Consider the following 165,644-nt stretch of genomic DNA (forward strand, 5'->3'; position numbering starts at 1 on the left):
GGGGCGGTGCTCAACCCCCGCAGTGGAAGCGGGCGCCGCCCCAGTCGGCGTGGTCGTTGCCGTTGCCGTCGCCGGAGTCGTCGGCGACCAGTTCGACGTACTGGGCGCCGGTGAGGTCGGCGCTCAGGGACCAGGCCGGGGCGGCGTTGGTCAGGGCGGGCGAGAGCACCTTGCGCTCTCCGTCGGCGAGGACCGAGAACCGTACGGTGCCCCGGCTGCCCTGCGAGTCGTCCACCCCGACCTCGGCGGTGAACGAGGCGCACCGGCCGCCCAGGTAGTAGCGGACGGTCGCCGGGGCGTGGGTGCCGAGCCCCTTGGCGTACTCGGTGCCGCCGATCCGCAGCGGGCTGCCGTCCCCGGCGGCGGTGCCGCCGTTGGACCGGTCCCGCTCCACCGGGCCCCAACCACTGCTCGCGGAGGCCCAGTCGAGGTCGCTCGCCCAGGCGTCGGCGGTCGGCGGAGGCGGCAGGGTGCGCACCGGAGCGGTGGCGGTCAGCACGCGCTCGCCGCCCCCGGCCCCGTACCGGACCTCGGCCCGCAGCTCGTACGTCCGGTACGCGGCGTCCGCCGGCGGGGTGACCTGCCAGGCGGCGGTGGCCGTGGCGCCGGGCTGGACGGCGGGCAGCCCGACCGGTCCGGCCGGCTCGGCGGTCCAGCCCGCCGGGAGGGTGAGGGCGGCCCGGACTCCGCTCACGGCGGAGGGCTCGTCGTTGGTGTAGGCGGCGGTGACCCGGTGGGGCCGCCCGGGCTCCAGCGCGGCGGTCGGCGCGGAGAGTGCCAGGGTGCCGCAGGCCAGGGTGGCCGGGGAGGGCCCGAGGTCGGTCACGGTGAACTCGTCCAGCACGAAGTCGGCCCCCTCGGGGGCGTCCGCCCGCTTGCGCAGTCCGGTGAAGGTGTCCCCGCAAGCCGCGTCCACCGTCTCACCGAAACGGGTGGTGGACCGCTGCTCGGGGACGGGCGTACGGCGGATCTCGGCGGAGCTGCCGTCCGCCCGGTCGTAGCCGGTGACCCACTCATAGGCGCCCGGGTGGCTGGACTGGTAGGCGTACTCCACCCGGTAGCGGTGGCCGGTGCGCATCGGCGCCGTCCAGGGCGCGGTGCGGTAGACCAGCCCGGCGTTCTCCTCGTGGGACTTCAGCGACCACTCCCCCGCCAGCACGTCGTCCACCGCCTTGCCGTTCCAGCCGGCCTGGGTGTACGGGGCGTTGCGCCGGGCGAGGTGGGTGCGCGGGTCGTTGGCCCGGCCCTCGCCGCCCTTCACGAACGGCCCCCACCCCTGGTCCACCGCCTCGAAGTCCTCGGTCTCCTCCTTGGGAGCCCCCGCGACCACCCGGAGATCGTCCACCCGGACCCGGGCCCCGCTGCTGCTCCCCGCCGCGCTCACGGCCAGCTCCGCCGTCCCGCGCGCCGAGGCGGTGAAGCCGACCTTCACCCGCTGCATCCGGGTGCCGTGCCAGTCGGAGGCGCCGATGGTGTTGACCACCGGGGAGCGCTCCAGGGCGTCCGTCCGCCCGCCCGCCGTCAGCCTGGTCTCGCGGCTCTTCCCCGGCTCGACCTCGATCCAGGCGGAGGCGGTGTACCGCTTGCCGGGCCGGAGTCCGGTGATCTTCTGCCGCACCCCGGCCGGCGCCGAGCCGCTCAGCAGCGCGCTGTTGCGCCCCAGCTCGTCGGTGTCACGCGCCACCGTGCCGGTGGCGGTCCACCCGGTCAGCCGGGCGTCATTGAACCCCGGGTCGGCGACCGGAGTGGCCTCACCCCATCGAGGGGCGCTCTGCGCGGGCGCCCTGCCCGGGTAGAGGACATAGGCCTGACCGGCCTCAGCCGTCAGGGTGATCCGCCCCTCCGCGTCCGGCCGCACGGTGCCGGTACGCACCCGCCCGTTGTCGGTCAGCCGATACACGGTGTACGGCCCACTCCCCGCCCCCACCTGCCAACGGCTCGCTCCTCCGCCCTTGTTGTAGTGATAGAGCTTGCGCCCGCCGCTCGCCGCACCGCCCGCCGCACCGCCACCGTCCCCGTCCCCGTCCCCGTCCCCGTCCCACGGGAGGAGGTAGCGGTCGCCGTCCAGCACCTTGCGGCCGTGCTCGTAGAAGGTGCGGCGCCCGTCCTCCACCGTGCCCCGCACACCCCCCGTGAAGGTGATGTCCGTATCACCGGACCCCTCCTCCCAGCGCACGATCTCCTCCCCCTGGAGGTACTTGGCGGGCAGGTTCCTCTCCCACACATTGGCGGTGAAGGCGGTGAAGTCGTTCTCGCCGGTCCAGCCCTCGAAGTCCTCCAGCGCGGTCTGGCCGAGGACCGGGTGGTCGTTCCAGACATCCTTCTCACCGTTCCGGATGAACCGGATGATCCGCGAGTTCAGTCCCTTGTTGGTGGCCCCGCCGTAGTCCAGGTCGTTGGCCCAGTGCGACCAGAGCGAGTCCCGCTCGAACTTGTCGGCCCACTCGGTGCCGACGTTCCAGCCCTGTGCCCGCACGGCCCGCATGGTCTCGTCGGCGATCCAGCCGTGGGTGTAGTAGACGTCGATGTAGAGGAAGTCCAGATTGCGGTCGGTCTCCTGGCGCAGTTGCCGGAAGCGGCGGGCCAGGTCCCCGCTGTCGAGGTCGCGGCGCTGGTCGATGTAGTAGCTCTGGTTGAGCCAGTTCCAGCCCGGCTTGGTCTTGTCGACCAGGCTCTCGTCGAAGGCCCGGGCCTCCGGATAGGACTCGGTGGCGTTGACGTGCACCCCGAAGCCGGCGCCCCACTCCTTTCCCGCCTTCAGCAGGGCGTTGAGGTCCTTCAGGCCCCCCGCTCGCTGGTTGTGGTTGCCGCCGTAGTCCGGGTGGGCCGAGTCATGGCCCTCGGCCCCGTATCCCTTGAGCACGGCGAGCTGGCCGAGCCCGTCGGTGGCGAGCGAGATCCGCTTGACGTCGTCCAGGGTGCGCAGGAAGGGGTGGGTGGCCTGGCTGGCGAAGTTGAACGGAATGTGGGTGATCACCCGATCGGGTGTCGCCTCGCTGCCGGGGGCCCGTACGCCGATCTTCCGGAACGCGACCGCCCCGTCCTGCCAGTCGGTCTTCCGGTCGCCGTTGGCGTCCGGGGTGACCACCACCTTGGCCCACGGCAGGTCCGCCCCGCGCTCCGGCTCGGGGGCGCCCGCACCCCGGTAGGTCCACTGCCCGGACCACACCCCCACCCGTACCGAGCCGTCCTCCGCCCGGCGCGCCTGGTGCCAGAACCGGGCGTCGTCGCCACCGGTCGGCCCGGCGGGCTTGTCGTAGCTGGAGTTGGACTCCACGGCGGCGGCCAGCCGGTCCGTGTTGACCAGGGCGTACGAGGCCCCGGTGGCGGCGGGCTCGGCCGGGGTGGCGTCGGTCACCGTGCCGAACACGTCGGCGGTCCGGGTCGAGTCCGGGTCGAGCCGGGTGAACGCGGTCGCCGCGCCGGGCTCGGTGGAGCCGACGGACACCAGGTCGTGCCCGGGGATGTCGAGCGTGGACACCCGGAAGGCCTCGGTGTCCCGGACGGCGGTCACCCGGAAGGTCACGGCCCGCCCGGCCACACTCAGCACGGCGTCCAGCTCGACGCCGGGCAGCTCGGGGAAGGCGAGGGTGTAGCGGGCGCTCGCACCGCGCACGGTGGGTGCCTTCACCCGTACGGGGTGTGGAGTGCCGTTGAGCACCACCTCGGTGACCGGGCGGGTGCTGCCGAGCAGCCGGGCCCCGGTGCCCCGGTCGGTGTACGAGACGACCCGGGGGAAGTCGCGGGCCACGGCCACGTCGAGCCGGGCGGAGCGCAGGGTGACCGTGGCGGCGGCGGGGAGGACGGCACCGGCATCGGCCGGGGCCGCGGGCACCGGTGACACCGCGGTGGCCGGCCCGGCGGGTGCGAGCAGCACGGCGAGGGCGGCGATGAGCGCGCCCGCCGCACGGGTTCGTGGGGACATGGACATGTGGGTAACGCCCGGGCGGCGAGCGGGTCAACGGAACGGACGGCCGGGGCGCAGCGCAGTCCAACAAGGGCCGCCGAGAAGTCCAAGCCCCGGGGGCTCACCGTCCACGCCGCACGTGCAGGTCCGGCGTCACCGGGAACGCACGCGCCCCCGACCGCCGGACAAACGGATGGTCGGGGCGAGCGTGACGCGGCAGGATGCCCCGTATGGCACTGCCCACTCCCGAGCTGCACACGGCCCGCCTGCGACTGCGGCCGTTCACCGACGCCGACGCGGGGCCGCTCTACGCGCTGCACAGCAGCGCCCACGTGCTGCGCTACTGGGACTCCCCGCCGTGGACCGAACCGGTCCGCGCCCAGCGCTTCATGGCGAGCTCCCGGACGATCGAGGAGGAGGGCACAGGAACGCGGGTGGCCGTCGACCGCGTCTCCGACGGCGCGTTCATCGGCTGGTGCGGCCTGACCCGCTGGGACCCGGACTTCCGCAGCGCGTCCCTGGGTTACATCCTCGACGCCGACGCGTGGGGCCACGGCTACGCCACGGAGACCGCGCACGCCGTCCTGCGGTGGGCGTTCGACACCCTGGACCTGAACCGCGTCCAGGCCGAGACCGACACCCGCAACGCGGCGTCCGCCCGGGTCCTGGAGAAGCTCGGCTTCGTCCGCGAAGGCACCCTCCGCGAGGACTGCGTCGTCAACGGCGAAGTCTCCGACTCCTGGGTCTTCGGCCTCCTCCGCCGCGAGTGGCACTCGGCGGCCGGCCGCTAGAGCCGAGACCTGCCCGCTCTTTCGGTCCGCGCCACCGGGTCACCGTGGGCCGGGCCCGGGGGCCGGAGCCCCGTCTCAGCAGCCGCCGCAGTTGTAGAAGGTCACGTCCCAGTGGTTGCCCTCGTCGGCGTAGACGTTCCCGGCGCCGGACTGCCACTGGGGCGCCCCGTCGCCCCGGACACCGATGTAGGTGAAGGTGTTCTTGACGTAGTTGGTGAGGCAGGTCGCCTTGCCGAAGTCCAGTTTGTAGCCGTTCCCGTGCGAGTAGGTGCCGCTCGCGTGGCCGGTCTCCGTGCCGCCGGTGATGTTGAGGCCGCAGCCGCTGGCGCTCTTCAGGGCCTGGGCGCCCTGGGCGGTGGCCCGGTTGAGCTGGTCGAAGGAGGTGCAGGTCGGGTTGTTCCGGTCGGAGCAGCCCCCTGAAGAGGACCAGGTGATCCCGGAGGCGCGGAACATCGAGGTCGCGGTGGCGTGGCTGATCTTGGTGGCGGCGTGCGCCTCGGTCGCACCGGCGAGGACGCCGACGCCGGGGGCGAAGAGGGCACCGAGGACGAGGGCGAACGCGGTGAGGACGGAGCGGAGCTTCACGGTTGTCTCCCTGGGCTCACTGACCGGACCCGTAAGCGCACCGAGAGGTGCGGAACGCATGCTGCCGCAGCTCTACGCGCGTACGCCAGAGGCCGGACCACCTGCCAGAGGGCGCACCAATGACGCCCGCCCTTCCCCCTCCGCAGGACAGCCGCCAAGAAGTGGTTGAAACTTGAACCTGAGAGGACTACAGTCGGCACCAGTCCACATCGTTGAATGTTCAACGAAACACCTGGAACCTTCCAAGGAGTGCATTCCCATGGGTCTCTTCAACCGCAGCAGCGACACCGCCACCGCCCCCTCCGGCTCCGCCGTGGACCCGGCCCTCGCCGCGCTGACCGGCGAATACACCCTGGACCCGGCGCACAGCAGCGTCGGCTTCACCGCCCGGCACGCCATGGTCACCAACGTCCGAGGCTCGTTCACCGACTTCGACGGCACCCTGAAGCTCAACGGCACCGACCCGGCGGCCTCCAGCGCCGTGATCGACGTCCGGATCGCCTCCATCGACACCGGCAACGCCGACCGCGACGGCCATCTGCGCAGCGCCGACTTCTTCGACGCCGAGCAGTTCCCCGAGATGACCTTCCGCTCGACCGGCGCCGAGATCGTGGGCGGCGACGACTACCGGCTCACCGGTGACCTCACCATCAAGGGCGTGACCAAGCCGCTGACCATCGACCTGGAGTTCAACGGCTCCGCCAAGGACCCGTTCGGCAACGAGCGCGTCGGCTTCGAGGGCACCGCCGCGCTGCTCCGCTCCGAGTGGGGCCTGACCTGGAACGCGGCCCTGGAGACGGGCGGCGTGCTGGTCAGCGACAAGATCAAGCTCACCTTCGAGATCTCCGCCATCCGCAAGAGCGACGACGCGTAAGGCGTGAGCCCGTGCCGTCTCCCGCGGGTCAGGGCCTTCGCGCCTCGACCAGGGTGCGGGAGGAGTACGCGACAAAGGGACCTGCGTCCTCGATGAGGGCGTGCAGGTCCCTCAGCCGCTCCTCGTACCGCTCCACCGAGAAGTCCGGCACCAGCCAGATCACCTTCCGCAGGAACCAGACCACCGCGCCGACATCGCGGAACTCCATCCGCAGCCGCTCGGTCCGCAGGTCCACCACCTCCAGCCCGGCCGCCCGCGCCCCCGCGGCCTCCACCTCCGGATGCCGCCCGCGCCGCACCTCCTCCGGGAGCGGCCCCAGAAAGAACTCGATCAGCTCGAACACCGACTCCGGCCCCACATGCTGCGCGAAGTACGTCCCCCCACCGGGCCGCAGCACCCGGGCGATCTCCTCCCACCACACGGTCGCCGGATGCCGGCTGCTGACAAGCTCGAACGCCCCGTCCGCGAACGGCTGCGGCGGCTCCTCGCCCGTCGCCACCACGACCACTCCGCGCGGCCCCAGCAGCCCGGTCGCCTTCGCCGCGTTCGGCGCCCACCCCTCCGTAGCGGCCAGTACGGACGGCTTCCGCCCCGCCGCGTCCAGCGCCCCCGCCAGCACCTCGCCCCCGCCCGTCTGAAGGTCCAGCACCGCGTCCGCCGCCGCCAGCCGCGTACCCAGCAGCCGCTGATAACCCCAGGACGGCCGCGCCTCACTCGCCCGCCCGTCCAGCCAGGAGAAGTCCCAGCCCTCGACCGGTTCGGCCACCGCCTCGGCGACCAGCTCCTCAAACGTCACACGTCCCATCCCCCCACCGTAAGAACTCCACCCCCACCCCCACCACCCGGTTTCCGCTCCCCCGTCCCCCCGCTCCCCCGCTCTCCGAGGACCCGACCGCATCGGGCAGGAATCATCGGGCCCACCCCTCCTCCCCCTCCCTACCGTCGTCACCGAAAGCAGGCACCGACACAGCCACAGACACAGACACAGACGACAGTCGGAAGGACCGCCCCCGGATGCTGGAGCGCCTGAACCAGGCCATGGAGTACGTCGAGACGCGGATCCGCTCGCACCCCGACCGCCCGTTGGACGCGGTCGAGGCGGCCCGGATCGCGGCGACCTCGGAGTACCACTTCCGCCGGATGTTCTCGGCGCTCGCCGGGATGCCGCTGTCGGAGTACGTACGCCGCAGGCGGCTGACGATCGCCGGCGCCGAGGTGCTGGCCGGCGAGCGGACGCTCCTGGAGGTCGCGGTGCGCTACGGCTACGGCTCCGGCGAGGCCTTCGCCCGGGCGTTCCGCGCCGTGCACGGGGTCGGCCCCGGCGAGGCGCGGCGCACCGGCGCGGCACTGCGGGCCCAGCCCCGGATGTCCTTCCGCCTCGTCGTCGAAGGGAGCAGCAGCATGCGGTACCGGATCGTCGAGAAGGACGCGTTCCAGCTCGTGGGGCGAAAGGCCCGGGTCCCCCTCGTCCACCAGGGGGTGAACCCCGCCATCGCCGAGTTCGTCCGCGGCCTCGGCAAGGAGACCCTGGCCCGCATCGAGGCCCTGTCCGACCAGGAGCCGAGCGGCCTGCTGGGCGTCAGCGACCAGCTGTCCCCCGGCCGCGCCGAAGGCACCGAACTCGACTACCACCAGGCGGTGGCGGCCGGCACCGATGCCCCCGTCCCCGACGACATGTCCTCACTCCCCGTAGCACCGGGCACCTGGGCCGTCTTCGAGAGCTCCGGCCCCTTCCCCGAGACGCTCCAGAACATCTGGCGGGACGTGTTCACCCAGTGGTTCCCCTCCAACCCCTACGAGAGCCGCCCGGGCCCGGAACTGCTGAGCGTCCACCTCACCGAGGACGGCACCAGCGCCGACGCGGCCCTCTGGATCCCCGTCACCCGCACGGCAACGGCCCCCTGACGCATCCCCTCCCTCAACAAACCGTGCCGTTTGCCTAAGCCTTGTAGGCGCTGCAAGATGACACGCACGAGGGAGAGTGGGGCAGGGCCATGGTGCGAGCAGGGCTGACCGCGGAACGTCTGACCCGGGCGGGCGCGGAGCTGGCCGACGAGGTCGGCTTCGACCAGGTGACCGTCTCCGCCCTCGCCCGGCAGTTCGACGTCAAGGTCGCGAGCCTCTACTCGCATGTGAAGAGCTCCCAGGACCTCAAGACCCGGATCGCCCTGTTCGCCCTCGCGGAACTGGCCGACCGGGTCGCCGAGGCGCTGGCCGGGCGCGCCGGCCGGGACGCCCTGGCCGCCTTCGCCAACGCCTACCGGTACTACGCCAAGGAGCACCCGGGCCGTTACGCCGCCGCCCGCCTCCGGCTCGACCCCGAGACGGCGGCCGCCAGCGCGGGCGTCCGGCACGCCCAGATGACCCGCGCCATCCTGCGCGGCTACGACCTGAGCGAGCCCGACCAGACCCACGCGGTGCGGATGCTCGGCAGCGTCTTCCACGGCTACGTGAGCCTGGAGACGGCCGGAGGCTTCGACCACACCCCCGTCGACCCCCAGCAGTCCTGGGCCTGGATCATCGACTCCCTGGACGCCCTGCTCCGCCACCAGGCCGCCACCTCCTGACCCCGCCCTTGCATGTAACAGGAATGTAAGAGCCGCCAGTTGTCGGAACGCCGACAGAGCCGTACCGGTCTTGCCAGTCGTAACCGCTCACCCGGCACCGACCGACGACACCGAGGACAAACCGATGCGTGCTCGCAAGCTCACCCTCGTCACCCTGGCCGCCGTCGCGGGCCTCTCGCTCACCGCCTGCCAGAACGACGACGGCGGCACGGCCCAGAGCCCCGCCTCCGGCACCCCCACCTCCGCGCCCGCCTCCGGCCCCTCCGACTCCCCCACCACCTCCCCCTCCTCCGTAACTCCCTCCCCTTCCGGTGGCACAAGCTCCCCCGAGGCGGACTCCAGCGGTGGGAGCACGACCGGCAAGATCGGCAAGTGCCGCACCGACGAACTGGAGATCACCGCGCAGGACAGCACCATCGACGGTGACCGGGACGGCCTGGTCGCGGTGACCCTGAAGAACGGCGGCGGCCGGGACTGCTCCCTCTCCGCGTACGCGGGCGTCGACCTGAAGACCAACGCGGGGCCGCTGTCCGCGGAACGCACCGGCGAGAAGGCCGACCCGTACGTCCTCAAGGACGGCAAGTCGGTGTCCTTCGCCGTCAGCTACCCGAAGAACGACTCGGGCGGCTCCGGCGTCCGTGTCACCGGCCTGGTGGTGACCCCGCCGGACGAGACCAAGTCGGTCACCCTCGACTGGCCGGGCGCCGCCACCCTGCCCGTGACCGAGGGCGGCGGCAACCCGGTCAAGCTCGGCCCCATCGGCAGCGCCGGCCAGGGCGACTGACCCCTTCAGCCCCCGCCCTCCCCCTGGTGGAACTCACACCAGACGATCTTGCCGGGCGACCGCTCCCCCACACCCCAGCTGTCCGCCAGCGCGGCGACGAGCATCAACCCGCGCCCCGACTCGTCGCCCCGCCCGGCCTCCCGCTGCCGGACCTCACCGCCCCCGCTGTCGTGCACCTCCACGCGTACCACCCTGCTCCCCTCCGGCCGGAGCAGATGGAGCCGGAAGCCGCGGCCCGGCGGTACGCCGTGCAGCAGGGCGTTGGTCGCCAACTCGCTCACGCACAGCACGATGTCGCCGGCGCGATCGCCCTTGATGCCCCAGGCGTCGAGCGCCTCGGTGGTGAAGCGGCGGGCGGCGGGGACGGACCGGCGCTCACGCCGGTAGAACGCCTCGCGACAGCAGGAAAGTTCGGGTTCGTGGATCACGCCCTCACTGTCACCTTCGGTGCCTAGCCTGGGACAGCACGTCATCCCGTACAACGCGTTTGTACGGGATGAGAATGCGTCACGTACGCCGCCGGATGGGAAGAGGGCTGACCATGCACTCCTCACGGAAGTCGGGCAAGCCCCCCAAGCCCACGAAGCCTCAGCAGAAGAGCGACAAGGTCACCTCCTGGCACCTCATCGGCGCCCAACTCGCGCAACTACGCCGCGCGGCCGGGCTGAGCCAGCCCAAACTGGCCGTCAAGCTCTCCATCTCCCCCGAGACGCTGGCGTCCATCGAGCAGGGCCGCCGCCCGCTCCGGATCGACCGCGCCCAGGAGCTGGACGACGTCCTCGGCACCAACGGCGTCCTGGCCGTCGGCGTCTCCCGCGTCCCCGCCAAGGAGCGCTACCCCGCCTTTGTCCAGGACTTCATCGAGCTGGAGGCCACCGCCCGAGCCCTCTCCTCGTACGAGTGTCAGGCCATCCCCGGCATCCTCCAAACCGACGCCTACGCCACCGCCCTCTTCAACTCCCGCTTCCCGCCCTACACCCCCGAGGAGCGGGAAGACCACCACTCCGACCGCATCGACCGCCGCAAGCTCTTCGATCGCGAGCCCACTCCCCCCACCATGAGCTTCATCATCGAGCAGTCCGTCCTCGACTGCGAGTTGGGCGGCGAGGAGGTCACCCGAGAGCAGATCCGCCACCTCCGCCGGATCGCCGACCTCCCCTACATCAGCCTCCAGATCATGCCGCGCAAGCGGCACACCCACGCCGGCCTGAACGGCCCCTTCGTCCTCCTGGAAACCGACGAGCACCAGCAGCTGGCCTACATCGAGGGCCAGCGGGTCAGCTTCCTGATCCAGGACCCCATCGAGGTCAGCATCCTCCAGCAGAAATATGGGATGCTGCGGTCCCAGGCCCTGAACACCGAGGACACCAAGGGCCTGCTGGACGATCTGGCAGGAGAGGCATGACACCGGCACGTTCGTGGTTCAAGTCCAGCTACAGCGGCAGCGAGGGCGGAAACTGCATCGAAGTCGCCTACGACTGGCACAAGTCCAGCTTCAGCGGCGACGAGGGCGGCAATTGCGTCGAGGTGGCCGCCCACCCCAGCGCCATCCACGTCCGCGACTCCAAGGACCCGGCCGGCCCCATGCTCACCCTCTCCCCCACCGCCTGGTCCGCCTTCCTCCCCCTCCCCTCGGCCCCACCCACCACCTGAGCGGCTACGCCTGCGAGGCACTGGACGAGGTGGCCGTCGCCGCGAAGACACGGCCGGCGGCCAAGGAGCTGATCCGCGCCCACAGCTACCGCCGCCTCCCGACCCGCCCCACCGGCACGGTCCCGCCCGAGGCGATCAATGCCGCGCTCCCCGCGCCCGCCACGGTGCTCCACAAGCCGTTCACGGCCAAGACCCCCTGGCTCCAGGCGCCCGCCCCGCAGTAAGCCGAGCGCCCGCCCCGAGACAGGTTGGGCGGACCCCGAAGCAGGCCGGGCGCCCGCTCCCTCCCCCGCCCCGTCAACGCTCGGCGGCCTCCACCGCCTGCTTGATCCCGCTCAGCGCCTCCTCCAGGCCGTGGTCCACCTGCTGCCCCTCGGTCACGTCCGTGTGCAGCTCCACACTGAGCCGCGAACTGTCGGCCGAGTCCCCCGCCTCCACATGCAGCCGCCCCCGATAGTCATGCGGCCCCGGCGCCCCCCACTCCAGGCTCTTGCCCTCCTCCACCACTCGGATCCACGCCTCGCTGGTCACGTCCTGCTCGGGCGCGTCCGGCGGGTCGATGTGCGCGGTCACCGTCACCCGGTCACCCCCGTGCGGGCGCGCCGAGGTCAGCCGGGGCATATAGTGCGGCAGGTTCTGCACGTCGGACAGGTACGCGAACAGCCGCTCGGGCCGTACCGCCACCATGATCGAGTTGTCGTAGTCACCCATGCCACGTCGTGTCCCCACCCGCCCCTCCCGCCAAAACGGATTCACCCCCACCATCCCCCAACCGGTCCCGCCCACCACGACGGCGACTACGGACCCGGCCGGGCTCCCTCCCCACTGGCGGAGCGGAGTGAGGCAGCCCCGCGTGCGCGGGGAGCAGCGGATGACGGCGGTGAGAGTGTTCTTCTGCGGGGGGTCATCCCCGCGCGCGGGGAGCAGTCCCACTCCTGGATTCTCCAAGTCCCCGTCCAGGGGTCATCCCCGCGTGCACGGGGAGCAGTACACCGTCATAGTCTGCATGCCGCGCCGTCCAGGGGTCATCCCCGCGTGCGCGGGGAGCAGTTCACGGCCTTCTCGACCTCATACCGGTTGGTGGGGTCATCCCCGCGTGCGCGGGGAGCAGAGGTTGAGGCGGTGACCAGGTTCCTCGACGCCGGGGTCATCCCCGCGTGCGCGGGGAGCAGCTCCAGGATCGCCCGGAGGTGCTGCTGGCTTCGGGGTCATCCCCGCGTGCGCGGGGAGCAGAGGGCGACCCGGTGTACGGATGCTCCCGCGTAGGGGTCATCCCCGCGTGCGCGGGGAGCAGACGATGAACGAGGCGACCGGCTTGATCACCGAGGGGTCATCCCCGCGTGCGCGGGGAGCAGTCGGTGCGCTGCTGGACGCTGGCGAGGGTGTGGGGGTCATCCCCGCGTGCGCGGGGAGCAGCGATCACCGCATCTCCTCTGCCTTCTCGATCAGGGGTCATCCCCGCGTGCGCGGGGAGCAGTAGCGCCCCACGTTGATGGCCCCGCTGCCCCAGGGGTCATCCCCGCGTGCGCGGGGAGCAGAGTCCGGAGACGTTTGTCGCTTCAACCCCCGGGGGGTCATCCCCGCGTGCGCGGGGAGCAGATCGAAGGACGTAGCCTGTCCCGCCTTGAGGCGGGGTCATCCCCGCGTGCGCGGGGAGCAGTAGCTGGCGCCCGCCTGCCGGCGGATGAGGTCGGGGTCATCCCCGCGTGCGCGGGGAGCAGATGCCGGGGGCCTCGGACCGCTCGATGGACGGGGGGTCATCCCCGCGTGCGCGGGGAGCAGAGCTCGCGGCCGTCGATCTCGCACACCGTCCGGGGGTCATCCCCGCGTGCGCGGGGAGCAGACTGCGCGACCTGGGACTTTAGTGGGGGCGCAGGGGGTTTTCCATGACTTTCATCGATTCCGGCAAAAGGCACATGACGGGCATAAGTGGGCTCTCTGGTTAGCGGCCGAAGCGGCGGCGTTTGGCGACTCGGCTCCAGCCCTTGGGTGGGGGTGAGGGGGTGGGGAGGGTCGAAGTCGGAGTGTTGGGGTTGGGGCGGCGGATGAGGGTGACGCCCTCGTGGTCGACGGGGTGCCAGGCGTGGTCGTAGGTGCGGAAGGTGAAGCCCTGTTCGTTGTCGGTGGTGTGGGCGAGGAGGGCGCGGCCCTGGTTGGCGTACTGGCGGACCTCGTCCCAGAGCACGTCGTGGACACGGGCGGAGGGGTTGCCGATGAAGACTCCGGCGGAGATCTCCAGGAGCCAGCGGGTGAGGAAGCCGCGTAGGCCGGCCGGGCAGTTGGTGAGGACGATGACGGTCACCAGGTGATCTCCTCGTAGCCGTCCGGGCCATCGTGGTTGAAGCCGGAGCGGACGTGGTGGCCGCCGTCGGACTGGAGGGTGACGACGTCGGTGTCGGAGGAAGAGGAGGGATAGGGGGAGGAAGAGTCGGGCGGTGCTTCGGGGAGGAGAAGGCGTTTGATGTCGTCCACGCAGCGGTTGAGCAGGGCCGTCTCGTTGATGCGGTCGCGGAGGGCGCGGCGGGTGCGGGGGCCGGCGTCCTCCTCGCCCTCGGCGGCCACGTCGAAGGCGACCGGGATACCGATCCCGGTCTTGTAGAGGTCGGCGATGTCCATCACGAAGGACAGTTCATGGCCGGAGTGGACGAAGCCGAGGGCCGGGCTGCAGCCGAGGGAGGCGACGACGGCCTGGGCGATGCCGTACATGCACTGCGCGGCCGCGGTGATGGTCTGGTTGACCGGGTCTCCGGCCGAGAAGTCGCCGGGGACATAGCGGCGACCGCGCCAGGGGACGCCGGTTCGGGCGGACTCGGCCCGGTAGCAGGCCTTCATGCGGCGGCCCTCGCGGCCGAGGAGTTCCTGGCGGGTGAGGCCGGAGGGGTCCTCGTCGGGGAAGCGCAGCCGGTACATCTCGCGGGCCACGGCCAGGCGGCTGCGCGGGTTGGCCCACTGGCGGGCCTGCGCCTCCATCAGGGCGGACGAGCGGGTGAGGGCGCGCCCGCCCGCGTAGTAGCGGACGCCCTGCTCCCCCACCCAGCAGACCGCCGCGCCGGTCTCGCCGAGGACGGTCATGGCCTGGTGGGTGATGCGGGTGCCGGGTCCCAAGAGGAGGGTGCCGATGGTGGCGGAAGGGATGTGGGTGGTGCCCTCGGCGTCCTGCGCGGTGATGGCGTTGTCGTCGCGGTGGACGGTGCAGCGCTCCAGGTAGATGAAGGAGAGCCGGTCGCCGGTGCGGGTGAGCTGGCGGGGGGTGAGGGCGGCGCGGGTGGAGATGGTGGGCATGGTGGCGCCTACAGGGGTCGGGTGAGGGCGGGGGGTGCGGGGGCGGGGTGAGGAAGGGGGGCCAGGGTGAGCAGGCCGCAGCCGTAGGCCCTGGCGCGGCCGAGTCCCTGGGTGAGGGTGCGGCGCAGGGCCTCGGGGTCGGTGATCTCCAGACGGCCGTCGAAGGTGGCGGTGACCAGGGTGACGGGGCGCGGGGTGCGGCCTTGGCGGGGATTGGGGGGATTGGAGGGGGTGGCGGTGCCGCCGTCGGTCGGGGCCTTGGTGAAGGAGAGGTTCTGCTTGTCGGTGACGGTGAGTTCGTAGCGGTCGCCGTGGTGGGGGTGACCGCGATGGGTGGTGCCTTCGGGCAGGAGGCGGCGGTCGGCGGGCTTCTGGAGGATGCGGAAGCCGCACCGGTCCTGGCGGTCGAGCAGCCAGCCCATCTGGTGGTGAGGGGTGAGGTGCGCGGTGCGCTTGGTCGGCTCGCCGTCCTTGCGGCGGATGTAGTGGATCGGGTTGGCGGTGAGGCGGAACGCCCAGCGATCGCCGGTGGAGAGGCGGGCCAGGAGGGGGTCGTAGTCCTTGGTCTGCCAGCCGGGGGTGGTGGGATCGGCGGCGGCCGCGGCGGGCCAGCCGGCCTGTTCCACCAGGTGGGTCAGGTCCGGGCGGGCCGGGCTGACGACGTACAGATGCACCTCGGCGCGGGTGGTGAGGTCGAGGCGCCAGAGGACACGGGGGTCCTGGGGGCCGGGGGGCGCGTCGGTCGGGAGGAGGGCGGGGAAGGAGGACATCACGGCCGCGTGCATGGCTTGGGGTGAGGCGAGCAGGCGGCGCGCGCCGGGACGGCCGGTGTTGATGCGGAAGCGGGTCAGGAACATCAGTCGGTCTCTTCCTCGGAGGCGTCCGGGACGGACTGCGGCGGATCCGTGTAGGCGTCTTCGAAGGCGTCGAACGGGTCGTGGCGACGAAGGGTAGGGGAGGCGGCGGTACGGGGGGTGGGGGTGCGGGCGTTCGGGTTGGGGACGACTGCCTGGTCCCGGACGACGGTGCGCAGAGTGTGCAGCCGGTGGGCGGCGGAGAAGCTGAGCGGCTGGTCGCGCCAGGTGTCGGGTGGGTGGGAGGCAGGGGCGGGCTCGGCCGGGGTGGCGGTGGCCTCGCGGAGGACTTCCAGGGGGACGGTGGGCTGGTCGCGGTGGCGCTTGCGGTACCAGGGGGATGCTTGCCAGGGGGTGGAGTCGAGGGCGTCCTGGATCGTGGTGCCCTGGTGGAGGGCGATATCGACGGGGTGGGACGGTGGGCAGGAGCGGCGGCCGAGGAACGGGGGGTAGACCGGGTCGCGTACGGCGGCGTGCAGGGTGGTGAGGAGGGCGGAGTCGCCCTCGACGGCGGCGACGAAGACGGCGTCCGCGAGGTAGAAGCGTTCGGTGAGTGGCATGGACTTGCCGCTCACCCCGTGGTGGGCGGTGTGGAAGTCCCGCAACCGCTCGCCCGGTTGGTCGACGCGTACGCCGAAGCGCAACGCGGCCAGTGGGGCGAGTCGTTCGTCGTCGCCCCGCTCGATGCCCGCAGCGGCGGCGAGCAGGCCGATGACGCCGCTCTTGGTGGGGGCCGATTCGGTGGTGCGCCGGGTGAACCGGGCCGAGGAGCCCCAGGACTGGAGGGGTCCGGCCAGGCGGAGGGTGAGCACGGCGGGAGGGGTGGTGCCGGGGTGGGCGGCTGGGGGCTTCCGGGTGGGGTGGGGGGTGGTCACGCGGGCTTCTCCAGGTGCTCGGCCACCGCCTGGCCGACCGCGGTGATCAGTTCGGGCAGACTCTCGGCCTCGGTGCCGAGATCGGCGAGCTTCCGGGTGTTCGGGCCGACGCGGAGGACCCAGGTGAGGGTCGAATCCTGGTCGCCGTAGGCCCGTTCGATGTCGGGAACGTACGCGGCGAGGCGGTCGGACGCCTCCCGGACATGGCCGCCCTGGTCGCCCCGTACCGGTTCTTCGAAGGCCGAGACGAAGCTGACCGGCCGGGTGGTGCGGAGCTTGACGATCACCGCGTCGGGGAGGGTGTGGTGCCCAAAGGTGTTGATCTTGCCGGTGGGGAGGGAGGCGGTGAAGCCGTGGACGAAGGCCTCCACCGCCCGGCGTACCGGGTCGGTGCGCGGTTCGTCCTCGCGCAGGCCGTCGCCGAGGGTGGTGGCGAGCTGGTGGACGCCGAGGGCCGCGTACCGGTAGAGGGTGGCGGAGTTGAAGTCGACGGTGCCGATCATGCCGGCGCCGGTCTCCTCGTCGGTGTTCTCGTCGTCCACGGCGGTGTAGTAGTCGGACTCGTTCTCGACCCGGTGGACGCTGATGGCGTGGGCGACCTGGACCGCGGCGTCCACATTGAAGTCGGCGGCGTCGGCGACCATGCGGCCGAAGAGGGCGATGTCGACCGAGTGCCGGGAGTCGGCGAGCTGCTTGGCCTCGTCCCTGCTCTTCTTGTCCGAGAGGAGGGCCGACGGGTCGGCGGCGGCGCCTGCGGCCAGCCGCGCCAGGCCATCGAGCTGGCGGGCGCTGAGGAAGACCAGGTACTTGGACTGGGGGGCGGGGTCCTTCTCCTCCTCGGTGGCCGCCGGCTGCGCGGCTCCCTTCGCCGCCTTGGCGCCCCGGGTCTTGCGCTGCGGGACCTCCGTCTTGAGGCCGATGGCCTGGATGGTCCGGTCGGCGAGCTGGAGGGCCGCGGCCTCGGGGATGGCGGGATCGAGGCCGGTGATCCGCTCGGCGAGCAGCTCCACGACCTTCTTGGTCCGCACGCCCAGCTCGCTCGGGTCGAGCAGATGCTCGTCGCGGAAGTACTCGCGGGTGGCCCGCTTCCACGCCTGGCTGGAAACCCGGGCGCGCGGTACGCCCCCGTACACCGCGGACTTCGGGGCGCCGGTGTCGTCGCGGTTGAGGTTGCTGGGCGGGACGGTCTGCAGGGCGTGCACGTCCAGGAAGATGCGGTTCACGGGAGTGTCCTTGCGATGGTCGTGGTGGTGGTGGTGGGGCCGGGGGCGGCGGGGGGCAGTCGGCCGGGGTGGGTGCTGGGGCCGGCGGCGGCGGGGGGTCAGTCGGCCGGGGTGGGTGGTGCTGGGGGCGGGGCGTCGGCTGGACGCGGTTCGTGCCAGGCGTGGAACGAGCGGCCCCATTCGCGGCGTACCGTGCCCGCTCCGCCGGGCCACTGCCAGGTGTAGAGCTGTCCGGCGAGAAGCCCGTAGTCGAGTGGGATCTCCTCACCGCGGAGCAGGACGACCAGGTCCCGCAGCCGCTGGGAGAGCGCGGTGAGGTCGGGCGCGGCCCCGGCGCGGACCAAGCGCTTGCGGAGGGGTTCATCGACCTGGTCGGGCTGCATCATGCGGCGGACGGAGGCGCCAAGGCCGGTGGGCCGCTGCCGGTGGTGTGACGGCTGGTGCATCCCGGTACGGCGGGACTGCTGGTGGACGGCCCAGAGGGTGAGGGCGACATGGAGGGCGTCTTCGGCGCGGGTCAGCTCCTGCTCGCCGAGCGGCCGGTCGCCCTCGGAGGTGCTGTGCAGCTCGCCGGTGTCGATGAGCGTCCAGAGGTCGGGGACCTCACCCGCGCCCCGGCCTGCCCCGCGCCGCAGCCGGGCCAGGGCAGCCACGTCCTTCGGATCGTCCCGCAGATAGCCCTGCTGGAAGGTGGTGATGCTGCTGTGGGCGAGCTTGCTCACCCGCTCGCGGACGGATGCGGAGGCCGTGGGAGGGGCGGAGGGTGTGGTCATACGGGCACCTTCAGGGTTGAGGGCGGACCGACGGGAGGAAGGAGGAGGGAGGGTGGACGGTGAGGGGGGAAGGTAGGCGAGGGGAGGGAGCGGGGCGAGGGGGATGGGGGTGGCGGGCGGCGGGGTGGGCTCACGCTGGTGTGGGGGCATCGGAGGCGCGGGCGTTCCGCGGTGCCGGGGTACGGGCTTGTGGTGCGCGGGCGGCGGCGGGGGACGTGTCCGGGTCTTCCGCGTCGTCGCGGTCATCGCGCGCGTAGGGGTGGGCCAGGCACTTGTTGAGAGCCGCGCGGAACCACCGGTCCGCCAAGGCGGAGTTGAGCCACTGAGTGCCGCCCTGCCGGGTGGGGACGGTCCGGCCCTGCCAGGCGTTGTCACCGGCGTCGGCGATCAGCCGGCCGGCGAGAGGGCTGAGGATGTCGTGCACCTGGCGCTGCCAGCGGCTCCGGGACTCGGTCGGGTCCTCGGCCTGCCCGAGTTCCCTCAGCCAGTGGCGGTACGGGATCTCCAGGGCGCCGAAGCCCAGGTCGCGGGCGGTGGCCCGGGGGCCGTCCTCGGAGCTGCCCGTGGCGCGGGCGAGGTTTCCGGCCAGGTCGCCCAGGGCGATGACCGCCTTCTCGGCCTCGTCGGCGGCGGCTTCGGCCTGTCGGGCGTAGGAGCGATCCTGCTGGTGCAGGAGGACCACGGCCAGGTCCAGATGGTCGTCGGCGATGTCGTCCACCACGGACTGCTGGGTGCCGTAGACCGCGCCGACGATCCGCGTCCGGATGGGGAAGGTGCGGGGCAGCGCTCCCTCGGTGACCAGGTAGGAGATCCACTCCAGGACGCCGGGGCGGAGGAACTTGGCGGGCTCGCCGCTCCTGGTGGGCTCTCCCCGGCCCACGACCAGGGCGGCGATGCCCCGCCAGGCGGAGCGGCTCGGGTCGTGTTCGCGTGGGAGGTATACCAGCGGCTGGAGCAGCTTCTTCTCCTGGGCCTCGCTTCTGCGCCAGAGGCTCATCGGCTCGCGCTTGTGCATATTGCGGGACGGGAGGGGGTCGCCGTAACCGAGCACCACGCCGTACACCCCGTCCGCGTCATGGTGGAGGCGGAGGCGGCGGGACTGCCAGGTGTAGAGGTCGCGTACGCCGGTGGGGGGCCGTTCGGCGCCGCCGGGGCCGCAGGGATCGCGGCGCCAGGCCGGGGCGTCGGCGGCGGCGCCACCGTCGGCCACCGGATCCAGGTAGGGGGTGTCGGGTGCGACCAGGTTCAGCAGCAGCATCTCGCGCAGGTTCGCTCCCTCGGCGAAGACGCCGCCGAGGTTGCCCGCCCAGCCGACTCCGAGCGGATAGACCTTGCCGCCCTTCACCCGGTCGTCGCCGACCGCGCCGGTCTTGATGCCCGAGGTGTCGTAGGCGTGGGCGTGCACGGTCCAGCGGGCGGCCTCGGCGTAGGTGAGCCGATCGACGGCCGGCATCCGGGCGCTGAGGAACGGCTCGTTGTTCGGTACGTCGGCGACGATCCGGTTGAGGGAGAAGACGTCGTCAGCGGCGGTGCGCAGGCCGGTGGTCTGGAAGAAGGGGGTGTGGGGGTGGAGGAGGTCGAAACGGTGGCGGTGCCGGTCGAGATAGGCCTCCACGGGTGCGAAGCACGCGGGGTCGTCCCAGAGTTCGGCCCAGGCGTCGATGTCCGCCGGCCCGTCGAGGGCGTCATGGGCGACGGCGAGGAGGAGGCGCAGCAGGGCGAACTCCTGGGTCGGCAGGTCACCGACGATCCGCCGCAGGTCGGCGGCGTGGAGGAAGACCTCGTGAAGGGACAACTCGTCCTGGGAGCCGTCCTGTCGGAGGACGGGGATCCAGGGCTGGGTGATCAGGTCGAAGGTGGGGGCGGGGTCGGTGGTGGGGTTGGGAGCAGGGTCGGTGGTGAGGTCGGGGTGGGTGTCCACGACGTCCGGTGTCTGTTCAGGCACGGGTCACCTCCAGGCCGTCAGCAGGGCTGTACCTGAGATGGAAGCCTGCCAGGTGGGTCTGACAACGCTCGTCCAGCGGAAGAATCAGCTGGTCAGCGAGCCAGTGGTTGTCCTTGGCATGCCAGGCGGGGAGATAGAGCTGCTCCAGCTCGGCGATGGCGCGGTCCGCTGTCTCGGCGTAGCTGTACTCAGTCGGCAGGCGCAGCGCGCAACTCGCGGCGGTGCGGGCGGAGAAGGGGGGCGGTGCCTGGTCCTGGGACAGATGCAGGCCGGCCCGAACGCGGCCTCCGCTGTCGGCGGGCAGCCAGGGGAGGGTGGTGAGGCTACCGTCGGCATGCCGCTGGACGACGATGACCTCCAGGCTCTCGCGGCTGTCCCGGACCTGGGCCCGGCCGTTCGGGGTGTCGTCGGCGTCCCCGACGCCTGCCGTGAGCCAGCCGAACAGCGGTTTGCCGGCCTTTCCGGCCGTGTCGAGCCGGAAGACGGCGGCGCGTTCGGCTTGGTCGGCGCGGTGGTGCCGGTACGCCTCACGGGCCCGGTCCAGGGCCTCGGCCCAGTCGGCGGGGACGGGTGACTCGTCCGCGTACGCCTGCTGGACGAGGGGGCTGATGTCCTCGGGCAGCCGGACCCGGGCTCGGTTCAGGGACGGTCCGGCCAGGTGGGGCAGGAGTGCGGCGGCGGAGCGCAGCAGGGCGTACTCGCCGTAGACGGCGATCGATCCACGTACCGGAAGGGGCGCGTCGGCCCCCTTCCACTCGGCGTCGTTGAGCAGCCCGGTGAGGAGGCAGCGGGCGGTACGGAGGCGCTGCGGGCGTTGGCTCTGGCCGGCACCGCGCTGGTGGCGGTGGAGGCGGCCCATCCGTTGGAGCAGCAGATCGACCGGGCAGAGGTCGGTGGCCAGGAGGTCGAAGTCGATGTCGAGTGACTGCTCGGCGACCTGGCTGGCCACGACGATACGAGGGCCGGGTGGGCGGTCGGTGGTCTTTTCGGGCGGACCGAAGAGGTCGAGGAGCCCGGCGTCCTTGGCGGAGCGGTCGAGGTCGGTGAAGCGGGAGTGGGCGACGGTGACGCTCGCTTCACCGAAGTGGGCGCGCAGGGCCTGGGCGGTTTCCAGGACGCGCGGGACGGTGTTGCGTACGACGAGGGCGCAGCCGCCGTCGGCGAGCTCGGTGGCCAGGCGGTCGGTGAGCGTGCTCAGGTCGTCGCCGAGGTGTTCGAGCAGGACGGCTGTGGAGCGGGCGGAGGGCGCGGGGTCGCGGAGGAGGGGTGCTGCGCCACTGCCGGGGTTCACGGCGGTGAGCAGGGGATACGCGTCGGTCTGGCCGACTTCCTGGAAGGCGGGGCCGGTTGCGGCGGGGCCGTCTGCGCCGGCGTACGCCTGCACGAGCTCGCGGCGCCGGGCGGCGGGGAGCGTGGCGGAGAGCACGACGACCGGCACGCGGTAGGCACCGAGCCAGGAGAGCACCCGGTCGAGGTAGACGCTCATATAGGTGTCGTAGGCGTGCGCCTCGTCGATGACGACGACCTTGCCGGCGAGGGCGAGGTGCCGCAGGGCGAGGTGGCGGCTCTTCAGCGAGGCGAAGAGGAGCTGGTCGATGGTGCCTGCGACGAACGAGGCCAGCATCGCCTTCTTGCGGCCGCGCAACCAGGCGTGGGCGACGAGTTCGGGGGCGGCGCGGTCGCCTTGATGGGGGCGCGGACGGGGGTGTTGCGACCGGTCCTGATGCTGGTCGGCGTCCAGCTCGACGGCGGCGACGCTTCCGCTTCCGGGCATCAGGTCCGTGAACTGCTCGTTGAGGGCGGCCTTGGAGTGGGCGAGGTGAACGGAGTGGCGGGCTCCGTCCGGCAGGGGCAGCCGGTCGATCCAGTCCAGCAGACGGGGGAACATGGCGTTTCCGGTGGCCATGGTCGGCAGAGCGAAGAAGACTCCCCCGGCGCCGGAGCGGGCCGCGAAGATCTCCGTCACGGCGAGGGCTGCCTCGGTCTTGCCCTCGCCCATCGGCGCCTCGATCACCATCAGGCCCGGTACGGGCATGGTGCGGGCCAGTTCCACGGCCGCCTCCTGGACGGGGCGCGCCTTGGCACCCGGCGGCAGGTCGAAGCGGGATGCGATGAGCTGCTGGGCGTCGCCGAGAGGGTCGGTGGGCGCCCAGGGGGCGGGCAGGTCGAGGCCGCGCCAGGCTGCGGTGATGCGCTCCTCGTCGGTCCGCGGGACGTCCTCGGGGAAGTAGGGGAAGAGGTCGGGGTTGCTGGCGATCCAGTCGGAGACGATCACCAGCGCGGTGAGCAGGACTTGGACGGGCTGCGGAAGCTTGACGGTGCGCCACTCGGCCAGCCGGTCGCGTACGCCGTACTCGTCGGCGCAGGCGTCGAGCAGTTCGGCTTGGACGGTGTGCCACAGCCGGCGGCTGGGCCCGGGGGTACGGAGGAGTTCGTCGTGGCCGTCGAGGGCGTGGATATGGCCGTGCTCGGGCGGTACGCCGTGGTGGCCGCCCACGGCGACGGTGAACTGCCCGGTCTGACGGCCGGTCCAGCCGTGCTGCTGCTCCAACCACTCACCGAGCAGTACCTGTCCGGCCAGTCCGTGGGGCGCGAGTCGGCGGTCGGCGCCCATGGCCTTGTGGGAACGCATGTGGAGGCCGTGTCCGCGCATGCGGTCGGCGAGGTCGGTGAGCCCGTCGAGCTGGCAGGCGAAGGCGGGTGTCGCCTTGCCGATGTCATGGACGGCGGCCAGCCAGACGACCAGCCGCCGGGCGTCGGCCTCGCCGCGCGGGAGGACGGCGGCGATGAGGGCGCGGATTCTGGCAGGCAGCCACGTGTCCCAGAGCAGCCCGGCGACCGCGGCGCTGTCGGCCATGTGCCACCAGAGGGGCAGCCACCCGTCGGTCCTGCGGTCGTGCTTGGCCCACACTGCTGCGGCGGGCGCGCCGATGCGGCGGCGCAGGGTGGGGTGGGAGTGACCCTCTGTCGTCATGCCAGAGGAATATCGTCAAGTGGGTGTGCGGGTACGGCGTTTGGCGAAACTGGGGTGCTTGTCGGCTGTATCGATGCATGATCGCCCGTGGTGTGGCGTGACGGACGTATGCTGATCGCTTTACCTGGTGATCGGCCGGGCCGAGGAGGAGGGCGTGGGAGCTATGGGCGCTATGTCGCGATCGGCGAAAGTGCGAGGAATCTGGGCCCCGGTCGGGTAAACGCCCAGGTCGCGCAGCCTGCTTCCCGCACACGCGGGGATGGTCCCTGGTTCGACTACACGATCTGGGAGGTCTTCCACTGCTTCCCGCACATGCGGGGATGGTCCCGGGAGACCGTCCCACTTGGCCGTCGGAGCGTTCTGCTTCCCGCGCATGCGGGGATGGTCCCTTGGGGTCTTCGCCGAACATGTTGAAGCGCTGCTGCTTCCCGCGCATGCGGGGATGGTCCCGTCAAGGACCACGGTGCCACCGGCAACGGCACCTGCTTCCCGTGCATGCGGGGATGGTCCCTACCGCGGCGACTGGGCATGGCAGCGACTCAACTGCTTCCCGCGCATGCGGGGATGGTCCCCGCTTGCCCATCCCGATCGAAGAGGTCGTTCGCTGCTTCCCGCGCATGCGGGGATGGTCCCAGCAGGCGGGTGCGCTCCTGGGGGCGGGCCATCTGCTTCCCGCGCATGCGGGGATGGTCCCGGAGAGCGGGTCATCGACCTGTGCGCGGGAATCTGCTTCCCGCACACGCGGGGATGGCCCCATCGTCCGCAGCCGACGGAGGGCCTGTGCAGCCTGCTTCCCGCACACGCGGGGATGGCCCTCCTCACCCTCCTCGGGCCCGGCGCCGCCGGCACTGCTTCCCGCACACGCGGGGATGGCCCCCACCCCGGCGAGACCGACCACCCCGCCGAGGACTGCTTCCCGCGCACGCGGGGATGGCCCCTGGTCCAGCGCGTACCCGGAGCCAAGTGGGCCCTGCTTCCCGCGCACGCGGGGATAGTCCCGACAACCTGATGGCCCGGCACAAGCGGCGGTTCTGCTTCCCGCATGTGAGGGGCTGGTCCAGGCACCAGCTGGTGGCAGGGGACCAGCCTGGTGGGGGCAGTAGGGCGAACCTGCGCTACGGGATCCTCGACGGAGGGCACCTCAGAAGCCTCCGCCGCCGAAGTCGCCGCCTCCGCCGAAGTCGCCGCCGCCGAAGTCGCTGCCTCCGAAGGAGGAGGAGTCGAAGTCGGCGCCGGAGAAGTCGCCGCCCTCGAAGCCGGCGCCGCCGTAGTCCGCAGCGTAGGCGGGGGTGTGGAGCATCGAGCCGAGCATGGTGCCGACCAGGAGGCCGGGGAGCAGGCCGCCGCCGAAGTAGCCGCCGGCCCAGGGGCCGTAGGCGGGTCCGGCCTCCCAGTAGGGGCGTCGGCCGTCGGGGGTGTCCACGGTGCGGGCCATGGGGTCGCGGCCCTCGGCGAGGCGGGTGGCGTCGGCCTGGCAGACGGGGATCTCGCGGGTCTGGCCGCCGGGCGGTGACCATTCGACGTCGGTGGTGGACGGGCCGTGGCGTGGGTCGAAGAAGCACGGCGCCCGCCGCTCGGGAAGCGGGCGGCCCTCGCGGCGGGCGGCCAGGACGGCCAGGGAGAAGCGGCCGTCCTCCAGTGCCTCGGTCACCGCGCGGACGTCCCGGGGGTGCCGCGCCCGGTCCATCAGGGACTTGGCCTGGTCGTAGGAGTCGAGGGCATGCTCGTAGTCGGCCCGCATGGCGTCGTCGGCGGAGGCCGCGCCGGGGTGGAAGTCGAGGCGGTCGAGCTCTTCGCCGTAGGCGGTGATGTCCTCGTCCACGACGGTGCGGAGCTTGGCGAGGGCTTCCTGGTCCTCGCGCTCCTGGCGGCGGCGACGGCGGGTGGAGACGGTCAGCGCGGTGGCGCCGGCGGCCGCGGCGAGGGCGCCGATGGTGATCAGGCCGGCGACGGGGGCCCTGGGGCCGTTGTCCGGGACGCCGCTCCAGGTGCCGGGGGCGGAGCCGCGGGTTTGGGGCAGGGCCTGGTCGACGAAGTTGTTCAGCTCGGTGTTGGCGTCTGCGCCGGGGGTGCGGACGGAGTTCACCAGGTTGCGGACGGACTGCGTCGGCATCACGGCGCGGTCGGAGGCGGCGGCGAAGCGGTCGCCGAGCCGGACGGCGTAGAGGCCGGTGACTCCGGTCTGGGTGCGGAGATTGTTGAGCAGGCCGTCGGCTGGGAACTGGGCGCTCGCGGGGAGGACGGCGACGAAGAGGGGCTTGTCGGCCTTGGTGATCTTGTCGGCGAGGGCGTCGGCCTGGGCCTTGGAGAGCTGGTCGGCGGCGTCGGGGTGCACGTACACCGGGCTCTGTTTCAGCGCCCGGGCCACGTCGGACAGATCCGTGGCCTTGGCCCCCGCGCTGGGGGCCAGGGCCAGGATCAGCAGCAGCGTCAGCCCCGCCAAGGCCGACAGAAGGGTGAACGGCCTGGTCCTCATACCACCGACAGTACGCCCATGGGAGGTAAAGGGGGGATATGGGACCCGGGGAGAGAAACTGTAGAGGCCCACTTCTCGTCGGTCGGATCTTGGACGCAGGCCCTTACTCGGCGGGGTCTACGCCGGCGCGGAGGAGGCCGTAGGTGTAGGCGTCCTCCAGGGCCTGCCAGGACGCGGCGATGACGTTCTCGCCGACGCCGACCGTGGACCACTCGCCCTCGCCGTCCGTGGTGGCGATCAGCACGCGGGTGGTGGACTGGGTGCCGTGGCGGCCCTCCAGGATGCGGACCTTGTAGTCGACCAATTCGAGCTTGGCCAGCTGGGGGTAGATGCGTTCGAGGCCGGCGCGCATGGCCAGGTCCAGGGCGTTGACCGGGCCGTTTCCCTCGGCGGTGGCGACGATCCGCTCGCCCTTGGCCCAGAGCTTCACGGTGGCCTCGTTGGCGTGGGTGCCGTCGGGGCGGTCTTCGACGATGGCCCGCCAGGACTCGGTGCGGAAATAGCGGCGGGCGCGGCCCTCGGCCTCGGCGCGGAGCAGGAGCTCGAAGGAGGCGTCGGCGGCCTCGTAGGTGTAGCCGGCCAGCTCGCGTTCCTTGACCCGCTCGACCACCCGGCCGACCAGTTCGCGGTCGCCGTCCAGATCGATGCCGAGCTCCTTGCCCTTGAGCTCGATGGAGGCGCGACCGGCCATGTCGGAGACCAGCATCCGCATGGTGTTGCCGACCTGCTCGGGGTCGATGTGCTGGTAGAGGTCCGGGTCCACCTTGATCGCGGAGGCGTGCAGCCCGGCCTTGTGGGCGAAGGCGGAGAGGCCGACGTAGGGCTGGTGGGTGGACGGGGAGAGGTTGACGACCTCGGCGATGGCGTGGGAGATCCGGGTCATCTCGGCCAGGGCCCCGTCGGGCAGGACGCGCTTGCCGTACTTCAGCTCCAGGGCGGCGACGACCGGGAAGAGGTTGGCGTTGCCGACCCGCTCGCCGTAGCCGTTGGCGGTGCACTGGACGTGGGTGGCGCCGGCGTCCACGGCGGCCAGGGTGTTGGCGACCGCGCAGCCGGTGTCGTCCTGGGCGTGGATGCCCAGCCGCGCCCCGGTGTCGGCGAGCACGGTGGCGACCACGGCCTGGATCTGGGCCGGGAGCATGCCGCCGTTGGTGTCGCAGAGGACGACGACCTCCGCCCCGGCCTCGGCGGCGGCGCGGACGACGGCCTTGGCGTATCCGGGGTTGGCCCGGTAGCCGTCGAAGAAGTGCTCGCAGTCCACGAAGACCCTGCGCCCCTGTTCGACCAGGTACGAGACGGTGTCGCGGACCATCGCGGTGTTCTCGTCCAGGGTGGTGCGCAGGGCCAGCTCGACATGCCGGTCATGGGACTTGGCGACCAGGGTGATGACCGGGGCGCCGGACGCGAGAAGGGCCCTGACCTGGGGGTCCTCGGCGGCGGTGGTGCCCGCGCGGCGGGTGGCGCCGAAGGCGACGAGCTGGGCGTTCCTGAACCGGATCTCCTGCTGGGCGCGGGCGAAGAACTCGGTGTCCCGGGGGTTGGCACCGGGCCAGCCGCCCTCCACGAAGCCGACGCCGAACTCGTCCAGATGGCGGGCGATGGTCAGCTTGTCGGCGACGGTGAGGTTGATGCCCTCGCGCTGAGCGCCGTCGCGCAGGGTGGTGTCGAAGATGTGGAAGTCGTCGTGGGGGCGGGGGGAGGAGGAAAGGGGGGTGCTGGGGTCTGGGGTCATGGCGGTGTGGGCTCCAGGGGAAGTGGCTCCGGGGGTTCCGGGCCGGCGCGGGTGTCGGCTGGGTGACGGCTGGGGTGTCGTCGGTACGGCCACCGGCACCGGAAGGGCGGGCTCCACCTGCCCCCATTCTCGCGCGCTGACGTCCTCCGGCGGGGTTGGGGCCGGAAAACGAAAAGACCCCTCGCGGATGCGAGAGGTCTGCGCGCGGGTCTGGGACACGGTGTCCACTGCCGCGGGGGTTTCCGCGGGGTTCAGTGGTCACGGCGGACCGGCGCGCTGCTGCCCATAATCACGGCGGTAGCAAGCACGCGGGTAGTTTGCCACAGGGCGGGTGGGGGGTGGACATCGGTCTCAGGATGCGGGCAGACCGGGGAGAGGGGTGGGGAGGAGGGTGTCGTCGATGAACTCGTGTACGTGGGTGAGGACGGTCTCCCGTCCGGCGCCGGGGATGCCGACGGCGACGTGCACACTAAAGCCGTCCAGCAGGGCGCGCAGCCGGGCGGCGATGCGGTCGGGGTCGACCCGGCGCAGTTCGCCGCGCGATATGCCCTCGGCGAGCAGGGCGACCAGGTCGCGGTGCCAGGCCCGCTCGATGGCCGCCTGCCGGGCGCGGGCGTCCGCGTCGGCGTACTGGGAGCGGTTCCAGACCTCCAGCCAGAGCGTCCAGTGCGGGTCGCGCGGGCCCTCGGGCACGTACAGGTCCACGTACGCCAGCAGCCGTTCCCGTACCGGCAGCGTCCCCCGGGACAGCAGGGCGCTGCGTTCGGCGCCGAGCCGGCCCTCGCTCCACTCCAGGGTCTGGAGCAGCAGCTCGTCCTTGGTGCGGAAGTAGTAGAGGAGGTGGCCGCTGCTCATGCCGACCTCGCGGCCGAGACCCGCCATGGTGAGCCCGTCGAGGCCGTGCTCGGCGATCATCGCCATGGCGGCGGCGAGGAGCGCCTCACGGGGCGGGGCGCTGTTGCGCCGCCGGGCGGCGGGGGTCATACGGCGGCCGTCCTTCGGAGGGAGACGGGGGAAGCGGGAGATACGGGGGCGGGGGTGGTCATTCGTACGTTGTACCCGATGTGCGGGGGCGGCCTGAGGCTGGGCGGGCCGCCCCCGGAGACAGGGGCGGTCAGACGGCCGGCTGCTGCTGGGTGATGCAGTGGATGCCGCCTCCACCGGCGAAGATGGCGCGGGCGTCGACCAGGACGACCTCGCGGTCCGGGAAGAGCCGGCGGAAGGTCGCGGCGGCCTCCTCGTCGCGCGGGTCGTCGAAGGCGCAGAGGATCACGGCGCCGTCGCAGAGGTAGTGGTTGATGTAGGAGTAGTCGACCCACTCGCCGTCCTCCTCCAGGACGGTGGGGGCGGGGATCTCGACGACCTCCAGCGGGCGGCCCTTGGCGTCGGTCTGGCGGCGCAGCAGTTCGACGTTGGACCGGCACAGCTCGTGGTCGGGGTGGCGCGGGTCGGGCTGGGTGTGGACGACGACGGTGCCGGGGCGGGCGAAGGCGGCGACGATGTCGACATGGCCGCGGGTGCCGTACACCCCGTAGTCGCCGGTCAGGCCGCGCGGCAGCCAGATCGCCTTGGTGGTGCCGAGCTTGGCGTGGATCTCCGCCTCGACCTGCTCGCGGGTCCACCGGGGGTTGCGCTCGGGGCCGAGCTGGACGGTGTCGGTGAGCAGTACGGTGCCCTCGCCGTCCACATGGATGGCGCCGCCCTCGTTGACCAGGTCGCTGGCGTGTACGGGGACCCCGGCGAGGTCCGCGACCTGGCGGGCGATCTTGGAGTCGTGCTCCCAGCGGGCCCAGTCGGCGGCGCCCCAGCCGTTGAAGACCCAGTCCACGGCGGCGAGCCGGTTGCCGTCGGTGACGAAGGTGGGGCCGATGTCCCGCATCCAGGCGTCGTCCAGGTCGCGTTCGACCAGGTCGACGTCCGGGCCGAGCAGGGCGCGGGCCTCGTCGGCCTGTCCGGGGCCGTGCACCACGGTGACCGGCTCGAAGCGGCGTACGGCGCGGGCGACGGCCGCCCAGGCCTCGCGGGCCTCACGCAGTTCGGCCTCGCTGGTGAACGTCGGGTTGGGGCCGGGCCAGGCCATCCAGGTGCGCTCGTGCGGGGCCCATTCGGCGGGCATGCGGAACATCGGGGGATTCCTTTGCGGCGGGGAGAAGCGGGGGGTCAGAGGAAGTAGAGGCGGTTGAGGGTGACGGACTCGGCCGGCTCGGAGCTGAGCGGGTCGCCGTCCAGGGTGACCAGGCCGCTGCGGGAGTCCACCTGGACGTCGCCGACCCGGGAGTTGAGCAGCAGGTCGCCGGGGCCGATGCCGCGGGTGCCGCGTACCGCGACCCGGCGGCGGCGGGTGGGCATCAGGTCGTTGCCGGCCTGGGCGGCGGCGCCGGAGACGAAGGCCACCGAGATGTCGGCGGCGGTCGCGCCGAACGCGCCGAACTGCGGGCCGAGGACCAGCGGTTCGCAGGTGTCGGTGGCCGCGTTGGGGTCGCCCACGACCCCGTACGCCGGGAAGCCGGACTTGAGGACGAGCTGCGGCTTGGCGCCGAAGAACTCGGGCCGCCACAGCACGATGTCGGCGAGCTTGCCGACCTCGACGGAGCCGATCTCGTGGGCGAGGCCGTGGGCGATCGCCGGGTTGATGGTCAGCTTGGCCATGTACCGCAGCACGCGGGCGTTGTCGTCGCCGTCCCCGTCGCCCTCCAGCGGGCCGAGCTCGGCCTTCATCTTCCCGGCCATGGCGAAGGTCCGGCGCACGGTCTCGCCGGCCCGTCCCATGCCCTGGGCGTCCGAGGAGGTGATGCCGATGGCGCCGAGGTCGTGCAGCACGTCCTCCGCGCCCATGGTCCCGGCCCGGATGCGGTCGCGGGCCATGGCGGCGTCGCCGGGCAGGTCGGTCTTCAGGTCGTGGACGGAGACGATCATCCCGTAGTGCTCGGCGACCGCGTCCCGCCCGAAGGGCAGGGTGGGGTTGGTGGAGGAGCCGATGACATTGGGGACGCCCGCCATCTTCAGGACGTTGGGTACGTGCCCGCCGCCGCAGCCCTCGATGTGGAAGGCGTGGATGGTGCGGCCCTCCAGCACCTTCAGGGTGTCCTCGACGGACAGGCACTCGTTCAGCCCGTCGCTGTGCAGGGCGACCTGGACGTCGTACTCCTCGGCGACCCGCAGCGCGGTGTCCAGGGCGCGGGTGTGGGCGCCCATGTCCTCGTGCACCTTGAAGCCGGAGGCGCCGCCCTCGGCCAGCGCCTCGATCAGCGGGGCGTCGTGCGAGGAGGAGCCGCGGCCCAGGAAGCCGATGTTGACCGGCCAGGCGTCGAAGGCGTTGAACGCGTGGCGCAGCGCCCATGGCGAGTTGACGCCAACCCCCCAGACAGGACCGAACTCCTGGCCGATGATGGTGGTGACGCCGGAGGCGAGGGAGGCTTCCATGATGCGCGGCGACAGCAGATGGACATGGGTGTCCACGGCGCCGGCGGTGGCGATCAGGCCCTCGCCGGAGACGATGGAGGTGCCGGTGCCGGTGACGACGTCCACCCCGTCGAGGGTGTCCGGGTTGCCGGCCCGGCCGATGGCGTGGATACGGCCCTCGCGGATGCCGATGGACACCTTGCGGATGCCCTGGACGGCGTCGATGAGCAGCACGTTGCTGATGACCACGTCGCAGGTGTCGCGGACGGCGGCGGCCTTGAGGTGCAGTCCGTCGCGGGCGGTCTTGCCGAAGCCGGCGAGGAACTCCTCCCCCGGCTTCTGCGCGTCGGACTCCACGCGCACGGTCAGCCCGGAGTCACCGAGCCTGACCCGGTCGCCGGTGCGCGGGCCGTGGACGGAGGCGTACTCGTAGGGGTCCATCAGTCCTTCTCCTCCGCTCCGGGGGCGTTGTCGTCTGCGTCGTGGGGGGTGGCGCCCAGGTAGCCGCAGGCGGCGGCCCGGCGCAGGGCCTCCGCCTTGGCGCCGGGGGCGTCCAGCGGGCCGTCGACCAGGCCGGCGAAGCCGATGGCGATCCGCTCGCCGCCGAGGGGGACGAGCCCCACCTCGGCCCGGCCGCCGGGGTCGAAGCGGAAGGAGGAGCCGGCGGGCACGGCGAGCCGCATGCCGTAGGCGGCGGCGCGGTCGAAGTCGAGGCGGGGGTTGGCCTCGAAGAAGTGGAAGTGCGAGGTGACGCTGACCGGGACGGCGGCGGTGTTCCGTACGGCGAGGGTGAGCGCGGGGGGCCGCTCCTCGTAGCCGGGGCCGGGGAGCAGGGCGCCGGGCGCGTCGGAGCCGCTGGGGTCGCCGGCGGCGCCGATGGGGTCGCTGACGACCGCGAGCCGGGAGCCGTCGTCGAAGACGGCCTCCACATGCACCTCGGTGACGATGTCGGCGACCCCCGGCAGGACGTCGTCGGGGCCGAGCACCGAGCGGGCCGCCTCGATCGCATCGGCCAGCCGGCGGCCGTCCCGGGCCGCCTCGCAGACGGTGTCCGCGATCAGGGCGGTCGCCTCGGGGACGTTCAGCCGCAGGCCGCGCGCCCGGCGGGCCCGGGCCAGCTCGGCCGCGCCGAAGATCAGCAGCCGGTCGCGCTCCGTGGGGGTCAGTCGCACGTCACCACACCTACCTGTTCCACGCCGTGCTGTTTGAGCACCACTCTAACCATAGGGCGAGGACGGTCAAGCTGCGGGCAGCGCTCGCGCCGGGCGGAGGAAAACCATCGAGAGGAAGAGCGGGAAACCATTGACGAGGCCGTGGCCGGTGGCCGACATTGAGCGTCGCTCTAACACAGCGAAGTCGCCTCAGCGGAGAACGAGACCCGGCAGGGAGGACGCCCATGTCCCCAGTCCTTGAACAGCGCGGCACCGACACCATCCCCGAGGCGGAACGGACCAGTGGGCCGCGCGATCTGATCGCCATCCTGCTGGGCTCCAACCTCTGCCTGGGGGTGATCGTCTTCGGCTGGCTGCCGGTCTCCTTCGGGCTCGGCCTGTGGCCCGCGGTGACCTCGGTGGTGGCCGGGACGGTGGTCGGGGTGGCGGTGACCGCACCGCTCGCGCTGGTCTCCCTGCGCACCGCCACCAACCTCTCCACCTCCAGCGGCGCGTTCTTCGGGGTGCGCGGCCGGCTGGTCGGCTCGGTGGTCGGGCTGCTGCTGTCCCTCGGCTACACCGCGCTGACCCTGTGGATCGGCGGCGATGTGATGGTGGGGACTCTCGCCCGGCTGGTCGGGCTGCCGGACGGCGGGGCGGCACACGGGGTGGTGTACGCGCTGCTCGCGGGGTGTACGGCGGTCGCCGCGGTGTACGGCTACCGGCTGCTGCTGCGGCTGAGCCGGGTGCTGGCCATCGGGATGACCCTGCTGCTCGCGGTGGGCCTGGCGGCCTACGCGGGCGACTTCACCGCGGCGCCGCCGCCGGACACCCCGTATCTGCTGGGCTCCTTCTGGCCGACCTGGACGCTGTCGGCGGTGGCGGCCGGGCTGAGCGGGCCGATCGCGTTCATCACCCTGCTCGGCGACTACACCCGCTATGTCTCACCCCTGCGGCACTCCCCGCGCACGGTGTGGCGGGCGACCTGCCTGGGGCTGCTGCTCGGGCTGCTGGTGCCGCAGCTGTTCGGTACGTTCACCGCGCTGGCCGCCCGGGCGGGCACCGACTACGCGGGGCCGCTGGTCGCCGCCTCCCCCACCTGGTACCTGGTGCCGCTGCTGCTGGCGGCGACCGCGGGCTCGGTGGGCAACGCGGGGCTGATGCTCTACTCGATGGGTCTCGACCTGGACGCGATCGTGCCCCGGGCCAGCCGTACCGGGGCCACCCTGGCCGTCGCGGTGGTCGCCACCGCCTTCGTCTTCGCCGGGCACTTCTCCTGGGACGCGCAGTCCGCGATGACCTCGTTCGTGCTGCTGCTCACCGCGCTGGGCGCGCCGTGGGCGGTGATCACCCTGATGGGGCACATCCGCTGCCGGGGCGTCTACGACCCGGAGGCGCTCCAGGTCTACAACCGGCGGGCCCGGGGCGGGCGCTACTGGTTCCGCGCGGGCTGGCACCCCCGGGCCACGGCGGCCTGGCTGGTGGGCGCGGCAGTGGGCCTGCTGGCCGTGGGCACTCCGCTGTACGAGGGGCCGCTGCTGGCCCTGACCGGCGGGGTGGACTGCAGTTTCGTGCTGTCGGGGCTGGTGGGCGGAGTGGTGTACGCGGTGCTGGCCCCGGGTGGGAGGGTTCCGGCGGGGCGGGCCTCCGACCCGGGCGCTGCTCAGCGCGGCACGCGGTAGGTCAGATGGGTCACCGAGTCCTCCGCTCGCGACTCCACCTGTTCGAGGTCGAGGGAGGGCACTCCGTCGAAGAGCCGGGTGCCGGCGCCGAGGGTGAACGGCACGATGTGCAGCCGCAGCTCGTCGACCAGGCCGGCGGCGAGGTACTGGTTGATGGTGGTCGCGCCCCCGTGGATGGAGACGTTCCGCTCTCCGGCCGCCTCGCGGGCCTGCCGCAGGGCGGAGTCGATGCCGTCGGTGACGAAGTGGAAGGTGGTGCCGCCCTCCATGGGCTGCGGCTCGCGCGGGTGGTGGGTGAGGACGAAGACCGGCGCGTGGTACGGCGGGTTCTCGCCCCACCAGCCCTTCCACGGCCGGTCCCACGCGCCGCGTACCGGCCCGAACATGTTGCGCCCCATGACGAAGGCGCCGACCTCCGTCAGCCGGTCGAGTTGCCGCTGCCGCTGCTCCGGGGTCTCGAACATCCAGGAGTGCAGCCGGTCGCCCCAGCCGTCACCCCCGTCGTCACCGAACGGGCGCTGCTCACTCTGGTGGAGCCCGGCGGCGTATCCGTCGACGGAGACGGAGAGGTCGCAGGTCACCCGGGCCGGATGCGTGGTCATCGCGTCGTCCTCCTGGTGGCGACTCGTCGTCGCCCTCGCGGTGGGTCGTCCGATGAATAGACCGCCGCGGGCCCGCGAACTCATCGCGCGGGCCCGGAGGACGGCAGGCGCCGGGTCGGGAGGACGGCGGGCAGCCGGGCCGCCGTCCGGGATATGGCGGCGGCCCGGCTGCCGGGTGCCGCTCAGGCCAGCTCGTGGGTCCAGCCGTGGACGTCCTCGGCGGCGCCGGTCTGGATGTCGAGCAGCGCCTTGCGCAGGGCCATGGTGACGGTGCCGGGGCCGCCGTCGCCCTGGGTCCACTCGCCGCCCTCGGACTTGACGTAGCCGACCGGGGTGATCACGGCGGCGGTGCCGCAGGCGAAGACCTCGGTGAGGGTGCCGTTCTCGCTGTCCCGGCGCCACTGCTCGGTGGAGATCCGGCCCTCCTCGGAGGTGTAACCGAGGTCCTTGGCGACGCTCAGCAGCGAGTCGCGGGTGATGCCGGCGAGCAGGGAGCCGGTCAGTTCGGGGGTGACGATCCTGTCCCCGTACACGAAGTACAGGTTCATCCCGCCCATCTCCTCGACCCACCGGTGCTCCAGGGCGTCGAGCCAGACGACCTGGTCGCAGCCCTTGGCGGCGGCCTCGGCCTGGGCGAGCAGGGAGGCGGCGTAGTTGCCGCCGGTCTTGGCGAAGCCCATGCCGCCGGGGACGGCGCGGACGTAGTTCTCGGAGAGCCAGACGGAGACCGGCTTGACGCCGCCGGGGAAGTACGGGCCGGCCGGCGAGGCGATCACCAGGAACAGGTACTCGTTGGCCGGCCGGACGCCCAGCCCGACCTCGGCCGCGATCATGAAGGGGCGCAGGTAGAGGGAGGACTCGCCGCCGTGCTCGGGCACCCACGCCTTGTCCTGCTGGACCAGCGCGTCACAGGCGGCGATGAAGGTCTCCACGGGCAGCTCGGGCATGGCGAGCCGGCGGGCGGAGAGCTGGAAGCGCTCGGCGTTGGCCTCGGGGCGGAAGGTGACGACCGAGCCGTCGGGGCGGCGGTAGGCCTTGAGGCCCTCGAAGATCTCCTGCGCGTAGTGCAGGGTCATGTTGGCCGGGTCGATGGACAACGGGGCGTACGGGGTGAGCTGGGCGTCGTGCCAGCCGCGGCCCTCGGTCCACCGGATGGTCACCATGTGGTCGGTGAAGTGGCGGCCGAAACCGGGGTTGGCCAGGATCGCCTCGCGCTCCGCGTCGGACAGCGGGTTCGAAGAGGGCTTGAGCTCGATCGTGGGCGTCGTCGTCATGAGTGCTTTCGTCCTTCACCGTTTGTGTGTGGCGGACCGCGCTCACGCCGCTGCACCTGCTAGGACGTCCGAGCTTTCCCGCATGCCGCGGCCCCGCGTTCGATTATCGCCCGGGGAGCGGTGTGCCGGAAAGGGCCCGGAGGGGCCCCGAGGCGGTCCGGGCCGGGGCCCGGACCGCCGCCGGAGGGGTGCAGGACGCTGGTGCGGTCCTGGTTCGATGGTGGCACCCGGGGGCCGCACAGGAGAAACCGCCGGGTGCTGGTGGGCGACCCGGCGGCTGGTGGGAGGTGTGTCAGCGGCGGGTCAGCTCGCTACGCGTACCGCCAGCGCGTCGCCGATCTCGTCGGTGGTGCGGGGCGCCGCGCCGTCGCGTTCGGCCAGGTCGGCGGCGACGGCGTCCTCGATGCGGACCGCCTCGGCGTCCAGGCCGAGGTGGCGCAGGAGCAGGGCGACGGAGAGGACCGTGGCGGTGGGGTCGGCCTTGCCCTGGCCCGCGATGTCGGGCGCGGAGCCGTGCACGGGCTCGAACATCGACGGGAAGTCACCCGTGGGGTTGATGTTGCCGGAGGCGGCCAGGCCGATGCCGCCGGTCACGGCGGCGGCGAGGTCGGTGAGGATGTCGCCGAAGAGGTTGTCGGTGACGATGACGTCGAAGCGCTCCGGCTGGGTGACGAAGAAGATCGTCGCGGCGTCGACGTGCAGGTAGTCGGTGGTGACCTCGGGGTACTCGCTGCCGACCCGGTCGAAGATGTTCTTCCACAGGTGGCCCGCGTACACCAGGACGTTGTTCTTGTGGACCAGGGTGAGCTTCTTGCGGGGGCGGGCCTGGGCGCGCTCGTAGGCGTCTCGGACCACCCGCTCGACCCCGTACGCCGTGTTGACGCTGACCTCGGTGGCGACCTCGGCGGGGGTGCCGGTGCGCAGCGAGCCGCCGTTGCCCGTGTAGGGGCCCTCGGTGCCCTCGCGGACCACCACGAAGTCGATGTCGGGGCGGCCCGCGAGCGGGGTGGCGGTGTTCGGGAAGAGCCGGGAGGGGCGCAGGTTGACGTAGTGGTCGAACGCGAAGCGCAGCTTCAGCAGCAGTCCGCGCTCCAGGATGCCGGCCGGGACGGTCGGGTCGCCGATGGCGCCGAGCAGGATGGCGTCGTGCGCCTTGAGGGACTCCAGCTCGCTGTCGGGGAGGGTCTCCCCGGTGCGGTGCCAGCGGCCTGCGCCGAGGTCGTACTCCTTGGTCTCCAGCTTCACATCCTGCGGGAGGACGGAGCTCAGGACCTTCAGGCCCTGGGCCACGACCTCCTGGCCGATGCCGTCACCGGGGACCACTGCGAGACTGATGCTGCGTGACATGCCGGCACCCTACTTCCCGTCCCATTGCCTGACACCGGCGTTCCACCATATGGACAGCGGAGCGTGCGGCAGGGGTCAGCGGGTGGGGCGGTGCCCGGTGTCGCCGCCGTTGTCGCGGCGGTCCAGGGCGCGCTGGAGCGCGGCGGCGGCGTTGCGGCGGTCGGCGTCGGTGGTGCGGGAGACGTGGCGGACCCGGCGGGCGGTGGGCTGTGCGGCCATGGTGATCGACTCCTTGGCTCCGTGGCGTGCCCGTGGACCGGGCAGGCCGTGCGAGGGGCCGGACCGGCGCGAGGAGAGCGCGGGTCGGCTGGTGAGGGCCGGAAGGCGGGGAGCGGGCCGCAGGGGTCACCTGCCGGGGCACAGCGCTCGACACCGCCGCCCGCTCGATGAAGCGGGGCGAAAGGATTCGGCTCACTCCACGCTAAGGGGAAGCGGAGCGCCTGTCTCCACGATTACTCGGACTTCCTACTATCTGAGACGGAGCCTGGGCCAGAGCATCACACCGGGTACGGAAAGTAGCCGCGCCGCACGGGACAGCTCAGAGCACGTCGCCGTCGCGCCAGTCGAAGACCAGGGCGCCGGACTCGGCCTCGGGGAGCGGGCGGCCCAGCGCGGGGCGCAGATAGGTGGAGTCCTCCTCGTCGGGGAGGTGGACGGTGCCCTTCGGCCCGTACGCCTCGATGCGGCCGTTCCACAGTTGCCAGCCGCGCCCCCGGTAGAGCTCGGCGCCCTCGTCGGAGGCGGAGAGCGCGCCGAAGGCGTACGCCCCGTCGACGACCTCCTCCAGGGCGGCCATCACCCGGCCGCCCAGGCTCTGGCGCCTGCGGTCCGGGCGCACGGCGACCGCCTCGACATAGCCGATGCGGTGGGAGCGGCCCGCGTGGGCGACACGGCGCATGATCACGCTGCCGTGGGCGGCCACGCCCCGCTCGTCGCGGATCCAGGCGTGCACGCCGCCGAGCCCGTGGTCCCAGTCCTCGTCGCCGAAGTCGCCGTCGAAGGCGGTGTCCAGCATGGCGCGTATCGCGTCCAGGGTGCGGGGCGGGAGTTCAACTGGTGTGGGCGGTGCGCAGGGAGTCGCTCATGGCGCCCACTCTGGCAGGCGCGGCCCCGGCGGCGCACCGGATATGGGGGTGCGCCGCCGGTAACCGGCCATCCTCGCCGCGACGACCCTCGGTTCAGGGGGCTACGGGGCTCAGAGCCGCCCGCCGGTGAGGCGGGAGATCGGGCCACGCTGGTTCAGGCCGGCGCGGCGGCCGAGCGCGTAGGAGGAGGCCACCACGGCGGCCGCTCCGGCACCGGCGCCGGCGGCGATCACCTTGCGCGCCTTGACCACCGTCCAGACCAGGCCGGCCTTGCCGGCCGTCTTCTTCGCGGCGGTGCCGACCGCCGACTGCACACTGGTGGCGGCCGTCTTGGCCTTCTCCGCGGTGGCGCCGCCGATACCGGCCAGCTTCTCCTTGCCGCTGCCGACAGCGGAACGGGCCGAGTCGGTCGCGGAATCGGAGGCGTTCTTGGCGGTCCGGGTGGCGCCCTTGGCGGCGCTCGTGGCACGGCCCTTGGTCGCCGTGCCGCTCTGGGTCGTCTTGTTCGTCGTCGTCTCAGCCATGTCCTGCGGATAACCGCCCAGCCGTTCGGCAAACTGACCGCCCGTGCACGGCCACTGCGCGTTTCCCTCCTCGCCCCCACACTTTCCCTCCCGCCGGTTCACACCGAGTCCACGGCGTGTTCGGGGGCAGACGGCGTACGGGAGGTGCCGACGAGATGAGCACATGGAACACGGTGCAGAGCAGGGCCCGGGGCGCTGCGCGCGGCCGGAAGGGAAGCAAGGCCCTGGAGTGGGCGGGCCGTTGGGGCTTCGCCGCCAAGGGCGTGATCTACCTGCTGGTGGGCGTGCTGGCGCTGCGGGTGGCCTTCGGCGAGAACGAGGGCAAACAGGCCGACCGGGGCGGGGCGCTCGCCGAGGTCGCCGAACAGCCGCTGGGCTCGGTGCTGTTGTGGGCGCTGGGCATCGGGCTGGCGGGTATGGCGGTGTGGCAGCTGTCCGAGGCGGTGTGGGGGACGAAGACGGGCCACCGGCTGCTGTCGGCCGGGCGGTGCGTGTTCTACGCCTTCGTCGCCTGGTCGGTGCTGGCCTTCGCAGCCGGCAGCGGGGGCGGCGGCGGTTCCAGCGACAAGCAGTCGCAGGACGTCACCGCGCGGGCGATGGAGCTGCCGGCCGGCCGGTGGCTGGTGGGGGCGGTCGGTCTGGGGATCGCGATCGCCGGTCTGGTGAACGCGATACGCGCCGGGATGCGCACGTACCACAAGCATCTGAAGCTCGGTGAGATGTCCCGGCGGGCCCGTCAGGTGGTCGATGTGACCGGCGTGGCGGGCGGTATCGCGCGCGGCCTGGTCTTCCTGGCGGCGGGCGGCTTCGCGGTCCGCGCGGCCTGGGTCTACGACCCGGACCAGGCCAAGGGCGTGGACGACACCCTGCGCTCGTTCGCCTCCACCCCGGTGGGGCCGTGGCTGCTGGTCGTGGTGGCGGCCGGGCTGGCGCTGTACGGGGTGTTCTGCTTCGCGATGGCCCGCTGGCGCCGGGTCTGACGCCGGGAAGGCGTCACAGGGACGGCGTGAGAGGCCCCGGCGGTCAGGAGACCTCGGCCAGGGCCTCGTCCACTCCCTCGTACAGGGGCAGGACGGTGTCCACGCCGGTCAGCACGAAGAGCCGGCGCACGAACGGCGACGGCGCGGCGATCCGCAGCCGGGGCCCGTAGTCGGAGAAGGCCTGTAGCAGCAGGTTGAGCATGGTGGAGTCGGCGAAGCCCACCGCGGAGAGGTCCAGGACCAGTGGGGAGCCGCTGTCGGCCGCCTGTCGCAGGACGGTACGCAGGGGTTCGACGCTCTGCAGGTCAGCCTCTCCGCCGACCGCGACGATCAGAGCACCGCTCTCGTTGCGCTCGTTGATCCGGAGGGCCCGTTCGGAAGGCTGGGAAGGACGCACGGGCCCCACCTTAGATTCGACTGTTGCCGTTTGACAACATTCTCCCCGTGGCAACAGTCTTGCCCTCGTCGTGTCATCGCGCCTGCGCTCCGGAGGCGGAGACACCCGGGGGGAAAGGGGAAGCGGGCCCGAGATGAAGCTAGGCGCTGTCGGCCACCGTGTGGCCGTCCCCCGTATCGGACCCGCCGGCGGCGTCCTCTATCGCCCGGGCGGTTCTCTGGAACGCGAGCAGTCCTCTGACCAGCGCGCCGACCTCGGCCGGCTCCATGCCGGCCAGCACCGCCGCGACCTCCCGGGCCCGCGCGGCGCGCAGGTCGGCGAGGAGCGCGCGGCCGCGGGCGCTCAGCCGCAGCTCGACCTCCCGGCGGCTGGTGGCGCTCGGTTCCCGGGTCACCAGCCCCATGGCGCCCAGCCGGTCGCAGAGGCGGCTGACGGAGGAGCTGCGGGAGTGCAGGGCATCGCTCAGGGCACGCAGGTTCGTTCCGTCATGCTGTTCCAGGACGAGCAGGGCCCTTAGCTGCGACGGCGAGACCGGCCCGGAAGGCGCCGACTCCTGGCCACGTCCCAAGACCACCTCCAGGAGCTCGGCGGCCGCGCACACGTCTTCCGCCGACCGGTCGTGGGGGCGTGGCGTACTGGGAAAGCGGGGCACCGATCCACTGTGTCACCCACCGGCGCGTTTTGTCAGCCCGGGAGGACTGGCGAGACTCGCCCCACGCCCCGCCCCGCACAACGGTCCGGCAGCACGGCTCGTACCCGCGGATACCCCGAACCACACGACATACCTAGAGGAAGGCACCATCCGACTGTGACCACCATGGCGGATTTCGAGAGATCCCTGCGCGAGGCGCCCCCGCACGCGCTGGTGGACGTCGTGCGCGACCGGCTGGCTGCCTGGTACGGCGCCACGGATGTGGCCCTGCTGCTGGCCGACTACGGGCTGAGCGTGCTCCAGCCGGTGGGCGCCGCCGACGCCCGGGCGGGTGCCCTCCCGCTGTACACCAGCGCCGCGGGGCGGGCCTTCGGCAGCCAGGAAGCGCGGGCGGAGCCGGCCCGGGACGGTGTGGTGCCCCATCTGCTTCCGGTGACCGTGCGCGGTGAGCGGCTCGGCGTACTGGCCGTGCGGCTGCCGGCGGAGCACTCCACCGAGGCGGTGGCCCGGCAGCTGGCCCATGTGGCGGAGGTGCTGGGGCACGAGGTGCTGGTGGCGGAGCGGGACACCGACCTGTACCAGCTCGCCCGGCGGGCCAGCCGGCTGACGCTCGCGGCCGAGATGCAGTGGCAGATCCTGTCCGGGCGGGCCTTCGCCCAGCCGGAGTACGAGATCGGGGCGCAGCTGGAGCCCGCGTACGCGGTGCACGGGGACAACTTCGACTGGTCGTCGGACTTCGCCGGGCTCACCGTCGCGATCACCGACGGGATGAGCGAGGGGGTGGAGGCCTCGCTGCTGACCACCCTTGCGGTCAACGCCCTGCGCAACGCCCGGCGGGCGGGCGTGGACATCGCCGACCAGGCCGCACTGGCCGACCAGGCGGTGTGGGCGCGGTACCGGGGCTCGCTGTACGTGTCCACGCTGCTGATGTCCTTCGACCTGGAGAGCGGCCGGGCGTACGCGGTGGACGCCGGCTCCCCGCAGCTGTGGCGGCGGCGCGGACGCTCGGTCGAACGGGTCCCGCTGGACGCGCAGTTCCCGCTGGGGATGTTCGAGGAGTCCGACTACCGGGTGCAGGAGATCGACCTGCTTCCGGGCGACCGGCTGCTGGTGGTGAGCGACGGGGTGTACCAGGCGGTGTCGCCGCAGAGCGAGCCGTACGCACCCAAGGCGCTGGTGCGCGGCATCCAGGCGACCAGCCTGCTCCCGGCGGCCTCGGTGCCGGGCGCGCTGCTGCGCGAGCTGGCCTCCTACCGACTCACCGAGACGCTGGACGACGCCATGGTGGTGTGCCTGGACTGGCACGGCCGCCCCGGGGCCGGGGCGGTTGCGGAGTAGCGCTCATTCCGTGCCGCGCGGCCCGGAGGGGCCGAAGGGTTCGGCCGGACCCGGGGGACGGCGCGGCGGCCTCGACCGGTCGTAGGTGCTGAACGGGTCGTACGGGCGCGGGGGCCCCGTCCGCGGCTCGGGCACGGTCCGGCCGGCGGCGGCACCGGAGGCGGGCACCTCGGACGCGGAGGCCTCAGAGGTCTCAGGGGCGGGCGCCAGTGCGAACTCGGCGCGGACCCGCTTGCCGGCCGGGATGGTCTTGACGCTCAGCCGGGTGCACAGGGCGCGCACGATCTCCATGCCGTGGCCGCCCACCCGGCCCGGGTCGCTGCGGTGGAACACCGGGCGGGCGCAGTCGGCGTCGTACACGGTGACGGTCAGCCAGCGCGCGCACCCCTCCAGCTCCAGCACGTACGGGCCGCCGGTGTGGCGGTCGGCGTTGGTCACCAGTTCGCTGACGACCAGGCGCACATCGGTCGCGGTGCGTTCGGGTACGGCGGCGAGCCACTCGGCGGCCAGTTCCGTCAGGAACCGGTCGGAGAGGGCGCGGGCCTCGGCGATGCAGCCGGGCTCCCCGGTGTACTCGGCGCTTCGGCTGAGGGTCCCCGGGGGTGTCAGCGAAGGTGTCAGGCGGTCTTCTGCGGTCATGTCCTCCACCCTCGGACGGCAGTCGCCCCGGTCCGCACCCTGCTACCCCGGGTCCGCCGGGTCATACCGCCCCGCTTCCCCCACCGCCCAGGCGGCCCCCGCAACGTGGAAACCGCCCCCGTCCGGCTGTGGGGGCCGAACGGGGGCGGTGCTCGGGGGCGGGGCGGCCGCGCGGGGCCGCCCCCGGGGGGCGTCAGCCCATGTGGGGGTAGGTGTAGTCGGTCGGGGAGACCAGCGACTCCTTGATGGCGCGGGTCAGCGTCCAGCGCATCAGGTTCTGCGGGGCGCCGGCCTTGTCGTTGGTGCCGGAGGCGCGGCCGCCGCCGAAGGGCTGCTGGCCGACCACGGCGCCGGTCGACTTGTCGTTGATGTAGAAGTTGCCGGCCGCGTAGCGCAGCTTGTCCATGGTGTGCGCGGCGGCGGCGCGGTCCTGGGAGATGACGGCGCCGGTGAGCGCGTACGCGGAGACGGCCTCCATCTGCGTCAGCATCTCGTCGTACTTCTCGGCGGAGCTGTCGTCGTACACGTGGACCGCGAGGATCGGGCCGAAGTACTCGGTGGTGAACACCTCGTTCTCCGGGTCGGTGCACTCGATGACGGTCGGGCGGACGAAGTAGCCGACCGAGTCGTCGTAGGAGCCGCCGGCCACGATGGTGCAGGAGGCGTCCTCCTTGGCGCGGTCGATGGCGGCCTTGTTCTTGGCGAAGGCACGCTCGTCGATGACGGCGCCGATGAAGTTCGACAGGTCGGTGACGTCGCCCATGGCGATCGAGTCGACCTCGGCGGCGAACTGCTCCTTGAAGCCGTTGTTCCAGATCGAGGCCGGGATGTACGCGCGGGAGGTGGCGGAGCACTTCTGGCCCTGGTACTCGAAGGAGCCGCGGGTCAGCGCGGTCTTCAGCACGGCCGGGTCGGCGCTCGGGTGGGCGACGACGAAGTCCTTGCCGCCGGTCTCGCCGACGATCCGCGGGTAGCCGCGGTACTTCTCGATGTTGTTGCCGACCGTCTTCCACAGGTGCTGGAAGGTCTTGGTCGAGCCGGTGAAGTGGATGCCGGCCAGCTCGGGGTGGTTGAGCGCGATCTCGGAGACGTCCAGGCCGTCGCCGGTGACCAGGTTGATGACGCCCTTGGGCAGCCCGGCCTCCTCCAGCAGCTCCATCAGCAGCACGGCGGCGTAGGTCTGGGTCGGGGACGGCTTCCAGACGACCACATTGCCCATCAGGGCCGGGGCGGTGGGCAGGTTGCCGGCGATCGCGGTGAAGTTGAAGGGCGTGATCGCGTAGACGAAGCCCTCCAGCGGGCGGTGGTCGAGGCGGTTCCACACACCCGGGGAGTTGGCCGGCGGCTGCTCGGCGAGCAGGTCGCGGGCGTACTTGACGTTGAACCGCCAGAAGTCGACCAGCTCGCAGGGGGTGTCGATCTCGGCCTGCTGGGCGGTCTTGGACTGGCCCAGCATGGTGGCGGCGGCCAGCGTCTCGCGCCAGGGGCCGGCCAGCAGCTCGGCGGCGCGCAGGATGATCGCGGCGCGGTCGTCGAAGGAGAGCGCGCGCCAGGCCGGGGCGGCGGCCAGGGCGGCGTCCACCGCGTCCTGGGCGTCGGCCTGGGTGGCGGTGGCGAAGGTGCCGAGGACGGCCTTGTGGTTGTGCGGCTGCACGACGTCGACGCGTGCGCCGCCGCCCATCCGCTTCTCGCCGCCGATGGTCATCGGGAGCTCGATCGGCTTCGCGGCCAGCTCGCGGAGCTTCGCCTCCAGGCGGGCGCGCTCGGGGGAGCCGGGGGCGTAGCCGTGGACCGGCTCGTTGACCGGAGTGGGGACCTGGGTCACAGCGTCCATGAGTTCCGATACTCCTTAGTTCTTGGTGATCATCGAGCGGACGAAGAACAGCAGGTTGGCCGGCTTCTCCGCGAGGCGGCGCATGAAGTACCCGTACCAGTCGGTGCCGTACGCGGTGTAGACCCGCATCCGGTGGCCCTCGGCCGCGAGCCGCAGGTGCTCCTCGCTGCGGATGCCGTACAGCATCTGGAACTCGTACTCGTCCAGTTTGCGCCCGGCGCGGCGGGCGAGCTCCTGGGTGACGGCGATGAGCCGCGGGTCGTGGGACCCGATCATCGGGTAGCCCTCGCCCTCCAGCAGGATCCTCAGGATGCGGACGTACGCCTTGTCGATCTCCGCCTTGTCCTGGTACGCGACCGAGGCGGGCTCCTTGTAGGCGCCCTTGACGATCCGGACCCGGCTGCCGTTCGCGGCGAGCCGGCGGGCGTCCTCCTCGGTGCGGAACAGGTACGCCTGGATGACGCAGCCGGTCTGCGGGAAGTCCTTCCGCAGCTCCTCGTGGATGGCGAACATCGAGTCCAGGGTGGTGTGGTCCTCGGCGTCCAGGGTGACCGTGGTGCCGATCTCGGCGGCGGCCTCGACCACCGGGCGGACGTTGGCGAGGGCCAGCTCGTGGCCGTCCTCCAGCGACTGGCCGAACATGGACAGCTTGACGGACATCTCCGCCTGGGTGCCGAGCTCCAGGCCCTTGAGGCGGTCGATCAGCTCCAGGTAGGCGTCCCGGGCGGCGAAGGCCTGCTCACGGGTGGTGATGTCCTCGCCCACCACGTCGAGGGTGACCTCCAGGCCCTTGGCCGCGGCGTCCTCGATCACGGGGACGACCTGGTCCACCGTCTCGCCGGCGATGAAGCGGGCGACGACCTGCTTGGTGCCGGGGGCGGCGGAGACGAAACGGCGCATCCGGTCGCTGCGCGACGCGGCGAGGATCACGGGACCCAGCACGGGCCACCTCCACGGAACACGAGTGGACGAACAGGGGCGGGCGGACCGGGCCGCGGACGGGTGCCTCGCCGGGGAAAGCGAACGAATCGTTTCGCCGGACGAACATCTCGCAACGGCACGGAGAACCACTGTGAAAAGTAGGTTTCCCCCGATCGCGAGGCCATCGACAGACGTCACGCATCCGGACCCGGTGCCTCATACAGATGTCTGAAGAGGTGGGACACTGGGGTGGTGAAGGGCGACTACCAGGACCTGGTCGACGAGATCTCGGCGCTGCTCGGTGCGCCCGCGACACTGGAGGACCGGGACTTCCGGCTGATCGCCTTCGGCGCGCACGACAGCGAGGACGACACCGCGATGGACCCGGTGCGCACCCGCTCCATCCTGACCAGGAAGTCCACCCCCGCGGTCCGCGCCTGGTTCGAGCAGTACGGCATCGCCCGGGCGACCGGCCCGGTCCGCATCCCGGCCGCCCCGGAGGCCGGGGTGTTCCGGGACCGGCTCTGCCTGCCGGTGCGCCATCGCGGTGTGGTGCTCGGCTACGTGTGGCTGCTGGACGCCGACCCGGGGCCGCCCGCGGACCGGCTGGCCTCGGCGATGGAGGTGGCGGCCCGGATCGGCGGGCTGATCGCCGACGAGGAGCGGGCCGGGGCCGACCTCTCCCGGGAGCTGCGGGCGGTGCTCACCGCCGGGAAGGGCTGGCAGTACGACGGGGCGGTGGACGCGCTGCGCGGCGCGCTCGGCCCGGACGCCGAGGGGCCGCACGCCCTGGTGTGCCTGGCCCCCTGGCCCGCCGCCGACGCCCCCTCGGCCCGGCTCGCCCCGGGCACCGCCGCGCTCTGCACCCTGCCCCGGCCCTGGCTGCCGGACGGCGGGGCCACCGTGCTGGCCGCGCTGGTCCGGCTCCGCACCGCGGACTCCGCCGCCCCCGCCCTGACCGCCGTCGAACGCCTCCGGGCGGCCGCCGCCCCCCGGCCCGCCGCCTCGACCGGTACGGCCCCGGCCTCGGGCGGCACGTCCACCCCCGCCCCCGGGCCCGGGTCTCCCGCCTCCGGCCGTACGGCTCCGGGGCCCGGGGCCCGGTCCGGCACCGGCCCCTCCCCCGCCCCCGGCACCGGCGTGGCCGCCGGGGTCTCGGTGCCGCGCCGGGGGGCGGCCGAGCTGGCCGAGGCCTGGCGCGAGGCCGCGGCCGCCGCACGGGCGGTGCTCGCCGAACCCCGGCTCGGCCCGACCGCCGATTGGGCGGCCCTCGGCCCGTACCGCCTGCTGACCGCCCTTCCCCCGCGCTCCGCCGACGACCCGGCCGTACGCGAGCTGCTGGCCCCCTCGCACACCGAACTGGCCCGCACCGCCGAGGTGTTCCTCGACCACGCCGGCCAGGCCAGCCGTACCGCCGCCGCCCTCGGCATCCACCGCCAGACGCTCTACTACCGGCTGTCCCGCGTCGAGCAGCTCACCGGCCTGGACCTGGACGACGGCGAGCACCGGCTGCTGCTGCACATGTCCCTGAAGGCCGCCCGGCTCTGAGGGCCCGCTCCCCCGCGCTCGGTCCGCCCCGCCCGGTCAGCGCCCCTCCCCCGCCACCCGGCGCACCAGCAGCTCCGTCACCAGGGCGAGCGGGGGCCAGTCCAGCCGGCCGCGCCGGGCCAGGGCGTAGGCGCGCAGGGTGGCTCCCGGGCCGGTGAGCGGGACCAGCCGCACCCCCGGGGAGAGTGGGGCGCCGGTCGGCAGCAGCCCGACCCCCAGCCCGGCGGTGATCATGCCCTGCACCAGGTCGAGGCTGTCCGCCCGGTGGGTGACCCTCGGGGTGAAGCCCGCCAGCGAGGCGAGGGTGCGCACCACCGTCTCGTCCGCCGTGTTGCGGGAGTTCACGATCCAGTCGTACGTCCGGTAGCGGGCGAACACCTCGGCGGAGGTGCCCGGTCGGCCCGGCTCCTCGGCCGCCGCGGGCACCCCCAGTCCCCAGGGGGCCGTCCACAGCGGGGTGGCGTGCAGGGCGGGGCCGAAGACGGCCGGGGCGAGGTCGTAGTCGTAGACCAGGGCGAGATCGGTCTCGTCCTCGGCGAGCAACTGGAGCGCCTCGACCGGTTCGTGCTCGCTGACCAAAATCCGGACCCCGGGGTGGGCGTCGGCCAACTCGGTGACCACGGGCAGCAAATGGGCCCGGATGGCGGTGGCGAAGCCGGCCACCCGCAGAGTGCCGCCGGGCTCCGCCCCGGGGGCGAGGTCCAGCCGCGCCGCCTCCACCGCCGCCAGGATGGACTCGGCGTGCTCGGCCAGCCGCCGCCCGGCCGGGGTGAGCCGCACCAGGCGCCCGTGCGGTTCGATCAGCGCGGCCCCGGTCTCCCGCGCCAGTACGGCGAGCTGCTGCGAGACGGTCGAGGTGCTGGTGCCCACGGCCTCGGCGACCGCGCGCATCGACCCCAGCCGGGACAGCTCCAGCAGCAGATGCAACCGTCGTGTCTCCATACGGCCATGATCCCACCGTCCGTCCGGCTTTCCCGAACGGTACGTTCGCGAACGGCACGTGGACACGGACGGTGGCCGCCGCATTGACTGGGGCCCATGAGCACCGGCACCACCACCAGGAACTCCCCCGACCCGGCCCCTACCGGCCCCGCCACGCCCGGCGGGCCGCCGGCCGGTCTGGCGATGGCGGTGGTGGCGATGTCCGCCGTCCAGCTCAGCTCCGCGCTGGCGGTGCCGCTCTTCGACCGGCTCGGCGCGCTGGGCACGGCCGGGCTGCGGCTGGCCTGGGCCGGGCTGCTGCTCTTCGTCGCGGTCCGCCCATGGCGGGGCGGGCCCGCCCGGCGGGACCTCGGCTGGTGCGCGGCGCTGGGGCTGGCCACCGCCGGGATGATGGTCTTCTTCATGCTGGCCATCGCCCATCTGCCGCTGGGCACGGCGAGCGCGCTGGAGTTCCTGGGCCCGCTGGCGGTGTCCCTGTTCGGGCCCGGCCGGGGCCGTGGGGTGTGGACGGTCCTGGCGGCGGTCGGTGTGCTGCTGCTCACCGAGCCCTGGCACGCCGGTGGGGCGGACCTGGTCGGCGTGGCGTACGCGCTGGCGGCGGCCTGCTGCTGGGCCGCGTACATCCTGCTCACCCAGCGGGTGGGCGACCGGGTCACCGGGCTGGGCGGGCTGGCCGTCTCCATGCCGGTGGCCGGGATCGTGGGCCTGCTGGTGGGCGCCCCGTCGCTGTGGGGCCGGCTGGACTGGACGGCGCTGCTGGTGGTGCTGGGGCTGGCGCTGCTCAGCCCGCTGCTGGCGTTCACCCTGGAGTTCCTGGCGCTGCGCCGGCTGACGGTCTCCGCGTTCGGCACCCTGATGTGTCTGGAGCCCGCCGTGGCGGTGCCGGCGGGGATGGCGGTGCTGGGCCAGGTGCCCGGGCTCGCCCCCGCGGCGGGTGTCGCCCTGGTGGTCGCCGCCGGGGTGGGCGCCACCCGGGCCGGCGCCCGCCCGGGTCCTGACGTCCCCTCGCCCGCCTGATCCCGTACCGGCCCGCGGACCGCCCGGCGGATCAGCTGACGGACCGCCCGGCCGCCATCTGAGACGGCCGAGGGCCCCGGAGCAGCAGGCTCCGGGGCCCTCAGGCGTGCGTACGACGTGTCAGACCAGGTTGATCGAGCGCGCCGAGGTCGCGCCGACCTCCTCGGCCAGCTCGGTGAGCACCGCCGGCGGGACGGTGTCGTCCACGGTGAGCACGGCCAGCGCCTGGCCGCCCTCGACCAGCCGGGAGACCTGCATACCGGCGATGTTCAGCCCGGCCTCGCCGAGGATGCGGCCGACCGTGCCGACGACGCCCGGGCGGTCCTCGTAGCGGAGCACCACCATGTGGTCGGCGAGCGCCAGGTCCACGTCGTAGTCGCCGACCGCGACGACCTTCTGGAGGTGCTTGGGGCCGGCCAGGGTGCCGGAGACCGACACCTCCTCGCCGCCGGAGAGGGTGCCGCGGACGGTGACCACGTTGCGGTGGTCGGGCGACTCGGAGCTGGTGGTCAGCCGTACCTCGACGCCGCGCTCCTGGGCGAACAGCGGGGCGTTGACGTAGGACACCGTCTCGTCCACCACGTCCTCGAACACGCCCTTGAGCGCGGAGAGTTCGAGCACCTTGACATCGTGCTGGGTGATCTCGCCGTACACCTCGACGTCCAGCCGGACGGCGACCTCGCCGGCCAGCGCGGTGAAGATCCGGCCGAGCCGCTCGGCCAGCGGCAGGCCCGGCTTGACGTCCTCGGCGATGACCCCGCCCTGGACGTTGACCGCGTCCGGGACCAGCTCGCCGGCGAGCGCCAGGCGCACCGAGCGGGCGACCGCGATACCGGCCTTCTCCTGGGCCTCGTCGGTGGAGGCGCCCAGGTGCGGGGTGCAGACGACCTGGTCCAGCTCGAAGAGCGGGGAGTCGGTGCACGGCTCCTTGGCGTACACGTCGAGGCCGGCGCCGGCGACCCGGCCCTCCTTCAGCGCCGAGTACAGCGCCGCCTCGTCGACGATCCCGCCGCGCGCGGCGTTGACGATCCGCACCGAGGGCTTGACCTTGTGCAGCGCCTCGTCGCCGATGAGCCCGAGGGTCTCGGGGGTCTTCGGCAGGTGGACGGTGATGAAGTCGGCGACCTCCAGCAGCTCGTCCAGGGTGAGGAGCTTGACGCCCATCTGCGCGGCGCGGGCCGGCTGGACGTAGGGGTCGTAGGCGACGATCTTCATCCCGAAGGCGGACATCCGCTGGGCGACCAGCACGCCGATGCGGCCGAGGCCGACCACGCCGAGGGTCTTCTCGCTGAGCTCGACGCCGGTGTACTTGCTCCGCTTCCACTCGCCGTTCTTCAGCGCGGTGTTGGCCTGCGGGATGTTGCGGGCGGAGGCGACCAGCAGGCCGCAGGCGAGCTCGGCGGCGGTGACGATGTTGGAGGTCGGGGCGTTGACGACCATCACGCCGGCCTTGGTGGCGGCGGGCACGTCCACGTTGTCCAGGCCGACTCCGGCGCGGGCGACGACCCTGAGCCGCTTGGCGGCGGCGATGGCCTCGGCGTCCACCTTGGTGGCGGAGCGCACCAGGATCGCGTCCACGTCCGCGATGGCGGGGAGCAGCTCGGCGCGGTCGGCGCCGTTGCAGTGGCGGATCTCGAAGTCCGGACCGAGCGCGTCCACCGTGGCGGGCGACAGCTCTTCGGCGATCAGTACCGTGGCTTTTCGACTGGGGTACGAGCTCACGTGGGTCCTCACAAGTCCAGTGCGGACGGCCGTCCCGACGGCCGCAGGCGGTGGAGGGGCTTGCCGCGTGGAAGACGCACGACGCTGTGGGCCTGACGCGTATGGCTTTGAAGTGTAGTGGCGGGGGCGCCCGCCGTTTCCTCCGCGGCGGAAGGATCACCCGTCCGTGGTTGGACATCCGGTCCAACCGGCGGCGCGGGGCCCGTCCGCGGGCGAAACACCGCGGCGGACCGGCAAGGGTCCCGGTCCGCCGCGGTGAGGGGGCTTACGCCTCCTCGTCGTTCACCCAGCTCATGAGCTTGCGCAGCTCCTTGCCGGTGGTCTCCAGCTTGTGCTGGGAGTCCTGCGTCTTGTACTCGTTGTACTTCTTCAGACCGCCGTGGTACTCGTCCATCCAGTTCTTAGCGAAGGTGCCGTCCTGGATCTCGGCGAGGACCTTCTTCATCTCGGCCTTGGTCTGGTCGGTGATGATCCGGGGGCCGGTGACGTAGTCGCCCCACTCGGCGGTCTCGGAGACCGACCAGCGCATCTTCTCCAGGCCGCCCTCGTACATCAGGTCCACGATCAGCTTCAGCTCGTGGAGGCACTCGAAGTACGCGATCTCCGGCTGGTAGCCGGCCTCGACCAGGGTCTCGAAGCCCGCCTTGACCAGCGCGGAGGCGCCGCCGCAGAGGACCGCCTGCTCGCCGAAGAGGTCGGTCTCGGTCTCCTCGGTGAAGGTGGTCTTGATGACGCCGGCGCGGGTGCCGCCGATGGCCTTGGCGTACGAGAGGGCCAGCGCGAAGGCGTTGCCGGAGGCGTCCTGCTCGACGGCGGCGATGCACGGCACGCCGCGCCCCTCCTCGTACTGGCGGCGGACCAGGTGGCCCGGGCCCTTGGGGGCGACCATGGCGACGTCCACGTCGGCCGGCGGCTTGATGAAGCCGAAGCGGATGTTGAGGCCGTGGCCGAAGAAGAGGGCGTCGCCCGCCTTCAGATGGGGGGCGATGGTCTCCTCGTAGACCTTGGCCTGGATCGGGTCCGGGACCAGGATCATGATGACGTCGGCCTCGGCGGCGGCCTCGGACGGCGTCACCACGCGCAGGCCCTGCTCCTCGGCCTTCGCCTTGGACTTCGAACCCTCGTGCAGACCGACGCGGACGTCCACACCCGAGTCGCGCAGCGACAGGGCGTGGGCGTGGCCCTGGCTGCCGTAGCCGATCACCGCGACCTTGCGGCCCTGGATGATCGACAGGTCGGCGTCGGCGTCGTAGAAGAGCTCGGCCACGTTCTTTTCTCCTTGGTTCTCTGGTGGTGCGTCCCACCGTACGGGGGGAGGGTGCGGGGAGGTCGGGGGGTCTCGCCACCCGGGACGGGCCGCCGTGCGGCGGGCCGGGTGGGGAGCCGTTACGCGGAACGGTCGAGCGCGCGCAGGCTGCGGTCGGTGATCGAGCGGGCGCCGCGCCCTATGGCGATGGTGCCGGACTGGACGAGTTCCTTGATGCCGAACTGCTCCAGCATCTTCAGCATGGCACTGAGCTTGTCACTCGAACCGGTGGCCTCGATGGTGACGGCCTCCGGGGAGACGTCGACGGTCTTGGCGCGGAACAGCTGGACGATCTCCACGATCTGGCTGCGGGTCTCGTTGTCGGCGCGGACCTTCACCAGGACCAGTTCCCGGGCGATGGCGGCGCTGGACTCCAGCTCCACGATCTTCAGGACGTTGACCAGCTTGTTGAGCTGCTTGGTGACCTGCTCCAGCGGAAGGTCCTCCACGTTGACCACGATGGTGATCCGGGAGATCTCCGGGTGCTCGGTGACGCCGACCGCGAGCGAGTCGATGTTGAAGCCGCGCCGGGAGAACAGGGCGGCGATCCGGGCCAGGATGCCGGGGGTGTTCTCCACCAGGACGGAGAGCGTGTGCTTGGACATGGCTGCTTCTCTGCTTCCTCGAAGTTCTGGAAGGTCTCGGAGGGTCCGGGGGTCTCGGGTCCTCAGTCGTCTTCGCCGTCGCCGAAGTCGGGGCGGACCCCGCGGGCGGCCATGACCTCGTCGTTGGAGGTGCCGGCGGCGACCATCGGCCAGACCATGGCGTCCTCGTGGACGATGAAGTCCACGACCACCGGGCGGTCGTTGATGGCGTTGGCCTCGGCGATGACCTTGTCCAGGTCCTCGGGGCGCTCGCAGCGCAGCGCCACGCAGCCCATGGCCTCGGACAGCTTGACGAAGTCCGGGACGCGGGTGCCCTTGTTGGGCGGGGTCTCCTGGCCCGGGCCGGCGTGCAGCACGGTGTTGGAATAGCGCTGGTTGTAGAAGAGGGTCTGCCACTGGCGGACCATGCCGAGGGCGCCGTTGTTGATGATGGCGACCTTGATCGGGATGCCGTTGAGGGCGCAGGTGACCAGTTCCTGGTTGGTCATCTGGAAGCAGCCGTCGCCGTCGATGGCCCAGACGGTGCGGTCGGGCATGCCGGCCTTGGCGCCCATGGCGGCCGGGACCGCGTACCCCATGGTCCCGGCGCCGCCGGAGTTGAGCCAGGTGGCGGGGCGCTCGTAGCCGATGAAGTGGGCGGCCCACATCTGGTGCTGGCCGACGCCGGCCGCGTAGATGGTGTCCTCGGGGGCGAGCTGCCCGATGCGCTGGATGACCTGCTGCGGGGAGAGGCTGCCGTCCTCGGGCTGGTCGTAGCCGAGCGGGTAGGTGTCCCGCCAGCGGCTGAGGTCGCGCCACCAGGCGCTGTAGTCTCCCGCGTTGCCGTCGGTGTGCTCGGCCTGGACGGCTTGGACCAGGTCGGCGATGACCTCGCGGGCGTCACCGACGATCGGCACGTCGGCGGCGCGGTTCTTGCCGATCTCGGCCGGGTCGATGTCGGCGTGGACGATCTTGGCGAAGGGGGCGAAGCTGTCCAGCTTGCCGGTGACCCGGTCGTCGAAGCGGGCGCCGAGGGCGACGATCAGGTCGGCCTTCTGCAGGGCGGTGACCGCGGTGACCGCGCCGTGCATCCCGGGCATGCCGACGTGCAGCGGGTGGCTGTCGGGGAAGGCGCCGAGCGCCATCAGGGTGGTGGTGACCGGGGCGCCGGTCAGCTCGGCGAGGACCTTCAGCTCGGCGGTGGCGCCGGCCTTCAGGACGCCGCCGCCGACGTAGAGGACGGGCCGCTTGGCCTGGGTGATCAGCTTGGCGGCCTCGCGGATCTGCTTGGCGTGCGGCTTGGTCACCGGGCGGTAGCCGGGCAGGTCCAGCTGCGGGGGCCAGCTGAAGACGGTCTGCGCCTGGAGGGCGTCCTTGGCGATGTCGACCAGGACCGGGCCGGGGCGGCCGGTGGAGGCGATGTGGAACGCCTCGGCGATGGTGCGCGGGATGTCCTCGGCCTTGGTGACCAGGAAGTTGTGCTTGGTGATCGGCATGGTGATGCCGCAGATGTCCGCCTCCTGGAAGGCGTCGGTGCCGATGGCCTTGGAGGCGACCTGGCCGGTGATCGCGACCATGGGGACGGAGTCCATGTGGGCGTCGGCGATCGGGGTGACCAGGTTGGTGGCGCCCGGTCCCGAGGTGGCCATACAGACCCCGACGCGTCCGGTGGCCTGGGCGTAGCCGGTGGCGGCGTGCCCGGCGCCCTGCTCGTGGCGGACCAGCACGTGCCGCACCCGGGCCGAGTCCATCATCGGGTCGTAGGCGGGGAGGATCGCACCGCCGGGAATGCCGAAGACCGTGTCGGCGCCCACCTCCTCCAAAGAGCGGATGAGGGACTGCGCACCCGTGACGTGTTCGACGGTGGCGGACTGGGCTCCGCCGCTACGGGCCCGCGGCTGCGGATGGTGGGACCCGGAGGCCTGCTCGGTCATCGGCATTCTCTTCTCGAAGCTGAGGGTTTTCGCGCTGAGGGTGAGAGCGTGAGCTGAGGTTTTGCGAGGTTCGGGCGGTTCCGGCACGTGCCGGTGCAACAAAAAACCCCTCGTGCCGTGAGGCAAGCGAGGGGAGCGCGCCGGGGGGAGTCAGCAGGGCCGTGTCGAGGCCCTGCTCAGCCGACGCGCTTTCCAAGTACGAGAATTCGGGTGCGCATGGCACTGACCCTCCCCCCGGCGCACCGTCAGTGTCAAGTGGGTGGGATACGCGTCTCACGATGTGGTCGGAGGGTGAGGTAGGAGCGCATGGCGGGCAGCGTTCCGCCGCTGAGGACGGGCAGTCCGGCGCCGAGCGGCAGCGGGTACTCGCCCCGGGTGAGCGCCCGGCGCAGCCGGTGCTCGTCCAGCGGGCCGGAGAAGACCGTGCCCTGGCCATGGGTGCATCCCATCGCGCGCAGTACGTGGATCTGCTCGGGCTCGTCCACCCCGTCGGCGACGGACTGCATGCCGAGGTCGCAGGCGATGCGCAGCAGACCGCTGGTGATCTTGTGCAGCCGGGCGGACTCGACCACGTTGTCGACCAGTCCCCGGTCCAGTTTCAGTATGTCCACCGGGAGCCTGCGCAGCGCGTTGATGGCCGCGTAGCCGCTGCCGAAGCCGTCCAGCGCGATCCGCACGCCGAGCCGGCGCAGGGTGGTGAGCCGCCGCTCCAGCTCCTCGAAGGAGAGTCTGGGGTCGCTGTCGGACAGCTCGATGACCAGCGAGCCGGACGGCAGCCCGTAGCGGGTGAGCAGCTTCTCGACGGTGCCGGCCGGCAGGGCCGCGGCGAGCAGCCCGCGGGCCGGCAGCCGGACCGATACGGGGGTGAGGTGGCCGAGCGCGGCCCGCTCGGCGGCCTGGGCGACCGCCCGCTCCAGCAGGGCGGCGCCGGGCCGTTCGGCGGCGGCCGGATCGTCGCCGCCGGCCGGCCGGGGGGACAGGGTGGGGCGCCCGGCCGCGCGGTCGGCCGTACCGGGGGCGGGGCGTCCGGGCCCGGGTGGAGCGGTGCGCTCGGCGGCCTCGGTGGCCAGTTCGGTGAGCTCGGCCAGGTCGGTGACCCGGAGGAACTCGGTCGGGGTGAGCAGGATGCCCTGGGGCGAGCGGTGCCGGGGCTGGGCGGCCACGGCGGTGATCCGCCCGGTGGCGAGGTCCACCACCGGCTGGTGCAGCAGGGCGAAGGACAGGTCCTGGGTGACCTGGTAAGGCCGGGGGCCGCCGTCGCCGCGGCGGGCGGCCGAGCGCGGGGGGCCGCCCCGGGTGGAGCCGGGGCCGCCGTCGGAGGCCCGGCCCGGCCCGGTGCGCGCCGGCCGGGTGGCCGCGGGTGGCGGGGCGCCCGGGTGCGGGGCCGTGGAGACGGGCGGCCCGGCGGTGGCGGTGAGGGGCGCGGCCGTGGAGATCGGCGGCCCGGCGGTGGCGGTGATCGCCATGGGCGCGGTGGTGGCGCCGATGGCCGTGGGCACGGCGGTGGTGGTGAGGGGCGGGGGCGCGGTGGTGGTGGTGAGGAGCGGGGGCGCATCGGGGTGTACGGGTACGGCGGTACGCGCCGGTGCGCCCCCCGGGTGCACCGGGGCGCCCGCGTGCGGGGCGGGCGCGTGGGCGGCGGCCGCGGCGTGCCGGGAAGCCCCGGCCGGGACAGCGGCCCGGCGCACACCCCCGGCGACGGCCTGTGGAACACCCTCGCCGAGGTGCGGCCCGTAGAGCTCGACGCGGTTCTTGCCGCCCGCCTTGGCCCGGTACATCGCCAGGTCGGCGTTGCGCAGCAGGTCGGAGGAGGAGAGCCCGGGCTCGGCGAAGGCGACGCCGATGGAGGCGGCGACCCGCACCTCCCGGCCACCGTCCACCTCGTAGGGGCGGGAGAGGGTGTGCCGCAGCCGTTCGGCGATCTCGGCGACCAGCAGCTCCCGGTCGGCCTCGTCGTGGCCGGCGCCGCCGAGGATCAGCGCGGCGAACTCGTCGCCGCCGAGCCGGGCCGCGGTGTCCCCGGCGCGGACGGACTCCTGGAGCCGGCGGGCGGCCTGGATCAGCAGTTCGTCGCCGGCCTGGTGGCCGAGCCGGTCGTTGACGCCCTTGAAGCCGTCGAGGTCGATGAAGAGCACCGCGGTGCCCGCGTCCCCGGCCCGGCGCCCGCCCAGGGCTCCGCGCACCCGCCGGGTGAACAGGGCCCGGTTGGGCAGCTCGGTGAGCGCGTCGTGCTCGGCGTTGTGCTGGAGCTGGGCCTGGAGCCGGACCCGCTCGGTGACGTCCCGGCTGTTGAAGATCAGCCCGCCCTGGTGGCGGTTGACGGTGGATTCGACATTGAGCCAGTCGCCGGCGCCGGAGCGGAAGCGGCACTCGATCCGGGTGGTGGGCTCGTCCGTGGGCGGCGCGGCCAGGAAGCGGCGCACCTCGTGGACCACCCCGCCCAGGTCGTCGGGGTGGATCAGGGCGGCCAGCTCGGAGCCGATCAGCTCGTCGGCCTCGCGCCCGTACACCCCGGAGGCGGCCGGGCTGACGTAGCGCAGGGTGCCGTTGGGCGCGGCGATCATGATCACATCGCTGGAGTCCTGCACCAGGGAGCGGAAGTGGTTCTCCTTCTGCGCCAGTTCATGGGTGAGGGCGATGTTGTCCATCAGCATGATGCCCTGGCGGATCACCAGGGCGAGCACCACCGTGCAGGCGGTGAAGACCACCACCCGGTCCACCGAGCGGTCCTCGACCGCGTTGTACAGGATGCCCAGGGTGCAGACGGCGGCGGCGAGGTACGGGGTGAGGGCCGCCAGCGAGCCGGCCACCGGGCGGCTGGCGGACCGCCCCGCGCCTCCCCTCACCTCGGGCGCCGGCCGGCGCACCGGGGGCCGCACCCCGGCCCGGCGGGCGCCCCAGGGCGCGTACGCCAGCAGCAGCGAACCGGCGAACCAGCCGGCGTCCAGCAGCTGCCCGGAGGCGTAGTGCTCGCGCAGCAGCGGTGAGGTGAACAGCGCGTCGCACAGCACGGTCAGGGCGAGCGCGGCGACGGCCGTGTGGACGGCCGAACGGCCCGCCTGGGAGCGCCGGAAGTGCAGCGCCAGCACCATGCTGACCAGCACGATGTCCAGCAGTGGATAAGCCAGCGAGAGCGCCGCGCGGGCCACCGTCTCCCCCCGGAAGTGCGCGGTGTGGGCGAGCGCCAGGCTCCAGGACAGGGTCAGCAGCGAGCCGCCGATGAGCCAGGAGTCCAGCCCCAGGCAGACCCAGCCGGCCCGGGTGACCGGGCGCTTGGCGAGCACCAGCAGCCCGACGATCGCGGGTGGCGCGAAGAGCAGGAAGAACAGGTCCGCCAGGGAGGGCGTGGGCACCGGGCGGTCGAGGACCACCTCGTACCAGCCCCAGACCCCGTTCCCCGCGGCGGCCATCGCGGAGGAGAACGCGAACAGCAGCCAGGCGGGCCGGAACCGGCCGTCCCTGGTCCGCGCGTACACCAGACAGGAGACGGAGGCCACCAGCGCGGCCCCGCTCAGCCCGAAGTCGCCCATGACGAGGGCCATCTCGGGGGAACCCCAGCCGAGGGCGGCGCCGGTGGCGTACCCACCGCACAGCACCGCGAGGACCAGCTGGGTGCCCAGTCCGCCGCCGGCCCGCGGCCCCGCGGTGCCGCCACCGGTGGCGGCGGGCGGGCGCTCCACGAGCACTCCCGGGGCGCTCACCGCGCTGTCCGGGTGCGCGGCGGTGACACGTGCGTCGTGCTCCGCGGCGGGCGCGGTGCGCCCGGGGACGGTGTCCGCCCGTCCCGCCGCGTCGGATCGGTTGCCCATCGGCCGTGCATCACCCGTCGCCCCCCTCGGTTCCTGATCGGCTGTCACGTCGTGCCCCTGCGCCGGTTCTGTTCGACGCCTCCCCCCAGATCGGGACGATACACCAGTCCCGTCACACAGGGACAGGGGTTCTCTACGCTCCGTGACGATCACGAAATTGGCCGGATTGTGCTGGGCGCGAGGGCCCGGGGCCGGGGTGGCGACCGGTGCGTCCGAGGCCCCGGGACGGGGACGTCGGCCGGTGTCCACGGCCCCCCGGACCGGGGCGGCGGCCGGTGCGCGACGGCCTCCCGGACCGGGGGGCGACCGGCGTCCAGGGCCCCCGGCCCCGGGTGGCGGCGACCGGTGCGGAGGGGGCTCGGGGACAGGGTGGCAGCCGGTGTGCGCCGGCCCCCGGTTGCCCGGCGGCGACGGTGTCCGCCGGGCCCTGACCGGGGCGGCGGCGGCCGGTACGGACGGAGCTCGGGGGCGGGGTAGCGGCCGGTGTGCGCCGACCCCCGGATGCCCGGCGACGACCGGTGTCCACCGGGGCCCTGAACAGGGCGGCGGCCTGTGCGAACGGGCCCGGGGGCAGCCCCTGTACGCGGCCCCAGGACCCGGGCGGCCACCGGCGCCCACGGCCCCCGGGCACGGGTGGCGACCGGTGCGTACGGCCCCCAGGCACGGGTGGCGACCGGTGCGTACGGGGTCGCGGCCCGGAGCGGCGATCGGCGCCCCCGGGCCCGGACCGGCGCCGGCGGCCGGGGTCCCCGAGCCGCCGGATCGACGCGGGTAGCCGGTGCCCGCGGGCCTCCCCACCGAGGCCTGCGGCTGGGCACTCGCGGGCCTTCCCGCCGAGGCACCGACCGGTGTTCGCGGCCCCGAACGGGGCGGTGGCCCGGCCGCCGGGGCACGGCGAGCGGGTGGCGAGAGCGGCGGCCGAAAGCCATCGGCGGCGCCCCGGGGCCGGAGCCGAGACATCGGCCACGATCCGGGCCCGAGACACACAACCGGGAGCGGGAATCCGGCCGGACGACACCCGGCAACGGGCAACCGGAAACTGGCAGCTGGCAACCGGCAACCGGCCCGCCTGCTGCCAGCAGCCGGGCCGAGGCGACGGCCGGAAGCCGGGCCGGAAACGATGCCCCAAGGCCCGGACCGGAACGACGACCGAGGGCCCGGGCTTTGACGGCCGAAGCCCGGGCCAGAACGACGGCCGAAGGCCGCGAACGCCCGGGTCGAGACGATGGCGCCGTACACCGGACGCCGGACCCCGTCCGTCCGGCCGACCAGGCACCGGGCACCGTCCATCCGGCCGACCGGGCACCGGGCACCGGGCAACAGACGCCGGGCGCCGGGCACCGGGCACCAGACGCCGGACACCAGACGCCAGATGCCAGACGCCAGACGCCCGGCACCGGACACCAGACACCAGACGCCGAACAGTCAGCCGGTCGTCAGGACCCGGTTGCGCAGTTCCTCGCCGCGTACGAAGCGGGTCAGCTGGCCGGCGATCAGCCGCTTGGCCCGGGGCATGAACGCGGAGGTGGAACCGCCCACGTGCGGGCTGATCAGAACACCAGGGGCGTGCCACAGTGGATGGCCCTTCGGCAGCGGCTCGGGGTCGGTGACATCGAGCGCCGCGGTGATCCGCCCGCTCCCGGTCTCGGCCAGCAGCGCCTTGGTGTCGACCACCGGTCCACGGGCCACGTTCACCAGCAGCGCGCCGTCCTTCATCCGGCCGAGGAACGCCGCGTCGGCGAGGTGGCGGGTGTCCGAGGTCAACGGGGTGGAGAGCACCACCACATCGGCCTCCGGCAGCAGCGCGGGCAGCTCCGCGAGGGGCCGCACCGGCCCGCGCGCGGTGGTGCGCGCGGAGCGTGCGACGCGTTCCAGGCGCGCGAGTTCGAAGGGCGCGAGCCGGTCCTCGATGGCCGCCCCGATCGAGCCGTAACCCACGATCAGCACCGACTTGTCGGCGAGCGCCGGGTAGAAGCCGCCCCGCCACTCCTCGGCGTCCTGGCCCCGGACGAAGCCGGGGAAGCCGCGGAGCGAGGCGAGTATCAGCGCCACGGTCAGCTCGGCGGTGCTCGCCTCGTGGACGCCCTTGGCGTTGCACAGCGCCACCCCGGGCGGCAGTGCGGGCAGCCCCGGGATCACGTGGTCGGTGCCCGCGGAGAGCGTCTGCACCACCCGTAGCGAGGTCATCTCCGCCATCGGCCGGACCGCGATCTCGCTGCCCTTCATGTACGGCACCACATAGAAGGCGCAGTCGGCCGGGTCGGCCGGGAAGTCGGGGCCGCCGTCCCAGAAGCGGTAGCGCGGGCCGCCGCCGGGGCCGGAGGGTGCGGGCAGCCCGTCGATCTCGTCGGCGGGGATGGGGAGCCACACGTCGTACGTCATGGTCCCCGAGGCTATGCCAAGGGCTCCGGCCGCCATTGGTTAGTTTGGGGGCGCGGTGCGAGGGCCTTCGGGGAGGTACGGGGAGTTGGAGCGCAGGACGATCGGCGCGAGCGCGCTTCAGGTGGGCGCCGTCGGCCTCGGCTGTATGCCGATGAGCTGGGCGTACACCTCCTCCCAGCAGCGCGGCGACCACTCGCTGCGGGCCGTGCACGCGGCGCTGGACGCCGGGGTGAGCCTGCTGGACACCGCGGACATGTGGGGGCCGTTCACCAATGAGCTGCTGCTCGGCCGGGTGCTCAAGGAGCGGCGGGACGAGGTGTTCGTCTCCACCAAGTGCGGGCTGCTGGTCGGTGACGGGCACATCGTGGCCAACGGCCGCCCCGGGTATGTGCGCCGGGCCTGCGACGCCTCGCTGCGGCGCCTGCAGACCGACGTCATCGACCTGTACCAGTTGCACCGGGCGGACCCGGAGGTGCCGGTGGAGGAGACCTGGGGCGCGCTGGCGGAGCTGGTGCGGGCGGGCAAGGTACGGGCCCTGGGCCTGTGCGCCGTGGGCGTACGCGCCCCGCGCCGCCCGGCGGCCCCGGGCCGGGTCGGCCGGTGGCGTACGCCGCCCGCCGGGTCGCCGGTCGAGGACCTGTACGCGGGAACGATTCGGCAGCTGGAGCGGGTGCAGCAGGTCTTCCCGGTGAGCGCGGTGCAGGCGGAGCTGTCGGTGTGGTCGCCGCAGGCACTGGCCCGGCTGCTGCCCTGGTGCACGCAGCGGGGCGTCGGCTTTCTGGCGGCGATGCCGCTGGGCAGCGGTTTCCTGACCGGGACGCTCACCCCGGGCGGAGGTTTCGAGCCGGACGACCCGAGGGCCCGGCACCCCCGGTTCACCGCCGAGATGATGGCCGCCAACCAGCCGCTGGTGGCGGGGCTGCGCCGGGTCGCCGAGCGGCACGGCGGTCCGGCCGCGGGGGTGACCCCGGCCCGGGTGGCGCTGGCCTGGACGCTGGCCCAGGGCGCCCAGGTGGTCCCGGTGCCCGGCACCAAACAGGCCCGCTGGGCGGTGGAGAACGCGGGCGCCGCCGCCCTGGAGCTGACCCCGGCCGACCTGGCCGAGATCGCCGCGCTGCCCCCGGCCCGGGGCTCCTGGGACTGAGCGGTGGCGCAGGGCCCGGCGCCGGGGAATGGCGCATGGCGGCGGATCGGGGCGGATCAGGGCACGGAGCGGCGGATGGTGGCGGTTGACACCCGCCGGCGGTGGTACCCGCCGGGCGGTTGACGCCCACCCGGCCCGCCGGTCCCGCACCCGCCGGACGGGCGGCCGGTACGCGACAGACGGTCCGGAGGTGTAGGCGGTCCTGGATCATGCGGGGCCCGCGGTCTTGGATCGTGCGGGGCCGCCGGCCCATGGGCCCGGCGGCCGTGCGGGCACGGTCCCCGTCCCGCGCCCGTACGGCCCCGGCGCGGAACCGCGGGCACCCGGCCGTACGGCCGCCCGGCGCGGGATCTTCGTCGCCGGGGGCCGAACGCGGCGGCGTGGGCGGTGTATGAAGGGGGCACAGGCTGCTCCCGCCGTCGTGTCGAAGGGATCGAGAACGTGCAACGTCCAGCTGTGACCGCCGTGTTGGCGACCGCCGTGCTGATGCTGGCGGCCGGGTGCTCGTCCGGCGGGGCCGAGGCGCCCGGCCAGGGGGGCGGTCGCACCTCGCCCGCGGCCTCCTCCCCCGCCCCCTCGGGGGCGCCCTCCGCCTCGGTGCCGCCGGCCAAGGGCACCGCCACGGTGGTGGCCACCCTCACCGAGGAGCTGAAGTCGCCCTGGGGGCTGGCCGCCCTGCCCGACGGGGACCTGCTGGTCTCCTCCCGCGACGAGGGGACGATCACCCGGGTCGACGCGGAGAGCGGCAAGAAGACCGAGATCGGCTCGGTGCCCGGGGTCGCCCCGGGGGGCGAGGGCGGGCTGCTGGGCCTGGCCGTCTCCCCCGCGTACGCCTCGGACCACCAGGTCTACGCCTACTTCACCACCGACTCCGACAACCGGATCGCCCGGCTGCTCTACGACGAGCGCAAGCCCGCCGGGCAGCAGCTCGGGGCGCCGGACACGGTGCTGCGCGGCATCCCCAAGGGCACGATCCACAACGGCGGCCGGATCGCGTTCGGCCCGGACCGGATGCTGTACGCGGGCACCGGTGAGACCGGCGAGACGGGGCTGGCGCAGGACAAGGCCTCGCTGGGCGGCAAGATCCTGCGGATGACCCCGGACGGCGAGCCCGCGCCCGGCAACCCGGAGCCGGACTCGCCGGTCTACTCCCTCGGCCACCGCAATGTGCAGGGGCTGGCCTGGGATACGGAGAAGCGGCTGTGGGCGGTGGAGTTCGGCCAGAACACCTGGGACGAGCTCAACCTGATCGAGCCCGGCAAGAACTACGGCTGGCCGGAGACCGAGGGCAAGGGCGAGCGGCGCGGGTTCACCGAGCCGGTCGCCCAGTGGCGTACCTCCGAGGCCTCCCCCAGCGGCATCGCCTACGCCCAGGGCTCCATCTGGATGGCGGCGCTGCGCGGTGAGCGGCTGTGGCGGATCCCGCTGGACGGCACGAAGGCGGCCGCCGACCCGCAGTCCTTCCTGGAGGAGGAGTACGGGCGGCTGCGCACCGTACTGGCCCCCGGCGGCGACCGGTTGTGGCTGCTGACCAGCGAGACCGACACCCGGGGCACCCCCGAGGACGGCGACGACCGGCTGCTGCGGCTGAAGGTCTCGTAACGGACCTCGGACAGCCTCGGACCCCCGTCCTCACCGGCTCAGACGGGCACCTCGGGGAGCAGCCGGAGCCGGTGGGTGAGGGCGGCGGCCTCGCCCCGGCCGGAGACGCCGAGCTTGCCGAGGATGTGGGAGACATGGACGCTGGCCGTCTTCGGCGAGATGAACAGCTCCTCGGCTATCTGGCGGTTGGTGCGGCCCTCGGCGACCAGGCGCAGCACGTCCTGCTCACGCGGGGTGAGCCCGAAGCCGTCGTCCGGCTGCCGCTCGACCGGCGCCGGGACGGCCGGTTCGGTGAGCGCCAGGCGGGCGCGGGCGGCGAGCAGCTCCACCTCCTCGCGCAGCGGCCGGGCGCCGAGCCGCAGCGCGGTGCGCTGGGCCTGCCGCAGCAGGGTCGCAGCCTCCTCGCGGGAGCCGCCCGCAGTGAGCAGCGCGTCGGCCCGGCGGTGGCGGACCAGGGCCAGCGGATGGGGCCGCTCCAGCGGTTCGAAGGCGGCCAGCACCTCCGCCCAGCGCTCCGGGTCGTCCTGTCCCTCGGCGCGGGCGGTCTCGGCGGAGACGTACAGCGCGTACGCCTGCCAGAGCGGGACCGGGGTGCTGAGCCGCCGGGCGGCACCGCGGATCACGGCCAGCGCCTCGGCGCGCCCCGGCTCGGCGGCGGGCAGCCCGCGGGCGTCCGCCTCGGCGGTGGCGGCGGCGAGCAGCAGCGGCCAGCCGTAGCGGTGGCTGCCGACCCGGACGCTCTCGGCGGCATGGGAGGTGAGCACGGCCCGGGCGTCGGCGAGGCGGCCCTGGGCGGTGGCCACGGCCAGCTCGATCCGGGCCATCGGCAGCCGGTGCTGCAGGACCCGGTCGTGCTTGCCGTACGCCACCCGGGCACGTGCCAGGGAGGCGGCGGCGGACTCCGGTTCGCCCCGGGCCAGCCGCAGTTCGGCGAAGACCAGATGGGCCATGCCCCGCGGCATGACGCTGTAGGAGGTGTGCAGCAGCCGCTCGGCCCCCTCCTCCGCCTCCTCCCACTCGCCGAGCGAGACCAGCGACTCGGTGAGGTTGCCCAGCGACCAGCCCTCGCCGTCGCGCAGTCCGCATCGCCGGGCGTAGGCGACGCCGTCGCGGCCGACTTCGACGGCCTCCCGGGAGCGGCCGGCGGCCTCCAGGCAGTTGGTGAGGTTGACGAAGCCCCGGGACGCTTCGCTGGTGAGGTCCAGTGCGAGGGCCCGCCGGCCGGCCGCGCGGACCATGGCGATCCCGGCCTCGGCGTCGCCGGCGTCGGCCGTGATGCAGCCGAGGGTGGTGAGGGCGTTGAGCTCGACCGGCTCGGCGCCGACCAGCCGGGCGTACTCCACGGCCCGCTCGGCGGCGGCCAGGCTCTCCCGGCCGGGGGCGTGCAGCATGCCCCAGCCGGCGGCGACCGCGAGCACCTGGGCGTGCACGGGCGACGGCGGCAGCCCGCGCAGCAGTTCCTGGGCGGCGGCGATGTCCTCCCAGCCGTCACCGCGGCCCAGCGCGTCGGTCAGCCGGGAGCGCTCGGCCCGGAACCAGGCGGCGCGCAGGGGATCGCGTGCCGGGTCGCCGCGGTCCCCGTCGTCCAGCAGCCGCAGGGCCCGCTTGACGGTCTTCAGGGCGCGGTCCCGCTCCCCGCACAGCCGGGCCGCCACCGCCGCCTCGGCCAGCAGGTCCATGAAGCGCAGCGGGCTGGTGCCGGGGTCGCGGCCGCAGGCCGGGTACGCCTCGGCGTCGTCCATGGGCCGCAGCGAGTCGCGGACGTCCTCGGGGACGCCGTCCCACAGCTCCATCCCCCGCTCCAGCAGCCGCAGCTGCTCGGCGTGGGCGTGCCGCTTGCGCGCCTCCACGGCGGCCCTGAGCACCACGGGCAGCGCCTTGGCCGCGTCATGGGCGTGGTACCAGTATCCGGCGAGGCGGGTGGTGCGGGCGTCGGCGCGGACCAGGGCGGGGTCGGCCTCCAGCGCCTGGGCGTAGCGCCGGTTGAGCCGGGAGCGCTCGCCGGGCAGCAGGTCGTCGCTGACCGCCTCGCGGACCAGGGCGTGCCGGAAGCGGTACCCCTCGCCGTCCGCCGCGGGGAGCAGGATGTTGGCGCCGACGGCCTCGCGCAGCGCCTCGATCAGCTCGTCCTCCGGGAGCCCGGCGACCGCGGCCAGCAGGCCGTACTCGACGGTGGAGCCGCCCTCGGCGACGATCCGCACGATCCGCTGGGTGTCCTCGCCGAGCCGCTCCACCCGGACCAGCAGCAGGTCGCGCAGCGAGTCGCTGAGCGCGCCCGGCTCGTATCCGCAGTCGTGGCCCATGGCCAGTTCCTCGACGAAGAAGGCGTTTCCCTCGGAGCGGGCGTAGATGTCGTCGACCAGGGCGGCGGCGGGCTCGGCGGCGAGGATGCCGATGAGCTGGCGGTGGACCTCGGTGCGGGTGAAGCGGGGCAGTTCGACGCGGCGCACCGCGCGGACCCGGTCCAGCTCAGCGAGGAGCGGGCGCAGCGGGTGGCGGCGGTGGACGTCGTCGGCGCGGTAGGTGGCGATGACGGTGAGCCGCCCCCGGTGCAGGGTGCGGACGAGGTAGGCGAGCAGATGGCGGGTGGAGGCGTCGGCCCAGTGCAGGTCCTCCAGGGCGAGGACGACCGTGCGCTCGGCGGCGACCCGCTCCAGCAGCCGGGCGGTGAGCTCGAACAGCCGGGCGGTGCTGTCCTCGCCGTACGGGTCGTGGGAGCGGGCCTCGCCCAGCTCGGGCAGCAGCCGGGCGAGCTCGCCCTCCTGGCCCTCGGCGGCGGCGGCCAGCTCCGCGGGCAGCAGTGCGCGCAGGGCGCGCAGCGCGGTGGAGAACGGTGCGAACGGCAGCCCGTCCGCGCCGACCTCGACGCAGCCGCCGACGGCGACGACCGCGCCGCGGGCGGTCGCCTCGCCGAGGAACTCCTCCAGCAGCCGGGTCTTGCCTACCCCGGCCTCGCCGCCCACGAGCAGCACCTGCGGCTCTCCCGCGGAGCCGCGGGAGAGCGCTTCGGTGAGTGTGGCGAGCTCGCCGGTCCTGCCGACGAACACCGGGCTGAAGGACTTGGTCTCCACGTCGCAGAGCATCGCACAGGCGTCTGGCAAAGGGTCCGTGTTCGAACGATCGGCGGACATTGACCGAACGTCAGGCGGCGGTGGCGAGCTGGTCCCTCCAGCCGGGGTCCACCCGCCCCTCGGGTTCGCCGCGACCGGAGCCGCGGGCGGCCTTGCGGGCTGCCCGGACCGCCCTGGCCAGTCCCTCGGCGCGGGCCTCGCGGACCAGCTCGGCATGGCGGGTGGGGTGCGTCTCGTACGGGAGCATCGGGTCCTCCTGGGAGCCGGCGGTGGTCTTCCTGCTGACATCCACCACTCTCGTCCCCCAGCGGGCCCCGCCACATCGGGCGCCTGCCGCATTCCTGGAGGGGGAGGGTCCTTAGGGGCGGGGGTACGGGGACTCAGACCGCCTCGGCCACGGGTAAGGGGGCCTCAGACGGGCCGGGCGGGGCCTCAGACCCGGCCGCCGGCCACCGGGCCCGTACCGCCGCCCGTACGCCGGTGCTCGCGCCACTCGGGGGCGAGCACCGCCCAGATCTCCACGTCCCGGCGGGCGCCGCGGTGGACGTCGACCTCGCGCAGCCGGGCCTCGCGGGTCATCCCGAGCCGCTTGGCGACGTTGACGCTGGCGGTGTTCTCCGGGTCGACATGCCACTCCACCCGGTGCATCCCGCGCCGCTCCACGGCCCAGTCGACGATCACCTCGCAGGCCCGGGTCACCAGGCCCTTCCCGGCGGCGGACGGCTCCAGCCAGCAGCCGGCCTCGCAGACCCCGCGCTCGGCGTCGAAGACCCGGAAGAGGACCCCGCCCACCAGCGTCCCGTCCAGCCGGATGCCCCACAGCCGGCGGGTGTCGGCGGCGGTCCCGTCGGCGTAGACCTGGAGCCAGGCGCGGGCCGACGGCAGGTCCTTGTTGATCTCCGGCAGTGGGACGAAGCGCCCGATGTACTCCCGGCCCCGGTCCATGTGCGCCAGCAGTTCCTCGGCCTGCCACGGCTCCAGCGGCCCCAGTTCGGCCCCGTCCACGCCCAGCGGTATCGCGTACATTCGGCCGGCACTCCCCGTCTCTCGCTCACACCCGGATCGCGGCCGGTCGGCCGCCCGGTCAGGGCACGAGGCCCCCGTCAGGGCACAGGGCCCCCGGTCACGGCACAAGACCCTCCGTCAGGGCACGAGCTGCTCGTCCTGCTCGTCGTCGCTGCCGCTCGCGCGCTGCCAGGGGATCTTCGCATGGTCGTCGTCGCCGGTCGCCGGGGATTCGATGCTGATCCGCGGCAGCAGCCGGTCCAGCCAGCGCGGCAGCCACCAGTTGGCGCGGCCGAGCAGATGCATCAGGGCCGGCACCAGCAGGGTCCGCAGCACGAAGGCGTCCAGGGCGACAGCGGCGGCGAGACCGACACCGAACATGGCGATGATCCGGTCGCCGGTGAGCACGAAGGCCAGGAAGACGGCGATCATGATCACCGCGGCGGAGTTGATGACCCGGCTGGTCTCGGCCAGCCCGACCCGGACGGCCCGCCGGTTGTCGCCGGTCTCCAGCCACTCCTCGTACATCCGGCTGACCAGGAAGACCTGGTAGTCCATGGAGAGCCCGAAGAGCACCGACACCATGATCACCGGCAGGAAGGGCTCGATGGGCCCGCCTCCGCCCAGGCCCAGCAGTTCACTGCCCCAGCCCCACTGGAAGACGGCGACCACCACCCCGAACGCGGCGGCGACGGCCGCGATGTTCATGACGGCGGCCTTCAGCGGGATGCCGACCGAGCGGAAGGCGAGCAGGAGCAGCAGGCAGCCGAGCCCGATGACCACCCCGGTGAACAGCGGCAGCTTGCCGACGATGACCCGCGCGAAGTCCTCGTAGCCGGCGGTGGTGCCGCCGACATGGACCCGGAGCGAGGTGCCGTGCTCGGCGGCGGGCAGCACCTCGGCGCGCAGCCGCTCCACCAGTCCGCCGGTGGCCCGGGACTGCGGGGCGGTGGCGGGGACCACGGTGAGCGCGGCCGTACCGGCGCCGCCGTAGGTCACCGGGCCGACCGAGGCGACGCCGTCGGTGGCGCGCAGCATCAGCGGCAGCCGGCTGAGGGCGACCCGGTCGTCGGCGCCGTCCACCTCGGCGGCCAGCGTCAGCGGCCCGTTGACGCCGGGGCCGAAGCCCTCGGCGAGCAGGTCGTAGGCGCTGCGGGCGGTGGAGCCGACCGGTGCGCTGCCCTGGTCGGAGGTGCCCAGGTGCAGCCCGGCCGCCGGCAGCGCCAGGACCAGCATGATGGCGGCGGCCAGCAGCCCGAGCAGGGTGGGGCGGCGCTCGACGAACGCGGCCCAGCGCGCGGCCAGCCCGGTGACCCGCTCCGGCGCCGGTCCCTGGGCGGCGAGCCGGGCACGCTCCCGGCGGGAGAGCGCGCGCGGGCCGATGTACGAGAGGAGGGCGGGCAGCAGGGTGATGGAGGCGGCCACGGTGAGCACCACGGTCAGCGCGGCGGCGAGGGCCACGCCGTTGAGGAAGCCGAGCCGCAGCACCAGCATGCCGAGCAGCGCGATGCAGACGGTGGCACCGGCGAAGACCACGGCCCTGCCGGTGGTGGCGACCGCCTCGCGGGCGGCGTCGGCGACCGGCAGCCCCCGCTTCAGGCCTTTGCGGTGCCGGGTCACGAGGAACAGCGCGTAGTCGATGCCGACGCCCAGGCCGATGAGCATGCCGAGCATGGGCGCGAAGTCGGCCACCGTCATGGCGTGGCCGAGCAGCCCGATCCCGGCGTAGGCGGTGCCGACGCCGACCAGAGCGGTGGCGATCGGCAGCAGACTGGCGGCGAGTGAGCCGAAGGCGAGGAAGAGGACGGCGGCGGCCACGGCCACCCCGACCAGCTCGGCGGTGTGCGAGGTGGGCACCTCGGTGGCGGCGGCGACCGCGGTGCCGCCGAACTCCACCCGTACCCCGTCCCCGGCGGCGGCCCGGGCGGTGGCGACATAGGCCCGAACCTGGCGCGGGGTCAGCTCGGCCGCCGGGCGGTCGAAGGCGACCTGGGCGTAGGCGGTACGGCCGTCCGCGCTGAGCGTGCCGGGGGCGGGGAGCAGGGCCGCCGCCCGGGTGGTCTTGGCGGCCCCCGCCACAGCGTCGGCGGCCCCTTCGGCCCCGGCTCCCGTGGTCGCCTCCGGCACGGCGTACGGGCTGGTCACGGTGGCGACCCCGGGCAGCCCCGCCACCTTCGCCAGCATCGCGGTCATCCGCCGTTCGACCGGGGCCGCGCGCACCCCGCCGGCCGTCCCGCTGTGCCAGACGAGGGTGTCGCCCTCGCCGCCGGCCGCGCCGAACCCGGCCGTCAGCAGCTCGGCCGCGCGGCCGGACTCGGTGCCCGGCACCTCGTAGTCGTTGCTGTACGCGGGACCGGCGGCGGCCGCCGCGGCCGAGACGGCACCGAGGGTCAGCAGCCAGAGCAGGACGGTGGCGAGTCGGTGGGTGACACACCACCGGGCGAGGGCTGCCAACGGGTTCGCTCCCTGGAGGGTTCGTGGATCCTCACCGGGAGTGCCGCTGCTGGTGGCACCGGGGGACCGCCCGCGAGGAACGCGTGACCTGCGCACAGGACTCTCGCACCCTAACGAGATCCTTTGTCCCTTTCGTGCCGCTCCTCGCAGTCCGCGCGTGTCTCGTACGCAGTGCCCGTCTCCGCTCGTCTCCCCTCCCCCTCACCCCGAGACGCTCTCCCGGCCGTTCTCCAGGTGGCCCATCAGCCGGCGCCGGAAGCCGCCCGGGGCGGTGACCTCCAGGTCGTACCAGCCGTGCGCCCCGGCGGCGGAGTGGGTGAGGGTGCGGCTGCGGCCCGGCCGGACGGTGACGGTACGCGGACGGGTGGGGCGGCCGGACGCGGAGGCGTGCGGGCGGCCTTCCGCGTAACCGAGGGGGCGGACGGTGAAGGTCACCGGTTCGGCTCCGGTGTTCTCCAAGGTGAGATGGAGCGCGCGCTCCCCGGGGGCGAGCCGGGTGGTGAGCTCGCAGCCGCCGTCGGCCGGTCCGGCGAACTCGCGGCGGAAGCCGCCCGGGCCGGTGACGGTGAAGCGGTACGCGGTCCCGGTGACGGGCACCTGCCAGCGTGCCGCGCCCTTGACGTCCCGGTGCTGCGGGGCGGCGAACTCACCGGCGTACGGGTACAGCGCGAGGGGGACGTGGGAGCGGCCGGTGTTGCTCAGCCGCAGCTCCACGGTGCCGTTGCCGGTGCGGGCGTGGACATCCGGCTGGTACGGCAGCGGCCTGGCCGGCCGGGTGCCCGGCTCCTGTACGGGCATCCGCTGCTCGGCGGGCGGCTGCGGGCGCCAGCGGCCGGTGAACGGGGGGATCGGGCCCGGGCGCTCCAGGGCCGGGCGGGGGCGGCCCCGGCGGAAGTCGAAGGCGCCGGTCAGATCGCCGGTGACCCGGCGCCGCCAGGGGGTGATGTTGGGCTCGCGGACCCCGGTCCAGGCCTCCAGGAAGCGGATCACCGAGGTGTGGTCGAAGACCTCCGAGCAGACATAGCCGCCGGTGGTCCAGGGCGAGACGACGAGCAGCGGGACCCGGATGCCGAGGCCGGTGGGGCGGCCCTGCCAGCGCTCGTCGGGGTCGTCGACCGGCGGGACGGGCGGCGGGACATGGTCGAAGAAGCCGTCGTTCTCGTCGTAGTTGATCAGCAGCACGGTGTGCCGCCAGACGTCCGGATGCGAGCCGAGGGCGTCGAGGATCTTGTAGACCAGGGTGGCCGAGGCGATCGGCGACGAGGAGCCCGGGTGCTCGGAGTCCACCGCCGAGGGGACCAGGTACGAGACCTCCGGCAGCCGTCCCGCGGCCACATCGGCCCGGAAGCGGTCGGCCAGGGTGCCGCTCTCCACCCGGCGCAGCCCCCGCTCGAACAGCGAGCGCTCGGCGGTGGTCAGCGTCGCCACCCCCTCCTCCAGCGCCGCGAGCAGCCGCTCCCGCTCGGCCGCGGGGGCGGTCCGCACCGTGGCGTAGAAGGACTCCATGTAGGTGTGCCCGCCGGTCCGGGCCAGCGCCTTGCGGGCGATCTTCTTGAAGGTGGTGAAGAACTCGATGTTGTTGTCGGTGAAGTTCTCCCACTCGGTGTACGTCTGCCAGCTCCGCCCGGCCCGCTCCAGCCGCTCGGCGTAGGTGGACCAGGGGTAGCCCGGGTGGGTGCCCTCGGCGTACGCGGCGTTGGTCACCGCCCGGCTGCCGTCGGCCTCGTACCCGGTCCAGCCGGACCAGAGGTGGTTGCGGTTGGGGCTGGTGGAGGTGTGGACGGAGGAGTGGTAGGCGTCGCAGACGGTGAAGGTGTCGGCCAGCTCGTAGTGGAGCGGGATGTCCCGGCGGTCGTAGTACGCCATGGTCGCGGCGGTCTTCGCGGAGACCCAGCCGTCCATCCAGCCGTCCCGCCACGCCTTGGCGCCGCCGCCCCAGGAGTGGTCGAGGTCGCCGATGTACTGGAGGTCCTTGGCCTGTGTCTCGGCGGCGCCGCGGATCGGGAAGGGCAGTACGGAGCCGGTGCCGCCCGCACCGGGCTGCTCGAACACCGGGCGGCCCGAGGGCAGCTCGACGGCGTTGCGGTCGCCGAAGCCGCGGACACCGCGCAGGGTGCCGAAGTAGTGGTCGAAGGAACGGTTCTCCTGCATCAGCACCACCACGTGCTTCACCGCCCGGAGCCCGCCGGTGGGCGGTGCGGCGGCCATCGCCTCCCGCAGCGAGGGCGGCAGCAGCGAGCCTGCCGCCGCTGCCCCGACCACACCCCCGCCAAGCGCCAGCGCCCGCCGCCGGCTCAGGCCGGTCGGCTTGTCACCCGCCGCCCCTGGCCCTGCCGTGCCATCCATCCCGTACGCGCTCTGCGGTGACAAACCCGGCCTCCCGTCGACGGCCAATGGTCTCCCGTCGGACCTTTGGCGTGGTTGCCGGGGACGGTAGTCAGATCCGGTGGCCCCGAAAAGGCCTCCCGGCGACCCGCTGGTGAATGTCCAACAGCCCGAGCGCTCCGTCCAAGCCGCCTGCCGCCCACTCCTCGCCCCTCGGGTCATGCCTCCATGGCGAGAACTCGCCATCCGCGGTTGCCCGGTGGCCGCGCGGGCAGAAAGCACAACGCCACCCCCCACGGGACGGCACGGCCCCCGGGCCGGCAGCGGGCCCCGCCACCACTCCCCCCAGTGGCGGGGTCCTCGGCCGCCCGGGGTCTCCGCACTCCCGGCTCGACCGGGGTGTCACCCTTGCCGCCGCGGACACGGAGACGGCAGACGAACGGGGCCCGGCCGAGGGGCTGATGACAGCCGACAGCCGCCCTCAGGCTGCGTGGGCCCTCCTTCCGAGGCATCAGGACGCCTGAGGTCGCTGGTGTCCCTGGAGTCCCTGGAGGAGGAGGGCGATCAGGCGCCGGGGGTCGTAGCGGGGGTCGTCGTCGCGTCCGATGCAGAGGTTGCCGATGCCGCGCATCAGCTCGTAGGGCTGCGTACCGGGTCTGATCTCACCGGACTCGACCGCGGCGTCGAGCAGCTGGGCGCAGACGGGCAGCAAGCGGTCGAGGAAGTAGGCGTGCAGCGTGGCGAAACGGTCGTCGTCGGACTGCAGGGCGTCGGCGAGTCCGTGCTTGGTGACCAGGAAGTCCACGAAGAGGTCGATCCACCGGCGCAACGCGTCGAGCGGGGACTCGGCACGGGCCAGCAGGTCCGGCCCGGCCTCGGCGCATGCCTCGATCTGGTGGCGGTAGACGGCCGTGACGAGATCCGCCCGGGTCGGGAAGTGGCGGTAGATCGTGGCCATCCCGACACCCGCCTGGGCCGCGATCCGGCGGATCGGCGCGTCGACACCGGACGTGACGAAGACCTCGGCGGCGGCGGTGAGCACCGTCTGCCGGTTGCGCTGCGCGTCGGCCCGCTTGCCTCGGGACGGCGACTCCTCAGCAGGACTATCGGGGGCCATCACGCCCTCCTTCCACACCGATTGACAAAACGGAGCAGTGCTCCGAATATTAAAGGGAGCGATGCTCCGTTTCAGGTTAGCCGAAACGGGACGCTCCTGACCGCCTGTCCGCCGCCGGTTTCAGGGACCGGCGGCGGCGGGTGCCATCGAAAGGGAACCCACCTCGTGAGCACAGCCACCAGCGCCTCCGCCCTGGGCACGCCCGCCCCGGTCCTGTCCTTCAGCCCGGTAGTCCTCTCCGTGCCCGGACGCCCCGTGGACCTGCGACTGCGCGTCTCCGCACCCGCGACCGGAACCGGCCTCCCCGTCATCCTCCTCTCCCACGGCCACGGCCCCTCGAACCACCTCTCCTCGCTGAACGGCTACGCGCCGCTCGCCGACTTCTGGGCGGCACACGGCTTCGTCGTCCTCCAGCCCACCCACCTCACCTCCCGCACGCTGAGCCACCTGGTCGCCGACGCCCCCGGGGCACCCGACTTCTGGCGCTCCCGCGCCGAGGACATGACCCATATCCTCGACCGACTCGACGTGATCGAACGCAGCGTGCCGCAGCTCGCCGGACGGATCGACCCCAGCAAGGTCGGCCTCGCCGGACACTCACTCGGCGGCTTCACCGCCGCCCTCCTTCTCGGCGCCGGGCTCACCGACCCCGACACCGGGACCGTGGTGCACCTGGTCGAGCCCCGGATCAAGGCGGGCGTACTGCTCGCCGCGCCCGGCAGGGGCGGCGAAGTCCTCAACGGGCCCATGGCCGAGCAGTGGCCGATCATCGGGGCCGTCGACTTCTCCACCATGACCGCGCCCGCGCTGGTCGTCGCCGGGGACAAGGACGACTCCCGGCACTTCACGGACATGGGACCGGACTGGCACGCCGACCCCTACACCCTCGCCCCCGGTCCCAAGACCCTGCTCACCCTGTTCGGCGCGGAGCACGGACTCGGCGGAATCGCCGGCTACGACGCCGCCGAGACCACCGACGAGAACCCCGCCCGGGTCACCGCCCTCGCCGAGCTCACCGCCGCCTATCTCCACACCCAGTTCCACCCCGGCGCCCCCACCTGGCAGACCGCGAGCGAGGCCCTGACGACCGGCCCCGACGCCGTGGGACGAGTCGAATCCAAGTAGGCCCCGGGACCGGGGGGTCGGTCGGGGCCGGGTGAGGCGGCCGGGGGGCGCGAAACCTCCGGTGGGGCGGGGGCGGCGGGGCGGCAGAACCCTCGGCCCGCGCCCCCGCCCGCCGCGTCACGTCTTCGCCCAGGGCGTCCGCGCAAGGCATCCCCCGTAACACCCGCCCGCACATGGCAGCGCGGGGTGCCCTACATGGGCACCCCGCGTATGGCACTCGGCACCTGGGCCCCGGGGGGGGCCGTCGACGGCCCCTCCGATGGTCCGCGGCCTAACCCACCACATGGCACCGGCGGCCGACCGAGCGCGTGGCGTGGACGCCCGATCGAGCGCGTGGCGCCAGCGTCCGATCGAGCGCGTGGCCAGCGCCCGAACTCGCCCATGGCCGACGCCGGACCCAAGCGCGAGGCACCGACAGCCGCCCCAGCACCTGGCGACGGCATTCGGCCTCGCCAGTGGTCGGCCGCCGGACCCACCACATGGCACCGACGTCCGATCGAGCGCGTGGCGCCAGCGCCCGATCGAGCGAGCGGCCGACGGCCGACCGCGCCCATGGCCGACGGCCGGACCACGCACGAGGCACCCGACAGCCGCCCCAGCACCTGGCGCCGGTGGTTGACCGAGCACGCATCGGCGACCGGCCGAGCGCGGGGGGGGGCGCCGCCCGGCGATGCTGCCGGTGGCTCCCCCGCGCGCAGCGCGGCCCCTCAGCCCTCGACGCCGAGGCGCTCCAGGATCAGCTCCCGGACCCGGGCCGCGTCGGCCTGGCCCCGGGTGGCCTTCATGACCGCGCCGACCAGCGCCCCGGCCGCCGCGACCTTGCCGCCGCGGATCTTGTCCGCGATGGCGCCGTTGGCCGCGATGGCCTCGTCCACGGCGGTGCCGAGCGCGCCCTCGTCGGAGACGACCTTCAGGCCGCGCTTCTCCACCACGGTGTCCGGGTCGCCCTCGCCGGCCAGCACGCCCTCGATGACCTGGCGGGCCAGCTTGTCGTTGAGGTCACCGGAGGCGACCAGCTCGCTGACCCGGGCGACCTGCGCCGGGGTGATCGGCAGGGCGTCCAGCGGGCGGCCGGACTCGTTGGCGCTGCGGGCCAGTTCGCCCAGCCACCACTTGCGGGCCGAAGCGGAGTCGGCACCCGCCTCGGTGGTGGCGACGATCAGGTCGACCGCGCCCGCGTTGAGGATGGACTGCATGTCCAGCTCGGTGACGCCCCACTCCTCGCGCAGCCGGTTGCGGCGCACCCGGGGCAGCTCGGGCAGGGTGGCGCGCAGTTCCTCGACCCACTCGCGGGACGGGGCCACCGGCACCAGGTCGGGCTCGGGGAAGTACCGGTAATCCTCGGCCTCCTCCTTGACCCGGCCCGAGGTGGTGGAGCCGTCGTCCTCGTGGAAGTGGCGGGTCTCCTGGATGATCGTCCCGCCCGCGTCGAGCACGCCCGCGTGGCGGCCGATCTCGTAGCGGACGGCCCGCTCCACGCTCCGCAGCGAGTTGACGTTCTTGGTCTCCGAGCGGGTGCCGAACTTCTCGGTGCCGTTCGGCCGCAGCGACAGGTTCACGTCGCAGCGCATCTGGCCCATCTCCATACGGGCCTCGGAGACGCCGAGCGCCCGGATGAGCTCGCGCAGCTCGGCGACGTACGCCTTGGCGACCTCGGGAGCCCGAGCGCCCGCACCGGTGATCGGCTTGGTGACAATCTCGATCAGCGGGATGCCGGCGCGGTTGTAGTCCAGCAGCGAGTGGGACGCACCGTGGATGCGGCCGGTGGCACCGCCGACGTGGGTCGACTTGCCGGTGTCCTCCTCCATGTGGGCGCGCTCGATCTCCACGCGGAAGACCTCGCCGTCCTCCAGCTGCACGTCGAGGTAGCCGTTGAAGGCGATCGGCTCGTCGTACTGGGAGGTCTGGAAGTTCTTCGGCATGTCCGGATAGAAGTAGTTCTTCCGGGCGAAGCGGCACCACTCGGCGATCTCGCAGTGCAGCGCGAGACCGATCTTGATCGCGGACTCGACGCCGATGGCGTTGACGACCGGGAGGGCGCCGGGCAGGCCGAGGCAGACCGGGCAGGTCTGGGTGTTGGGGTCGGCGCCCAGCTCGGTGGAGCAGCCGCAGAACATCTTGGTCCTGGTGCCCAGTTCGACGTGGACCTCAAGCCCCATGACGGGGTCGTAGGTGGCGAGGGCCTCGTCGAACGGCACCAGCTCGGTGATGACGGTCACGGTGTTGCTTCCCTCTCAGCCGAACAGCACGTCGTCGTCACCGATGCGCTTGAGTTCGCGCAGCAGGATGGCGAGGCCGGTGCCGATGGCGGCGGCGGACACGACGGCGTCGAGCAGCAGCAGCGTGTCGCTCTCCGAGCGGGCCTTGCGGACCTGCTTGATGATGCTCAGCGCGCCGAACGCGGTGGTGCCGATGGACAGATACGTACCGGTCCGGGACTTCTTGAAGCCCTTGGCCTTGGTCAGTGCGCTCACAGCGACGGAGCCTCCTCGAGCAGCGGGTGTCCCCAGCGGTTCAGGAACGCGGCCTCGACGGCCGCGCCGACCTTGTAGAGGCGGTCGTCCTTCAGGGCGGGGGCGATGATCTGCAGGCCGACCGGCAGGCCGTCCTCGGGGGCCAGGCCGCAGGGCAGCGACATGGCGGAGTTCCCGGCCAGGTTGGTCGGGATGGTGCACAGGTCGGCGAGGTACATCGCCATCGGGTCGTCGGCGCGCTCGCCGATCGGGAAGGCGGTGGTCGGGGTCGTCGGGGAGACGATCACGTCGACCTGCTCGAAGGCCTTCTCGAAGTCCCGGGTGATGAGGGTGCGGACCTTCTGCGCGGAGCCGTAGTACGCGTCGTAGTAACCGGAGCTGAGCGCGTAGGTGCCGAGCATGATGCGGCGCTTGACCTCGTCGCCGAAGCCGGCCTCGCGGGTGAGGGCGGTGACGTCCTCGGCGGAGCGCGTGCCGTCGTCGCCGGTGCGCTGCCCGTAGCGCAGGCCGTCGAACCGGGCGAGGTTCGAGGAGCACTCGGACGGCGCGATCAGGTAGTACGCGGAGAGCGCCAGGTCGAAGGACGGGCAGTCCAGCTCCACGATCTCGGCGCCCAGCTCCTTCAGCAGCTCGACGCTCTCGTCGAACCGCTGGAGCACGCCGGCCTGGTAGCCCTCGCCGCGGAACTGCTTGACCACGCCGACCCGCATCCCGGCCACCGAGCCGCTCCGCGCCGCCTCGACCACCGGCGGCACGGGGGCGTCGATGGAGGTGGAGTCCAGCGGGTCGTGGCCGGCGATCGCCTCGTGCAGCAGGGCCGCGTCCAGGACCGTGCGGGCGCAGGGGCCGCCCTGGTCCAGGGAGGAGGAGAAGGCCACCATGCCGTAGCGGGAGACCCCGCCGTAGGTGGGCTTGACGCCGACGGTGCCGGTGACGGCGGCCGGCTGGCGGATGGAGCCGCCGGTGTCGGTGCCGATGGCCAGCGGTGCCTGGAAGGAGGCGAGCGCGGCGGAGGAACCGCCGCCGGAGCCGCCGGGGATCCTGGTGAGGTCCCAGGGGTTGCCGGTCGGACCGTAGGCGCTGTTCTCCGTCGAGGACCCCATGGCGAACTCGTCCATGTTGGTCTTGCCGAGGATGACGACGTCGGCGTCGCGCAGGCGCTGGGTCAGGGTGGCGTCGTACGGCGGCAGCCAGCCTTCGAGGATCTTGGAGCCGACGGTGGTCGGCATGTCCTTGGTGGTGAAGATGTCCTTCAGGGCGAGCGGTACGCCGGCCAGCGGGCCGAGCCGCTCGCCACGCTCGCGCTTGGCGTCCACGGCGCGGGCCTGGGCGAGGGCGCCCTCCCGGTCGACGTGCAGGAAGGCGTGGACCTTCTCGTCCACGGCCTCGATCCGGGCCAGATGGGCCTCGGTGACCTCGACGGCGGTGAGCTCGCCCGAGGCGATCCTCGCCGCGGTCTCGGCGGCGGTGAGCTTGATGATGTCGGTCATCGGTCAGTCCTCCCCCAGGATCTGCGGCACCTTGAAACGCTGCTGCTCCTGGGCCGGGGCGCCGGAGAGCGCCTGCGCGGGGGTGAGCGACGGACGGACCTCGTCCGCGCGCATGACGTTGGTCAGCGGCAGCGGGTGGGAGGTCGGGGGGACGTCTTGGTCGGCGACCTCGGAGACGCGGGCGACCGCGCCGATGATGTCGTCGAGCTGTCCGGCGAAGTGGTCGAGCTCTTCGCCCTTCAACTCCAGACGCGCCAGCCGGGCGAGGTGGGCGACCTCCTCGCGCGTGATGCCAGGCATGCAGCGATCCTCAGGGTGAGTGCGATGGGTACAGCGAATGACTTTCGCCCCCAATCCTATGGGGCGGGGGTCGATGACCGTGAAACGGTTTGCCCCCGTCTTCTTCCGGGGGCTGTCCCCCGTACGCGACGGGGGCTGTCCCCGGCCTCCGGGATCCGGCACGCGCCGGGGCGTGCGGCCGTCGGTCGCGGCCGCCCGCCCCTGGTGCGTGTGCCGGGGTGCGGGTCCGGCGGAAGTCGTTGAGGACGCGGTGGAGGGGCCGGACTACGGCACGACCTGGTCGGCGGCGTCGGCCTGGGAGGGGGGCAGGGCGGCCGGGGGGCGGACCCAGACGCCCTCGCCGCGGGCGTGCAGCCAGGAGGTGCACTCGGCGGGCGGCATCGCGGCGGCGACCAGCCAGCCCTGGACGGCGTCGCAGCCGAGGTCGCGCAGCCGGCCCCAGGTCTCGTCGTCCTCGACGCCCTCGGCGACCACCAGGAGGCCGAGGGAGTGGGCGAGGTCGACGGTGCAGCGGACGATCTCGGCGTCCTCGGTGTCCACGGCGAGCCGGGCGACGAAGGAGCGGTCGATCTTCAGCTCACTGACCGGCAGGCGGCGCAGGTGGACCAGGGAGGAGTACCCGGTGCCGAAGTCGTCCAGGGACATCTTCACGCCGTGCCCGGTGAGCCCGGCGAGGGTGTCGGCGGCGCGCTGCGGGTCCTCCAGGAGGACGTGCTCCGTTATCTCCAGCTGGAGGGAGCCGGCCGGGACCCCGTGGCGGGCCAGCCGGGCGGCGACGGAGCCGGCGAAGCCGGGGGTGTGGACGTCGCGCGGGGAGACGTTCACCGCGACCGGGACCTCGATGCCCTGGGCGCGCCAGCGGGCGACCTGGGCGAGGGCGGTGTCCAGGACGTACTCGGTGAGGTGGGGCATCAGCCCGGAGGACTCGGCGATGGCGATGAACTCGTCCGGAGGGACCCGGCCGCGCTCCGGGTGCACCCAGCGGACCAGGGCCTCCAGGCCGGCGACGGCCCCGTCGAAGCGGACCTTGGGCTGGTAGTGCAGCTCCACGTCGCCGGCGTCCAGGGCGCGGCGCAGGTCGCCGAGGAGGCCGAGGCGGTCGGGGGTGTTGGAGTCGCGCTTGGACTCGTAGACCTCGACGCCGGTGCGGTCCCGCTTGGCCTGGTACATGGCGACGTCGGCGCGCTGGAGCAGCCCTTCGGCGTCCAGGGCGTGGTCGGGGAAGACGGCGACCCCGGCGCTGGCCTCCAGGACGAGGGTGAGGCCGTCGAGGTCGAGCGGGGAGGAGAGGTCGCCGACCAGCTGGCGGGCGATCCGCTGGGCGCTGGTGGTGGAGTCGGCGACCGGGAGCAGTACGGCGAACTCGTCGCCGCCGAGCCGTGCGGCCTCCGCGCCGCGGGGCAGGGCGTGCTGGAGCCGGTCGGCGATCTGGAGCAGCAGCCGGTCGCCGGCGAGGTGGCCGAGGGTGTCGTTGACGGAGCGGAAGCGGTCGAGGTCGATCAGGACCAGGGCGGCCCGCAGTCCCTCGCCCTCGGCCTCCTCCAGCGCGGACCAGGTGCGCTCCAGCAGCCACTGGCGGTTGGGCAGTCCGGTGAGCGGGTCGCGCAGCTGCTCCTCAGCGCGGGCGCGGGCGATCCACAGGGTGGAGTCCAGGGCGATGAGCGGGACGGCGAACAGCGGCAGCAGCACCGGCAGGCTGACGGCGACCACGCAGATCAGCGGGGCGATGCCGAGCAGGGCGACGGCGACCAGCCCCTGGCGGAGCAGCGCGGTGCGTTCGGCGCTGGGCAGTCCGCCGGCCTGGGGGGCGAGGGTGTACCACAGCAACGTCCTGGTCACCACCAGGTAGGCGGTGGCGGCGAGGGCGACCTCGGGGACGGCTTCGATGCCCCATTCGAGGGGCTGCCAGGGCGTCTCGACGGTGGGGGCGTCGTCGAAGAGGGCGAGCACCAGGGCGGCGGCGCCGATGCCGAGGATGTCGGCGGCGCCGTGCAGCAGGCCCTGCCGCCAGCGGTGGCGGCGGGCGGTGCCGGTGAGCACGACCACGGCGAGGCTGACCAGTCCGGCGGGCACCCAGCCGTAGAGCAGCAGCACGGCGAGGGTGAGGGCGGCGCCGGAGCCGGTGCCGCCCCACCAGCGGTCCCGGCCGAGGGCGACCAGATGGCCGACCACGATGCCGGTGAGGACGGCGAGCGACCAGCCGGCCGCACCGCCGGGGAACAGGGCGTGGCCGGAGCGCAGCGCCCCCGTCAGCCCGGTGAGCAGGGCGACGGCGGCGGCGGCGATCACGACGGACGGGAGCCTGGAGGTGACGCCCGCGACGGCCGTGCGGACGCGCGGCCGTGAGGCCGGGGCGGCACTCTCGGTGGGTTTCATTCGGTCCCTCTCACAGCCGGCGGTGGTGCCGATGCCACGCGGTGGCCCGTCGCCGTGCCACCGCGGTGGTGGCCCTTCCCCGCTCCTTCGCGAGGGGAAGCGCTCCCCCGACGGCCGTGCATGACGGACGCACACCTCAACAGTAGGCGTCGGGAGGCTTCCACGGGCAGCGCACTACTGGTCTTGCCCGAATGCGACCCAGCCACCCTTATCCGTCTGGTATGCGCTGAACGGGTGAGCCCGAGTGGGCTTATTCGGGCTGCTGTTCGGCCGAAACAGCTACCTCGCGGGCGGCGTCGGGCCCCTGTTCGAGCAGGACGCCGAAGCCGGCCTCGTCCAGCACCGGGACCTTGAGCTGAACGGCCTTGTCGTACTTGGAGCCGGGGTTGTCCCCCACCACCACGAAGGAGGTCTTCTTGGAAACGGAACCGGTGACCTTCGCCCCGCGGCTCTGCAACGCCTCTTTCGCGCCATCCCTGGTGTAGTCGTCCAGGGTGCCGGTGACGACCACCGCCAGCCCCTCCAGCGGGCGCGGCCCCTCGTCCTCGCCGGTGGACTCCTCCTCCCAGCGGACCCCGGCCGCCTTCCACTTGCGCAGGATCTCGCGGTGCCACTCCTCCTCGTACCACTGCCGGATGGCGGCGGCGATGGTCGGCCCGACGCCCTCGGTGGCGGCCAGCTCCTCCTCACCGGCCTCGAAGATCCGGTCGATCGAGCGGAACTCGCGGGTCAGCGCCTGGGCGGCGACCGGGCCGACATGACGGATCGACAGTCCGTTGACGATCCGGGCCAGCGGCCGGTCCTTGGCGGCGGCGATGTTGTCCAGCATGGCGCGGGCGTTCTTCTTCAGCTCGCCCTTCTGGTTGGCGAAGACCCGGGCGATCTTCTCCTCGCCGGTCTTCGGGTCCCGCTTGGGCAGTCCGCTGTCCGGGTCCAGGACGTACGCCCGGATGTCCAGCAGCTGCTCCTCTCGCAGGTCGAACAGGTCGCCCTCGTCGGTGAGCGGCGGTTCGGCGGGCTCCAGCGGGCCGGTGAGGGCGGCGGCGGCCACCATGCCGAAGTGCTCGATGTCCAGGCTGGAGCGGCCGCCGAGGTAGAACAGCCGCTCGCGCAGCTGGGCCGGGCAGGTGCGGCCGTTGGGGCAGCGCAGATCGATGTCGCCCTCCTTCATGGCCCGCAGCGGCGTACCGCATTCGGGGCACTCGGAGGGCATGGTGAACTCGCGCTCGCTGCCGTCCCGCAGGTCCACCACCGGGCCGAGGATCTCCGGGATGACGTCCCCGGCCTTGCGCAGCACCACGGTGTCGCCGATCAGCACGCCCTTGGCCTTGACGACCTCCTGGTTGTGCAGGGTGGCGAACTCCACCTCCGAGCCGGCCACGGTGACCGGTTCCACCTGCGCGAACGGGGTGACCCGGCCCGTACGCCCCACGCCCACCTTGATGTCGATCAGCTTGGAGTTGACCTCCTCCGGCGCGTACTTCCAGGCGATCGCCCAGCGCGGGGCGCGCGAGGTGGAGCCCAGCCGCCCCTGCAGCCGGATCTCGTCCAGCTTGACGACCACCCCGTCGATCTCGTGCTCCACCGAGTGCCGGTGCTCGCCGAAGTAGGCGATGAACGCCTCGATCCCGGCGAGGTCCTCCACCACCTTGTTGTGCAGGGCGGTGGGCAGCCCCCACTCCTTGAGCAGCCCGTACGCCTCGCTCAGCCGGTCGAAGCGCAGCCCCTGCTGGGCGCCGATGCCGTGCACCACCATGTGCAGCGGTCTGGTGGCGGTGACCTTGGGGTCCTTCTGGCGCAGCGAACCGGCGGCGGCGTTGCGCGGGTTGGCGAAGGGCTTGTCGCCGGCCTCCACCAGCCGGGCGTTCAGCTCCTCGAACTTCTCCATCGGGAAGAAGACCTCGCCCCGGATCTCCACCAGCTCGGGGATGTTCTCCCCGCGCAGCCGCTCCGGGATGTCCGCGATGGTGCGGACGTTGGGTGTGATGTCCTCACCCGTACGCCCGTCCCCGCGGGTGGCGGCCCGCACCAGCCGCCCCTTCTCGTAGGTGAGGTTGACCGCCAGCCCGTCCACCTTCAGCTCACAGAGGAAGTGGTGCGCCGAGGCGCCCACCTCCCTCTCCACCCGCTCGGCCCAGGCCGCCAGCTCCTCCCCGTCGAAGGCGTTGTCCAGCGAGAGCATGCGCTCGCGGTGCTCGACGGCGGTGAAGTCGGTCTCGTACTGCCCGGCGACCTTCTGGGTCGGCGAGTCCGGCGTACGCAGCTCCGGATACTCCTCCTCCAGCGCCTCCAGCTCGCGCAGCAGCCGGTCGAACTCGGCGTCGCTGACGACCGGGGCGTCCTTCACGTAGTACCGGAAGCGGTGCTCCTCGATCTGCTCGGCCAGCCGGGTGTGCTGCTCCCGTGCCTCGGCCGGCACCACGTCCTGCTGTTCGACAGCCACCGTCGTTCCTCCCGTTGCCAACGTCTCGCCGACGTCCTGCTCAGTCACTCGGTCACTCAGGGTTGTCCGCGAGTGAGCGTGCCGCCTTGGCGCAGTGGGCGAGCGCCGCCCGGGCGTACGCGGGCGAGGCGCCCGCCAGCCCGCACGTCGGGGTGATCACCACGGAGTCCGCGAGGATCCCCGGAGACAGGCCCAGCCTGCGCCACAGCGTTCTGACACCCATGACGCTACCGCCCGGGTCTGACAACGGGCCGTCGACCGACCCCACCACACCGGCGAGCAGTTTGGTCCCGCCCTCGACCGCCTCCCCGATCGCCTCCTCGTCACGCTCGGTGAGCAGACCGAAATCGAACGACACCCCGGCGACCCCGGCCCGCCGCAGCAGGGCGAACGGCACGTCCGGTGCGCAGGAGTGGACGATGACCGGCCCATGCCCCTCGTTCACACCGACGAGGTCCCTCAGACCGCTCTCCACCACCTGCCGGTCCACCGCGCGGTGGGTGCGGTAGCCGCTGGCGGTACGGACCCGGCCGCGCAGTACGGCGGTCAGCGAGGGCTCGTCCAGCTGGAGCACCACCCGCGCCCCCGGCACCCGCCGGCGTACCTCCGCCAGATGCCCGCGCAGCCCCTCGGCCAGCGAGGCCGCGAGGTCCCGGCAGGCGCCGGCGTCCCCCAGCACCGCCTCCCCGTTCCTCCGCTCCAGCGCGGCGGCGAGCGTCCACGGACCGACCGCCTGCACCTTCAGCGGGCCCCGGTACCCCTGGGTGAACTCCTCCAAGGCGTCCAGGTCCTCACCCAGCCAGGACCGCGCCCGCCGGGTGTCCCGCCCCGGCCGGTCGCTGATCCGCCAGCCGCTCGGCTCCACATGCGCGTACATCTCCACGAGCAGCCCGAGGCTGCGCCCGATCATGTCGGCCCCCGGCCCCCGCGCGGGCAGCTCGGCCAGGAACGGGAAGTCCTCGAAGGACCCGGTGACGGTCTTGGCCGCCTCCCGCGCGTCACCGCCGGGCATCGACCCGACACCGGTCGCGGGCCCCCAGGGGAAGGTGTTCGGCTCGGTCTTCTCGGTGGTTTCGGTCGTCTCGCTCACCGGGGAAGCGTACGGGGCGGGGTGGCCGGGGCGGCCACGGAGACGGGGTGGTGGGGCCGGGCCGACCGGCGGCTTTGCCTGCCGGGCCGCCCCTCCCCTGTCCGGCTGTCCGGGTCAGCGTCCTGGTCGGACCGTCAGGTCGTTGATCTCCGCGTCCCTCGGCAGGTCGATCGCGGTGAGGATCGCGGTCGCCACCGACTCCGGGTCGATCCAGCGCGAGGAGTCGTACTCCTTGCCCTCCTGCTGGTGCACCTTCGCCTGCATCGGGCTCGCGGTCCGCCCCGGGTACACCGAGGTGACCCGCACCCCGTTGCCGTGCTCCTCGTGGCGCAGCGCGTCGGCCAGTGCCTTCAGGCCGTGCTTGGAGGCGGCGTACGCGGACCAGCCGGCGTGCGCGTTCAGCCCGGCGCCCGAGTTGACGAAGAGGACGTGGCCCTGGGAGATCCGCAGCTGCGGCAGAAGCAACCGGGTCAGCTCGGCGGGCGCCACCAGGTTGACCTCCAGCTGGCTCCGCCACGCCTTGGTGGTCAGCTCGCCGACCTCGCCCAGGTCCACGACGCCCGCGATGTGCAGCAGCGAGTCGACCCGGTCCGGCAGCTCCTGGTGCGAGAACGCCCAGGACAGCCGGTCCGGGTTGGCGAGGTCCCCGACGAGGGTGCGGGCGCCCGGGTACCGCTCGGCGAACTCCTTGGCGCGTCCGGCGTCACGCGCCAGCAGTACGAGGTCGTCGCCCCGCTCGTGGAGCCTGCGCGCGACGGCCGCGCCGATGCCGGAACCGGCGCCTGTGATCATGTGTGTGGCCATGGGTGCCATGCTCGCACCCGGGCCGGGCCTCACCGCAGACCGGCCGCCTCCTCCAGGTAGGCCAGGGCCGAGAGCCCGTCCTCGGCGAAGAACACCAGCTCGGTCAGGGGCAGCGGGAGAAAGCCCTCCTCGTCCATCCGCCGCAGCTGCTCCTTCAGGCCGTCGTAGAACCCGGCCGCGTTCAGCAGGACCACCGGCTTGGTGTGGTGCCCGTGCTTCTTCAGCTCCAGGATGTCGGTGGCCTCGTCCAGCGTGCCCATCCCGCCGACCATGACCACGATGGCGTCCGCCTTCTCCAGCAGCAGCGCCTTGCGCTCGGACAGGTCCTTGGCCACGACCATGGTGTCCAGGCCGGGGCGGGCCTTGTGCGACAGGAACTCCACGGAGACGCCGACCAACTGCCCGCCGGCCTCTTCCACCCCGTCCGCGACGACCTTCATCAGACCGGCGTCGGAGCCGCCCCACACCAGGGTGTGCCCGCCCCTGCCGAGCAGCTCGGCGAACTCGCGGGCGGGCCGGGTGTAGCGCTCGTCCAGGTCGGCGGCGGAGAGGAAGACGCAGATGTTCATGGCGCCACGGTACGGGAGGTAGGGCCACCCGTACGGGTGAGGGACGGGGTCCGGGGAACGAGCCGCCGGGGCTCGGCGTTGCCCTGGTATGACCTCAGGACACCGCATCACCGTCGAACAGGGCACCGAGCATGTGAGGGCCGTCCACGAGGGCCGGGTGGTGGCGGAGAGCCGCCGCCCCCTGGTGCTGCGCGAGACCGGCTGCCCGCCGCGCTACTACCTGCCTCCCGAGGACGTCCGCACCGACCTGCTGACCCCCTCCGACACCCGCACCCACTGCCCCTTCAAGGGCGACGCCTCCTACTGGTCCCTTCCCGGCGCCGACGACACGGTCTGGGCCTACCCGGACCCCAAGCCGGAGGTCGCCGGCATCAAGGACCACCTGTGCTTCTACGAGACGGAGGTGGTGGGGTAGGGGACGGGCTGGGGCTCGATAAGGGGGTCCCGGCGGACCAGAAGGCCGAGTGGACGTTGGGGGTGGGGATCTCGCCCGGCGGATAGGCTGGGCCGTTGGGTGGGGTGCGGGGGGCGTCTACGGGGGACTTGGCCACGCAGGGCGTGGCGACTTCGAACGATGCCTGTCCGGCGTAGCCGACGTTGAGGGCGAGCTGGAAGCCGTCGGGGGACCTGGCGAAGATGGCGGGCATGTCGCGGGACTTGTTCACGGAGGTGATCTCGTAGCCGCTCTTGGTCCAGTGGCGCTGGACTACTCCTAGGAAGCTGCCGAGGCGCTGCGGCGAGATCACCGTCATGATCTTGCGGCGCCTCTTCACCACGCAACTACTAGTGGTGGTGATGTGGTGAGACCACGCTACTTCGGGAATGATCGCAGCGAAGGTGGCGTCCAACATCTGGTCGGCACGCCGAGCCGCATGTCGCATATCCACGTCGCTTCCCGCCCTTCCCACGTCCACAGCTTGCCCATCCAGGCCGCACCCGACGAGCGCCATTCCCATGACGGCACAAGCAGCCGATGCCTTAGCCACACGAGCGAGTGCCATCACCTTCGGTCCTCCAAAGTGATTTTGCCGGGTCGCCCACCGACAACTCTTGCGATATTGCTGGCAGATTCCGAGTCGAGGCTCGGCGTGAAGTACTGCGAATGAGCGTCGAAGCCACCCATCTCCAGGACCGGAGCCGGCCCCGGGTCCACTTTGAATCGATGAGCTCCAAAAGCCGCACTTGCGGGATCCTTACCGAAGTAGATGTCGTCATCGCCACGGTCATAGACATCGCCGTAGATGAAGGCAGCTGGACCTGCGAGGGCGAACTCCTCCTTTGTCGGAAGGCGAGTTACCGGATCATTCTCAGCGGCGCCGACAAAAACGTGCTCGCGCCCGACTCCCAGGTCTTCGGCCCTGTCCACGCCCACTCCGGGGCTCCCTAGGAGAACTACGTCGTCGACCCCCGGAATGCCGTTCGTCTGACGCGCAGCGGTACCGACGGTTAGCGATCCGTACGAGTGGCCGATCGCAGTGACATGAGGGTCCGACTTCTCATTCGTCGCCACGAGTCCTGAAATGAACCTGCTATATGCCGGAGCTCCCCGCTCGGCGTCGCCCGTGCTCATGACGTCCGCGCTCTGAGGGGCGTCGTAACCGAGCCAGATGATCGCCGCGCTCGACGGGTCGACATCGCGGGCGCCGATGGCCGTGTCTTCTGCTCGGACCATCGTGTCCTCCACGAAATCCGCATCCAGCGCCGTCCCCAGCCCCGGCACGTACGCCGCCACGTTCCGGGACGTGTCCGGGTTGCCGTAGGCGACGATGGCGCGGCCGTTGCCCTCGTCGCCGATACCGAGGAGGTACATGGGCAGGCCGCCCGGTTGGTTCAGGCGGGCCTGGAGCAGGCGCAGGGCCTCCAGCTTGGTCTGGGAGGCGTCGTCGTGCCTGCCCGCGAGCTCCTCGATGAGGGTCGGCAGGTACGCCCGGTTGGCCTGGTCGCGGGCGGCGGCGGGGATGCCGTCGAGGTTGCCGACCAGGTCGGGGGCGATGCGCAGGAACTCCTGGCGCTGCTCGTCGGTGAGGGCGTCCCACCAGGCCTTGCGTTCGGCGGGGGTGGCGTCGAAGGGGACGTCGGCGGCCAGGTAGGCGCTCGCGGCGTGGCGTACGTCGGCGGTGTCGCGCCGTACGTCGCGGAGGGTCGCCGCGGTGATGTCCAGGCCCTTCGCGGCTCGGAGGCCGTTGAGGGTGCGGGTGTATCGGGCATCGACCTCCGCGGCGGCGCGTACGGCGCGGGCGATGCGGTCGGCGAGGGCCTGGGCCCTGTCGGCGTGGGGGTTGAGGGGGCGGAGGGAGGAATCAAGGGAGGAGTGGGGCAGGTCCAGGGGGAGGGCGGCGCGGGGGGCGGCTTGGCCGGCGGGGGTGTCCTGGGGACCGAGGAGGGTGTGGACGGTGGAGGCGGGGTAGGTGATCGAGCCGTCGGGATGGACGGTGAAGCCCAGTTCGGCTGCCTCGTCCAGGGCCAGCCGCAACTGTCGCTGCGGCTCGGCGAGGTCGGCGGCGAGGCCGTTGAGGGTGGTGCGGACCAGGCCGCACTCGGTGCGTACGTAGTCGAGGTTGCGGTGGAGGCGGCGCAGCCTGCGCAGCGCCGCCGTAGCCGCGTCGCCGCGCTGGGTCTCGCGGAGCTGGGCGGACATGGCCTGGCCGACCCGTAACGCGTCGGCGCCCGCCCGGCTGGAGACGGCGTGCCAGCGGTTGCCGGCGGCCTCGAAGTCGGCGGGCCTCAGGTCGTGCAGGCGCTGCCAGTCGAGGGCGGTCTCGGTCATCGGGTCGCGGTCCCGGCAGAGGTCGGCACGGGAACGGCCTTGAGGGAGGTGCCGGTGGCGGTGTCGACCTCGCCCAGGTGGACGGCCACCTGGCGGAGCGCCCCGCTCAGGTGGTCGCACTCGTCGCGGATCGCGGCGAGGCGCTCCTCCCAGGAGGTGAGGACGGTGAGGAGGGCGGCGGGTGCGGTCAGGCCTACCCAGGCAGTCAGAGGATCGTGGGCGGGGCGCAGGGTGTTGCGGCCGTTGGCGGTGCTGGTGTGCAGCTCGGCGGCGGTGGCGGAGGCGCTGGTCCAGGGGCCGCGGCTGTGCTGGAGGAGCGGTACCGATGGACTGCCGGAGTGGTGGTGGACTGCTTGTTGCCCCATGGGGACATCCCCTCGCGCTCGGGAGGCGACTGATGGCGAGTCGCGGAGAGTGAGGGTAGTCCGACCACGGGTGACGGGTGGGATGTGGTGAGGCGGAAGGCGGCGGGGAGGGCTGGGGCGGCGGGCCGGGGTGGCCCGCCGCCGTACTGGTGTTTCGGGGGTGGGGGTGGGGTCAGGCGGTGACGGTGGTCCGGCGTTCGGTGGTGGCGATGGTGGCGGAGCCGACCACCCGGGTGCCGTCGTAGAGGACGATCGCCTGGCCGGGGGCCACGCCGCGGACGGGGGTGGTGAAGGAGACGCGCAGCTCGGCGCCGGGGAGCAGTTCGGCGGTGACCTCGGTCTCGCCGCCGTGGGCGCGCAGCTGGGCGGTGTAGGTGCCGGGGCCGGTGGGGGCGGTGCCGCACCAGCGGGGCTTGATCGCGGTGAGGGCGGTGACGTCGAGGGATTCGGCGGGGCCGACGGTGACGGTGTTGGTCACGGGGGAGATGTCCAGGACGTAGCGGGGCTTGCCGTCGGGCGCCGGGTGGCCGATGCGCAGGCCCTTGCGCTGGCCGATGGTGAAGCCGTACGCGCCCTCGTGGGTGCCGACCCGGGCGCCGGACTCGTCCACGATGTCGCCCTCGGCACGGCCGAGCCGCTGGGCCAGGAAGCCCTGGGTGTCACCGTCGGCGATGAAGCAGATGTCGTGGCTGTCGGGCTTCTTGGCCACCGCGAGGCCCCGGCGCTCGGCCTCGGCGCGGATCTCGTCCTTGGTGGTGAGGGTGTCGCCGAGCGGGAACATCGCGTGGGCGAGCTGCTTCTCGTCCAGCACGCCGAGCACATACGACTGGTCCTTGGCCATGTCGCTGGCGCGGTGGAGTTCGCGGCTGCCGTCCTCGGCGACGACGACGGTGGCGTAGTGGCCGGTGCACACGGCGTCGAAGCCGAGGGCGAGCGCCTTGTCCAGCAGGGCCGCGAACTTGATCTTCTCGTTGCAGCGCAGGCAGGGGTTGGGGGTGCGCCCGGCCTCGTACTCGGCGACGAAGTCGTCCACGACGTCCTCGCGGAACCGTTCCGCCAGGTCCCAGACGTAGAACGGGATGCCGATCACATCCGCCGCGCGGCGGGCGTCGCGGGAGTCCTCGATCGTGCAGCAGCCGCGCGCGCCGGTACGGAAGGACTGCGGGTTCGCCGAGAGCGCGAGGTGCACACCGGTGACGTCATGGCCCGCCTCGGCGGCCCGGGCGGCGGCGACGGCGGAGTCCACCCCGCCCGACATGGCGGCGAGCACACGCAGGGGGCGCTGGGAAGTCTGTGTCATAGCCCTACCAGGGTACGGGCCGCCGGGAACCACGGTCGCGGGGATAAGCGTTCACGAGCACATGGGTGAGAAGAAGGCGTCGGAGAAGGCGGCGGGGCGGGACAGGCGGGTCGGTCGGCGGGCGGTGCTGGTCGGCGGGGGCGCGGTGGTACTGGGGGGCGCCGCGGTGCTGGGCTGGGACGAGCTGCGCGGGGCCTGGTACCGGGTGCCCGGCGTGGAGAAGGAGCGGGTGCCGGGCGCGCTGGACCACGCGGGCGCCCAGTGGACGGCCGCCTCGGAGGCGAACTGGCGGCGGGCGGACCGGCCGGACGACTACCCCATCGACCGGGTGGTGGTCCATGTGGTGCAGGGAAGCTTCGCCTCCGCGCTGCGGGTGTTCCAGGACCCCGCCCACCAGGCCGCCACGCACTATGTGGTGCGCAAGGACGGGCATGTCGCGCAGATGATCCGGGAGCTGGATGTGGCGTACCACGCGGGCAACCGGTCGGTGAACGAGCGCAGCATCGGCATCGAGCACGAGGGGTTCGTGGACCGGCCGCAGGACTTCACGGACGCGATGTACGCGGCGTCGGCCCGGCTGACGGCGGGGATATGCGCCCGCTACCGGATACCGGTGGACCGCGAGCACATCATCGGCCATGTGGAGGTGCCGGGCACCGACCACACGGACCCGGGGCCGCACTGGGACTGGCCGCGGTATCTGAAGCTGGTGCGGGCGGCGTCCACCGGTCCGCAGACCACGGTGAAGCCCACTCGGGCGGCGGGCGGGGGATAAGCGGCCGCCGCCGGGACCGGCGGGCTAGATGAGGGAGGCGAAGCGGGCCACGAAGAAGGCGGCTACGGCGACGGCGACGATGATGACGAGCCACACCCACACCCCGGGGTGCTCCCAGGGGCCGCCGTCCGGGCGCTCCTCGTGGGCCTCTGCGGTCGAGCCCTCGACGGGTGGGGTCTCTCCGGGCGGTACCAGCGGATCGGTCATGTCTCCCAGCTTGGCCCGGCGGCGGCGGACCCGCATCCGGCACCGGGCCAGGGGGGCGGCCGGGTCAGCTCAGGCCGGCAGTGCGGGCGCGCTCGACGGCGGGGCCGATGGCCTTGGCCAGGGCCTCGACCTCGGCCCGGGTGGAGGTGTGGCCGAGGCTGAAGCGCAGGGTGCCGCGGGCCAGGTCGGGGTCGGTGCCGGTGGCCAGCAGGACGTGGCTGGGCTGGGCGACGCCAGCGGTGCAGGCGGAGCCGGTGGAGCACTCGATGCCCTGGGCGTCCAGCAGCAGGAGGAGGGAGTCCCCCTCGCAGCCGGGGAAGGAGAAGTGGGCGTTGGCGGGGAGCCGGCCGGCCGGGTCGGGGTCGCCGCCGAGGACGGCGTCCGGGACGGCGGAGCGTACGGCGTCCACCAGCTCGTCCCGTAGCGCGCCGATCTCCCGGGCGAACTCGGGCTGCCGCTGACGGGCCAGGGCGGCGGCCACGGCGAAGGCGGCGACGGCCGGTACGTCCAGGGTGCCGGAGCGCACATGGCGCTCCTGGCCGCCGCCGTGCAGCACGGCGACCGGGGTCTGGTCGCGGCCGAGCAGCAGCGCGCCGATGCCGTACGGGCCGCCGATCTTGTGGCCGGAGAGCGTGGCCGCGGCGAGGCCGGAGTCGGCGAAGGAGACCGGCAGCTGGCCCGCGGCCTGGACGGCGTCGGAGTGCATGGGGACGTCGTACTCGGCGGCTACGGCGGCCAGTTCGGCGACGGGGAAGATGGTGCCGATCTCGTTGTTGGCCCACATGGCGGTGACCAGCGCGACGGATTCCGGCTCGCGGGCGATCGCCTCGCGCAGCGCGTCCGGATGGACCCTGCCGTAGCCGTCCACCGGCAGGTACTCGACGGTGGCGCCCTCGTGCTCACCGAGCCAGTGCACCGCGTCCAGCACGGCGTGGTGCTCCACGGGGCTGGTCAGCACGCGTACGCGGCGCGGGTCGGCGTCCCGGCGGGCCCAGTACAGGCCCTTGACGGCGAGGTTGTCGGACTCGGTGCCGCCGGAGGTGAACACCACCTCGCTGGGGCGCGCCCCGAACGCCTCGGCAAGGCTTTCGCGGGCCTCCTCGACGGTACGGCGGGCCCGGCGGCCGGCGGCGTGCAGCGAGGACGCGTTGCCGGTCGCGGCGAGCTGGGCGGTCATCGCCTCGATCGCCTCCGGCAGCATCGGAGTGGTCGCGGCGTGGTCGAGGTAGGCCATGGTGCCCCGATTCTACGAGGCCGGGGACGAGGGCGGACGGGGGCCGTCCGGGGAGGGTCCCCGCCGGCTCAGGCGATGCTCCAGGCGCTGCCGTCGGAGGTGCTCATCACGATGGCGAGCACCACCAGGTCGGCGACGCCGAGGCCGAGACCGAGGAAGGCGCGGGTGCGGCGGACGGTGCCGCGGCGTAGGGCCAGGACGGCGAGGCCGATGGCGATGGGGCCGAGCACGAGGTTCATCACCAGCAGCCCCACCAGCCCCAGCACGAAGGACGCCACGGCCATGCCGTTGGCGTCGAACCGGCGCCGGGCGCGGGCGGTGGAGGTGGACGCGGTGTTCGGGCGGGTGAGCTCCATGGTGGTCTCCCTGGGTACCTTCGGCGGTGTCTCTCGGCGCTTTCTCGACGGTGGCTCGGCGGACGGGGTCAGCGGCCGCGCTGGAGGGGACGGCGGCGGCGCTCCCGGGCGCTGAAGATCAGCAGCCAGACGCCGATCACGGCGGCCAGCACCAGGCTGACCGGCAGCGGGACATGGGCCACGGTGCCGAGAACGACACCCAGCAGGAGCAGGGCGGCGACGATGAACACCATCGGAGGTGCCTCCTTCTTCGCTGTGGGCCGGGAAGGCCGAGGGATGAAGGTCACAGGTGGGGAACAGTTGTTTACTGACTACCCGGTCCAATTGACTTGACACTGGCCGGAGTCGGAGAACGGTTGTTTACTCGGTGGAATGAGTCACACCGCCGAAACCACCCAGGTCAGAGCCCCCGGCGTCCGGCAGGCGCAGAAGCTGCGCACGCGCCGGGCACTGCTGGACGCCGCCCTGGCCCTGCTGGAGGAGCAGAGTCTGAGCAGCCTCGGGCTGCGCGAGGTGACCCGCGCGGCCGGAGTCACCCCGGCCGCCTTCTACCGGCACTTCCGGGACACCGCGGACCTCGGCGTCGCCCTTGTCGACGAGGCCCTGGGGAGCCTGCACACGACCATCCGCACCGCGCTGGCTGCGACCGTCCGCGACGGCACCGGCCCGGAGGACGGTGGGGGCGGCGAGGACGGCGGCGACGAACGGATCGACGCCGCGGTGGAGTTGATCGACGCGCTGGTACGCGAGTACCCCGCTCACGTCCGTTTCATCGCACGGGAGCAGCATGGCGGGGTGACGGCGGTGCGGGCGGCGATCTCCGGCCAACTCGCCCTGTTCGGTGCGGAGGTGGCCGACACGCTGGCGGCCGTGCCGGAGGCGGCGGGCTGGTCGCGGGCCGATCTGCTGATGCTGGCGGGGCTGTATGTGGACCATATGGTGATGACGGCGTCCGCGCTGCTGGCGGCCGGTCCGGAGGGGGGCACGCGGGCGGAGGTCGCCCGGGTGGCGCGGCGGCGGATGCGGCTGATCAGCCTGGGTCGCCGCCACTGGCTGGACTGACCCCGTCGCTCTGCCCCTGGTACAGGGCCGTCACCGCGGCGGCGGAGCGGGCGAGTTCGGCGCGGGCCTCGGGCGGGTCCAGCACCTCCAGGCTCGGGCCGTAGGCGAGGAACTGGCGGACATGGAGCACATCCGGAACCTCGAACTCGATCCTGGACCACTCCTCGGAACCAGGTGGCGAGGGCGGGGCGGTCAGCAGGCCGCCGTGCAGCCGGAGGAAGAGGTCCAGCCGGTCGGCCCGGACCCGGGCGCGCACCCGCAGGCCCGCCGGGCGCCGCTCCACCCGGCGGCGCAGCACCTCCCACACCTCGGCCAGCTCCACCCCCGGGCGGCGGCGCACCGGTTCCGCCAGGGGGTCCGCCCGGTGCGTGCGGTCCACGCGGAAGAGGCGGGGGCGGCCCCGGCGGTCGGCGACCAGGTACCAGACGCCCGCCTTGGCCACCAGGCCGTAGGGGTCGACGGTGTACGTCCTCGGGTCCGCCGTACCGCTGTGCCGGTAGCGCAGCCGGAGCCGGCGGTCGGTGAGCACGGCGTCGTGCAGGGCGTCCACCGGGACCCCGGGCGCGGTCGGGGAGCGCAGCCAGCGGTCGGGGTCGACCAGCACCCGGCGGCGGGTCAGTTCGGCGGCCGGGCGGTGCGGCGCGGGCAGCGCGGCCATCACCTTGCGCAGCGCCGAGCCGAGGGCGGCGTCGAGGCCGAGGGCGGCGTGGGTGCCCTCGGCGGCGAGCACGAACAGGGCGCGGGACTCGTCGGCGGTCAGCCCGGTGACATCGGTGCGGAAGCCGGGCAGCAGCGCGACGCCGCCGTGCCGGCCGCGCTCGGTGTAGACCGGCACCCCGGACGCGGAGAGCGCCTCGACGTCCCGGTACACGGTGCGTACGGAGACGTCGAGGCGCTCGGCCAGCTCGGTCGCGGAGACCAGGCCGCGGGTCTGGAGCAGCAGCAGGAGCGAGAGCAGCCGGTCGGACTTCACATCGGCCGACCCTAGCCGGAGGGGCTACGCGCGGGGGGCGCGGGCGAGTTGGCGGGACTGGGCGACCAGCCGGTCGGCGCTGTCCCAGATCTCGGCGTCCTCCTCCAGGAAGCCGCCGGCCAGGTTGCGGGTGGTGATGGCGACCCGCAGCGGCCCGGGGGCCGGGCGGCAGCGGACATGGGTGGTCAGCTCGACGGTCGGGGTCCAGCCGGGCAGGCCCAGCTCGAAGGAGGTGGGCGGCAGCGCGTCCACGGTGAGCAGCAGGGAGAGCGGGTCGGGTTCCCGGCCGTCGGCGAGGCCGAACCAGCCGCGCATCTCGCCCTTGCCGGAGGGGGCGCCGACGGCCCAGCCGAGGGTGGTCGGGTCCAGGCGGATGTCCAGGCGGTCCATGATGGCGGTGGAGCCGGCGATCGGGGCCGGTCCGTCGGCCGGGCCGAGGCAGTGCTCGCGCGGCGGGATGGCCGGCGGCTTGGCGCTGGTGCGGATGTCGTCGGAGAGGGTGTCGAGGTCGCCGTAGGTGGCCAGCACCCGGATGCGCTCGACCTCGGTGCCGTCCTCCGCGTACTGGAGGAGGGAGGCCTGCCCGGTGGAGAGGGTGCGGCCGGTGCGGACGGTCTCGGTGCGGACCACCGCGGGGCCGGGCACGGAGGGCGTGAGGTAGTGGGCCGAGACGGTGAACGGGTCGGGGTGCGGCAGGGCGTCGGCGAGGGCCCGGCCGATCAGGGCGAGCAGATAGCCGCCGTTGACCGCCTGGATGATCGTCCAGCCGGCGGAGAGTTCGGCGTCGTAGACACCGGGCTCGCGCCGGGTCACCGCGGTGTCGCGGTCGAATTCGCTGCCGGTCGCGAGGGCGGGGCCGTCCGGTACGAGGGCGGGAGCGCTGCCCGGTCCGTGGCTCCGCACGCTGTTCGAGCTGTCCATGGCGGAACCGTACAACGGGTGCATTACTAAGCGGTAGCTTTTTCCGGGATCACCTCCTCGGCCGCCGAGGAGCGGCGGTTCCAGGCGCGCGGGGCCCGCCAGTGGTAGCGCATCGCCAGGATCCGGATCAGGAAGGCGGTGACGGCGGCGACCCCGCTGGTGAACGGGTTGAGCATCTCGAACCGGATGCAGAGCACCACCAGGGTGGCGCCGACGATCGCCGGTACGGCGTAGAGGTCGCGGTCCCAGCGCAGCAGCGAGGGCACCTCGTTGGCGAGCACGTCCCGCAGCACACCGCCGCCGACCGCGGTGGCCAGCCCCATCACGGCCGAGGCGGTGAGCCCGAGCCCGTACTCGTACGCCTTGGTGGCCCCGGTGACGCAGAACAGTCCCAGCCCGGCGGCGTCGAAGACGTTGACGGCGGCCTGGGTGCGCTCGACCACCGGGTGCAGGAAGAAGACCAGGGCGGTGGCGACCAGCGGCATCAGGAAGAAGCCCAGGTCGGTGAAGGCGGCGGGGGGTACGGCGCCGATCACCAGGTCCCGGAAGAGCCCGCCGCCCAGCGCGGTCACCTCCGCGAGCACCGCCATGCCGAAGACGTCGAAGTTCTTGCGCACGGCGAGCAGGGCGCCGGAGATGGCGAAGACGAAGATGCCCACCAGGTCCAGTGCGTGCTGGACGGAGGGCGTGAAGAAATCCTGGAGCACGCCTTATTGTGCCGGGCGCGGGGGCGGGATCGTGCCGGGCGCCGGCCACCCCGGGGGGCCGTCCGATACGAGGGCGGGTGCGGCGGCCCGTACCGTACCCGGCCGCCGCACCCGCCCCCGTACGCCGTCAGCGCTTGCCGCCGCCCTCGGTGGAGGGCGACCGCTCGTCGGCCGGGGCCTCGGCGGGGCGCGGCACGGCGGTGGAGGCGTCGGAGGCGGGGGCGCCGGCGGCGACACCCGGCACCGGGAGCCCCGGCTGGGCGTCCGCCACCGCCTTGTCGTCCTCCTCCCGTACGACGTCCGCGACCGCCGGCTCCTCGGCGACGGCGGCGGTCTCGGTGACGGCCTCCACGCCGGTGGCGCGGGTGCGGGCCAGGGTGCCGGCCTCGATCTCGGCCGTCCAGTGGCAGGCCACCCGGTGTCCGTCACCGGTGTCGGTGAGCTCGGGGCGGTCGGTGGCGCACCTGGTCTCCTGCACCCAGGGGCAGCGGGTGTGGAAGCGGCAGCCGGTGGGCGGGTTCGCCGGGGAGGGCAGGTCGCCGTGGAGCAGGATGCGCTCGCGGCGGTCCTCCAGGTCGGGGTCCGGCACCGGGACCGCCGACATCAGCGCCTTGGTGTACGGGTGCCGGGGCCCCTCGTACAGGGCGTCGCTGGGCGCCTCCTCGACCAGGGAGCCGAGGTACATCACCCCGATGACGTCGGAGATGTGGCGGACCACGGCCAGGTCGTGGGCGATGACCAGGTAGGTGAGGCCCAGGGACTCCTGGAGTTCTTCGAGGAGGTTGACCACCTGGGCCTGGATGGAGACGTCCAGCGCGGAGACCGGCTCGTCGCAGATGATCACGTCCGGTTCCAGGACCAGGGCTCGGGCGATGCCGATGCGCTGGCGCTGGCCGCCGGAGAACTCGTGCGGGTAGCGGGAGAGCGCGTTGGCGGGCAGTCCGACCTTGGCCAGGATGGCCTTGATCTTCTCGCGGCGCTCGGCCTGGTCGGCGCCGATGCCGTGGGCGGCCATGCCCTCGGCGAGGATGGACTCGATGTTCTGCCGGGGGTTGAGGCTGCCCAGCGGGTCCTGGAAGACCATCTGGAGGCGGCGCCGGAAGCGGCGCATGGCCTCCTCGTCCAGCTTGGCCAGGTCGGTGCCGTCGAAGACGACCTCGCCCTCGGTGACGTCGACCAGCCGCAGCACCGCGCGGCCCAGGGTGGTCTTGCCGCAGCCGGACTCGCCGACCAGGCCGTAGGTCTGGCCGGCCTCGACCTTGAGGGAGACGCCGTCCACCGCGTAGACATGGCCGACCGTGCGGTCGAAGAGGATGCCCTTGCGGATGGGGAAGTGGACCTTGAGGTTGTCCAGTTCGAGCAGGCTCATGCCGGTACCTCCGCGGCGGGCCGGACCGGGGGCAGCACCGGGTTGACGCAGCGGACCTGGTGGCCGGCGGTGCGGGGCTCGGTCAGTTCGGGGGTGCCGGTCAGGCACTCCAGCGTGTAGTGGTCGCAGCGGGGCGCGAAGGCGCAGCCGTCGGCCCAGGCGATCTTGTCGTTGATGGAGCCGCGGATCGGGTTCAGCGGCTCGCCGCGCGGGGCGTCCAGCCGGGGGATGGAGCCCAGCAGCCCGTGCGCGTAGGGATGGGTGGGATGGGCGAACAGCTCGCGGCGGCCCGCGGTCTCCACCGCCTTGCCGGCGTAGAGGACGTTGACCTCGTCGCAGAGCCCGGCGACCACGCCCAGGTCGTGGGTGATCATCAGCAGGGCGGTGCCCTCCTGGTCGACCAGCTCCTTGAGGAGCTCCAGGATCTGGGCCTGGATGGTCACGTCCAGCGCGGTGGTCGGCTCGTCGGCGATGAGCAGCCGGGGCGCGCAGGCGACCGCCATGGCGATCAGGGCGCGCTGGCGCATGCCGCCGGAGAGCTGGTGCGGGTACTCCTTGAGCCGCCGGGCGGGGTCCGGGATGCCGACCCGGTCCAGCAGCTGGGCGGCCTCCTTGCGGGCCGCCTCGCCCTTGAGGCCGCGGTGGCGCTGGAGGATCTCGGTGACCTGGACGCCGATGGGGACGACCGGGTTCAGGGAGGACAGCGGGTCCTGGAAGATCATGGCCAGATGGCGGCCGCGCATGTCGCGGATCTTCGCGGGGCCGAGCTTCAGCAGGTCGGTGCCGTCGAACTCGGCGCGGCCGCCGACCCGTACGCCCTTGGCGGGCAGCAGGCCCATCAGCGCCAGCGAGGTGACGGACTTGCCGCAGCCGGACTCGCCGACCAGGCCGACGACCTGGCCCTGGTCGACGTCGAAGGAGACGCCGTCCACGGCCGTGGAGTCCTTGCGGCCCTTGGCCGTGAAGGTGACGCTGAGTTCGTCAACGGAGAGCAGTGGCATGGTGGTTCAGCCTCGCAGCTTCGGGTCGAGTGCTTCGCGCATGGCCTCGCCGAGCAGGGTGAAGCCGAGGGCGGTGATGATGATCCCGACCGCCGGGTAGACCGCCATCATCGGCTCGTTGTCGAAGAACCGCTGGGCCTGCGAGAGCATCACGCCCCACTCGGGAACGGCCGGGTCGGGGTTGCCGAGTCCCAGGTAGGACAGGGCGGCCGCCTCGATGATGGCGGTGGCCAGGCTCAGGGTGGCCTGGACGATGACCGGGCTGAGGGAGTTGGGCAGGATCTGGGTGAGCACGATCCGGTTGCGCCGTACGCCGAGGGCGCGGGCGGCGAGCACGTAGTCCGAGCCGCCCTGGGCGAGCATCGAACCGCGCAGCATCCGGGCGAAGATGGGGATCTGGACCACGCCGACCGCGATCATCACGGTGGTCAGCGACTGGCCCAGCACGGCGGCGATGGAGACGGCCAGCAGCAGCGAGGGCAGCGACAGCATGATGTCGGTGATCCGCATGATCACGGTGTCCAGGCGCCGCCCCATCGGGCCGCCGAGGGTGGCGGCGGCGCCGGACAGCACGCCGATCAGGGCGCCGATGACCAGGCCGATGAGCATGGAGACCACACCGACCAGCAGGGTCTGCCGGGCGCCGACCAGCATCCGGGAGAACATGTCGCGGCCCAGGTGGTCCAGGCCGAACCAGTTCTCGCCGCGCATGCCGACGAACCTGCCCTGGTTGGCGAAGACCTCGCCGCGCCAGGTCTGCGCGGTGGGGGTGTACGGGGCGATCCAGGGGCCGATGACCGCCAGCACCACGAACACCGCGATGATCACCGCGCCGATGATCGCCATCTTGCTGCTGCGCAGCCGGCGGGCGGCCTCGCGCCAGAGGCTGGCGCCGGTGGTGGACTCGGAGGTCTGCATCAGCTCCGCGAGCCGGTCGACCTTGTCCGCCTTCTTGGTCAGGGTGGTCAACTCAGTGCACCCGCACTCTCGGGTCGATGAGGCTGTACGCGAGGTCCACCAGCAGGTTGATCAGGACGTACACCATGGCGATGAAGAGGATGAACCCGACGAGCACCGGGTAGTCGCGGGAGTCGATCGAGGTGCGGATGAAGTTGCCGATGCCGCCGAAGGAGAACACCGACTCGGTGAGCACGGCGCCGGACAGCAGGCTGCCGGTGAGCAGGCCGACGGCGGTGACCACGGGCAGCATCGCGTTGCGCAGGACGTGCCGACCGCGCACGGTCCGCTTCTGCAGGCCCTTGGACTCCGCTGTGCGGACGTAGTCCTCGCCGAGCACTTCCAGCACGCTGGCCCGGGTCATCCGGACGATGACGGCGAGCGGGATGGAGGCGAGCGCGATGGCGGGCAGCACCAGATGGAGCAGGGCGTCCCAGCTGGCGTCGAGCTCACCCGTCAGCAGTCCGTCGAGGACCGCGAAGCCGGTGACGTCGGTGGCGTCCAGTCCGGTGGAGAGCCGTCCGTAGCTGGGGAACCAGCCGAGCTGCACGGCGAAGACGCCCTTGAGCAGCAGGGCGAGGAAGAAGACCGGGATGCAGATGCCGATCAGCGAGCCGGAGACGGAGGCCACGTCCAGCCAGCCGCCGCGGTGCTTGGCGGCGAGGTAGCCGAGCGGGATGCCGACGGCCACGGCCAGGAACATCGCCGCGAAGCTGAGCTCCACGGTGGCCGGGAAGCGCAGGGTGAACTCGTCCCACACCGGCTGGCCGGTCTGGACGGAGGTGCCGAGGTCCAGTTCGGCGATGCGCTTGAGGAAGCGCCAGTACTGGACGGTGATCGGCTGGTCGAGCCCGAGGGCCCGGTTGATCCTGGCGACTTCGGCCTCGGTGGCGCGCTCGCCCAGGATCGCTGAGGCGGGTCCGCCGGGCAGTCGGTTCAGCCAGACGAACAGCAGGACCGACAGGCCGAGCAGGGTGGGTATCAGCTGTAGCAGTCTTCGTACGACGAGTCGCAGCACCCCGCGTGCCCCTTTCTCACGTTGGAGCAGGTCCGCCCGGCCACGGAGGTCTCAGTGGCCGGGCGGACCCGCACGGTGTGCGGTTACTTGAAGCTGGTCTCGGCGAAGTTCTCCTGCGTCAGCGGGGAGACCTTCGGCGGGTTGACGTTCTTGCCGAAGGCGATGGCCGGCGGCGAGGAGGAGATCGGCACACCGGGGGCGTACTCGGCGATGACCTCGTTGGCCTTCTTGTACGCCGCGACGCGGCCGGCCGGGTCGGTCACCTTGGAGGCGGCGTTGACGGCGTCGAAGACCTTCTTGTCCTTGAAGCCCCACTGCTTGTCGAAGCCGGCGAACCAGGTGCCGATGAAGTTGTAGCCGTCGTTGAAGTCACCGGTCCAGCCGAGCATGTGCAGGGCGCAGGAGCCCGCCTCGGTGGCGTCCAGGTAGTCCGGGGCCCACTTCATGGCCTTGGGCTGGACGGTGATGCCGGCCTTCTCCAGGTCGGCCTTCATCAGCTCGAACATGTCCTGCGGGGCGGGCATGTACGGGCGGGTGACCTCGGTCGGGTAGCAGAACTGGATCTTCAGCTTCTCCTCGCCGGCCTTCTTGAGGAGCCCCTTGGCCTTCTCGGTGTCGAAGGCGTAGGTCTTCACCTTGTCCGAGTAGCCGGCGACCGTGTCGGGCATGAACTGCGTGGCCGCCTTGCCGCCCTCGGGCAGCTGGGTCTTGACCAGGTTCTCCCGGTCGATGGCGTGCGTGATGGCCTGCCGGACCTCGGGCTTCTTCAGCGCCGGGTTGGCGCTCTGGCTCATGCCGACGTAGAAGATGTTGAAGACGTCGCGGGTCGGGACGACGTACCCCTCCTTCTCCAGCGTCTTCACGTCCGCCGGGGCGACCAGGTCGTAGCCGTTGATGTCACCGGCCTGGAGCGCCTGGCGGCGGCCCTCCTCGGTGTCGATGGTGCGGAAGACCAGGTTCTTGATCTTGGCCTTGTCGCCCCAGTAGTCGTCGAAGCGGGTCAGGCTGACTTCCTTGTTGCCCTTGTTCCACTTCTCGATCTTGTACGGGCCGGTGCCGGCGACCGTGCCGGCCTCCTGGCTGTACTTGGGGTAGGTGATCGCGTCGCCCTTGGCGGAGGCGTCCTGCTTCTCGTACTCCTTGAGCGCCTTCGGCGAGTGGATCGCCAGCGCCTGGAGGGAGAAGCCGCCGGGGAGGTTGGCGGAGGGCTCGTTGACCTCGATGACCGCGGTGTTCTCGTCCTTGGCCGTGCAGGACTTGTAGTTGGCCTTGGGCGTCTCGGGGTCCTCGTTCTTCGCGAAGCCGCCCATGATGGTCTGCCAGTAGTAGGAGACCGCGCTCGACTGGTAGGTGCCCTTCCAGTTGAACCAGTGGTCGTAGTTGGCGCAGACCGCGGCGGCGTCGAACTTCTCGCCGTCGTGGAACGTCACGTTCTTGCGGAGGTTGAAGGTCCACACGGTGCCGGCCGGGTTGCTGGACCAGGTCTCGGCCAGGCCGCCGGTCAGCTTGCTGCCGCCGGACTCGTGCTCCAGCAGCGCCTCGAACGCCTGGCGGGTGACCCGGAAGGTCTCGCCGTCGCTGGCGAGCGCGGGGTCGAGCGAACCGGGGTCGCCGGCGCCGGCGAACACGAAGGTGTCCTTGGCGCCGCCCTTGTCACCGTCCTCGCCGCGCTCACTGGCACAACCAGAGGCGATCAGCCCGACGGCGACCACCGCCGTGACCGCCCGGATGGATCGTGTTCGAAACGTGTGCATGGGCCCACCCCTGGTATGTGCGCATGGTCGCTGGGTTCGATTGGCCGAACACTACCCACGCCTCTGACCGAGGAGAACAGTCCGCATAGCGGTGATACCCAGTCGAGACCCGGACACCGAACCAACCGGACGTATACGGGAGATAGGGCCGCCACGCGGTCATCGGCACCCATGTGCGGGCACATCGGCGGGCGGGGTCCGGGGCCGTGGCGGGTGGTCGATGGGTTGGATCGAGACGGCCGGGGCGCACCCGCCGCCTGGATCGGCGCCGGAGACGGGGACCTCAGGGCGTACGGGGCGGGTAGCCGTAGCCCGTGTGGGGGACGACCGGGGCGGTGGCGTGGGCCTCGCGGTCGTAGAAGGGGCGGGCGTGGGCGCGCAGCCAGAGCGCCACCGGGTCGTACGAGTCGGACATGGCGACCGTGGAGACCGGCAGCCCGTCCGGGACGGCGGCCACCGACTGGCTCATGATGGCCCGCACCGCGTCCACCGCGCCCTGGCCGGAGTCGTACAGGTCGAGGCCGATGACCAGGTACGGGGTGCCGGCGGCGGGCTGCACCCAGGCGCGGCGCAGCGAGCGGACGGCCGGGGTGCGGTGGGCGTTCTGCGCGAGCAGCGCGTAGAACTGCGGCAGGGCGATGGTGGGTTCGGAGAGCCGCAGCGGTCCGGCGGGCATCCGGTCCAGGCCGGCGGCGATCCGGCGCAGGTCGGGCCAGGGGACGCCGACGCCGCCGCCGGGGGCGTGCGGGTTGAGCCACAGGCCCCAGCGCTCGGCGTACAGGGCGCGGGCGATGTCCCGTCCGGTGACCACCTCGTGGGCGCGGTCCCAGCCGGAGGCGGCGAGCTCCCGCTCGGAGGTGGCGCACGGGGCGTAGCCGTGGCCGTCGACCTCCATGTTCCCGTACTGGGCGTCGAAGGAGCCGGGGCGGCCCTGCCACAGCAGCATCCACAGCCGGCCGTCGGCGAGGGCGTGCAGCAGCGCCTCATAGGCGTCGTACCGGCCGGGCACGACCCGCCCGAGCAGCTCCTCGACCCCACCGGTCGCCGCGGTGCCTGACCCGCTCACTCGTTCTCCCGCCCCTCTTCGGGCCACCCGGCCCACCCGGCAAGCTTATGTGCGACGGGCGCGGTCAGGCCGGTCCGCGCTGGTGGAAGGGGCGGAGCCGCTCCAGCATCCAGTCGCCGACCGGGTCCTGGGCCACGTCGAGCAGGACCAGGTTGACCGGCCAGCGCACCGGGACGCGGCCGAGCGCCCGGCCGAGGGCGTCCATCGGGGCGGTGCGCTCGGGGCCCTCCCAGGAGGAGAGCTGGACACCGATGAAGAGGACCGGGTCGCCGCCCTCGACGCTGGCCAGGCAGCGGCGGGCGGTGAGCACGGTGCCGGCGGCGTCGAACTCGGCGGCCGCGGCGGCCAGGAAGTCCACCGGGTCGTCCTGCCAGTCGGGCTCGAAGAGCCGCACCCGGCCGCCGGAGGCGGGCCCGTCCAGCGGGGTGTGCCCGGTGCGGCACAGCTCGGCGACGGCCGCGGGCGGCAGCGGTACGCCGACGGCGCCGCCCGGGTTGACGGCGATGCCGACCTGCGGGGGCAGGCCCCGGGCGAACTCCACGGCGGGCGCCACGGCGTGCGGGAGGTGGGGGCCGGCGCAGCGCCGGAACTGCTCGGCGGAGCTGAAGACCGGGACGTAGGCCTGGCCGTCCAGCTCCAGGGTGGGCAGGTCGAGGTCGCGGCTGTCGGGTCTGCCGCCGCCCGGCAGCGGCACCCAGACCTGGCTGCGGCCGAGCACCTCGATGAGGCGGGCCCCCGCCTCGGGCGTGCCGAGCGAGGCGGCGAGCGCCTCCTCCAGCTCGTTGGCCGGCCATGCGGTGTCCACTGCTGCCCTCGTCCCTCCCCGCGCCCCGCGCGTCCCTCGCCCCGGTCGGGTCACCGGTGGCTGCACCCTAACGCGGCCCGGGTGGGCGGGGGCTGGCGGCCCGGGTGGGCGGGGACCGGTCAGCCGTCGAAGGCGATCCGGCGCAGGGCGGAGGCGGCGGGGCGGTCCAGCAGGGTCGCGGAGGCGCAGCCGGCCGGGAGGATGCCGCGCTCGGCGTCGCCGACGAGCCGGCCGACGGCCCGGCGGTGGCGGGCGAAGGCGTACCCGGAGACGCCCCGGCCCCGGTCGCGCTGGCCCTGGCGGGCGGTGCGCGGGGTGACGTCCAGGAGCAGCAGGTGGAGCCGGCGGCCGCGTCTGGCGGCCTCCCGGGCCAGCCAGCGGCGCACCCAGGCCTGGGTGCCGCAGTCGTGGACCACGACCGGCTCGCCGGAGCGCAGCGCCCGGCGCAGCCCGGCGTAGTGGGCGAGCCGGGCGAGCGGGCGGTAGACCGCGTACGGCAGGGCAGCGGGCATCCGGTGCTCCCAGCGCTCGCGGGCGTCCTGGGAGTCGATGCCGCGGCCCTGGGCGGCACGGGCGATCAGGGTGGACTTGCCGCTGCCGGGCAGACCGGAGACGACGACCAGGTCGCCGGGGGCGAAGGTGAGGGCGCGGGGGCCGCGGCCGGAGCGCTCGCGCAGATCGCGCACGGTGGGCGGGGCGGGGCGGGCGGCCCGGCCCGCGGCGGTGGCCCGGGCGCGGGCGGGCAGCCGGGGCCGGACGGCGCCGCCGGACCCGGTGCCGGCCGCGCCGGACGAGCCCGCGCCGCCCGTCGCGTACGCGTCGGTGCGCTGCGTCCTCATCGCTCACTCCCCCGTCCAACGGGCCCCGTCGGGCCCAGGTCCCCGAGTTGTTTCACGCCAGGGGCTCGCCGTGCTCCGAGCTTCGCCCCTGAAGTGTAAAGAATCGGTAATAAGGCACAAGTGATATGACCATCCCCACGCTGGGGCCCCGGCAATCCGGACCTTTTCCGATGGCAGTGCTCGTGCGATGATGTGCCCGCCACGCGCACAGTTGGACAGCTCGACCGCTCGACCGTGCTGACAACCGCATACCGGCCGCTCGAATCCGCGCGGGAGAGTTCCGGGGCCGTACCGAGAGGTACACCGCACGCCCCGGGCGCCGAAGGAGCAAGTCCCTCCCTTGAATCTCTCAGGCCCCGTACCGCACGCGATGAGGCAGATCTGAAAAGCGAGCCGCTCCGCCGGCTCCACCCAAGGTGCAAGCCCCGACCCGCCGTGGTCGCGGCGAACCTCTCAGGTTCCGATGACAGATGGGGAGGATCGTCCTCGCCAGCATGCCCCGGACCTGGGAGCCACATCCGATGAGCACCGCCCCCCGTACCACCGCCCTGGACGCCGTGCACCGCGCCCTGGGCGCGACCATGACCGACTTCGCCGGCTGGGACATGCCGCTGCGCTACGGCAGCGAGCGGGACGAGCACCAGGCCGTCCGCACCCGGGCCGGGCTGTTCGACCTGTCCCACATGGGCGAGATCACCGTCACCGGGCCGCAGGCCGCCGCGCTGCTGGACTTCTCGCTGGTCGGCAACATCTCCTCGGTCGCCGTGGGCCGCGCCCGCTACACCATGATCTGCCAGGAGGACGGCGGCATCCTGGACGACCTGATCGTCTACCGGCTGGAGGAGCGGCGGTACATGGTCGTCGCCAACGCCTCCAACGCCCAGACCGTGCTGGACGCGCTGAGCGCGCGGGCGGCCGGCTTCGACGCCGAGGTGCGCGACGACCGGGACGCCTACGCGCTGATCGCGGTGCAGGGCCCGGCCTCCCCCGGCATCCTCGCCTCGCTGACCGACGCCGACCTGGACGGGCTGAAGTACTACGCGGGGCTGCCCGGCACCGTCGCCGGGGTGCCGGCGCTGATCGCCCGTACCGGCTACACCGGCGAGGACGGCTTCGAGCTGTTCTCCGCCCCCGAGCACGCCGAGACCCTGTGGACCGCGCTGACCGAGGCGGGCGCGGAGGCCGGGCTGATCCCGTGCGGGCTGTCCTGCCGGGACACCCTGCGCCTGGAGGCGGGCATGCCGCTGTACGGGCACGAGCTGACCACCGCGCTGACCCCGTTCGACGCGGGTCTGGGCCGAGTGGTCAAGTTCGAGAAGGAGGGCGACTTCGTCGGGCGGGCCGCGCTGGAGGCGGCCGCCGAGCGCGCCTCGGCCAAGCCGCCGCGCAAGCTGGTCGGGCTGGTCGCCGAGGGCCGCCGGGTGCCGCGCGCCGGGATGTCCGTGGTGGCCGGCGGCGAGGTGGTCGGCGAGGTCACCTCCGGCGCCCCCTCCCCCACCCTCGGCAAGCCGATCGCCATGGCCTACCTGGACGCGGCGCACGCCGAGCCGGGCACCGCGGGCGTCGGCGTCGACATCCGCGGTACCCATGAGCCGTACGAGGTCGTCGCGCTGCCGTTCTACAAGCGGCAGAAGTGACCCGCAGCCGTATCCATACGGAAGGGCCGCCCGCATCCGTACGGCCGTGTCCGGCCCCGTAGCACGGGTGAGCCACGCCCGCGCCACCGCTCCCCCGTTCACCACCACTCCCCCGCGTACAGGAGAATCCAGGTCATGAGCAACCCCCAGCAGCTGCGCTTCAGCAAGGAGCACGAGTGGCTGTCGCCCGCCGAGGACGGCGTGTCGACGGTCGGCATCACCGAGTTCGCGGCGAACGCGCTCGGCGATGTGGTGTACGCCCAGCTCCCGGAGGTCGGCGACACGGTGACCGCGGGCGAGACCTGCGGCGAGCTGGAGTCGACCAAGTCCGTCAGCGACCTGTACTCGCCGGTGAGCGGTGAGGTCGTCGAGGCCAACCAGGACGTGGTGGACGACCCGTCCCTGGTGAACACCGCGCCGTTCGAGGGCGGCTGGCTGTTCAAGGTACGCGTCAGCGAGGAGCCGAAGGACCTGCTCTCCGCGGACGAGTACACCGAGTTCTCCGGCGCCTGAGGAGCCCGATCGATGTCGCTTCTGAACACCCCCCTGCACGAGCTGGACCCGGACGTCGCCGCCGCCGTCGACGCCGAGCTGCACCGCCAGCAGTCCACCCTGGAGATGATCGCCTCGGAGAACTTCGCTCCGGTCGCGGTCATGGAGGCCCAGGGCTCGGTCCTGACCAACAAGTACGCCGAGGGCTACCCGGGCCGCCGCTACTACGGCGGCTGCGAGCACGTCGACGTGGTCGAGCAGATCGCCATCGACCGGATCAAGGCCCTGTTCGGCGCCGAGCACGCCAACGTGCAGCCGCACTCCGGTGCCCAGGCCAACGCCGCCGCGATGTTCGCGCTGCTCAAGCCGGGCGACACCATCATGGGCCTGAACCTGGCCCACGGCGGTCACCTGACCCACGGCATGAAGATCAACTTCTCCGGCAAGCTGTACAACGTGGTCGCCTACCACGTGGACGACGCCACCGGCCAGGTGGACATGGCCGAGGTGGAGAAGCTGGCCAAGGAGTCCAAGCCGAAGCTGATCGTGGCCGGCTGGTCCGCGTACCCGCGGCAGCTGGACTTCGCCGCCTTCCGCCGGATCGCGGACGAGGTCGGCGCCTATCTGATGGTCGACATGGCCCACTTCGCGGGCCTGGTCGCGGCGGGGCTGCACCCCAACCCGGTGCCGCACGCCCATGTGGTCACCACCACGACCCACAAGACCCTCGGCGGCCCGCGCGGTGGCGTGATCCTCTCCACCGCCGAGCTGGCCAAGAAGATCAACTCCGCGGTCTTCCCCGGTCAGCAGGGCGGCCCGCTGGAGCATGTGGTCGCCGCCAAGGCGGTCGCCTTCAAGATCGCGGCCTCGGACGACTTCAAGGAGCGCCAGCAGCGCACCCTGGACGGCGCCCGGATCCTGGCCGAGCGGCTGGTCAAGGACGATGTCACCCGGCACGGCGTCTCCGTGCTGTCCGGGGGCACCGACGTCCACCTGGTCCTGGTCGACCTGCGCTCCAGCGAGCTGGACGGCCAGCAGGCCGAGGACCGGCTGCACGAGATCGGCATCACGGTCAACCGCAACGCGGTCCCGAACGACCCGCGCCCCCCGATGGTCACCTCGGGCCTGCGGATCGGCACCCCGGCGCTGGCCACCCGCGGCTTCACCACGGAGGACTTCGCCGAGGTCGCGGACGTGATCGCCGAGGCGCTGAAGCCGGCCTACGACGCCGAGGCGCTGAAGGCCCGGGTCTCCGCGCTCGCCGCGAAGCACCCGCTGTACCCCGGCCTGTAGCCTTTGCTAGGTATACGTAACTTTTGACGATTATCGTGAAGGTTACGTAGCACACCGACTGATCCGCGGGGCACCGCGCACACTGAAGAGTGAGTGCGGTGCCCCGTGGCTTGCCCCCGGACCGCCCGAGGGCCCTGGAAACCGATCCACCGCCCGCCCCCTCCCCCGCTTGTTCCTGCACCACCCCGGCAGACAGCGACGTCTACCCACCAAGGAGACTTCCGTGGCCATCTCGGTCTTCGACCTGTTCTCGATCGGCATCGGCCCGTCCAGCTCCCACACGGTCGGCCCCATGCGGGCGGCCCGGATGTTCGCCCGGCGCCTGAAGAACGAGGGGCTGCTCGCCCACACCGCAAAGGTCCGCGCCGAGCTGTTCGGCTCGCTCGGCGCCACCGGCCACGGGCACGGCACCCCCAAGGCGGTGCTGCTCGGGCTGGAGGGCGACTCCCCGCGCACCGTGGACGTGGAGAGCGCGGACGCGCGGGTGGAGGCGATCAAGGAGGCCGGGCGGCTCAACCTGCTCGGCGCCCACGAGATCGGCTTCGACTTCGACGAGGATCTGATACTGCACCGCCGCAAGGCGCTTCCGTACCACGCCAACGGCATGACGGTCGTCGCCTTCGACGCCTCCGGGGCCACCCTGCTGGAGAAGACCTACTACTCGGTCGGCGGCGGCTTCGTGGTGGACGAGGACGCGGTGGCCGGCGAGAACCCGATCGTCCCCGACGACACCGCCCTGCGGCACCCCTTCCGCACCGGCGACGAGCTGCTGCGGCTCACCCGGGAGACCGGCCTGTCCATCTCCGCCCTGATGCTGGAGAACGAGAAGGCCTGGCGCACCGAGGAGGAGATCCGCGCCGGTCTGCTCGAGATCTGGCGGGTGATGCAGTCCTGCGTGGAGCGCGGCCTGTCCCGCGAGGGCATCCTGCCAGGCGGGCTGAAGGTGCGCCGCCGGGCCGCGCACACCGCCCGCAAGCTGCGCTCCGAGGGCGACCCGCTGGCGCTGTCCATGGAGTGGATCACCCTCTACGCGATGGCGGTCAACGAGGAGAACGCGGCCGGCGGCCGGGTGGTGACCGCCCCGACGAACGGCGCGGCCGGCATCATCCCGGCGGTCCTGCACTACTACGTGAACTTCGTGCCCGGCGCCGACGACGAAGGCGTGGTCCGCTTCCTGCTGGCCGCCGGCGCCATCGGCATGCTCTTCAAGGAGAACGCCTCCATCTCCGGCGCCGAGGTCGGCTGCCAGGGCGAGGTCGGCTCCGCCTGCTCCATGGCCGCGGGCGCCCTCGCCGAGGTGATGGGCGGCTCCCCCGAACAGGTGGAGAACGCCGCCGAGATCGGCATGGAGCACAACCTGGGCCTGACCTGCGACCCGGTCGGCGGCCTGGTCCAGATCCCGTGCATCGAGCGCAACGGCATGGCCGCCGTCAAGGCCGTCACCGCGGCCCGGATGGCACTGCGCGGCGACGGCAGCCACAAGGTCTCGCTGGACAAGGTCATCAAGACCATGAAGGACACCGGCGCCGACATGAGCGTGAAGTACAAGGAGACGGCCCGGGGCGGGCTGGCGGTGAACATCATCGAGTGCTGAGGCGGGCGAGGCCCGGATGCCCGGCGGTACGGCTCACCGCGCACCGGGCGCACCGCTGACTCCGACCGGATCCGCCCCTTGATCACCACCAGGTCAGCATGCCGTCTTCACCGAATCCTGCTCTCCTCGCATCCGCCGCCCTGACACGACGGCGTCGGTGATCGATCGCGGGACAAGCGGGCCCACCGGAGCCACGCCGTCCAGGACGCGCCCGCCGCCTCGGCTGCGTGCCGCAAGACGGTGCGGCCGACCCGGCGGAGTTGAACGTCCTGCTGCTGAGGAGGCACGAGCACGAGGTGCCGGCGATCATCTGGCCTGCGCTGTCGACGGCATCATGATCGACGTCGCCCACCGCGACCTGGCACGGAGACGACCGGGGCACCGCACTGCCGGCGGCGACCGACAAGTGGCGGGAGTCAAGGACAGGGGAGGCGCTGGAGCAGTCGCTTCAAAATCTGAACAGAAGGAGACAGTGTCCGTGGTCGTCCCACGCCAGGAGTACCGGAAGGACAAGTTGGCGGCAGTGGTTCCCGTCATGGAGAGTTCGCTGTCCTACTCGCTGGAGAAGATCGAGACCTCGCACAACTCCAGGGCGGACGCGCTCATGGAGTCATTGAACGTCGCCCTGGTCCGCTGTGTCGGGGACCCCCGCGCCGGCCTGCTGGAGACCTGGGAGTCCTGGCTGCTGACCATGCAGGTGCACTCGGCCGTCTTCGCCGCCGCCGACCCCGAGCAGGAGACCGTCACCTGCAGGATTCGCCAGGAGGAACGCGACCTCGCTACCACCGGGCCGCAGACCTACCTCAACGCCGACACCTGGCTCGACGCCTTCTACCTCGCGATGATCTGCCGCGAGGCGGCCCGCCTCGACATGCTGGCCCGGATTCCCGTCTCCTTCCTGCGCGACTTCGGCGGCGCCATGGACGAGTACACCTACGCCTGGGTGGAGACCCTCCAGAGCTTCTGGCTCCGCCGCGAGGACCTGAGCACCCACCTGGTCCGTGCCGTGGACCTCAGCGCTGCCGAGCACGCCCGCGTCATCGACGCGGACGAGATGACCCAACTCCGCTATCCGCCGATCATGATGCTCTACCGCTACCTCCGCAACGACTCCGCCGGCTTCAACGACGCCCTGGCAGACGCCATCAACTGGCACAAGGACTACTGGACCGCCGACGAGGACCGCACAGAGAACATTCACGGGGTCGTGGCCCTCGCACCACTGGCCATCGCCTGCCTGGCGAAGGCCAACGGCCTCCCGGTCGAGGTCCAGACGGAGTACCTCCCCGACGCCCTGCTCGACTTCGCCTGGCGCGGCGAGTTCGACGCGTAGCAGTACCACCCCGCGTACCGCCGTCCGTCAGCCTTCCGTCGGTACGCAGAGCACCGGGACCGTCGAGAGGTGCAGCAGTTTGTGCGGGGTGGAGCCGAGGAGGGCGCCGCGCATGGGGCTCTCGCCCCAGCTGCCGACCACGATGAGGCGGGCGCGGTGGCGTTCGGCGGCGGCGAGGAGGGCGGTGGCGGGTTTGTCGTCGAGGATCTCCACCGTGGTGGGGACGCCCGCCGCCTCGGCGGCCTCGGCGGCGTGGCGCAGGGCGGTGCGGCCGACCTGGCGGAGGGCGTCGTGGTGGCTGCGGTACTCCTCGCCCACCCCGCCGGGGGCCGCGGCGCCGTAGACCAGGACCAGGGGTTCGGTGTGGGCCAGCGCCTCCTCGATGGCCACGGTGAGGGCGCGTGCGGCGCCGGCGGACTCGTCGTAGCCCAGGACGATGGACATGGTCAGCCTCCGTTCCGGCGGGCGGTGGCGTCGGGCGGGGCGGTGCCGGGGCGCTCCGACCAGTAGGCGGGCGAGACCAGGCGCTGGACGGCCATGACGACCACGCCGGTGGCGGCGATGCCGAGGGCGATCACCAGGGGCGGGCCGAGGCCGAACCAGGAGGTGCCGCTGTAGGAGTTCGCCGGGTCGGCCATGTCGCCGACCGACTCCGCCAGCAGCCAGGCCAGCAGGGCGGCGCCGACGAGCGGGCCCAGGCCGATGAAGAGGAAGCTGCGCAGGTCCTTGAGGAGGTGGTGGCGGTAGTAGACGGCGCAGGCCAGCCCGGTCAGCGCGTAGTAGAAGGCGATGAGGAGGGAGAGCGCGGTCAGGGAGTCGAAGAGCGCGTTCTCGCTGATCCGGTTGACCACCAGGTACCAGCCGGCCGCCACCACCGCGACCCACCAGGTGCTGGTGTCCGGGGTGCGGAAGCGGGGGTGGATACGGGCCAGGCCCTTGGGCAGCGCCTGCCGCCGGGCCATGGACAGGATGGTCCGTGAGGCGGGGATGATCGTGGTCTGGGTGGAGGCCAGGGCGGAGGTGCAGATGGCGAGCAGGACCACCCAGTCCCAGCCGCCCATGACCTGGTCGGCCAGCGTGGCGAAGACCGCCTCCTCCTCGTCGGCGTTCTCGGAGAGGAAGGCCGTTCCGGCGTAGGCCACCACGGCGGTGCCCACCGAGAGGTAGGTGACCAGCAGCACGATGGTGGACCAGACGCCCGCCCTGCCCGGGGCGCTGGCGGAGTCCTTGACCTCCTCGGTGAGGTTGACCGCCGACTCCCAGCCCCAGTAGATGAAGACGCCCAGCAGCAGCCCGCCGGTGAGGGCGGCGCCGCCGGCCCCGAAGGGGTTCAGCCAGTCGACGTCGGGGGTGAGCGAACCGGGCGGCGCGGTTCCCGCGGACACCTGGTAGAGGGCGGCCGCGGCGAAGACCAGCAGGCAGAGCACCTGGGCGAGGATCAGCACGTTCTGCACCTTGGCCGACGCCTCGGTGCCGATGACGCACACCGCCGTCATCGCCACGATGAGCGCCACGGTCAGCCCCTGGCGTACCACCTCGTTGCCGGCGAGCCCGTCGAGGCCGAGGGTGAGCAGCCCGTAGGTGACCGCGACGTCCGCGAGCGAGCCGACCACCAGGACCCCGGTCATCGCCACGGCCCAGCCGCCGAGCCAGCCCGCCCAGGGGCCCATCGCCCGGGTCACCCAGGAGAAGGTGGTGCCGCAGTCCTGGTCGACCTTGTTGAGGTAGTAGAACGCGGAGGCGATCAGCAGCATCGGTACGAAGGAGGCGAGCATCACCCCGGGCGCGTAGACCCCGACCAGCACCACCAGCGGGCCGATGGCCGCGGCGAGGGAGTACGCGGGCGAGGTGGAGTTCAGCCCGATGACCAGCGCGTCGGTGAACCCGATGGCACCGGCCTTCAGCTCGGGCGGGCCGGTGGTGCCCTGGGGCTGGTCCTTGGTCATCTCTTGCCTCACCTGGGGTGTCTCGGTGTCCTGCCGCGGTGCGCTGGGGTTCTTCCACGATGCGCCCGGACGGGGGCGGCGGCACCCGCGCCGGGGCCGGCCGCCCGCCGACGGGCGGCCGTCACTGCTCGCGCAGCCCCCACGGCGAGCCGTAGTCGTTGAGCAGGTCGAGGAAGGGGCGCGGGTCGAAGGCCTCGGGGCCCAGCACCCCGGCGCCGCTCCAGACGCCGCCGGCCACCAGCTCCAGGGCGATCACCGGGTTGATCGCGGTCTGCCAGACCACGGCCTGCGAGCCGTACTCGGCCATCGACCACTCGTTGTCGACCACGTGGTAGAGGTACACCTCACGCGGGGCGCCGTCCTTCACGCCCTTCACCCAGGTGCCGGCGCAGGTCTTGCCGCGCATCCGGTCGCCGAGCGTGGCCGGGTCGGGCAGGCAGGCGGCGACCACGTCCCGCGGCGCCACCTCCACGCCGCCCACGCTCACCTTGGCGGTGCGGTCCAGGCCCAGCCGGTGCAGGGTCTTCAGCGTCTCGATGAACTCGTCGCCCAGCCCGTATTTGAAGGTCACCCGCTTCGCGTCCACCCAGCGCGGGATCAGCAGCACCTCCTCGTGCTCGACGTTGACGCACTCCACCGGCCCGATGCCCTCGGGGAAGTCGAAGACCTCGGGCTCGCTGAACGGGGCGGTGGTGTACCAGCCGCGCTCCTTCTCCCAGACCACCGGCGGGTTGAGGCACTCCTCGATGGTGGTCCAGATGGAGAAGGAGGGCGCGAAGTCGTATCCCTCGACGGTGAGGTTGGCGCCGTCCCGTACGCCGATCTCCTCGATCCCGTCGAAGAGCTCCTCGGCGGCGTAGCGGGCGAAGACATCGGAGAGGCCCGGCTCCACGCCGACCCCCACCAGCGCCAGCCGGCCGGCCTCCGCCCAGGCGGCGGCCCGGTCGAACTGCCCGTCGCCCAGCTTCGTACCGCACTCCTCGTAGGGCCGCTCCGGGTGCGGGGACGACAGGGACATGGCCATGTCCAGATAGTGCGCGCCCGCCGCCAGTGCCGCCTCGAACAGCGGCATCACGAAGCGCGGGTCGGTGGCGTTGAGCAGGACGTCGCACCGCTCCTCCGCCAGCAGCGCGGTGACCGCGGCCTGGTCCGAGGCGTCGATCCGCCGCGCGCTGAACCGGGTCTCCTCCGCCCCGAGCGCCGCCACGGCGGCCTGGGCCCGGGCGAGGTCGTAGTCGCTGACCACCAGGTGGTCGAAGAAGGAGCGCCGGGCCGCGATCCGGGTGATCGCGGTGCCCACGCCGCCCGCGCCGACGAGCAGGATCCGCATGGTGCTGTGCCTTTCGCAGCGGGCTCCGGAGGGGGTGAAGCCCTGGTTCCGTCATGAAAGGCGCCGGGTGGAGTTAAGGTCAATGGTGTTGGCATAAAGGTCGGGGTGGAGGGGAAAGGGGCAGGTCAGTGGCCAAACGGGTGGTGCCGGAGGCGGAGCGGCGGCGGCGCCGGCCGACCAAGGGCGGCGCGGTCCTCTCGGAGCGCACGATCGTGGAGACGGCGCTGCGGATGCTGCACGAGCACGGCCGCGAGGGGTTGACGGCGCGACGGCTGGGCACGGCACTGGGCGCCGATCCGAGCACCCTCTACCGCTACTTCCGGGGCATGGACGAACTGACCCTGGCCATCGGGGACGAGCTGATCGGACGCGCGCTGCGGGGGTGGGAGCCGTCCGGGGAGTGGCTGGCCGACCTGCGCGAGGTGGGGCTGCGCATCTACCGGGCCTACCTCGCCCATCCGGAGGCGGCGGTGCTCACCGCCAACCGGGTGAGCGGACGCGCCAACGAGATCGCGGGGGACGAGGCCATCCTGGGCGTACTGCGCTCGACCGGGCTGCCCGATCCGGAGGTGGTACGGATCTACCAGGCGTTCGTCGACCAGGCGCTGGCCTTCGCGGCGCTGGACGCCGCCAGCCTCGCCCTGCCGGAGGCGGCCCGCGCCGACGACGAGGCGGTCTGGCGCTCCACGTACGCCCGGCTCCCGGCCGAGACCCACCCGCATATCGCGGCCACCGCAAAGCTGCTGGTGGCCCGGATGAACGACAGCGCGTACCCCACGGCGCTGGAGATGCTGCTGGGCAGCGCGGCCGCGGCGGTACGGGACGGGCGGGGCGGCGGTACGGGAGGCTGAGCCCCGCCGTACCGCCGCCCCGCCCCGGTGGGAGCCGGCCCGCCGGTTCAGCAGGCGCGGCCGGTCACGACGCCGGTGGGCGCGGTGACATTGACGAACTCGGTCGAGTAGTTGCCCCAGAAGTCGTACGTGGTGATCGCGTAGACATTGGTCTGGTACTCGACGAACAGGGCCCAGGACTCACCCGGCTTGAGGGTGAGCTCGGAGTTGTAGGTCTCGGTGAGGGTGGTGTTGAGCTGCGTGTTCAGCTCGCTGGTGAGCTGTCCGAGCGCCGTCGCCGAGATGTTGGCGCTGGTCTGCGTGGAGAGCGTGTAGGTGATCCCCCGGCTGTACTTGGCCTCGACGGTGGGGGACTGGTTGCGGTAACACTTCCCGCCGCGCTCCTCCCACACCTTGCCCCGGCTGTGCACTCGGACCTGGGGACCGGCGCCGCCGCCCGCGGGGGTCGTCGCGATGCCGGGGCTGGGCGGGGTGGCCGGGCGGATGGCGTGTCCGGTGACCACGACCTCGGGCAGCGTCGCGTCGATGGGCTCGCCGATCGGCCCGTCCAGGATCTCGATCCCGGGGTTCGAGGGCTCGGACGGGGAATTCCCGTGGTCACCGGAGTCGCCGCCCGGATCACCGGCGTCACCCGGGTCGTCGCTCCAGTCGCCGCCGTCATCACCGGCGTCGCCACCGCCGCCGTCGCCGCCTTCACCGCCCCAGTCGCCGCCACCCCAGTCGCCGCCGCCCCAGTCTCCCGAGTCGCCGCCGCCCTCCCCGTCGCCCGGGTCCTCGTCCTGGCACAGGGTGGAGCCGCCACAGGCGTAGGCGGTGAACGGGACCGCGGCGGCCGGCACCGCGGTGAAGACGACGGCGCCGAGCACGGCGGTCGTGGCCATGGATCTCAACTTCACGGGTTCTCCCAGGTCGGGGGGTGGTCACGGGCTGATGGCACGGCAGTCTTCCGGGCACCCCCGGCCCCGCACAGCCGTAGAACTACGGAACCGGCTACGTACCGGCGGGCGCGGGCGCGGCCGTTGGTACGGTCGGCGGTCGGCGGTCCGCGCCCGTACGGTCGGGTGACCCCGCGGTCGTGCGGTCGTGCGGCCCCCTGCGAACGAAAGGCGGTCCCGTGGCGGCCCGTATGGAACTGGACACCGTCGACCGGGCCTTGATCCGCCTGCTGCAACAGGACGGCCGTGCCTCGTACACCGATCTCGGCCGGGAGGTGGGCCTGTCCGGCCCCGCCGTACGGGCGCGGATACAGCGGCTGACCGACGGCGGACTGCTCCAGTTCGCCGCCGTGACCGATCCGCTGCGGCTGGGGCTGCCCGTGATGGCCCTGCTCGGCATCCGGGTGGACGGCGCCCCGCGCGAGGTGCTGGCGGCGCTGGAGGAACTGCCGGGCGTGGTCTACCTGGTGTCCACCGCGGGCTCCTTCGACCTGTTCGCCGAGGTGGTGTGCCGGAGCATGGACGAGCTGTTCGAGCTGATCAACGACGAGATACGGAGGGTGCCGGGGGTGCGCGAGGTGGAGTCGTTCCCCTACTTCGGCATCCATGTGCACCGGTTCACCTGGGATGTGCCGGAATGAGGCGCGGGCGATGAGGGGCCGTTGTCAGTGCGGCGCGTTACTTTGAATTCGAAGCAGGAAGCGGGGGAGAAGTTCCGAAACTGACGTGCGGTCGCGCCATGGCTTTGGCCAGGGTGCGCAGGTGGCCGCAGGGGGGAGGGGTGGTGTTCGTTGTGCCGTCACCCATGGCGGACGGCCCAGTGGTGGGACGTGAGGCCGAAAGCGAGCGGTTCGCCACGCTCCTGGACGGGCTGGAGCGCGGCCGGGGGGCCGTGGTCGAGATAGCGGGCGAACCAGGCTCCGGCAAGACCCAGTTGGCCTGCGAGCTGGCGGACCTGGCGGCGCGCCGCGGGCTGCCGGTGATCTGGGCCCGGGCGCCCCGCTCGGGCGAGGACGGCCCGTTCCGGGTCTTCCGCGCCGCCGTGGAGCCGACCGGGGCCGCCGAGCCGTCCGACCCGGCGGCCTGGTGCGAGCTGATACGCCGGCGGGCCGCCGGTGGCGTGCTGTTAGTCGATGACCTGCACCGGGCCGACCCGTCCTCGCTGGAGGTGGTGCTCCGGCTGGTCCACTCCCCTGCCTCCGTCGCCCCCTTCGTGCTGGTGCTGGCGCACCGGCCCCGGCAGAGCCCGCCCGCCCTGCTGGAGGCGCTGGACCTCGGCGTACGGACGGACGGAATCCTCCGGGTGGAGGCCGGCCCGCTGGACGTGGCGGCGGTGGCCGCCCTGCTCGACCACTGGCGCCGCCCGGCCGGACCGCTGGCGTACGGGACCGGGGTGCCGGACCCGGGCATGGGCTCCGCGCCGGAGTACGGGGCCGGGGCGGTGGCGTACTCGGCCGGGGCGGTGGAGTACGGGGCCGGGGCGCGGGGGCAGGTCATCGCCCCCACGCCGGGGGCGCCGGGCGTGGCCGCTGCCTCCATAGTCGAGGCGCCCAAGACCCCCGAGGCAGCCGGGGCAGCCGGGCCGCCTCGCGCACCCGAGGCGGCGGTCGGCGGGACGGCGGCCTCCGCGGCGGCCCTGCACGCCGCGGCGAAGGGGCTTCCGGGGTATCTCCGGCTGCTGGTCGCGGCCGGCTTCGAGGCCGGGCTGTGGCCGGAGCGGGCAGGCGGGGACGAGGACGGGCTGCTGCGCGAGGCGGCACCGCTGCTCGCCGAGCTGGGCGCGCTGAGCGAGCCCGCCCGGGCGGCCGCGCGGGCGGGCGCCGTGCTGGGTGGGGCGTTCCGTCCGGTGGACGCCGCCCGGATCGCCGGGCTCGGCGCGCGGGACGGCCTGGAGGCGTGCGCCGAGCTGGTCCGCGCCGACCTGGTGCGTCCGGTGGGCCAGGGCGGGCGGCTGGCGTTCCGCCATCCGGTCGTCGGGCAGGTCGCCCACGCCGACTGCGAGCTGCCCTTCCTGCTCGACGCCCACCGCCGGGCGCTGCGGATCGCCGCCGAGCGCGGCGCGCCCGCCCGGGAGCGGGCCCGGCACGCCGAGCACCTGGTGCACACCGACGGGGCCACCGCGGCGCGCGTCCTCGCCGAGGGGGCCGCGGAGGCGGTCACCCAGGCACCCGCGTACGCGGCCCGCTGGCTGCGGCTCGCCCTGGACGCGCTGCCCGCCCGCGACCCGGGCGTCGAGGAGCGGGCGGCCTGGGAGCTCGCGCACTGCCGGGCGCTGATCGCCTCCGGACGGCTCCGGGAGGCCCGCGCCCTCGCCCATGAGCTGCTCGCCGAGGGCGGCCCCCGGCTCACCGGGCAGGCCGCCGACGGGGGCGCGCGGCTGACTCCTCGGCTGCTGCTGAAGGCATACGCGGTCTGCGCCGACGCGGAGCGGCTGCTCTGCCGCTACGAGGAGGCGGAGGCCATCGCCCGCACCGGGATGGCGCTACTGCCCCGGCCGCTGCCCGCGGTGCTCTCCGCCGAGGCCACCGAGCTGATCTACGAGTACGGGCTGGTGCACGTCCTGCGCGGCACCCACGACCGGATCCGCCCGCTGCTGCGGGAGGCCGCCCGGGCGCGGACCGAGGCCGGGCCCGTCGCCTCGGCGGCCCTGGGCGTGCTCTTCGCCTTCTGCGACGTCTTCTCCGGCGACATCGCCCGGGGAGCGCCCGAAGTGGCCCGCTGCGCCGCGCTGGTGGACGCGCTGCCGGACGGGGTGGCCGGCCACGCCCCGGACGTCCTGGCCCTGCTCGGCTGCGCGGAGCTGTATCTGGAGCGGTTCCCGGACGCCCGCCGGCACCTCCGGCGGGGGCTGGACGCGGCGACCGGCGGCGCGCAGAAGCACATCCGCGCCCACCAGTTGCTGGGCCTGACCATGATCGACCAGTGGGGCGGCCGGCTCGACGCGGCGGAGCGCCGGGCCGCCGAGGCGGAGGAGCTGGCCCGCGCGGTCGGCGCCCCCGACGTGGTGACGCTGGCGACGGCGATGCGCGCCATGACGCTGGTCTGGGCCCGGGGGCGCCGGTACGCCGGCGAGGCGGTGGCGCTCGCGGCGCGGGCGGTGGACACCGCCGCGCTCGGCCGGGGCTGGTGGGCCACCTCCGCGATCAGTCTGCTGGCGCACGCGCAGCTGCTCGGCGGGGACGCCGCCGGCTGCCTGCGGACGCTGCGGGACGGCGGGGGCGGCGACGGCCTGCCCCAGGTGCAGCCCGCCTTCCGGCCCTCGCTCCTCGCCCTGATGGCGAACGCCGCGCTGGCCGGCGGGGACACCGGGTACGCCGAGCGGCTGCTCGCCGACGCGGAGGCGGACGCCAACCGGCTCGGCCTGCCCTTGCAGTGGGCCTGCGTCCACCGGGCGTCCGCCCAGCTGCGGATGGCACACGGGGAGCGCGCCAGGGCGCTGGAGCTGTTCGAGCGGGCCGCGGAGGGCTTCCGCGGTGGCGGGCTGCCCGTACAGCACGCGTGGACGCTGATCGCCTCGGTGCCGGTGACCGCGGCGGTGCGCGGCCCGGCCGCCGCGCTGGACGTCCTGACCCGGGCCGAGGCCCTGGCCCGGCCCTGCGGGGCGGCACTGGTCCTGGAGGAGGCGGACCGCGTCCGCGCCCGGCTCTCCCCGGGCGCCCGACCGGTCCGGAGCGGCGGCCAGAGCGCCGGGCCCCGAGCCGGGGCTTCCGGGGCCGCGGCTTCCCGTACCGGAGGCCTCCGGCCGGACGGCCTCCGACCGGACGGCCGCCGGACTGTGGGTCCCCAGGCCGAGGCTCGTCGGCCCGCAGGCTCCCGGGCCGTGGACCTCCGGTCTGCGGATACCCGGGCAACGGACTCCAGGGCAGGTGGTGCCTCCCGGGTCGGGGCTCCCCGGTCCGCGGATTCCCGGGCGGGGGGTTCACGGGCGGGGGGCTTCCCTTCCCCGGTCCTCCGATCCGCGGAACTGCGGTCCGCGCTGAGCGAGCGCGAACGGGAGGTCGCCGATCTGGCCGCCGCGGGGCTGCGTTCCCGGCAGATCGCCGAGCGCCTCTTCCTCAGCCACCGCACCGTCGACTCCCATCTGGGCAGCGTCTACCGCAAGCTGGGCGTCTCCTCGCGTACCGCCCTGGCCCGGGCGCTCGGCCCGGCCGCCGACGAGTAGGGTGAGCGGGCTCCGGAGGGCCGGGGCCCAGATGTCGGATGGGGTGGGGAACATGCCGAAGCACCGGTTGTCCAGAAGAGGCCGCTACATCGCCCTGGCGGCGACGGGTGCGGTGGTGGCCGCCGGGGCGGGGTTCGCGGCGCAGACCTCGATGGCGGCCCCCGCCTGGCCGGCCCAGAAGACCTACACGGGCCGGGCGTTCGACGCCTGCACCGCGCCCTCGCTTACCGCGATGAAGGCCTGGAGGAAGGACGGCTACTACGGCGGCATCGCGGTCTACGCGGGCGGCAGGAACCGCGGCTGCGCCCAGCCCGAGCTGACCAAGTCCTGGGTGAAGTCGGTGGACTCCCTGGGCTGGCGGATCATCCCGCTGTACGTCGGCGCCCAGCCGTTCTGCCAGAAGAGCCTGAGCAAGGAGCGGTTCACCGCGGCCGACGCGGCCTCGGTCGGGGCGAGCAACGCCAACGACGCGGTCGCCAGGGCCTCGGCGCTCGGGATGAAGGCCGGCAGCCCGATCTACCTGAACATGGAGTCGTACGACATCACCGACAAGGCGTGCAACGACGCCACGTTGACGTATGTGCGCTCCTTCACCAAGACCCTGCGCGCCAAGACCTACCGGGCCGGCCTCTACGGCTTCAGCACCTCCAGCGCCAAGGCGGTCGCCACCGCCAAGGACCGCACCGACCTGCCGGGGAACCTCTGGTACGCGCTGTGGAACGGCCAGGAGACCACCACCAAGGACTGGCCCTGGGACCCGAAGCTGTACACCGGCCACAGCCGCGGCCACCAGTACAAGGCCAACAGCAAGGAGACCCGCGGCGGCCACACCATCGTGGTCGACCGCAACGCCTGGGACGCCCCGGTCGCCATCGTCGGCTGAGCGGCGACGGGTCCGGCGATGGGGCCCGTCACCCGAGGAGGCCCGCCATCGCGGTGCGCAGTGCGTCGGCGGCGGCTGCCAGCACGGCGACCGAGGAGAGAGCGGCGGCCAGCCGGTCGAGCGCACCGGTCAGCCGGCCGCGGTCGGGCTCCTCGGCGGCCAGTTCGTCGGCCACCTCCTCCACCTCGCCGCGCGCCCGCGCCCGGTCGGCGTCGGGCAGTTCCCGGCCGTGCTCCGCCAGCAGCTCGCGCAGCGCCGCCAGGGCCTCCTGCGGAGTCGGGCCGTCCTGGTCCGCCGCTCCCCCGTCCGAGACGACGGACGCTCTGGCGCCCCGCCCGGCCGCGACCGCGCCGGAGTTGTGGATGCGGCCGGCGCCGGTCTGGTGGATGCCGACGCTGTGCTCACCGCTGGTGGTCATGGGACGTGTCTCCTCAAGTTGCTCTACGGGCGGTTGTGGCGGAGGCGCTGGCGTCCCGCCCGACGGCGGTGGCGCCGCTGTTGACGATGGTGCCGCCGCCGGTCTGGAGGATGCCGACGTTCAGCACCTCGGCCTGGCGGGCGCGGAACTCGGCGGTGTCGACGTCCCTGGAATCGAGGAAGTCGAGGATCACCTCAAGGGTCCGCCGCTCGATGACCTTGAGGTACTTGGCGCTGTCCATCTGCTGGTAGTAGTGGTGGTAGCCGCCGCTCGCGCCCAGCTCGCGGACGCTGCTCAGCGCCCCCCAGTCGCCGAACGCCCGCTCCTCCTCGTCGGACCCGGTGATCGCGCGCAGCCCGCCGGACCACCCCTGCCGCCGCTTCAGCGAGGTCACCAGCGGCCGGGGGGAGCGGAACACCGAGGCGAGCCCGCCGAGCAGGGTCTCGGTCAGCGCCTTGCCGGCCAGGGTGCCGAGCACCCTGCCGTCCACCCCGCGGGAGAGCCGGTCGGCCTCGTGGTAGGCGGCCCGGATCGGCAGCAGCTGGTAGCCGTGCAGCTGGGTGTAGAGCACCCGGCCCTTGAGGTCGACGTTGAGGAACACCGTCAGCACCAGTTCCTGCTGCCAGGAGCCGACCCGTACGACCAGGAACTCCCGCGCCCCGTCGTACCGTTCGGCGGACGCCAGGGTCACCGTGTCGGGCGGGGCCGGGCCGTCCGCGCGGACGTAGAGGCGCTTGGTGACCTCCAGCCCGTCGAGCCGCTGGTCGGGCATGTCCACCTCGGTCAGCAGACGCGAGGTGAGCCGGTCCCTCACGTACGCGGTGAGTTCCGCGCCGGTGAAGGGGCGCGGGTCGGGTCGGCGGGCGCCGGCGTCCTCGGGGGGCGGTGGCCCGTCCGGTGCCGTGCCGGTGGGGCGCAGGGCGGAGTGCGCTCCGGCCGCGCGGCCGTCCAGGAGTACGGCGAAGGACCAGGACCGCTGGAGGTCGCCCGCGCCGACGAACGGGACGTAACCGCCGTAGTGGACGACACCGGAGGTGGGGTCCTGCTCCTCCCTGATCTCCCGGTACTGCTCCGCCATGTCCTCGGGGTCCTGGGGCGGTTCGCCGTCGAAGCCGTAACGGGCGCCCGGGCGCGACCGGACCCGGAGGTGGACGGTGACGATCTGCCGGACCACGATCTTCTCGATGAGCAGCGACGCCCAGGCGGCCCACAGGGCGATGACGGTCGCCGTCCAGAAGACCGTCGCACCGAAGGAGCCCCACACCGAGCCCAGCACCCCGACCGCGAACCACAGCAGCAGGGCCGTGACGACCACGCCCCGCCGGGCGCCGCGCAACCGGCGGGCGGCGAGCGCGTGCCCGAGGACGGTCGCCGCGTCGTAGCCGTAGGCGGGCGCGGCCTTCCGCTGCCGGTTCTCCAGCAGTTCGTCGATCACCCGGTCGGCGAACTCCCGGTCCAGATGGGCGCCGATGGACAGCAGCCGGGTCACCTCGGACATGGCCGGGGGAACCGGATCGGGCACGGGAGGCCCCGGTGCGGGTGGTGCGGCTCCGGGCCGGTCGGCTCCGGGCGGCGGCGCGGTGCCGGGTGCGGTCGCCATGCCTCTCCTCAGGTACGGTCGGATGGTCGGTGGGTGCGGATGCGCGCGGGTCGGGACGGCTCAGAACTGGTCGGCCTGCCAGGTCCGCAGCGTGTGGGACTCGGCGATCGGGTTCCACACCACCAGGAAGGCCTCCTTGGCGGCGCTGGCCTTGGCGCTGTCCGCCACCGCCGTGCGGTAGGGCTCCGCGTCGGTGGCGGTGTCCGGGAGGCAGCCGCCGTCCTGCAACCCTCGGGCCCAGGCGGCGAAGTCGTAGTCGACGGCGGCCGACTGGTCCAGGGCCTCCTTCAGCAGGCGCTGCACCTCGGGCCCCTGCTCGATCAGGTCCACGGCGAGTCCTTCCACCTGGGTGGAAAGCCCCTCTCGGGCGACGGCCGCCGCCTGGAAGTCCGCGGCGTCCTCGGTGAGGCCGGCCTGCGGACCGCAGGCGGTGGCGTCCGCGACGGCCGTACTCACCGATTCCCGGTATCCGGACGACTCCTCCAGGATCCGGTCCACCTCCGACGCCTGGGCAACCGCCGTGCCGTTCGTGCTCTCCCCGGTGGGGGTGGGCTCGTCGGTGGAGGTGGTCTCCTCGCCGGGAGCGGTCTCCTCCTCGCCGCCCGCGCCGTCGTCGTCCTCGGTGGCCGGGTCGTAGGGAGCGCCCTGCCCCTGGTCGGCGCTGCCCTCGTCGCCGGTGTCCGGCAGATAGGTCCAGGGGCGTAAGACCATCAGCAGCAGGGCCACCAGCGGGACCGCCAGCAGCCAGGTCAGCCGGCGGCGCACCGGTGGGGCGAGCGTCGCCAGGATCTCCTGGTGGCTGTAGTACGTCGGACGGGGCCCCAGTACCGCGGCGCCCCCTCCCGCCCTCCCGCCCGCCGCTCGGCCACTCCCCCGGCCCTCGTCGGACTCCCCCGACTTCTCGTCCTGGTCAGCCTCCTCGGCCCTTCCGGCCGCCTCGCCTTCCAACCCCCACGCGTCTGCCATGCGCCCCCGCTTCCGTCCTCACACCGGAACTAGAGTGTGACGGAGGCCACTGCGATTTTCAGCCGAATCCGCTCTTCTCCCCTCATCGAGCACCGTCCTCCCCTCCCCTCCTCACCTCACCTCACCTCACCTCACCTCACCTGCCGGCCCACTCCCGTGCCAGCAGTTCATAGGAGCGCACCCGGGCGGCGTGGTCATGGATGAGGGTGGTGATGAGCAGTTCGTCCGCGCCGGTGGCGTCCCTCAGCTGCTCCAGCCCGTCGGCGACCCGGGCCGGGGAACCGACGAACCGGGTGTCCAGCCGGTCCTGGACCAGCGCCTGGTCCCGGTCGGTCCAGGGCAGGGCGCGGGCCTCCTCGGGGGTGGGGTACGGGATGGCGCCCTCGGCGGTGCGGATGCTGCGCACCCAGGGGCCGTACCCGGTGGCGAGCTCCCGGGCCGTCTCGTCGTCCTCGGCGACCACCACATCCGCGGAGACGCTGACATACGGCCGTCCGAGGACGTCGGAGGGCTTGAAGGAGGCCCGGTAGCCCTCCACCGCCTCCAGTACGGTGCCGGGGCTGACGTGGTAGTTCGCGGCGAACCGCAGCCCCCGGCCGCCCGCGGCCTGCGCGCTCTGCCCACCGCTGCTGCCGAGGATCCACAGCTGGAGGTCGGCGCCCTCCCCCGGCACGGCATGGGCCTCCACCCCCTCCGGGGAGCGGTAGGTACCGGCCAGCAGCGCGAGGATGTCGTCGAGCTGCTCCGCGTACTCCTGCGGCTCGGCCCCCGGCAGGGTGAGCAGCCGGCGCTGGAGGGCGATGCGCGGCGAGCCGAGCAGCTGCGCGAAGGAGAACGGCGGCGGGATGAGCAGCCCGTTCGGCGCACGGCGCTCGACCGCGGGCCCGCTGGGCTCAGTGGCTGGGGGGCGGCCGCCCGAGCGGCCGAGACCGAGGTCGAGCCGGCCCGGGTGCAGCGTGTCGATCAGGCCGAACTCCTCGACCACCGAGAGCGCGGTGCGGTGCCCGAGCTGCACCGCGCCCGAGCCGAGCCGGATCGTGGAGGTGGCGGCGGCGGTGAGGGCGAGCAGGACCGCCGGGGAGGTGCCCGCCACCCCCGGGTTGAGGTGGTGCTCGGCGTACCAGTAGCGGGTGTAACCGAGCCGTTCGGCCTGCCGGGCGAGGTCGACGGAGTGGCGCAGGGCCTGCCCGGCGGTGGCCCCGGAGGGGATCGGGACCAGGTCCAGGACGCCGAGCGGCGTGCGGCCATCACCGGGGAGCGGCGAAGGAGAGGACGGTGCGGTCATGGGCGGACTCCTTCGGCGCCCGGCCGGGCGGCCGCGGTGCCGGGACGGTGCCCGGCCCCCCGTCCCCGTACGGGCTCGGTCTCCTCCACGCGTACGGGACCGGATGCCCGTACGGACTCGGGTCCGGCCTCGCCTCCGCGTACGGCCTCCGGCGCTCCGCCCCCGACCGGCCGCACGGCCTCGGGCAGCACCGGGGCCCAGGGGAAGGGCGGGTCGGGGATCTCGGCGCGCAGCACCGGCGCGACCTCGGCCTGGAACCGTTCCAGCGAGTCCCGGTGCCGGGTGTCGGGCAGTCCGCCCGCGTCCGCCTGGACATGCAGCACCGTGTGGCCGAACCGCTCGTGGTAGCGGTGCACCTTCTCGATGACCTGCTGGGGGCTGCCGATCAGCGCCGAGCTGCGCTCCACGAAGTCCTCCAGCGTCTCGAAGACCACCGGCAGCCCCGCCTTCCGCGCGAAGGCCAGATTGCTCTCGAAGAGGGGTCGGTAGACGTCCAGCGCCTCCTGGGAGGTGCGGGTGACCAGCAGCCCGGCCGAGCCGGCGCCGACCACCAGGTCCGCCGGGTCATGGCCGTGTGCCTCCCAGCGTTCCCGGTAGTGGTCGATCAGCTCGGCGTACGGCTCGATGGGGTGGGTGACGTTGGCCGAGAACAGCGGGTCGCCGTAACGGGCGGCGAGCTCCACCGACTCCCTGCTGGTGGCGCTGCCGTGCCAGACCCGGACCGGCTGCTGGTAGGGGCGGGGCAGCACCTCGGCGTCGGTCAGCTCGGGGCGGAAGCGGGTCCGGGCGGTCACCCGGTCCTGGCGCCAGATCCGCCGGAAGACCTCGTAGCTCTCGGCGTTGCGGTCCCACTGGTCCTCGGGGGTGACGGAGAACAGCTCCCGCTGCGCGGTGCCGTTGCCCTTGCCGATGATCAGTTCGAGGCGGCCGCCGGAGAGGTGGTCCAGGGTGGCGTAGTCCTCGTAGGCACGTACCGGGTCCAGCAGGCTGAGCGTGGTGACGGCGGTGAACAGCCGGATCCGCCGGGTCAGCGCGGCGATATGGCCGAGCAGCACGGTCGGTGCGGAGGAGAGGAAGGGCCGCTCGTGCCGCTCCCCCACGCCGAAGCCGTCGAAGCCCAGCTCCTCGGCGAGGACGGCGTTGTCGAGGACCTCCCGGAGGCGGGCGTGGGTGGACTTCAGCACGCCGGTGACCGGGTCGGGGCGGTGCACGATCAGGGTGATGGCGAGGAACTTCACCGTGCCGCCGCCTCTCCGGCCGGGACGGCCCGCGGGTCGGCGGACGACGGCTCGTCGGGGTGGTCCAGGCCCAGATGGTGCCGGAGAGTGGTGCCCTCGTACTCGGTGCGGTAGACGCCCCACTCCTGGAGCAGCGGGACGACCCGGTCGGCGAAGGGGTCGAGGCCGCCGGGGGTCAGATGCGGGACGAGGATGAAGCCGTCGGAGGCGTCGGACTGGACGAAGTGGTCGATGGTGCGGGCCACCGTCCGCGGGGAGCCGACGAAGGTCTGCCGGTTGCCGGTGTGGATGACCAGGTCCCGGATGGACCACTGGTTGGCCTCGGCGAGTTCCCGCCACTCGCGGGCGGTGGCCAGCGGGTCCCGGTACATCCGCACCTGGGCGCGGCCCCGGGAGATGTGCTCCTCGGCTACGACCGGGTCGATGTCCGGCAGGGGCCCGTCCGGGTCGTACCCGGACAGGTCCCGGTTCCAGACGAACTCCAGGTGCTTCAGGGCGGTGGCCCCGCTGACCTGCTGGCGGCGGACCTCCCGGGCCTGCTCCTCCGCCTCGGCGTCGGTGTCGCCGAGGACGAAGGTGGCGGCGGGCAGCACCAGCAGATGGTCCGGCCGGCGGCCGTACGCGGCCAGCCGGGCCTTCACGTCCGCGTAGAACGCCCGCCCCTCCACCAGGGTGGCGTGCCGGCTGAAGATGGCGTCGGCGCTCGCGGCGGCGAACTCGCGGCCCTCGTCGGAGTCCCCGGCCTGGAAGATCACCGGTCGGCCCTGCGGGGAGCGCGGTACGTCGAAGCGGCCGTGGATGTCGAAGTGCGGGCCCCGGTGGACGAAGGCGCCCGCCTTGGCGTCCCGGAGGAAGACCCCGCCGGCGGTGTCGGCGAGGACCTCGTCTCCCCTCCACGAGTCGAAGAGCTCATGCGCGGTGTCCAGGAACTCCTTGGCCCGGGAGTAGCGCTCGTCCTGGGGCAGGAAGCCGCCGCGGCGGAAGTTCTCCCCGGTGAAGGCGTCCCAGGAGGTGACCACGTTCCAGGCGGAGCGCCCGCCGGAGAGATGGTCCAGGCTGGCGAATTGGCGGGACCTCATAGGGCTCGTTGAAGGTGGAGTTGATGGTGCCGGTCAGCCCGAGCCGGTCCGTGACGGCGGCCAGCGCCGCCAGCACCGTGAACGTGTCCGGCCGCCCCACCACATCCAAGTCGTATATCTGCCCGCCCTGTTCGCGGAGCCGCAAACCCTCCGCCAGGAACAGGAAGTCGAACTTGGCCCGTTCGGCGGTGCGCGCGAAGTGGACGAAGGAGTCGAACTCGATATGGCTGCCGGCGGCCGGGTCGCTCCACACGGTGGTGTTGTTGACGCCGGGGAAGTGGGCGGCGAGATGGATCTGCTTGCGCGGCCGGCCGTCGGCCCTGTCTGCGTCGGTCATGGTGTGCGGTCCTCTCCGGCGGTGGTCAGGCGGCGGGCGTCGCGGCGGCCGGGGCCTGGGCGGCTTCGGCGGTCCCTGCGGATGCGGCGGCTGTGGCGGCTGTGGCGTCCCCTGCGGCTTCGGCGGTCCCTGCGGATGCGGCGGCTGTGGCGTCCCCTGCGGCTTCGGTGGCTGTGGCGGCGTACCGATTCGCTGGTCGGTCCAGCCCCAGCAGCCCGCGCAGGGTGCCGGCCTCGTACGCCTCCCGGAAGCGGCCCCGGCGGCGCAGTTCCGGCGCGAGCCGCCGACTGATCCGGGGCAGGTCATGGGCGAGCACACCGGGCCGCAGCCGGACCCCGCTCACCCCCGCCTCCCCCAACTCATCGACCAAATCGGCGAGTTCTTCTTCCGTCCCAGTGAAAATCCGGGCGTCCGAGGTGTAGGGCTCACCGGCCAGGGCGTCCAGCCGGGCGCGCCGGTCCTCCGCCTCGGCCCGGCTGTCGTCCAGGAACACCACCAGGTCCGCGAAGAGGTGCAGCGGCTCCCCGGCACGGCCCGCGGCCTGCTGCTCCGCTCGGATCTCCCCGACGATGCGGTGGGTGTCGGCGGCGTCGTACGGGGTGATGTAGCCGATGTCGGCCTGGTGGGCGATCAGCCGGTACGGCTGCGTCTGGTGGCCGAGCGCGCTGACCACGGGCTGGCCCTGCGGGGGGCGGGGGGTGATGGACGGCCCCCGGACGCTGAAGTGCCGCCCCTCGAAGTCGATGTAGTGCAGCTTGTCCCGGTCGATGAAGCGCCCGGTGGCCGCGTCCCGTATCTCGGCGCCGTCCTCCCAGCTGTCCCAGAGCCGGCGGACCGCCTCCACATAGTCGGCGGCCTCCTCGGCCAGTTCGTCGATCAGCCCCTGGGCCTCGGGGCTCTCGAAGGACTCGATACGGGGGATGGTCCGGCGCCCGAAGTGCGCGGCCTCGTCCGGCCGGGCCGAGTACCGCACCCGGACGCCCGCCCGCCCCCCGCTGACGTAGTCCAGGGTCGCGATCGCCTTGGAGATGTGGAACGGCTCGGTGTGGGTGGCCACCACGGTCGGCACCAGCCCGATGTGCCGGGTCAGCGGGGCGACCCGGGAGGCGATCAGCACGGCGTCGAGCCGTCCGCGCACCTGGTCGGTGCGTTCGTCGGGCTCCAGCGGGTGGGCGGACTGCGGGGCGAGGCCGTCCTCGATGGTGACGAAGTCGAGCAGCCCCGCCTCGGCCTCGGCGACCAGGTCGGCCCAGTACGCGGCGGTGAACAGCTCCCGGGGCCGGGCGCCGGGCTCACGCCAGGACGCCGGGTGCCAGCCGGTGCCGTCCAGGGCGACGGCGAGGTGGAGAGGGGAGACAGGGGTCAGGGACACAGGTGGGTGCCTTCCTGGGCGTTCCGGACGAGGGTGCGCGGACCCGCGGGCACGGCGGGTGGGCAGGGTGGAGCACGGGAGGTCCCGGCCCCGGGAGCGGGGTGCGTCGGAGGACGGCCGTCGGGCCGGCGCCCGTGGGAGGGGTGGGGCCGGGCGCGGGCGGACGGCTGGTCGCTCGTCAGACGGGTCGCGTCAGCGGGTCGCCTCAGGAGCGGGATCGCCTCAGGGGCGGTGTCGCGTCAGCGCCTTCGCGTCAGCGGCGACAGAGCGCGCCGGCCGTGCGCCGGAGGTCGATATGGGCGCGCGAGGTCAGCAGCACGGAGTGGGCAGCTGCTCGGGCGCCCGGGCAAGGGAGAGTACGCGGCTCCCGCCTCACGACCCTCACCTCCACGCCCTTCTCCGTACACGGCCGGACAGGCCGCGAGACTACGTCATCAGCGCCAACGCCGGTACCGGGCGGGGTGTTCCCGACGAACGCGACTGGTCGTCTACCCGACGGCATCCAGGGACGGGGCGAGGAACCAGCACCGAAGGAGGGCAGATGTGAGCCGGGGCCGTGGCCACTTGCGCGGCGAATCGGTCGCGCGGGACCGCATGGCGCCGCAGTGCCTGCGCTGGCATCGGCTGGAATACGCATTCGCGACCACCGGTTGCAGCGGATCGTGCACCATCCACAGCCGCCAAGCGGCATACACCCGCTGCTTGCACAGCGCTTCAGTCCCTACCGGTTCGATCCGTCGGCGGTTGTCGACGACCATGCCGTCGGACTGCTGCTGGAAGCCGCGCGGTGGGCACCGTCGGCGGGGAACTCCCAGCCATGGGGCTTCTTCATCGGCAGGCCTGGTGAGCCGGATCATGACCGAGTGCTCCCTCACCTCGCGCCGAATTCGGCTCGCTGGGCGACGGATGCGAGCTTGCTCGTCGTGACGCTGACGCGCCGGCACGTCGATGACACGCAGTTGCTGTACTCCGAGTTCGCGGACTATGACCTCGGTCAGGCCGTCGCTCACTTGACTGTTCAGGCGCAGGCCATGGGACTGGCCGCGCACCAGTTCCGTGCCTTCGACTTGGAAGGGCTCACCAAGGAGCTGGACCCGAAACCGGGGTGGGTGATCATTTCCATGGTCGCGGTGGGCAAGGCGGTCGGCGGACCTCCGGAGGGCCGTGACCGGCGCAGCATCGCACACTTGCGCTCCGCTCCCTGGTCACCGGCTGAGTAACGGCCGAGGTCTGGTCATTGATCGACCGGGCGAGATGGTCGCCTGGTACTGGGCCGAGCAGGAGCAGCCCTGACACGCGGCCCCCCGACCGCACGGTGACGCTACCGTGGCGGCGTGGCAGAAGAAGACATCGGGCGGACCCTGCGGCGCCTGCGCAAGCTGGCCTCGTTGACGCAGGAGGAGCTGGCGGAGCGCTCGGGCGTGTCCGTGGATGTGATCCGCCAGCTCGAACAGCGACGCAAGCACTCGGCGCGGCTTCCCACTCTGCATGCGCTGGCGAACGGTCTCGGGGTGGAGCTGACCACGCTCCTCGGAGACCCGCCCGCCGTGGCATCCGCGGACGAGAGCGACGGGCCGCGTTTTGTCGCCGTACGACGGGCCGTCATGCCCGCGCTCTGGGCGCCCGAGCCGGAGCCGCCGGGGCCGGGGTTCTCGCTGGAGCGGTTGCGTGAGCAGATCGCGGACGGCTGGACGCAGTACCACTCCGCCGAGTTCGACACCGTGATGAAGGCGCTTCCGGATCTGATCACGGACGCGCGTGCCGCGACCGCCGCAGCCGACGAGGGGGAAAGGAAGGCCGGCTTCGCGGCGTTGGGCAAGGTGATGCAGCTCGCGGGTCATGTCGCCGTACGGATGGGCAAGACCGACCTGGCCCTGATCAGCCTGGAGCGGGCCATAGCGGCGGCGGGGAGGTCCGGTGATCCGCTGCTGGTGCCGATGATCGTCAACTCCACGGCCTGGACCTATTAGCGGCAGGGGCGGCTGGAGGACGCCCTGAGCATCGCGGTGGAAGTGGCCGGCGGCTTGGTGCGGGAGGGGCTCATCGGCACGGCCGACGGTCTGAAGGTGTGGGGCGCGCTGACGATGAGCGCCGCCACGTCGGCCGCACGAAGCGGTGACTATGAGCGGGCGGCCGTGATGATGGAGACGGCGGAGCAGCGGGCGGCCCGGGTCGCGAAGCTGCCACCCGGCGGCGACAACCGCATGGTCAGCGTCTTCAGTCCGTCCTCGGTCCGCATCGAGCGCGTACGCCTCGCGGTGCAGTACGGGCGGCCCCAGGACGCCCTGGAGCTGGCCAAGGGCATGCGGCTGTCCAAGGACACCCCGCCGTCCTGGCGGACCTGGCTGCTTCTCGACGTCGCCCGCGCGCATACGGACCTCGGCGACGCGGCCGGGGCGGTGAAGGCTTTGGAGTCGCTGCGCCGGGTGGCACCGACGTGGATGCGCCATCACACACTGGCCGTCGCCATCGTGCGCGACCTGTGGTCACTGCCCAACCGCCCGCCGGGGCTGGGCTCCTTGGCGGAGTTCCTCGGGCTGGGCGAGGGCTGAGCGCATAGCGTGCCGAAAGTGGGACGTCGCGTCCCTGTCGGCCGGTCTCACTGCCCGCTTCCATGAGCGGACAACGCCTTGAGGGCCATGCGTACGGCCTCAGGGTTCGGCTGACGCGAGGAAGCAGACCGACATGCCGCAGTCCATGACGCGGGCCCACCCGATCGGGCACCCCGGCTACCACGAGACACTGCCCCGCTCGCCGGAGAGCGCCGCCACCGCGCGGCGGCTGGTACGGCTGGCGTTAACCGCCTGGGGGCTGCGGGAGATGGTCGAGGACGCCGTCCTGGTCGTCTCCGAACTCGCGGGCAACGCCGTCCGGCACGCGGAGGCCCGCACGGTCAGGGTCACCGTGGAGAGGCCGGCTCCGGGGCGGGTGCGGATCTCGGTGACCGATGGGTCGAAGGTGCCGCCGGAGCCGCGTCGGGCCGGTGCGCGGGACGAGAACGGGCGGGGGTTGGTGCTGGTCACCGCCCTGGCCGGCGACTGGGGCACAACCTCGCTGCCCACCGGCAAGGCTGTCTGGGCCGAGCTGGGCGGGAGACGGGACAGGTGAGCGGCGAGTGGACGCCCTGGGTGGGCGATCTGGTGCATGACAGGGACGCCGGGCGGGACGGGATCGTCACCGATGTGCGTGGCGGGTCGGTCTGGGTGCTGCGGCCGGAGCTCGGCCCCGGGACGTGGACATCCGAGCGGCCGGAGCGGTTGGAGCTGGTGACGTCGCGCGTGGAGATGCGGGGGCGGCTGTAGGGGCAGGGGCCCTGGCCGGGTGTCGATGACCACCCGGCCAGGGGGTTCAGCCAAGACGAGGTACGGAGACTCAGGCCTCGCCCGCCTCCCCCCGCCAGCACCCCGTGGCCGCCGACCTTGCCGCGTACTGCTCGAAGGGGCGGGCCTGGTGGCCGGTGAGGTGGGGGACGGTGTCGGTGACGGTGGCGTCGCCCTGGGCGCGGAGGGCGGCGAAGGAGGCGATGTCGCGATCGACGGCGTCCTCGTCGCGGCCGATCTCGCGTTGGGCGGCCCGGTAGGCGGACTCGTCGCCGTGGTAGGCGACCGGGCGGCCGGCGGCGTCGGCGAGGGTGGCGCAGACCTCGGTGAAGGTCATGGCGCGCGGGCCGGTCACCTCGTAGGTGCGGTCGGTGTGGCCGTCCTCGGTGAGGATGACCGCGGCGACGGCGGCGAGGTCGTCCAGGTCCATGAAGGCCTGGCGGGTGTCCTGGAGGGGGACGGCGATCTCACCGCCGAGGACCGCCTCGCGGAACGGGCCCTCGTCGAAGTTCTGGTCGAACCAGTCGGCCCGCAGGATGGTCCAGGCGGTGCCGGAGGAGCGGACGCTCTCCTCGGCGTCGAGCAGGCGGCGGTCTCCTATGGTCTCGATGCCGCGGCTGGAGAGCAGCACGATGTGGTGGACCTTGAGTTCCGCGGCCAGGTGGACGAAGTCGGGGTTCACGGGCACACCGTCGGGGGCCATCAGGAACATTCGGTCGGCGCCGGTGAGGGCGGGCTCCCAGGTGTTCTGGTCGTCCCAGTCGAAACGCGTGGCGCCGTGCCGGGAGGCCTCTCTGACCGGGGCACCCAGGTTCTTGAGCCGCGCGGCGACGCGGCGGCCGGCGGAGCCGGTGGCTCCCAGGACAAGGATGGGGGTGGTGTCCATGACTTCCAGAACGAGGAGGGATGGATGGGGGAAACGGCCGACGGCGGGGCCGAAGGCCGGAGGCGCAGGTGCACGGGTTCCTCTGTGAAGGACCTGACAAACGCGTCAGATCCCTCTGTCGTTCCTGCATTGACCCCTGGAATCGGCCGAAGCTAGCGTGGCCTAACCTCGCCACCATCCTGACCTGGGGTTGAGCCAACTTCCCCCGAAAGGTGACGAGTTCGGCAACCCACCGCGGGGCGCGTGTGCACAGCCGCGCCCGGTGCGCCGGAAGCAATGAGACCCGAGAACCCAGGAGAGCCTGGAGGGCTTCGCCATGTCCTTGACCGAGCAGACCACGGCACCGCGCGTCCCGCTCCCGGCGGCGGCGGTGCGGCCGCGTATCCACCATCTGGGGGTCCAGACCGCCGATCTGGACAACTGCCTTAAGTGGTATCTGGAGTTCCTGGGGGCGGAGAAGAAGTGGGAGCTGGACCGCTTCTCCGACCTCACGCTGAGCCGGCTCCCCGGGATCGGGCGGCTCGTGGAGATCGCGGTGGGCGATCTGCGGCTGCATCTGTTCGACCGGTCCGGCCACACCGGCGAGACCCCGCACGAGGAGGACTTCCAGTTCCAGCACGTCTGCCTGACGGTGGACGCGCCGGAGGAGCTGGAGGCGGTGCGGGACCGGTGGAATGCCTTGTACGACTCGGGGCGGTACCGCTTCGTGCGGGAGGAGCGGCCGACGGAGATCGTGGTGGACGACGACGGGGTGTGGAGTCTGTATCTGTACGACGTCAACGGGCTGGAGTTCGAGTTCACCTATGTGCCGGAGGGGGACCGATGAGCATCCTCACCCCGCACCGCACACCCGCCGCCGCGATCCGGGTCGACGGCTGGGACTTCGGCGACTTCCCGTACGGGCTGGAGCCGCTGGCCATGCCGCCGGCCGGGCGCGCGCAGGCCGGTACCGAGCACCGGCCGGTGACGCTGCCGTCCTGCGACCCGGACCGGATCGCCCGGGAGCTGCGGGCGCTGACCGGCAGCGGACCGGGCGCGGCCGCCCTGGTGGACGCGGCCCCGGCCTCCTCGTACGACCAGCTGTTCTGGTTCCGCTGGATCGTCGGCCACCAGGTGACCTTCGCGCTGTGGCGGCTGATGGGCCGGGTGCTGGAGGAGGTGGGCGAGCGCGGGCCGGACGCCGTGCCGGGGCCGGGCGCGATGGCCAGGCTGGAGTGCTACGCGCACGGGTACAGCGCCATGCTGCTGTACAGCGGCTCCTGCCCGACCGCGCTCTACCAGCGGCTGATCCGGCCGGCGATGTTCCTCCAGCACCGGGGCTTCAGCGGCACCTGGGCACCCGACTTCCACCAGGTGCGCAGCCTGCTGCGGGGCCGACCGCTGCCCTGGACCGACGACCCGCGGGCCGCCGGAGTGGTGGCCGCGCTCGGCGCCCAGCGGGCGGTGCACGACAGTGTCGCGGCCCGGCTGGTCCCCGGGGGCCGCTCGCTGCTCCAGCAGTCGATCAACGAGGCGCCGGTGAAGCCCTCGGAGCGTACGGCCGTCTTGTACGACAACTTCTTCATGACGCTGCGCGGCCCGGTGCCCGACGAGGCGGTCGCCGCCCAACTGGTGCGCCGACTGCGGGCGGTGGGCCTGGACCTCGCGGTCAACGGGCTCTATCCGCTGGGCCGGGACGACGACGGCGAGGAAGCCGAGGTGTGGAACGGCTCGCTGGCCCGCAGCGAGCGCCGGGTGGGCGTGGTGCTGGCCGAGGCCGCCGGATTCGCGGCGGACTTGGCGCGGCGGGCGCCGGCCGCCGTGTGACCCGATACCAGAGGAGGGGTGAGGGATGAGGCAGGGAGTGCTGTTGCTGCCGGAGCACCGGTGGGCCGAGGCGCGGAAACGGTGGCTGCTGGCTGAGGAGTTGGGGTACGACCACGCCTGGACGTATGACCATCTGATGTGGCGCTGGTTGAGCGAGGGGCCCTGGTTCTCGGCGGTGCCGACCCTGGCGGCGGCGGCCGAGGCCACCTCGCGGATCGGGCTGGGTACCTTGGTGGCCAGCCCCAACTTCCGGCATCCGCTGGACTTCGCCAAGGAGCTGGTCTCGCTGGACGATGTCTCCGGCGGGCGGATCGTGTGCGGGGTGGGCGCGGGGGCGGAGGGGTTCGACTCCCGGTTGCGGGGGGACCCACCGGTGTCGCGGCGGGAACGGGGGGCCCGGTTCGAGGAGTTCGTGGGGTTGCTGGACCGGCTGCTGCTGGAGGAGCGGACCACCTTCCGGGGTGACTGGTACACCGTGGAGGACGCGGTGGTACGGCCGGAGTGCCTGGCCCGGCCCCGGGTGCCGCTGGCGGTCGCCGCCGCCGGGCCCCGGGGCATGGCGCTCACCGCCCGGTACGCCGAGGTGTGGGTGACCAGCGGGGCACCGAACCTGTTCGACAACGAACCGTACGAGCAGGTGGTCCCGCTGCTGAAGCAGCAGCTCGCGGAGGTGGACCGGGCCTGCGAGGCGGTCGGGCGCGATCCGGCGACCCTGCGCCGGCTGCTGCTCAGTGGCGGCTCGGTCGGCGGGGTACTGGACTCGGTGGAGAGCTACCGGGACGCCTCCGGGGTCTTCGCGGACCTGGGCTTCACCGATCTGGTGGTGCACTGGCCGCGGCCCGACTTCCCCTTCGCGGGGCGGGAGGACGTGCTGACCGGGTTCGCGGCCGCCGAGTTGGGAGGAGGAGCGGGATGACGATGTACGCGTTCGAGGTGGTGGGGGTGTTCGGCGCCGGGAGTGGCGGGGGCAGTCCGCTGGCGGTGGTGTACGAGGCGGAGGAGCTGGGGGCCCAGGAGATGGCCTGGATCGCGGCGCGGCTGCGGGTGGACGAGACGGTGTTCGTGTTGCCGCCGACCGCGCCGGGCGCCACCCACCGGGTGCGGGTCTTCACCCGGGCCGGGGAGTCGCCGTACGGCGGCCACTCGGCGGTGGGGACGGCGGTGGCGCTGGTCCGGTCGGGGCGGCTGCCGGCCGGGCGGGTGGTGCAGCAGTGCGGGGAGAAGCTGACCGAGCTGCGGGCGGACGGGGAGCGGGCCGTGCTGGCCGCCTCCGGCCCGCAGCCGGTCCGCCCGCTGGACGCGGCCCCGCTGCTCGCCGCGGCGGGGCTGGCCCCGGGCGACCTGGGCGAGGGGCCGGTGCTGGCCGCCGGGTTCGGGCCGCTGTTCCATCTGCTGCCGGTACGCGCCGAGGCGGTGGCCACCGCCCGGGTCGACACGGCCGCGATGGAGCGGCACGGGCTGCCGGACCTGTGCGTCTTCCACTGGGACGCCTCGGAACGTACCGCCACGGCCCGGCTGTTCGCCCCCGGGTATGCCATCGAGGAGGACGCGGCCTGCGCCTCGGTGGGGCTGGCGTTGGGGGTGTGGCTCGCCGACCTCGGATTGCCGGAGGCGGAAACGGCGTACGGGTTCCGGATCGTGCAGGGGGTGGAGCTGGGGCGGCCGGCGGTGCTGGAGTGCACGGTGGCCCCGGCCGCCGACCCGCTGACGGTGACGGTGGCCGGGGCGGCGCCGCGGGAGCTGGCCGGGTCGCTGGCCGACCCGGCCGGTGCGGCGGGGGCTCAGGCGGTGGCGGGCGCCAGGGCGCGGCGGACGTCGTCGGCGGCGTAGTAGACCCGGCCGGACACCCGGCGGCGCTGCCAGCGGCGCTCGCTGGCCAGCCGGTAGACGCTGCTGGAGGAGACCCCCCAGAGGGTGCTGACCTCGCGCTGGCTCAGCCAGCGCGGCACCCTGCTGGGCGCCGCCTCACGCGTGCCGCGGGTGGTCTCGGGGGCGGCGGCGGTCCGGTTGTGCCGGGCCGCGCTCTCGGTGACGCTCCAGCCGTGCGCGGGGTCGGCGTCGCAGGAGACCCGGGCCGGTCGCCGGCGGCCCTGGGCGGGGCGGGCGGTGAGCAGCCCGCCGCAGCCGGACTCCTTGCAGGGTCCGACGGACACCCGGGCGGTCTCGTCGGGGTGGGCGACGCGCTCGGCCCGGGACTGCAACGCGGTGATCTCGGCGGCGAGTTCGGCGGCCGCCGGGTGCCGCACCAGCAGCCCGAGGTGGCGGTGGAGGAAGCCGCACAGATCGGCGACGGTGCGGCGGGGCGCCCGTACGCCGCTGCTCTGGACGGTCACTCCGGCCCAGGAGGCGAGCACCCCGAGCACGGCGCGGCGGACGTCCGCCGCGGGGGCGTGCAGGGGCACGGCCGGGGGGCCCGCCGGGGTCGGCGGACGCTCCCAGGCGGGCCGACGGGAGCCGAAGTGGCGCTCGCCGCACTCCTGGTAGAGGCCGGGCAGCCGGACGAGGGCTTCGGCGAGCCGGGTACGGCAGGACAGGCACAGACTCGTGCCGGGCACCGCACGGGCGGCCGCGCGATCGGGCTCCGCCGTGCAGCGCGGTCCCCGGCAGGGAGCGGCCCCCTGCGACGGCAGCTGACGTGTCCTGGCGTGCCCGGTGTCCATGCGCGTGTCCCCTCTGTTGCCCTCTTGCCGACGCTGTCGCCGTGTCCGTTGGTTCGCCCGGCGGGCGCGAGCACTTCGGCGCCCGGGGGTCGTATGGCCGGGAATTCCGGTGTCAGTGCGGTCCCGGCACTTCTCTGACCTGGCCTGTAGGACCTCTGAAGCATGTCTGACGCTTTCTTGAAGTCCATTGACACGGGCCCCCGTTGAAACTTCGGACGGGGCGAAGATAGAAAGGTCTACAGTGCGCGCCGACTGTGTCCGTACCGGTCGAGCGCCCCCTTCACCTGTGGATTGATCGCCGGCTGAGTCGGCTGATGTGCCTCGCGGCCGTGGTCACGGCCATGCGCCCATGCGGCCATACCGGAAACGGAAGCCGAAGGAAGATCGGATACCGAGGAGTTTGATCAGTGGAATCCACTCGTCTGTGGGCCGGGAAAGAGGACGCCGAGGACCCGCTTGCCGCGTTCCGCGCGGAATTCGCCCTGCCCGACGGGGTGATCCAGTTGAACGGGAACTCCCTGGGCCCGCTCCCCCGGACCGTGCCGGGGGCGCTGGACGCGGTGGTGCGGCGGCAGTGGGGCAAGCATCTGATCCGCGGCTGGTTCGATGACGGCTGGTTCGACGCGCCGGAGCGGGTGGGCGACCGGATCGGGCGTCTGATCGGGGCGGACCCCGGTCAGACGGTGGTCGGTGAGTCCACCTCGGTGCAGCTGTTCAACGCGGTGGCCGCCGCCGCCCGGCTGCGGCCGGACCGGCGGGTGCTGGTCTGCGACGCGGCCAACTTCCCCACCGACCGCTATTTGGCCGCCTCGGTGGCCCGGGTGCTGGGACTGCGGCTGGTCGAGTGCACGGCCGGGGAGCTGGCGGCGGTGCTCCAGGCCCATCGGGGCGAGGTCGGGCCGGTGCTGTTCGGCGCGGTGGACTTCCGTTCCGGGGAGCTGCTGGACCTGGCCGGGACGACCGCGCGGATCCACGCGGCCGGCGGGATCGCGGTGTGGGACCTGAGCCACGCGGCCGGCGCGGTGCCGGTGGAGGTGGACGCCGCCGGGGTGGATCTGGCGGTGGGCTGCGGCTACAAGTACCTGAACGGCGGGCCCGGCGCCCCCGCGTACCTCTACGCGGCCTCCCGCCACCAGGCGGCGCTGGACCTGCCGATCACCGGCTGGCACGGGCATGCGCGGCCGTTCGAGATGGCCGGCGCCTTCGAGCCCGCCGACGGCATCACCCGGGCCCGCACCGGCACCCCGCAGATCCTGTCGCTGCTGGCCCTGGAGGCCGCGCTGGACCCGCTGGAGCGGGCCGGGGTCGCGGCGGTACGGGAGAAGAGCCTGCGGCTCGGGGACTGTCTGGCGGCGTTGGTACGGGAGTTGCCCGCGGAGATACGGCCGGAGGTGGTGACGCCCACCGAGCACCACCGGCGTGGCGGCCATGTCGCGCTGCGCTGCCCGGACGCCCCGGCGGTCTCGGCGGCGCTGATGGAGCGCGGGGTGTTCACCGACGCCCGGCCGCCGGACCTGCTGCGGCTCTGCCTGAACGGGCTCTACGTGTCGTACACGGACGTCTTCGACGCGGTGGCCGCCTTCGCCGAGGTGGCGGCGGCCGGGAGCGGGGAGCGACGAGCGAAGGGGGAGCGATGAGCGGCGGATGCCCGTACGCCCACGGGGAGACCACCGGGATCGGCACCGGAGACGCCACCGGTGACCGGGGCACCGGGAACCAGTATGTGGACTACGCGCGGATGGACACCCTGCACACCATCCAGCACCCGCGCACCGACTCGCCGTTCGAGATGTCGTTCATCCTGATCAGCCAGGTCAAGGAGCTGCTGTTCCGGATGGTGCACCTGGAGGTGGACCAGGCGCGGCAGCGGCTGGCCGAGGACCGGCCGGAGGCGGCCTGCCGGGCGCTGGGCCGGGCGGTCAGGAGCCAGCGGGTGCTGGTGGACGCCTGGGAGTCGATGAACGCGCTCCCGGTGGACGAGTTCCTGGAGTTCCGGTCCATCCTCGGTGAGGCCTCGGGCACCCAGTCCTTCATGTACCGGCTGCTGGAGTTCACCCTCGGCAACCGGGGCACCGCCATGGTGCGCTCGGCGGACCTGGCGGCCTTCCCGGAGCTGGCGGCCGAGCTGGCCCGGCCCGCGCTGTACGACGAGGTGCTGCGCCATCTGGCCCGTACGGGTCTGCCGGTGCCGGAGCCGCTGCTGGACCGCGACCCGGCCGTGCCGTACACGCCCGACGAGGGTGTGGAGAAGGTGTGGGAGGCCGTCTACCGCGACCCGGACGGCCATCGGCCGGTGTACGAGCTGGCCGAGCAACTCCTCGAAGTGGCCTACCAGTTCTCGCGCTGGCGGGCCACCCATCTGCTGGTGGTGGAGCGGATGCTCGGCGCCAAGCGGGGCAGCGGCGGCAGCGACGGCGCGTCCTGGCTGCGGCAGATCAACGAGCACCGTTTCTTCCCCGAGCTGTGGACCATGCGCTCGGTGCTGTGACGGCGCGGGCGGACCGCACGACCAACCCCGACCGGAGGAACCCAGTCATGAACGAACTCGGCCTCACCATGGGGCAGGAAGCCTACGCGCACGCCGTGGCGGACCAGGACCAGGAGCGGGAGTTCACGCTGCTGGACCGGCAGTGGACGCAGCTCGGCGGGGTGCTGGGCGGTGAGTACAACTACGCGACCGGCCTGTTCGCCTCCTCCCTCCCGTACGAGGGGGTCGGCCACCTGCTGGAGATGGGGTGCGGCTGCGGGGTCGCCTCGGTGATGGGCGCGCTCGCCGGGGTGCCCCGGGTGACCGCGCTGGACATCAACCCGGCGGCGGTGCGCACCACGGAGCTCAACGCCTCCCGGCACGGGGTCGGCGACCGGGTGACCGCGCTGACCAGCGACCTGTTCGCGGCGGTGCCCCCGGACGAGACCTACGACCTGGTCTTCTGGAACTCGCCGTTCATCGAGGCCCCGCCGGAGCAGGAGCACGAGTCGGCGCTGGCCTATCACTTCTTCGATCCGGGGTACGGGATGCACCGCCGCTTCCTGGGCGAGGCGGCCAAGCGGCTGGCGCCGGGAGGGCGGCTGTTCCTGGGCTTCAGCTACGCCATGGGCAGCGCCGAGCGGCTGAAGGAGGTGGCCGCGGAGGCGGGCTTCGGCGTCCGGGTGCACGTCCAGGAGGCGTTCACCGTGCCCGCCACCGAGCTGGGCACGGACCCGGTGTACGCGGCGCACGCGGACGAGGAGCAGCAGGTCCGTATCGACTTCACCCTCCTGGAGCTGACCCGATGACCATCGCCCCGGCCGGCACCCGCACGGTGCCCTTCCATGTACCGCACACCGCCGCCAAGCAGCAGCGCTACCTCGCCGAGGTGCTGGAATCCGGCGACCTGGACGGCAACGGCCCCTACAGCGCCCGTGCCGCCGAGCTGCTGTCCGGGATCACCGGCTCCCCGCACGTCCTGCTGACGCCCTCGTGCACCTCCGCGCTGGAGATCGCGGCGCTGCTGCTGGACCTGGCGCCGGGGGACGAGGTGGTGATGCCCTCGTTCACCTTCGCGCCGACGGCCAGCGCCTTCGCCCTGCGCGGGGCGGTCCCGGTGTTCGTGGACTGCCACCCGGACACCCTCACCCTAGACGAGGAGTCGCTGCGCGCCGCGCTCACCGAGCGGACCCGGGCGATCGTGGCGGTGCACTACGCGGGCGTGGCCTGCGAGATGGACCTGATCCGGCGGATCGCCGACGAGCACGGCATCCCCGTGATCGAGGACAACGCCCATGGGCTGGGGGCCACCTACCGGGACCGTCCGCTGGGCGGCTTCGGCGCCCTGGCGGCGCAGAGCTTCCACGCCACCAAGAACGTGCACTGCGGCAAGGGCGGGGCGCTGCTGGTCAACGACGAGGCGCTGGTGGACCGGGCCACGATCATCCGGGACCGCGGCACCGACCGGCACCGCTACTTCCTCGGCCAGGTCGACAAGTACCGCTGGGTGGACCTGGGTTCGAGCTACATCCTGCCCGAGGTGCTGGCCGCGCTGCTGGCGGCCCAGCTGGAGGAGTTCGACGCGGTGCAGCGCCACCGCCACCGGCTGTGGGACACCTACCACCGCGGCCTCGCCGACTGGGCGGCCGAGCAGGGGGTGGCGCTCCCGGCGGTGCCCGAGGGCCGCGCCCACTCGGCGCACCTGTACCACCTGGTGCTGCCGGCCGAGGAGGACCGGTCGGCGCTGCTGGACCACCTCCGCGAGCGCGGAGTCCAGGCCACCATCCACTTCCAGGCGCTGCACACCTCCCCGGCCGGCCTCCGCTACGGGCGCTCCGCCCCGGGCGGCTGCCCGGTCTCCGAGCGGGTCGCCGACCGGCTGGTACGGCTGCCGCTGCACACCGCGCTCGACGACGCACAGGCCGAGCAGGTGGTGGACGCCCTGCTCACCTTCCGTACCGGTGCCGGGGCCCCCGCGGGCACCGGCCCCCGTACCCGTACCGCCGGATCTCCCCGTCGAAAGGACCTGGCATGAGCACGCACGACCGTACTCCCGAGAGCACCGACGACGTGGTGCGCTATGTGACCACCTGCCGGGTCTGCGGCAGCGAGGAGTGGCAGGAGGTGGTCTCCTTCGGCGAGGTGCCGCTCGCCAACGGCTTCCTGGAGGTGACCGACTCCGTCGCCCAGGAGCGGGCCTATCCGCTGGAGGTGATCTCCTGCCGGGAGTGCCGGCTGCTGAGCCTGACCGCGGTGGTCGACCCGCAGGTGCTGTACCGCACCTACTCCTATGTCACCTCCGACTCCGAGACCATGGCCCGCCATATGCGCACCGTGGCGGAGCTGGCCCGGGACCGGTACGGGCTCGCCGAGGGCGACCTGGTGGTGGAGCTGGGCAGCAACACCGGCGACCAGCTGCTGGCCTTCCGGGAGGCCGTCGGGGCGCGGGTGCTGGGCGTGGACCCGGCCCGCAACCTGGCCAGGATCGCCGAGGACCGCGGGGTGCCCACGCTGCCCGACTACTTCGACTCGGCCACCGCCCGGGCGGTGGCCGGTGAGCACGGCAAGGCCTCGCTGATCCTGGGCCGCCATGTCTTCGCGCATATCGACGACGTGGCCGACGTGCTGGCGGGTGCCCGCGAACTGCTCACCGAGGACGGGCTGTTCACCATCGAGGTGCCCTACGCGGTGGACCTGGTGGAGCGGCTGGCGTTCGACACGATCTACCACGAGCACCTGTCGTACTTCCTGATCTCCACCCTGGACCGGCTGTTCAGCCGGCACGGGCTGCGCACCGTGGACGTGGAGCGGCTCGCGGTGCACGGCGGCTCGGTGCTGGTGTCGGCGGGCCGGGCCGACGGCCGGTGGCAGACCAGTGAGCGGGTACGGGAGCTGATCGCGGCCGAGCGGGACGGCGGCTACCTCTCCGACGCCCGCTACGAGGCCTTCGCCACCCGGGTGCGGCGGACCTGCGCCGATCTGACCGCGCTGGTGCGCGGGCTGGTGGCACAGGGCCACCGGGTGGCCGGCTACGGCGCCTCGGCCAAGGGCACCACCCTGCTGAACATCTGCGGACTGAGCAGCGAGGAGCTGGAGTTCTGCACCGACACCACCCCGCAGAAGCAGGGGCGGCTGACCCCCGGCACCCACATCCCGGTGCTGGCGCCGGGCGATGTGACCGAGCAGCCGGACTACTACCTGCTGCTGGCCTGGAACTACGCCGAGGAGATCCTGGCCAAGGAGTCGCGGTTCCTGAACGAGCACGGCGGCTTCATCGTGCCGGTCCCGGAGCCGACGGTGCGCACCGGGGCGGTGAGCGCCAAGTGACGGAAGCCGACGCGGCCGCCGACGCCGCCTTCGCCAAGGCCCCCGGAACGAGCGCCGAGCAGCTGGGCCGGCTGGTCCCGGTGCTCTTCGGCTACGCCGCCTTCCAGCAGCTCAACGCGGGCTGCCGGCTGGGCCTGTTCGACCTGCTGGAGAAGGAGGGGCCGCTGTCCGCCGAGCGGGTGGCGGAGGCCCTGGACATCGAGCGCCGGGCGGCCGACGTGCTGCTGCTGGGCACCACCGCGCTCGGCCTCACCGAGGTCGCCGACGGCGCCTACCGCAACGGGCCGCCGGTGGCCACCGCCTTCGCCCAGGGGCTGTGGCCGGTGCTGAAGGACATCGTGGAGTTCCAGGACCGGGTCTCCTACCTCCCGGCCGCCGACTACACCGAGTCCCTGCGCACCGGCGAGAACGTGGGCATCCGCCACTTCCCCGGCGACACCAGGGACCTGTACACCCGGCTGTCCGGGGTGCCGGGCCTGGAGGAGCTGTTCTACCGCTGTATGCACTCCTGGTCGGCACTGTCCAACCCGGTACTGGTGGAAGGGACCGACTTCACCGGGGTGCGCCGGGTGCTGGACGTCGGCGGCGGCGACGCCGTCAACGCCATCGCGCTGGCCCGCGCCCATCCGGAGCTGCGGATCACCGTGCTGGACCGGCCGGGCGCGCTGGAGGTCGCCGAGCGCAACATCCGCGAGGCGGGCCTGGCCGAGCGGGTCGAGACCGCGGCGGCCGACATCTTCACCGACCCCTACCCGGGCGGCCATGACTGCGTGCTCTTCGCCCACCAGCTGGTGATCTGGTCGCCGGAGCAGAACCTCGCCCTGCTGCGCAAGGCCCACCAGGCGGTGGAGCCCGGCGGCAGGGTGATGGTGTTCAACGCCTTCAGCGACGACGACGGGGCCGGTCCGCTCTACGCGGCGCTGGACAACGTCTACTTCACCACGCTGCCGTTCCGGCACTCCACCATCTACCGGTGGGAGCAGTGCGAGGGCTGGCTGCGGGAGGCGGGCTTCACCGAGGTGGGCCGCACCACCGGCACCGGCTGGACCCCGCACGGCGTGGTCACCGGCCGCCGGGCCGCGGCCCCGTGAGCCCGGCCGACCCGGACCGGCCCCCGGACCTCGGTGCGATGACCACCGAGGTCGACCCGGGGGAACGGGCCACGCGGGACCGGGAGTTGTCGCCCAGCACCACCGCCCGGGACGCGGCCGGCACCCTCGCCGCGTACCGGGCCCTCAGCGACAGTGCCCGCGCCACCCTGGCGCACCGGGCCGATGTGGCCTACGGGCCGCATCCGGCCGAGCGGCTGCACCACTTCCCGCCGCGCCGCCCGGGCGCCCCGCTGCTGGTCTTCGTGCACGGCGGGCACTGGCAGGAGTCGTCCAAGGAGGACGCCTGCTTCGCCGCACCCGCGCTGCTGGCGGCCGGGGCCGGGTTCACGGCCCTGGGCTACGGGCTGGCGCCGGCCCGGCGGCTGCCGGAGATGGCCGCCTCGGTACGCCGGGGCCTGGCCTTCGTCCGGGAGCACGCCGCCGAGCTGGGCGGCCGGAGCGACGCGGTGTACGGGGCGGGCAGCTCGGCCGGGGCCCATCTGGTGGCGCTGGCGGCGACCGGCCCGAAGGGCGTACCGCTGGCCGGGCTGGTGCTGCTCAGCGGGCTGTACGACCTGGATCCGGTGGTCGGCAGCTATGTGGACGAGGCACTGGAACTGACCCCGGCCGAGGCCCGGGCGCTGAGCCCGCTGCACGCCGGGCCGCCGTACGCCGAGCGGGTGCTGCTGGCCCGCGGCGAGCACGAGACCGCCGAGTACGCCCGGCAGCAGCGGGGATACGCGGAGGCGCTGTGCACCGCCGGGCGGCCGGTGGCCGAGCTGGTGGCGGCCGACCGCGACCACTTCGACCTGCCGCTGGACCTCGGCGACCCGTCGACCGCCCTGGGCCGCGCGGTTCTCAACCAGATAGGGGTCTAACGCCACAGGGACCACCTGGGGCCGACCGCCCCGGGAGGTGCCGGGCGGCGTCCGTTCTGTCCGGCGGGCGCCGCCCGGGCAAGGCCCGATCCCCCAGGAAGAGGCAGCCGTATGGAGACCCGTGAACTCGCCGTGGCCGGCGCCCTGGAGGTCGCCCTCCCGGTCTTCCCCGACCGGCGGGGCTCCTTCCGCCCGCTGTACGAGGAGGCCGACTGGTCCGCTCTGCCCGGCGTCCCGCCGTTCCGTGCCGTACGCAGCGGGCTGAGCGTCAACCGCGCCGGGGTGGTCCGCGGGGTGCACTACGCCGTGCCCGGCCGGGACGGCGCCCCGGCCACCGCCAAGCTCGTCGTCTGCGTGGCGGGCGAGGCGCTGGACCTGGTGGTGGACGTACGGGCCGGGTCGCCGACCTTCGGCCGCCATGACACCGTACGGCTCACCGCCGACGCCGACCGCACCCGGGCGGTGTACTGCCCGCCCGGCATCGGCCACGCCTTCGCGGCCCGGACCGAGGGCACCGTACTGCTGTACCTGCTCTCCACCCCGTACCGCCCGGCGGACGAGTCGGCCGTCTCGGTGCTGGACCCGGCGCTCGGGCTGCCGCTCCCCCGCCGTCCGGAGCCGGTCCTGTCGGACGCCGACCGGGCGGCCCCCACCCTGGCCGAGGCGCTGGACCGCGGGCTGCTCCCCGCCTACCGGCCACCCGCCACCACCGTCGCTCAAGCAGGCTCCGCAACAGGATCCGTAACAGGCTCAAGGAGGAACGGGACATGAAGGGCATCATCATGGCCGGCGGATCGGGCAGCCGGCTGAAGCCGCTCACCGGAGTGCTGTCCAAGCAGCTGCTCCCCGTCTACAACAAGCCGATGATCTACTACCCGCTCTCGGTGCTGATGCTGGCCGGGATCCGGGACATCCTGATCATCTCCTCGCCCGACCATCTGCCGCTGTTCCGCGCCCTGCTGGGCGACGGCGAGCGGCTGGGCCTCACCCTCACCTACGCCGAGCAGGAGCACCCCGGCGGGATCGCCGAGGCCTTCCTGGTCGGCGCCGAGCACATCGGCGACGACGACGTCTCGCTCGTCCTGGGCGACAACCTCTTCCACGGGCCCGGGTTCTCCGCGCTGCTGCGGGAGAAGGCCCGCACCGTGAACGGCGCCACCATCTTCGGCTACCCGGTGCGCGACCCGCAGCGGTACGGGGTCGCCGAGGTGGCCGAGGACGGCCGGCTGCTGGGCATCGAGGAGAAGCCCGAGCGCCCGCGCTCCGAACTCGCGGTCACCGGGCTGTACATGTACGACAACGAGGTGGTCGACATCGCCCGGACGCTGACCCCCTCGGCCCGCGGCGAGCTGGAGATCACCGACATCAACCAGGTGTACCTGGAGCGCGGCCGGGCCGAACTGGTCAAGCTGGGACGGGGGTTCACCTGGCTCGACACCGGGACCCATGACGCGCTCCTTGAGGCCGGGCAGTACATCCAGATCCTGGAGCAGCGCCAGAGCGTGCGGATCGCCTGTGTGGAGGAGATCGCCTACCGGATGGGCTTCATCGGCGCCGACGAGCTGCGGCAGCTCGGCCAGGAGCACTCCAGCACCGACTACGGGGAGTACCTGGTCGACCTGGCCGACCGCCGTCCGGCGGGCGGGCCGGTGCCCGACGCCGTACCCCCGGAGTTCACCGCCGACCCCGCCGGGCTGCCGGTGGCACCGCCCCGCGCCGAAGCCCTGCGGCGCTGACCACCCGACCGCGCCCACCGCGCCGACCGCCGAGGAGCCGACCATGCGCTATCTGTTCACCTCGATGCCCGTCACCTCCCATCTGATGCCGCTGGTGCCCACCGCGCACGCCGCGCTGGCCGCCGGCCACGAGGTGCTGGTGGCCACCAGCGGGCCCGCCGCGCGCACCGCGCAGGCCGCCGGGCTGGTCACCGCCGACGCCGGGACCGAGCAGGGCGCCCGGCAGCCGTACGACGAGCTGCTGGCCGCCCTGGAGCGGGCCGAGGCGGGCGAGGCCCCGGACGACGCGACCTCGCTGGAGGTGCACGGCCGGGCGTTCGGCGAGGTGGGCGCCCGGATGCTGGACGAGCTGGTGCAGATCGCCCGGTCCTGGGGCGCGGACGCCATCGTCTACCCGGGCATCCACTCGGCGGCCCTGGTCGCCGCCCGGGCCGCCGGGACCGCGGCGGTGCTGCACGGCTACGGCACCCCGCTGCCGACCTTCGGCCCGGCGCTGGACTACCTCGCCCCGCACGCCGAGCGGCTGGGCGCGGGCGAGATCACCGAGGCCGAGATCGAGATCGACGTGCTGCCGCCGTCGCTGGCGAACTTCACCGAGGTGCCCACCGCCATCGGCCGCCCCCGGCACCGGCTGACCATGCGCTACGGCTGCTTCAACAACGGCGGCCGGCTTCCGCGTTGGGCGCTGACCCGGGGCGATGTCCCCCGGGTGGTGGCCACCTGCGGATCGGCGGCCAGCATGACCCGCGAGGGCGCGCTGTACCGGGACATCGTCACCGCCACCGGGGACCTGGGCGCCGAGCTGGTGCTGCTCACCGCCGACGCCGAGCTGCCGAAGCTGCCCGAGCGGCTGCCGCCGCATGTCCGCCCCGAGCGGTGGGTGCCGCTGCGGGCGCTGCTGGACGGCTGCGACGCGATCGTCCACCACGGCGGCTCGGGCACCATGCTCAGCTCCTTCGCCGCCGGGGTGCCGCAGGCGGCCATCCCGATGCCGGGCACCGTCAACGTGAGCAACGCCCAGTCGGTGGCCGCCCGGGGCGCCGGCCGGGTCCTGGACATCGACGACGCCGGGCCGGAGCGCGTCACCGAGGCGCTGAGCTGGCTGCTGAAGGACCCGGAGCCGGCCAAGGCGGCCGCCGAGACCGCCGCGGAGATGGCGGCGATGCCCGCCCCCGCCGAGGTGATCGAGAAGGTCTCCGGGCTGCTGCGCGCCGCCCGCTGACACGTCCGACCGAGAGGAGCAGCAGGTGAGGATCGCCGTCATCGGCGGAGGCCCGGCGGGGCTGGCGTTCGCCGCGACCGCCCGCCTCTCCGGACTGTCCGCCGAGGTCACCGTCTACGAGCGGAACCGGGTGGAGGACACCTACGGCTTTGGCGTCATCCTGCCGTCGGCCGCCCTGGACACCCTCCGGCCCACCGACCCGGACACCGCCGACGCCCTGGCCGGGGAGCTGGTCGAGTGGGACGAGGTCACCGTGCACCGGGGCGAGCGCCCGCTGTCGGTGGGGGCGCCCCGGCTGGGCGCGCTGTCCCGCCGCACCCTGCTCACCGCACTGCGGCGGCGCTGCGCCGAGCTGGGCGTACGGGTGGAGGAGGGCGCCGCGGCCCCCGGCCCGGACGCGCTCGCCGAGGCCCACGACCTGGTGGTGGCCGCCGACGGGGCGGGCTCGGCCACCCGTACCGCCTGGGCCGACCGGTTCGGCACCGAGACCGAGCGCACCGCCCCGGACTACGTCTGGCTCGGCGCCGAACGGGCGTTCCCCGGGCTGACCTTCCTGGTCGCGGACACCGCCGAGGGCCCGGTGGTCGCCCACACCTACCCGTACGCACCGGACCGCTCCACCTTCCTGGTGGAGGTGCCCGGGGGCGGCGGGCTGCCCGACACCGCCGGGCTGGCCCGGCTCTTCGCGGAGCCGCTGGCCGGCGCCCGGCTACTGGAGAACCGCTCCCGCTGGAGCCGCTTCCTCCAGGTGCGCAACACCGCCTGGTCCCACCGCAACGTGGTGCTGCTGGGCGACGCGGCGCACACCGCGCACTACTCGATCGGCTCCGGCACCCGGCTGGCCCTGGACGACGCCACCGCGCTGGCCGGGGCGCTCTGCTCGGAGGGCTCCCTGCCGGCCGCGCTGAGCGCCTACGAGGAGCGGCGGCGGCCCGCGGTCGAGCACACCCAGCGGATCGGCCGGGCCAGTGCCGACTGGTTCGCCGGGCTGGCCGGCACCGAGGGGAGCGCCCCGGAGAAGTTCCTGCTGGAGCTGCTCACCCGGGGTGGCCGGATCTCGCTGGGTGATCTGGCCGCCGAGGCGGCGGGTACGGCTCCGGTGGGCACAGTGACAGGCAGCGGGTGATCCGGCCGGGACGACCAGCCCGGCAGGACCGGTACGACGGCTACACGAAGGAGTGAAGAGCGCCCATGCGCGAGGACAGGCAGCACATCGTGGTGACGGGGGCCCGGGCCAACAACCTGAAGGGGGTGACCCTGCGCATTCCGCTGGGATCCCTGACGGTGGTGACCGGGGTCTCCGGCTCGGGGAAGTCCTCGATCGTCTTCGGCACCATCGCGGTCGAGTCGCAACGGCAGCTCAACGAGGTCTTCCCGGCGTTCATCCGCAACCGGCTGCCGCGCTACGAGCGCCCCGAGTTCGACCTGATCGAGAACCTGGCCCCGGCGATCGTGGTGGACCAGAAACCGGTCGGCGGCGGCACCCGCTCCACGGTGGGCACCATGACCGAGGTCAACCCGGTGCTGCGGGTGCTGTTCTCCCGCTACGGGGAGCCCAGCGCGGGCCCGTCCAACCTGTACTCCTTCAACGACCCGCACGGCATGTGCCCGGAGTGCGACGGGCTCGGCTCCACCCTCCAGCTCGACCTGGACAAACTGCTGGACCGCGACAAGTCCCTCAACGAGGGCGCCATCCAGCACGACAACTTCGCGGTCGGCACCAACTACTGGAAGCGGTACGCCCAGATCAGCCGGTACGAGAAGGGCCGGGCCCGGGACAAGGACCTGGAGCCGGTGTTCGACCCGGACAAGCCGCTGAGGAAGTACACCAAGAAGGAGATGGACCTCCTGCTCTACGGGGAGGGCTTCCAGACCATCCGCCCCGACGAGTTCAACAACGTGGCCATCAACGACTTCGAGGGCATCGTGCCGCGCTTCACCCGGCGGTTCGTCAAGCCGGGCCTGGACGCGCTGAAGGACAAGGAGCGCAAGTCCACCGAGCGGGTGGTCACCGAGCGGACCTGCCCGGCCTGCGAAGGTGCCCGGCTGAACCGGGCCGCGCTGGACTCGCGGATCGACGGCAAGAACATCGCCGACTACTGCGCCATGGAGATCGGCGACCTGATCAAGGAGCTGGAGCGGGTCGCCGACCGCTGGCCCGGCCCGGTGGTGCCCGCCGCGCTGGCCTCGCTGCGCCGGATCGAGTCGGTGGGCCTGGGCTACCTCACCCTCAGCCGCGCCACCCGGACCCTGTCCGGCGGCGAGGGCCAGCGGCTGAAGACCGTACGGCATCTGGGCTCGGCGCTGGCCGGGATGACGTACATCTTCGACGAGCCCAGCGTCGGGCTGCACGCGCACGACGTGGACCGGCTCAACAGGCTGATGCTGGACCTGCGGGACAAGGGCAACACGGTCCTGATCGTGGAGCACAACCGGGACGTCATCGCCATCGCCGACCATGTGATCGACGTGGGCCCGGGGGCCGGCGCCGACGGCGGCGAGATCGTGTTCACCGGCACCGTGAAGCAGCTGGCCAGGAGCAAGACGGTCACCGGCCGGCACTTCCGGGCCACCCCGGGGCTGAAGGACTCGGTCCGCGAGCCCACCGGGAAGCTGCCGGTGCGCGGCGCCACCCTGCACAACCTGGACAAGCTGGACGCGGACTTCCCCACCGGGGTGCTCACCGTGGTCACCGGGGTGGCCGGTTCCGGCAAGTCCACGCTGGTGTCCAAGGTGTTCACCCGGGAGCACCCGCAGGCGATCGTGCTGGACCAGTCGGCGGTCGGCATCAACCCGCGCTCCACCCCGGCCACGTACACCGGCATCTGGGACACCGTGCGCAAGCAGTTCGCCAAGGAGCACGGGGTGGACGCGAGCCTGTTCAGCTTCAACGCCAAGGGCGCCTGCCCGGAGTGCAAGGGCCGCGGCACCATCACCACCGACCTGGCCTTCCTGGACCCGGTCACCACCGTGTGCGAGGTCTGCGAGGGCAGCCGGTACCGCCAGGACGTGCTGGAGTACGAGACCAAGGGCCGCAACATCGCCCAGGTGCTGGACCTCACCGTGGTCGAGGCCCGCGACGACTACTTCGAGGACGAGTCGATCGTGCGCAGGCTGGAGCCGATCGCCGAGGTGGGCCTCGGCTATCTGACGCTGGGCCGGCCGCTGTCGATGCTGTCCGGCGGTGAGCGCCAGCGCATCAAGCTGGCCGACCGGCTGCACGAGCAGGGCAGTGTGTACGTCTTCGACGAGCCGACCACCGGACTGCACATGGCCGACGTCGGCAACCTGCTGACGCTGCTGGACCGGCTGGTGGACGCGGGCAACACGGTCATCGCCATCGAGCACGACCTGGACGTGGCCAAGCACGCCGACTGGATCATCGACATCGGCCCGGGCGCCGGTGAGCACGGCGGCCGGGTGGTCTTCACCGGCACCCCCGCCGAGATGGCGGCCGGCGCGGACACCACCACCGCGAAGTATCTGAAGGCCTCGCTGCCGGACCGGAAACCGGCCGCCCGCTGACGCTCACCCCCTCCGGACCCTCTCGGCCCGGCGCACCCCGTGTGCGCCGGGCCGAGCCGCGTCCGGCCCCGGACACCCGGAAGCACCCACGACCCATGGACCCCGGGCCGCGCGCCACCGCCGCGCCGCGGCCCCCGAAGCCGCTGGAGTCACCATGCACACCACCGAAGCCACCCACGCTCCCGAGGACACCGTCGCCACTCCCGCCTCCCGCGTCACCCCCACCCCGCCCCTGCCCGGCCTCCCCTCCCTCCCCGCCGCCTTCGAGGCCGCCGCCGCGCAGGCCGGTGACCGGACCGCCGTGGAGTTCGGCGCCTCCTCGCTGACCTACCGCGAGCTGGACGCCGCCGCCAACCGGCTGGCCCGCCGGCTGCGCCAGGAGGGCGTGGCCACCGGCGACCGGGTGGGCGTGCAGCTGTCCCGCTCGCTGGAGCTGTACACCGTGCTGCTGGCCGTGCTGAAGGCCGGCGCCGTGCTGGTGCCGCTCAACCCGGCGCACCCGGTCGGCATCCGCCGGGAGATCGTCCGCGCGGCCGGGCTGCCGCTGACCCTGCGGGACGTGGCCGCCGGACTGGGCTCGCTCACCGTGGAGCGGGACGTGCACGAGCTGATCGCCGACAGCGCCGATCTGGACGACGGCCCGCTGGAGCCGGTGGACCCGGAGTCTCCCGCGTACGTCCTGTTCACCTCGGGCTCCACCGGGCAGCCCAAGGGGGTGCGCATCCCGCACCGGGCGATCTCCCGGGTGGCCGAGCACAACGGCGAGGCCGAGGTGCGCGCCGACGACGCCTTCCTCCAGCTCGCCCCGTACTCCTTCGCCGCCTCCACCACCGAGGTCTGGCTGAGCCTGCTGCACGGGGCGCGGGTGGTGGCCGCTCCCCCGCAGCTGCCCTCGCTTCCCGAGCTGGCCCGGATCATCACCGAGCGCCGGGTCACCTTCCTCAACCTGCCGTGCGGGCTGTTCAACCTGCTGGTGGACGGCCATCCCGAGGCGCTGGCCGGGGTCCGCACGGTGATCGTCAGCGGTGACTTCCCCTCCCCGCCGCATCTGGCCAAGGCGCTGGAAGCGGTCGGCGGCACCGTCTTCAACGCCTATGGCTGCACCGAGAACTCGGCGCTCACCGCCGTCCACCCGCTCACCCGGGACGATATCCGCCGCCAGGTCTTCCCGGTCGGCCGGCCGCTGCCCGGGGTGGGGCTGCACGTCCTGGACGAGGACCTGGCCCCCAGCGCCCCGGGCGAGATCGGCGAGCTGTGCATCGCCGGCGCCGGAGTGGCCCTCGGCTACCTGGACCAGCCGGAGCTGTCCGCCGAGAAGTTCCCCGAGGTGGACGGGGTGCGGCTGCTGCGCACCGGGGACATGGCCCGCCGGACCGCCGACGGCGAGGTGGTGCTCGCCGGGCGGGCCGACCAGATGGTGAAGATCCGGGGCTACCGGGTGGAGCTGCGCGAGGTCGAACTCGCCGCCGAGAAGACCGGGTTGGTGGAGCGTGCGGTGGTCCGCGCGGTGAACGCCCAGGACCAGCTTCGAGAGCTGGTGCTGTTCTGCACCACCGCCGACGGTCGGCCGCCCGGCACCGAGGAGCTGCTGTCCGAGCTGCGCGGGGTGCTGCCCGACTACATGCTGCCGGCCCGGGTGCACCACCTCGCCGAGCTGCCGCTCAACCACAACGGCAAGCTGGACCGGATGGCGCTGGAGGAGCCGCGCGCCACCCTGGTGGAGCCGGCCGCGGCTGCGGCCCGCGCCGAGGCGGATGACCCGGTGGCCTCCACCATCACCACCCTGCTGGCCGGGGCGACCGGCCGGGAACGGCTCGGCGCCGCCGACTCCTTCGTGCTCTCCGGTGCCAACTCGCTCCAGCTGATCCAGCTGGCCGCGAGCCTCCAGGAGGTGATGGGCGTGGATGTGCGCGCCGAGGACGTCTTCCGGCACGGCACCGCCCAGGCCCTGGCCGACCACATCCGCTCCCTCCGGGAGAACGGCACGGCCACGGGCGCGCAGACCGACGCGATACGCGAGAAGGGCACGGAGGTGACCGCTCATGACTGACCCCCTGCTGACCGTCGTCCTGGACCGCTGGCGGACCACCGCCGGCGACCCCGGGGCGGGCCCCGACGACCCGCTGGCCGCCGCCCATGGCGAGGCCCTGGCCGCCGATCTGACCGCCCTGCTGGGGCTGCCGGTCGCCGCCGAGGACATCGCCGGGTGCGGTACGCCGAGGGAGCTGGCGGAACTGCTGCGCGAGCGCCGCTCCGGCGGCCGTACGCCCGCACCGGCCACCCCCGCGCAGGACCCCGTGAGCGACGAGGCCACCGCGGGCCAGGCCGGGATCTGGTACGCCTGCGAGTACGGCGACCCCACCGCGTACAACTCCCCGGTGCTGCTGCGGCTGCCCGGGACGGTGGACCCGGAGGCGCTGCGGCGGGCGCTCACCGGAGTGGTGGCCCGGCACGAGAGCCTGCGCACCACCTTCGCCATGGAGGAGGCGGCGGACGGCGCACGGCTGGTCCAGCACATCGCGGAGAAGCCGCGCTTCGGCTTCGCCACCGCCACGGCCGCCGACGAGGACGAACTGACTGACCTGGCAGCCGAGTTCGCCACCACCCGCTTCGATCTGCGGGCGGGCCCGCTGCTCGATGTGCTCGTCGTGGAGACCGGCTCCGGTCCGGACTCCGGCACCGCGCTGCTGGTCAACGTCCACCACGCGGTCTTCGACGGCTTCTCCTGGTCGGTGCTGCTGACCGAGTGGCTGGCCGCCTACCGGCTGCTGGCGGAGGGGCGGGAGGTGCCGAAGTCCCCGGCGCCCACCCAGTTCCGCGAGGCGGTGGCGGCCCGGCCCCGGAGCGAGGAGCGGGAGCGGGCCTCACTGGCCTACTGGACCGAGCATCTGGCCGACGCCCCGCCGCCGTTGGAGCTCGCGCCCGACCGGCCGCGCACCACCGGTCCGGCCCGCACCGCCCGTACCGTACGCACGGTGCTGGACGGGCCGGAGGCCGACCGGCTGCGGGAGGCGGCCGCCGCCGGAGGGGTGACCCCGCTGGTGGTGCTGCTCACCGCGTACGCGTTGCTGCTGCACCGGCAGACCGGGCGGCGGGACCTGACCGTGGGCCTGCCGGTGTCGCTGCGCGACCGCGCGGCCGACCAGGCGGCGATCGGCCATCTGGTGAACACCGTGGTGCTCCGGCACCGGATCGGCTCCGAGGCCACCGGCCGGGAGCTGCTGGCGGCCACCCGGGACGAGGTGCTGGGCGCGATGCGCCACAAGGACACCGCGTTCGAGGACGTGGTGCGGGCGCTGGGCGCGGGCCGGGACGCGGGGCGCTCCCCGCTGTTCCAGACCATGGTGACGCTGATGCCCAAGGAGCGCCGGCTGCTCGGACCCGAGGGCGCGGAGGCGTGGCACCACATCAGCGGCGCGCCCAAGTACGACCTGGCGCTGATCGTCGAGGAGGGCGAGCGGGAGCTGGGGCTGACCTTCGAGTACGACCCGGCCGTCTTCCGCCCGGGGACGGTGGAGCGGGTCGCCGCCCGGTTCCGCACCCTGCTGGCGGAGCTCACCGCCCGGCCGGAGGCGCCCGTCGCCGAGCTGGCCTGGGTGCCGGAGGAGGAGCTGGCCGAGCTGGCCGGGGTGTGGCACGGGGCGCCCGATGAGCGGGCGGCCCGGACCACGGTCACCGCGCTGTTCGAGGAGCGGGCCACGCGGGCCCCGGAGGCCCCCGCCGTCGAGACCGTGGACGGCACGGTGCTGTCCTACGGGGAGCTGAACGCGGGCGCCAACCGGCTGGCCCGGGCGCTGGCCGCGCGGGGCGCGGGCCCGGGCACCCGGGTCGCGGTGCGGCTGGAGCGCGGCCCGGAGGCGGTCACCGCGCTGCTGGCGGTGCTGAAGACGGGCGCCTCGGTCGTCCCGCTGGACCCGTCCTATCCGGCCGAGCGGACCGCCCTGGTGCTGGCCGACGCCCGCCCCGGGCTGCTGCTGGTCCCCGGCGACCAGGAGCTCGACGTACCGTCCGGCATCGAGCGCTTCGACCCGGCCGCCGAGGAGCAGGCGGTGGCGGGGCAGGCGGACGGCGATCTGCCGCACCGCCGCTCCCCCGGTGACGAGATGTACGTGGTGTACACCTCGGGCTCCACCGGCCGCCCCAAGGGCGTGGTGATCAACGATCTGACCCTCACCAACGTGGCGTGCCAGCAGGCCGAGTTGTCCGGCCCGCACGCGGGCGCCTCGATGCTCCAGTACATGTCGCTCGCCTTCGACGTCTCCTTCGAGGAGATCTTCGGCGCGCTGTGCGCCGGGGCGCCCCTGGTGCTGACCGACGAGGAGATGCGGACCGATCTGCACCGCTTGGCCCACCAGCTGCGCGACCGCCGGGTGGCGCGGGTCTTCCTGCCGTACGCGGCCCTCCAGGAACTGGCCTCGGTGGCGGTCCACGGCGGTATCGAGCTGCCGGACCTGAAGGAGGTGTACACCACCGGTGAGCAGCTGGTGGTCACCCCGCAGCTGCGCGAGTTCTTCGGCCGGCTGACCGGCGCCGCGCTGGTCAACGCCTACGGCCCCTCGGAGGCCCATCTCTGCACCGCCTACCGGCTGCCGCCGGACCCGGCCGCCTGGCCGGAGCGCCCGCCCATCGGGCACACCGTGGGCGGGGTGCGGGCCTATGTTCTGGACGGCGACGGGCGGCCGGTGCCGTTCGGGGTGCCGGGCGAGCTGTATGTGGGCGGCCCGGTGCTCTCGCCGGGCTATCTCCATCTGCCCGAGCAGACCGAGGCCCGTTTCCGCCCCGATCCGTTTACCGACGGACCGGAGGACCGCTACTACCGCACCGGCGACCTGGTGCGCTGCGACCCGGACGAGGGCTTCACCCACCTCGGCCGGGCCGACGAGCAGATCAAGATCCGGGGCTACCGGATCGAGCCGGCCGAGGTGGAGGCCGCCCTGAACACCCTGCCGGGGGTCAGCGCCTCCGCGGTGGTGGCGGCCGAATACGGCCCCGGCGACCGCCGCCTGGTCGCCTTCCTCCGTACCGAAGATCCTGTTGACGAGCCGGAGTTGAGGCGGGCGCTCGGACGGTCGCTGCCCGGCTATCTCATTCCGTCCCGGTTCGCGGCCGTGGAGCGGCTGCCGCTCGGGCCGACCGGCAAGGTGGACCGGGGGGCACTGGCCGCCCGGGCCACCGAGCTGCCCGCGCCCGTGCAGGACACCTCCGAGGCGCGGGAGTTGACCGAGACCGAGCAGCGGGTGGCGGCGGTCTGGACCGAGCTGCTGGACGGCTCGGCGGTCGGCCCGGACGACGACTTCTTCGCCCTGGGCGGCCACTCGCTGCTGGCGGTGCGGCTGCGCCAGCGGCTCCAGGAGGCGTACGGGACCGAGCTGCCGCTCAGCGCCCTGCTGGCCACCCCCACGGTCGCCGGTATGGCGGCCCGGGTGGAGGCGGCGCTCAGCGGCGAGACCGTGGCCGACACCGGCCCCGACCTGTGGGCCGACACCCGGCTGCCGGACACCGTGGACCCGTCCCGGGCCGAGCGGCACGCCGACCCGGCCACCGCCACCTCGGTGCTGCTCACCGGGGTCACCGGCTTCCTCGGCGTCTATCTGCTCCGCTCGCTGCTGGCGGACGGCCGCACCGTGCACTGCCTGGTGCGGGCCTCCTCCGCCGAGGAGGGCATGGAGCGGCTGCGGGATAACGCCCGCCGCTACCGGGCCGACGACGGTCTCGACCTCAGCCGGGTACGGGTGGTGGCCGGGGACCTGGCCGAGGAGCGATTCGGGCTGGCCCCGGACGCGTACCGGGAGCTGGCCGGCTCGGTCGAGGCGGTGTACCACGCGGCGGCGCACATCAACTTCGCCGCCCCGTACGCCTCGGTGAAGCCGACCAATGTGGACGGCTTCGTCCGGGTCGCGGAGTTCTGCGCCGACACCGTGGTCAAGCCGCTCCACCTGATGTCCACGCTCGCGGTCTTCTCGCCCGAGGGCCCCTCCGACATCGACGAGGAGACGGTGCCGGAGACCCCCGAGCGGCTGGGCATCGGCTACGCGCAGAGCAAGTGGGTCGCGGAGCGGCTGGCGCTGGCGGCCCGGGAGCGCGGACTGCCGGTCACCGTGCACCGGATCGGGCGGATCGGCCCGGCCACCGGCACGGGGGCGATCCGCACCGACGACTTCTTCTGGCTCCAGGTGAAGAGCTTCCTGAAGCTGGGGATCGCCCCGGAGCGGCCGGGCCCGCCGGTGGACCTGCTGCCGGCGGACCTGGTGGCCGACGCGGTGGTGCTGCTGTCCCGCGCCGAGGCGGCGGCGAACGGCACCACCCATGTCTTCCACCCGGTCGGCATGGACTGGGAGACGGTCTTCGAGGCGCTGGCCTCCCTGGGCGCCCGGCCCCGGCCGGTGTCCGCCGAGGAGTGGCTCGCCGCCCTGGAGGCCGGCCCGGGCTCCACCGGCTCGACCGAGAGCGGTGACGGTGACCGCTCGCTGGCGAGCCTGGTGCCGCTGTTCCGGGAGGGCGTCATGGAGCTGGGCGACCACCGCTACGGCAACGAGTCCACCGTACGGCTGCTGAAGGAGCTGGGGCTCGAACTGCCGCCCGCCGACCCGTCCTGGATCACCTCGATGGTCCGCTACTTCGAGGAGACCGGACAGCTCGCCGCGGCGCCCCGCACCACGTGAGGAAACCCGTCAGGAACGCCAGAAAGACCAGCGCCGATCACGACCGATCAGGACCGTCAGGACCCGTCAGGCAATCCGAGGAAGGACTCATCGTGTCAGAAGCCAGGCACCGCGTCAGGGCGGTCATCGTGGGAGCGGGCCCGGTGGGCTGCCTTCTCGCCATCGAGCTGCGCCGCCGGAACTTCGAGGTCGAGATCCACGAGAAGCAGTCCGCCGAGGGGGCGGCCACCGTCGGCACCGGCCGCTCCTTCAACCTGACCCTCACCCACCGGGGCACCAGCGCGCTCGACCCCGCGCTGCGCCGCCGGATCTACGAGGTGGGGCAGATCCTGCGCAGCCGGGTGGTGCACCACCGGGACGGCTCGCTCACCCGGCAGCCGTACGGAGTCAACGGCGACCACCATCTGCTGTCGGTGCCGCGCGCCTCGCTCCAGGAGATCCTGCTGGAGAAGGCGCTGGAGGCCGGGGCGACCGTGCACTTCGGCCACGCCTGTGTGGCGGCCGACGCGCACCGCGCCGAGGCGGTGTTCGTCACCGCCGACGGCGGGGTGTGCCGGGCGAGCGGGGACATCCTGATCGGCTGCGACGGCGCCAACAGCGCCCTGCGCCACGAACTGTCCAAGTCCGGAGCGCGGATGCGGATCCACCAGGAGTACATCCCGCACGGGCACGTGGAGTTGACCATGCGGAAGGAGACCTCCCGGCGGCTCAGCCCGGACGGGATGCATCTGTGGCCGCGCGGCGACCACTTCCTCCAGGCCCAGCCGAACCGGGACGGCTCCGCCACCACCACCCTCTTCATGCCGGTGGACGACCGGGGCGGCGAGCTGCGGTTCCGGTCCTTCGCCTGCCGGGGCGCCGTGCGCCCGCACTTCAGCCGGGAGTACCCGGACGTCGCGACTGCCCTGCCCCGGGCCACCGAGGAGGGCTGGGACGCCCGCCCCGCGCTGCTGAAGGTGGTGCGCTGCGCGCCGTACCACTACGGCCGGGCGGTGCTGGTCGGCGACGCCGCGCACACCATCGTCCCGTTCTACGGGCAGGGCATCAACTGCTCCTTCGAGGACGCCGAGGTGCTGTGCGGGCTGCTCGACCGGCATCTGGGCTTCCAGGGCGACCGGCACGCGGCGATCCAGGACGCGGTGGCGGACTTCAGCCGGCTGCGGGTGGGGCCGGGGCAGGCCATCGCGGACCTGTCCATGGCCAACCTGGAGGAGCTGAGCGCCCATATCGACGACGAGCTGTTCCATCTGCGCAAGGGGCTGGAGCGCCGGCTGCACCAGCGCTATCCGCGCGACTTCACCCAGCAGTACCAGCTGGTCGCCTTCACCCGTACCCCCTATGACGAGATCGTCCGGCGCGCCAAGCGGGACCGGCGGGTGCTGGACCTGCTGTGCGAGCGGTTCGACCCGAGGACGCAGGGGGACGAGATCATCGCCTCCTACCCGGAGTTCGCCCGCCGGCTGGGGATGCCGGTCCACCAGGAGCCGGCGATGTCCTCCGGCCGCTCCGGCGCACCGTCCCGACGAGGGGAGCTGTGATGACCGACCCGGCCCAGGCCCCCGGCCTTCTTCCGGACGACCATGCCTTCGGGGCCGTGGCCCCCGCCCCCGAGGGGGAACTCGACCCCCGCTACAGCGATCCGGCCGCCCGGGCGGCCCCCTGGGAGGAGACCCGGCGGCTGCTGGCGGAGGCCGAGCTGTACTGGATCGCCAGCATCCGCCCGGACACCGCGGAATCCGCACCGGGATCAGCGGGACCGCATGTGACGCCGGTGGCGGGGGCCTGGCACGAGGGGGCGCTCTGGTTCGTCTCGCTGCCGAGCGAGCGCAAGGTGCTCAACCTGGTGGACAACCCCCGGTGCGCGCTGCTGACCGGGACCAACCGGATCTTCGACGGTACGGACGTGGTCCTGGAGGGGCGCGCGGTACGGGTGGTGGAGAAGGACCGGCTCGACGCGGCCGCCGAGGTGTTCCGGCACAAGTACGGGCCGCCCTGGGACTACGTGGTCGAGGACGGCACGCTCAGCGGCTCGGTCGGCCGGGCCTGGGCCTTCTCGGTGGCGCCGGAGAGGGTGTTCGCCTTCAGTAAGAACCCGATGGCCCAGACTCGTTGGCGTTTCGCACCCTGACCAGCCGGGGCCGCCGTAAGGCCAGCGGGTCGCCGCCGGCCCCCGCCGGGCGGGTCGGGCCGGTGGTCCCGGTGTCGGAGACGGCGGTGTCGTCCTCCGGCACCGGGACGCCGAACCGGAAGCCGACCCCGCGGATGGTGATGATCCACTCGCTGTTGCCGAGCTTGCCGCGCAGGCTGCTCACATGGGTGTCGATGGTCCGGCTGGCCTGGGCGCTGATCCGGTGGCTGGCCGGGTAGTCCCAGACGTCGGACATCAACTCCTGGCGCTGGAATATCCGTTCGGGCTCCTGCGCCAGCTTGTGCAGCAGGTCGAACTCCTTGCGGGTGAGGGAGATGGCGCGTCCGCCCAGACGCGCCTCCCGCCGCGGGGTGTCGATGACCAGCGGGCCGAACTCCAGGGCGGCGTCGTCCTCCTGCCCGGCCGGCTCGGCGCGGCGGGCCGTCCCGGTGCGCCGCATCACCGCCTTGATCCGGGCGACCAGTTCGCGGGCCCGGTAGGGGATCTCCACGCAGTCGTCGCAGCCGGCCTCCAGCAGCAGCACCCGGTCGACCTCGGCGTCGGCGGCGGTGAAGCCGATGATCGGCAGATCGCTCTCCCGCCGTATCGCCTGGCAGAGGGAGACCCCGTCCAGGTCGGGCAGGTTGGTGTCCAGAAGCAGCAGGTCGTACTCCTGGTAGGACTCCAGGACGTCCCTGCCGCGCGGGGCGCTCCAGGCGTCGAAGCCATGGCGGCGCATGTCCTGTTTCAGTGCCTCGGTCGAGGGGCAGTCGGAGGCCACCAGGATGCGTGGTCTGGAGTGGCCGAAGCCACCCCGCTGCACCGGAGTGACCAGCGTGGGCTCGGTTTCTGCGGTGAGTCTGCGGATATTCCCGTCCTCGACAGACACAACAAGTCTCCCTGTCCGTGAAGTCCTGCTGCCATGCGGATAGTGGCCGAATCGTGCTGCGCAACCGCCTTCCCCGATTCGACGGCGCCATGCGCCGCTGAATTACGGATCATCCCTGCCGAATACACATGTAAGCGGCACCGTTTCCGGTCACGGCACGGAGATCGCATTCCGCTTACCGCCCGGGGCAGTTCGCCCACGCAGACCCATGGAGAAAAGGAGTGTGCCGTGCCCACCCGCATCCTTGTCACCGGAGGCGCCGGCTTCATCGGATCGCACTACGTCAGGACGGTGCTGGCGGCCGACAGCGAGGCGGTCGTCACCGTGCTCGACCGCCTCACCTACGCGGCCAACCCGGCCAACCTCGCCTCGGTACGCGATCATCCGGGATTCCGCTTCGCCGAGGCCGACATCTGCGACCCGCACGCGGTGGACCGCGCGGTCGCCGAGGCGGACGAGATCGTGCACTTCGCGGCGGAGACCCATGTGGACCGGTCGATCGCCGGCGGAGCGGAGTTCGTCCGCACCAACGTGCTGGGCACCCAGGTGCTGCTGGAGGCCGCCGTACGCCACGGGGTGGAGCGCTTCGTCCATGTATCGACCGACGAGGTCTACGGCTCCATCGCCCAGGGCTCCTGGTCCGAGTCCTTCCCGCTGCGGCCCAGCTCGCCCTACTCGGCGTCGAAGGCCTCCAGCGACCTGCTGGCGCTCAGTTACCACACCACCCATGGACTGGACGTCAGCATCACCCGCTGCTGCAACAATTACGGACCCTGCCAATTCCCGGAGAAAATCATCCCGCTATTCACCACCCGTTTGTTGAACGGGGAAACAGTTCCGCTTTACGGGACGGGGGAGAACACCCGGGAGTGGATTCATGTGGACGACCATGTGGCCGCGCTGGAACGGGTGCGGCTGTCCGGCCGCCCGGGACGCGCGTACAACATCGGCAGCGGGGTCGAGCTGACCAACCGCGAGCTGGTCGGGCTGCTGCTGGAGCAGTGCGGCCGGGGCTGGGACGCGGTGGAGGAGGTCACCGACCGCCTGGGCCACGACCTGCGCTACTCGGTCGACACCACCCGCATCCGGCGGGAGTTGGGCTGGGAGCCGGTCCGCGACTTCCGTACCGCTCTGGCCGAGACCGTCGACTGGTACCGGGTACACGAGGACTGGTGGCCCCGTGAGCCGGCCCCGACGCCGCTCTCCCGGACCCCGGCCGCCTGACCCGGGTCGTACCCCAACCCACGGAGCGCTGATGACATCCGCATCCACCCCCGAGCCGGACGCCACCGGCCCCGGCAACGCCACCGAGTCCGGTGGACCGCGCGCCGGAGCCAGGGAGTGGCTGGGACTCGCCGTCCTGGCCTTACCCGCCATGCTGATCGTGATGGACATGACGGTGCTGCATCTGGCCGTCCCCCATCTCAGCGCGGACCTCGGCCCCACCGGCAACGAACTGCTGTGGATCACCGACATCTACGGCTTCCTGGTGGCCGGCTTCCTGATCACCATGGGCAACCTGGGTGACCGGATCGGCCGGCGGAAGCTGCTGCTGGCCGGTGCCGGCGCCTTCGCCGCCGCGTCCGTGCTGGCCGCCTACTCCAGCAGCCCCGAGACCCTGATCACCGCCCGCGCCCTGCTGGGCCTGGCCGGGGCGACCCTGATGCCGTCCACCCTGTCGCTGCTGCGGGTGATGTTCCTGGACGAACGGCAGCGGACCATCGCCATCTCGGCGTGGATGATGTGCTTCACCGTGGGCGCCTCGATCGGCCCGCTGGTCGGCGGGGTGGTCCTGGAGCACTACTGGTGGGGCTCGGTCTTCCTCATCGGGGTGCCGGTGATGGCGCTGCTGCTGGTCCTCGGACCGGTGCTACTGCCCGAGTACAAGTCCCCCTCGGCCGGGAAGCTGGACCTGGCCAGCTCGGTGCTCTCGCTGGCCGCGGTGCTGCCGGTGGTGTACGGGATCAAGCAGCTGACCCGGGACGGCCTGGGCGTGCTCCCGGTGCTGGCCCTGCTGGTCGGCGTCGCCGCGGGCGTGGTCTTCCTGCGCCGCCAGCGCACCCTGGAGGACCCGTTCATCGACCTGGAGCTGTTCCACGAGGCGCGCTTCCGGGTCTCCCTCGGGGCCCTGGCCACCCTGTCGTTCGTGATGTTCGGCATCAATCTCTTCATCGTGCAGTCGCTCCAACTGGTGCACGGGCTCTCGCCGCTGGAGGCGGGCCTGTGGAGCCTGCCCGGCAGCCTCGGCGGCGTGGCCGGCGCGACCGCGGCCATCGCCGCGCTGCGCTGGGTGCGCCCGGCCTATGTGATGGCCGCCGTGCTGGCCCTCGCCGCGCTCGGAGCACTGCTGGTCGCCCTGGCCGGGCGGGACTTCGCACTGCTGGTGACGGGCCTGGCCGTGATGTCCACGGGCATCGCCCCCGCGCTCAACCTGGGCACCGACATGGTGGTCGGCTCCGCTCCCCCGGAGCGGGCGGGCGCCGCCTCCGCCGTCTCCGAGACCAGCAACGAGTTCGGCGGCGCGCTGGGCCTGGCCGTGCTGGGCAGCATCGGCACCGCCGTCTACCGGGCCCGGGTCGAGGAGAACGCCCCCGCCGACCTGCCCGCCTCGGCCGCCGAACCGGCCCAGGACACCCTGGCCAAGGCGCTGTCCGCGGCCCAGGAGCTGCCCGGGGCGCTGGCCGGCCGCCTGGCGGACACCGCCCGGGAGGCCTTCACCAGCGGACTGACCGTCATCGCCCTGGTCGCCGCCCTGCTGGTCGCCGTCTCCGCGGTGCTGGTCGGCACCATGCTGCGGCACGTCCGCCCCAACGACGGCAACGACGGCAACGACGAGCGCGAGCCAGCAGCCCCCGACCGTACCGACGCCGCCACCCGGACCGGCTGACCGCGCCGTCCCCGTACCGACCCGCTCGCGGCCGCCCCCGCCCCTCACCGGCCCCCGGGGGCGGCCGCCCCCACACCCCCCAACCCCGCACCGCCCCCGAAAGGAGACCTGGAGACCATGCCCCGCCGCCTGTTCACCTCGGAGTCCGTGACCGAGGGCCACCCCGACAAGATCGCC

The 165,644-nt window shown here is 73.0% G+C and carries 135 protein-coding genes, 4 pseudogenes, 2 CRISPR repeat arrays and 1 riboswitch; of the genes and pseudogenes, 54 read left to right on the forward strand and 85 right to left on the reverse strand.

The window, feature by feature from the left end; genetic code table 11:
* Window positions 1-10: 10 nt before the first annotated feature.
* On the reverse strand, window positions 11-3,925 hold the full coding sequence (locus M1O15_RS18725) for an endo-alpha-N-acetylgalactosaminidase family protein (RefSeq protein ID WP_248635094.1): 3,915 nt from the start codon (window positions 3,923-3,925) through the stop codon (window positions 11-13).
* A gap of 212 nt (window positions 3,926-4,137) precedes the next feature.
* On the opposite strand from M1O15_RS18725, the gene M1O15_RS18730 reads away from it, so the two are divergent.
* On the forward strand, window positions 4,138-4,698 hold the full coding sequence (locus tag M1O15_RS18730) for a GNAT family N-acetyltransferase (protein ID WP_248635095.1): 561 nt from the start codon (window positions 4,138-4,140) through the stop codon (window positions 4,696-4,698).
* 75 nt (window positions 4,699-4,773) lie between these two features.
* Here the strand turns inward: M1O15_RS18730 and M1O15_RS18735 are convergent, their stop codons facing one another.
* Window positions 4,774-5,283: a hypothetical protein gene (locus tag M1O15_RS18735; protein ID WP_248635096.1), complete on the reverse strand. Its 510-nt coding sequence runs from the start codon at window positions 5,281-5,283 to the stop codon at window positions 4,774-4,776.
* A gap of 259 nt (window positions 5,284-5,542) precedes the next feature.
* Between M1O15_RS18735 and M1O15_RS18740 the strand changes: the two genes are divergently transcribed.
* Window positions 5,543-6,157, forward strand: coding sequence for a YceI family protein (locus M1O15_RS18740; RefSeq protein WP_248635097.1), 615 nt, complete (start codon window positions 5,543-5,545; stop codon window positions 6,155-6,157).
* A 28-nt stretch (window positions 6,158-6,185) separates the two neighbouring features.
* On the opposite strand, the gene M1O15_RS18745 is transcribed toward M1O15_RS18740, so the two are convergent.
* Window positions 6,186-6,962: a class I SAM-dependent methyltransferase gene (locus M1O15_RS18745; RefSeq protein WP_248635098.1), complete on the reverse strand. Its 777-nt coding sequence runs from the start codon at window positions 6,960-6,962 to the stop codon at window positions 6,186-6,188.
* Window positions 6,963-7,171: 209 nt separating this feature from the next.
* Here M1O15_RS18745 and M1O15_RS18750 point away from each other — a divergent pair, with 209 nt between their 5' ends.
* The 3 genes from M1O15_RS18750 (at window position 7,172) to M1O15_RS18760 (ending at window position 9,508) form a co-directional block, all read left to right on the forward strand.
* Window positions 7,172-8,062, forward strand: coding sequence for an AraC family transcriptional regulator (locus M1O15_RS18750; protein WP_248635099.1), 891 nt, complete (start codon window positions 7,172-7,174; stop codon window positions 8,060-8,062).
* Between the two features lie 89 nt (window positions 8,063-8,151).
* A complete protein-coding gene (locus M1O15_RS18755) occupies window positions 8,152-8,724 on the forward strand; it encodes a TetR/AcrR family transcriptional regulator (RefSeq protein ID WP_248635100.1) in 573 nt (190 codons plus the stop codon).
* Between the two features lie 124 nt (window positions 8,725-8,848).
* On the forward strand, window positions 8,849-9,508 hold the full coding sequence (locus tag M1O15_RS18760) for a DUF4232 domain-containing protein (protein ID WP_248635101.1): 660 nt from the start codon (window positions 8,849-8,851) through the stop codon (window positions 9,506-9,508).
* A gap of 5 nt (window positions 9,509-9,513) precedes the next feature.
* Here the strand turns inward: M1O15_RS18760 and M1O15_RS18765 are convergent, their stop codons facing one another.
* The gene (locus M1O15_RS18765) at window positions 9,514-9,981 is read right to left on the reverse strand and encodes an ATP-binding protein (RefSeq protein WP_282576937.1); all 468 of its coding nucleotides are present in this window, start codon (window positions 9,979-9,981) and stop codon (window positions 9,514-9,516) included.
* Between the two features lie 68 nt (window positions 9,982-10,049).
* Here M1O15_RS18765 and M1O15_RS18770 point away from each other — a divergent pair, with 68 nt between their 5' ends.
* From M1O15_RS18770 to M1O15_RS18780, 3 genes are read left to right on the forward strand one after another with little or no spacing between them, the layout of a single operon-like run.
* Window positions 10,050-10,913 (forward strand): helix-turn-helix domain-containing protein, encoded by an 864-nt coding sequence (locus tag M1O15_RS18770; RefSeq protein WP_248635103.1) that lies wholly within the window; start codon window positions 10,050-10,052, stop codon window positions 10,911-10,913.
* Window positions 10,910-11,161, forward strand: a complete 252-nt coding sequence (locus M1O15_RS18775; protein ID WP_248635104.1) for a DUF397 domain-containing protein — start codon at window positions 10,910-10,912, stop codon at window positions 11,159-11,161. The genes M1O15_RS18770 and M1O15_RS18775 overlap by 4 nt, the downstream gene beginning before the upstream one ends.
* 29 nt (window positions 11,162-11,190) lie before the next feature.
* Window positions 11,191-11,385 carry a hypothetical protein gene (locus M1O15_RS18780; protein ID WP_248635105.1) on the forward strand — a complete coding sequence of 65 codons (195 nt, stop codon included), beginning with the start codon at window positions 11,191-11,193 and terminating at the stop codon, window positions 11,383-11,385.
* 73 nt (window positions 11,386-11,458) lie between these two features.
* On the opposite strand, the gene M1O15_RS18785 is transcribed toward M1O15_RS18780, so the two are convergent.
* From M1O15_RS18785 to ureA, 15 genes are all read right to left on the reverse strand, one after another.
* The gene (locus M1O15_RS18785; protein ID WP_248635106.1) at window positions 11,459-11,872 is read right to left on the reverse strand and encodes an SRPBCC family protein; all 414 of its coding nucleotides are present in this window, start codon (window positions 11,870-11,872) and stop codon (window positions 11,459-11,461) included.
* 248 nt (window positions 11,873-12,120) lie between these two features.
* Window positions 12,121-13,004: a CRISPR direct-repeat array (repeat unit 29 nt; unit sequence GGGGTCATCCCCGCGTGCGCGGGGAGCAG).
* A gap of 99 nt (window positions 13,005-13,103) precedes the next feature.
* On the reverse strand, window positions 13,104-13,463 hold the full coding sequence (gene cas2e, locus M1O15_RS18790) for a type I-E CRISPR-associated endoribonuclease Cas2e (protein WP_248635107.1): 360 nt from the start codon (window positions 13,461-13,463) through the stop codon (window positions 13,104-13,106).
* A complete protein-coding gene (gene cas1e, locus M1O15_RS18795; protein ID WP_248635108.1) occupies window positions 13,460-14,443 on the reverse strand; it encodes a type I-E CRISPR-associated endonuclease Cas1e in 984 nt (327 codons plus the stop codon). The genes cas2e and cas1e overlap by 4 nt, the downstream gene beginning before the upstream one ends.
* Before the next feature lie 8 nt (window positions 14,444-14,451).
* A complete protein-coding gene (gene cas6e, locus M1O15_RS18800; protein ID WP_248635109.1) occupies window positions 14,452-15,300 on the reverse strand; it encodes a type I-E CRISPR-associated protein Cas6/Cse3/CasE in 849 nt (282 codons plus the stop codon).
* Window positions 15,300-16,172 (reverse strand): type I-E CRISPR-associated protein Cas5/CasD, encoded by an 873-nt coding sequence (cas5e, locus tag M1O15_RS18805; protein WP_372499507.1) that lies wholly within the window; start codon window positions 16,170-16,172, stop codon window positions 15,300-15,302. Before cas5e ends, cas6e begins: the two co-directional genes overlap by 1 nt.
* Complete coding sequence (cas7e, locus tag M1O15_RS18810; RefSeq protein WP_248635110.1) at window positions 16,169-17,395, reverse strand: type I-E CRISPR-associated protein Cas7/Cse4/CasC; 1,227 nt, start codon at window positions 17,393-17,395, stop codon at window positions 16,169-16,171. The genes cas5e and cas7e overlap by 4 nt, the downstream gene beginning before the upstream one ends.
* A 98-nt stretch (window positions 17,396-17,493) precedes the next feature.
* Complete coding sequence (gene casB, locus M1O15_RS18815; RefSeq protein WP_248635111.1) at window positions 17,494-18,168, reverse strand: type I-E CRISPR-associated protein Cse2/CasB; 675 nt, start codon at window positions 18,166-18,168, stop codon at window positions 17,494-17,496.
* 130 nt (window positions 18,169-18,298) lie between these two features.
* Window positions 18,299-20,113, reverse strand: a complete 1,815-nt coding sequence (gene casA, locus M1O15_RS18820; protein WP_372499508.1) for a type I-E CRISPR-associated protein Cse1/CasA — start codon at window positions 20,111-20,113, stop codon at window positions 18,299-18,301.
* Window positions 20,106-23,087, reverse strand: coding sequence for a CRISPR-associated helicase Cas3' (cas3, locus tag M1O15_RS18825; protein WP_248635112.1), 2,982 nt, complete (start codon window positions 23,085-23,087; stop codon window positions 20,106-20,108). Before cas3 ends, casA begins: the two co-directional genes overlap by 8 nt.
* Before the next feature lie 238 nt (window positions 23,088-23,325).
* A CRISPR array of direct repeats spans window positions 23,326-24,086; the repeat unit is 29 nt; unit sequence CTGCTTCCCGCGCATGCGGGGATGGTCCC.
* A gap of 142 nt (window positions 24,087-24,228) precedes the next feature.
* Window positions 24,229-25,563: a hypothetical protein gene (locus M1O15_RS18830; protein WP_248635113.1), complete on the reverse strand. Its 1,335-nt coding sequence runs from the start codon at window positions 25,561-25,563 to the stop codon at window positions 24,229-24,231.
* Between the two features lie 103 nt (window positions 25,564-25,666).
* Window positions 25,667-27,295, reverse strand: coding sequence for a citramalate synthase (gene cimA, locus M1O15_RS18835; protein ID WP_248635114.1), 1,629 nt, complete (start codon window positions 27,293-27,295; stop codon window positions 25,667-25,669).
* A gap of 351 nt (window positions 27,296-27,646) precedes the next feature.
* The gene (locus tag M1O15_RS18840; protein ID WP_248635115.1) at window positions 27,647-28,279 is read right to left on the reverse strand and encodes a TetR/AcrR family transcriptional regulator; all 633 of its coding nucleotides are present in this window, start codon (window positions 28,277-28,279) and stop codon (window positions 27,647-27,649) included.
* Window positions 28,280-28,409: 130 nt separating this feature from the next.
* The gene (locus M1O15_RS18845; RefSeq protein WP_248635116.1) at window positions 28,410-29,420 is read right to left on the reverse strand and encodes an agmatine deiminase family protein; all 1,011 of its coding nucleotides are present in this window, start codon (window positions 29,418-29,420) and stop codon (window positions 28,410-28,412) included.
* Between the two features lie 35 nt (window positions 29,421-29,455).
* Complete coding sequence (locus tag M1O15_RS18850; RefSeq protein WP_372499513.1) at window positions 29,456-31,207, reverse strand: urease subunit alpha; 1,752 nt, start codon at window positions 31,205-31,207, stop codon at window positions 29,456-29,458.
* Window positions 31,138-31,869 carry an urease subunit gamma gene (gene ureA, locus M1O15_RS18855; protein ID WP_248635118.1) on the reverse strand — a complete coding sequence of 244 codons (732 nt, stop codon included), beginning with the start codon at window positions 31,867-31,869 and terminating at the stop codon, window positions 31,138-31,140. The genes M1O15_RS18850 and ureA overlap by 70 nt, the downstream gene beginning before the upstream one ends.
* A gap of 224 nt (window positions 31,870-32,093) precedes the next feature.
* Here ureA and M1O15_RS18860 point away from each other — a divergent pair, with 224 nt between their 5' ends.
* The gene (locus M1O15_RS18860) at window positions 32,094-33,530 is read left to right on the forward strand and encodes a cytosine permease (protein ID WP_248635119.1); all 1,437 of its coding nucleotides are present in this window, start codon (window positions 32,094-32,096) and stop codon (window positions 33,528-33,530) included.
* Here the strand turns inward: M1O15_RS18860 and M1O15_RS18865 are convergent.
* The 6 genes and pseudogenes from M1O15_RS18865 to M1O15_RS18890 all read right to left on the reverse strand — a co-directional run bounded on the left by M1O15_RS18865 (window position 33,512) and on the right by M1O15_RS18890 (window position 38,362).
* Window positions 33,512-34,132 carry a dihydrofolate reductase family protein gene (locus M1O15_RS18865; protein WP_248635120.1) on the reverse strand — a complete coding sequence of 207 codons (621 nt, stop codon included), beginning with the start codon at window positions 34,130-34,132 and terminating at the stop codon, window positions 33,512-33,514. The two genes, M1O15_RS18860 and M1O15_RS18865, sit on opposite strands and share 19 nt — an antisense overlap.
* 182 nt (window positions 34,133-34,314) lie before the next feature.
* Window positions 34,315-35,406, reverse strand: a complete 1,092-nt coding sequence (locus tag M1O15_RS18870) for a branched-chain amino acid aminotransferase (protein WP_248635121.1) — start codon at window positions 35,404-35,406, stop codon at window positions 34,315-34,317.
* 303 nt (window positions 35,407-35,709) lie between these two features.
* Window positions 35,710-36,753, reverse strand: a complete 1,044-nt coding sequence (locus M1O15_RS18875) for a 3-isopropylmalate dehydrogenase (protein ID WP_248635122.1) — start codon at window positions 36,751-36,753, stop codon at window positions 35,710-35,712.
* Window positions 36,754-36,828: 75 nt separating this feature from the next.
* Window positions 36,829-36,972 (reverse strand): hypothetical protein, encoded by a 144-nt coding sequence (locus tag M1O15_RS18880; RefSeq protein WP_248635123.1) that lies wholly within the window; start codon window positions 36,970-36,972, stop codon window positions 36,829-36,831.
* 319 nt (window positions 36,973-37,291) lie between these two features.
* Window positions 37,292-37,838, reverse strand: a pseudogene (locus tag M1O15_RS18885) (GNAT family N-acetyltransferase).
* Window positions 37,839-37,948: 110 nt separating this feature from the next.
* Entirely contained in the window at window positions 37,949-38,362 is a 414-nt protein-coding gene (locus M1O15_RS18890) for a hypothetical protein (protein WP_248635124.1), read from the reverse strand.
* Between the two features lie 155 nt (window positions 38,363-38,517).
* On the opposite strand from M1O15_RS18890, the gene M1O15_RS18895 reads away from it, so the two are divergent.
* Window positions 38,518-39,342: a DUF1206 domain-containing protein gene (locus M1O15_RS18895; protein WP_248635125.1), complete on the forward strand. Its 825-nt coding sequence runs from the start codon at window positions 38,518-38,520 to the stop codon at window positions 39,340-39,342.
* Between the two features lie 43 nt (window positions 39,343-39,385).
* Here M1O15_RS18895 and M1O15_RS18900 read toward each other — a convergent pair whose 3' ends face one another.
* Both M1O15_RS18900 and M1O15_RS18905 read right to left on the reverse strand, forming a co-directional pair.
* The gene (locus M1O15_RS18900; protein ID WP_308282365.1) at window positions 39,386-39,739 is read right to left on the reverse strand and encodes an STAS domain-containing protein; all 354 of its coding nucleotides are present in this window, start codon (window positions 39,737-39,739) and stop codon (window positions 39,386-39,388) included.
* Between the two features lie 139 nt (window positions 39,740-39,878).
* Window positions 39,879-40,391, reverse strand: a complete 513-nt coding sequence (locus M1O15_RS18905) for a MarR family winged helix-turn-helix transcriptional regulator (RefSeq protein ID WP_248635127.1) — start codon at window positions 40,389-40,391, stop codon at window positions 39,879-39,881.
* A 156-nt stretch (window positions 40,392-40,547) separates the two neighbouring features.
* Between M1O15_RS18905 and M1O15_RS18910 the strand changes: the two genes are divergently transcribed.
* Window positions 40,548-41,729: a PP2C family protein-serine/threonine phosphatase gene (locus tag M1O15_RS18910; RefSeq protein WP_372499509.1), complete on the forward strand. Its 1,182-nt coding sequence runs from the start codon at window positions 40,548-40,550 to the stop codon at window positions 41,727-41,729.
* Window positions 41,730-41,933: 204 nt separating this feature from the next.
* Here the strand turns inward: M1O15_RS18910 and M1O15_RS18915 are convergent.
* The 3 genes and pseudogenes from M1O15_RS18915 to M1O15_RS18925 all read right to left on the reverse strand — a co-directional run.
* Window positions 41,934-42,368, reverse strand: a pseudogene (locus tag M1O15_RS18915) (ATP-binding protein); the annotation flags it as partial.
* Window positions 42,369-42,561: 193 nt separating this feature from the next.
* On the reverse strand, window positions 42,562-44,202 hold the full coding sequence (gene pruA / locus M1O15_RS18920) for an L-glutamate gamma-semialdehyde dehydrogenase (RefSeq protein ID WP_248635129.1): 1,641 nt from the start codon (window positions 44,200-44,202) through the stop codon (window positions 42,562-42,564).
* A 15-nt stretch (window positions 44,203-44,217) separates the two neighbouring features.
* The gene (locus M1O15_RS18925) at window positions 44,218-45,144 is read right to left on the reverse strand and encodes a proline dehydrogenase family protein (RefSeq protein ID WP_248635130.1); all 927 of its coding nucleotides are present in this window, start codon (window positions 45,142-45,144) and stop codon (window positions 44,218-44,220) included.
* Window positions 45,145-45,375: 231 nt separating this feature from the next.
* On the opposite strand from M1O15_RS18925, the gene M1O15_RS18930 reads away from it, so the two are divergent.
* Window positions 45,376-46,671: a PucR family transcriptional regulator gene (locus M1O15_RS18930; RefSeq protein WP_248635131.1), complete on the forward strand. Its 1,296-nt coding sequence runs from the start codon at window positions 45,376-45,378 to the stop codon at window positions 46,669-46,671.
* A gap of 36 nt (window positions 46,672-46,707) precedes the next feature.
* On the opposite strand, the gene M1O15_RS18935 is transcribed toward M1O15_RS18930, so the two are convergent.
* Window positions 46,708-47,613: a LysR family transcriptional regulator gene (locus M1O15_RS18935; RefSeq protein ID WP_248635132.1), complete on the reverse strand. Its 906-nt coding sequence runs from the start codon at window positions 47,611-47,613 to the stop codon at window positions 46,708-46,710.
* A gap of 96 nt (window positions 47,614-47,709) precedes the next feature.
* Here M1O15_RS18935 and M1O15_RS18940 point away from each other — a divergent pair, with 96 nt between their 5' ends.
* Window positions 47,710-48,630 carry an EamA family transporter gene (locus tag M1O15_RS18940; RefSeq protein WP_248635133.1) on the forward strand — a complete coding sequence of 307 codons (921 nt, stop codon included), beginning with the start codon at window positions 47,710-47,712 and terminating at the stop codon, window positions 48,628-48,630.
* A gap of 120 nt (window positions 48,631-48,750) precedes the next feature.
* Here the strand turns inward: M1O15_RS18940 and serA are convergent, their stop codons facing one another.
* The 6 genes from serA to M1O15_RS18970 all read right to left on the reverse strand — a co-directional run bounded on the left by serA (window position 48,751) and on the right by M1O15_RS18970 (window position 60,367).
* Window positions 48,751-50,352 (reverse strand): phosphoglycerate dehydrogenase, encoded by a 1,602-nt coding sequence (gene serA / locus M1O15_RS18945; RefSeq protein WP_248635134.1) that lies wholly within the window; start codon window positions 50,350-50,352, stop codon window positions 48,751-48,753.
* Between the two features lie 265 nt (window positions 50,353-50,617).
* Window positions 50,618-51,619, reverse strand: coding sequence for a ketol-acid reductoisomerase (gene ilvC, locus M1O15_RS18950; protein ID WP_248635135.1), 1,002 nt, complete (start codon window positions 51,617-51,619; stop codon window positions 50,618-50,620).
* A 119-nt stretch (window positions 51,620-51,738) separates the two neighbouring features.
* Window positions 51,739-52,263, reverse strand: a complete 525-nt coding sequence (ilvN, locus tag M1O15_RS18955) for an acetolactate synthase small subunit (RefSeq protein ID WP_248635136.1) — start codon at window positions 52,261-52,263, stop codon at window positions 51,739-51,741.
* 62 nt (window positions 52,264-52,325) lie between these two features.
* Window positions 52,326-54,176, reverse strand: coding sequence for an acetolactate synthase large subunit (locus tag M1O15_RS18960; RefSeq protein ID WP_248635137.1), 1,851 nt, complete (start codon window positions 54,174-54,176; stop codon window positions 52,326-52,328).
* 251 nt (window positions 54,177-54,427) lie between these two features.
* Window positions 54,428-57,877 (reverse strand): putative bifunctional diguanylate cyclase/phosphodiesterase, encoded by a 3,450-nt coding sequence (locus M1O15_RS18965; protein WP_248635220.1) that lies wholly within the window; start codon window positions 57,875-57,877, stop codon window positions 54,428-54,430.
* A 1,533-nt stretch (window positions 57,878-59,410) separates the two neighbouring features.
* Window positions 59,411-60,367 (reverse strand): 2-hydroxyacid dehydrogenase, encoded by a 957-nt coding sequence (locus M1O15_RS18970; protein ID WP_248635138.1) that lies wholly within the window; start codon window positions 60,365-60,367, stop codon window positions 59,411-59,413.
* An 85-nt stretch (window positions 60,368-60,452) separates the two neighbouring features.
* Here M1O15_RS18970 and M1O15_RS18975 point away from each other — a divergent pair, with 85 nt between their 5' ends.
* Both M1O15_RS18975 and M1O15_RS18980 read left to right on the forward strand, forming a co-directional pair.
* Entirely contained in the window at window positions 60,453-61,511 is a 1,059-nt protein-coding gene (locus M1O15_RS18975) for an aldo/keto reductase (RefSeq protein ID WP_248635139.1), read from the forward strand.
* Window positions 61,512-61,967: 456 nt separating this feature from the next.
* A complete protein-coding gene (locus tag M1O15_RS18980) occupies window positions 61,968-63,113 on the forward strand; it encodes a PQQ-dependent sugar dehydrogenase (RefSeq protein ID WP_248635140.1) in 1,146 nt (381 codons plus the stop codon).
* A 38-nt stretch (window positions 63,114-63,151) separates the two neighbouring features.
* Here M1O15_RS18980 and M1O15_RS18985 read toward each other — a convergent pair whose 3' ends face one another.
* From M1O15_RS18985 to M1O15_RS19010, 6 genes are all read right to left on the reverse strand, one after another.
* Window positions 63,152-66,196, reverse strand: coding sequence for a helix-turn-helix transcriptional regulator (locus M1O15_RS18985; protein WP_308282369.1), 3,045 nt, complete (start codon window positions 66,194-66,196; stop codon window positions 63,152-63,154).
* Between the two features lie 58 nt (window positions 66,197-66,254).
* The gene (locus M1O15_RS18990; protein WP_248635142.1) at window positions 66,255-66,476 is read right to left on the reverse strand and encodes a hypothetical protein; all 222 of its coding nucleotides are present in this window, start codon (window positions 66,474-66,476) and stop codon (window positions 66,255-66,257) included.
* 140 nt (window positions 66,477-66,616) lie between these two features.
* Window positions 66,617-67,210 carry a GNAT family N-acetyltransferase gene (locus tag M1O15_RS18995; protein ID WP_248635143.1) on the reverse strand — a complete coding sequence of 198 codons (594 nt, stop codon included), beginning with the start codon at window positions 67,208-67,210 and terminating at the stop codon, window positions 66,617-66,619.
* 117 nt (window positions 67,211-67,327) lie between these two features.
* Window positions 67,328-69,643 carry an MMPL family transporter gene (locus tag M1O15_RS19000; protein WP_248635144.1) on the reverse strand — a complete coding sequence of 772 codons (2,316 nt, stop codon included), beginning with the start codon at window positions 69,641-69,643 and terminating at the stop codon, window positions 67,328-67,330.
* A gap of 201 nt (window positions 69,644-69,844) precedes the next feature.
* A complete protein-coding gene (locus M1O15_RS19005) occupies window positions 69,845-71,989 on the reverse strand; it encodes a phosphocholine-specific phospholipase C (protein WP_248635145.1) in 2,145 nt (714 codons plus the stop codon).
* A 490-nt stretch (window positions 71,990-72,479) separates the two neighbouring features.
* Entirely contained in the window at window positions 72,480-73,085 is a 606-nt protein-coding gene (locus M1O15_RS19010) for a TetR/AcrR family transcriptional regulator (protein ID WP_248635146.1), read from the reverse strand.
* Between the two features lie 165 nt (window positions 73,086-73,250).
* On the opposite strand from M1O15_RS19010, the gene M1O15_RS19015 reads away from it, so the two are divergent.
* Complete coding sequence (locus tag M1O15_RS19015) at window positions 73,251-74,210, forward strand: alpha/beta hydrolase family protein (RefSeq protein ID WP_248635147.1); 960 nt, start codon at window positions 73,251-73,253, stop codon at window positions 74,208-74,210.
* Between the two features lie 707 nt (window positions 74,211-74,917).
* Here M1O15_RS19015 and gatB read toward each other — a convergent pair.
* From gatB to M1O15_RS19060, 9 genes are all read right to left on the reverse strand, one after another.
* Window positions 74,918-76,429 carry an Asp-tRNA(Asn)/Glu-tRNA(Gln) amidotransferase subunit GatB gene (gene gatB / locus M1O15_RS19020; protein WP_308282366.1) on the reverse strand — a complete coding sequence of 504 codons (1,512 nt, stop codon included), beginning with the start codon at window positions 76,427-76,429 and terminating at the stop codon, window positions 74,918-74,920.
* 15 nt (window positions 76,430-76,444) lie between these two features.
* Window positions 76,445-76,684, reverse strand: a complete 240-nt coding sequence (locus tag M1O15_RS19025; RefSeq protein WP_248635148.1) for a hypothetical protein — start codon at window positions 76,682-76,684, stop codon at window positions 76,445-76,447.
* Window positions 76,681-78,174, reverse strand: coding sequence for an Asp-tRNA(Asn)/Glu-tRNA(Gln) amidotransferase subunit GatA (gene gatA, locus M1O15_RS19030; protein ID WP_248635149.1), 1,494 nt, complete (start codon window positions 78,172-78,174; stop codon window positions 76,681-76,683). Before gatA ends, M1O15_RS19025 begins: the two co-directional genes overlap by 4 nt.
* A gap of 3 nt (window positions 78,175-78,177) precedes the next feature.
* The gene (gatC, locus tag M1O15_RS19035; protein WP_003966094.1) at window positions 78,178-78,474 is read right to left on the reverse strand and encodes an Asp-tRNA(Asn)/Glu-tRNA(Gln) amidotransferase subunit GatC; all 297 of its coding nucleotides are present in this window, start codon (window positions 78,472-78,474) and stop codon (window positions 78,178-78,180) included.
* Window positions 78,475-78,738: 264 nt separating this feature from the next.
* Window positions 78,739-80,850, reverse strand: a complete 2,112-nt coding sequence (locus tag M1O15_RS19040) for a putative bifunctional diguanylate cyclase/phosphodiesterase (RefSeq protein WP_248635150.1) — start codon at window positions 80,848-80,850, stop codon at window positions 78,739-78,741.
* Between the two features lie 250 nt (window positions 80,851-81,100).
* Window positions 81,101-83,293: an NAD-dependent DNA ligase LigA gene (gene ligA, locus M1O15_RS19045; RefSeq protein WP_248635151.1), complete on the reverse strand. Its 2,193-nt coding sequence runs from the start codon at window positions 83,291-83,293 to the stop codon at window positions 81,101-81,103.
* A gap of 52 nt (window positions 83,294-83,345) precedes the next feature.
* The gene (locus tag M1O15_RS19050) at window positions 83,346-84,383 is read right to left on the reverse strand and encodes a methionine synthase (RefSeq protein WP_308282367.1); all 1,038 of its coding nucleotides are present in this window, start codon (window positions 84,381-84,383) and stop codon (window positions 83,346-83,348) included.
* Window positions 84,384-84,497: 114 nt separating this feature from the next.
* Window positions 84,498-85,187 (reverse strand): SDR family oxidoreductase, encoded by a 690-nt coding sequence (locus M1O15_RS19055; protein WP_248635152.1) that lies wholly within the window; start codon window positions 85,185-85,187, stop codon window positions 84,498-84,500.
* Window positions 85,188-85,216: 29 nt separating this feature from the next.
* Window positions 85,217-85,756, reverse strand: coding sequence for an LOG family protein (locus tag M1O15_RS19060; RefSeq protein ID WP_248635153.1), 540 nt, complete (start codon window positions 85,754-85,756; stop codon window positions 85,217-85,219).
* Between the two features lie 88 nt (window positions 85,757-85,844).
* Between M1O15_RS19060 and M1O15_RS19065 the strand changes: the two genes are divergently transcribed.
* Window positions 85,845-86,171 carry a DUF427 domain-containing protein gene (locus M1O15_RS19065; RefSeq protein ID WP_248635154.1) on the forward strand — a complete coding sequence of 109 codons (327 nt, stop codon included), beginning with the start codon at window positions 85,845-85,847 and terminating at the stop codon, window positions 86,169-86,171.
* Window positions 86,172-86,756: 585 nt separating this feature from the next.
* On the opposite strand, the gene M1O15_RS19075 is transcribed toward M1O15_RS19065, so the two are convergent.
* The 3 genes from M1O15_RS19075 to mnmA form a co-directional block, all read right to left on the reverse strand.
* Complete coding sequence (locus tag M1O15_RS19075; RefSeq protein WP_248635155.1) at window positions 86,757-88,523, reverse strand: alpha/beta hydrolase; 1,767 nt, start codon at window positions 88,521-88,523, stop codon at window positions 86,757-86,759.
* The gene (locus tag M1O15_RS19080; RefSeq protein ID WP_248635156.1) at window positions 88,520-88,888 is read right to left on the reverse strand and encodes a hypothetical protein; all 369 of its coding nucleotides are present in this window, start codon (window positions 88,886-88,888) and stop codon (window positions 88,520-88,522) included. Before M1O15_RS19080 ends, M1O15_RS19075 begins: the two co-directional genes overlap by 4 nt.
* Before the next feature lie 172 nt (window positions 88,889-89,060).
* The gene (gene mnmA / locus M1O15_RS19085; protein ID WP_248635157.1) at window positions 89,061-90,188 is read right to left on the reverse strand and encodes a tRNA 2-thiouridine(34) synthase MnmA; all 1,128 of its coding nucleotides are present in this window, start codon (window positions 90,186-90,188) and stop codon (window positions 89,061-89,063) included.
* Between the two features lie 61 nt (window positions 90,189-90,249).
* Here mnmA and M1O15_RS19090 point away from each other — a divergent pair, with 61 nt between their 5' ends.
* Complete coding sequence (locus M1O15_RS19090; protein WP_248635158.1) at window positions 90,250-90,963, forward strand: N-acetylmuramoyl-L-alanine amidase; 714 nt, start codon at window positions 90,250-90,252, stop codon at window positions 90,961-90,963.
* Window positions 90,964-90,987: 24 nt separating this feature from the next.
* Here the strand turns inward: M1O15_RS19090 and M1O15_RS19095 are convergent, their stop codons facing one another.
* The 4 genes from M1O15_RS19095 to M1O15_RS19110 all read right to left on the reverse strand — a co-directional run bounded on the left by M1O15_RS19095 (window position 90,988) and on the right by M1O15_RS19110 (window position 92,993).
* Window positions 90,988-91,170 (reverse strand): DUF6480 family protein, encoded by a 183-nt coding sequence (locus M1O15_RS19095; RefSeq protein ID WP_248635159.1) that lies wholly within the window; start codon window positions 91,168-91,170, stop codon window positions 90,988-90,990.
* A gap of 64 nt (window positions 91,171-91,234) precedes the next feature.
* Window positions 91,235-92,404 carry a cysteine desulfurase family protein gene (locus M1O15_RS19100; protein ID WP_248635160.1) on the reverse strand — a complete coding sequence of 390 codons (1,170 nt, stop codon included), beginning with the start codon at window positions 92,402-92,404 and terminating at the stop codon, window positions 91,235-91,237.
* Window positions 92,405-92,472: 68 nt separating this feature from the next.
* The gene (locus M1O15_RS19105; protein ID WP_248635161.1) at window positions 92,473-92,760 is read right to left on the reverse strand and encodes a DUF4190 domain-containing protein; all 288 of its coding nucleotides are present in this window, start codon (window positions 92,758-92,760) and stop codon (window positions 92,473-92,475) included.
* A gap of 68 nt (window positions 92,761-92,828) precedes the next feature.
* Window positions 92,829-92,993: a hypothetical protein gene (locus M1O15_RS19110; RefSeq protein ID WP_248635162.1), complete on the reverse strand. Its 165-nt coding sequence runs from the start codon at window positions 92,991-92,993 to the stop codon at window positions 92,829-92,831.
* Window positions 92,994-93,132: 139 nt separating this feature from the next.
* On the opposite strand from M1O15_RS19110, the gene M1O15_RS19115 reads away from it, so the two are divergent.
* Window positions 93,133-93,822: a TetR family transcriptional regulator gene (locus M1O15_RS19115; RefSeq protein WP_248635163.1), complete on the forward strand. Its 690-nt coding sequence runs from the start codon at window positions 93,133-93,135 to the stop codon at window positions 93,820-93,822.
* Here the strand turns inward: M1O15_RS19115 and M1O15_RS19120 are convergent.
* From M1O15_RS19120 to M1O15_RS19170, 11 genes are all read right to left on the reverse strand, one after another.
* Window positions 93,791-94,795, reverse strand: a complete 1,005-nt coding sequence (locus M1O15_RS19120; protein ID WP_248635164.1) for a helix-turn-helix transcriptional regulator — start codon at window positions 94,793-94,795, stop codon at window positions 93,791-93,793. The genes M1O15_RS19115 and M1O15_RS19120 overlap by 32 nt on opposite strands.
* A 24-nt stretch (window positions 94,796-94,819) precedes the next feature.
* Window positions 94,820-95,716 (reverse strand): thioesterase family protein, encoded by an 897-nt coding sequence (locus M1O15_RS19125; RefSeq protein WP_248635165.1) that lies wholly within the window; start codon window positions 95,714-95,716, stop codon window positions 94,820-94,822.
* 26 nt (window positions 95,717-95,742) lie between these two features.
* Entirely contained in the window at window positions 95,743-96,423 is a 681-nt protein-coding gene (locus tag M1O15_RS19130; protein ID WP_248635166.1) for a trimeric intracellular cation channel family protein, read from the reverse strand.
* Between the two features lie 127 nt (window positions 96,424-96,550).
* Entirely contained in the window at window positions 96,551-97,792 is a 1,242-nt protein-coding gene (locus M1O15_RS19135; protein WP_248635167.1) for an ABC transporter ATP-binding protein, read from the reverse strand.
* Window positions 97,789-98,793 (reverse strand): ABC transporter ATP-binding protein, encoded by a 1,005-nt coding sequence (locus tag M1O15_RS19140; protein WP_248635168.1) that lies wholly within the window; start codon window positions 98,791-98,793, stop codon window positions 97,789-97,791. The genes M1O15_RS19135 and M1O15_RS19140 overlap by 4 nt, the downstream gene beginning before the upstream one ends.
* 6 nt (window positions 98,794-98,799) lie before the next feature.
* Window positions 98,800-99,762 (reverse strand): ABC transporter permease, encoded by a 963-nt coding sequence (locus M1O15_RS19145; RefSeq protein ID WP_248635169.1) that lies wholly within the window; start codon window positions 99,760-99,762, stop codon window positions 98,800-98,802.
* Between the two features lies 1 nt (window position 99,763).
* On the reverse strand, window positions 99,764-100,768 hold the full coding sequence (locus tag M1O15_RS19150; RefSeq protein WP_248635170.1) for an ABC transporter permease: 1,005 nt from the start codon (window positions 100,766-100,768) through the stop codon (window positions 99,764-99,766).
* An 83-nt stretch (window positions 100,769-100,851) separates the two neighbouring features.
* Window positions 100,852-102,522 carry an ABC transporter substrate-binding protein gene (locus tag M1O15_RS19155; RefSeq protein WP_248635171.1) on the reverse strand — a complete coding sequence of 557 codons (1,671 nt, stop codon included), beginning with the start codon at window positions 102,520-102,522 and terminating at the stop codon, window positions 100,852-100,854.
* Between the two features lie 283 nt (window positions 102,523-102,805).
* Entirely contained in the window at window positions 102,806-103,588 is a 783-nt protein-coding gene (locus M1O15_RS19160; RefSeq protein WP_248635172.1) for an enhanced serine sensitivity protein SseB C-terminal domain-containing protein, read from the reverse strand.
* 64 nt (window positions 103,589-103,652) lie between these two features.
* Window positions 103,653-104,393 carry an enhanced serine sensitivity protein SseB gene (locus M1O15_RS19165; RefSeq protein ID WP_248635173.1) on the reverse strand — a complete coding sequence of 247 codons (741 nt, stop codon included), beginning with the start codon at window positions 104,391-104,393 and terminating at the stop codon, window positions 103,653-103,655.
* A 119-nt stretch (window positions 104,394-104,512) separates the two neighbouring features.
* Entirely contained in the window at window positions 104,513-105,232 is a 720-nt protein-coding gene (locus M1O15_RS19170; RefSeq protein WP_248635174.1) for an AAA family ATPase, read from the reverse strand.
* 260 nt (window positions 105,233-105,492) lie between these two features.
* Window positions 105,493-105,606: riboswitch (glycine riboswitch) on the forward strand.
* A gap of 147 nt (window positions 105,607-105,753) precedes the next feature.
* On the opposite strand from M1O15_RS19170, the gene gcvT reads away from it, so the two are divergent.
* The 5 genes from gcvT (at window position 105,754) to M1O15_RS19195 (ending at window position 111,581) form a co-directional block, all read left to right on the forward strand.
* The gene (gene gcvT, locus M1O15_RS19175) at window positions 105,754-106,869 is read left to right on the forward strand and encodes a glycine cleavage system aminomethyltransferase GcvT (RefSeq protein ID WP_248635175.1); all 1,116 of its coding nucleotides are present in this window, start codon (window positions 105,754-105,756) and stop codon (window positions 106,867-106,869) included.
* A 135-nt stretch (window positions 106,870-107,004) separates the two neighbouring features.
* Window positions 107,005-107,382 (forward strand): glycine cleavage system protein GcvH, encoded by a 378-nt coding sequence (gene gcvH / locus M1O15_RS19180; RefSeq protein WP_248635176.1) that lies wholly within the window; start codon window positions 107,005-107,007, stop codon window positions 107,380-107,382.
* A gap of 12 nt (window positions 107,383-107,394) precedes the next feature.
* Complete coding sequence (gene glyA, locus M1O15_RS19185; protein ID WP_248635177.1) at window positions 107,395-108,654, forward strand: serine hydroxymethyltransferase; 1,260 nt, start codon at window positions 107,395-107,397, stop codon at window positions 108,652-108,654.
* Window positions 108,655-108,877: 223 nt separating this feature from the next.
* Complete coding sequence (locus M1O15_RS19190) at window positions 108,878-110,248, forward strand: L-serine ammonia-lyase (protein WP_248635178.1); 1,371 nt, start codon at window positions 108,878-108,880, stop codon at window positions 110,246-110,248.
* Window positions 110,249-110,783: 535 nt separating this feature from the next.
* Window positions 110,784-111,581: an immunity 49 family protein gene (locus M1O15_RS19195; protein WP_248635179.1), complete on the forward strand. Its 798-nt coding sequence runs from the start codon at window positions 110,784-110,786 to the stop codon at window positions 111,579-111,581.
* A 27-nt stretch (window positions 111,582-111,608) separates the two neighbouring features.
* On the opposite strand, the gene M1O15_RS19200 is transcribed toward M1O15_RS19195, so the two are convergent.
* The 3 genes from M1O15_RS19200 to M1O15_RS19210 form a co-directional block, all read right to left on the reverse strand.
* Complete coding sequence (locus tag M1O15_RS19200; protein WP_248635180.1) at window positions 111,609-112,025, reverse strand: universal stress protein; 417 nt, start codon at window positions 112,023-112,025, stop codon at window positions 111,609-111,611.
* Window positions 112,026-112,027: 2 nt separating this feature from the next.
* Window positions 112,028-113,527 (reverse strand): APC family permease, encoded by a 1,500-nt coding sequence (locus M1O15_RS19205; protein ID WP_248635181.1) that lies wholly within the window; start codon window positions 113,525-113,527, stop codon window positions 112,028-112,030.
* 121 nt (window positions 113,528-113,648) lie between these two features.
* The gene (locus tag M1O15_RS19210) at window positions 113,649-114,857 is read right to left on the reverse strand and encodes a saccharopine dehydrogenase family protein (protein ID WP_248635182.1); all 1,209 of its coding nucleotides are present in this window, start codon (window positions 114,855-114,857) and stop codon (window positions 113,649-113,651) included.
* Window positions 114,858-114,985: 128 nt separating this feature from the next.
* On the opposite strand from M1O15_RS19210, the gene M1O15_RS19215 reads away from it, so the two are divergent.
* Window positions 114,986-115,708 carry a TetR/AcrR family transcriptional regulator gene (locus tag M1O15_RS19215; RefSeq protein ID WP_248635183.1) on the forward strand — a complete coding sequence of 241 codons (723 nt, stop codon included), beginning with the start codon at window positions 114,986-114,988 and terminating at the stop codon, window positions 115,706-115,708.
* Between the two features lie 47 nt (window positions 115,709-115,755).
* Here M1O15_RS19215 and M1O15_RS19220 read toward each other — a convergent pair whose 3' ends face one another.
* Window positions 115,756-116,589 carry a DUF6426 family protein gene (locus M1O15_RS19220; protein ID WP_248635184.1) on the reverse strand — a complete coding sequence of 278 codons (834 nt, stop codon included), beginning with the start codon at window positions 116,587-116,589 and terminating at the stop codon, window positions 115,756-115,758.
* 233 nt (window positions 116,590-116,822) lie between these two features.
* Here M1O15_RS19220 and M1O15_RS19225 point away from each other — a divergent pair, with 233 nt between their 5' ends.
* The 3 genes from M1O15_RS19225 (at window position 116,823) to M1O15_RS19235 (ending at window position 121,688) form a co-directional block, all read left to right on the forward strand.
* A complete protein-coding gene (locus tag M1O15_RS19225; protein WP_372499510.1) occupies window positions 116,823-117,284 on the forward strand; it encodes an Lrp/AsnC family transcriptional regulator in 462 nt (153 codons plus the stop codon).
* 164 nt (window positions 117,285-117,448) lie between these two features.
* The gene (locus tag M1O15_RS19230) at window positions 117,449-120,805 is read left to right on the forward strand and encodes a helix-turn-helix transcriptional regulator (protein ID WP_248635185.1); all 3,357 of its coding nucleotides are present in this window, start codon (window positions 117,449-117,451) and stop codon (window positions 120,803-120,805) included.
* 52 nt (window positions 120,806-120,857) lie between these two features.
* A complete protein-coding gene (locus M1O15_RS19235; protein WP_248635186.1) occupies window positions 120,858-121,688 on the forward strand; it encodes a glycoside hydrolase domain-containing protein in 831 nt (276 codons plus the stop codon).
* A gap of 28 nt (window positions 121,689-121,716) precedes the next feature.
* On the opposite strand, the gene M1O15_RS19240 is transcribed toward M1O15_RS19235, so the two are convergent.
* The 8 genes and pseudogenes from M1O15_RS19240 to M1O15_RS31885 form a co-directional block, all read right to left on the reverse strand.
* Window positions 121,717-122,106 carry a DUF5955 family protein gene (locus tag M1O15_RS19240; RefSeq protein WP_248635187.1) on the reverse strand — a complete coding sequence of 130 codons (390 nt, stop codon included), beginning with the start codon at window positions 122,104-122,106 and terminating at the stop codon, window positions 121,717-121,719.
* Window positions 122,107-122,119: 13 nt separating this feature from the next.
* Window positions 122,120-123,604 (reverse strand): AbeC-like domain-containing protein, encoded by a 1,485-nt coding sequence (locus M1O15_RS19245; protein ID WP_248635188.1) that lies wholly within the window; start codon window positions 123,602-123,604, stop codon window positions 122,120-122,122.
* 162 nt (window positions 123,605-123,766) lie between these two features.
* A complete protein-coding gene (locus M1O15_RS19250; RefSeq protein WP_248635189.1) occupies window positions 123,767-124,672 on the reverse strand; it encodes a hypothetical protein in 906 nt (301 codons plus the stop codon).
* A gap of 136 nt (window positions 124,673-124,808) precedes the next feature.
* Window positions 124,809-125,957, reverse strand: a complete 1,149-nt coding sequence (locus M1O15_RS19255) for an LLM class flavin-dependent oxidoreductase (RefSeq protein ID WP_248635190.1) — start codon at window positions 125,955-125,957, stop codon at window positions 124,809-124,811.
* Window positions 125,954-127,195 carry an LLM class flavin-dependent oxidoreductase gene (locus M1O15_RS19260; RefSeq protein WP_248635191.1) on the reverse strand — a complete coding sequence of 414 codons (1,242 nt, stop codon included), beginning with the start codon at window positions 127,193-127,195 and terminating at the stop codon, window positions 125,954-125,956. Before M1O15_RS19260 ends, M1O15_RS19255 begins: the two co-directional genes overlap by 4 nt.
* Window positions 127,192-128,611, reverse strand: a pseudogene (locus M1O15_RS19265) (NtaA/DmoA family FMN-dependent monooxygenase). Before M1O15_RS19265 ends, M1O15_RS19260 begins: the two are co-directional and overlap by 4 nt.
* A gap of 25 nt (window positions 128,612-128,636) precedes the next feature.
* Window positions 128,637-129,983 carry an LLM class flavin-dependent oxidoreductase gene (locus M1O15_RS19270; protein ID WP_248635192.1) on the reverse strand — a complete coding sequence of 449 codons (1,347 nt, stop codon included), beginning with the start codon at window positions 129,981-129,983 and terminating at the stop codon, window positions 128,637-128,639.
* A gap of 253 nt (window positions 129,984-130,236) precedes the next feature.
* Window positions 130,237-130,674, reverse strand: coding sequence for a putative leader peptide (locus tag M1O15_RS31885; protein WP_372499512.1), 438 nt, complete (start codon window positions 130,672-130,674; stop codon window positions 130,237-130,239).
* Here M1O15_RS31885 and M1O15_RS19275 point away from each other — a divergent pair.
* The 4 genes and pseudogenes from M1O15_RS19275 (at window position 130,646) to M1O15_RS19290 (ending at window position 133,285) form a co-directional block, all read left to right on the forward strand.
* A complete protein-coding gene (locus tag M1O15_RS19275; RefSeq protein ID WP_248635225.1) occupies window positions 130,646-131,203 on the forward strand; it encodes a nitroreductase family protein in 558 nt (185 codons plus the stop codon). The genes M1O15_RS31885 and M1O15_RS19275 overlap by 29 nt on opposite strands.
* A 114-nt stretch (window positions 131,204-131,317) precedes the next feature.
* Window positions 131,318-132,535 (forward strand): annotated as a pseudogene (locus tag M1O15_RS19280) (helix-turn-helix domain-containing protein).
* Window positions 132,536-132,668: 133 nt separating this feature from the next.
* Window positions 132,669-133,091 carry an ATP-binding protein gene (locus M1O15_RS19285; RefSeq protein ID WP_248635193.1) on the forward strand — a complete coding sequence of 141 codons (423 nt, stop codon included), beginning with the start codon at window positions 132,669-132,671 and terminating at the stop codon, window positions 133,089-133,091.
* On the forward strand, window positions 133,088-133,285 hold the full coding sequence (locus M1O15_RS19290) for a hypothetical protein (RefSeq protein ID WP_248635194.1): 198 nt from the start codon (window positions 133,088-133,090) through the stop codon (window positions 133,283-133,285). The genes M1O15_RS19285 and M1O15_RS19290 overlap by 4 nt, the downstream gene beginning before the upstream one ends.
* Window positions 133,286-133,355: 70 nt before the next feature.
* Here the strand turns inward: M1O15_RS19290 and M1O15_RS19295 are convergent, their stop codons facing one another.
* On the reverse strand, window positions 133,356-134,189 hold the full coding sequence (locus M1O15_RS19295; protein ID WP_248635195.1) for an NmrA family NAD(P)-binding protein: 834 nt from the start codon (window positions 134,187-134,189) through the stop codon (window positions 133,356-133,358).
* A gap of 316 nt (window positions 134,190-134,505) precedes the next feature.
* Here M1O15_RS19295 and M1O15_RS19300 point away from each other — a divergent pair, with 316 nt between their 5' ends.
* Genes M1O15_RS19300 through M1O15_RS19315 form a run of 4 tightly spaced genes read left to right on the forward strand, consistent with a single transcriptional unit; the run spans window position 134,506 to window position 137,825 of the window.
* Window positions 134,506-135,015, forward strand: coding sequence for a VOC family protein (locus tag M1O15_RS19300; protein ID WP_248635196.1), 510 nt, complete (start codon window positions 134,506-134,508; stop codon window positions 135,013-135,015).
* Window positions 135,012-135,995 (forward strand): 3-methyl-L-tyrosine peroxygenase-related protein, encoded by a 984-nt coding sequence (locus M1O15_RS19305; protein ID WP_248635197.1) that lies wholly within the window; start codon window positions 135,012-135,014, stop codon window positions 135,993-135,995. Before M1O15_RS19300 ends, M1O15_RS19305 begins: the two co-directional genes overlap by 4 nt.
* Window positions 135,996-136,020: 25 nt before the next feature.
* A complete protein-coding gene (locus tag M1O15_RS19310) occupies window positions 136,021-136,911 on the forward strand; it encodes an LLM class flavin-dependent oxidoreductase (RefSeq protein ID WP_248635198.1) in 891 nt (296 codons plus the stop codon).
* Entirely contained in the window at window positions 136,908-137,825 is a 918-nt protein-coding gene (locus tag M1O15_RS19315) for a PhzF family phenazine biosynthesis protein (RefSeq protein WP_282576944.1), read from the forward strand. Before M1O15_RS19310 ends, M1O15_RS19315 begins: the two co-directional genes overlap by 4 nt.
* Here the strand turns inward: M1O15_RS19315 and M1O15_RS19320 are convergent.
* Window positions 137,777-138,550, reverse strand: a complete 774-nt coding sequence (locus tag M1O15_RS19320; RefSeq protein ID WP_248635199.1) for a helix-turn-helix domain-containing protein — start codon at window positions 138,548-138,550, stop codon at window positions 137,777-137,779. The two genes, M1O15_RS19315 and M1O15_RS19320, sit on opposite strands and share 49 nt — an antisense overlap.
* A 512-nt stretch (window positions 138,551-139,062) precedes the next feature.
* On the opposite strand from M1O15_RS19320, the gene M1O15_RS19325 reads away from it, so the two are divergent.
* The 16 genes from M1O15_RS19325 to M1O15_RS19400 all read left to right on the forward strand — a co-directional run bounded on the left by M1O15_RS19325 (window position 139,063) and on the right by M1O15_RS19400 (window position 161,691).
* Window positions 139,063-140,292 (forward strand): kynureninase, encoded by a 1,230-nt coding sequence (locus M1O15_RS19325; protein WP_248635200.1) that lies wholly within the window; start codon window positions 139,063-139,065, stop codon window positions 140,290-140,292.
* Complete coding sequence (locus tag M1O15_RS19330) at window positions 140,289-141,143, forward strand: tryptophan 2,3-dioxygenase (protein WP_248635201.1); 855 nt, start codon at window positions 140,289-140,291, stop codon at window positions 141,141-141,143. Before M1O15_RS19325 ends, M1O15_RS19330 begins: the two co-directional genes overlap by 4 nt.
* 47 nt (window positions 141,144-141,190) lie before the next feature.
* A complete protein-coding gene (locus M1O15_RS19335) occupies window positions 141,191-141,931 on the forward strand; it encodes a methyltransferase (protein WP_248635202.1) in 741 nt (246 codons plus the stop codon).
* Window positions 141,928-143,157, forward strand: a complete 1,230-nt coding sequence (gene rffA / locus M1O15_RS19340) for a dTDP-4-amino-4,6-dideoxygalactose transaminase (protein WP_248635203.1) — start codon at window positions 141,928-141,930, stop codon at window positions 143,155-143,157. Before M1O15_RS19335 ends, rffA begins: the two co-directional genes overlap by 4 nt.
* Complete coding sequence (locus M1O15_RS19345) at window positions 143,154-144,449, forward strand: class I SAM-dependent methyltransferase (RefSeq protein ID WP_248635204.1); 1,296 nt, start codon at window positions 143,154-143,156, stop codon at window positions 144,447-144,449. Before rffA ends, M1O15_RS19345 begins: the two co-directional genes overlap by 4 nt.
* Window positions 144,446-145,540 carry a methyltransferase gene (locus tag M1O15_RS19350; protein WP_308282368.1) on the forward strand — a complete coding sequence of 365 codons (1,095 nt, stop codon included), beginning with the start codon at window positions 144,446-144,448 and terminating at the stop codon, window positions 145,538-145,540. The genes M1O15_RS19345 and M1O15_RS19350 overlap by 4 nt, the downstream gene beginning before the upstream one ends.
* A 38-nt stretch (window positions 145,541-145,578) precedes the next feature.
* The gene (locus M1O15_RS19355; protein WP_248635205.1) at window positions 145,579-146,418 is read left to right on the forward strand and encodes an alpha/beta hydrolase; all 840 of its coding nucleotides are present in this window, start codon (window positions 145,579-145,581) and stop codon (window positions 146,416-146,418) included.
* A 111-nt stretch (window positions 146,419-146,529) separates the two neighbouring features.
* Window positions 146,530-147,189, forward strand: coding sequence for a dTDP-4-dehydrorhamnose 3,5-epimerase family protein (locus tag M1O15_RS19360; protein WP_248635206.1), 660 nt, complete (start codon window positions 146,530-146,532; stop codon window positions 147,187-147,189).
* Complete coding sequence (gene rfbA / locus M1O15_RS19365; RefSeq protein WP_248635207.1) at window positions 147,186-148,154, forward strand: glucose-1-phosphate thymidylyltransferase RfbA; 969 nt, start codon at window positions 147,186-147,188, stop codon at window positions 148,152-148,154. Before M1O15_RS19360 ends, rfbA begins: the two co-directional genes overlap by 4 nt.
* A gap of 43 nt (window positions 148,155-148,197) precedes the next feature.
* A complete protein-coding gene (locus tag M1O15_RS19370) occupies window positions 148,198-149,376 on the forward strand; it encodes a glycosyltransferase (RefSeq protein WP_248635208.1) in 1,179 nt (392 codons plus the stop codon).
* A gap of 25 nt (window positions 149,377-149,401) precedes the next feature.
* A complete protein-coding gene (locus M1O15_RS31680; protein WP_248635209.1) occupies window positions 149,402-150,502 on the forward strand; it encodes an FAD-dependent monooxygenase in 1,101 nt (366 codons plus the stop codon).
* A 65-nt stretch (window positions 150,503-150,567) separates the two neighbouring features.
* A complete protein-coding gene (locus tag M1O15_RS19380) occupies window positions 150,568-152,901 on the forward strand; it encodes an excinuclease ABC subunit UvrA (RefSeq protein ID WP_248635210.1) in 2,334 nt (777 codons plus the stop codon).
* A 154-nt stretch (window positions 152,902-153,055) separates the two neighbouring features.
* Window positions 153,056-154,951: a non-ribosomal peptide synthetase gene (locus tag M1O15_RS19385; protein WP_248635211.1), complete on the forward strand. Its 1,896-nt coding sequence runs from the start codon at window positions 153,056-153,058 to the stop codon at window positions 154,949-154,951.
* Entirely contained in the window at window positions 154,944-159,563 is a 4,620-nt protein-coding gene (locus tag M1O15_RS19390; protein ID WP_248635212.1) for a non-ribosomal peptide synthetase, read from the forward strand. Before M1O15_RS19385 ends, M1O15_RS19390 begins: the two co-directional genes overlap by 8 nt.
* Before the next feature lie 92 nt (window positions 159,564-159,655).
* A complete protein-coding gene (locus M1O15_RS19395) occupies window positions 159,656-161,101 on the forward strand; it encodes an FAD-dependent oxidoreductase (RefSeq protein ID WP_248635213.1) in 1,446 nt (481 codons plus the stop codon).
* Window positions 161,101-161,691, forward strand: coding sequence for a pyridoxamine 5'-phosphate oxidase family protein (locus tag M1O15_RS19400; RefSeq protein WP_248635214.1), 591 nt, complete (start codon window positions 161,101-161,103; stop codon window positions 161,689-161,691). The genes M1O15_RS19395 and M1O15_RS19400 overlap by 1 nt, the downstream gene beginning before the upstream one ends.
* Here the strand turns inward: M1O15_RS19400 and M1O15_RS19405 are convergent.
* Window positions 161,645-162,580 (reverse strand): response regulator transcription factor, encoded by a 936-nt coding sequence (locus M1O15_RS19405; RefSeq protein WP_248635215.1) that lies wholly within the window; start codon window positions 162,578-162,580, stop codon window positions 161,645-161,647. The genes M1O15_RS19400 and M1O15_RS19405 overlap by 47 nt on opposite strands.
* 228 nt (window positions 162,581-162,808) lie before the next feature.
* On the opposite strand from M1O15_RS19405, the gene rfbB reads away from it, so the two are divergent.
* Window positions 162,809-163,804, forward strand: a complete 996-nt coding sequence (rfbB, locus tag M1O15_RS19410) for a dTDP-glucose 4,6-dehydratase (RefSeq protein ID WP_248635216.1) — start codon at window positions 162,809-162,811, stop codon at window positions 163,802-163,804.
* 31 nt (window positions 163,805-163,835) lie between these two features.
* On the forward strand, window positions 163,836-165,467 hold the full coding sequence (locus M1O15_RS19415; protein WP_248635217.1) for an MFS transporter: 1,632 nt from the start codon (window positions 163,836-163,838) through the stop codon (window positions 165,465-165,467).
* The last annotated feature ends 177 nt before the right edge of the window (window positions 165,468-165,644 follow it).

Source organism: Streptomyces lichenis, from assembly GCF_023218175.1.
Taxonomy (GTDB): Bacteria; Actinomycetota; Actinomycetes; order Streptomycetales; family Streptomycetaceae; genus Streptomyces; species Streptomyces lichenis.

Excerpts from the sequence above, each read along its gene's own strand:
- M1O15_RS18725 (WP_248635094.1), bottom strand. The coding sequence starts at position 3,925 with ATGTCCCCACGAACCCGTGCGGCGGGCGCGCTCATCGCCGCCCTCGCC.
- M1O15_RS18730 (WP_248635095.1), top strand. The coding sequence starts at position 4,138 with ATGGCACTGCCCACTCCCGAGCTGCACACGGCCCGCCTGCGACTGCGG.
- M1O15_RS18740 (WP_248635097.1), top strand. The coding sequence starts at position 5,543 with ATGGGTCTCTTCAACCGCAGCAGCGACACCGCCACCGCCCCCTCCGGC.
- M1O15_RS18745 (WP_248635098.1), bottom strand. The coding sequence starts at position 6,962 with ATGGGACGTGTGACGTTTGAGGAGCTGGTCGCCGAGGCGGTGGCCGAA.
- M1O15_RS18750 (WP_248635099.1), top strand. The coding sequence starts at position 7,172 with ATGCTGGAGCGCCTGAACCAGGCCATGGAGTACGTCGAGACGCGGATC.
- M1O15_RS18755 (WP_248635100.1), top strand. The coding sequence starts at position 8,152 with ATGGTGCGAGCAGGGCTGACCGCGGAACGTCTGACCCGGGCGGGCGCG.
- M1O15_RS18760 (WP_248635101.1), top strand. The coding sequence starts at position 8,849 with ATGCGTGCTCGCAAGCTCACCCTCGTCACCCTGGCCGCCGTCGCGGGC.
- M1O15_RS18765 (WP_282576937.1), bottom strand. The coding sequence starts at position 9,981 with ATGACGTGCTGTCCCAGGCTAGGCACCGAAGGTGACAGTGAGGGCGTG.
- M1O15_RS18770 (WP_248635103.1), top strand. The coding sequence starts at position 10,050 with ATGCACTCCTCACGGAAGTCGGGCAAGCCCCCCAAGCCCACGAAGCCT.
- M1O15_RS18775 (WP_248635104.1), top strand. The coding sequence starts at position 10,910 with ATGACACCGGCACGTTCGTGGTTCAAGTCCAGCTACAGCGGCAGCGAG.
- M1O15_RS18785 (WP_248635106.1), bottom strand. The coding sequence starts at position 11,872 with ATGGGTGACTACGACAACTCGATCATGGTGGCGGTACGGCCCGAGCGG.
- cas1e (WP_248635108.1), bottom strand. The coding sequence starts at position 14,443 with ATGCCCACCATCTCCACCCGCGCCGCCCTCACCCCCCGCCAGCTCACC.
- cas6e (WP_248635109.1), bottom strand. The coding sequence starts at position 15,300 with ATGTTCCTGACCCGCTTCCGCATCAACACCGGCCGTCCCGGCGCGCGC.
- casB (WP_248635111.1), bottom strand. The coding sequence starts at position 18,168 with ATGACCACACCCTCCGCCCCTCCCACGGCCTCCGCATCCGTCCGCGAG.
- cas3 (WP_248635112.1), bottom strand. The coding sequence starts at position 23,087 with ATGACGACAGAGGGTCACTCCCACCCCACCCTGCGCCGCCGCATCGGC.
- M1O15_RS18830 (WP_248635113.1), bottom strand. The coding sequence starts at position 25,563 with ATGAGGACCAGGCCGTTCACCCTTCTGTCGGCCTTGGCGGGGCTGACG.
- cimA (WP_248635114.1), bottom strand. The coding sequence starts at position 27,295 with ATGACCCCAGACCCCAGCACCCCCCTTTCCTCCTCCCCCCGCCCCCAC.
- M1O15_RS18840 (WP_248635115.1), bottom strand. The coding sequence starts at position 28,279 with ATGACCCCCGCCGCCCGGCGGCGCAACAGCGCCCCGCCCCGTGAGGCG.
- M1O15_RS18845 (WP_248635116.1), bottom strand. The coding sequence starts at position 29,420 with ATGTTCCGCATGCCCGCCGAATGGGCCCCGCACGAGCGCACCTGGATG.
- M1O15_RS18860 (WP_248635119.1), top strand. The coding sequence starts at position 32,094 with ATGTCCCCAGTCCTTGAACAGCGCGGCACCGACACCATCCCCGAGGCG.
- M1O15_RS18865 (WP_248635120.1), bottom strand. The coding sequence starts at position 34,132 with ATGACCACGCATCCGGCCCGGGTGACCTGCGACCTCTCCGTCTCCGTC.
- M1O15_RS18870 (WP_248635121.1), bottom strand. The coding sequence starts at position 35,406 with ATGACGACGACGCCCACGATCGAGCTCAAGCCCTCTTCGAACCCGCTG.
- M1O15_RS18875 (WP_248635122.1), bottom strand. The coding sequence starts at position 36,753 with ATGTCACGCAGCATCAGTCTCGCAGTGGTCCCCGGTGACGGCATCGGC.
- M1O15_RS18880 (WP_248635123.1), bottom strand. The coding sequence starts at position 36,972 with ATGGCCGCACAGCCCACCGCCCGCCGGGTCCGCCACGTCTCCCGCACC.
- M1O15_RS18890 (WP_248635124.1), bottom strand. The coding sequence starts at position 38,362 with ATGGCTGAGACGACGACGAACAAGACGACCCAGAGCGGCACGGCGACC.
- M1O15_RS18895 (WP_248635125.1), top strand. The coding sequence starts at position 38,518 with ATGAGCACATGGAACACGGTGCAGAGCAGGGCCCGGGGCGCTGCGCGC.
- pruA (WP_248635129.1), bottom strand. The coding sequence starts at position 44,202 with ATGGACGCTGTGACCCAGGTCCCCACTCCGGTCAACGAGCCGGTCCAC.
- M1O15_RS18935 (WP_248635132.1), bottom strand. The coding sequence starts at position 47,613 with ATGGAGACACGACGGTTGCATCTGCTGCTGGAGCTGTCCCGGCTGGGG.
- M1O15_RS18940 (WP_248635133.1), top strand. The coding sequence starts at position 47,710 with ATGAGCACCGGCACCACCACCAGGAACTCCCCCGACCCGGCCCCTACC.
- ilvN (WP_248635136.1), bottom strand. The coding sequence starts at position 52,263 with ATGTCCAAGCACACGCTCTCCGTCCTGGTGGAGAACACCCCCGGCATC.
- M1O15_RS18960 (WP_248635137.1), bottom strand. The coding sequence starts at position 54,176 with ATGACCGAGCAGGCCTCCGGGTCCCACCATCCGCAGCCGCGGGCCCGT.
- M1O15_RS18970 (WP_248635138.1), bottom strand. The coding sequence starts at position 60,367 with ATGACGTACGACGTGTGGCTCCCCATCCCCGCCGACGAGATCGACGGG.
- M1O15_RS18985 (WP_308282369.1), bottom strand. The coding sequence starts at position 66,196 with ATGCTCTGCGACGTGGAGACCAAGTCCTTCAGCCCGGTGTTCGTCGGC.
- M1O15_RS18995 (WP_248635143.1), bottom strand. The coding sequence starts at position 67,210 with ATGTACGCGATACCGCTGGGCGTGGACGGGGCCGAACTGGGGCCGCTG.
- M1O15_RS19005 (WP_248635145.1), bottom strand. The coding sequence starts at position 71,989 with ATGGATGGCACGGCAGGGCCAGGGGCGGCGGGTGACAAGCCGACCGGC.
- M1O15_RS19010 (WP_248635146.1), bottom strand. The coding sequence starts at position 73,085 with ATGGCCCCCGATAGTCCTGCTGAGGAGTCGCCGTCCCGAGGCAAGCGG.
- gatA (WP_248635149.1), bottom strand. The coding sequence starts at position 78,174 with ATGACCGACATCATCAAGCTCACCGCCGCCGAGACCGCGGCGAGGATC.
- gatC (WP_003966094.1), bottom strand. The coding sequence starts at position 78,474 with ATGCCTGGCATCACGCGCGAGGAGGTCGCCCACCTCGCCCGGCTGGCG.
- M1O15_RS19040 (WP_248635150.1), bottom strand. The coding sequence starts at position 80,850 with ATGAAACCCACCGAGAGTGCCGCCCCGGCCTCACGGCCGCGCGTCCGC.
- M1O15_RS19055 (WP_248635152.1), bottom strand. The coding sequence starts at position 85,187 with ATGGCCACACACATGATCACAGGCGCCGGTTCCGGCATCGGCGCGGCC.
- M1O15_RS19060 (WP_248635153.1), bottom strand. The coding sequence starts at position 85,756 with ATGAACATCTGCGTCTTCCTCTCCGCCGCCGACCTGGACGAGCGCTAC.
- M1O15_RS19065 (WP_248635154.1), top strand. The coding sequence starts at position 85,845 with ATGACCTCAGGACACCGCATCACCGTCGAACAGGGCACCGAGCATGTG.
- M1O15_RS19075 (WP_248635155.1), bottom strand. The coding sequence starts at position 88,523 with ATGACCGAGACCGCCCTCGACTGGCAGCGCCTGCACGACCTGAGGCCC.
- M1O15_RS19080 (WP_248635156.1), bottom strand. The coding sequence starts at position 88,888 with ATGGGGCAACAAGCAGTCCACCACCACTCCGGCAGTCCATCGGTACCG.
- mnmA (WP_248635157.1), bottom strand. The coding sequence starts at position 90,188 with ATGACACAGACTTCCCAGCGCCCCCTGCGTGTGCTCGCCGCCATGTCG.
- M1O15_RS19090 (WP_248635158.1), top strand. The coding sequence starts at position 90,250 with ATGGGTGAGAAGAAGGCGTCGGAGAAGGCGGCGGGGCGGGACAGGCGG.
- M1O15_RS19095 (WP_248635159.1), bottom strand. The coding sequence starts at position 91,170 with ATGACCGATCCGCTGGTACCGCCCGGAGAGACCCCACCCGTCGAGGGC.
- M1O15_RS19100 (WP_248635160.1), bottom strand. The coding sequence starts at position 92,404 with ATGGCCTACCTCGACCACGCCGCGACCACTCCGATGCTGCCGGAGGCG.
- M1O15_RS19105 (WP_248635161.1), bottom strand. The coding sequence starts at position 92,760 with ATGGAGCTCACCCGCCCGAACACCGCGTCCACCTCCACCGCCCGCGCC.
- M1O15_RS19110 (WP_248635162.1), bottom strand. The coding sequence starts at position 92,993 with ATGGTGTTCATCGTCGCCGCCCTGCTCCTGCTGGGTGTCGTTCTCGGC.
- M1O15_RS19115 (WP_248635163.1), top strand. The coding sequence starts at position 93,133 with ATGAGTCACACCGCCGAAACCACCCAGGTCAGAGCCCCCGGCGTCCGG.
- M1O15_RS19125 (WP_248635165.1), bottom strand. The coding sequence starts at position 95,716 with ATGGACAGCTCGAACAGCGTGCGGAGCCACGGACCGGGCAGCGCTCCC.
- M1O15_RS19135 (WP_248635167.1), bottom strand. The coding sequence starts at position 97,792 with ATGAGCCTGCTCGAACTGGACAACCTCAAGGTCCACTTCCCCATCCGC.
- M1O15_RS19140 (WP_248635168.1), bottom strand. The coding sequence starts at position 98,793 with ATGCCACTGCTCTCCGTTGACGAACTCAGCGTCACCTTCACGGCCAAG.
- M1O15_RS19155 (WP_248635171.1), bottom strand. The coding sequence starts at position 102,522 with ATGCACACGTTTCGAACACGATCCATCCGGGCGGTCACGGCGGTGGTC.
- M1O15_RS19170 (WP_248635174.1), bottom strand. The coding sequence starts at position 105,232 with ATGAGGACGCAGCGCACCGACGCGTACGCGACGGGCGGCGCGGGCTCG.
- gcvT (WP_248635175.1), top strand. The coding sequence starts at position 105,754 with ATGAGCACCGCCCCCCGTACCACCGCCCTGGACGCCGTGCACCGCGCC.
- gcvH (WP_248635176.1), top strand. The coding sequence starts at position 107,005 with ATGAGCAACCCCCAGCAGCTGCGCTTCAGCAAGGAGCACGAGTGGCTG.
- glyA (WP_248635177.1), top strand. The coding sequence starts at position 107,395 with ATGTCGCTTCTGAACACCCCCCTGCACGAGCTGGACCCGGACGTCGCC.
- M1O15_RS19195 (WP_248635179.1), top strand. The coding sequence starts at position 110,784 with ATGGAGAGTTCGCTGTCCTACTCGCTGGAGAAGATCGAGACCTCGCAC.
- M1O15_RS19200 (WP_248635180.1), bottom strand. The coding sequence starts at position 112,025 with ATGTCCATCGTCCTGGGCTACGACGAGTCCGCCGGCGCCGCACGCGCC.
- M1O15_RS19205 (WP_248635181.1), bottom strand. The coding sequence starts at position 113,527 with ATGACCAAGGACCAGCCCCAGGGCACCACCGGCCCGCCCGAGCTGAAG.
- M1O15_RS19210 (WP_248635182.1), bottom strand. The coding sequence starts at position 114,857 with ATGCGGATCCTGCTCGTCGGCGCGGGCGGCGTGGGCACCGCGATCACC.
- M1O15_RS19220 (WP_248635184.1), bottom strand. The coding sequence starts at position 116,589 with ATGGCCACGACCGCCGTGCTCGGCGCCGTCGTCTTCACCGCGGTGCCG.
- M1O15_RS19230 (WP_248635185.1), top strand. The coding sequence starts at position 117,449 with ATGGCGGACGGCCCAGTGGTGGGACGTGAGGCCGAAAGCGAGCGGTTC.
- M1O15_RS19235 (WP_248635186.1), top strand. The coding sequence starts at position 120,858 with ATGCCGAAGCACCGGTTGTCCAGAAGAGGCCGCTACATCGCCCTGGCG.
- M1O15_RS19240 (WP_248635187.1), bottom strand. The coding sequence starts at position 122,106 with ATGACCACCAGCGGTGAGCACAGCGTCGGCATCCACCAGACCGGCGCC.
- M1O15_RS19245 (WP_248635188.1), bottom strand. The coding sequence starts at position 123,604 with ATGTCCGAGGTGACCCGGCTGCTGTCCATCGGCGCCCATCTGGACCGG.
- M1O15_RS19250 (WP_248635189.1), bottom strand. The coding sequence starts at position 124,672 with ATGGCAGACGCGTGGGGGTTGGAAGGCGAGGCGGCCGGAAGGGCCGAG.
- M1O15_RS19255 (WP_248635190.1), bottom strand. The coding sequence starts at position 125,957 with ATGACCGCACCGTCCTCTCCTTCGCCGCTCCCCGGTGATGGCCGCACG.
- M1O15_RS31885 (WP_372499512.1), bottom strand. The coding sequence starts at position 130,674 with ATGCCGCTTGGCGGCTGTGGATGGTGCACGATCCGCTGCAACCGGTGG.
- M1O15_RS19285 (WP_248635193.1), top strand. The coding sequence starts at position 132,669 with ATGCCGCAGTCCATGACGCGGGCCCACCCGATCGGGCACCCCGGCTAC.
- M1O15_RS19295 (WP_248635195.1), bottom strand. The coding sequence starts at position 134,189 with ATGGACACCACCCCCATCCTTGTCCTGGGAGCCACCGGCTCCGCCGGC.
- M1O15_RS19300 (WP_248635196.1), top strand. The coding sequence starts at position 134,506 with ATGTCCTTGACCGAGCAGACCACGGCACCGCGCGTCCCGCTCCCGGCG.
- M1O15_RS19305 (WP_248635197.1), top strand. The coding sequence starts at position 135,012 with ATGAGCATCCTCACCCCGCACCGCACACCCGCCGCCGCGATCCGGGTC.
- M1O15_RS19310 (WP_248635198.1), top strand. The coding sequence starts at position 136,021 with ATGAGGCAGGGAGTGCTGTTGCTGCCGGAGCACCGGTGGGCCGAGGCG.
- M1O15_RS19315 (WP_282576944.1), top strand. The coding sequence starts at position 136,908 with ATGACGATGTACGCGTTCGAGGTGGTGGGGGTGTTCGGCGCCGGGAGT.
- M1O15_RS19330 (WP_248635201.1), top strand. The coding sequence starts at position 140,289 with ATGAGCGGCGGATGCCCGTACGCCCACGGGGAGACCACCGGGATCGGC.
- M1O15_RS19335 (WP_248635202.1), top strand. The coding sequence starts at position 141,191 with ATGAACGAACTCGGCCTCACCATGGGGCAGGAAGCCTACGCGCACGCC.
- rffA (WP_248635203.1), top strand. The coding sequence starts at position 141,928 with ATGACCATCGCCCCGGCCGGCACCCGCACGGTGCCCTTCCATGTACCG.
- M1O15_RS19345 (WP_248635204.1), top strand. The coding sequence starts at position 143,154 with ATGAGCACGCACGACCGTACTCCCGAGAGCACCGACGACGTGGTGCGC.
- M1O15_RS19355 (WP_248635205.1), top strand. The coding sequence starts at position 145,579 with ATGACCACCGAGGTCGACCCGGGGGAACGGGCCACGCGGGACCGGGAG.
- M1O15_RS19360 (WP_248635206.1), top strand. The coding sequence starts at position 146,530 with ATGGAGACCCGTGAACTCGCCGTGGCCGGCGCCCTGGAGGTCGCCCTC.
- rfbA (WP_248635207.1), top strand. The coding sequence starts at position 147,186 with ATGAAGGGCATCATCATGGCCGGCGGATCGGGCAGCCGGCTGAAGCCG.
- M1O15_RS19370 (WP_248635208.1), top strand. The coding sequence starts at position 148,198 with ATGCGCTATCTGTTCACCTCGATGCCCGTCACCTCCCATCTGATGCCG.
- M1O15_RS19380 (WP_248635210.1), top strand. The coding sequence starts at position 150,568 with ATGCGCGAGGACAGGCAGCACATCGTGGTGACGGGGGCCCGGGCCAAC.
- M1O15_RS19385 (WP_248635211.1), top strand. The coding sequence starts at position 153,056 with ATGCACACCACCGAAGCCACCCACGCTCCCGAGGACACCGTCGCCACT.
- M1O15_RS19390 (WP_248635212.1), top strand. The coding sequence starts at position 154,944 with ATGACTGACCCCCTGCTGACCGTCGTCCTGGACCGCTGGCGGACCACC.
- M1O15_RS19400 (WP_248635214.1), top strand. The coding sequence starts at position 161,101 with ATGACCGACCCGGCCCAGGCCCCCGGCCTTCTTCCGGACGACCATGCC.
- M1O15_RS19415 (WP_248635217.1), top strand. The coding sequence starts at position 163,836 with ATGACATCCGCATCCACCCCCGAGCCGGACGCCACCGGCCCCGGCAAC.